Source organism: Halovenus halobia (genome assembly GCF_051414135.1).
GTDB classification, from domain to species: Archaea; Halobacteriota; Halobacteria; order Halobacteriales; family Haloarculaceae; genus Halovenus; species Halovenus halobia.
Map to the genome: position 1 here is coordinate 1 of NZ_JBLKOA010000005.1, position 221,553 is coordinate 221,553.

The following is a 221,553-nucleotide window of genomic DNA, read 5'->3' on the forward strand; positions in this document are numbered from 1 at the left end:
TTTCATCGTCGGGTTCGCGCCGTGGGCGCGAACCGCTCCTCGAAAAACATGGGTGAAAAAGGCCGGACGCGCCGTCGGCGCGTCCGGAGAATCGCCTCGCTGCACGGACGGCGAAGCCGTGAGCGCGCAGCGTTCGGCGACTGTCCTCAAGCGTAACAGTGACTGTGACAACTGTGTCCATGCGAGGCCAATGGACAAGCGTTACCGAACCAAGACTGCGGGACAGAACGACTCCGCTGTGACCTCACGAGCAGTTGAGTGTTCCCGTTTCAGTGAAACTATATTCTTCTGTCATACACAATCCATTTTTTTAAATATCCACACTCCATTCTATAGCCATGAACTCAGCGTCGGCACGGGAACGCGTCTACAAAATCTTCGCCGAGAGCGACCCCGACGTCGAGGAAAAAGTCAACCGGGCACTCGCGGTTGGAACAGACTATTTTGACATCCCGATTGGCTTCTTTACGCGCTTTATCGACGATGACCAACGCATTGTCTGTGCGGTCGGCGAGCATCCGCTGATCCAGCCCGGTGAATCCTGTCCGCTCGAACAGTCCTACTGTCGCCACGCCGTCGATGCCGACGGTGTGCTTGCGGTACAGGACGCCAGTGTCTCGTCAATTTCCGATAGCGCTATTAATACGTTCAATCTGGGCACGTACATCGGGATGCAGGTTGTCGTCGACGACGATATCTACGGCACAATCTGCTTCGCTGCCGAAGACGAGCGCGACGAACCGTTTTCAGAGAGCCAAGAGATATTTCTCGAACTACTGGCCACGTTGATCGGGACGGCGCTCGAACGCCAACAGTACGAGCGCGAGATTGAGGCCCGCAACGAGCGACTCCGCGAGCAGAAACAACGCTTCGAGGGTATCGCCGAGAACAGCTCTGACATCATCTTCCGTGTCGACACCGACGCGCAGTTCACCTACGTCTCCGCGGCCGTCGAGCGTATTCTGGGCTACGAACCGGAGACGATGGTCGGCCAGCAGTTTTACGACTACCTCTGTGAATCTGGCATCGAAACGGCTGACCCTGCCTACGAGCGCCTGCTGACCGGCACACCAGTCGAAGGGCTAGTACTGGACTTTCTCGACGTAAATGACCAGGCAGTGACCCTCGAAATCAACGCCACGCCGGTCACCGACGACGGCGAGGTGGTCGGCGTCCAGGGTGTCGGCCGTGACGTGACCGAACGCCAGGCCCAGCAGCGGGAACTCCGCATCAAGAACCGGGCAATGGACGACGCGACGATGGGTATCACCATCGTCGACCCCCACCAGCCGAACGACCCGATGATCTACATCAACGACGGCTTCGAGCGCCTCACCGGCTACAGCGAGGCCGAAGCGCTCGGGCGAAACTGTCGGTTTCTCCAGGGCGAGGGGACTGACCCCGAGGCAGTCGCGCGGTTCCGCGAGGCAATCGAGGCTGGCGAGTCGACGACGGTCGAACTGCTCAACTACCGGAAGAACGGAACGCCGTTCTGGAACCGCGTCCAGATCAACCCCGTTTTCGACGAGAGCGAACTCACCCAGTATCTCGGCTTCCAGACTGACGTGACCGAGCGCCGCCGTACCGAGCAACTCATCCAACTGCTCAACCGGGTGCTGCGGCACAACCTCCGCAACGGGATGTCGGTCGTCGGTGGCTCTGCGGCGACGCTTCCGGACGCGGACCGGGATCAGCTTCGAGAAACAAGCGACCGCCTCGCCCGGGTCTCCGACGAACTCACGGGGCTGAGCGAGCAAGCCCGTGACCTCGAAGCGACCGCTCGTACTGAACGGAGCCCCGAACGCCTCGACGTCGACGGACTGCTCGACTCACTCGCTGACTCAGCCCGTCATCGCTGGCCAGACGCCGACGTCTCGGTGACTGTCGAGACTGACGCCGACGCCTGTGCTGGGCCCGAACTCGAACGCGCGCTGTCGGAACTGCTCGAAAACGCCGTCAAACACAATCCAAGCCCGTCGCCGACCGTCGAGATTACCACGACCCGCGAGGCCGAGTGGCTCGAAATCACCGTCCGTGACGACGGCCCCGGAATCGACGACATGGAGCGGGCGGCCATCAACACAGGCACTGAAACGGGACTCGAACACGGTTCCGGTCTCGGTCTCTGGCTGGTCAACTGGATTGTTACCCGCTACGGCGGGTCGTTCCGACTCCCAGAGAACGACAGCGATGACACCACTGCACTCGTTCGCGTGCCAGCCATCACTGACGACCAGTCAGTCTCAGACGTCGAACGCGGACCGACTGTGCTGTTTCGGTGACTGTCGCGGAGCATCCGCGCCGAAGGCGCGGTTCGCTCGCCGCGAGCGATGCGAGGTCGAACGAAGTGAGACCTCGGAAGCGAACGGCGAAGCCGTGAGCAGCGAGCGGCGAGGAGTTTTTCACCCATGTTTTTCGAGGAGAGGTGCGCGCCGACAGCGCGCACCCGACGATGAAAAAGATGGTGGCGTTAGCCAAAAATCCCGCCGAAGACGCCGTCGCTGTCCTCGTCTTCGTCTTCATCCTTGTCTTCCTCCTCGTCGAGGAACCACTGGCTATCGAAGACGCGTTCGAGGTCCGTGCTGTCTGCGCCCTCGAAGAAGACTCCTTCGAGTGACGCCGCGAGTTGGCGGTAGGCGTCGGCTGGGTCGCTCTCGGCCGCGTTCTGGAGTAGCGGCTCCTCCTCTGTCGCGTCGATATCGACCGGAATCACACCCAGCAGTGGCACGTCGAACTTGTCGGCAATCTCCTGGACGTAGGTATCCCGGGTGACGCGAGTAATCAGCGCGCCGATGACTGTGCCGTCGACACGCTCGGCCAGGTCGGCCGTCTTGATGGTGTCGTTGACCGCCACGTCGTCAGGTGTCGTCACGAGCAAAACGCCATCCGCAAGACCAAGCGGGACCGTCGTTTCGTGGCTCAGTCCTGCGCCCGTGTCGACGAGCACGACGTCGAAGGTGTTTTTGAGCGTGTTGATGACCTTCCGGAGTTTCGCCGGGTCGGCCTCGGCGAAGGCTTCGAGACTTTGCTCGCCCGGGATGACGGTCATCCCCATCTGTGCGTCGTTGAGCGCTGCGCTGACCGTCTCTTCGCCGGCGAGGACCTCGTGAATGCTCGTCTCGTAGTCGAGTCCGAGCATGTTGCCGAGGTTCGCCATGCCGAGGTCGGCGTCGACGACGACGGTATCGTAGCCGTTCTCTTCGAGCGCTGCCGCGATATTGATCGCTGTGGTGGTCTTTCCAACGCCTCCTTTCCCACCGGCAATCGTACAGACGTACCCCGCCATTCTTTGATTATATAACACCTGTACTCGCCACGATATAAAGCCATTCCTCTGTTGTCTCTCATCTGTCAGACACTCGCCTCGAACTGGCAGGTCAACAGGTACTTACACCAGACCGGCCAAATACAGCCAATGAGCGAGTCCGAGCACGAGCAGACGGACAAACAAAAATACGAGTTCCAGAAGGTAATCGAGGAGTTGAAAGATTACCGTGGCTCCGGGACGCAGTTGGTTACCATCTACATTCCTCCGGAGCGTCTCATTAGCGATGTCGTTGCCCACGTCACGCAGGAACACTCCGAAGCGAGCAACATCAAGTCCAAAGAAACTCGAACGAACGTCCAGGACGCCCTGAAAAGCATCAAAGACCGGCTGAAATACTACGACGTGAGGCCGCCCGAAAACGGGATGGTTATTTTCTCCGGAGCCGTCGACGACGGTGGCGGCCAGACGAAAATGATTACCCGCGTCCTCGAAAGCCCACCCCAGCCAATCGAGTCGTTCCGCTATCACTGCGACGCAGAGTTTCTGACTGAACCGCTCGCGGAGATGATGGGCGACAAGGGTCTCTTTGGCCTCGTCGTCCTCGACCGCCGAGAGGCCAACGTCGGTTGGCTCCGTGGTAAACGCGTCGAACCAGTCAAGTCTGCCACCTCACTCGTCCCGGGCAAGCAGCGAAAAGGTGGGCAGTCCGCCCAGCGATTCGCCCGTCTGCGACTCGAAGCCATCGACAACTTCTATCAGGAGGTTGCCGGGATGGCAAACGACCTGTTCGTCGACCAGCGCCACGAGCTCGATGGCATCCTCGTCGGCGGTCCCTCACCGACCAAAGACGAGTTCCTCGACGGCGATTATCTGCACCACGAACTGCAGGATATGGTGCTCGGGAAGTTCGACGTTTCATACACCGACGAATCCGGACTGTACGACCTCGTCGACGCCGCAGACGAGGTGCTGGCCGAACACGAAGTGCTCGAAGACAAGCAGACGATGGAGCAGTTCTTCGAGCAACTCCACGACGGCAACAAGGCCACCTACGGGTTCGGTGCGACCCGAGAGAACCTGATGATGGGGGCTGTCGAGACGCTGCTCATCAGCGAAGACCTGCGGAAAGATGTTGTTGCCTACGAGTGTCCCAACGGCCACGACGAGTACGAGTTCCTCGACCAGAACGAATCGACGCCCGACCACGAGTGTTCGCGCTGCGGCGAAGAAATCGAGAGTGACGACGGGGAGCGCGAGGACGCCATCGACCACCTCATCGAACTGGCCGAGCAGCGCGGCAGCGAGACGATGTTCATCTCGACAGACTTCGAGAAAGGCGAGCAGTTGCTGACAGCATTCGGTGGTGTTGCCGGTTTGTTGCGCTATTCGACTGGCGTGTAAGGACAGATTCTCGCCGAGAAACACGGCATATAGACTCAAGACAGCCGTGCGCGTAGTGACAGCTATGCAACTCACAACTCGCTCTCGATTCGGGTTGGCCGCGCTGTTTGCGGTGCTCGCTGGCGCCGTCGGCGCGCTGGCCGCCCCCGACCTGCCGGCCGAACTGGTGACCAACTGGGACGCGAGCGGTGAGTCAAACGGCACGCTCGCGAAGGTGCCTGCGTTGGTCTTGCTGCCCGCGGTGACCCTCGGAGTGGTCGGTCTCCTTGCTGTCCTTCCGCGACTGGACCCACTCGGTGAGAACATCGAGTCCTTCCGTACCCAGTACGACTGGTTCGCCGTCGTCTTGGCGGCTTACCTGTCCGCCGTCCACCTCGCGGTCATTGCGTTCAACCTCGGCTACGAGTTCGAGTTCACGCTGGTGGTCCTCGCCGGGATGGCCGCGCTGTTTTACTACATCGGCATCGTGCTCGACCACGCCGAACGAAACTGGTTTATCGGTATCCGGACCCCGTGGACGCTCAGTAGCGACGAGGTCTGGGACCGGACACACGACCTCGGCGCGACGCTGTTCAAACTCACTGCAGTCGTCTCTGCCGCCGCGCTCTTCTTTGGTGACATCGCGATTTTCGTTATCCTCGGCGCCACGATTACCACCGCGATTATCACCACCGTCTACTCCTACTACTGTTATCGCCAACTCGACGAGGACAGCGACGTTGCGGCCCCGAGTTGATCGGCTGGATTCAAACGTCTGTTTGACTCTCCATCGACTGTTTATATGTGACGCGTCATCTACCGAACATGACCGAACTCACGAGACGAGCAGCACTCGTCGGTGCAGCAGGCGCCGGTGCCGTCGCTCTCGCTGGCTGTGTCAGCAACGATGACCCAGATTCCGAAGCTGCGGATAACCCGACAGATGACGATACAAACACTGAGTCGAGCACAGACGAACTGTCACTGACAGCGTCCGTCGAACGCGTTGGGAGTAGTTGCGCGATGTCCGACTCCGGCGAGGCAACGGTCTTTCTCGACGATGACGAGTTCGTCATCTCCGGAGAACTCCCCGCACCAACTCCCTGCTACGACCCCGAACTGACCGCACACTCGTTCGCTGACGGCACGCTGTCGGTGACAGTCGATGTTGTTGCTCAGTCAGACGAGGCGTGCGCTGACTGTCGCGGTAGCGTCTACTACGAAGCCAGACTCTCGGGACGGAGTCCTGACGATGTCGAGCAAGTGTCTGTCAGCCACGCCAACGGGCAGAGCTACGAGGTGCCTGCGGCAGATATTGACCAGGGGCCGCCGGCTGTCCGCGGGGCAACACTCACGGAGACCACGAGTGAGTCCCGAGGGTCGGGTGACAGGGGCCGTGCCGAAGTCACACTTCCCGAGAGTGAGACTGGTGCGGTCACCATCGACGGTGCAATTCCGACTGAACACCCGCACTATGAGGCGGTCATGAAAGAAGCAACCGTCCACGGCACAACGCTTCGCGTGGCAGTTGGGGTCGAGTCGACACGAGAAGAGGGCACGATGGGGACGATGCCGCTCGGAATCGTCGAGTACACTGCCAGCGTCGATGTTGAACATCCGGACGGACTGGACTCGGTCACCGTCGAGCACCCGAACGGTAGTTACGGGAGTTCCTGGGCGAGCAGTAGTGCAACCGCGGAGGGCGCTTCGGGCAGTCGCGCTGGTGACTCGACTGAATCTGACGGTAGTAGTTGAGTCCCTACGCTTCTTGGTCGAGATATTCGGCAACGATTGTGTCACCGCTCGAGGCACCGATACGCTCGGCACCTGCGTCGAGTAACTCCTCGGCAAACTCCCACGAGCCAACGCCGCCGCTGGCTTTGACCGACCCGTACTCGGCCAGTAACTCGACGTCTTCGACCGTTGCGCCGCCGTTGGCAAAGCCTGTTGCTGTTTTCAGAAATGCGGCATTCCCGTCGATGGCGGCCTGACAGAGGTCCCGAAGTTCGGCCTCGGAAAACAGCGACGTTTCGAGAATCACTTTCACTGGAATGGGAACTGCCGCAACAACCTCTTCGACCTCTGCCTGGATAGCCGCGACATTCTCTTGCGCTCGGCCGAGATTGGGCACGAGGTCGAGTTCGCTCGCGCCGTCCTGCCACGCACTGGTCGCTTCAGCACACTTCGTTTCGGTCGTGTGCTGGCCGTGCGGAAAGCCGACGACGGTGCTGACCTGGATGTCGGGAGCGTACTCCGTCGCCTCGGCAACGTAACACGGGGGGAGACAGGCTCGCAACCCGTATTCCTCGGCGGCGTCGAGGACGGCCTCGACATCGTCCCACGCTGTTGTCGGGCCGAGCACGGTATGTTCGATGCGTCCGGGGATATCGTCCATATTGCTGTTCGACGGCCTCAGCGGTTAAAAATACTGTTCGTGACCGGAACTGTTTTGAGTGGGGCGATATCACACTCGCGGTATGGCTGCGCCATTCAGCGGGTTTGTCGTTCCGGGGCCGATCCAGTCGGCGGCGCTTCTGATCGGAACGGTGACGATTGGAGTGTTGTTGTACGCACTCCGCCCGCCGTTCACACAGCGGATTGTTCTGTCATTCATTCCGTGGATTATCAGCGGAAGTATCCTGCACGTCTTCTGGCAACTTGGAGACATTCTCGGGCGGCAACTGTACCCGCCGGCAATCGAACCATTATTTTCGGCTCCTGCTGTCTATCTAACGACGTTCATCGCAGTGGGGCTGATCTGGGCTCTCGCGTCAATTATTGTCCCGAGTCGTGACCGGAGCAACAGGATTGCGACCTATCTCCTCGCGACCGGTCTCGGTGTCGTGATCCCGCTGACCGGATTGCTCCTCTGGCAGGGTCTCGACGAAGCAATCGCGCCGATGGAGCCCATCTGGCCAGTGCTTGCTCTTATCCTCTCGCTTGTGGTCACGTTCGTTGTCTACATCGCGATTGGCGCGTGGCGAACCTACGTCATCGCGCAGGTCCGATATGTCGGTGCCTTTGTCCTCTTTGCACACATCTTCGACGGCATCACCACAGCAATCGGTGTCGACGTGCTTGGTGGCGGCGAACGCTCGGCACTGCCAGCGATGATTCTTGACTTTTCTGCCCGCCTGCCCGTTGCCGACACTATCGGCGTGGGCTGGCTGTTCGTCCTCGTGAAAATCATCCTCGCCTCGGCTATTATCATCCTCTTCGCAGATTACGTCGACGACGAACCTGCACAGGCGAATCTCCTCCTGACACTCATTGCTGTGTTCGGACTCGGGCCGGCGACAAACAACTTCTTCCTGTTTTTGCTCTCCCCCTAACCGTCGCTTCGCTGTTTTTACTACCGCGGCCCCCGACCACAGCGTATGGCGAAACAGCCACACCTTCTCGTCGAAGCCGGCGACCTGACAGATATCGCGCTCGTTCCGGGCGACCCGGGTCGAGTCGACCGCATCGCCGACCACTGTGACGACCACACTGTCGTCGCAAGCAACCGCGAGTACAAACTCGTCAACGCCACCTACGAGGGTCGCGAACTGACACTCTGTTCGACAGGGATTGGCTCACCCTCGGCAGCCATCGCTGCCGAAGAACTGTCGGCGGTGGGTGTCGAGACAGTGCTGCGGGTTGGAACCACCGGCGCACTCCAGTCCGACATCGAGATTGGCGACATGATTGTCGCCACCGGCGCGGCCAAAGACGAGGGGACGACCAAACGCTACGAGTCAGCGACTGTTCCTGCTGTCCCCGACTACGAGGTGCTTTCGACGCTGACCGAAACCGCAAACGAGCACGACGCCCCGGTCCACGTTGGGCCGATTGCCACTGACGACGCCTTTTATGCCGAGACTGACGAGTACGTCAACTCCTGGGAGGACGCAGGACTCCTCGCTGTCGAGATGGAGGCGGCCGCGCTGTTCACCATCGCTCGTCGCAAGGGCATGCGCGCTGGCGCAATTTGTACCGTCGACGGCAATCTCGTCGAGGGGACACAGAAAGGGGAGACCGAGGACGAGGAACTCCCGGAGAAAGCCAAAGACAACGTTGCACGCGCTATCGAGATCTCGCTGGAAACCGCGACCAGACTCTGAGACAGGCCGGTCGTCGCGGCAGAAACGAACCCCCTTGCTACAAATGCGCTCGGACCGACCCTCCGCGTATGGCAGACGACCTCGCAGTTTTGCAGTGTGAACCAGACACACTGCGGCAGGCAATCGGGACTGCTGCCCTCGCCGTGGAGGGCCACGACCCACGCACCGAGATGTTCGTCCGGATTCGCCCCGAGTACATCGATACACCCGCCAACGCTGTCGACGCGCCGTTGGGCTCATACTGTACATTCGACGCGTCGCTGTTCGAGGAGTTGACGGTCTTCGAGCCAACCGCCGCATTGCTCCCGGTCGGGCCCGCGCTGGACTGGCTGACGTATTTCGCCGACGACGAGTCACTGACAGTTTCTGTGCTCGGTGAGGCTGGTGCGGAGTACGCGAGTGCGTTTCAGTTCGCAAGCGAGCGCCGAACGGCGACACTGGACTGCATTGACCCGACAACAGTGCTCGACGCGGTCGAAATTACGCTCCCCGACCGTTTCGATGATGGACAGTTCCTCGACGAAGACCGGCAACCGGTCCCGACGACAGCGGAGACCAGTGCCGCAGAACTCGAGCGACTCGTCGCCGCGACCGACCGCTGTCAGGTCGATTCGTATCCGTTGTCGCTCGCTGACGAACTTGGGTTCGAGGTGGGCGGCGAACACTCGACAGCGACGGGTACGCTCGCCGGGACGGTTGAGGGGCCCGCCGTCTCTCATCAGTTCGGTCCCGGACTCGCTCGGATCGTGCAGGCTATCGAGGGGCAGGTCACTCTCCAGACCGGCCCGGACCAGCCCCTTGCAGTGCGGTGCACCGACCCCGGCGTCACCTACCGGTACGTCCTTACGCCGGAGGAATGACGCGAGGAACGGAAGTTTTACACTCGGTTCGGTCGGGCCTACGTGTATGGACGAGACAGTGCTGTTGGTCGGTGGCGGCGGCCGTGAGCACGCCGTCGGCCGCGCTTTGGCCGACAGTGACGCCACGCTCTACGCCTGTGCAGGGAACCGAAACCCAGGTATCGCCCGACTCGCCGAGGGGTTCGAGACGCTGGACACGACGAACCCGACGGCTGTCCGGAGTTACGCCGAAGACGTCGACGCGACGATTGCGGTTATCGGCCCGGAGGCACCGCTCCAGGCGGGCGTCGCCGACGCCCTCGACGACGCCGGTGTCTACGCCTTCGGTCCACAGGAAGCCCAAGCCCGCATCGAGACGGACAAGGCCTTCCAGCGGCGGTTCATGCAGGAACACGATATCCCGGGCTGTCCGGACTTCGAGACGTTCGAGGATATGGACGCTGCCTGTGCGTACATCGACGAGTACGACGGTGACCTGGTCGTCAAACCTGCGGGACTGACCGGCGGCAAAGGCGTCCGTGTCATGGGCGAGCAGGTGACTGCCGAGGAAGCAAAAGAGTACATCCGCACCTCCGAGTACGAGCGGATCGTTCTCGAAGAACGCCTCATTGGTGAGGAGTTCACCATTCAGGCCTTCGTCGCCAACGGCCAACTCCGAGTGACGCCAGCCGTGCAGGACCACAAACGTGCCTACGAAGGAGACGAAGGCCCAAACACCGGGGGAATGGGCGCCTACAGCGACGCCTCGCTCGAACTCCCATTCATGTCTGAAGCGGAGTACAGCGAGGCAGTCGATGTACTCCGGGCAACAGTTAATTCCCTCGAAGGTTACAAGGGAATTCTCTACGGGCAGTTCATGCTGACCACCGATGGTATCAAAGTTGTCGAGTTCAACGCCCGCTTCGGTGACCCGGAAGCGATGAACACGCTACCGGTACTCAACACCGACCTGCTCGACGTACTGGTCGCCGCCCGGGAGGACGAATCGCTTCCGAAACTGTCCTTCTCACCGCGGGCAACGGTCTGTAAGTATGCCGTTCCGGACGGCTATCCGACCGACCCCAAAGCCGGTGCGAAGGTAACTATCGACGACAACGATGTCGCACAAGTTGCCGACGAACACGGCAACGGCGACGCATTGCTCTACTACGCAAGCGTCGACGAGCGCGACGACGGTATCTATACGACCACCTCGCGGTCGTTCGCCGTCGTTGGCGTTGCCGAGACGATCACCGACGCCGAAGCGATTGCTGACGCCGCCATCCGGGAGGCCGGCGAAGAGGGCCTCCGCGTCCGCCACGACATCGGCAAGCCTGACATCGTCCAGCAGCGCATCGACCACATGGCTGAGCTTCGCGGCGAGTAACGCGAGCGGTTTTTTGGGTTTTCTGCTCGTGGCTAGTGCCAACTGTATCGCGCTGCTGTCGAAACAATTATGAAACTGTGTGTTGTTTACTCCATCAGAGGGCAACAAAACCCTTAGATTGGTATGAAAAAGCAACCACAGGATAACGACACCGGGGAGGAACCAGAGTACCAGGCAGTCGAGGCTGGCGACGGCGAGTTTGTCATCTACGACCGCTCGAAAAAGACAGCGTGGATTCAGTCGAACCACACAGTCGACGTACAGCAGTGAGCGAGGTGTTCGTGAACCCACTCACCAAGCGCACCGCTGACTAGCTCGGAGAATACGGAGACAAAATCAGATTAGTTCGCTTCCTGCGGCGCCGCCATCTTCCGAGTCACGTAGCCCGCAATTCGGTTTCGAACCCCCTTGGACTCGATGTTCGTAAGCTCCATCACGACTTCTTTGTTGTGCTCGAAATCCGGTCCGAACGCGTCCGGATACTGCTCCATCAGCGTCCGGCCTGTCTTCTTGACGTAGGCAGGTTTGATAGCCATCGTTGTCGGTCATAGCGCGGTCGGACTTTAATATCATTCGACTTCGTCGTACTCACTCTGGCGAGGCTTCGACAGCGTCGTCCGGTGCTCGGACGCGAATTGCCTCGGCGATGGAGTCTGGCAGTGAGATAGTTTCGTCATCCTCCAACCGCAGCGTGAGCATCCCGATCGGTGCCACTTCTTCGATGGTGACGGTCGTTCCCGGCGTGACGCCCGCGTCCTGCAGATAATCGAGTTCCTCGGGGTCGCGGTCACGAACCCGGGTGACCACCAGTTGCTCTCCTTCCTCGTGGTTGCTGAGGCGTCGGTCTGCGTCTTCGACGACAGGTTCGAGCGCGTCGTTGGGAATTGGGTCGCCGTGTGGGTCGACTTCGGGGTCGTCGAGTAACTCCGCAACGCGCTGCTCGAACTCCTCGCTGATGTGGTGTTCGAGCGTATCCGCTTCTTCGTGGACTGTTGCCCAGTCGTAGCCCAACTGCTCGGCGAGGTAGGTTTCGAGCAGGCGGTGGTGACGGATAACTTCGAGCGCGACTGTCTCCCCTTCTCGGGTTAGCGCGACCCCCTTGTACTTCTCGCGTTCGACGAGTTCGCGCTCTTCGAGTTTCTCCATCATACTCGTCGCTGTCGGCGGGGTCACGTCGAGCAGCTCGGCGATACTCGATGTCGAAACGGGCTCGCCCTCCCGTTGCGTAATCTCGTAGATCGCCTTCAGATAGTCCTCCATCTTCGCGCTCAGCATACTCCGAGCTAACAGAGGTTTCCGTATAAGGATGCCGACTATTCACGATTACTCGCCCGAACGCTCCCGTGAACGGGCCGCTCGCAGTTCCTTCTGGATCGCCTCTCGTTTGATGAGTACGAACCCACAACAGATCAGCCCGAACCCTGCTGCGGTGATAACTGTTGGGCGCTCGCCGAGAAAGACCAGTCCGGTCACCGCTGCCGCGAACGGCGCGGCATAGGAGACGAGGTTGATTTCGATTGGACCGAGTCGGTCGAGCAGATCGAAGTAAATCAGGAAGCCAGCGGCGCTGGCCACGAAACTGAGATAACCAAGGGCAATCAGTCCCTCGCTCGTCCACGTCACGCTCCCCATCGACTCGCCAAGTCCGAGACTAATCCCGTGCATCAGGACTGCTCCGAGCAGCATCGACCACGCCTCCATCGTCTCGATGGGCAGGTCGTCATCGACGCGTCGCGTCAGCACGCTGCCGAAGGCAAAGGATAGTGCGGCCAGAAAGACCAGCGCCAGCGAGACCGTTCGTGTCGCCAGCAGGTTTCCCGGGTCGGGATTACTCAGTACGACGACGCCAACGAAGCCGATGGCCAACCCGAGCAACCCGAGCGGTCGGAGTCGTTCGTCTGGCAACAGCACCCGGGCGAATCCGGTCGTCAACACCGGCGACAGACTCACGACGACTGCTGCCGCTGCGCTCGTGGTGCCCTGCTCGCCAATAAAGAGGAAAACGTGGTAGGCGGCAATCAGGAAGACACCGCCGATGACGACGACAGTCCATTCTGCGCGGTCGACCGGTCGCCAGCGCTCGACGGCGTAGAGAGCGTAGCCAAGCATCACCACGGCCGCGATGTCGTATCGTAACGCGGCAAAGAGCACTGGCGGGAAAAACTCTAGGCCGGCCCGAATCGCCGTGAACGAACTGCCCCAGACTGTTGCGAGCACGACGAACAAGGCGGCGTTTCTGTACTTCACGCGTTGTTCGAACTCGCTGCCGAGCCCAAATCAATGGGACGATTCGGTCCTGCTCTGATTCTTTTTTATACATTATTTTGTGTCACTTCCGAGAACAGAATACTACTCGCCTGCTGATACCCGTGATTTCTGGTCGAAGGCCGACCGACTGGCTCGTTTACCGAGACCGACACCTGTCTCTGTGTAGACCTGTCTGTGTGGTTGGATAATTGATATATAGGCGAGCGTGAAACTCTCAGCTACTGGTGTGTAAAAAGATACCATGATGATCCACAAGCGATGTACCGTCTGTCACGAAGACATCGGCGACAACGGGGTCGAACAGTGCAAAAACTGTGGACTGGCCGTCCACTCGGAGTGTGCAGAGTTCGTCAAGAGTTTTGATTGTTCGCAGTGTGCCGAGGAGTTGGCCATCGGCGCTGTCGAATTCTAATCACTTCGCAGGGCGTTAGTCGACAATCTCGGCGAAGCCAAACCGCGGCTTGACATCGTCGACGACGACGGTGTACGTCTCGCCAGCCTCGCCGCCGGGCACGAACAGCGTGAACCCCTCGACCTGTGCGATGCCGTCGCCCTCGTCGCCGGTGTCAGTAATCTCGACTTCGAGTTCGTCGCCCACTCGAACTGGTGCAGTCAGGTAATTCTTCGCGACCAGATACAGCTCTGAAGAGGCGTCTCGGGAGGCGTCGGGGCGGACCTGCCGGACGTACTCGAACTCCTCGGCAATCTCGTCTTCGAGGTCGGTCAGGTCCCGGCCGTCGAACACCTTCACCGCCAGGTCACCGCCAGAGGTGAGCAGTTCGTCGGCCACGTCGAAGGCCTGTCGGGCGAGGTGGACCGACCGCGCGTGGTCGAGGTCGTACTCTCCGCTCATATTCGGTGCCATATCCGAGATGACAACGTCGACCGGTCGGTCGTCACCGCCGACGACGCTGCAAATCTCGTCACGTGTCCAGTCCTCGGTAATGTCGCCGCGGATATACTCGACGTTGGATTCGGGGTCGTCGAGGTCGGAGATGTTCTGTCGGTCGACGCCGATGACGGTTCCGTTCGGGCCAACCTCCTCGGCGGCGACCTGCATCCAGCCACCCGGGGCCGCACCGAGGTCGACGACAGTGTTGCCGTCGCCAAGCAGTCCCGCCGTTTCGTCGAGTTGCTGGAGTTTGTACGCCGAGCGGGCGCGATAGCCCTGCTGTTTGGCCTTGTTGTAGTACATGTCCTTATCTGTCATATATACTAATTCGTCTCACAGGTGTATCATTGTAGCGGACGACGACTATCAGACATCTATCTTGGATACGGTGACGTACAGATAGCAGAACAGGTCGAACAGATTGCAGAGGATAGTGATTTGGTAGAGATTGATTGGAATGGTGATGATTCTAAGTGCGTACAGATCAAAACAAACTAACTACTTTTAACTTGGATTGCGTACCCACCTATTTCAGACAATGGTTCACCCGTACTTCCACTTCTCCATATATCGATCTGGTATTTTCTGCCACGTGTGTATATGATGTTGCCGTCGATCTGATCCAATTCTCTTTCAAACCTCTGTCTGATTGTTTCGCTTGGATTACGCTGTGCTGTATTGACCAGATACTCCTCTCCATTTTCGATGTCTTTTTTCTTTTCAACGTTGACGCTTCTATCAAACTGTTCTTGTAATCTGGATTTCATATTATCCATAGACGCAGGTTCGGACTGGTCACTTATATCTGTTCTTTGGACATCTTAAATAGGGTCTGATAAAATAGAGTTATTCCAATGTGAACGTGGTAGTTTCTCTGTTGGATACTTCGCCACTGATATTATCGCGGATTATTATCTCAGCCTGATATTCTCCTGCACCCCATCCTGTCGTATCAAATTGCAAACCGTGTTCAAATACGGTATATCCATTTCTTCCAAATATTTGTTGATCTTCAAACGTACGGCTACCAACTCTTTCACCTGTTTCCGTGTTGTATACTCTGCACTGCTCAAAAACATTTAATTCCTGATTTTGCATAATATATTCGTAAACAAATCCTATTTTGATTATCTCACCTGATTGGGCAGATGATAGAGTATTAACCAACTCTCCATCGTACTGTTCATCAGTTTCAACTAAACTGACATTTTGAATTTGTGGCGCGTATGAATCAGGCTCTATGGTAAATTGCCATTGTGCGTTATAATCTGCAAATCTGACCTGCAGTGTTCCAATACTTTCTCTTTCTGCCGTCACCTGATTTGATGTCCATTCTCTTGTCTCACCAGCAGGTATCTCTAATGGTTCGTCTTCTGATCCATCTTCTGACTGTTGTTCTGTCTCTTCTTGCCATTCATCTGTACTTGGGACCGAATATTCTAACGGTGGGTCAAAAGTGCCAGCCTGTCCACCGACATTTCTAACTGTTGCAACTAATTCTATAGTATCTCCAACCGTGTATGTCCCAGATCCACTTGTACTGACTATCTCAAATTCTGCTGGTTCTGGATCTTCATTTTCTTGTTCATTATCACTATTTTGTTGGTCCTGATTATCTGACTGATCTTGGTCCTCACTATCAGATTCATCTTGATTGTTTTGATTGGTATCACTACTATTGTCATCACTACCGTCATCATCTCCACTATCATCACTACTGCTACATCCTGCAATAGATCCAATCGCACCTAATCCAATGACAGATATCAGTTGTCGACGTGATAGTCTCTGATCCATATAGATTGTATATCAATGACGATGTAAAAATGCCACTACGGTTCTCTTTGATTCGCTACTTGTGTTGATTACTGAATAGGACCGCAGGCTGTAAATCAGATAGTAAGCATAACAAAACGGCAAGAGTTGTTGTAGTACTCGTCTTTACCGCCCATCGTGGCTCCCCTTCACGAGTGTCAGTCCGAGCGATGGCTCGTCACTCATAGCAGTAGAGTGCATACCCACGCTGAAAGAAACATCGGACGGCGCGAGACGCCCGGCGTCTCCGGACCTACTCAGGCCAATTCCTTGTCGAGTGGGTCTTCGAGTTCGCCCATCACCGCTTCGAGGGCGTCCGTCGCGGTCAGCAATCCGACAACCTCGCCGGCTTCGATGACCAGCGCCAGTTCCTGGTCTTCTGCCTGGAACTGGTCGAAGGCGTCGCTCACACTGGTCTCGGCCCCAATGGTCACCGGCGGGGCCGCGATGTCACGGAACGAGAGTGTTTCCTCACGAAGTTCCTCGAAGTGGTCGATAATCGACGGGGCATAGACGATGCCGTGGAAGTCGGTCAGGTCCTCGCCGACCAGTGGGAACCGGGTGTGTGGGGTGTTTCGAATCCGGTCGAGGTTCTCCTCTGGCGTGGCCGTCGTCGACAGTGAGACAATCTCCTCGGCAGGATTCATCACTTCTCGAACTGAGAGCGTCCCGATATCGAGCGCACTGAGCACTTCGTCTTGGCGTTCCTCCGGAATCTCACCTTCGTCCAGCAGCGAGCCGATTCGGTTGCGCAACTGTGCGCGCGATTCCAGCGCCTCCTGTTCGGTTTCGAGCCACGCGCCGGTCATCTCGACGCCGAACAGTTTGAGCGTGCCTTTCGCGACCCAGTCACCGAGCGTAATCAGCGGCGAGATGAGCCTGTGAAACCAGTACAGCGGCGCTGCGCCGTACCGACAGACCATCTGCGAGCGCTCGACGCCGAGGTATGTCGGGGTCTGCTCGCCGTGAGTCAGGTGGACGAGGTTGATGATGAGAAAGGCAATGATTGCGCCTGCGCCGACCGAGGCCAGCGCACTGTTGGCAAATATCGGCTCGAACAGCGACGCCAGTGCCGGTTCCGCGACGATACCGACAGCGATACTCGACGCCGTAATCCCAACCTGACAGGTCGTCAGATACACCTCCAGATTCTGTGTCATCTCCCACGCTCGCTCCAGTGCCGGCATGTCACCGATAAATTCCTCGCGGTCGTACTGCCGCGCTCGGGTCAGGGCGAACTCGATTGCGACGAAAAAGCCGTTCGTGAGAATGAGCGCTACCCCGGCAAGGAGCCGAAGACTTACCTCTACCGTATTCATTTCCAGATACTACCAGCGTTCGGGCATAAATACCTCCGGGTTACCTCCCCCACTCAGCAATTCTGATGAGTGCATCGTTATCATGCCAGCGGTCGAATAGACTGGTATGTCCATCCGTGGCGCTCTGTCCCGGCGCAGGCTTCTCTCTGCCGGTGCTGCGGCGTCGCTCGGGATAGCGGGCTGTCTGGGCGAAGAGAGCGCGAGCCCCTCGACTAACGAGCACACTGACCTGGACCTGCGGGAGGCCAACGTCGTCGATGTCGCTGTCGAGGCTGACGGCCAGTGCCGTACCTTCGGTGTAACGCTACACCACGACGACAACGGTGAGGAGGGCTACGCGAACTGGTGGCAGGTCGAACGCCCTGACAGCGAGCAACTCGGTCGACGCGAACTCCTGCATCCGCACAGCCAACAGCCGTTTACGCGCTCGGAGACGATCACGATTCCAGACGCTGTTCCTGTGTCGTCGTTCGTGGTCACGACCAGACCCACGGCTACGGCGGCAGAGCGGCGGTTGTCCCACTTGCTTCGGGAGCAGTTACCTTCGTCGACCAGGGGATTAAGCGCCAGACTATCGCGTGTCCCTGAGTTATTCGTCGCCGAGTCGCTTCGAGAGTCGGTCGAAGCGGTTCTGGGCGCGTTCGCGACGTTCGTTTTCCTCGTCGGGTCGGCCTTCGATGCTCTCGACTGAGCCCTCGGACATCGTGACCGCGAGGACAGCACCCTCGTGTGCTGCCTCGTCCGGGAGTTCGGCCACGTCGATATCCAGTCCGTCTGGGGGGTCCTCGCCGTCGAATATCAGCACGGCTATCCCGTCCTCGATTCGGTCGATTACAGCGGTGCGTGTTTCGGTCATGGTCTGGGTGCTGACGGCGCGACAGCAATCTGTTCGGTCGTATCCTTGATTGGTTTCAATTCGAGCAGTTCTTCGGCGTCGGTCGGGCGGTCACGCTCGGTTTGGACGCTCACGCGCTGTCCGTCTGTGGTGACGACGACGTTGCCGTGTGCGCCGGTCCAGTACGTCTCGATACCGTGCTCGGCGAAGCGTTCGAGCGTCTCGTCGTGCGGATGGCCGAACCGACTGTCCCCTGCGCTGGAGATAACTGATACCGATGGGTCGACTGTGCTGAGGAACTCCTCGGTCGAAGAGGTCGAGGAGCCGTGATGGCCGGCCTGGTAGATGTCGGCCTCCAGTTCGTCGCCGTACTCCTCGACCAGCGTGGATTCGACTCCGGATTCAACGTCGCCCGTCGTCAGATACGTCGTCTCCCCGAACGAAATCGAGAGGGCGATACTGTCGTCGTTCAGGTTCTCCGGTTTCGACGAACCGGGGTGCAGCACTTCGGCCTCGATTGGCCCCTCGGTCGGCAGCATGTCACCGCGCTTGACCTCGAACAGTTCGACGTCGTGGCGTTCGACGGCGTCGAGATACTCATCGTAGGTGTTGGTCGTGGTCGTCGCGCCGGGGTCGTATATTGCACCGATACCGTCACGCTCGGTCTCGTAGGTGTCGATGACCGCCTCGTGGCCGCCGATGTGGTCGGCGTGTGGGTGTGTCGTGACGAGGTGGTCGATGCGTTCCACTCCCTGCTCGTCGAGATACGCTAAGACCTCCTCCCCGTCAGCCCGATAGTCGCCGGTGTCTATCAGTATTGTCTCTCCTTCGGGACCGATCAGTAGTGTCGCGTCTGCCTGCCCAACGTCGATGTGGTGGATCTCCAGTTCGCCGTCCGGGGACTGTGGCCCGTCGGTTGTGACGGGGGTCGTACAGCCCGCGAGGACGAGCGTTCCGGCAAGGATGACCACGAGTACCCGGCGCATACACACTGCTAGAGCCAAACTGGAATGATACTTGCGGCCGGCTCCACCATCAAAAGAGCCAATGTCCCTGCGGTCTAACAGCAGCCAATGCAACACAGGACCCGGGTTCGCTCGCGGTATCAGTGGTCTATTGGTCCGTGTCCAGGGCGCGTTCGCCGAGGTGAGTGGTGATGAGCCAGGCCGTCCACAGCGCGGACGAGGCCCGCCACCAGCTGTACGAGATCATGAAACGCGACGCCTCCTTCGAGCAGAAGGCCACGGAGGCACTCGAACTGGGACGGGCCTACCTCAATGTCGACAGCGGCTTTCTCACTCGCGTCGACACTGAGGCTGACCACTGGGAGACTGTCATCAGCACCGACGGCACTGACGGGATTGTCCCGCCAGGAATGAAGGCAAACCTCAGCGGGATGTACTGCCGGTACACCCTGGAGCGGGAATCACCGCTGGCGCTGCACGACATTCCAGACCAGGATACTGAAATTCAGCCAGAACACTTCGACTGCTATCACGGGACGACGCTGACGGTCGACGGTGAAACCTATGGGACCGTCTGTTTTGTCGCCCGCGAGAGCCGCAGCGAAGCGTTCTCGGAGGCCGAGACGATGTTTGCTGAACTCGTCTCTCGACTGCTGGAACACGAACTCGAACACGAACGCCAGCGTGAGCAACTGAGCCGCCAGACAAGCTTAGTCAACGTTCTCGACCGCGTGCTGCGTCACAACATCCGCAACGAATTGACGATCATCCGCGCGAATGCGCGTATGCACAGCGAGCAGCACGACGAGTGTGTCGAGTGTGAACAGATTGTCACGGCTGCCGACGAACTGATCGGGATGAGCGAGACCGCCCGCCAACTCGGCAAGGCAATCAACGCCGACCTTGACCGCCGACCACGGGACCTCGCTACCGTTGTCAGATCGGTCGTCGAGCAGGCCCGAGAGATGTACCCCAACCTCACGGTCGATGTTGATACCCCCGACCGTCTCGTCGTCGCGGTCTATCCAAGCGTCGAGACAGCCCTGTGGGAGTTGCTCGAAAACGTCGCCGAACACACCGGTGAGCGGCCACATGCTACAATTTCTCTTAGCGAAGCCGACGACCGTGTCCACCTCGAAGTTGCCGACGACGGGCCGGGACTGCCCGACAGCGAGCAGGACGTGTTACAGGCCGGGACAGAGACCCAACTCGCCCACGGCAGCGGACTGGGACTGTGGTCGGTCTACTGGGTTGCGCTCAACCACCGCGGCGAACTACGGCTGGATACCACCGATGGCACCCGTGTCACGCTCTTGCTGCCCAATCAGGCCGCAGACGAGGCCATCGGCTCGCACTCGGACCCACAGATCGAGCGCGCCGGCGAGCGCTACGAGACCGCCTTCGAGAGCGCGCCAACTGGTTTAGCCATCCTCGCCGAGGACGGCGAAGTGCTCGAAGCCAACGCCCATGCCAAGCGTCTCCTTGACTGTGGCGGCGAATCCGAGCGTGGCCTCCCGGTCAGTGCGCTCGTCGACGCCACCACTGGACCGCTGGACGACGACACGCTCTCGGCGGGACAGGGCCGTCTTGAACGGGCCGACCAGACACTCAGCTACCGGCTTGCCACCGACGTTGGCGCCGGTCAGAATCTGCTGGTTATCGAGGAACAATGACCGTCACGCCGACCGTTCTCAGCGAGTACGACCGCTCCGCGCCCTCGGCGACAGAGACGGCGACGTTCGGACTGGGCTGTTTCTGGGGGCCGGACGCCACTTTCGGCGCGCTGGATGGTGTTGTCCGCACCCGTGTTGGCTACGCCGGCGGACACAAGACCGACCCGACCTACCGCGCGCTCGGCGACCACACCGAAGTCATTCAGGTTGATTTCGACCCCGAAGAGCTCACCTACCGGGACCTGCTCGACGTTGCAACGGGTGAACACAACCCGCGACAGCAGACGGCAAAACGACAGTACCAGAACATTCTTCTCACAGCCGACAGCGACCAGCACGAAACTGTCCTCGACTACATCTCCAACAGCTCGTTTACCCGTGAGCAAGTCGAGACGCGAATCGAGCCATTGGAGACGTTCTACCCCGCTGAGGACTACCACCAGAAGTACAACCTCCGGAGCCACGCCCCGCTACTCAGCCAGTTCGAGGAGACTGGCTACGACGACACCGACATCCGGGAGTCGGCGGCGGCGGCGAAACTCAACGCTCACGTCACGGGTAAGGACGTATCGCTCCCATTCCTGAACGCTCGCTGACTCGCGGCTCCGCCGCCCGTCGAACGAAGCGTGTAGCGCCTCGCAACCGATAATCGCGGACGGAAGCGCTTTTGCGTATCGACGGCAGACACAGAGATAATGGGCGTCGAAGAGGAGATCGAGGAAATCGAACAAGAGATCCGCGAGACGCCGTACAACAAGTCGACAGAGGCACACATCGGTCGACTGAAGGCCAAACTCGCGGAACTGAAAGAGAAACTCGAGCGCCAGCAGTCCTCCTCCGGCGGCGGTCCCGGCTACGCGGTCGAGAAACACGGCGACGCGACTGTTGCCCTCGTTGGGTTTCCGAGCGTCGGCAAATCGACGCTGCTCAACGCGTTGACCAACGCTGACAGCGAAACTGGCTCCTACGAGTTCACGACACTCGACGTGAATCCGGGGATGTTGCAGTACCGCGGCGCGAACATCCAGATGCTCGACGTGCCGGGGATGATCGAGGGTGCCGCGAGCGGTCGGGGCGACGGGCAGGAAGTGCTCTCTGTCGTGCGGACTGCCGACCTCATCGTCTTCGTCCTCTCGGCGTTCGAGATACAGCAGTACGACCGCCTCAGTGAGGAACTGTACAAAAATGGGATCCGCGTCGACCAGAAGCCGCCGCGGCTTACCGTCCGGAAGAAAGCCAAAGATGGCATCTCGATCAACGCCACTGTCGACCTCGACCTCGACGAGCGCACGATTTCGGACATCCTCCGCGAACACGGCTACACGAACGCCGACGTGACCATCGGCGAGCAGGTTGACCTCGACCGCCTCATCGACGGCATCCGGGACAACCGGATCTATCTCCCGTCGCTGGTGACGGTCAACAAGGTCGACCTGATCGAACCCTCCTACGCCGAGACGGTCAACGAGAACCTCCGCGAGCGAGACATCGACCCCGACGACGCGGTCTTCATCAGCGCCGAGAAAGAGAAGGGACTCGACGCGCTTCGCGAGCGACTCTGGCAAGAACTCGGGCTCATCCGGATTTACATGGACAAACCGGGCCGCGGCGTCGATTACGACGAGCCACTCATTCTCTTCGAGGGCGCGACTGTCGAGGACGCCTGCGAGAAGTTGGGTGGGGAATTCGAGGACCGCTTCCGGTTTGCCCGTGTCAGCGGGTCGAGCGCGAAACACGACGAGCAACAGGTCGGACGGGACCACGAACTCGCCGACGAGGACGTGCTTCGAATCCTGACGACGAACTAATCCGGGTCGTAGAGTGCTTCGCAGACCAAGCAGATAATCTGTCCGTCGCCGAGCACTTCGTACCGGTCGGTCCTGAAACCCAGCACTGTCCGCCCGGACCACACCGCGTCACAGCCCTCGGCGGGACAGCGGGCGGGAATCTCTCGACTCGATTCTTCTTCGGCGACGGATTCCAGCGTGTCGAGTTCCTCGCGTGCGTCGTCGAGTTCAGTTTCGAGATGAGCCAGATGCTCGCTCAGTTCTGCGTCGGGAGTTTCCTCCTCGATTCGCCTGCCTGATTGGCTCTCCTCGAACAGGTCCGACGAGACAGCCGGGTGGTTCTGGTAGCGCTCTGGGACTGGTTTGTCCTCGCTCTCGCTGGAATCGGTCTCCCAGACGCTCTCTTTCTCGCGTTCTGCCGCCCAGAAGTCTGATTCGTCCCGTTCGGCGGGCTGTGCTGGCTCTGAACGGTCCGACCCGAGGGGCAAACCGTCACCGCGAATGACTGCCAGCGCGGCGAGTCCAAGTAAGAACACCGACAGCCCAACTAACGGGAGAAAGAGGACCAACTCGGACCATTCTCGGGGCAGTTCGGCGAGGGCAGTAGTCCCACCGAGCGGCCGGAGCGCGTACCGGAGTACAAATAGGCCAACAATGACTGCGCCGGCGAGTCGTCTCAGCGTCCCCATCGCTCTCTCGTAGTGTCTGGGCGGGTAAAGTCGGGGTGGTCTCTGGCGGAACTGTTGGGCTACACAAGTCACTCGAGCAGCATACGAGACGCCAGGCTGTGCGAACTCCCCAGTTACAGGACTGCTCCATCGGACCGTGTCGACGATTTCCTCTCAGGGGTGACTCGGCGCTCCACCACGGACAACCGGGTCCGCCAGCACAGCTAGTGCTCGAAGGACTCAGTCAAAATCTCGAAGATGTCCACGGCCCGGAACTCCTGATACCGCTCTTTGCCGGTCGTTTCCTCCAGAACACCAGCGCTCTCTAACTCCATCAACGCGTTTCGAGCAGTCTGGCGAGAGACACCCAATAGCTCTTGCACGTCGTTGGTCGTCACGTATGGCTGCTGGAACAACCGCATTGCTAGCCGATCAGTTGCCGTCTTCTCGTCTCCATAGCGCCGCTCGTACTCTCGACGAACGTCCCGCAATCGCTTGCTTCGCGTGACGGCATCGGCAGCCTGCTGGCGGATTCCTTCCACAAAAAAGCGCAGCCACGGCTCCCACGCTCCGTTCTCACTCACGGCTCGCATTTTCGTGACGTACTCGATTTTGTGCTCGTTGAAATACGCACTCGGATAGAGGAAGGGCTTGGAGAGATAGCCCTGCTGGATTAGCTGGAGCGTAATAAGTACCCGTCCGAGGCGGCCGTTACCGTCCCCGAATGGATGAATTGTCTCGAACTGGTAGTGGACAATTCCGAGGTCAACGACATCGTGATACGGCCCGCCGCGGTCGATGTATCGCTCTAGGTTCTGCATCAACGGCCGAACCCTCTCCGGGCCGGGCGGAATAAAGGGCGACTTGTGCGGCTCCGGCGGTGGAATATGGACTGGCCTCGTTCGGAACGCTCCCAGTGTTTCTCCTTCGTCTCTGACACCGTTGAGGAGGTGCTCGTGGAGTTCTTTGAGCAACTCTAGGGGTATTTCTCCCGTTTCTGCCACTTGATCCGCTCCCTCTTGGATTGCCCGCTCGTAGTTGATCGCCTCCCTGATGTCTTTGGTTGTGCTTGAATCTCGACCGATATCCTCTGGGCGAAACATGTCCTCGAACTCTATATCGGCTCCTTCGACCAACACCGACTCGACTGCCTCTCGCCGGACAAGCGAGGTGTAGACGATTGGGCTGACATTCGTCTCCTGACTGATACCGTTGAGTTGGCCGAGTTGGTAGATAGTCTTTTGCAGCGTCCGCTGGAACTCTTGGCCTAAATCGATCTCGGCTTTGGGTGGGAGTTCGTCCGGCAAGTAGTAGGACCGCTTTCCATACGGAACGTACCGTCCGGGCGCAGACGCCGGTAACTCCTCGTCTGGCATTTGACTTAGCTCGTCGAAAACACGGCTAATTCAAAAAACTTCGCCAAAATTTGCGTTAGAGTGCGCGAGTTGCGAAAGTTATAATACTGGCAAATTGTGTGACGCACAGCTAACCCAATCTCGCGCTGGCCAGTGGTCTGTAATCAAGCTACTCAGATTCATATGCAACTCCCAGCGTCGCTGTCCAAACGGTCTTGGTTGGCCAGTTCCTACCGACAGCCGTGACAGAGCGATTCGACCGACGAACGCTGTTGCGGACGACTGCGGCAGCGGGTGCGTTCGCGCTCGCAGGCTGTACCGGCGGCAACGACGGCCCTGCTTCCGTCGACGATGTCGACCCCGACGGCTCGTTTGCCCTCTCAGAGGTTGTCTCCGGGCTTGACGCTCCCTGGGGGCTGGCTTTCGTCCCCGACACGACGAAACTTCTCGTTACGGAACTTCCCGGGAGGCTCCACCTTGTCGACCGCGAGCGCGGGACGGCGACAGAACTGAGTGGCACGCCGGAGGTTCTGGCGAAGGGCCAAGGCGGACTGCTCGACGTGGCTGTTCACCCTGATTTCCCGGACGAACCGTGGGTCTACCTGACCTACGCCGCGACTGACGACCGAGGCGACTCGGCGACTCATCTCGGTCGTGGTCGACTCGACCCCGAGGCCCCCGCCTTCGAGGCGTTCGAGCAACTCCACGTCGCCGAGCCGTTTCTCGACCGGACGGCTCACTACGGGTCGCGCGTTCAGTTCGGTCCCGACGGGATGGTCTATATGACCGCTGGTGACCGTCAGTTCAAAGACTTCGGCCCGAATCACGTCGCGCAGGATTTGACGAACGAACTCGGGACGACGCTACGACTCGAACCTGATGGCTCGATTCCCGCCGACAATCCCTTCGTCGACGACTCCGACGCCGTCGATTCAATATTCAGCTACGGCCACCGCAATCCCCAGGGACTCGACCGCCATCCCGAGACGGGCGAGATGTGGGTGAGCGAGCACGGTGAAAAAGGTGGTGACGAGATTAATCGCCTGCAGGCCGGCGGCAACTACGGCTGGCCGATTGCCGACCAGGGCTGTAACTACGGGACAGAGGACCCGGTCGCGCCGGACCCGCAACCCGGCGACGGCACCATCCCGGCAGCACACGTCTGGGCCTGTGGCGTTGCCCGCTTCCCGCCGGGGGGAATGGCCTTCTACGACGGCGACGCATTCCCCGAGTGGCAGGGCGACATCTTCGTCGGGAACCTCGCGGGGCAGTATCTCGGCCACCTGACTGTCGAGAACCCCGGCGGTGACCCCGATATCGAGGAACAGGAGCCACTGTTAGACGGTAACGACTGGCGAGTCCGGGCGGTCGAGGTTGCACCCGACACCGGTGACCTGTTCGTGCTCATCGACAGCCAAGACGCCCCAGTCGTCCGACTCCATCCCGAGTGACTAGGCCTTTTTTGCTGGCGCGCGAATCATAGCGCGTATGAACGGGATACTCGACCACACGATGATGCGCGTCGCGGACCTTGAACAGTCGCTCGACTGGTACGAGACGAATCTGGAGTACGAGGAGAAAGACCGCTTCGAGGGGGACGACTTCACTATCGTCTACCTCGGGCCAGAAGAGATGCACGAGGACGGTGCCCTGCTCGAACTGACACACAACGAGGGCGAGGACGACCACGAACTCGGCGACGCGTGGGGCCACGTTGCCGTCCGCGTCGAAGATGTCAACGAGGCGTACTACGAACTGATGGACAACGGCGTCGAGGATTACCGTCCGCCGGAGGAGAACCCGGGCTACGCGTTCGTGAAAGACCCAGACGGTCACGAAATCGAAATCGTCCAGCGCGACCACGGTGCTCGCTGGAGTCTCGACCACACGATGATTCGCGTCGAGGACGCCGACGAGGCACTGGGCTACTGGACGCGCAAATTCGAGTACGACGAGGTCGGCCGCTGGGAGGCGGATTCCTTCGCCAACTACTTCCTCGAACCCCGCGAGGCCGCCGAGGAGGCGATGAGTCTCGAACTGACCTACAACTACGACGGCCGGACGTACACGATGGGTGACGCGTGGGGTCATCTCTGTGTCCGAATCGACGACCTGCAGGAGGACTGGGACCAGTTGCTGACCCGGGAAGCGCCGGAGTACCGCGACCCCGAATCCTGTGATAATCTCTATGCGTTCACGAAAGACCAGGACGGTCACGAAATCGAGCTGATCGAACGAGACCTTTCGACGGACTCGCTGTTCCCCTTCTAATTCGGGTCGACACCGTCGAAACCCTGCGATTTCACCGACTCGAGCACGTCCCGAGCAGCGTCGTTGACTGACTCGTCGGGTTCGACTGGCTCGTAGCCGTCGAAGACCTCGTGGACCTTCCGGATACTCTCTGAGAGCGTATCGAGTCCGTAGCCTCCCTCGAGAACGAATCCGAGCGCGGCGTCGGCGTCGTTGGCAATCTCCCTGACTGCTGCCGTGAGACAACCGAATCCTTCAGTCGAGACGCGCATCCGAGAGATCGGGTCGTGTTCGTGCGGGTCGAAGCCTGCGCTGATCAGGAACAGGTCCGGGTCGAACGCCTCGACTGCCGGCCCGATTACTTCGGACAGCGCCGCAAGATAGGCTGCGGTCGTCGTTCCGGGTGCGAACGGGATATTCAGCGTTGTCCCTGCTCCCGGCCCGGCACCAGTCTCTTCAATGTCACCAGTTCCCGGATAGAGGCCGTCTTCGTGAATCGAGGCGTAGAAGACGTCTTCTTGCTCGTAGAAGATATCCTGCGTGCCGTTACCGTGGTGGACATCCCAGTCGAAGATTGCGACCCGGTCGGCGTCGCCGTTGTCGATGGCTGACTGTGCCCCAACAGCGACGTTATTGAAAAAGCAAAAGCCCATGGCGTCGTCCTCGACTGCGTGGTGGCCGGGTGGCCGGCCAATCGAAAACGGCGTCTGGCGACCGTCATCTCCCGACAGCGCCGCGTCGGCGGTCCACTCCGCGAGGCCAGAACTTGCCAGTGCAGCGTCCCACGTTCCCTCGCTCACGACTGTGTCGGCGTCCCAGTTGCCGCCGCCGGCCGAACAGAACGTCTCCAGTGACTCGACGTACTCGTCGTCGTGGACCGCGTGGATTCGCTCGGGCTCGCTGGCCGCCGCGTCGATATACTCGACGCCGTGGCCGTCGGTCAGCCCGCGCCGAATCGCTCGCAGACGGTCAGGACTCTCGGGGTGGCGTGAGCCGGTTTCGTGCTCGAGACAGGTGTCGCTGTAGCCGAATTTCATTCAAAGTACTGCTTGAGTTCGAAGTAGCCTTCGACATCCTCCGACTTGATAGTTCGCCTCCCGGCGTGTCTGGCGAGAAATGCCGCCACGGCCGCGATGTCTTCGGCGTACACTTCGAGTTGTGCCGCCAGCACGATTCGGGCGTCCATCGACACGCGGTAGCGGTCGTCGATATCCAGCCGTGCAACTCGGTCAACCGGCGCAATTGGCAGGTCCAACTCGCCCTTGTCGGGCACTTGCTCCGCGCCAAAGTCACTGATCATCAGTGTCTTCCGACCGTCCCTGTCGGCCACCGTGGCGGCCGACTGTGCCCGTCTGGCCCCCTCCTGCTGGATTCGCCGTGCCAGTGTCTGGCCGGCCTCTGCGCTCACCCGGAGGCCGTCCGCACGCCGGCGAATCACGTCGTCGACTGGTGCAACTGGTAACTCGACACTCATACGGCACAACGAGGCTGTGCGCGTCTTAAACGTTCCGAACAGCCGTCTTCTGCTTTCAGCACTTTCTACAGGATTTCGTCGGCGTCCAGCCTGTCGCCATCACGACTCCCGCGCGCCGTGACTTCCTCGCCCAGTTGCAGGTGTTCGCCGGTCTCAACTTTCATCGTCTCTGTCCCGTCATCGAGGACGACTGGGTCGCCGGTCTGGACGACCGTTCCGGTGAACTCTGTCACCTCGCTGTCTGTCTGACTGTCCTCGTCTGTGTCCTCGGTCTCCGGCCGTTCGCCGTCGGCAAAGGCGTCCAATCCAGTGCTGTCGCCGCCGTCGGAGACCGCTCCAGCGTCACCGCCAGACTCAGTTGGTGACGGCCCTGCGTCTCCCGTTGCGCCGTCGAGAACGACCACTGTCGAGCCCCAGCCAGCGGAGGCTTCCAGGTCATCTTGCCAGCCGTCCTGAATCTCGACCTCGGCGACGAAGAGTTCGTCACCCGGACCGATGTCGATGTCAGCCTTCTCGCCCCACAGTGCGACGCGAATGTCTCCACTTTCGTCCTGCAGGCGGACGTTCCGAACCTGCCCCTCGGAGCCGTCATCGCGCTCGAAGGTTCGTTTCGGGTCTGTTGACCGAACGACACCAGCGATATCGATCGTCTCGTCGAGTTCGGCGGCGTCGATTGGCGTCGCGTCGGGCTGGAAGTCCACCGCCTCGTCAACCTCGTCGACTGCGCCGCGGTCACCGACGTGAAGTTCGAGTGACCCCTCGCGCTCGCGCACGTAGCCGTCGACAATCTCGACTGCTGTGCCCGAATCCAGTTCGTCTGCGCGGTCAGCGCGGTCGTCCCACAGCGTCACGCGAATTCGTCCGGTTTCGTCGCCGATAGTGAGATTTGCGACCCTGCCCTCTGAGCCGTCGTCGCGGCTGAAGGTTCGGACACTCTCGGTTCCGAGCACCAGTCCGCGCACACTCACGTCCGATTGTCCGAGCGTCAGCGAGTCGATGGTCGAGTCGTCGCCGAGGTCCACGTCGATTTCGACCTCGTCGTCCGGTTCGGCCTCGTCGACGCTGACTTCGAGTCCGTTGTAGCCGTCTTTCGGTCGACCTTTGACACGAAGGACGTCGCCGGCTTCGAGTTCGCCCTCGCTGATTGCTGCAGCCTCCTTGTCCCAGAACGCGAGTCGGACGGTGTCTGTCTCGTCGGCGGCCTCGACGTTGATGACGCGGCCGTCTTCGTCCTCGTCGTCGCGCTCGAAGGTCCGCAGTTCGCCGACCGAGAGCACCTTCGCGAGAAACTTCACCTCGTCCATCGCCGGCTTGATGTCCGAAATGGTTTCGACCTCGTTGTCGGCGATCTCGTGCGCGATAATCATCGCGGCGGTTTCCTCGTCGGCCAACCCCTCCATCTGCTCGACTTTCTGCTCGACAGCCTCGCGGAATCGCTCCTCCGAGACGTCAGCATCCAGGTCCGCATATATTTCCTCGATACATGGCATTACTGTCACAATATCACGGCTGGTCGCCGCTTAAGCGTTGTCGTTGAGCGATTCCATATCCTGCGAGCGTGCTGTTGCTGTCGGCTCACGAGACGGTCTGGTCCGGCCCTGGTACAAAAACCCTCTGCTCACTGCTGGACGGTAATCGAACCGTCTTCCTCGACTTCGATTACGGCGTCGAACAGGCCCTTGAGCGTGGCCAGCGTCTGTGGGTCGTGAGCATCCGGGTCGAGATGGAAGTGGCCGATTCCGCCGACGGTCTTGACACGACCGGTGACGACGTGGAGGAAGCGAAACGCACGCTGGAGGTCGGCGTACTGTAGCAGCGAGGTAATTCCGTCGAAACAGACGGTGAGATGCTCGTCGTCGTCGGCGGCAGTCGCCATCCCGGAGAGCAGTTCGCTCAGCTCGATTCCGATTCCGGTGAGGTCGGAGGGATTTTCGACTGTTTTGACCGCCCAGGCCGGGTCGTCGATATCGGTTTCGGCCTGACCGATCGAGACGATTCCGCCACGAACTGGCGAGACGCTGGCGTGGTCGAGCCAGTTCTCGACCCACTCCTGTGGCGTGTCAGTGTAGGAAATTGCGAGCACGTTCGTCTCGCTGGGTGCGGTTTGGGTGAGCAGATCCAGGCAAATATCGTTGCTTTGGCCGCCGAGCGACGGTGCTAGAAGGAGGACGTTCGATACCTCCGACAACTCGGCTAAATCCGGCCTGTTTTCCTCAGCTGTCCCTGCCCGCTCAGACATACCATACCCTCAGTGTCGCCAGACTAAAAGAATGCTGATTGATTTGTCGGGTCCGACTGTGAGCAGAAGTCGCCAGTGAGTACCTTGTGGCTCGCCGCCCGAACCGTAACCCCTATGAGTACCTCCCCGGTAGATATGGGTGAGTCCTGATAGGGTAGTGGACTATCCTCTTGGCTTGCGGAGCCAGGGACCGGAGTTCAAATCTCCGTCAGGACGTTCATTCCTCGCAGGCGCTGCTCGCGCAGCGCCTGCTTCGTCATTCACGTCCTGACTTGCCCTGCGCTCGGTTCCCTCGCGCAGGACTCCGTCAGGACGCTTCTCTGCAGCACAACCCAGCCAGCGAAGGTGACTCCGACTCTCCTTGCCTCTGTGTCACATTGTTGGAGTATCTTTATTGCCCTCCACATGGCAGAGTAATATAGGATGGCCCGCTCTCCCTTTTGACGGGATTGGCTGACTCACACCCGTCGGTTCGGCTGTTCGGCGGCGACTGAGTACCACTCCCGTTCTTTGATTTCCCAGCCCCGACAGCGCTGGGACCGGCACAGGCTCGAAGTCACGCAGCCACGCCACAGACCACATGTTACAGACTGCAATCGTCGCACAGCGGGTCACCGACGGTGACCCAGATACCAAGGAGATTCGACAACTGACCGAGGCCGCCGGCGCACGCGTCGCTGGCGAATTGACACAGACACGCGAACCCGACCCTGGCACCGAACTTGGCGCCGGAAAGGTTGAGGAGTTAGCCGAGCGTGTCGAGATGACCGGCGCGGATACGGTCGTCATCGACGCCGACCTCTCCCCACAGCAGACGGTCACGCTCGAAGACCGACTCGGTGCGCGCGTCGTCGACCGCCACCGGGTCGTGCTGGAAATCTTCGCCAGACAGGCCCGGACGCCACGCGCACAACAGCAGGTCGAACTCGCGCGACTCCGGTACCGGCTTCCGCGAGTGCGCGAACGCGCAGACGAGGGCGCACTGAATCGGTTCACCGAATCCGGGACGGCCTACTACGACCTGCTGGACCGCATCGACGAACTCCAACGCAAACTCGCCGACACGCCGGCCGTCGACGAGCAGTTCCGCGACCAGCGCCGCGAGCAGGGCTTCGACCTTGTCGCTATCGCAGGCTACACGAACGCCGGCAAGTCGACACTGCTCCGCCGACTCGCTGACGAGATGACCCTCGACACCACGACGCACGAGGACATCGAATCGAGTGCGGCCGTCGAGGACCGGCTGTTCAAGACGCTGGAAACCACCACACGCCGGGCGACACTCGACGGCCGCGACGTGCTGTTGACCGACACCGTCGGCTTTCTCGACGACCTGCCACACTGGCTCGTCGAGTCCTTCCGGGGCACGCTCACCGAAGTCGAGGCCGCCGACGCGGTGCTGCTGGTGGCCGACCTCGCCCAGTCGACCGACGAACTCCGGCGAAAACTCATCGCAGTTCGCGAGACGCTGGGCGCGGACCACCCGCCGGTGCTGACGGTACTGAACAAGGCTGACCTCGTTGACGAAGCAACAATCGAGACACGACTGGAGGCCGTTTCGGACCTCGCGCCCGACCCGGTCGTCGTCAGCGCGCGCACCGACGAGCGGTTCGACGCACTCGCAACGAGACTCTCCGAGCACCTGCCTGCACTCGTCTCGGAGACACTCACGCTGCCGTTGTCTGACGAGGCGATGTCGCTCATCTCGCGTATCCACGACGAGGCTGTCGACGTGGCCGTGACCTACGAACCCGACGCGGCTGTTGTCCAGTTCAGCGCGAAGCCAGCGCAGGTCGAACAGTTCCGCGCTCGCGCCAGGGCGCTGTGACTCGGGTGAGGCTACGGGAGACAGGCTGATATACGCCGGGCCGTAAATCAGGCCAACTGATGGCCGGCCAGCTCGACCTGACCGTATATGCTGACAATGCGCTTTCGCGGATGACGACCGAGCAGCTCGCCGACTCGCTCGCCTACTTCGAGCCAGATGTTGTCGTCGTTCCCCGGCCGCACCACGAACTCGAACTGCGACAGGCACTCGATGGTGACATTCAAATCATCGTCACCGGCCGACCACCACACACGCTGCAACCCGTCCAGACCGACAGCGCGGTCGACCTCGTTCACGTTCCGGACGCAGCGTCACTCGCTGGCCTCTCGGACCTCGACGCTACTCTCGCCGAGGGCGAGACGTATCTCCTCTCGGATTTGCTCGCTGTCGATATCGACTTGGTCAACCTCGAAACTAGACTCGACGGCCGCGAGACCTACGAAGCGGCACTGCCCGAGGACCTGCGGGGCTCGTACACCCACCTGACGACCGAGGCGAACCCAGACTACCGCGGTGAGTGGGGTGACCTTGTCGTTCACGGGGCGATGCCGGGCGCGAACGAACGCCAGGGCCAGACCGAACCCGGCGTTGCACACCTCCAGTTGCGGGCCGATGGCGTGGTCTGCACGGAGACGATTACGCCCGAGAAATTCGGCCTGCGAGCACTCGACCAGGTGGGACGAACCCGGGCAGAGACACTCCGAGAGGCGGGCTACCGCCGGCGCGAGGATGTTGCCGACGGGACGATTCCCGATTTGGCTGACCTCGACGGGTTTGGCCGGGAGACGGCTCAGACCATCCTCGAAAGTGCTGCCGCGAACGCCGAGGGTGAGGTTCGACGACACGGCGACGACGGCTTTCCCTCGGCCGACCCGATTTTTATCGACATCGAGACGGATGGCCTCAATCCGACGATGGTCTGGCTGATTGGCGTCCTCGACGACCGAACCGAGGAGTACCGCTCCTTTCTCGCTCGAGACCCCGAGGAACCTGGCGCTGCCATCGAGGCGTTTCTCTCGTGGCTGCGGACCAACGCCACGAACCGACCGGTCGTCGCGTACAACGGCCGGAATTTCGACTTTCCCGTTATCGAGGAACACGCCGCCGAGCACTGCCCGCAGTATCTCGATGACTGGGCACAGACGTGGACGTTCGACCCGTACTTTTGGGCGACGACAGAGGGGCAAGCTATCCTTCCCGGCCGGACGAACAAACTCGAAGATGTCGCCGCTACGCTGGGCTGGGAGGGGGCAGATACGGGGCTGAGCGGTGCGGCCGTCGCGCGGTTGTTCCAGCGCTATCAGGCCAATCCCCACCCGGAGACAGCACTGGACTGGGACCGCCACAAACGCTACTGCGAGGACGACGTGCGCGCACTCGCACACGTCTACGACGCACTGGCTGACGCGACGGCCACACAGAGCAGCGACTCGACGGCGACGGGCGCGAACACCGCACAGGGACAACTGAGTGATTTCTGAGATGAGCGAGTACACACCCACCGCCGACGACCTGCTAAATCCCGCGACACTGCGCGAGAGTTATCCCGATTACGACGACCAACTCGTCCACACACAGACCCAACCCGCCCGCGAGGGCGAGTACGTCGACGCCGAGTCGGTACTGCCCGGCGAGTTGGCCGCCAACCTGGGGAGTGACCTCTACGCTCACCAGGCCGAGGCAATCGAGCGTCTCCTCGACGGCGAGAACGTCACTGTCGCCACTTCGACGGCCTCCGGCAAGACGTGGATATACGTGCTGTACTTCGCACTGTGCAAGCAGCGCAATCCTGACGCCCGCGCTCTCTTTCTCTATCCCACGAAGGCACTGAGTGCCGACCAGGAGGAAGCGGTCAACGACCTCTTCGACCAGTTGGGTGTGGACGCGACTGCTGAGACCTACGACGGCGACACACCCACCGACAGACGACCGCTGATTCGTGACCGAGCCGACGTTGTCATCTCAAACTTTGCGGGGATGAACGTCTATCTCGACAACCACACGAAGTGGCGGTCGCTGTTTCGGGACTGCGAGTTGCTCGTCGTCGACGAGAGCCACACCTACACCGGGATTCACGGGATGCACGTCGCGTGGACGCTCCGACGGCTTCGCCGAATTATCGAGTACTACGGCGCGGACCCACAACTGGTCTGCTCGACTGCGACGATTGGCAATCCAGCAGAGCACTCGGAGACACTGACCGGCAGCGAGTTCAGCGTCGTCGACGAGGACGCCAGCCCGCACGGCCGCCGCGAAATTGCTTTCTGGCAACCCCGCGTCACTGGTGAGGACGGCCCGACCGAACTGCGCGACGACCCGATGCCCGACATGCGACAGGGTGCCACCGGCGAAGCCGCGGAGGTTGCGGCCCACCTCGGCCTGCACGGCGTCCAGACACTCGCCTTCGTCCGCTCGCGACAGGGGACCGAAATCGCGACGAAGCAGGCGGCCAACGCCGCACAAAAACATCCCAGCGGGAGCTATCTCGACGCCGACCCGTACCACGCGGGGCTGAGCAAGGAGAAACGCCGCTCGCTCGAATACGCACTCAAGCAGGGTGCCGCCGACGCTGTCTTCTCGACGAGCGCGCTCGAACTCGGCATCGATATCGGGTCGGTCGACGCAACAGTTCTTTCGGGATATCCCGGAACCCGGCAGTCGTTCTGGCAACAGATTGGCCGCGCTGGCCGGGGCACGGGAACGGCACTGTCGGTATTCGTCCCGCGAGGTGACGCCATCGACCAGTACATCCTCGATAATCCCGACTACCTGCTCGCCGACGACGTGGAGGACGCGGTTATCGACCTGACGAACGACGCGGTCTACGCCCGCCATCTCCTCTGTGCCAGCGCGGAGCGACCGCTGACGTGGGATGACGCGGAGTGGTTCGGCCCCGAGGACCGACTCGCTCGGGCGGTTGAGATGTGGCGCGACGCCGGCCAGATGACTGGCGACTTGGACCGCGGCGCACAGTACGCCGGACCGCCCCGGCCACAGGCCGACATCTCGATGTACGCGACGACTGACGAGCAGTACAGCGTCCGGTGTCAGAACGGCGATATCGACATGGAACCGCTGGGGCGGGACCGTGTCTACCGGGAGTACCACCCCGGCGCGCTGACGCTGTACGACGGCCAGCAGTACGAGGTCCAGGAGGTCGTTGAGGATGTTCCCCGGCCGTACGTCGAACTCCGGACGGTATCAGCCCGAGAGTACACGCGCACGCTGAGCGACAAGCAGATTCGCGATATCGAGAGCAAGCGCCATATCGACCTTGGCGACGGCTACGTCCTCCACGCCGGGATGGGCACCGTCGGCGTGCACTACCACTCGTTCAAGCGCATCGACCTCGACACCGGCAAGCCGGTCGGCCCGCCGCAGGCGACGGGGTTGGACCCCATCTCACTGCGGACGCAGTTGACGTGGATCGAACTGCCTCGTGACTCGCTGGACCGTGTGCTTCGCGAGATTCCAGCCGAGTCGATGCTCGACCCACCCGAGGAGAGTCCGCTGGGCGAGCAGGAGTGGACGCTCGCGGGTGGATTGCACGGCGCAGAACACGGGATGATTAAACTCGCACCGCTGGCGTTGCGACTCGACAACTCCGATATGGGCGGGTTGAGCACACTCGCCCATCCCGAAACAGAGTCGCCGGTCTGGTTCATCCACGACGCTGTCGAGGGTGGGGTGGGGTTCGCACACAGCATCTACGACCACTTCGAAGACGTTGCGGAGAAAACCCGCGACCGGGTTGGGGCCTGCGACTGTGGCCGCGACGAGGGCTGTCCGGCCTGTTTGATGAGTTCACAGTGTGGCAACGAAAACGAGCCATTGCACCGGCCCGCGACGACGGCGTTTCTGGACGAAGTGCTTTCGCGGTTCTGATTACCGCAGTTGGTCGAGCACTGGAATCTCTTCGACGCGCTCGCCGGCCTGTTCCCAGTCGATGCCCAACGGCTTCTCGCCAGTTGCGGCCTCGATTGTCCGCTCAGGCGTGACGACTAGTTCCATTGGTACGTCGTGGCCACCCGTTGGAATTTCCTCGTCGACAACCTGCAGTTCGTGGACTGTCGTTGCCGTCGCGGTGCTGTCGTCGACCAGTCCGAACTCGCGCAGGACCGCGAACTCGAGGTCGCTGTAGCCTTCGCCCTTGCCGACGCGTTCGCCCGCCTCGGTGACTGCAACGCTGCCCGAGACAACCAGGTCAATCTCCGGCATCTCCTCGGGGCCGACTGGAACGCCCACCTCCGCGGACCCGCCGACGGTCGTCGCGTGCTGGATATCCTCGATTTTTGCTGGGTCGAGTTCGAGAAAGCAGTTCTCGTCGCGCAACCGCGGGACGGCCATATAGAGCGTCTTGCCCTGCCGCAGCGCGGCCCGCCGCACCGGCAGTTGTGGCGCGTCGGGGTTTGCCTTGATTGTCTCGGCAGCCTGCCACGCTTCGGAGTCGACGAGTCGGTCGGCCGCCTCCGCCGCGCCCGCGAAATTTGGAATCCGGTTGTGTGGCGGGAATGGAAACCGCGCCTCGCCGCTGTCTTCGAGTTCGTCCCAGACCCGCTCACGGAGCGCTTGCTTGTCCATACCCCTCGTTAGACGGCCACCGTCTTGATGGCCGCGAGTTTTGCCGTAACTCGTGGTTATAGATGTGTGGGGATATATGAGTGTGATACATGACTGAGGAACGAGAGCAGCCGCTGGGCTTTGCCAGTCGGTGTGTCCACGCCGGTCAGGAATCCCCGGACCCGGCGACAGGGGCTCGTGCCCCACCAATCTATCAGACCTCCTCGTATGTCTTCGAGGACGCTGACAACGCCGCCGCGCGGTACGCGCTGGAGGACGACGGCAACGTCTATTCGCGGTTCGATAACCCGACGGTGTCGATGCTCGAACGCCGTCTCGCCAGTCTGGAGGGTGCGTCGGGCGCACTCGCCACCGGGTCGGGGATGGCCGCGCTGGATGCCGCAACGACGGTACTGGCCGCCGCCGGTGACAATATCGTGACCGCGTCGTCAATCTACGGCGGGACTCATTCGTACTACTCGAATCTCGCGACCCGCCGCGGCGTCGAACCACGATTCGTCGACACGCTCGACCCTGCGGCCTACGACGAGGCCATCGACGAGGAGACTGCCTATGTCCACTTCGAGACCATCGGCAACCCCTCGCTCGTGACGCCAGACTTCGAGGCGATTGCCGAGGTGGCTCACGACCGCGGTGTCCCGGTCTTTGTGGATAACACGTTCGGGACACCGGCGCTCTGTCGCCCGCTGGAGTACGGCGCAGATTTGGTCTGGGAGTCGACGACGAAGTGGATTCACGGCTCTGGAACGACTGTTGGCGGTGTCCTCGTCGAGGACGGCGAGTTCCCGTGGACGGAGCATTCCGAGCGATTCCCCGAAATCGGCGGCGACAACCCCGCCTTCGAGGCGGTCTTCGCCGAGCGATTCCCGGACCAACCGGTAACGATGGCGGCCCGCCAGCGCGCGGTCCGCAGCGTTGGAAACGGGCAGAAACCGTTCGATGCGTGGCTGACGATGCAGGGGACGGAGACGCTCTCGTTGCGGATGGAACGGCACTGCTCGAACGCGCTGCGTGTCGCGGAGTATCTCGATGACCATCCCGCCGTGGCGTGGGTCAACTATCCCGGCCTCGACAGTCACGAGACACACGACAACGCCGCCGAGTATCTCGACGGCGGCTTCGGCGGTGTCCTCACCTTCGGCCTCGATGGTGGCTACGACGCGGCAGTGACACTCTGTGAAGAGACAGACATCGCGCAGTTTCTCGCCAATATCGGCGACGCGAAGACGCTCGTCATCCACCCCGCGAGCACCACTCACGCCCAGTTGAGCGAAGACGAACAGCGCGCTTCCGGCGTGACGCCGGACCTCATTCGCCTCTCGGTCGGCATCGAGGACGTCGACGATATCAAAGCGGATTTAGACCAGGCCATCGACAGCGCCGAGGTGGACGCATGAACGTCGAACACAACACTGCCTCGCTCGGTGAATTCGAGTTCGAGTGTGGCGAATCGATCCCCGAACTCGAACTCGCTTACGAGACGTACGGCGAATTCACCGGCGAGAATGCGGTGCTGGTCTGTCACGCACTGACCGGCAGCGCCCACGTCGCGGGCCACAGCCGCGCCTCTGGGACGGCCGGACAGGCCCGAGCGTGGTGGGACGACATCGTCGGCCCCGGCAAAGCCATCGACACCACGGAGTACTTCGTGGTCTGTGCGAACGTGCCCGGGTCGTGTTATGGCTCGACCGGCCCCAAATCGACCAATCCAGAGACGGGCGAACCGTACGGAACCGAGTTCCCGGCGGTGACGGTTACCGACTGGACCGAGGCACAGCGTCGCCTGCTGGACGAACTCGGCATTCCCCACCTCCACGCCGTCGTCGGCGGCAGTGTCGGCGGGATGAACGTCCTCGAATGGGCAAAACGACACCCTGACCACGTCGAACGCATCATTCCAATCGCCGCCGCTGCCCGTCTCGACCCGCAGTGTCTCGCCCTCGACGCGATTGCTCGCCGTGCGATTACGACCGACCACAACTGGAATCGCGGCGAGTATTACGACGGCGAGCCACCGTCGGACGGGCTGGCACTCGCTCGCCAGATTGGCCACGTGATGTATCTCTCGAAGTCCTCGATGGAACGGAAGTTCGGCCGCCGCGCTGCCGGCCGCGACGCCGTTCGGACGTTCCCGAGCGACCCGGCCGCTGGCTTCTTCCCGTACCGGGATGTCGAGTCCTACCTCGACTATCAGGCCGAGAAGTTCGTCGAGCGATTCGACGCCAACTCCTACCTCTACTTGACGCGCGCGATGGACAACTACGACCTCTCGCAGGGATTCGAAGGAGATACCGACGCACTTGCTGCCTTCGACGGCGACGCGCTGGTTATCTCATTCACGGAGGACTGGCACTTCACATCCGCACAGGCTGAGGCGCTCGCTGACGCGATGCGAGAGTCGGCTGTCGATGTTGCACACCACGTCATCGAATCGGACCACGGCCACGACGCGTTTCTGGTGGAACCGGATAACGTCGGCCCACCAGTGTCGGATTTCCTCGAAGAAGGGCTGTCAGGCAAGGCGATTACCGACACCGACGAGGACTTCGAACCCGACGACGAGTTCGCGCCGGTCCACACGAGTCTGTTCTCACAGTGATTTTTTCTGCCCGGCCGCTGAGGCTCGGATATGGAGATTGCAATCGTCAGCGACACGCACATTCCCTCGCGCGAGCAGTCGATTCCCGACGCCTTCCAGGAGCGTATCGCCGCGGCCGACCACGTTGTTCACGCGGGCGATTTCGACTCGAAGGGGGCGCTCGCCGACATGCGCGAGTTGGCTCCGGAACTCACCGCCGTGGCCGGAAACATGGACCCACAAGTTGGACTGCCCGACGTTGCGTCGGTTGAACTCGGCGGCGTCGAGTTCGTCGTCACCCACGGCACTGGCTCCCCGCGTGGCTACGAGCGCCGAGTCGAAACGGCGGTCCGCGAACACGCTGATAGCGACGCGATTGGCGTCGCTGGCCACACCCACGAACTGCTCGATACCACCCACAATGGGGTTCGACTGCTCAACCCCGGCAGTCTCACCGGCGCACAACCGGCCACTCGGGCGACGATGCTGACCGCCACCGCCGCCGAGGGCGACCTCTCCGTCACCGTTCACGAGCAGTAATCGTCAGTTCCGGACTGTTTTTGCGTGGCTGTCCCACAGTACCAGTATGAACGTCTTCGCCGTCGAGGGGTTGCCAGAAATCGAACCCGGCGACGATATTGCCGGGATGATTGCCGACCGGGTTGATCTGCGCCCGGACGATGTCGTCTGCGTCGCGAGTACAATCGTCTCGAAGACTGAGGGCCGACAGGCCGACCTCGCCGAGTTCGAGGCTGGCGAGCAGGCCCAAGACATCGCCGAGCGCGTCGGCGAGGCCGCCGACGAAACGAAAGATCCTCGCTTCGCCCAAGCCGTCATCGAAGAGAGCGAGGAACTGCTGATGGAGTTCCCGATTATGCTCGCGGTGACGCAGTTCGGTCACATTGGCGTCAACGCGGGCATCGACCGCTCGAACATCCCCGACGCTGAACTGTTACTCTTACCGAAAGACCCGACTGCAAGCGCACAGCGACTCCACGACGACCTTGGCGTCCCGGTAATCGTCACCGACACGTCGGGGCGGCCGTTCCGTCACGGCCAGCGCGGCGTCGCAATCGGGTGGGCAGGGATGCCCGCGGCCAGAGACTGGCGCGGAACAACCGACCGCGACGGGAAAGAACTCGAAGCGACCGTCCAGGCGGTTGTCGACGAACTCGCTGCCGCGGCAAATCTCGTCACTGGCGAGGGCGACGGCGGCAATCCTGTTGCAGTCGTTCGAGACTGGGAATTTGGCGATTTTGATGGGAGTGACGCCCTCTTCCGTGAGGAGGACGAAGACCTCATCCAACCCGCTATCAAGGAGTACTATGCTGGGAATTGAACTCACGCCGGAACATCCGGTCGACCGAATTGGTGGCCTCGCAGAGCACGCGGAGTCTGCTGGCTTCGATACTGTCTTTGTTAGCCATCATTACAACAACCGCGACGAATTCGTCGCGCTGGCAGATATCGCCCGCCGGACCGAGGAGGTTCGACTGGGGCCAGGAATCACCAACCCTTACGAGGTACACCCGGTGACGCTGGCCTCGCGGGCAGCGACCATCGACGAACTTTCCGGGGGCCGCGGCGTCTACGGCATCGGCCCGGGTGACCGCTCGACACTCGCGAACCTCGGCTACGACCAGGACGACGCGCTTCGGCGCACGCTCGAAACGATGCAGGTCAGCCGGAAGCTCTGGGACGGCGACCGTGTCGACCACGACGGCACGTTCGAGGCCGTGGACGCTGGGTTGAACTACGACGCCCGCCAACTCCCGGTCTACGTCGGCGCACAGGGGCCACATATGACCCGGATGGCCGCGAAGTACGGCGACGGTGTCCTCTACAACGGTTCACACCCTCGCGACCTCGCGTGGGCCGGCGACCGTGTCGACGAAGGACTCGAGGAGCGCCCGGACCATCGGGGAACTTTCGACTTCGCCGCGTACGCGAGCGTGAGCCTCGCAACTGACGAGGAGGCTGCCCGCGAGGCCGCCCGCCCGCCGGTTGCGTTCATCGCCAGCGGCGCACCAAAGCCAGTGCTCGACCGCCACGGTCTCGACAGTGAGCGGGCGAGCGACATTGGCGTGGCTATCGCTGGCGGCGACTTCGAGAGAGCGTTTGGGCAGGTGAGCGACGCAATGATCGACGCCTTCTGTATTGCTGGCACGCCAGACAGTACGCGTGACCGCTTCGAGGCCGTCTGTACTGAGGCAGACAGTCTCGTGATGGGCTCACCGCTGGGTCCTGACTTAGACGCGGCAGTCGAACTTATGGGCGAGCTGTCAGGCGAACTGGAACTGTAGAAGACGTTATTCTTTGGGGTGTTCGGCACCGAACGATTCCGGCAGGAACGGGCTCAGGAGTGCGCCGGTCGAGAGGTAGCCGAAGTACAGCAGTGGTGCGCCGACGAAGAGCGCGCCGAACAGCACGAGCAGACCCTCGATTGGGCCCTGCATGGCGACCTCGGCGAACTTCCCGGGCATCTCGATGAGGCTCTCGACGAACCGCGATGGAATGCTCATACTCGTGTGTTAGCCGGGGTGTACTTGTGTGTGTCCCTCTCTGATTAGTGGGTGTTTTTTGCGATTGTCAGTTTGGAGAACCAGAAAGCCCCCGTCCGTTCGAGTCGGGGGGCTCGCTGCGCGCGCTTCGCGTGCTTACGTCGCCCGCCTTCCTCGAACGGACGGCCCCTTTCAGTCCCACCCGCGGTGGCCTGTGCCACAAGCAATAGGGTGGGACTGAAAGGGGCGACGAGCGTGGCGGCGAAGCCGCCACGTTATGCGGCGGCGGGCGTGCCCGCCGCCCAGGCTACGCGAACCCCGGCGTCCGCGGCTTCTTCTCGCGGCTTCGCCGCTCGAACGGGTCGCGGAACTCCGTTCCGCGCTCTCGCCGCAGGCTCGGGAGACGGAGTCTCCCGGTGACGCAAGCACCGCAACGGAGTGAGGAGCGCAGCGAGTCGCGGGAGTGTAGCCCGCCGGGGCTTTCCGGTTGTTCGCAGTCGCTCAGGCACACAGCTCAGAAAAGACAACCACTCCTCGGGACCAATAAGCTGAGATGGCTGGGGTTGTTCACACAAAGTATGTCTGACCGCTCGCTCGATGACTTCGCTGCTGATTCCGAGGAGACAGACACCGAGGATTCCGACGAAACAGCCGAAGCAGGCGAACCTGACGAGCAAACCGTCGACCCCGCTGTGGCGACTTCCACGCTCCACAGTGACGGCATAGCCTGCGAGTCCTGTGGAGAGTCCGTCCGGCGGCGCTGGCTCGACGACGGCGCGTACGTCTGTGCGGAATGCAAAGAGTGGTAGCCGCGGATTCTTTTGTGCTGGCGTGACACGTCTCACACATGCACTTCGAGGTCATCCAGGGCGATATCGCAGCACAGTCGGCGGACGTACTGGTAAACGCCGCGGGAACGAGCCTCCAGATGGGGTCGGGCGTCGCGGGTGCACTCCGCCGCGGTGCCGGCCAGGAAATCAACGACGAGGCCGTCTCGAAGGGGCCAATCGACCTCGGCGCGGTCGCGGTCACCGACGCCTACGACCTCGACGCCGAGCACGTCATCCACGCCGCAGCGATGCCACACTACGGCGACGGCAAAGCGACCGCCGAGAGCATCGCCGACGCAACCCGGAACACGCTCCAGCGGGCCGACGAACTCGGCGCGGAGTCGCTCGTTATCCCGGCGCTTGGCTGTGGCGTCGCTGGGTTCAATCTCGAGGAAGGCGCACGTATCATCGCCGAAATCATCAACAGCTATGACCCCGAGACGCTCACTGATGTTCGATTCATCGCCTACGCCGACGACGAGTACGAGACACTTCGCGAGGTGGCCGACAGCGTTCGCGACGACGTTGGGGCCTGATTAGAGGCACTCACACACCACCCCAATCCATTAGTTCTGACCGACCGGTCTCTCCCCGAGCCAGAACGACCCCACGGAGCAAACCATTCGCTGTCTGTAATCACTCGTGGCCGCTCACCGACACCGGTTCGTAGGGTTCTTCGAGCCACTCGATGTCGCTGTCCGACAGCGAGATATCCAGTGCTTCGACGGCCTCTTCGAGGTGTTCGATGCTGGTCGTGCCGACGATTGGCGCGTCGACGACGTCTTTGTGCAGCACCCACGACAGCGCAATCTGTGCCATCGAGACGTCCTTCTCGTCGGCTAACTCTTGGACGCGTTCGTTGATTTCCTGGCCGTTGCCCTCGAAGTACGGGTGTTCCTTGGCGTAGGCATCAGATTGCCCTCGCGTCGTCGCGTCGAACTCCTCGTGTGGGCGGGCGAGGTAACCACGCGCCAGCGGACTCCACGGAATGACGCCGATGTTGTTCTTCTCGCAGTACGGCAGCATCTCGCGTTCTTCCTCGCGATACAGCAGACTGTAGTGGTTCTGCATCGTCTGGAACCGGTCCAGACTCTGCCGCTGGGCGGTGTGCTGGGCCTCGGCGAGTTGGTGGGTCCACATCGAACTCGCGCCGAGATAGCGCACCTTCTCGCGGCGCACCGCGTCGTCCAGCGCCTGCATCGTCACGTCGATTGGCGTGTCGTAATCCCAGCGGTGGGTCTGGTAGAGGTCGATGGTGTCCATTCCAAGTCGCTCGCGGCTGGCGTCGAGTTCCTGCTCGATTGCCTTCCGCGAGAGGCCCCCAGAGTTAGGGTCCTCGTCGTCCATCTGGAAGAAGCCCTTCGTCGCGACGACCATCTCGTCGCGTCTGCCTTCGAGGGCATTGCCAAGGATGCGCTCTGATTCGCCGACTGAGTACATGTTGGCGGTATCGAAGAAGTTGATTCCAAGGTCGATTGCGCGCTCGATGATTGGGTGACTCTCCTCCGCTTCGAGCACCCACTCGCGCCAGTCCGGGTCGCCGAAGCTCATACAACCCAGACAGATGCGACTCACTTCCAGTCCCGTATTGCCGAGTGTCGTGTACTCCATGGATTGGCTGTCGACTGCATCGAGTGAAAACTTTCCGGGTGGTCTCGCAGTGTCCTTCGGTCGGTGACCGTCGGGCCCGACCCGTCGAAACACACAAACAGACACGCCGTGAACGCTCGACTGTGACGGAGTCCTACCGGACAGTCGAGGGTCGCGGGCAGGCCAGCTTCGAGGTTTCTGGCTCTGAGTTTATCGGCCACATTGCGCCCGTTGACACTGTTGAAGCGGCCGAAGCGTTTGTTGAGGAAATCGCCGCGGAGTACGCCGACGCAACCCACAACGTCCCCGCATATCGGGTCCGGGCCGAACCGTTCCGTGAGTACGCAAGCGACGACAACGAACCCAGCGGCAGTGCCGGCAAACCGGCGCTGAACGTCCTCGAACAAGAAGACTTAGAGAATGTCGCCGCAGTCGTCACCCGCTACTACGGCGGGACGAACCTCGGTGTCGGTGGGCTTGCACGGGCGTATTCCCGCGGTGTCAAAGAGGCCATTGACGCTGCGGGTGTCGTCGAACAGCGCCCACACGACCGATTTTCTATCACTGTCGAGTACGACGACTCTGGTGATGTTCGCGGGATTCTGGAAAGCGAGTCCGTCGAGTTCGAGGCGGAGTACGAGGCTGAGGTGACGTTTGTGGTTCGCGTTCCATCGGTAGACGCCAGTGCGCTGCGTGACCGGATCCGGAGCGCGACGAGCGGTCGCGCGACGTTCGAGTGAGTTACTCGGTGTAGAACGCGCGGTCGCCGGCGTCGCCCAGTCCTGGCACAATAAAGCCCTCCTCGTTCAGGTGGTCATCGACGGCGACGGTCACGAGTTCGGCGTCGGGGAACTCCTCACTGATTCGGTCGAGGCCCTCGGGTGCACTGACCGCAGAGAGCGCAAGCAACTGCGCTGGCTCTGTCCCGTCGAGCAGGTGTGCTAGCACGGCCGAGAGTGTGCTCCCTGTTGCGAGCATCGGGTCGGCGACGATGACGGTATCTTCGGGGTGAATCTCGGGCAGTTTGACGTACTCGACAGCGATGGGGAACGCACCGTCCTCGTCCATCCCAGCGCTCTCGTCGCGGCTGGCGGAGATCACACCCTGCCGGGCGGTCGGGAAGGCCTTGAGCAACCCCTCGACGAACGGCGTCGCTGCCCGGAGCACGTTGATGATTACAACGTCGTCGAGTCCCTGAATCTCTGGACCGGTGGTTTCTGTCAGGGGTGTCTGGACTGACACGTCTTCGGTCTCCAGGTACGTATCGATAATTTCGTAGCCACAGACGCGTCCGAGTCGGACCAGCCCTTTCCGGAAGGCAATCTGCTCGGTCTCGACACTGCGCAACTCCGTGAGCGTGTGTTGTGCGAGCGCGTGCGTGACGACGGCGGCGTGCTCGCGGTGGTCGACTGTCATACTTCTCCGTGGGCGTGGCTCGTACATCATTGTGGTGTTCCGGTGTGACCGTTCCGCTTGTCACGGATTCAAGCCAGTTCGGGCCGAACAACGGGTATGATCGACCCAGACCTCTCGGGACAGACTGCACTGGTGACTGGAAGCGCGAAAGGCGTCGGCCGGGAATTCCTCCTCGCACTGGCAGACTGCGGCGCTGACGTGGCAGTCCACTACCGCACGAGTGCCGCAGAAGCCGAGGCTGTCCGTGAGACAATCGAGAGTGAGCACGGTGTCGAGGTTACGACAGTGCAAGCCGACGTGACCGACCCCGACGAAGTCGACCGGCTGTTCGACGCTGTCGAGGCCGAACTCGGGACGGTCGATATCCTTGTCAACAACGTGGGCGCGTTCGCACCCCGACACTGGGAAGAACTGGACCACGAGACGTGGCAGACCGTCATCGAGACGAACCTCTACGGCACCTACCTCTGCTCGAAACGAGCGCTTCCCGGAATGCGCGGTCAGGAGTCCGGTCGGATTGTCAATGTCGGCTACGCCTCCAGCGACAAGGGGCTGGTCAGCCCGAAGAACTTCCCGTATTTTGTGGCAAAATCGGGCGTGTTGATGTTCACGCGAATGCTCGCGGCCGACACACAGGACGACGGCGTCACGGTCAACGCCGTCTCACCGTACACCGTCGAGAACTCGGCGGAGTTTCCCGACGAACTCCCGCGGGGCCGGGCCGCACAGTTCGAGGATATGAATCAGGCACTGCTCTTTTTCCTCGAGGACGGGAGCGAGTATATCAGCGGGCAAAACGTCGAGGTCAGCGGTGGGTGGTTGCCCGAATCTGTCTGAGCCGAAACCGTCAGACAGAACCCAGACACATATAATGGCTGAGCAAGTATCAGATACGTATGCCGAACTATCCGACACACGCACGGTGGGGAAAAATTGGTGCGGGGGCGATTGGGACGCTCGTCGCGGTGATGATCTATCTGTTCTCCAACTCCATTCTTCTCTCTCTCGCCGCCGGACTCGCCGCCGCAGCGGCGACGTTCGTCGGGTCGATTTATCCCGATATCGACCACCACACCTCCACACCCCGGCAGAAGGCTGTCCGCTGGTTCCAGGGGTTGCTCGTCTTCGCGATTGCCTCGCTCGCGGGACTCGGCTGGACAGAATTTGTTGGCGGCGTCGAGTCCATCAGCACGCGCGCTGGTGTTACGCTCCCGGTTTCGCCGGAAGTCACTGCTGCAGTCACCGTTGTCCTCGTCGCAATCGTTGCAACTGCATTGGTCGACCCACTCATCGGACTGGTCACCAACCGACACCGTGGCTGGACTCACAGCGTCCCGATCAACGCTGTCCTCGTGGCGCTGTTGCTCGGTGGGCTGTGGTTCCTGCTCGGCGACCTGGCCTTCGAGCGTCGCGTGACGGCGCTGGTCGTGACTGGAACATTCTACGCCGGGACACTGATTCATCTCGGACTCGACGGCGAGATTCCGTAGACTCAGGCCGACAGTACGTTACAGACACTCAGAGTCTGACAAGTCGCGGGTCAGGCGGGCGTGCGTTGCGATTTTGCCAAGCGTTTCCTGTTCGTCGGGAGCGTACACTGTCGCTTTCTTGTGGAAACTGGTCGGCCGGTTCTCGTCCGCGACGGTGTGGAAGTTCGTCGCCGCAACCGCTCCCTCGCGCATCACGCGCTGGAGCCGACTCACCCACTTCGCACGCTCGGTGTACGGCGCAGAATCCTCCGGCCCGACGCCCCAGTTGTATTCGCCGACGTACAGCGGTTTCCCGATTTCTTCTCTAACTGTCTGAATCGTCGATTCGAGTGTCGGAATGACCTCCTCTTCGGGCAGGTCGTAGTGCTCCGGGCCGGGGTAGTAGTGAATTGAGACCACGTCGATTGGGTCGGCATTCGCTTCGTCGACGAAGGCGTTGCGACCCTGGTGGCCGTACGAGCCAGTCGTCAGAAGCGTCTGGTCGTCTAGCTCTTTCACGAACGCCCCGGTCTCTTCAATCCAGGGCCGGATGCTCTCGCCGACCCGTGGGGGACTGTGCTGAATCTCGTTGCCCAGCTCCCACATCGCGATTGTCGGGTCGTTGCGGTACTCCACGCCGGTCAGGTGGTTCTCGTGTGTCACCAACCGCTCGACCCACCCTTTGTACATGCGCATGCAGTCCTCGCTCTCGAAGAAGTCGTTGCGCGTCTCGGCGTCGTCGGCCCACCGGACGAGCTGCGGAACGTTCACGCCCAGGTCCTCCTCGCCGACCGGCCCGTACGCGGGGTTGCCGTTGAACAGCGGCACGAACAGCCGAATGTCGCGCTTTTTCGCCGCCACGACCACGCGGTCGAAGTACTCGAACCACTGGTCGTTGTACGTCTCCGGCCCCGGCATCGAGGAGATGTCTGCCCACGAGGGCGCAAAGCCCCAGATGCGCGCACTCGACACGCCGAGGTCGGCCAGCGTGTCGAACGCAGGCTCTAGGGAGGCTTCGCTGGCCCGGTTGTTCTCCGGCGCGAAGGCGTTGGCAAGACTCGCTCCGCCGTAGACTGCCCTCCCGTCGCCACACGCTAACTGTGTCCCGTCGACAGTCACCTGGTGGGCCGGGTAGTGGTCGACGGTAATCGTACTGCGCTGTTGTGCCTGCACGGGTCCATCGTAGGTTTCGACGGCGACTGCTATCGTGTGCTCGCCGACGCGCTGGCGCTCGAGTTGGCCCGTTAACTCGGTGGCGTCGCCCGCGGGGAGTGTCACGTCGAAGGCATCCGCAAACGACCCGTCGATGTCGACGCTCACGCGGGCTTCCAGTACTGCTCCGCCCTCGTTCGCAACGCTGACGGTGAACTCGGCTGGCTGGAACTGCCGAACTGTCCTCGGTGAGACGGTTACGTCGGTGATTGTCCCCACCGGCGTGGCGTTTTGTATCTCGTCTGTCTCTGATTCTGGTTCGGGTTCGGTCTCCGGCGATTGGTCCGTAGTTTCGTTCTCCGGTGACTCGTCTGGCGACTCACTGCTACACCCGGCGACGAGCGGGACTCCCGCGGCAACGCCGGCAGCGAGCACCCGGCGCCGTGACAACTGGGAGCGAGCGTCGTCGTTAGCCATAGCGCTTCGTATCTGGGCAGAACAGATAAATCCAGGGCCTGTCCAGCTCTCTCGACTATTCTGTCCGCCGACCGGTGACCCGCGACTGGGCGTGCTCGGGGAAAATCTCGGCCACAGTTTCGGAACCGTACTCCTCGACAATGAGCGCTCGAATCTCGGACTCGTAATCCCCTTTTTTTATCTCCTCGCTCGGTCCGGTCTCGACCTGTAGCTGTTCGGCAGCGAGTTGGTCGATTGCCCCGCGACCGATTCCTGCAAGCGGCGCGAGGTGAGCGACGTCGAAGCGGTCCTCGATACTCTGTGCGAGCGAGCGCGGCACCGTCGGAACGCGGTCATCCCGGCGGGTGCCGTCGGCGATGCCGTCGAAATCCAGCGCTGCAGCTCGTTCCAGCGCGTGTTCGTGAACACGCTGGATGCCGTTTCGCGGGTAGCCGTCTTCGACCATCTGCTCGGCAGCCTCGCGTGCGAGTTCGGACTCGAGCTCAACTCGCTGCGTCTCGAAGCCGAGTGCCTCGCCCGCCGCCATCGCGTGTTCGTAGTCGTCGGTAATCCCAAAACTACCGCAGAGTACGGTCACGTCACAGTACGGGTCGAGCAACAGTGCCGCAAGCGCGGAGTCTTTCCCCCCACTCGAGAGCAGACCGACCTCCATCTCACCGCCGCTTGATGTCGAAACTCTTCGAGTCCGGCGTCAACTCTTTGAGAAGCTGCTTCATCTTTTCTTCGTCAATCTGTCCCTGGACGCGGCCGCTCTGGGCCAGCGCGACAATCTGCTGTTCGACTTTCTCGCCGACATCCGGCTTGGACATCTTGACCGTATTGAGTCGCTTGCGCGCGCCGTCGCTGAGGTTCTGGCGGAGGATTGCTTTCTTCTGGGCTTCGGCCTCTTGGCGCTGGGCCTCCATCGCTTCTTCTTGGCCTTGCCCCTGGCCCTGCTGTTCTTCGAGCTGTTTTTTCTTCTGTTCACGGATTCGTTCGAGTTCGTCTTCGCTTGGCTCGCCGCTCATACTATCCCCTTGGCGAGTACGAGGCAAAATCATTACGAAAAGTCAACTCTCCTCACGCGAGCGGGTCGGCGTTTTCCCGTGCGATGAGATACAGCGGTACGGCGAGGATGTTCACTCCCGGGACCGCGGCCATCACGGCCCACTTCCGTGGCGTCCCGTCCCAGTTGGTCGTCGTCGCCAGATTGAGCGCGTCGACGTACAGCGAGACCGGTAACAGGAGGAACGTGGCGACCAGCCAGCCGACGACGAAGGGCGTGGTTCCGATAAAGGCCGCGCCGGGCGCGAAGATGCCGACCAGTCCAATCACGACTGATGGAATCAAGCCAGCAAAGACGCCGTACACCGCGTTCGGGTTCCCTCGCGGCGAGCGCTCGGGGACGACCGGCAGGTAGTGGCCGTCGGTGATTTCGAGCAGCAGACCTCGGTCGGTCAGGTCCGTCGGCTCCTCGACGCCTGCGACCGACAGAATCCGCGCGAGTCGGTCGTCTGGGCCGCGGTCGATTGGCTCGAAATAGCAGACGAACACTGGCTCGTCGGTTCCCTCGACGGTCAACTCGATAGCGATCGCCTCGGCCGTCTCGATTGCTACCGGGTACGCCACCGGAACATCGCTCGCAGACACGGATTCGACCGATCTGACGATGGCCGTGAACTGCTTGCCTTCGTCTTCGCCGTCAGTGTCTGGGGGTGTCGTAATCGGCTCGGGAGGCTGCTCGGGGTCATCCTCGTCGGCGTCTACGTCCTCGTCCGCTGTCACACGCTCTGCTGGGGCCCGGGGACGCAAAACGGTGCTGTTTGGCCGCTAGCGGTCCAGTATCGACCGTGGCGTTGGTTCGACGGTTTTAAGTTTCGCATTGGCCTCTACCCAACCGAGACAGGCTTTCGCCTGTTTCACTGACCCGTAGAAGCCATCTGGCGTACTACGGAGGTGAACAATGGCAGATCAGGAAATAGAGGAGGCAGTCTCTCGCGCGCTTGACGAGTCACCGCCTCGGAACTTTACCGAGACGGTCGACATTGCAGTCAATCTGCGTGATATTGACCTCAACGATCCATCGAACCGAGTAGACGAGAGCGTCGTCCTGCCGAGAGGCACAGGACAGGAAACCAGTATTGTCGTATTCGCGGAGGGCGAGACCGCCGTCCGTGCCGAGGAAGTCGCTGATGACGTCCTCGACGCCGACGAACTGGCTGACCTGGGCGACGATGACGACGCGGCGAAAGACCTCGCCGAAGATACTGACTTCTTCCTTGCCGAAGAGCGACTGATGCAGGATATCGGGCGCTATCTGGGGACCGTCCTCGGTCCACGGGGGAAGATGCCCGAACCCGTCAGTCCCGACGACGACATCGTCGAGGTTATCGAACGGATGAAAAACTCCGTCCAGATTCGCAGCGGTGACCGACGGACCTTCCACACGCGCGTCGGCGCGGAGGACATGTCCGCCGAAGACATCGCAGACAACATCGACGTGATTATCCGTCGACTCCACGCCGACCTGGAGAAGGGGCCGCTCAACATCGACACCGTCTACGTGAAGACGACGATGGGCCCAGCCATGGAGGTGGCCTGATATGAGTACCGAACGCAAGACAGAGACCATCCCCGAATGGAAACGACAGGAAGTCGCCGACGTCAACGACTTCCTCGACCGCTACGACAGCGTCGGTGTCGTCGCGATTACGGGCATTCCGAGCCGCCAGCTTCAGGACATGCGCCGGAACCTGCACGGCAGCGCCGAACTCCGCGTCTCGCGGAACACGCTGCTTGCCCGTGCACTCGAGGCGACCGAGAACGGCCGCGACCAGCTCACTGACTTCGTCAGTGGACAGGTCGGACTGATCGGCACGAACCAGAATCCGTTCAGTCTCTTCCAGCAGCTCGAAGCCTCGAAAACGTCGGCACCGATCAACGCCGGCGAAATCGCCCCGAACGATATCGTCATTCCAGAAGGCGATACCGGCATCGACCCCGGGCCGTTCGTTGGCGAACTCCAGAGCGTCGGTGCGAACGCCCGAATCGAGGAAGGCTCGATTCAGGTGCTCGAGGACTCGACGGTTCTCGAAGCGGGCGAAGAGGTCTCAGCTGACCTCTCGAACGTGCTTACCGAACTCGGCATCGAGCCCAAAGAGGTCGGGCTGGACCTGCGCGCCGTCTTCGCTGACGGCGTCCTGTTCGAGCCGGACGACCTCGAACTCGATGTCGAGGCCTACCGCGCGGACATCTCCGCTGCGGCTGCCCGCGGCCGGAATCTCGCCATCAACGCCGAGATTGCGACGACAGCGACGGCCCCGGCACTGCTGGCCAAAGCCAGCGGCGAAGCCAAGAGCCTCGCGATTCACGCGGCCATCGAGGACGAGGCAGTTATGCCCGACCTCATCAGCAAGGCCGACGGACAGGTCCGTGCGCTTGCCGCACAGATCGACGACGAAGAGGCCCTGCCGGAGGAACTGCAGGGCGTCGAAGAGACAGCCGACACTGCACAGACAGACGACCAACCTGACGACTCCGAGGACGCCGACGAGGAAGAAGACGCCGACGCTGCTGACGATGACGCAGCCGAAGCAGACGACGACAGCGATGACGACGACGTTGGCGACGCACTCGGAGACATGTTCTGATAACAATGGAATACGTATACGCAGCACTCATCCTGAACGAATCGGGCGAAGAAATCAACGAAGAAAACCTCACCAGCGTCCTCGAATCCGCGGGCGTTGACGTCGAGCAGTCCCGTGTCAAGGCGCTCGTCGCCGCACTGGAAGACGTCGACATCGAGGAAGCTGTCGAGGAAGCAACCGCAGTGCCCGCCGCGGGCGGCGCAGGCGGCGCAGCCCCGGCTGACACCGGTGGCGACGACGCTGAAGACGAAGCTGACGAGGGCGACGACGAAGCAGACGCCGACGACGGCGACGACGGCGACGGCGACGACGAGGAGGACGGCGACGCAGGCGAAGGGCTCGGCGAGCTCTTCGGCTAACTCGGCCGCTTTCTTTCCGCTCACTCCCTCGCCAGCGACAGCCACGCACGCGATTCAAATCGTCAACATATACAGGGGTCGGCCCGTATGATGTAGTATGACAGAAGAACAAACGGAGACGGCTGTCGACGCAGAACCAAATCCAAAGACAACCGCCGCAGTTGGCGGGTTCGTCGGCACGGTCCTTGGCTCGCGACTGAGCCGAGGCGGCGCGCTCGTTGGCGGTCTCGTTGGCGGCACGTTCGGCTATCTCGCTGCCGCGACGGGCCGCTCGCCCGTCGACACGACCGACCCAGAACCGGTCGCCATCGACGTTGCGGATTCCGAAGACACTGACACCGATTCAGACGCGAGCGTGGCCGAAGAGATTGACATCGAAGAGCCCAGCGCCGACGACGAAGACTGACGGTCTGTCTACCAGTCGGTCGGTTCTTCGGCGTCGCGGCCCTTCGTTTCGGCCACTAACAGTTTCTCGACCTGGTGTTCGAACTCCTCGTCTGTGAGTTTACCGCGGGCATATCGCTGTCGTAACCGCGCCAGCGCAGGGTCCGTCTCCGAATGGGTTGTTCCTTGGTCGTCGGTCCGTTGATTGGATCGCTTCGCATACCGCGTCGCTGTTGGGAGCACGACGCCGAAACCGATGATGAACACCACCCAGAACTGCTGGACTCCGAGCGCCAGCAGTGTGAACGCAACGCCCAGCGTCAGTGCTGAGACGATTCCGGGAACGCTGTTCGCAGTTCGGTCTTTGCCACCCATCCCGCCCCTACAGATCCGGTGTGGTCTCATACTGGACTGTTATCGAGTACCGGCCTGAGCGTTTCCCCAACATGTTGGCTTTCCGCTGACTGCGAGCTTTCGCTCACCCGACTACTGGTACATGCCCAGTGGCTTGGCCTGTGAACTCTCTTCTTGCGTGGCCTCTTGCATCTGCTGTGCGAGCCGCTCGCGCGCGTCGGCGATTTCCTCGGCCTGTTCGACCAGCTTCTCGGTCTCGATATCGACCGACAGCAGCGGCTCGATTCCCTCCGTGAGCAGGATACGTGCCGCCTCTGGGTCGGGGAATTTGGCGTTGGCCCGGACGACGAGCCCGATTGCTGACAGTTGCTGTTGGCTGGCCTCGGCCAGTAGCGCTCCCGTTGGCCCGCTGATCATCCCGCTCTCAGAGGGCAGGTCGATGTCGTGGTCGGCCAGCCGGTCCTGTCCTGCCCCGACGCCGACGCCGTACATCTTCGGCACGTCCTCCGTTTCACTCGGGATTCCGCTCAGGTAGATTGGCGTCACATCGTGTTCTGCCAACCAGCCGGTGACACAACTGGCAAACTCCGGGGCTGATTTCGGTGACACCGGGACGTCGCTCTGGAGCGCGAGCAGGTCGCGTTCTTCGTCTGCGTAGATTCGGACTGGTGGTCGAATCGTCCGGTCTCCTTCCTCGTACACTGCCGTTCGCGGCAGCCCATCACAGTGACAGGAAGCGTACTCCACCATGTCAAAGTGCTCGACCAGGTGGCTCGTCGCGATCTTCCCGACGAGGCCGATGCCGGGAAGCCCTTCGACCAGCAGCGGTGCGTCAAGGTCCAGTTCGGTGTGTACTGCGATGTGTGCCATGCCTGATTCAACACAGGCCCCCGACTTAACAGTCCGTGACGACAGCTCACCGTTGCCAGACGGACAGCAGTTGCCCGCGCCACAGCCAGAGCCAGACGTAATCGCGCTCCTCGATAGCTGGTGCTTTACTGTGGTCGAAGACGACCTGCCATGGCTCCCGGTCCGACTCCTCAACCAGAACGACGACGTGCTCGTCGTCGACGATTCGGTCAACTGTCCCGGGATAGACACCGCTTCGACCACCGACGTCGAACGAGTCTGCTGTCTCCACCGATTCGCTCTGTGGGTTTGCCGCCGCTTCGTCTGCGCTTGCTGTTGCTGCCGTTGCACTCAGACAGGCTGCGCCGCAGGCTCGAATAACCTGTCGCCGTGTTGCCGTGTGGTCTGACATACGGGCCGTGGTCCCGCGTTCGGATATAAACCCTCGCCACTCTCCCGACGACCGGCACGGTTTTCTTCGGGGGCGTGAATACACTGACAATGAGTCTCGGCGTCGGCCAGCGACTCGACGGCCTCGTCGCGAACTACTTCGACCACCCATTGCCCGACTCTCAGGAGCTGCCGCGCTGGGTTGCGCCGCTCCCCGAGTGGCTGGAAAACGTCGGTCTCCGACTGGCGTGGCCGGTCGCAATCGTCAATCTCCTCGGGACACTCTTTGGCTTCTGGTACTACGCGGGACAGCCACTGGACCTCGCACCGCCACTGCTCAGAGGCCAACTCGGTGCCGCACCGGCGGTCGCCTATCCGCTTATTCCTGATTCCCCCGTCGCGACGATGTTTATCGGCCTCTCGCTGATTGCGTGGCGACTTGACCTTGACGCTGAGCCGCTGCATATGCTCGCCTTTTTCGGCTGTATCAAACTCGGCCTCTGGACGCCGTACGTCCAGTTAGTCCTCAACGGCTCGGCCGGTATCGTCCCGTGGCTCTACTGGTTTCTCATCCTCAGCCATGCCGCAATGGCTGTCGAGGCGTTTCTGATCCACCGCTATGCGACCTTTTCGGCTGGCTCGGTTGCGGTCGCACTCGCGTGGTACGGGTTCAACGACGTGGTGGATTACTTCTGGCCAGTGCTCGAGGGCCCGCATCACACGTGGCTCCGGGCCGAGCCCTTCGGATCCGGTGGGTTCGACCACTCAGTGCTGGCCCACGACCTCGCTGCTGCCTGGGCGGTCGTGCTGACTTTCATTGCGGTCTTTCTCGCCCTCGCAACTCGGGTCGCGATTGTTCGGTCGCAGCTGGCTGAGACTGCCTAATTCCGTCCGCGGTCAGCGTCCTGTTACCGGGGATAGTGTTTTCACAGATGATGCTGTATGTGAACACATGAGATTCGTTATCGTGGGCTTCGGTCGGGTTGGGATGCGGACGGCCCAGACACTCCGGGGGGAGGGGCACACGGTCGTTGTCGTCGAACAGGACCCCGAGCGCCTCGACCGCGCTCGTGACGACGGGTTTGCGGTCGTCAGCGGCGATGGGTCGACAGAGGCGGTGCTCGCGGAGGCCGGACTGGACGAGACAGACGCAATCGGCGCGCTGACGGGTGACCTCAACACCAACTTCCTCGCGTGTGTCATCGGCGACGCACACGGCTGTCGGACGGTGTTGCGCGTCAACGAGGACTTCAGCGACGAACTGTACGAGAAGTACGCGAGCAGTGTCGACGAGATCATCTACCCGGAACGACTCGGTGCGGTCGGCGCGAAAACGGCACTTCTTGGCGGAGACTTCAATGTAATTGCTGACCTCACAGAGGAACTGTCCATCGCAAGCGTTGAAATTCCCGACGACGCGCCGGTGATCGGCCAGCGCGTTATCGATGTCGAACTCCCGGGCGAAACGCAAATCTATGCCCACGGCCGGGCGAACGAGTCGATGACAATTCCGCTGCCACGGACCAAAATCGAGGCTGGCGATTCAGTTGCGATTCTGACCGACCCGGAGTTCCTGACCGAGGTGCGCGAGCGCTTGCGTGGCGAAGCAGTCGCTGGCTGAGTAGAAAACGGGGGCGCGTGGCAACCACCTGCAAAGCAGGGCGCCATTGAAGGATGGGAGCTGTGGGCACAAGCTTCTGGACACGCGCCCATCAGATTGCTCTCTACCGAGGCTGATAAACACCCGTCAGACGGCCGTCTGACGGGACCGACGGCTTTTCTTCGCCGGTTCGCGTAGCTGTGGTATGTCCGACCTGAGCTGGGGAGACCTGTTCGAGCGCGCACAGTCCTACGAGGTGACGACTGACCAGATTCAGACCGCACTGCAGGCTCTGCGAGACGATGAGTGAGGCTGCGTCAACCCGAGTCGTTGCCGACGCAGATGTCCTGGCTGCGGACCTGCTCGTCGGTGGGCCAGCGCGTGCGGCACTCGACCATATCCGCAGTCACAGTTGGCTCGCCCTCGTCGCCAGCGACGCGCTGCTCGCGGACGCGACGGTAGTTATCTCCGACTTCACTGACGACGAACTTGCGTCGGCGTGGCGTGACCGCATTACAGAAGAGCGTGTCGACGTCTCTCATCCCGACGGTGACCATCCGGCACTGGCCTCGGCCTACCGCGGTGAGGCGGGACACGTACTGACCTTCGACGACGACCTGGCCAGCGCGTCGACAAACCGATCACTGCAACCACACATGACGGTCAGCATCCGTCCGCCAGACGCCTTTGCACGGCTGTTTGCCCCTGACAGTCTGTACGAAAGTCTCTACGACGAGCCCTATCCCGGACCGGACCGCGACCCACGCTGATACTAGTGGTTATCTGTCGGCGGAGCCGTACCACTCCGCGAACTTTGCCAGCGCACGGCCGCGGTGGCTGATGGCGTTTTTCTCTTCGGTGCTCATTTCGGCGTAGGTCTGGCCGTCGTACTCGAAAATCGGGTCGAATCCGAAGCCGCCGTCGCCGCGCGGGGCGACAATCGTCCCGGGTGCAACACCCTCGAACAGCCGTACTGGCAGGGCGTCACCGTCGACCTGTTCGTCTGTCGTCGCGTCGCTGCGGTGTTCGGCAGCGATGTCCTGCCCGCGACGGTCTGTATCGACCGGTTCTGGTGTCGCTGCAAAACTCTCGCCGTCGCAGTAGGCGATGACCGCCCGGAAGGCACCGCTCCGGTCGTCCTCGGCCTGTGCGAGTTCCCAGACGCGCTCGATGCCGAGTTTGTCCTCGACGTACGAGGAGTACGGGCCCGGGAAGCCACCGAGTGCGTCGATGGTCAGCCCGGAGTCGTCGACAAGCACAGGCTCGCCGACGTGGCGATAGGCCGCGCGGGCGCCATGGGCGGCAACAGTCGCCAAATCCGCGGCCTGGCGTTCCGGATAGTCGAACTCGAACTGCTCGACCGGTTCGTCGAGATACTCCTGGGCCTCGGCGACTTTCCCCGGGTTGGTCGTCACAAAATTGATCATACCTGCCGTCGGGGTTCGACGGCCAAAATAGCCCCGTTTAGTCGACGACGACTTCGACCGGTTCGTCCTCGTCGTCTTCCGTTTCGACGGACTCGTCGTCCTCGCCCGAGCGTTCCTGATAGAGCAGCGCGCCGACAATCGCGACCACAATCCACGACCGCCAGTTCGCCAGGTTCAGCGTGTAGCCCACGCCGAACTCTTTTTCGACGAGCATCTCTTCACCGGGTTGCCAGTACGACGAGAGCAGCCCTCGGAGGCTGGGCTTCTCGAAGTTATACGGAATACCGAACAGTTCGCCAGAGGCGGGTTGGTCTGCCATACGTTGGTGTACACTCGCCTGCATTAAGATGGTTTCCCTCTGCTCGGTGAGAAGTGGCCCCCGAGCATACAGTGGTTGGGACAATGCATCTCAGGGGCCAGATGGAGATACACTGTGTCGGCTCATAATTGTTGTGATTATAGTAATAACAAAATTCGGTAGAGTTTTACACGCACAATATCGTATTTTTATCCGCGAAACTGCTATTGGCCCAGTTTATCCTCTGTAATAATCACTAACTGAATTTTGTACTCAGATTTAATAAGGGTGGGTCGTAAAAATAAGTGCAGATTAAGTGGTTGGGATATGTCTGAAAATAATCCACAAAACCAAGCTATCGAAGAGCTAGAACAGTTTGGGCTTCGAGAGTATGAAGCGAAGTGTTTCGTCTCGTTAACAAAAATCACCGCTGGGACTGCCCGCGATGTCAGCGAACATATCGACGTGCCACGGACTCGAGTGTACGAGGCAGTCCGTTCGCTCGAAGCCGACGGCTTAGTCGAGATTCAACACTCCTCGCCACAGCGATTCCGCGCTATTCCTCTCTCTGAGGCCCTGGAAGTTCTCGAACAGCGCCACCAGAGCCGCATCGACCGACTCGAACAATCGCTTACGCAGCTTCGACGGGAACCCGACTCTGGCAGCCACGAACTGGACCCAGAAGTCTGGTCGCTGTCCGGAACCGAGACAATCACCGCCCGAACGAAACGGCTGATCGACGGCGCCGAAACGGAGGTGCTGCTGTTGGTCGGCGACAACGAGGTGATCGCCAACGGCGTCAACGACCGACTCCGCTCGGCGGCCAACCGGGGCGTCGACGTTGTCGTCGGTGCTGGCTCTGAGTCGGTTCGCTCCCAACTCGCCGAATTGACCTCCGAACTATACGTCTTCGAGTCAAATTTCGAGTGGCTCTCCCAGGCAGACCAGCCAGGCCATCTCTCGGTCGGCCGACTCATGCTGGTTGATGATGGAGACCTGCTCGCCAGCACGGTCGCTCACACGGACGGTAACGTTCGTGAGCGAGCAGTCTGTGGAAACGGTTCCGGTAACAGCATCGTCCTCGTTCTTCGCGGGCTTCTCTCACAGTATCTCGACCACCCCCAGGGCGCGTAACTGTGGAGTGAACGCACTTACGTCTCGGCCCCGTCTGTGCGCGTATGGAATCGATGTCACCTGCTGACGGCGAGACGGTCGAAGTCGTCGACGGCGTCTATCTCACACAACTTGTCTCGGGCGAGCGGACGAGTCTCCAGCATTTCCACATCGAATCGGGCGCGTCCGTTCCGGAACACAGCCACGAACACGAACAGATTGGCTACGTCGCAAACGGCACCTTCACCTTCCTGATCGACGGCGAGACACACGTCATCAACCCCGGCGAGTCCTTCGTCATCCCATCGAACGTGCCCCACGCTGCCGAGAATCGCTCGGAGATGCCCGTCGAAGGAATTGATGTCTTCAGCCCGCCGCGTGACGACCCGCCGTGGAGCCCAGATAGCCCCTAACCCGTGCGCGCCTTCCGAATCGCCTACGACGGCCGCCCCTATCACGGCTTCCAGCGCCAGCCTGACGTCGTGACTGTCGAGGACGCCATTCTCGACGCGCTCCGGGCACTCGATGTGCTCGACAACGCGGACACGCCGCCCGGATACGCCGCCGCTGGCCGGACCGACGCCGGTGTCTCGGCGCTCGCACAGACGGTTGCCTTCGAGTGTCCTGAGTGGCTCTCTCCCGCCGCCTTGACGAGCGAACTGCCCGACACGATCCACGCATGGGCGAGTGCCGACGCACCCGACGAGTTCCACGCGACCCATCACGCCAGCGCCCGCACGTACGTCTACTACTTGCACGCACCCGACGCCGACCGCTCCGCTGTTCAGGCGGCACTCGACCGACTCTCCGGCGAGCACGACTTTCACAACCTCACGCCAGACGAGACTGGCACACGCCGTGACCTCTCGGCGACGCTCTCCGGCGAGGGACCGACCCTCGAACTCGCCGTCCGGGCTGGTGGGTTTCCGCGCCAACTGGTCCGTCGGCTGGTTTCGCTGGTTGCAGAAGTGGCCCGTGGCGAGGCAGGCATGGACCGTATCGACCGCGTACTCACCGCCGACTCGCTCTCCGGTCCGGAGGGCGTTGGACCTGCACCGCCCTATCCGCTCGTGTTGCAGGCCGTCGACTATCCTGACCTCTCCTTCGAGTCCGACGCAGACGCCGTGCCATCGGCTCACGACTCGTTTGAATCACGACAGCACGAACACGCTATCCGGGCGCAGGTGGCCGGAAAAATCGCCGACGGAATCGCGGAATCTGGTTCTCAGTAGAACTCGCGGACGAGGTCCATCGCGCCCTCAGGCGCGCCGTCTGGCACCGTGTTCATTGGTGCGTCGATGCCTTCTTGTTCCTCGAATGGGACGCTGTTTTCGTTCTGGTAGATAACGCCCTGATACTCTTTGTCGCCGCTGAGGATGGCTTCTTTCGCTTCTTCGCGGTCGGTTGGGTCGTGGTCGTCTTCTTTGAGGTCCACGAGCGAATCGCGGAAGTAGTCGTAGGTGTCGACGTCGTTGAACGTCACGCACGGTGAGTAGACGTTGACGAAGCCGAAGCCGTCGTGTTCGACGGCCTTTTGCACAATCTCGGCGTGTCGCTTGGAGTCCGAACTGAACGACTGGGCGATGAAGGTAGCGCCGGAAGCCAGCGCAAGCGCCAGCGGGTTCACCGGCGGCATGTTCGTTCCGCCCGGTGACGTCGAGGTTTCGAAGTCCTCACGGCTGGTCGGGGAGGCCTGCCCCTTAGTTAGTCCGTAGATGCGGTTGTCCATGACGACGTAGGTCATGTCGACGTTCCGCCGGACTGCGTGGACGAAGTGCCCGGCACCGATGGAATACCCGTCACCGTCACCGCCGGCAACCATTACCTCCAGTTCTGGGTTGGCCATCTTCACACCAATCCCGACTGGGAGGGCACGACCATGCACGCCGTGCAGCGCGTAGCTGTGCATGTAGGTGCCAATCTTGCCTGAACAGCCAATTCCCGCGACGATGAAGGTATCGTCGGGGCTGTTGCCCGTCTCGGCAAGGGCTTTCATCATGCCGTTCATGGTGCCGAAGTCACCACAGCCCGGGCACCACGTCGGCTGTTTATCCGACTTGAAGTCGACGAAGCTTACCTCGGAACTCATCTATCCGAGGCTCCCCTCCATTTCGAGTTCGATGAGTCGGTTCATCTCAACCGCATATTCGATGGGCAACTCCTCCGTGAGCGGTTCGATGAAGCCAGCGACAATCATCTGTTTGGCGTCGTCGTCGTCGAGGCCACGCGATTCGAGGTAGAAGACGTCCTCGTCGCCAATCTTCCCAACAGTCGCTTCGTGGGCGACGTCGACTTCGCTCTCCTGGATTTCCATGTACGGCATCGTGTCCGACGTCGAGTCGTTGTCGAACATCAATGCGTCACACTCGACGGAGGTTGAGGCGTTCTCGGCACCGTCTGCGATGTGGACGAGGCCGCGGTAATTGGTGCGGCCGCCGTCCTTGCTGATACTCTTGGACTCGATAGTCGAGGAGGTGTTTGGCGCGTTGTGGTAGACTTTCGCACCTGTGTCGATGTTCTGTCCCTCGCCAGCCATGGCGATGGTAATGTGGTTGTCCGTCGCACCGGGGCCTTTGAGCACTGTTGACGGGTAGAGCATCGTCGCTTTCGAGCCCATCGACCCCGACACCCACTCCATTGTGGCGTCCTTTTCTGCGATTGCGCGTTTGGTGTTGAGGTTGTAGGTATTTTTCGACCAGTTCTGGACGGTCGAATACTGAACGTGCGCGCCTTCGTTGACGAACACCTCGACGCCACCACTGTGAAGGTTGAACTCAGAGTATTTCGGCGCACTGCAGCCTTCGATGTAGTGCACTTCGGAGTTCTCCTCGGCGATGATGAGGGTGTGCTCGAACTGACCCATTCCATCGGAGTTCATCCGGAAGTAGGCCTGAACAGGCATGTCGACGTTCGTGTCTTCTGGCACGTAGACGAAGGAACCCCCGGACCAAATCGCGCCGTGCAGCGCGGCGAACTTGTTGTCGCTCGGCGGCACGGCTTTGGTCATGAAGTGCTCTTTGACGATTTCTTCGTGTTCCTGGACAGCCTTGTCCATGTCACAGAAGATGACGCCTTTGTCCTCCCAGCGTTCCTGCATGTTCTGGTAGACAATCTCGGACTCGTACTGGGCACCGACACCAGAGAGGGCGTTCTTTTCGGCTTCCGGAATGCCGAGTTTGTCGAAGGTGTCCTGAATCTCTTCGGGCAGGTCTTCCCAGTCGTCGACGCCGCCACGCGTCTCGATATCCGGGCGGATGTACGGGACGATTTCGTCGATTTCAATCTCGCTGAGGTCGGGTGCGCCCGGCCAGTCGTCGGGCATCGGCATCTGCTGGAACTGCTCGAGCGCGCGGAGACGCCGCTCGAGCATCCACTCTGGCTCGTCTTTGTCCTCGGAGATGACGCGAATGGTCTCCTCGGTGAGACCCTTCTCGGCCTCGAACGCAGACTTCTCTTCTTTCTTGAACTCGAATCGTTTCTCGGTGTCCGTCTCTTCGAGGTGGTCTTGGTCTGAACTCATTACATACATGTTCGTCTGAACGCACATAAGCCTGCCCTCGGATGGGGTCGGTACTCGACTTTCCGAAACTGTGGTTTCAACTTCTGTGGTATTTTTATACTACTCTCTGCTGTATATTTTTGGATAACAAACTATCTTTTTGCATTGCTGAATTAGGCTGCTGTGACCGGTCGCAAAAGCTAGCGGGTAGTGTTCCAGAACTGTGCCAACCCAAGGGCATTACTTTTGACAGTCCGCCGTTTACGGTTGCATATGCAAGGGGAACTCGCGTCGCGTTCGCTCTCGGGTCGGATCGTATTGCTCTGTCTCGCAGACCTCGAATACACTGCGAAGACACCAGTGCACACTGGCGAGGTTATCGGTGAACTGCGTGACCTGCTCGATGCTATTGACGAACACCTTCTGGATTCGCTGTCCGAGGCTGCGGTCAACCGCGCGCTCAACCGTCTGGAAGCTGACGGACTCGTCGAAATGTCCTCGCCATCGGGGACGAGTCCAACGGGCAAAGGCCGTCCGCAGTACACCCTCGCCGCCGACTCGGGCGATGTCGTCAGTTCGCTCGCCGACGACGACGAGGTTGCGCCGCTGGCGGAACACGTCAGTCAGTAGCCGCAATTGGCGGTCAACGGTCGTTCGACGTGGAGAGTTCTCTTTTTTGCTCCAGTATCGCTCGGGAGAATGTCAGACGTACATTCAAATACGTGGCCCTCATGAACTCACGCAGATGGACGGACACGGAGTCGGGGCGGCCACAAGATACACTTGCCGTCTCCGATTATCAGAACTAACCATCTGAACCTCCAAAGCTATGAAACTCGCAACAATCGGTGTCGGCAATGCCGGGACCAAAATCCTCGACCGAATGCTCGAATTTGAAGACGAGACTGGCCGTAACCTCTGTCGGCACGCGCTCGCTATCAACACTGCCAGAACGGACCTCGCAAAACCTGATTTTATTCCAGAAGACCGCCGCGTCCTGATCGGTGACACTCATCAGGAGGCAAAGGGTCACGGTGTCGGCGGTGACGTCGACGTTGGTGCGGATGTCGCGAAGACGGATATCGAAGAAATCAGACGAGCGTTCGACGACGTGGAAATTCACGACGTCGACGCACTGTTCGTCTCCGCCGGACTGGGTGGGGGAACCGGTAGCGGTGCCGGCCCGGTCGTTATCGACGAACTCCAGAAGATGTACGACGAACCGGTCTACGGACTTGGCGTCCTGCCGGGCGAGTACGAAGGCGGCCGACCGGCCCTCAACGCCGCCCGCTCGCTGCAATCGTTCGTCACGAAAGTGGACAATTTCATCGCCTTCGACAACGACGCTTGGCGCGCCCGCGACCAGACCATCGAGGAAGGCTACGACGAGATGAACCAGGAACTGGCGACGCGTATCGTTACCCTGCTCGCGGCAGGCGAACAGGACGAGACTGACGTTGCCGAGAACGCGATGGACTCCAGTGACATCATGCGGACGCTGGACACCGGCGGTGTCTCCTCTATCGGGTACGCCGCTAGTGCAGTCGACGGGCAGGAGGGCCTGCTCAACAAGTTCCGCAACGGCACCGGCGAGGAATTCGACGACGAGTCCTCTGACGCCGCAAAAATCAAAGGACTCGTCCGTCGAGCCGTCAACTCCCGGCTGACGATCCCCTGTGAAGTCTCCAGTGCTGACCGTGCACTGATTGTTCTCTCGGGACCGCCGGAAACCTTCGCCCGGAAAGGCATCGAGAGCGCCCGCCAGTGGCTCGAACAGGAGGCAGACACCGTCGAGGTGCTTGCCGGTGACGACCCACGGCACAACGCCACCCACCTCGCGGCTGTCGTCCTGCTGTCGAACGTGACCAAGACGCCACGGATCGACGAGATTCAGGACCAGGCTGTCGACGCCCAGAACAAGATTCAGGCACAGGAGGCCGTTCGTGACGAGGAGATCAGCGACCTGATCACTGACGACGACGACGAACTTGACCCGGTAGTCTAAGCCATGAAATTCGCACTCGTCGGTGTCGGCGGTGCCGGTGGTCGGGTCGTCGACGCACTCCGGAAGGTCGAAGCCAACAGCGACCGCGCGTTCACCAACGACCAAGCGCTGGTCTTCGACACGACAAAATCTGCCTTCGAGGGCTACGACCACATTCCGGTCGACCGGCACGTCCTCGTCGGCGATACGCATCCCGACATCCGCGGAGAGGGGCTGGATGGCAACCTCGAACTTGGCGCTGAAGTCGCCGCGGAAGACACCGACGAGATATACCGTGAGTTCGACAAACTCGCAACCCACTCCGTCCACGCAACGGTGCTCGTCGCGGGACTGGGCGGTGGGACCGGCGCCGGTGTCGGCCCGGTCATCCTCGAAGGACTCAAATCAATCACGGACAGTCCGGTCTACGTGCTCGGAATCCTCCCCGCAGATTCCGAGAGTGACCAGCAGGCGTACAACGCGGCTCGCTCGCTGCAGTCCTACGTGGACCTGGCGGACAACGTCATTCTGTTCGACAACGAGGAGTGGTGTGACGGCGACGACCTCGACGCCCAGTACCCGGCGCTCAACATCGAACTTGTGACGCGAATCATCGCCGTCCTCGGCGTCGGCGAACTCGAAAACGCGCCAATCGCGGAGACGATGCTCGACCCCAGCGACACGATGAAAGCACTCGAATCCGGCGGGGTCTCGACGCTTGGCTACGCGACTACGGAACTCGACCGTCCTGATTCCCTCCTGGGCAAGTTGCTGAATCTCCTGCGTTCGACCGAGGAGGAACCAGAGGTAACCGACGCAGCCAAAATCAAGGAACTGATTCAGGCAACAGTCAACTCGAAACTCACGCTTCCCTGTGATGTCTCGAGTGCCGAGCGGGCGATGCTTTCGCTGTCCGGTCCCTCTGATGTCTGCTCGCGCAAAGGGTTCGAGACCGGTCGGTACTGGCTGGAAGAGGAGACGGGGACAGTCCAGGTGTGGGCCGGCGACGAGCCACACGACGCCACGCTGATTGCCGCCTCCGTACTCCTGTCGAATGTCACCGAGGTGCCCCGTATCGACGAACTGCAGGAGCGCGCAGTCGCCTACAAGCGCGAGCACCTCGAGGACGAAACTGCGGAGTCAACGGACGAACCGCCGAGCGAGGAGTTAGCGCCACCAGAGGCGACCGCTGAGTCTCCTGACACCGACGCCGACGCCTCCGAGGCGACCGCTGACGCCGAGTCAAGCGACACCGCCGACGATGGCGAACCGAGTGACTCAGTTGCGGACTCCGAACAAACAGTCGGGACCGAAGAACAGATTCCGGATTCAGAGTAGCTACTCCTCGTTGGCCCAGTCGAGTGAGCGCTCGACGGCGTCACTCCATCGCTCGTACTGCTTGTCGACAGCTTCGGCAGGGCGTTCTGGCTCGAACTCCTCGTCGACGTGCCAGTTCGTGCGGAGACTATCGAGGTCGTCCCAGTAGTCGACTGCCAGGCCGGCGGCGTAGGCGGCCCCCAGCGCAGTCGTCTCGTCCACTTCTGGACGCACGATGTCGGTCTGGAGGATGTCAGCCTGCAGTTGACAGAGGAAATTGTTCTTTACTGCGCCACCATCGACACGGAGGCTGGTCGTCTCGACACCGGAGTCGGCCTCCATCGCCTCGGCCACATCTCGGGTCTGGTAGGCGATTGCTTCGAGCGTTGCACGGACGATGTGTTCCGTACGCGTGCCCCGCGTCATGCCGACGATACTGCCGCGGGCACGGCCGTCCCAGTGTGGCGCGCCGAGGCCGGTGAATGCGGGCACGAAGTAGACACCGTCAGTCGAATCGACCGACCTCGCGAGGTCGGCCGTCTGGGCGGCGTTGGTGATGATATCAACATCTTCGAGCCACTCGATGGCTGCGCCGGTGATGAAAATCGACCCCTCGAGGGCGTACTGGACGGGTTCGCCGGAGCGCTGGAAGCCGACAGTTGTCAAGAGACCGTGGTCGGAGGTCACGGCCTTCGTGCCGGTGTTCATCAGGTAGAACGAGCCCGTCCCGTAGGTGTTCTTGGCGTCGCCGGCGTCGAAACAGGTCTGGCCGAACAGGGCTGCCTGCTGGTCGCCCAGCGCGCCCGCAACTGGGACCGCCGCGCCGAGAAATCCATCGGCGTCAGTGTGGCCGTAGGTTGCTTCGTCGGAGGAGGGGCGAACCTCCGGGAGCATCGCACGGGGCACGTCGAACTCGTCCAGCAGTTCTCGGTCCCACTCTAACTCGTGGATGTTGAACAGCATCGTCCGCGAGGCGTTCGAGACATCCGTGATGTGGTTGCCGGTCAAATTGTAGATGAGCCAGGAATCAACTGTCCCGAGCAGTAACTCGCCGCGCTCAGCCCGGTCTCTGAGCGAGTCGCCGCCGCGGTCCGTTCCGACCGCGTTTTCGAGCAGCCACTCCGCCTTTGTCGCCGAGAAGTACGCGTCACATTCGAGGCCGGTCTTCTCACGAATCCACTCCTCGTCACCTGCCGCCTGTATCTCCTCGACACGGTCGGTTGTCCGGCGGTCCTGCCAGACGATGGCGTTGTAGACCGGGTCGCCAGTTTCGCGGTCCCAGATGACCGTCGTCTCGCGCTGGTTCGTGATACCGAGTCCCGCCAACTGCGTGGCGTCGAGTCCCGCGTCTTCGAGGCCGTCGACGACGACCTGTTTCGTCGTCTCCCAGATCTCCGCCGCGTCGTGCTCGACCCAGCCCGGTTCCGGGTAGATTTGCTCGTGTGTCCGGTACGCGTTCGCCACGACTTCTCCGCTGTGGTCGAACACCATGAATCGCGTTCCGGTCGTCCCCTGGTCAATCGCGCCGACGTAGCTGTCTATCATAATCTCCACTGGACGAGAGCGTCACTCTCCACGCTGTGGGTAAACCCGAGCGCCATAATAGCAATTATCATTCGCGTCTGTACTTGCGGGGTGAGTCGTCTGGCAACACGATTCCAAACCAGCCCCAGCCACTCAGGCCGCTGGGAGTTCGATTCTGAAGACGGTTCCGCGCGGTTCGTTTTCCTCGACAGTAACTGAGCCACCGTAACTCTGGACCATGGTCTGGACAAAATACAGTCCGAATCCACCCTCGTCTGAGCCGGTTTTTCGCCCCTCCCACGAGAACAGGGCTGCTCGCTCGTCTTCGGGGATTCCGGGGCCGTTGTCGGCGACAGTGATTGTAACCGTCTCCTCGTGCTGTGTGGCCTCCACAGTCACCCGCGGCTCGTCAGTATCGTTGTGCTCGACAGCGTTGGTACAAAGATTGTGCAGCACCTCTGCGAGCATCTCGTCAGCCTGGACGGAGACGCCGAATGGAACCGCTGTCTCGACGGTGACGTGCTCTCCCATTCCTTCGGCAACTGTTGCTTGGTCTTCGACAACTGCCGAGAGGTCGACGGTTTCGAGTTGTCGTCGTTCACCGTGGGTAATTCCCTGGATCATCACCTGAATTTTCTCGGTGAGGTCGGTGATGGTCTCGCTCCAGTCGACGATCGTTTCGGCTCGGTCGCTGCTCTCGCCGTCGAGTTCGGGTTCGAGGAGGTGTGCGTTTCGTTTGATAACTTCGATACCGTTGTTGACATCGTGGCGCAGAATGCTGCTGAAAAACCCAAGTTGCTCGTTGCGTCGTCGAAGTTCCTGCGCCTGCCGTTCGCGCTCGACAGCGTAGCGCAGTGACCGCCATAGCGTCTCCGAATCGAGGTCGTCTTTCGGGAGGTAATCCTGGGCACCCTGCTGGATCGCTTTGAGTGCGGCTTCGCTGTCGTCCAGTCCTGTCAGGACGACAATTGGCGTCGTCTCGACGACATTGTCGAGTCGTTCGAGCGTTTCGATGCCCGTCGTTTCGGGGAGCCCGAGGTCAAGCAAGACGAGGTCGTATCGCTCTGTCTCCAACGTCGAGACAGCGTCGTCGAGTCGCTCAACCTGAGTGAGGTCGACGTCGTCACTGAGCGGTCCCGCCGACCCTTCACGGAGGTGGTGCTCGACGAGTTTTGCGTCGCCTGGGTTGTCTTCGACGAGCAACACCGCAAGTGTGTCTTCGGTCACGTGTTATCGCTTCCACAACGCCTCATTTCGGTGGCATCTTGACAATCTCGAACCAGAAATTCTCGAGTCGGTTGATAATCTCGACGAAGCCGTCGAAATCAACTGGTTTCGTGAGATAGGCATTTGCGCTCAGTTCGTACGAGCGAACCACATCCTCCTCGGCCTCGGAACTTGTCAGGACAACCACTGGGATCCGCCGCAGCTGTGGGTCGGCGTCCATATCCTCCATCACCTGTCGCCCGTCCTTTTTTGGCATGTTCAGGTCGAGCAACAACAGGTCCGGCATCGGTGTGTCAGCGTACTCGCCCTCGCTGCGGAGGAATTTCATCGTCTCAACCCCGTCATTGACGACGTGGAGGTTGTTTAGCAAGTCTCCCTTATCGAGGGCTTTTCGCGTCAGCTTTACATCTCCTGGGTTGTCTTCGGCGAGGAGGATTTCAATTGGTTCGCGGTCAGTTGACGACACGGTAAGCTCTTATACATCCATTGTGCTGCGTCAATTTATGCTTTGGTCAATTATCAGCGCGGTCAACTGCCGGCGGCATCATTTTATGCGTCCACGGGAATCTCTCAGCGAATGGCTCTCGGCAAGCGATGGTACGCTGTGTTACTGGCCGGTCTGGGTGCCGGACTCTTGTCGTTTGTCTTCTTCGATATCTACGAAGATTGGCAGGGACAGGGCGAAGCGCTCTGGCTGACACTCGCAGAGAACAGTTTACCGCTGTTGTTGGCTGGGGGTATCGTCGCCGGCAGTCTCTGGCTGTATCGTAACCGTGACCAACCGTATTTGACTTTGACGTTCCGGTGGGCGGTCGTCGGCGCTGCCGGTATCCTGCTGATCTACGGGTGGGCTCTCGGGCTCCAGTCGTTTCAATCGAGATTCAAACCGCTGGTTATCGCCGTCCACACCGCTATCGGTGGGGCACTCGCTGGCGGTGGGATTGGCTACACGATCGCGTACATCCGTGAATCTCGTAACGAAATCGAGACCGAGCGCAACCGCTGGCAGTCGTTGTTCGACAACGACCCCAACGGAATCGTGGACCTCACCCTCCGAGCAGAGAGTCCGGTAGTTGACGCCGCCAACGAGCAGTTTATCGACCTTTTTGGGGTATCAGACCCGGAAGGAAAGTCACTGTCATCGATTGTCAAGTACACCGACGAGGAGCTTCCTACTCTCACCAACGCCATTCAACAGGGCAACGCCCTATCGACCGAGTTCACGACGACTATCGACGGCGAGCGCAGACATCTGACGGCACAGGTTGTCCCGTACTCTGCGGATAGTGAGTCGAAAGCGTTCGTACTGTACACCGACATCACGGACCTGCGCGAAACCCAAGCAGATCTTGAAGAACAGATGAAGCAGTTGGAGAAATCGAACGAGCGGCTTCAGCAGTTCGCCTACATCGCTTCTCACGACCTGCAGGAGCCACTCCGGATGGTGTCGAGTTACATGAGCCTGCTCGAAAGCGAGTACAGCGACGAACTCGATGAAGACGCCCAGGAGTACATCGACTTCGCGGCCGACGGAGCCAACCGGATGCAGGATATGATCGACGAGTTGCTGGCGTACTCTCGCGTCCGAACCGAGGGTGAGGAGTTCACCGAAACTGACGCGAACGAAGTCCTCACGGAGACACTCCAGAGTCTCGAACTCCGAATCGACGAGTCGGGTGCAACGGTCACTAGCGATGACCTCCCACGTGTCGAGGCTGACCGCAGCCAACTCGGCCAACTGTTCCAGAACCTGATCAGCAACGCCATCGACCACGCCGACGCGCCGACGATTCACGTCAGCAGCGAGAGTCGCGGCGACGATGTCGTCTTCTCAGTCGAAGACAACGGGCCAGGAATTCCCGAGTCCCAACAAGAGGGCGTCTTTGAGCTGTTCAAACGCGGTGACCGCGACGGCGACGGCACTGGGATGGGACTGGCAATCTGTGACCGAATCGTCTCCCGACACGGTGGCGAGATTTGGGTCGACTCCGAAGAAGGCGAGGGCGCGACCTTTTCGTTCTCGATGCCACGAGCGTGAGACTCGCTCACCTAATCGTCCGCTGGGGCAGCGTCTGGGCGGTACTCTTCGCTGATCGATTTCCACTTGTCGGTGCGGAACCGCCAGTAGTTGATCGTCGCCGGCACCGCGGTTTCGGCGAGGAAGGCGAGATACAGTCCCCACAGTCCGAGCGGAGCGATGGAAATTGCTGGTGTACTCACGCCCACGACCGGAACCGTCACTGCCCCAACCGACAGCCCAGCAGCGCCGAGATACGCGAGCGGAATCGAGACACAGAACATCCCGAGAAACTGGCTGATGAAGGTGACTCGTGTGTCGCCGCTGGCGTCAAGCGGCCCTGCAGACGCGCCTGACACTCCCTGGAAGATGATGGCGAAACACGCCGCGTAGACGAGGTTAACCGCAATCGGTATCTCGGGACTCGTGGGGTCACTCGCGAACAGGACGACAATCTGGTTGGCAAAGAGTGCAACCAGGATTGCCGAGACAGCGTAGGTTGCGACGGCAAAGCGAATGATATCGCGGCCGTAGGCCTCGGCCTCGCGTTCGTTGTTCTGTCCGAGTGCCTGGCCAACGAGACTGGATGAGGCCAGCCCGAATCCCCATCCGGGCGTGTTCATCACGCCCCAGATACGTCGGGCGATGACCCACGCAGCGACCGTGTTCGCCCCGAAGATGTCGAGGATGCCGAGCATCGGGAACTGGAAGGTCGTCCAGACGAGATTGCGCAGGCCGACAGGCGTCCCGATGGTCACAATATTCCGAACCATCTCCGGTTCAACCCACCGGCCCAGCGGCGAGATTTGTACTGGCATCGTGCCGATGACCGGCAGCCACCCCACTGTGAGTCCCACCGCGAACGTCGCGGTGACGACCACATTCGAGAGCACAGTTCCAAGCGCCGCGCCGGCGACACCCCAGCCGAGTCCGAAGATGAAGACAGCGTTGAGGAAGATGTTGATCAGCGCGCCGCTGCCTCGCAGTTGCATTGCAGTGTAGGCGTCATCAGCACCAACGAGGGTCCGCGAACCGACGAGATTCAACCCTGCGAAGGGGATGCCCAGTGCGACAATCCGAAGGTAGGTCGTTCCCTGCTGGATGGCGGCCTCGTTGCTTGAGAGCACCGAGATGAACGCTTCAGGTCTGGTGTAGAAGGCTACCGACAGCGGCAGCGTGAGCACGACAGCCAACAGCGTACTCGACCGGACGGCCCGGCCCAGTTCCGTCCAGGACTCCGCGCCGTAGCGCTGTGAGACCATCGCAATCGTCCCGCCGGCAACGCCGCCGCCGACCGAGAAGGCGAGTCCCCAGAAGGGGCTCGCGAACCCGACACCGGCAACCGCGGTGGTGCCGACGGCGACACCGACCATCGCCACGTCGACAGCGTTTTTCGACATCCGGGCGATGCCGGTAAGCACACGCGGCCACGCGAGTTCAGCCGTCTTGATGGCTCGCTCGCGGTCGATCAGGCCGAGTCTGGCCAGTCCCAGCCCTATCCAGCTAATGAGCAACCGGACGGGGTTGGGGACTGATTTCACTCGTCTCTGTCTAGGTCTGCCAGCACTGCGTCGAGGTCGGGAAGTTCGACTCCGTCCACGAGGATCGGTTCGACAATCTGCTCGAGAGCCTCTTCGACGACAACCCGGGTGTAGGTCTCGTTGGCCTCGCCGAGCGTTATCTGTCGGGTCCGCGCGCCGTCAAGCATCGCGACGAGCATCGCTGCCGTTCGCTCCGGGTCGACGTCCGCGAAGACTCCGTCTTCGATTCCGTCGGCAATGATCTCTGCGGCCGTGGTCCGGAGTGTCTCGTCGCTCCGAACGAGTTGCTCACGGATTCGCTCGTTGAACGGTCCCTGTGAGCGCATCTCCAGCAGCGCGAGGTGGAACTGCTCGCGGCCAGTGTCTTCAGGTGTGAAGACGAATCGTGCGAGAAACTCGACGATGCGCTCGGTTGGTGGCGCCTCCTTGCGACAGGCCATCCGCTCCTCGTAATCGCTGATGAGGCCGTCCAGAAAGGCGACCAGCAAGTCCTCCTTCGTGTCGTAATGATAGTGGAGTAGCGACTTGCTTTTCTCATTCTCGTCGGCGATATCCTGCATCGTCAACTCGGCGTAGCCGTACTTGCGGAGGGCCTGGTCGACGGCGTCCATGATTGCCTCGTCGGCCTCACTCATTGACTGACTAGTCAGTCAACGCGGAATAAATGTGTTTCGAGACCGGTTAGTCGTCCGCGCTCGCCGTCCGACCCGGCGTGCGGACTTCCTCGACCTGTGTGATGACCAGTCCCGTCCCGACGGCGGCCAGTCCTGCGGCGAGCGTAAACGGGACGTGAAAGCCGAAACTGACCAGAAAACCCGACAACAGCGGGCCTGCTGCGACGCCGAAACCAAAGGCCATCGTCAACACCGACAGCGTCGTTCCCGACCCAGCGTCGGAGGCGAGGTCACCGGCGAGTGCAAGCGACGGGGCAAAGACCATCGCGCCGGCAACGCCCTGTGCGAACCGCGCGCCGAACATCACCCACGAGTCGAGCACCACTCCCTGGACGGCCGTCGTCGGCACGAGCAACGCCATCCCGATGACGATGAACCGCCGGCGACCGTAGAAGTCTGTTGCTCGGCCGATCGGGGCCTGCAGGAGAATCTGTGCGAGGACGAAGGCAGCAAACTGCAGGCCAAACATTGTCGGTCCCTGGTCGAGACGCCGGTTGACGATATCTCCGAGCGTCGCAAAGATAGCGATTCCAATCGCCATGAAAAACGAGATGACGCCGAGGGTGAACACCGGGTCGAGGACGTGTTTACCCGTCGGGTCCAGCACGGCGATGCTGGTCGACTGACTATCGTCTCCAGTCGGTTCGATGTCCGGGTCGTCGATGAGAATCGTCACGAGGACGAACGCGAGCGTCGCGGTGAAGGCCGCAAAATAGAACGCGGCGTCGAAGCCGCTGAGCTGGCCGACCACCGGGAGGTTGTACGGGCCGGCCGCAACGACACCCCCGGCAGCGATTGGGCCGACGCCAAAGCCGACCAGCCGGAAGGTGTTGTAGGTCCCCATATTCCCGCCGCGGTTGTCCTCCGTCGCGAGGTCGTTGACCAGTGCGACTGTCGTCGGGATGATGAACGCACCGGCGATACCCTGCAACACGCGCAGGCCAATCAACTGCCAGTAGGCGGTGACAAAGGAGTAGGAGAAACTCGCACAGGCCAGAATCGACAGGCCAAACAGAACGAAAATTTTCCGGCGCCCAGTCCGGTCCGAGAGCCGCCCGGTAAACGGTTGCAGTGGGCTGTTGACGAGGCCAAACAGCGAGAGCACGACGCCGGTCAGCGCCACCTCGGTCAGCCCGAAGGTACCACCGTTGACGAAGTCACTCGCGATAAACAGCGGCAGGACGACGATGAGAAAGGAGTTGCCCACCGACTCGGACATCCGCGCCAGCGCGAGCGCAATGACCTGCGGGTTGACACCGAACAGCGTTCTCATAGACGCTGTGACACCTCTGGCCGTCTCATTATCCAGCGTAGGGTGGCAATCCCTTAGATAGTTCTGGTCCCGGCTCGCTCAGTCGTCCTCCTCCTTTGGCTGTGGCCCGGCTTCGACGCTCATCTCTTCGATTTCGTCTCCGGTTCCAACTTCCTCGACTGCTGGCTCGGACTCGTCGATGACTCCGTCGGTCCAGTTCCCACGACGGAACCAGAGAACAGCCATGATGAACGTCAGCGTGGCACCGACGGAGAAGGCAAGCCAGACGCCCAGGACGCCGATGTCGAGTCCCTCGACGGCAACTGCTGTTCCCGGAATCGCAATCGTCGAGAATGCAAGCGCGATAGCCACAGGAATCCGAAACACCCACCGCGCCAGAAAGGACAGTCCCATTGCGACTTTGGTCTGGCCAGCGCCCCGGAATCCGCCCTGAATAACCATCGTCCCGCCGAACAGCGCCCAGAATGGCGCGACGACGTAGAGAAAAGTCCTCCCCTCGGCGATGACCGCGGGGTCGTCGACGAAGATGCCCATCATGAACTCTGGGAGCAACACACAGAGGCCACCGGCAGCGAACAGTAGCCCCATCGTTCCGGCGGTCCCGACCCAGACGACCCTCCCTGCTCTGTCGGGTGTTTCCGCCCCGAGATTCTGGCCGACACCCGTCGCTGCTGCCTGTCCGACGGCCCCCGCGACTGACCACGACACAGACATCAGTCGAAGTCCAATTCCGTAGGCAGCGATGGCGGCCGTCCCGAACGGAGTGACGAAGGCGGCCATCGTCACGGCTGCAAAACTCCGCGCCCAGCCGTCGATTGTTGCCGGATAGCCGACTGAGAGGAGTTTTTTGAGCAGCGTCGGATTCGGGACCAGGTCACGGATTCGCAACCGGACGCCGAAGCCACCCTGCAGCAGGAGCCCAACACCGGCACCGGCAGCGAGCGCCCGCGAGAGGAAGGTTGCCCACGCCGCGCCGCGGGTTCCCATCGCCGGGACTGGCCCCCACCCGAGGATGAATATCGGGTCGATAACGACGTTCAGTCCCGCAGAGATGACGACCAACCACATTGCCGTTTTCGTGTCCCCGGCCCCCTGTAGCGAGGCCCGGAACGCAAAGAACAGGAAGGTCAGCGGCAGCGCAAAGAAGATAACCTCGATGTACGCAAGCGACTGGGTAAACACCGCTCCCTCCGCGCCAATCAGCGCGAGAATCTGTCGGCGGAACGTCCACCCAAGCGTCGCTAACCCTGCCGAGACGGCAAGCGCAATCAGAATTGTCTGCCCGACAACCCGGTCAGCCTGTCGGTCGTCGTCAGCACCGACGTACTGTGACACGAGCGCGATGGTCGAGGCGGTCACACCCATTGCCGTTGAAACGAACAGCCACGTCAGCGGAAACATGAGCGAGACAGCGGCGACTGCGTCGGAACTCACTCGCCCAACCCAGAACATATCCGCGAGATTGTACACCGTCTGGAGGAGATTGCCAAGTACCAGCGGCCACGCCAGAGAGACCATCTTCGGGGCGATGGCCCCGGTCGTCATATCGACTCGTTTCCGCTCGGTTTCTGGCACTGCCGACAGATTAGGCGTCCGAGCCCATCAAACCGACGCCTCAGTCCTCGCTACGGACTTCGTCGACGATGCCACTGGCGTCGAATCGCTTCTCTGCGATGACTGCTCCGAGCAGGGCACCGGTTGCGCCACCCGTGCTCGCGGGACTGCGCCCAACCAGTCCGCCCAGTGCCGCACCGACCGCGGCGCCAACCGCTGCGTACCGTGCTCGTAGTAGTGCCCGTTTGAGTCGTGCTTTTGTTTTCATAACAGCGCTACACTTCTCAGCTAGCGTATAAAACAGTTGGGCACGGAACGGCGGTGGTGTTTAGTTAAGCGACAACAGGTTTCAAGAACCAGAAAGCCCCCGCCCGCTTGCCTGTCCGGGACTTGCTGCGCTCCTCGTTTCACTGCGGTGCTTGCTGCGTCCGGGACAGAGCAAGCGGACGGCCCCTTTCAGTCCCACCCGTGGTGGCCTGTGTCACAAGCCACAGGGAGGGACTGAAAGGGGCGACACTCTCGACGAACCCGGCCGAAGTAAGCACGCGACCACAGGGAGCGCGCACAGCGAGGTCGTTCGAGAGAGCTTCGCTCTCTCGTGATGACGAAAGACGGCTCTGCCGTCTTTCGAACCACCCGGGAGTCGAGAGTGTCGGGGCTTTCTGGTTGTTCCAGGCAAGACACCACCAAATCCTCCTAAAGTAAACACCGCCGGAACGGCCGACCGCAACGCTCTCAACCATTCGCGTCGAACGATGTGTATGCGACGGCGGACGCTGCTGACCGCGATTGGCGCCGGGGCCGCCACGGCTGGCTGTCTCGGGCTTGCTCCCACGAGCAGCGAACATCCCCTCGCCGGCGAGACACAGTCGGTCCAAGTTCGGGCCGACAGCACCAGCCCCCACGACCTCGACGCACTCGCCGAAGCAGCGCTCTCTTTCTGGGAGGAACACAGCGAGCAGTACGCCGGCTTTCCCGTCGAATTCGAGGGTAACAACGACGAACCGGATATCGTCATCGCCTACAGCGACAGTCCCGCCGGCTGTGAGAACGTCCCCAACTACAGTTCCCAAGTACTCGGCTGTGCACCCGTACTCGACGGTGGCTCGGTCCAGCGCCGTCCAATCACCGCCCGCGTCGTCGCCGCTTCCCGACCACCCGGCGCAATCCGCGTAACCACGCAACACGAGATTGGCCACATTCTCGGACTCCGCCACAACGACGCGCCAGCCAACGTCATGTCGAACCGCCCAGCGGACCGCATTCCCGAGTACGCTCGCCGTGTCGACGTCTGGGAGACCGTCCGCGATATCCACGACCGTGCCAGCGAGGCCACGCCCATTCTGAATTACGGAATCGGACTCTACAACGACGGCGAATACGAGGCTGCAGCGCTGGCGCTCGAGATAGCTGCGACGGACCTGCAGGCGTTCGTTACCCGTCTCGACGCCGCGTCGGAAGAAATCGACATCCTCGAAGCCACCGTCGACGTGGAGACCGTCGCCTTCGAGACGCTTCGGGAACTGTTCGACAGATTGCGGCGTCGACTCGTCGTGGCTGTGGGGCTGGCAACTGCGCTGGCGGCCAGTGCTCGCGCCGATGGCCAAACACGGCAGTCGGAACTCGATTCGGCCATCGAGTACACGGAGACATTCAACAGCACCGAGGTGATTCAGCTGCGGGACGTTGCTGTTGCTCTCGGACTCGTTCGGGCGTTCGACGCGGAACAACCAGTTATCGAATCGCCCGAGACGCCCACAGCATAGCTAGCCCCGGTACCGGAAGGACACGACGGTGTTGATTTCGTCGTTTGCGGTCGACTCCGTCGTGACATTGAACCCGAGTACGTCGTCCTCGTCGATTGCCTCGTAGGTGATCTCTCGGAGCTTTTCGCCGCTGGCCTCTGGGTCCCGGACCGCAATTTCGATTCGCTTGCGGTTAGTCGTGACATCTTCGACATCGTAGCCTGCCTGCTCGAAGGCCTCCCGTAGCGTCGTCTTCAGTTCCTGCATACTCGTCACTTGGAGTGTGCGATATAAAAAACACGACGGCTGCGTGGGCGACTACTCTGCGGTCACACCGGCGTTCGGTGCGTTCTGTTTGACACTGTTGATACCGTCCTCGGCACCGCCACGACTGGCGTAGCCCTGCCCGCTGTCGGCAAGAATCTTGCCGTTGCGGTGTCGGAGTCGCCAGCGCCACTTGCCGCCCCTGTCCTCGTAAATCTCGAATGCTGCGCTCCCGATGTCGAGATGGTGCGCCTCGGGGGCGTACTCCGTCATTCGGTCGACGGCGTCCTCGGCCCCGCTCTTGGAGGTGTAGCCTTCGCCACAGTCGGCGATGATGTTGCCGTTCTGGTGGGTCAACCGCCAGCGGTACTCGCCGGCGTTGTCCTCGTACACCTCGAACTCGGCGTTGCCGTCAGCTGCGACGTTTCGCTTGACGCTGTCGATTCCCTGTCGGGCTTTCTGCCGGGAGGCATAGCCCTGTCCGCTGTCTGCGAGGATGTTGCCGTTCTTGTGCAGCAGTCGCCAGCGGTATTTGCCGCCCTTGTCCTCGAAGAGCTCGAAGGCAGCGGGGTCGATACGCAGGTAATCCGCCGACTGGGCGTAGGCACGGACCCGTTCGACTGCGGTGTCACGGCTGTCAGTGCTGCTGTAGCCCTGGCCGCAGTCAGCGATAATTTCGCCGTTGTTGTGCCGGAGCCGCCAGCGCTGGTCGCCGCCCTTGTCCTCGTAGGTCTCGAAGTCGGCCTTGCTGGTCGCCTCTTCGACAAATTCGGGTGCGTCGTCGCCTTCGACGGCGTCGTCGACTTCATCGACTTCGACTGGCGCTTCGAGTTCGTCGAGGTCGACCACGGAGGCACCGAAGCTATCCCGACGAACGGCGCTGAGCCCACGCTGTGCGCTCTGTCGAGAACTGTATCCCTGCGCGCTGTCAGCGATGATGTTCTGGTTCTGGTGTCGAAGTCGCCAGCGGTGTTTCCCACCGTTGTCAGTGTAGAGCTCGAACTGTGATTGGCTGGCCTCGATCTGTTCGAGTTCGGCCGCCAGCCGTGCACGCTCACTCTCTGCGGCAGTCGCACGTTCCGCTTCCTCTCGCGCTCGTTCGGCCTCTGCTTCGGCTTCTTGGGCACGCTGTTTGGCCTCTTCGAGCGCCGCGTCGCGCTGCGATTCAGCCGTTGCCGCTCGGTCTTCGGCAGCCATCTGCTCTTCGCGGGGGCTGGTGAGCAGCGGGACGAAGATACTCCCGAGGACGATGGCGAAGATGCCCAGTCCGTACACACCGATAATCAGTACCTCGCTGTTCTCGAAGGCTGCCCCCCAGTTGCCTGCCTGAAACGCGACGAAAAACCAACCCACGCCAACTACAGCGATGAGTCCGCCGATGTAGGAGAGAATCGTTGCCCCACGTTTCAGTGGGAGTCGAATAATCGGGCCGATCAACAGCAAAACGAGGCCAATTGCCGCGACGGCGATACCGACCCCACGGATCGACTCACCTGGTTCCTGGCTCAGCATCACCAGTGCGATGCCGACAAATCCAGCTAATACACCGAGTACGAACACCCAGTAGCCGTACGCCTCGTCGCCGGTCGATGGGACTCCGATCCGGTTTTGATACGCATCGACCAGCGGGTTATTGTCACTAGTTCCCATATGGTTACCACAAACGGAGGGATAATTAGTATTTGGACTACACTACTCAGACCACGGGGAGAAGGTCGTTTTCCCCCAGACCTCTCAGGTTGTGAGGTAGTCGCCCGGCTCGTCAGGTAAACTGGCTGATCAATCCCTCGGCTCCATCGCTATCGAGCGCGGACCGGCCGATCAGTTGCCCGCCGATGAGCGCAGGACTAAGAACCGTATCAGCGCCTGCTCGACGGAGTTTCTGGATATTTTCCCGCGCAGTCGCGGCGGCGATAATTCGGGCATCAGGGCTGAGTTCTCGCGCTGTCAGGATGGCGAAGGCGTCTTGGGCGTCGTTCTCGGTGGCGACAATCACTGCTCGGGCGTGTTCGATATTAGCGTCGTGCAGGGGCTGTTCGTCGCTCGGGTCGCCGCTGATGACCCTGATATCGCGGTTACGGTACTGCGTGACGACGTCCGTATCGCCGGTCACGATGACGAATTCTTGGTCGCCGAGTTCTTCGATAATCGGTTCTGTCAGGTCGCCGTAGCCGAGAATCACGACGTGATCCTCGAGAAGGTCATACTCTGTATCTGTCATGTTCCCGAGTGCGTGTGCGAAGCGTGCCTCGATTGCCGGTCCGAGCACCGACCCCAGTGCGACTGCGAAACTCGCCGTCCCGAGCACGACCACCGATAGCGAGAAGACCCGGGCCTCCTGAGTCAGCGGCGTCACGTCGCCGTAGCCGACAGTGCTCGCAGTGACAACTGTGTAGTAGAATGCGTCAAGGACGGAATTGACCTGTCCGAAATCCTCTCGGAGGCTGTAGGTGCCAGCGGTGCCGTAACACAGCGTGCCCGACAGCGCAAGCAGCGCCGCAATCTGTGTCGTCGAGAGGGCTGCCGGGCGGTCGAATCGATGGTAGTTGAACGCAAGCGTCGGTATCGACAACAGCGACAGCCCAACCAGCGGCAGCGAGTAGACGCTCGCCTGCACGAGTCCCTGGGCGGCCGTGATTGGCAACAGAACCATCGTCGCGTACCAGCCCACGCGCTGGCGGTGTCGCAACGCCCACGTACTCAACAGCATCAAAAAGCCGGTCAGTGCGCCGGTGAATCCCGCAGCCGCTCGAATCAGGTCGGGCACAAACGGCGACAGTGGGCCGCCGATGGTCACGCCGACAGCGATGTTCGTCAGCCCGGTTGCGAGCGACAGCACTGCAACCAGCGTTGACGCGACGACAGCTGCGTGCGCGGTGTATATCTGGCTCACTTTCCGTACCGACCGGTCCATACCTGTTCACTGACGAGGCGCGCAGTAAACCTTACCGCATCGCACCGGCTGTATCAGCTCCCGTACGTTTAAGTCAGATAAGGGGGCCATGCCTCGACGATGGTGGAGTTCGTCTTCACGCCCGAGACGACGCTGACGGTGCTTGCGTTCCTGTTCGCCGGTGTCGCCCTCGGCACGTGTAGCGGACTCGTCCCCGGCCTCCACGCCAACAACTTTGCGCTCCTGCTCGCAGGCTTTGCGCCGGCAATCCCCGCCCAACCACTGTACGTTGGTGTTGCGATGCTCGCTGCCGGAGTTGTCCACACGTTTCTGGACATCGTGCCGGCGCTGGCACTCGGCGTTCCGGACCCGACGATGGCACCCACTGCTCTACCGGGTCACCGTCTCGTCTTAGAGGGGCGTGGCCGCGAAGCACTCCGACTCTCCGCGCTGGGGAGTCTCCTTGCCGTCGGGTTCGCAATTCCGCTTGCCCTTCCTGTTACCAAGGGAATGGGCTGGCTCTACCCGCTCGTCGTCGCCAACCTCTCCGTTGTCCTCGGCGGCGTCTGCTTTCTGTTGATCATGACCGAGCGAACGACCCGAGCGCGTCTCGGCGCGGCTCTCGTCGTCGGGGCCAGCGGCGCGCTGGGCGTACTGACACTCGACGTGCCCACGGGTGGACTCCTGCCGGCAGGAAGTATGCTCGCGCCGCTGTTCGCTGGTCTCTTTGGCGCACCAGTACTCATCGAGGCGATTGGCGGCGCGGGCGTGCCAGAGCAGGCGGACCCGGCCGTGACGACGACCCGACGGTTCATCCTCGCCGCCGGGCTACTCGGCACGCTCTCTGGCGCGGTGGTCGGTTACTTGCCAGGCATTTCGAGTGCAATCGCCGCCGCGGCAGCACTCGCTGTCCTCCCTGCGTACGGACCGAGAGCATTCGTCATCACCTCCAGCGGTGTCAACACAGCCAACACCGTTTTCGCGCTGTTTGCGCTCGTCTCGCTCGGCCAGCCCCGAACCGGCGTGCTTGTTGCCCTCGAACGAACCCAGGTACCGCTCCGGCTTCCGGTGTTGCTCTGTACGGTTGCCGTCGCCGCCGGCGCGGGCTTTCTGCTCGTCCTCGCGCTCGGCGACCGGTATCTCGCCGCCGTTGGCTCGGTGAACACGACTGTACTCTCACTTTCGGTGCTCGGATTGCTCTGCGTACTCGTCTTTGGATTCACAGGTCTCGTCGGCGTCGGTGTCTTCGCCGTGGCGACGCTCGTTGGGTTGCTCCCTGCACGGTTCGGAACGCGGCGGATGACGTGCATGGGGGTGTTACTGGTCCCGCTGGCGCTGTGAGCTACATCAGGCAGCTACGAGTAGATTGCTCGGACGGCGATCACGGAGTCTCCCGTGACTGCCTGAGACGCTTGGGACACGATCATATATGACAGGCCGGCGCAACGTGAGTATTTTTTATCGACGTGATCAGCATCGGCGTCGCATAGAGACAGGTGGTATTGGTCGTTACTCAGCCGCCGGATAAGTCTCGCTGAGATTCCGACATCGTTAGGCTACACTTGCCATCGGATTAACGTAGAGCAATCACGCCTCTCGATACTCTGCATAGCTAGTACCCCGAACTCTCTGGTTCAGTGTGGCTAGAGTAATCTTACAGGAGAGTTGACGAGGATGAATTACATACGATGTCCTCAGGACGAACAATTCCGGCTTCAAAAGCGCAGGAGGCTGAGATGCTGGTAAACGAGGAAGCAGGGACGGTCACGTTAGTGACTGACCGACCTGCAATCGAGTGTTCCGTACCACCGACCGAATGGATCACGATATCTGCTAATGCTGTGATTGACGCCGAGGAATACCGATGACCACTCGGACCCGTACTGCGCTGTATCCGGTCACGTTGGTCGCGACAGATGGAGTACTTGGAGTACTCTGTTTTGAACTCGGTGCGTTCGGCGTTGCGGTGCTCTTGTGGCTAACGGCTGCGACTCTTTGTTTTGGCGTCCTTTCTAACCCGCTACAGAGGTTCTCTATCACACACGGTTCATCGGCGAAGTAACTCCTTCGAGAGAGCCACACCTGACCGTTGGCAGTCGCTCAGGAGCAGCAGCTCGGAAGGACCACAACAACGACAGGATTCAAAATCAGCGGCGGGATACCAAATCCCTTCGAGACTCAGTTCGGCTGACACAGCTGAATCACATTGCGTTGGCCACCTATGTAGACGGGGAGCCTCTCTTCCCCAGAGCCAACAAAATGGGGTTAGACACTTTATTGTCTCACATCTTCAGTGCTGTGAGCAGGTCAGTCCGGCCCCTGCCAGCGCGCAACCTCACCGGTCGCGTTGTCCACAGTCCCGTATACGATGACCGTATCACCCTCTGGTTCGACGGCTGTCTCCAGCGTCGTACCGACATCGACCGACTCCCCTGTTCCTATTGAACCAACGCGGTCAGCAAATACCCCGGGTGCTTCCTGCGGTTGTGCGACCAGTGTCTCAGCTTCGATGTTTGCGACCACTTCGATAGTGAGCGAGCCAAAATCACCAGCATCCGGCGAGTCGTAGTTGAACGAGACCGCATCTGTCGGAACTGCCTGGTTGGCCGCTGTCTCAGACAGCGATTCTGTGGGGACAGACTGCGTCGTGAGTTCGCCAACTGCACCCTCGTCGTTGACCGCAAAGACGGTCACCGAGTCTCCGTCCGGATCAACTTGGACCGCAACACTGTCATGTGCGCTGACGGACCGCCCCTGTGGTCGAATTTCTGTATAGTTTCCTGAGTCAGTTTCCAGTCGAATCGCCGCCGCGTCGGTTTCTTCTGTGACTTCGACCCAGAGTTCTCCGAACTGCTGGCCAGGTAATGGCTCGTACTGGAACGCCAGTGAGTCCGGAGATACTAATTCCGCAGCTTCCGTCTGCGAGAGTTCCTCATCTCTGGAGCCGTCACCACTCGTCAGGCCCAGGCTCTCAATGCTGTAGGTCCCACTAGCAGTGATACGGTCGTCGCTCACGTCAACTGATACTGACTCATCGACTGCTGCCGTCCCGAACGTTGTTTCGACTGTTTCTTGTCGACTTTCCGCAATATCTTCGGCAGCCAGTGCAAACTGCGAGTCGACCGTGTCGCTGTCGCCGCCGAAGTCAACCGCTGCAACAACATCCTCGCCGGATTGGGGCTCGAACTGCGGATCCGTCTCGAACATCTCCTCACCATTGAACGCGTCATCTGGCAGTGTGCCAATCTTACCGACAACAAGGTCACCGGAACCGGCCTGTTCGAGCAACTGGGTGACTGTGTCATTTGATTCGTAGATACGTGGCTGTCCATCATCTCCAGCAGTAACCATCCGTTCCAGTTGCGCAACGTCTGCACTGACCACCACTGACTCATCAGCAACTGCTATGACGGGCGGCTCGCTACTGAACGAGTCAGGTACCTCTGCAGGCTCGTACTGGTCATAGCCATTGAGTGTCTGGGTCTGCTCGTATGCAATACCCCACGTCTCGTCCGTCTGCTCGGTCAACAACTCAGCCAGTCTGTCAGTCGCAAATGTTCCCTGTGCAACAGTGGTCTGATTGATGACGATAATTTCGTTTACCGTCGACTCGGACTCTGCTTGGGGAGTAAGCGCCTGCGTAAGCCCAGCAAACGAAAGCCGAAGCTGACCGAGACCAACTATTGTCTGACTCATCACGAGCGGATATGTTGCTAGTGGGTCGTCGAGTGACTCATTGAGCGACCCGCCGGATTCGTCGTTGGCGGGCGCGGCTTCGAGATTCGCGTATGCGAATAGCATCCCGTCTGCAGCCGTTGTTAACCACTGTCCGTACGAGAGGTCACTCGCCGGGTCGAATGAATCTGTCTCGGAATCGTCAGCCGGTTCGTCATCATCGGACTCGTCACTACTCGCGCAACCAGCCAGTGCTGCTGTTGCAGCACCGACGCCGAGTAAAAATCGGCGTCGACTCTGAGTTGTCTGTCTCTCACTGCTGTCGTGATTCGAAAGCGGGGACATGGAGGGTACTACCTCTACAATATCCCACGCACTCGCTCATAACAAACCCTCAGTCAGCGTTTCATGACCAGCAACACCTCAACGGGTTAACCGTGGGTTACACAAATATCAAACCATGTCAAGCGATGAACTCAATACCGAGCAAAAGAAACAATTAGTACAGTATCTTTTCTGGACTGTCGTCGCAGTTATGGGTGGCTACATCATATTATATGTAATTTAATAGATTCGTTAGGCGGGGTGCCTTTCTCTGTATCTCGCACGCCGGTCCTCCCAGTTCTTGAATATTCCAACAGAGTCGTGTAAAAAATTGAATTGAAAGCACTGACTGTGACCGCCCTGTGTTCGGGTACCACTGCAATTTAAAATATTGTAATGAGGGTTCTAAGCCCAGAACAGCGAATTTTCCTTATTATCTATATCTACATTGTATCTGACGCAATGAAATCCAATAAAAGGCACATTGCGGGGAGTGGGACTGTCACGATTATCGCAGCGTACAGACTCTTCCAGTTGCGAGACACTCCCCATGACGCAGACGAAGAGCCGACAGCCTCAGTCCTGTGGAATCGGTTCTGGTTCAGCGGTCACGCTCTGAATGCCGTCCGTGTACCGGCTCCACAGCACGAGCACGCTCGGCAGCACCACCAGACTCACGACGAACGAGGTGAGCAAGGCAACGACAACGATACTCCCGAAGCTCTGGAGCTGTGGGTGTGGAACCAGCGCAATCGTCGCAAAGGCTCCGGCAGAGGTGAGTGTACTTCCGAGTAGCGCACCACCGGTTCCGGTGACGGCGGCATACAGCGCTTCCATCTGTGTTGCCCCTGCATCGAGTTCGTCGGCAAACCGGTCACCAACGTGAATATTGTAGTCGATGCCGAGCCCGACGGCGAGACTCATCAGCAATGCAGTGAGTATCGTCAGTGGGATTTCGAGCAGATACATCCCGCCGATGACCAACGCGACGACGAGTGTGATGGGGATTGAAACGACCGCTCCAAGTGTCGCGCTACCGTGCATCGCCCGGAAAACGCCCATCAGCGTCACGATAACCGCGAGCAGCGCAACTACCATCGTGAGCAAGATTCCGCCGACGACTTCGTCCAAGAAGGCGTCGTTGACACCCACCGAACCGGCGAGGGTTGCCGTTCGCTGACCCTCACCTTCCATCGTCTCTTCCGCTTCTTCGAGTGTTGGAGCCGTCGATTTTACCTCCGTGAAGTCGGTGGTCAGCGACAGCGTGACCAGCATCGAGCGGTACTCCCCGTCGGTCCGCTCGATGACCTGTTCGGCTGTCGCGCTGTCGGCCGTGTAGAACGCGTCGTAGACCGTCTCTAGATTCTCGTCAGGAATCCCATCGCTGTTAGTATCGTGCTCTTTGAGGACAGCAGCGAAACTCTCGTTTTCAGCCGCAACGGCCTCCATTGCGGTGAGCGGCGAGCGTTCTGCCGACGCGCTCGACTGCGTCACCAGCAGTCCCTCGTCAGCAACCGTTGCGACACCGTCGTCGATATCTTCGAGGGTCGTGTCGCTCGTCACATCATCTTCGATCAGTATCTGTGATTTGAATGCGCTCTCTGTACTCGCTGGCTGGTAGACCTGTTCGACGTGTTGGCTCTGCTCGGTAACCTCGATTGGCTCCCACCCAACTGGGCCGGGAATCTGCTGTTTCCACTCCGCAACGTCGCCGTCAGCGCCTTGGAAACTCTCCTGATCGAGTTCAGTCCATGCGAGGCCGCCGAGACCGCCGACCACGACAGCGAGCACAAGCACGACAGGTGCTGCTCGCTGGGCTAGCGTTGCACTGGCTTCGAGCACTGGCTGGAGATAGCTCCCGTGGCCGAGTGCCGCTTGCCGCCGGTCGAGTCCCACTCGTTCGAGCAGTCCGTCGAGAGAGAGTTTCAGTGCTGGCACCACGGTGGTGAAGATAACCAGCGCCGAGATGACCCCCAGCGTGATGCTTACACCGAGATTGCGGATCATCGGGAGTGGGTTGGTGAGATTCGCCAAGAAGCCGATAGCGGCAGTGATTGTCACCAGAACGAGCGCCGTCGTCACCAGCCGAACGCCGCGGTTCATCGGTTCGCGGATTCCCTCTTCGGGGCCGCGCTGTTCGCGATACCGGTTGAAGATGTGGAATCCAAAGTCGATGCTCAGTCCCGAGATGAGCACGACAGGGACGATACTGACAATGCCCGCAGCGACGCCGAGCCACCCCAGTAGCCCGAACATCCACAGCACCGAGAGCACAACGCCAGTCATCCCGACGATAACGTCAACGAGATCACGGTACGCGAAAACGAGAATACTCAGGATGACCAACAGTGCAATCGGCACCACGAGTTCGACCATCTCCTGGAAGAACCGCTGCTGTGCCTGTTCGCTGGCGTCAGCATTCAGAACGATGTGGTTAGAGTACTCCTGAGCTGTGTTGTACAGTGTAGTGCTCGCGTTCTCTCGCATCTGCTCGTCGACACCGTCTCCAGTGTCGAATGCGACGAACGTCCGTCGGTCAGTAGAGGTCGTTGCCTCGCCGTGGTCGCTCGGCAGGAACCGCTGTGCGCGGGGATTCTCTGCGAGAACCTGCTTGACCAGCCGTTCGACGTTTTCTGGGCTCGTCTCGCTGAGCGCCGTGATTTGCTCATCGAGCGTGGCGTTTACGTCATCTGCCGCCCGCTTTGCGACCAGATTCTCGATCCCACGCACCCCATCATCGTGCAACGTCTCCTGGACGGTCTCATCAGCGAGGATTTCTCTTTGGTACCGGAGTCCGTCGAGGAGTGACGTCTTCGAGAGGGTGTTTCCGTCCTCGTCCCAGACGTACACTGACTGTATCGTTCGATTCTGCTGTCTCTGCGAGGTGCTCGCGTACGTGTCCTCGATATACTGGTTCGCCTGCACTCTGTCAAGGTGGTCGAACTGGTCCGCTGAAGCGCCTGCTTGACTGCCCGTGTCCAACTGCGAGACACCGGCGACAACTGCACCCGTCAGCACCAGCATCAACAGCAGTGTAATTCGATTGTGTTCTGTGACGAAGTTGACGATCCGTCCTATGATGTTTCGCATCGGCATGTTAGACTGGATGTTGTGTATCTCTCTATTAGTGTTAGCTAGCTATCCAGAATAGAGCAAACAATCTATCTAGCTATACAGAAATGAATAGCGATGGTGCTAACGAGTACAGAGAGTGGGATTCTTTTTATTACCTATACCCATCACGTCATGCAACGCTTTTTTTCACATAACGACTGATGCGCACGTCCGCATTCGATTCTTCGAGGTCCACGAGCACGTCGACGCTCTCTGTTTCGGAGTGTGAGACGCTGTGTAGGCTGTTATTAGTCTGTCCGCCAATCTGTGAATATGCTCCACGCGCGAATATGCGTGAGCCACGAACGTCTGAGGACTAGATTATGGATGACTTGATACGGGGATACGGGGCGATTGGGCTGATAATCGTGGGGCTGTTTCTGCTTGGTTCCGTGGTCATCATCGAATCATTTGCAGCACAAGGGATTGTTGCGCTGTTCGGTCTGGGAGTGCTCCTTCGTGGTCAGCGTGAATACCAGAAGAGCTAGCTAAAGTAGTGTGAGCGGTACAGAACCAGCCAATTATACGCTATCTTGTTCCCATCGACACCAACCAAAATCTCGATGAGCGTTGGCCCTGCAGTGCTGGGTATTGGCGCAGTTTTCGGACTGTTATATGCATTTGTACGGAGCTATCGACGAATTCATTCTCTCAATAATGAGCCACAGATACAGCCCGAAGGATAGGCTTTCGTGCCGACCAACAGACCGGTTTTCACCAATTACTGTCTGAAGTGAACTAAGTTTCTCTGTTGCGCAGAACCTCCGTATCGGCCAGCCTGCTACTGTCCGTCGTGTAGGTGCTTGATCTCGTGCCGAATAGAAGGCACATTTCGGGGACGGGCGAAATATGAGTCAGTCTGCACTGAAGCGTTCGTCAACCGAACCGGTGATTCAATTTTCGAGTAAGATGACTGCCAAGGGTGCTTACGTCTTACCGCCAGGAAGAGAGACGAGTGTCAATCCCTTGAGCGTATACTCGTTGCTCAACATACCCGTCTCTGACAGGCCGATCTCAGCGTCAACTTCGACCTCCGAGGTCGCGTCACCGACCCCGAGTAACAAGAACTTGAAAAGGACTGTTCCATCTCCAGATGTGCCCATATCGTCGATGGCAAGCGCTGTGGCACCATCGTCGGCTTCGTATAATTCGAGAGACGGATTCGGGGCTCCGAAGGGTGTCTCGATAGCGACCTCCGCTAAGCCCGTTCCGGAAGGCGGTGCTCGAAGCGAGAGGCTGAGACCTGTGATTGTCGTCTCTTCTGGATGGGTGATTGCAATATCAACAGGAATCTGCTGCCCACCGTGTCCGCTAAATCGTTGCTCGGCGGGCCGTACTGTGAGTGACGCCACTTGATCGCCATTATCAGCCTGAAACGATAGGGTCGTTTCACCGTCAGACGCCTGTTCCTCAGCTGGGTTCGAGATTGTCTCTGAACCCAGGCGGGCACAACCAGCCATGGCCACGGCGCCAGCGCTTCCGGCAGCCGCGAGAATAGCTCGTCGTTTCATGCTAGACGCAATGTTGGCCCCACGGGAAACGCCTGTGTACGCGTAAATGGCCACTTTATGATATCGTCTCACAGGGGTTGCATTCAGAATTGCAGATTGACCCCCTCGAGAGATTTGGAAACTCCAGTTCAAGACAGGACTGGTGCTGGACTCTGAGAACGTGCGTAAGCAGGAACGACTCTGAACAGCGATGTACTATTGCACAGATTGCGGGGACCACTGCTGGAATTCCTCTGTCAGACCACTCATTTGAGAATTCGACCGAGGCCTGAGAGAACTACTTGTAAAATGAAAAGGAAAAAGTACGACCTGTAAGCACTATTCAACAATATGCGGTATTTGGAAGTGCGTATCGAACAGGAGACGTCGGAGAGACACCCGATGCATCAGTTCGTGGTCGATCATCGAGATTACGAACAAACGAGACTCCTGTCCCGGAATCAGTACTCGGGAGACAGCCAGGCTGCGTTGTTTCACGTCGACGGGCCGACAACGCCGTTCGCAAATGAGTTAGCTGACCGGTCGTCTGTCATCGATTTTGAGATAGCGCCATGCCCGGACGGCTCATTTTACTTGTACGTCAGCGAAGAGATGGAAGCGACAGAACGCGCGTTCGCGGGGGCCTTCGATCAACCGGGACTGCTAATTTTACCACCTATCGAGTACCGGGCCGACGGTGCAGTCGTTCTTACGGCTGTTGGGCCGGCGAAACCGGTTCAGACCGCAGTACGCTCGATTCCGGATATGATGAACGTGGAGATTCTAGGTGTGGGTGAATTTCTCGCAGGGCGACTCGACTCACGGCTCGAACTCACCCCACGACAGGGAGAGGCTGTCAACGCAGCTGTCGCGAGTGGTTACTATCACGAACCTCGAGACGCGACGCTCGAAGATGTCGCTGCTAGACTCGACTGTTCGACTGGGACGGCGGGTGAACTTCTCCGTCGTGCTGAACGGACAGTCATGACCAGATTGGCTACCAGTGAGAGCGATTAAATCGGTGGCGGTCCATCACGGACGTGGTTACCGGAGCCACAGTACGGGCATAGTTCCGACCGTCCCGAATGGTACCGACCGCAGTTTCGACACTGTACTCTGTTGCAGTGATTTACGTCGTGATTCGAGGAATTACTCCCCTGCGGTTCCTCGGTACTCCTCTCGTCGTCAGAGTATCCAAATAGGATATGAAGCAGTCCCATAGCGTCTCTAGAGTGGGTGCGTGTGGCCCTCGCTGTATCTCCGCAGATCTGCGGGGCTTTTATTTACGGTCCGACAGCGCCAGAAGTAGGTGACAGATGTCTACTGTTGAAGTGGCTGTCCACAAGCAATGCATTGCCCGAGGTTCACCGGACGAGGGTCTCAAACACCTTACTCTCGATTTCTCGGAGATGGTCACCGACGGTCGTCGGTGCGATCCCGATGGTGTTGGCGATGTCTTCGTGTGTGGCTCTTCTCGGATTACTGTAATACCCTGCCTCAGTAGCGACCTGAAGGATTTCCTGCTGGCGAGTCGTTAGAACGCGCATGAATGAGGCTGCATCCGGATCGTACGCCCCGGTTTCGACAATCGTAGTATCGAACGCCGATGACCCGGTGGCTCTGTCGTAAAGGGCCTGAAAATCAGACTCGGTGCCAAGAAACGTGATCCGAACGGATCCATCGTCGTTGATTTTGACTGGTGTCTCGATAACCAGATCAGCCATGCGACGTAATCCGAGTACTTTTTGTAGAGGGTCGTTGGCCTCGAACTGGGTCGTTGCGATCCACCGGTCTTCGCCAGAAACCAGATACTCGTCGACGTTCGGTGACTCATTCATAATCTCCTCGTAGCGCTCGCGGTCACCGCTTCCCTCTGCGAGTGTCAGGACAGTTCCGTCAGCAAGTAATTCGACGTGATGGATTGCCTCGCGGTTGATCGACGGTTCCTCGGCAAGCCGCTTCCCGAGTGGATGGAACGTCCCCATATCGGTGGCCTGGATGCGGACGGTGAGATATCGCATGTGCCCGAGAATGCACGATTCTCATTTAAAAGGTCGTGTATCCACCCCGCCATCCGGACGGTGAGTCGGGCTCTATCTACAACTGTGAAACGAAATGACGCTAGCAACAATTGATCGGTACGACCCAGACCGGGTCCAGACAGTTGGTGATCGTGCAGTCGTCCTCGGCGGGAGCATCGCTGGGCTCTGTGCGGCGCGTGTGCTGGCTGACGGATTCGACAATGTCGTCGTCCTCGAACGGGACCCTTTCCCCGATGAACCAGTCACCCGCGACGGAGCACCACAGACCAGCCATCCCCACGTCATGCTGGAAGGCGGCCGGGCAACGCTCGAAGACCTATTCCCAGGATTCTCCGAGCGGGTCCTCGCCGAGGGCGGCTTGATGATCGACGGAGGCAGGGAATTCCAAGAGTACAACGGGGGCGACTACATCGCCGAGCCAGAGGGACGGATGCAAACGTACTGCGCGAGCCGGGCAGTATATGAGTACGTCGTACGTGAGCAGGTTCGAGCCCTCCAAAATGTGTCTCTCCGTGGCGACCATCAGTTCCTTGAGTACTGTACTGACGACCATGGGAACGTATCAGGCGTCCAGTTTCGTGACGCGAGGGGCGACGAGCGGGCGCTGGCCACTGACCTGGTGGTCGACGCCACTGGTCGCACAAGTCGAACTCCTGATTGGCTGGCAAACCACGGCTACGAGGAACCAGCAACCGACGCGGTGACCATCGACGTGGCATACAGCACGGTTCGAATCAATCGCCCGCCCGAAGACAGACGGATGCTGCTGGTGGCTCCGGACGCGCCGCGAACGCGCGGCGGTGCGCTCATCCCGGTCGAGGGAGGCCGCTGGGAGGTGATCATTCAGGGAATCCACGGCGACGACCCACCGACACAGCGAGATGATCTCCTCGAATTCGCCGATACCCTGCCCGTCTCAGAGTTCGGGACGCTGCTGCGCTCACAGGAGTGGCTCTCAGACGAAGCACAGCGGTATCCGTACCCCGCCAGCCTCTGGCGACGGTACGAGAAACTCGATGAGTTCCCGGACGGACTCGTCGTCACGGGCGATGCGATTGCGAGTTTCAATCCAATTTACGGGCAGGGAATGTCGGTCGCGGCACTCGACGCCTTGTTGCTCCATCACGCGCTGGCTGATGGCGGTCTCGACAGTCTGGCACAACGCTTTTTCGAACGAACAGCTGACCTCGTCGGTATAGTCTGGCAAATCGTGGTTGGAGGTGATTTCGGCTTCCCGCAGACAACAGGTCCCAGACCGACCGGGGCAGCGGTGACGAACTGGTACATGGACCAAGTCATGCAACAGGCACATACCGACTCCGTGGTGAGCGCTCAACTGGCGCGGGTCACCCGTCTGGAATGCCCGCCAAAGACGTTGTTTCACCCGCATATCGCGGTGCGAGCTCTAATGCCTTCGAGTCGTCTCAATTCTGTCCGCTCTCTTGGTAATCGAACAGCAAAGGGAGTGATAACGGCAATCTCACGAGCGGTTCGTACCTTACAGTAACAGCGACCGTGCTGTACTGGAAGACCCCAACGAGAAACGGGGCCCGGATTTTTATACTGGTCAGCAAGGCGAATACCCCGACCTTCCGAAAACCACAGGTTTTCGGCTTTTGCAAATCTTCGATTTGCGTCAACACCGTGGTCGGGGATGAAGTCAACACTCGCTGACACAAACGATTAAGTGAACACATCGCCCCGCAACGGCGCCCTGTCTATTAGTAGCTTTTCAATGCCCTGCATGGGGGTGTTGTTCGTCCCGCTGGTACTCTAGGTCTCCTCGACGACGTCGGTGAACGTCGTCCCGACGCGGAAGACGATTGGCTCGTCGGCGTCCTGTAGTCCGAGCCCGACCAGCAGCATCTCCTCGTCGGGGTCGTCGATAGTGACCGTCGCCGACCCGGTCGATTCGCCATCGACCAAGTCATCGAGGCGTATCTCGGCCGTGTACGACCCGGCGCTGTCCCAGATATCTGCGTAGGGCCTGATGTTGCCGTTGTCGCCGCTGTCGGTATCGTCGGCACCGCTGAGCGTGAACTCCCTGTCGAGTACCGTCTTCTCGTCGGTAGTCACGAGGACCGTTCCGGACACCTCGCTGTCGGTATCGTTGAGCACGTTCACGTCTTCGAGGAACTGGTCGGCGACCTGGTTGAGGATGCTGGCACAGCCAGCGAGCGCCGTCGCCGCCGCGACTCCACTGGCGCTGAGCACGCGCCGCCGTGAGACGTGATTGGTCGGCCACATACTGCTCCATTCACCGACCGGTCGGGTAAAAGTCGAGCCAGCTTCTCTCCGAGAGCAACAGTCAGCTCATGAACAGCCGACGGTCCGCGCGCTCGTGGGTCATGCCCATGATTTCGGCCAGCGGACCGAACGAAGACAGCGCCGCCAGGTCAGCGTCAGCGTACTCCGCGCTGACGGCCTCGATGGTCGGAAAGAGCGCCGACAGTTGCTGCTGGATCGCTGTGTGTCCAAACGCACCCAGCCGCTGGGCGGCCCCGAGTAGCTCTGTGCTGAAGGTGTAGGCGTTGAGCAAACAGGCTTCCCGTTGGGTGAGTCCCGCTCGCTGGGTGACGACCCCGAGTGCAATCGGATACTGTCCCGGCGTCTCGCCCTCGGCGACCGACTCGGCGTACTCCAGCGCTGCAGTCGTCGACTCGTCACCAGCCAGCAGCCTCTCGTCGGTCTCCAGCAACAAATCCAGCAGTTGGGTCCCTGCTTTCGCCGAACTCTCGCGGAACTCCGCCGGCAGCGTGGCAGCCTGCAGTCGGCGGTCGACGTGCCGAAGTCGGTCGGCGTCGCCGGCGGCCGCCGCGGCGTGGGCGTTGCCCAGCGCGACCAAATCCGCCGGCCCAACGAGTCGTTCGAGATACGCTCCGACCAGTTCACCCAGTTCGTCGGCTGTCTCGATGCGACCGTCGTTGACGTACTGCTCGACACCATACGAAGACGTGTAGGTGCCTACCGGCAGGAACGAATCCGAGAGCCGCATCGCTATCAGCAGCGAGCGGTCACTCATTCGCCGTCACCCCCGCCCTCTGACTGTGCCTCGCGGTAGTCGACGGTTCCGTGCGAGTCGCTTCCGTTGTGGCTGTGGTCGTGGCTTCCATGGTGGTGGCCATCGCTACCGTGATGATGCCCGCCGCCGTCGTGGCTGCTACCAGTTTCGCCCTCGTCGAGCCACAGCGCCGGGTCGACCGCTTCGTACTCGATTGTGCTGCCCTGCGGGAGACTGTCAGCGAGTACGTCCTCAATGATGTGGCGGTCGGCCTCGGTCTGGATGTAAGCGCGGCCGCCCTCGACAGCCAAATCCCAATGCTGGTTGCCGACGCGGTGGCCGAGTGTGGCTGCGATTTCGACGCCTGTCTCGGTCGGTTCCGGAAGGTCGACGACCGCCGCTTCTCGGCGCTCGAATTCGACGATGACGGCTCGGTCCTCGTCGATTGCGAGTACGTCGCCCGCTGCAAGCGGTTCATCGAGCACGATGCCGAGGTCAGTACCGCTGTCGGTCTCGACACGAAGCCGCGAGCGCTTGCGGTTGTCGACCTCGATACGAACTCGTTCGAGTGTGCCCGCTCGCCCGTGCTCGGCGACGCGTTCGCCGAGGGCTGGGTCGGCGTGTCTGTTCCCAACGACGCCGTCGATTTGCTCCATCAGTACCACCTGTCTCGTGGGAGGTCGCTGTCGAGTGTCTCTCTCCTGAGTGGCGCCCACGCCGCCCGGATTGTCTGCTCCACGGTACTCGGGTCTTCGCCGAGGACGCGCACCGACAGCCCTGCCGCTTCTGGCAGCGTTGAGACGCCAGCGGCAGCCTCGTCGGCGATAGCCTCGTGGACGGCGTCGGCCAGTGCGTCAGCGTCGTGGCTTGGGGCGAACGCGTACAGCGTGCCGAGTGCGCCGAACTCGCCCATCGTCGCGGGGTCGGTTGGCCGGCCTGTCGTTGGCTGCAGGTCGACCGTATCGAGACAGAGTAACTCGCCGTCGCAGCGTGCCTCGACACGACTCCCGTAGTGGTCGAAATCGAACGGCTCGTGGTCGCTCAGTCCGTCTGGCGCGAGCACGTCTGTCAGAAGCACGACGCCCTCCGGGTCGACATCGACGGTGATGGTCTGGAGACAACGGGCGGACTCGTTGAGGATGGTCGCACCAGGCATATACTCCAGGTGGGCGTCGGCCTCGGCGCTCAGTGACGCCGAGAGGTGCGCGTAGTTGGCGTCCATGCTGTGAACTTTCGTCGCACTTTGGGTCGTAATGTGTCCGCGTGCGTGCTCGCGGGCGTGGACGTCCATCGAGTGGCGGTCACCCTGCGCGACGCCGCCGGTTGGTTCCTGTAGACACAGCGTCGTCAGCCCCGGCGCGGGGTCGGTGTCCAGCGTGCCAGTGAGGTGATACGGGACTCGCGCCAACTCTTCGAGGAGTCGTGTTTCGCCGCCGGATTCACGGGCCAGCGTCGCCTCGAAGCGGCCGTCTTTCCCGTGACCGAACGCAGGTGCTTGTGCCAGTTCCTGCTCACCGTAGGCGGCAAACGCTGGCGGGACCTGACTCATGGCGATTGGGCAGCGAAGAGCACGCTCTCCTCAATGTGTTCGGCGACTGCCGAGACACCCTCGCCGGCCTTGCAGTCAGTGAAGCAGGTGGGGTCCTCACCCCGCACTTCTCTGGCGTCGCGTTTCATCACATCGAGGTCGGCGTCGACGTGTGGCGCGAGGTCGGTCTTGTTGATGACGAGCAGGTCAGCCTGAGTCACGCCCGGGCCGCGCTTGCGCGGGATATCGTCACCTTCCGCGACGCTGATGACAAAGGCAAAGTAATCGGCCAGTTCGGGATTGAACGTCGCGGCGAGGTTGTCGCCGCCGCTTTCGAGTAACACCACGTCGAGTTCCGGGTGCGCCTCGGTCATCTCGTCGATTTCCGCGAGATTCATCGAGGGGTCCTCGCGGATGCCAGTGTGCGGGCAGGCTCCGGTTTCGACCCCGCGGACGAGGTCCGGGTCGAGCGTGCCGGCGAAGGACTCTCGGAGGTGGTCGGCGTCCTCCTGTGTCATAATGTCGTTGGCGATGACGCCAACCTCGTAGCCCGAATCGACGAGTTCGGGAACGAGTTTCCTGACGAGCGTGGTCTTACCCGACCCGACGGGGCCGCCCAGTCCGACGGTGGCGACGTTACTCATCGTCCACCTGTTCGGCCGAGTCGGCCCGAATCGGGTCGTGGATTGTCACGAGTTTCGTACCGTCGGGGAACGTTGGCTCGACCTGAACCATGTCTATCATCTCCGGGACGCCGTCCATCACGTCCTCGCGGCTCAGCAACGTCGTCGCTTCCTGTCGAATCTCCGCGACGGACATCCCCTCGCGTGCGCGCTCGCACGCCCAGTCGGAGATGTACGCCACCGTCTCGGGGTGGTTGAGCGCCACGCCGCGGTCTTTCCGGCGGCGGGCTAACTCTGCCGCCATGAAGACGGTCAACCGTTCGCGTTCTTTCGGTGTGAGGTTCATTCCCATTGTTAGAGCATGTATCGTTGTGCGAGCGACAGTTCCTCCGCCGGCTCGCAGGTGACGTGTTCGCCGTCGACTTCGACCTCGAAGGTCTGTGCGTCGATTTCGATATCGTCGGGGCAGTAGTCATTGTGCAGCATGTCGGCCTTGCGGACGTCGCGGGTGCCACGGACCGGCCGCACCTTCGAGTCGAGGCCATAAGCCTCGCCGACGTCGTTCTCGTAGGCACTCTCGCTGACGAAGGTCACCGAGAGTTCGTTCTTCGCAGCGCCCATCGACCCGGCACGCTCCCGTTGCATGACGGGTTCGCAGGTCATCAGCGAACCGTTAGCTTCGCCCATCTGGCTGTGGACCGGGAAGCCACTCTTGATGACGTACTTCGGCTTGACGCCGAAAAATTCCGGCTCCCAGAGCACAATATCGGCCATCTTGCCCGGTTCGAGCGAGCCGATATACCCGTCGATGCCCGCGACTTTCGCAGGGTTGAGTGTGTACTTGGCAACGTAGCGCTGAATCCGGTGGTTGTCGGCTTCTGTGTCTTTGTCTTCGGGCAACTGGCCGCGCTGCTGTTTCATCTTGTCTGCAGTCTGCCAGGTTCGACAGATGACCTCGGCCATCCGGCCCATTGCCTGCGAGTCGGAGGTCATCATACTGATTGCGCCCATGTCGTGGAGCACGTCCTCGGCGGCGATGGTTTCGGCTCGAATGCGGGACTCGGCGAATGCCACATCCTCGGGCACGTCGGGGTTGAGGTGGTGACACACCATCACCATATCGAGGTGTTCGTCGAATGTGTTCTCGGTGTAAGGCATCGAGGGGTTCGTCGAGGACGGCAGCATGTGCTCGTCGCCGATGAGTTCGAGCACGTCCGGCGCGTGACCACCACCAGCCCCCTCGATGTGGAAGGTGTGGATGGCTCGGCCGTCGATAGCGTCGAAGGTGTTCTCGACGAATCCGGACTCGTTGAGTGTATCTGTGTGAATGCAGACCTGAACGTCCTCGTCCTCCGCGACTGCGAGGCAGGTGTCGACAGCGTCGGGTGTCGACCCCCAGTCCTCGTGGAGTTTCAGCCCTGCTGCGCCCGCTTCGGTTTGTTCACGGAGTGGTTCGGGCTTGCTGCTGTTGCCCTTGCCGTAGAAGCCGACGTTCATCGGCCATTCGTCTGCTGCCTGCAGGAAGCGCTCGATATTCCGCGGGCCGGGTGTGCAGGTGGTTGCGCCGCCGCCGTAGCCGCCGCCGAACATCGTCGTCACCCCACTCGCCAGCGCGTGCTCGAACAGCTGTGGGCTGTTGAAGTGGACGTGAATGTCGAAGGCTCCGGGCGTGGCGATGAGTCCGTCTGCCGGGACGGCGTCGGTACTCGGGCCGATGACGAGGTTCTCGTCGACACCGTCCATCGTGTCGGGGTTGCCGGCCTTTCCGAGGCCAACGATTTCGCCGTTTCGGACGCCAAGGTCGCCTTTCTGGACGCCAAGCACCGGGTCGATGACGACGACGTTGCTGTAGACCCAGTCCAGCGCGCCGTCGGCCTGGGTTGTCGCCTGCATTCCCATGCCGTCACGCATCGTTTTCCCGCCGCCGAAGACGGCTTCGTCGCCGGCTGTTCCGTGGTCGGTCTCGATTTCGGCAAGCAGTGCGGTGTCGCCGAGTCGAAGTCGGTCGCCCGTTGTTGGGCCAAACAGGTCGGTGTACTCTCGCCGGGAGAGCTCTCGGCTCATTTCTCGGCTCCCCCAAAGCCCTGTTTGGCCGCTCGTTCGAGCGCACGCTCGCGGACGGCTTCGTCGTCGAGTTCGCCGTTGACCAGTCCCGCCATCCCGTGCATCACTCGGTCACCGCCGACCGCGACGAGGTCGACCTCTCTGTCCATCCCGGGTTCGAACCGTACAGCGGTGCCGGCCGGGATATCGAGGCGCATTCCGTAGGCGTCCTCGCGGTCGAACGAGAGTTGGGGGTTGACCTCGAAGAAGTGAAAGTGCGAGCCAACCTGAACCGGCCGGTCACCAGTGTTCTCGACGGTTACTGTTGTACTCTCGCGACCCTCGTTGATCGTAACTGGCTCCTCCGCCGGGAACAGTTCGCCGGGAACGTACTCAGTCATGGCGCTCACCTCTGTTAGCGGCCATTGTCACTCGGCTGTCTCGCTCGCGCCGGTTCCTGTCCACTCCCGAATCTGTTCTGTGCGTGCACCGAGCACCAGCCCCGAAACGAAGGTGAGGAACGCCGGCAGTGCAATCCACAGGAAATCTGGATGGTCGATACCGATGTGCAATGCTGTATCGAGCATACCCACTCTCCGTCGCCAAGATAGTATAGTACACTGTTGCGAGCAAGATTTGCTCGCCTGTCCGAACTTGTCGACAAATGGTCGAATATCTATGTATCTTCCACACTTTCCTAGGTAAATGTCCAATCTGACAGCGGTGTCCGTTTGTCGGCCATGCTGACTGTCCAACACACGATGCGAGCCTTCTATTGTTCGCCGGGTCGTTCGCTCAGGTATGACCGAAGACGGCGACTGCTGGACTGGGACTGGTGTGGCGAACTGCGAGCGCTGTCCCGCTCTCGTCGAATCCCGAAGTCGGATTGTCAACGGGGTTGGCCCGACGGACGCTGACCTGTTGTTCGTCGGCGAGGCACCGGGTGCAAACGAAGACGAACAGGGTGAACCGTTCGTCGGGCGCAGCGGTGACGTGCTTGACGAAGGACTCCGGACAGTCGGCCTCGCCCGGCAGGACGTTCGAATCACAAACTGTGTGCGCTGTCGCCCACCGGAGAACCGCGACCCGACGACCGACGAGCGAGCGAACTGTCGGGGCTATCTCGACCAGGAAATCAGAACTGTCGACCCCGAACTGGTCGTCACCCTCGGAAAAGTCCCGGCGGAACTCCTTCTCGACCGCTCAGTTGCAGTTACCAGCGAAGCCGGCGACATCGACGAACTCGTCGTCGACGGCGACTCGTGGCGTGTTCTGCTCTGTGTCCACCCGGCGGCGACGCTGTACGACCCGAGCCAGCAGGAGGCCTTCGAGGGAGCACTGGAGGCTGCGGTCGGCTACGCTGGCGACGGCGGGCAGTCGAAACTCGGCGAATTTTGACCCGGAAAGCGAACGCACTTACTGGGGGCTGGCTTACAGGGAGATATGAGTGGCCAACGACAGACTGCTGCGGACGTGGCCGTCGTCGACTACGGACTCGGGAACCTGCGAAGCGTGACGCGCGGACTCGAACGCGCGGGTGCGGCCGTCGATGTGACCGAGGACGCAGCGACTATTGCCGACGCTGACGGTATCGTTCTCCCGGGTGTTGGCGCGTTCAGTGAAGGAATGGACAACGCCGGCCCCTTCCGCGAGTTACTCGTTGAAGAGGCTGAAGCCGGAACCCCACTGTTTGGCATCTGTCTCGGGATGCAGATGTTGCTGACCAGCAGCGAAGAGGCCGACCACGAAGGCGAGGGTGAGGTCGAAGGACTGGACCTCATCCCGGGCCGGAACGTTCGCTTCCCTGAGACAGTGAAGGTGCCACAGATGGGCTGGAACAATCTCGATGTCCGTCGTGAGCACCCACTGGTCAGCGGTCCCGCAGCGGCCGACCCCGACAGCGAGACTGACCCTGACCGCAGTGTCGACGGCGAGTACGCCTACTTCGTCCACTCTTATTACGCAGAGCCAGAGGAGTCCGAGGCGGTCGTTGCGACGACTGACTACGGCCTCGATTTCCCGAGTATCGTCACGAACGAGGCTGGCAACGTCTTTGGCACACAGTTCCACCCCGAGAAATCCGGCGAAACCGGGCTGCAGATTCTTCGCAACTTCGTCGACTTCTGCGCCGAGCAGTAGCTACCGTCGCGTCCAGAACTGCAGTCGTGACTTTTTGTGCCGCTCTGCTTCTGCTTTCTCTCGTTCAGCCGGTCGTTCGTACGGTTCCGACCCCGTCGCCGCGGCCTCGACGCGTCGCAACTGGCTAGGGTTGGCAATCACGTACAGTTGGTCGCCAGCCACAATCTCGCGACTATCCTGCGGAAGTGTCTCTGTCGTTCCATCTGCGTCTTCGACTGCGAGCACCGTGAGGCCGAGCGCTCCAATCGTCTGTCCGGCAAGCGTTGCGTTCTCGGCAACGGTGAACGCACTCATCGTCTCGTCAGCACGGCGGAGCATACTCACGAACAGGCGGTCGACACGCTCGTCGACGGGCAGTGTCATCAGTCGGTATTGCGCCTCTGGGTCGAGCCCTTCGATCACATTCCGTCTCGCACTCACCGTCGCTGTCGTCCCGGCCGCTGCACGCAATTCCGCGGTCCCGACGCGTTTCTCGCCCTGCCAGATCTGTACCGTATCGCCCGGACTCGCGGTCAATGCCGGGTCGGCTGTGATAGCCGTCGCCGCCGCTTTCGGGGCGAGTGTTGGCCCAATTCCGGCTGCCCGGCCGCCGACCGCGAGATACGTGACGTCACCGTCGACTGTCAGTTCGACGTCGACCTGTGCGACGCCAGCCTCCTTCTGGAGTTTCGCTGTGAGTGCCGACCGGAGTTCCTCCAGTGTCAGCCCGCGCGAGAACGTGTACGTCTTGCCGGCAATCTCGTCTTTCTTTTCCACAGAAATAGGGTCGTACCCGTCGATATCGGCGATCTCTCCGGGAAGGTCGAGGACGATAAATCGTCCTGTCGCGCGCACGAGCGGGCTCACGCGCGCGGTCAGTGTATCCTGCAGTCGGCGTGACGCGCCGTAAGAGTCACCGAGTTGCCAGCCAGCCAGCGCTGTCACCGCACTCGCGACCAGCACCCCGAGATTCGTTGCGACGACTACCGGTTCGAGAATCTCTTCCCCCCCGCCCAGAAACTGGACGAGCGCGATTCGGCCGTTGAGATAGAGGGCAACTGAGCCGAGTCCGAGCAACAGCGCTGCCCCGTCGGGAAGTTGGTTGCCCGTCCGCCAGCGGAACAGAAACGCAGCAGCCGAAGCGACGCCGCCCGAGAGCAGGGCGAGGCCGACGAGGCGGTAGCCGACCTGCAACAGCGTAATCTCGGCTAGTGCGCCGGTCATGCTGTGGCCTCCCGAAACTCTGCAACTGCGTCTGGGGGTCCTGCTACCAGCAGTTCGTCGCCGGCGCTCACCGCTGTCGACCGTGGCGGCGCGACCAGTCGGCCGGCCTTCTGGCGCACTGCGAGCACTGCCACTCCGAACGTCTCCCTGACTGTCGCGTCCGCAAGCGTCACCCCGTCGATCGGTGTTCCGGGGGCGACCGTGACGAGATGGAACTGGTTGTCTCCGCGTTCGAGGATGTCGACCGCTTCGTACTCTCTACTCGTGCCACGGGAGTTGACCGTCAGTTTCGCAACGTCTTCGCGGATGACGCGGCGAGCCTCCTCCGGTGGAAGTGCAAGTGTTACCGACCCGTAGCCGCCGGACGTCGTCGGCGCCTGTGGAGGTCGTTCGACCTCAGCCTCCTCGCCGCCGTCGGTCTGTACGTCTGGGTCCTCAGGTGGAGGTGTCTCTGATTCGGGAGCGACTCCGTCAGTCTTCGCGCTGATGACCGGCCCGGATACAGTCCCCTCCGCCAGCGAGAGCGTGGCCTGGTCACCAATCGCCAGCCCCGTCGGTAGCAGTGTCCGTATCGATACCGCTCGCGTTCCGTCGGGGATCCGTCGAGAGAGTCCCGCAGTCTCTGGGGCGGCGGTGACCTCCGCCGTCCCCTCCGAGTCGATTGCGACCGTGACATCGGCCAGCGAGTAGGCTCCGGTGAGTTTCTCCGCGACCCGAGATTCCAGTTCCGTCACCGACAGCCCGACCGGAAACTTCCACGTCCGGGAGAGAATCGCCTGCCGGGTCTCCTCTGGCAGCGGCGGATACCCCGGAATATCGTCGACGACTGTGGGCGTAATCCTGATTTGGCCGTAGGAATCGACCCGGTCGAGAAACTCTGTTGAGAAGTTTGTCTCCCGAAACCGCGAGAGGGTGAGCCGACGTGGCACGCTCGCACCGAGTTTGTCTCCCTGCGCGTGCGCCCACAGCGACAGCATCAAGATAATGAGGATTGCGGCCACACCCGTGGTGCTCTGGGCGACGTTCTCGTCCAGCAGTCCGAGCAACCCACCCGAGATGCCGGCGAGGCCACCGGCGAGTACAACCACACCGAGTCCGGGGATACTCACCCCGGTGAGATATTTGAACCCGAAGCCGAGTCCAAACGAGACCAGCGCCGGAAAGATACCAGCGAGTAAGCCAAGATAGAGGCCGAGACTGACCTCGACGACAAGTTCCGAAACCATAGATGTCGGTGTTGCCCGCTTGACTTCAATTGTTCGGCCTGACCCGACCCATTTTGCCGTACCGTCTAGTCGCTAGGATATGGATACGTATAGAGAGTACGTCCTCGCGGGGTTGTTTGTCGCCCTCGCAATTTCAGCCGGGATTGTGCTCCGGGCCGTCCTGCAGACGGTGGTCTTTGCGATTACGGTGGCGTACGTCCTCTATCCGTTCAAACACTGGCTGACACGCCGGCGGTTCTCTGATCGTATCGCGAGCGCGCTCACGACATTACTCGTGTTCGTCGTCGTGGTGATTATTTTTGCGCCGCTTGTGGGGATGCTCTACCAGCGCCGCAGTCAGTTCATCGAGTTCCTCCAGGCTGCACCGGAGTCAATTTCGCTCTCGTTCGGGACGCTGTCTGGCTCCATTAGCACTGAGCCGATCATCTCCGGTGCCATCACAACGCTCCGAGACGTTGCTGTGGATCTTGCTGTTGCTGTGCCGGGGTTGACGCTCCAGCTTGGGTTGTTCGTGCTGTTGTTGTATGGGCTGTTGCTCAAGCCTGGGTCAATTCGGACCGCGGTCCTCAGTGCAGTGCCAGAGTCGTATCACGATATCCTCTTTCGCTTCCACGGTCGTACCCGACGGACGCTGTTTTCGCTGTACGTCCTCCAGGTTGCGACAGCATTCGGGACCTTCGTAATCGCCCTCGTGCTGTTCTGGGCGCTGGGCTACAGTGCTGTCCTCTCGCTGGGTGTCATCGCTGGGATTCTCCAGTTCATCCCGATTCTCGGGCCAAGCATACTAGTCGTCGCTCTCGCCGGGAATGACCTGGTCGTCGGTAATCCCACGCGTGCGGCGGCAATGTTAGTACTCGGACTCGTTCTCATTGCGTTTCTCCCCGACGCTGTCATCCGGACCAAACTCTCTGGCACAACCGGTGAAATCGCTCCGAGTCTCTACTTTATTGGCTTCGTTGGCGGGGTGCTTACCGTTGGTCCGATTGGTATCATCGTTGGGCCGCTCGTCGTCTCGCTGCTCACCGAGTCTGTCACCCTCCTTGCTGAGAATAACGGCGATTCTACTACAGCGTGACTGCCTGTACCTGTGCCTGTTGCTGGCTCGCGTCTTATGCGCCCCAACTGATTGTGTCGTTGTTACAGCCACTTTGACCCGACCATTGCTGGATTGTTCGGCATGTTCTTGGGACAGGCTGGCATCCGTCAGCTCGTTTCGGAATTCACTGTCGTTGCTAGCACAGTCGCTAAATTTGTCGACTGTCGCTCCGGTGTCTGTCGGTTTGTTCGTTTTACCCGGCCGATAGTTATCGAAATAGCAATTCATTGGTTGTCGTTGACTTGTCAACGTTGCGAACTATGTCAGACGGATGTCAGAACATTCGGGTTACAGAGTGCCAAAACGACAGATTAAGGAGTAGAGTGCCTGAAGTGCCGTTTAACGCGGTGTGGTACAACCTCTCTAACCTCTCCACTGAACACAAAGCATTTATAACCTCCACTAGAACGAAACCGTGTGCCCCTGCCCATGGTGACAGTAGTGAGTAAACCGGCTTCGGTTGCAGGTCAGCAGGTTGGTGATGACGAGTGCCGGTCGAAAGCTGCCGTCGCCGCGGTTAACACAACGAGATAACATATGACAGAAAACGATATACGACAAAAGACGCGAGCTGTCTTCCTGGCAGCCCTTATGGTGCTATCGGTATTCGCCATGAGTGCATCCTTTGCCGGGGCCGCAGCCGCGCAAAACGTTGACGATGACGTTGTCTCTGTCGAGGACTTTTCAATCGACAGTAGCGACGAAGACGACGTCCTAATGGAGAGTAGTGTAACTTATGAAACAGGTAATTTCGACGATAGCAACAATGTCGGTCCAGTGCTGGGCGTCCCGGCACAGACCGACCTCTACCAGAACAACAATAATGGTCCGACCTCCTTTGTGGACAACAACGGTAACTTCAAGCAGTTGAACACCGTCACCTACGAGGCAACGCTGACGGTGAGCGCGAACAACTCCGAGGAGGCCGTTGACGTTGTCCACGATATCAGTGACGCAACTGACCGTGGACTGGCCATTAACGAGGAAGAGTCCAGTTATCAGATCAGCCAACTCAGCACTGGCACTGTTAACTTCGACGAAAGCGGCAGCCTCGTCTCAGCTAACGAAGCTGGCGAGATTGTCGCAACGATTCCGGCAAATTCGAGTCGGACAAGCACTGTGACGTTTGATGTCGATCTGTCGCTCGCCTTCGAGGCTGACGACCCCGTTGCGGGCGTTGACTTCGATGGAATCGAACAGATCAGCATCAGTGCGTCCGGCAACGACGACGTCTCCGCGAGTGACAGTTTCCTCGCAATCGAAACTGGTGCAACCGGGTTCAGTGAAGCCGACGCGAGTCCGGGTGTGTTCGATGGTAAATCGAACCTCAACGCAGACATCAGCACGGCCACTGGGGATCAGGATAAGATTGCACAGTTCGTTGGTTCCACGATCAACGTCCAGACTACCTCTGGTTCCTTCGAGGTCTACGAGGCAGTGCTGAACGACAGCGATGTCTACAACACCGGAGACCGCGTGCTGAGCAAGGTTACTGGTGATCGAAACAACGGCACGATTGATACCTCTGAACTCGGAGCTGGCGAGTACTTCGTTGGCTTCGGAGAGCAAGACGACATCGCTGACGACAAGTTCATCTACCTCGATCTGCGCACCCTCGACCTCAGCGCAACTGCTGACGACGAGATAACCGCAGACGAGACGCTGGAAATCGACGTCTCGTCGAACCCAAGCCCAATTACGGCCGCCAATAACGTCCAGGTCTGGGTCGCCGAAGCTGGCGACAACCAGGTTGAGGACGTTATCTACGCCGACCGAACGGAACTACTCGATGTCACCGGCGAAACCACCTTCGAGATCGACCCGCAAGACGATCTCGACGGCACCGGTGAATACCGAGCAGTCGTGCTCCACGAAGACTCAGGTATCATCTCGACGACGGATACCTTCGAGGTCGTCGAACCGCTCGACGAGGAAGCCACGATTGTCTCACCGCGACAGACCGACGAGGCATACACTCGTGGTGACATCATGGAATTCGAGGTTGACCTCGAGGCAACTGACACGGCAACGATCACCTTCGGTGACCGCGCTGCCGGTCAGAACGTCGAAGTCAACGTCACTGTTCGTGCTGACGAAGTCGGCGGCACCGCCGAGTTCTACATGAACAGCTTCCAGATCGGTGACGGACCGGTCTTCAACGAAAGCGACGCAAATAACCCAGTGGTCCGAAATACCGACATTGGTATTGACGAGTGGGGTAACAAGCAGCACGGTGTCATCACGAAGGAAGGCACCTCGCTTGTCGAAGTTGAAGCCCACGAAAGTATCCGTATCGGCGGTGGCTCCAACGACAATGTCGAACGCAAGGTCGTTATTGCACCCGGTAGCTACGACCTGACGGCATCGCCGGGCGATACGGCGTACACCGAACAGGGCTCTATCTCCACGGACAACAGCATTGTCCGACTCGAAGAGCGAGATGACCCGACCCTCAAGGCCTGGGAAGCCCCAGCCGAGGGTGACGAGTCCGCTATCAGTGACGTCGAGTTCGTCGACGCAGCGGATGACAGTGTCTTCGACATCGAAGCTGCCCTCGAACAGGGCCTCATCACGCCACAGGATGGCGCAACTGCAGAAGAAGACATCCTGATCCTGCAGGTCCAGACGTCTGGTCTCGAGGGTCTCCTCGCGAACCAGTCGCAGGCAAACGGCAACCTTGACGACTTCCTCGACCGCAGCGAGGGTCACGCCGTCACAGAAGCCTTCTTCGACAGCGCCAATGTTGATCTGTTCACCAACCAGAGTCAGGCCCAGGTCGAAGAGATTGTCTCGGAAGTTCGCGCAGAACGCGAACAGGAGGACAACCTGCCAGCCGATCCGACCTTCGGCGCGCAGGCCCTCCTGGAACTCGATAGACAGAAAGTGCTCGCAGGCGCGAACGACCGCGAAAACGGTCGTCAGAACCTCGACGAGTACTTCCTGACCATCCCGGTCAACTCCGACAATATCGACGACCTCCGTGCAGACGATAGCACGATCCCTGAGCTTGTCGAAGATGTTGCCGGTGTTCCGAAGAAGGACGGTCTCGAAATGTTCCCGGTCCCAGTGCTGGATAACGGCAACTACGTTATCGACAACATCCAGCCGACCGCGGACGACGAAATTAAGACTGCTGACGAGCGACCTGTCGTGTTCAACACGACCTTCGAGCTCGGAAACGACGTTGGTGACACCAACGCATCTGCGTTCCCCGAGAACGGTCTCTTCGGTGAGCCTCTCACTGAAACCATCGAATGGGAACTCACTAACGATGTTGTCGAACTCGCAGATACTCAGCAGACTGCCGACGGGCCACGTATCTTCGTGCCCGCCCAGAACGACTACACGATTGAGGGTACCACCGAAATCGCTGCAGGAACGTCGATGACCTCACAGACGCAGACCGCGTCTGGCGAGGACCCGGCGTTCTTCTACCCGAACGAGTTCACAGTCCAATACGTTGAAGATGGTCCGAACACGATCAGCTTCAGCGAGGACTTCCTGAGCAACAGCGAAATCGGCGATAGCGAAACCTTCGCGGGCGCTGACTTCCGGATGACCATCCGGCGTGCACGCCTGCCTGGCAACCTGCTCGAAGGCGCTGACCGACGTGGTCTCCCAGGTTCGATTGCTGAGGTCACCGTAGTCAACGCTCACACGTTCAACGACCAGGACACCGCTGGCGCAACCGTCACTGTCGCTGAAGTCAACGTTAGCACGAGTGCGACCGTTGAAATCCGCGACGCTGACGGCAACGTCCTTGGCTCCACGAGCGTGTCCGAAGGTCTGAACGAAGACGTGCGGGTCGTCTTCGACGAAGACATTGAGGACAGCCAGGAGCTCACGTCCGTCATCGTCGACGATGATGGAACCGAGTTCCAGGAAGGACCAAGCAGCCAGACCGCACAGGTTACGGTCGCAGGTAACGAGCAGCTGTACCTCGTTGACAACCTGCAGCCGCTGACCGCTACTGCTGCACCTGGCGACACGCTCGACATCTCCGCAGACATCACCAACCGTGGTGGTGCTGGCGATGGTAGCGCACAGACCATCACCCTCACTGCGGGGCCTGTCGAGGCCACCCAGACCGTCACGGTCGCACCGGGCGAAACCCAGACGGTCACCTTCGAGGGCGTTGAAGTCCCAAGTGTCGACGAAGAGACAACGGTCACGCACACGATTGCCAGTGAGGACGACGACGCGTCGGGCTCGCTGACAATCTCACCGCAGGACCCGGCCTTCTTCGAGATTACTGACTTCAGTCCCGAATCGGCCACCGTGGCCCCAGGTGACGAAGTCGAAGCAACCGTCACCGTGGAGAACACCGGTGACGTCGAGGGAACCCAGACGGTGACCCTCGAAGCTGACAACGGTCTCGGTGAACTCGGCTCGCAGGAAGTCACCCTCGCCGGTGGCGAGTCTGCGACCGAGACGTTCACGTTCACCGTGCCTGAAGTCGACTCGACCACGGAGGTCACGCACACCATCTCCACCGACGATGACTCGGTGAGTGGCACGCTGACCGTCGAGGTCGAATCGGACGACACCACCGACGACAGTACGTCCGACGACAGTACTGACGACAGTGGTAGCGGAGACAGCGGCGGTAGCTCCGACGACGGCGGACCTGGCTTCGGCATTGCCGCAGCCCTGGTCGCCATCATCGGTGCTGCGCTGCTCGCCTTCCGTCGACAGCAGAACTAACGACCGACCGTAATTCGGTCGTCTTCGCGGTTCACTTCCTCTTTATTTTCACGCCGACCAGCGACAGCACCGCGATTGTCCGTCCGCCGTACAGCTAACAATAAGACATATACTCTCGATAGCCCAACTGCTGGGTAGATGCTTGGACAGCTCAATGAGGCACTCGTTGCGCTTGCGGTCTACGCCGGTCCGGTTGGGTGGGTCACGCTCGGGCTGTTCGCCGTTGCGGTCGTCCTCGAAGTGGTCGACCGCGAGTATGCCCGCACGGTGTACGTCGGTGCGTGGCTGCTATTCTCGGTGTTTGCCTTTCTGCTCATTCAGCCGTTTTTCATCCACGACGAGAGCGTAGTTCGGGGTGTCGGTGCCGTGCTCGCGGTCCCACTCTCGCTTCTCGCTGCAAAGATGTTCTACGAGGGCCGGGACTCACTCTTTACGTTGTCGCGTGCCGTCGCGATTATGGGGTTCATCTACGTCCCGTTTCTCGTCATTGAAGCCCTGCGGGAACCGCTGATTTTGCTTGTGACCAACCACACGGCCGCCGTCATTGACCTGTTGGGATACAATCCACCAGTGGTAACGGAACTGGCAGACCTGACTGCCGGGGACATTCCCGCGGGGTCGGACCCGGATACGACCCGTGAAATTGGTGGCAAACCGTACGCGTACGACAACACGTTCGTCTTCTTCAACGGTGATGGGACAATCACGTACACGATCCTGCTTGACTGTACCGGAATCGGCAGTATGGCTGTTGTTCTCGGACTCGTCAACGCCGTTGCCGCTGACTGGCGCCGAAAACTAAAGGCGAGCGCGCTCGCGATTGGAATCATCTACGCTGCGAACATCGTTCGCAACGTGTTCATCGCACTGTTTTACGGAAACCAGTACGCACACTTCGTTCCAGACCTGACGATGACTGTCTGGGGGTTAGAGAACTCACTTCGTGTCTCGTACATCTGGGCCGACCGCATCCTTGCACAGAGCGCGTCCGTCGTCGCGATGATACTCATCATCTGGCTGATGGTCAAAATTGTGCCCGAAGTGATGCAGCCAATCGAAGACATTCTCTATCTGTTGACCGGCGAGGAGTACGACCTTGCCGGTGCGCTGAACGTCGATACAGCGCCCGAAGCAGCGGACTAACGCCGCTCGAAGCCAGCTAACCCGGCGAGTGCGTCTTCTTCGATCGGGTGTAACTCACCGGGGAGAATCAGCATGTGCAGTGGGGTACCGAACGATTCGGTCGCAAGTTCTTCTAGCGGGCCGGCACGAACTGTCGGCTCATCGCTTCCGGCCTGTGCGACAACGACGCCAGTTTGGGCGTCGAGTTCGGGAGCGAGCATCTTCGCGGCAGTATCGCCGGTCAGGTACCGCTCGTTCTCGCCGTCAATATCGAGATAGACCAGCGTGTGCAGTCCGCGTTCGCGGTTGGCCTGAATCGTCTCGACGACACTATCTGGGACGCCGCCGTGGGTTTCCTCGAACGGTAGCGTCGTTGCTTTTCCGAAGCGGTAGTTCTGTAGGCCGGTGAGCGAACTCGCGGCCGTCTGTGCTGTCGTCCCGTGGATAACACGCGTTTCGATCCCACGGTCGAGAGCGCGCAACCGAAGGTCGACGTGTGTCGTCGATATCATCGTATCTCCGGCTGTGAGAAAGACAGCGTGTCGGTCTTCAGCAGCGTCGAGAATTGGTTCCGGATTCTGTTCGACGCCGGCCCGGTCTCGAACGGCGATATCGATTCCGTGTGTTGCTTCGAGTGTTTCGAGGTCTGTTCCGGCGAGATGGCTGGTGTACCACTCCGCAAATACTGTGTCGGCTGTCGAGAGCACGTCACGACCACGGACCGTGATCGAGCGCTCATCGTACAGTCCGAGGCCAACAAACGAGAGCATACCCGAGATTAGCCACCGTCCGGCATAACTGCTGGCACTCCGGGACTCGTTACGGCCACAGTCCACGGGCCTCGTGTGCCTCGGCGATACGCAAGAGCGCAACAATATACGCAGCGTCACGCCAGGTCACGTCGTGTGCGTCGTGGGCCTCGCAGACGTCTGTCCACGCATCGACCATCTCGGATTCGAGTTCGTCGTTGACGCGTTCGAGCGACCACGCCCGCCGGTTAATATCCTGCAACCACTCGAAATACGAGACAGTGACACCGCCGGCGTTGGCGAGAATATCTGGAATTACCGGTATGCCCCGGTCGGCGAGGATTTCACCGCCGGCGCTCGTTGTCGGGCCGTTTGCACCCTCGACTATCAGATCTGCAGACACGTCACTCGCGTTGTCCTCCGTCAGGACGTTACCGACCGCAGCAGGGACGAGGACGTCGACGTCGAGTTCGAGCAGTTCGTCGTTGGTGAGCACGTGCGGAACGTCCTGCTCTGTGACGGCCTCCGGCTGTTCGTTGTGGGTAGGGATATCGTGTGTCTCGAGCCCACTGGGGTCGTAGATTGCCCCGTTGACATCACTGACGGCCACTATCGTTGCTCCCCAGTCCTCGAGGAGTCGCGCAGCGTTGGCAGCGACACTCCCGAAACCCTGCATCGCGATGGTGGCCTCCGCCATCGGCTGGTCGTAGTACTCGAGCGCTTCCCGTGTGATAATCGCAACGCTCCTGCCGGGTGCTTCTTCGCGGCCTTTACTCCCGCCGATTACCGGTGGCTTGCCCGTAACGACACCGGGGATGGTCTCTCCTTCCTGCATCGAATACGCGTCCATCAACCACGCCATCGTCTGCTGGTCTGTGCCCATGTCGGGGGCCGGAATATCCTTCATCGGCCCGATAACCCCCCGAATTTCCTCGGTGAACCGACGTGTGAGTCGCTCTTTTTCATCACTGGAGAGTTCTTTTGGGTTAACCGCGATGCCGCCTTTGGCACCACCGAAGGGCAGGTCCATCACCGCACACTTCCAAGTCATCCACATACTCAGCCCGACACACTCGTCTCTGGTCACTTCCGGATGGAACCGAAGTCCGCCCTTGTGAGGCCCGCGGACGCTGTCGTGGTGGGCTCTGTACCCCGTGAACACCTCGACGGTTCCGTCGTCCCGCTCGATTGGGACAGTTACCTCTTGTACCTTTGTCGGGTGCTTGAGCCGCTCGATGACGTTGGGGTCGATGTCGACGTGCCCGACGGCGTGCTCTAGTTGCCGACGGGCGATTTCGACCGCCGTCTCTGGTTCATTGTCTGTCGTCTCTGTCGCGTCTTGTCGATTACTCGTGGTGGATTCCGATGACATAGGTAATACTGCGGTGTCTCCCCCCGTGAGTCGACACGCTTCCTAAGCCTATAGGTGTTTAAGGTATATAATTAGCGAAATTGGCCAGCGAGACTCGAGCCTGTGGCTGTCTCCAGCTCCGGGACAACGCCCGCACTCGCGGCTTCGACATCGATTTGCTATCGCGATATATGATTTATGAGTCGCTGGTCAATCGGTCGGGACACCAACCATTAGGGCCCTTCGAGACGTCACAGCGAGTATGTCGTTACGAAATCCGCCGATAGCGCACTCGGCGAAACAGACTGACTTCGGCGGCTGGGAGATGCCGGTGGAGTTCGACTCGATTCGGACGGAACACGCTGCCGTCCGGGACGCTGTCGGGAAATTCGACGTGTCACACATGGGAGAACTGACGGTTTCGGGTCCGGACGCGACCCGCCTGCTCCAGCGACTTACGACCAACGATGTCACAGACCTCGACCCAGGCGAAGGTCAGTACGCAGCTCTCACCAACGACGAGGGAGTCATGCTCGATGACACCGTTGTCTACCGACTCCCAGACTCCGAATCAGAGCAGTATCTGTTCATTCCCAATGCGGGCCACGACGAGGAAATCCACGACTGGGCACTCGAACACCGCCAGCAGTGGGGACTGGACGCGACAGTCACCAATCGAACCGAAGAATACGCGATGATTGCCGTCCAAGGGCCGGACGCTCCGGAGTTGCTGGGCGCTCAGACCGACCTTGACCTCTCGGAGTTGTCACGGTTCGAGATTGCGGCCGGGTCCGTCGCAGATGTCCAGTCACTCGTCGCGCGGACGGGCTACACGGGCGAACGCGGGTTCGAGTTGCTCTGTCCGTGGGACGCGGGCGAGACGGTGTGGTCAGCGCTCGATTGCCAGCCCTGCGGACTGGGAGCTCGGGATACCCTGCGCCTCGAAATGGGATTTCTGCTCTCAGGGCAGGACTTCGACCCCGAAGACAACCCGCGAAACCCCTACGAAGCCGGCATTGGCTTCACCGTCAAACTCGACACGGAATTTCTCGGTCGTGACGCGCTGGAAGGAGTCGATGTGGAAGGCCCCAACGAGAAGCTTGTCGGGTTGGTCATGCACGAGCGCGGGGTTCCGCGACACGGGTACACCGTCGAGACGGCCGACGGCGAGGCGATTGGGGCTGTCACCAGCGGCACGATGAGCCCAACACTCGACGAACCAATTGCGCTGGCGTATCTTCCCCGAGAATATGTCGGCACAAACCGCACCGTCCGGATCGTCGTTCGTGGCGAACCGAAGAAAGCACGTATCACGACAACACCATTCCTATCATGAGCTTCACGATTCCAGACGACTGCCGGTACCTCGACTCTCACGAGTGGGCACGCCGGCAAAACGGCACTGTTCGCGTTGGTATCTCCGACTTCGCACAGGACGAACTCGGCGACGTGGTCTTCGTCGAACTCCCTGCCGAGGGTGACGAACTGACGCAGGGCTCGGATTTCGGCGTTATCGAGTCCATCAAAGCGGTGTCAGACCTGTACGCGCCTGTCTCGGGCACCGTCCATGCGACGAACGAGGCACTGATCGACGAACCAGAACTGGTCAACGACGACCCGTTCGGCGAGGGCTGGATGCTTGAACTCGAACTCGACGACGAGAGCGAACTCGACGAACTGCTCTCTGCCGACGAGTACCGCGAACAGATAGAATAACGGCTGTCTTCTGTCGATTTCTGTGTGCTGGCCAGTGGTCGGTGTATTTGTCGATAAATCTTATAACGATATATAGAACCGTTTGTTACGGGCCTGGGCGTTCAGTAGGTCCGTGGACTACAAACCTCTCTGTACTGGCTGAGCGTCCAGCGCAAAAATCGCATACGTACGGGAGACGACTGCGAGAATTCAGAGGTTGGCGAATGCGTCGTCGACGAGCTCGCCAGTGTCCGCGATGATGTCTTCCATTGCGTCGTCGTCGACTGACATCCCGATCAATCGAGCAATACGCATGATTGAGACGTGGTACACGCGCTGCAGTCCGGGTTCTTCCTCCCAGATGACAACGTTACAGGCCATCAACGCGCCGAGTTCGTTGTCAGTTGCGTCCAGTGCTCGGTCGGCCACATCTGGGTTGCAGGCTCCGAGGACGTAGTACGGGTCCCTTCCTGCGTCGATTTTCTCGTTGAGCATATCCGACGGCGAAAATTCCACTGGGACACCAAACCCAGCGTCGGTGAACACCTCACGGACGTGCTCAATGGCTTCTTCGTGGTCCATGTCGAGTGTTGTCTGCTGTTCGCCGATGTCTTCGGGGCTAATTTGTGATGGGTCGATTGGGAGCATCAGTACCTAAAGTATTGCAGGCAGTACACAATACCTTTTCGAAAATCTCTTCTGATGTGGTTTGAGAATCTCCCGAAGATGGTATATCGTGTGCCGGGTACGCACAACCATCTGCGTGACACTCTCTGCTTCGTGTCGCTTCTTCAGATAAACCGCTCCGATTCCATCAGCACCACCGAGCACTACTTACTTTGTTTTCTCGCGCTTCTCGCTGGGTTCGCTGTCTCTCGTTAGCCACGCGTACGGCGAGCGGGCGGTGCGCCTGAGGAGTCGGCCGGACTCAGCGAGTGCTCTCCCAGTCCGGACAGTGAGTTCACTGCCCGACTCGAATGCAGCAGGAAGGCCGTGTCGGAGGAGGTGTCTCCCGGGGCTGTCGACTGCGCTCACTTCGTCGTGGTGCAGTTCGTAATGGTTGTGATACGAGCGGATGTGCATGTCGCCGTCTTCGTCCATCGACCGCCGGTAATCGACCCACTGGCCGTGAATGCTGCCGAGATGGACACGATAGCCAGCGGCAGTCGGTCGGGGGACACTCTCTTTCCAGACCGAGATGGGTTCGTCAGTTCCGAGTGCGTCGGCTTCGAGCGCGCGCCAAACGATCAGTTCCGTCCCGCAGTGTGGGCAGTCGCCGTCGTAGGCCACCGGTTCGCCGCAGTTGTGACAGGGTGCCTGATACTCCCATTCGTGGGACGTCTCGCACCTCTGGCAGACGGGCTGGAACAGCGCGAGTTCCTCGCCGCAATTAACGCAGGCCTCGGCCCGTGATTCTGTCATCAGTAGAACTAGTCGTTCTGGGAGTAAATCGCTGTCGTCGGAGTTCGATATCCTTTTATCTGCAACTCCGGTAGGACAGATAACTCGCTGGCAGTCACGGGCACCAGTGGGCACCTGTCATACAGGTCGGGATGTGAGCCTCACGGCTTGAACCACGCAACGCCCGTGGGTGAATACCCATGGCAAAAAGCTTCTACGCACATATCCGAGACGCCTGGAAGGACCCAGGCGACGGGAAACTGGCGGAACTGCAGTGGCAACGACAACAGGACTGGCGCGACCAGGGCGCAATCGAACGCATCGAGCACCCGACGCGACTCGACCGAGCACGCTCGCTTGGCTACAAGGCCAAACAGGGCATCACAGTCGTTCGTGTCAGCGTCCGCAAGGGCGGCGCTCGCAAACAGCGATTTACGGCCGGTCGACGCTCGAAACGACAGGGTGTGTCCCGCATCACCCGACGGAAGAACATCCAGCGCATCGCCGAGGAACGCGCCGCACGCAAACACCCGAACATGCGCGTGCTCAACTCCTACTGGGTCGGGGAAGACGGCAGCCAGAAGTGGCACGAAATCATCCTCGTCGACCCCGCGCACCCGGCAATCGAGAACGACGACGACCTCAACTGGATCTGTGACGACACCCACAAGGGCCGCGCACTGCGCGGACTCACCAGTGCCGGCAAGCAGAACCGGGGACTGGGCAAACGTGGCAAAGGCACAGAGAAGACGCGACCGTCGATCAACGCCGGCAACGGCCGCGGCAAGTAACGCTGCCCCTCTTTTGCGGTCTGATATGCGTGACACGTGTCGGGTTGGACTCGGCAGCGTCGGTCGTGAACACTTCATGCCTATCGACGAATACGCGAACCGAACCATCGTCGACAGGCGTGAGTTCGACTCCGTCGAGAACCTCCCCACAGTCGCTTTCGAGCGCGTCTCGCACTTCGACAGCCATCCCGAGTCCGCCGCAACCCTCGCAGCAGTCAATTTCGACGTTCATACTTCCTGTTAGACACAGAGAATGAAAACCGTCGGCGAGGCCGGCGAGTGACGGTGTCGCCGTGCCGACAGTCACTCACACTGTCTGTGTGTGCGGTCCGACGGTTTATACCTCTCTAAGTTTAACATTACGAATGGATAACAAACCCAACAACGCCCGAGCTCGCCCGACGAGACGGCGATTTCTCGCGACGACGGCGGCCCTCGGTGCAGTCGGCTTCGCAGGCTGCAACAGTAGCACCGACGACGACTCGACCGATGGTGAAACCGACTCTGACCCGCCGACACAGGACACAGACGAGTGGGTCGGCAGCGACTCGACGGACGTCGAGACAGACCACCCCTACACGTCGCCGCGGACGACCATCAACCTCGACGAGACTGGTGGCGCGGTGACACTCTCTACGCGGGCGTGTCGCCACCAGTTACTCGGTGACAACACAAGCGGCGGACCCTGGGAACTGCCGGAGGTGTGGGCCTGGGAGACGCCGGACACTGACCCGAGCGTTCCGGGGCCGCTGCTCCGGGTCACGGAGGGGACAGAGATGGAGATTACCTTCGACAACTCCGAACACAACCGCCCGCACACGTTCCACGTTCACGGCCTCGCCAAAGCCTGGGAGGACGACGGCGTCCCCTCGACGACCGGCGTCCAGGTGAACCCCGGCGAGGAGTACACCTACGAAATCACCGCAAACCAGCCGGGCACACACCTGTATCACTGCCACCTCCAGACACAGACTCACCTCGCGATGGGGATGTACGGGGTTCTCAGAGTCGACCCTGTCGACTACGAGCCACCAGATAAGGAGTTTTTCATGACGCTCAAGGAGTGGGACACCAGACTCTCGGCGTCACAGGCCGGCGGCGACGTCTCGTACAGCCACCGCGACCGTCACCCCGACGCGTACACCGTGAACGGGCGGTGCGCGCCGTACAGCTTTCACCTCGACGACGGCTACCCGATGGTCGTCGAGGAAGGTGACGAGGTGCGGATGCACTTCGTCAACGCCGGCTACCGCTCGCACACCATGCACACACACAACCACACGTTCACTGTCGTCGAGAAGGACAGCGGGACGATTCCCGAGTCGGCCCAGCATATCGAGGACATCGTCAACGTCGCCCCCGCAGAACGCAAAGTCATCGAGTTCCCCGCGGACGCAGACCCAGGAGTGTACGCGACCCACTGTCACCGGGTGGACCACGCGATGAACGGCGAGACCTACCCCGGCGGGATGCTCGCCGGAATGGCCTACGAGAGCGAGTTGGACTCCGAGCAGTTCCAGAAGCTACTGGACCAGTCGGGCTTCGAGGGGTCGCTCTGAGAGGCTCACTCGAGTTCGTCGAGTAGTGTCTCCGCCGCGGCCGCCGAGGAGGGCGGCCCACGGGCGGTAATCAGGTCACCGTCGACAGTGACACTCGTGTCGTCGTCGAGTCGACCGTCCCAGTTTGCACCGACTGCTCGGACTTCTTCCTCGACCCAGTAGGGAAGTTTTCGGCCGTCTGGCATTAGGTCGTTGTCGTCGACGATTCCCTGTTCCCACGCGTCGGGGAAGCCAGTCACGTCGCGACCGGCAGCGAGAATCTCTCCGTCAGAGTCTCGTGCCCACGCGAGAATCCCGACAGCGTGACAGACAACGAGCGCGATACCATCACTGCCTTCGACGGCAGTTCGGAGCGCTGTGCGGGCGTGTTTGTCCTGATTGATGTCCCAGCAGGTACCGTGGCCGCCGGGGAGGACAACAGCGTCGTACTCGCCCGCGTCGACAGCAGCAAGCGGTTCGGGATTGGCGAGTCGGTCGTCGGTGTCGTGGACTTCGGTGACGTGCTCGGCCATCTCCTCGCCAACCTCTTCGGGGTCAACAGAGCGGTCGTCAATGACCGGCTTGCCGCCGGTCGGTGTCGCGACTGTGATGTCGACGCCGGCGTCGGTGAGCCGTTCGAGTGGTGTGATACATTCTTCGCCCCAGTAGCCGTGTTCGCTGACGATAAATAGTGCTGTAGTCATTGCACACAGACATTGGGTCCTGAGGACCCTCCTCCTTCCGGTCGCCTCGCCACTTGCCGTCGTCGGCAATCGTTTCCCCGCGGACTCGTCGGTAACCGTGGCTGGTAAGCCGCTCCGAGCGTAATAGCCAGCCAGTGAGTACAACTGACGAGGAGACGCCGTTCGACGCATATCGTGAGCGAGTCGACCGGCCACTGGCACGACTCTTTCAAACGTATGGCCGCGACCGGATGGGCTGGTTTGCGATCGGAATGGTTGCGAACTTTCTTGCCCGCGCCGGGGCGCTATTACCCCCGCTGTTGCTCGGCATCGCCATCGATTCGATTTTCGTCGGCGAACAGGCCTTCTCGATTCCGCTGGTCCCCGACGCGTGGCTCCCGACGACGACAGTCGCGCAGTTCTGGTTCGTCGTCGCCGTCGTTGCCGGTTCCTTTCTCGCCACAGCGGTGTTCACCTGGATTTATGGTGTGACGGCAAACCTGTTCGCCCACGGTGTGATGCACACCGTCCGTGTCGACTGTTTCCAGAAGATGCAGGACCTGGATATGGCGTTTTTCGACGACAAGCAGACCGGCGAGGTGATGGCGGTTCTCAACAACGACACCCAGAATCTCGAACGATTCCTCGACGACGCGCTGATGAACTCGATGCGACTGCTCGTGATGACCGGCGGGATTGCCGCGATTCTGTTCTATCTCAACCGGCAGTTAGCCGTCGTCACGCTCGTTGCCGTGCCGGCGATGGGGCTGTTCACGCTGTGGTTCATGCGCGCGGCCGAACCGCGCTACGTCTCCCAGCGCTCGGCGGTGGGCAACCTCAACACGCGACTGGAGAACAGCATCGCTGGCATCGACCTGACGAAAGCCACGGCGAGCGAACGGTTCGAGATTGGCCGCGTCCGCGACGCCTCGAAACGGCTGTTTGACGACACGATGGCGGTCCTCAAACTGAGCTACTTCTACCGGCCTGGGATGGAACTGCTCGCCGGGTTGTCCTTCGTCTCGACGTTCCTGGTCGGCGGGCTCTGGCTGACGACCGGAACCGCCCCTGGCCCGCTGACGGGCGACCTCTCTGTCGGCGACTTTGTCGTCTTCCTGTTCATGACCCAGCGCATCGTCGATCCGCTGGCAGAGGTGTCGAATATCGTCGACCAGTACGAGAATGCCAAGGCCTCCAGCGAGCGCGTGTTTGGACTCATGGATATCTCGGCGGGCATCAACGACCCTGCGGACCCGGTCGACATCGACGCTGTCGAGGGCCGCGTCAGCTTCGAGGATGTTTCGTTCTCCTACAGTTCGGAGTTGACCGACGGCGAGGACGAAGAAGTGCTGCAGAACTTCAGTTTCGAGGCCAAACCGGGCGAGATGGTCGCACTGGTCGGACCAACCGGGGCTGGCAAGTCGACGGCGCTGAAACTCGCGATGCGACTGTACGATGTCGACGACGGTAACGTCCGGGTCGACGGCACCGACGTTCGTGATATGCGAGTCAGCGACCTGCGTTCGGCCATCGGCTACGTCGGTCAGGATACCTTCCTGTTCGATGGGACGATTGCGGATAACATCCGCTACGGCAGTTTCGACGAAAGCGACGAAGCAGTCCGGGAGGCTGCCAAGGCCGCACAGGCTCACGAGTTCATCACCGGGTTGCCCGACGGCTACGAGACTCGCGTCGGCGAGCGCGGCGTGAAACTCTCGGGCGGGCAGCGCCAGCGCATCGCCATCGCCCGGGTGGTCCTCGCGGACCCGCCGATTCTGATTCTGGACGAGGCAACCAGTGCTGTGGACACCGAGACTGAACTCGCGATCCAGGAATCTATCGAGGACCTGGCCGCAGACCGGACGACGCTCGCTATCGCACACCGACTCTCGACGATCACCGAGGCCGACGAGATTCTGGTCGTCGAGGACGGCCAGATTGTCGAACGGGGCGACCACGATACGCTGCTCGCGCAGGATGGTCGCTACGCTGCGCTGTGGTCAGTGCAGGCCGGCGTGGTCGACTTCGAGCGCCGCGCCGAGGTACTGCCCGAGGACTGACGGAAGACTTACCCGACCGCTGGCGCTACTCTCGGCACCGATGAAATCAGCCACGGACGAGCGAATTCCGGCGTGGGTTCGCGCCCGCCTCGGCGTCGACAGTCGAGCGATTGGGGCCTTCCGGGTCGCGCTCGGCCTCGTCCTGCTGGTCGACGTGCTCTCGCGGGCGCGACACCTTCGTGCGCTGTACACCGACGCCGGTATTGTCCCGCGCTCGGTCGTCCTGGCGGAGTACGGCGGCCCCTACGAACTCGTCCTGTCACTCCCTGACCCGTGGTATCCCCTTGTCCTCTTCCCGATTGGTGTCGTCTGCGGACTCGCACTGATTGCTGGTCGTCGACCCAGACTGTCTGTGTTCGCCGGCCTGCTCGTCGTGCTCTTGCTCCAGATGCGAAACCCCTACGTGCTCAACGGCGGTGATGTCTTGTTGCGCATCCTGTTCGTCTGGGCGCTGTTTCTACCCTACGAGGACGCGAGGCTGGGCAGTGAGGGCCGCCAGTTGGTTTCGATTGCGACGGCTGGACTGGTCCTGCAGACCGGGCTGGTCTACGCCGTCAACGCAACCCACAAGATCGACGGCGACACCTGGTGGGCTGGCGACGCTGTCGCGCAGGTGCTGGCGACCGAGCAGTACACCTACCTGTTCGGCGACTTCGTGCTCGATTTCTTTGGCGGGACGGGGCTGCTGGTCGCCGCGAACTACGCCTGGATTGCGCTGCTGGTCTGCTCGCCGCTGCTGGTGCTCGCAACGGGCCGCCTTCGGACGGCGCTGGTCTCGCTGTTTGCGCTCGTTCACGTCGGCATGTTGCTCACGCTCGCCGTCGGCCACTTCCCGCTGGTCTCGCTGGCAAGTCTGGTGGTCCTCTACCCGCCGGGTGCGTGGGACTGGGTCCAGCGCAGTGCCGGCCGTGTTCGGAACCGTCTCGGCGTCTCTGCACCTGCTCTCGACTCGATATCTTCGTGGGAGAGAAGTACACTGCGGTTTCCGTCGGGGGCCGTTCCCGACCGAGTTCGTTCGGTGGCCCACGCGGTTGTGTTCCGGGCCGTCCCGGCAGTCTTGGTCACCTTCAGCCTGCTCTCCGCTGCGGGTGTCGTCGGCTTTCCGACGCCGGAGCCGACAGACGAAGCAATCGAGACGGCGGATTTCGGCCAGAACTGGCAGATGTTCGCCCCGGAGCCCCCCGATAGAACGTGGTGGATTGCGACGCCCGCGGAGCGACCCGATGGCACGAGTGTCGACGCCTTCCACGACCGGCCGTTCGCGGCAGACTCTCCAGCGCAGGCGAATCACATGGCGAGTTTCCGCTGGCGAAAGTACTTCCAGACGTTGCGCTTTGCCGACACCCATCCTCGCCAGACCGAGTACGCACGCTATCTCTGCGAAAACCGAAATATCGAGCGCGTCGAACTGTACTACGGCTATCAGACGGTTCCGGGCGAACAGCCGTACGAGGCTGGCGGCGAGACGCTCGCGGCCTTCGAGTGTAGCGAGTTTACCGAGTGAATCACTCGCTCGCCAACTGACCATCGAACTGACTGCTGGCTTCCATGGATACGCCGGTTACCTCGAAGCGCGCTCCGCCCGCGTCGCTCTCGGTAGCGTCGATCTCCCAGCCGTGTCCCCCGACAATCTCTTGGACGATAGCGAGGCCGAGCCCAGTTCCGTCGGGATTCGTCGTGTGTCCGTGCTCGAAGATGTCGTCGTGGTCCTCGGACGGGAGCCCGGCGCCGTCGTCTTCGATGTAGAAGCCGCCGGTGTCGAGCGGGCCGACTCGAACCGTCAGCCTGCCTGCGTCGCCAGCGTGGTCGATGCTGTCTTCCTGAGCCCCCGAAGGAGGGCTCGTGGAGCCATGCTCCACGGCGTTTCTGATGAGATTCTCGAAGACGGTCAATAGTCTGTCCTCGTCTGCCTCCAACTCGGCGTCGGCGACCACGTCAAGCACGGCGTCGTCGGTCTCGACGGTCTCCCAGGCTCGCTCGGCGACCGCTTCCAGCGACACACGCTCGACTTCGGTAACCGCCTTGCCCTCCCGAGCAAGGATGAGTGCATCCTCGATGATATCCTCCATCCGTTCGTGTGCGGACCGGACCGTTTCGAGTCGCTCCACGTCAACCTCGACTGTGTCGGCATCGTCATCGGCGCGTGCGTACGGGAGTTCGAGGTTGCCATCTGCGACGTTGAGTGGATTCCGGAGGTCGTGGCTGACGATGCTCGCGAACTGGTCGAGGCGTTCGTTCTGGTGTTCGAGTTGCTGTTCGGTCGTCTTCTGGTCGGTGATGTCGTGCAACAACATGACGAACCCCGCGGGCGTCCTGCTCGCGTCTGTCAGTTCGGTTATCTGGACGTCGTAACACCGGTCTCCTCGAGGACTCTCGGCCCAAACCTGGTCACGCAGTTCTCGGAGCGACTCATCGCCCCAGATGACAGGCCGAAGTTCTTCGCCGCCGCTGGTCAGGTCTCTTCGGGTAATTTCGTCGATGAACTGTCCGATTGGGCGCTCTGTCCCGAACATGGTCTTCGCCGTCGTGTTGATGTCCACGACGCGGCCGTCGGTATCGAGCACGACAATCCCGTTGTCGACTTCCTGGACGATAGCGTCCCGTGCCAAGGGCAGGACGTTTCCGGACCCGGAGCTGACCACCGACAGCAGCCGTTCGAGTGGAATCAGTCGAGCGGCAGTGATACTCATTGTCGTAACCATCGTTCCGAGTCCGACGACCAGGTACGTCAGCGCGAAGAACGTCCAGTACGGAAACGGACTCACGCCGAGTGCTCTCGGAATCGTGACGCCGGTCATCAGCACGACCATCACCAGAAAGACGAGACTGAATTTCCTGTAGACGTTTCGCGACCGCGAGACCTGCAGCACGAGCAGTGAGACGTACACCGTAATCAACCCGTAGCCGACCAGCAGTAACGCGAACAGCGCCGGGCCGAACTCGACGTCGAGCACGGCGAACGACCCGCTGCTGTCCAGCGTCGGGTTCACCAGCAGCAACTCGTGGATAGGATTCGTGATGCTCAAGATGAACATTGCGGCCGGGTACGCGGCCAGCGCAACGAGTCGTCGTCGGGTGAGTTGCTCACCTCGGCCGGTAAACTGCAGTGTGAACCCCAACATCGTCACGATGACGAGCCCGATGCAGGGAACAAACAGTCTGTACCACAGTAGAATCAGGTCGCGAGTAGTCGTAGACACCATCAGGAGGTTGAACAGCACCCACAACAGCACCGAGAGCTGCAGGGCGACACTCCACGTCTCAACGGGGCTGTCTCGCTGACGCCAGGTGAGTCCAGTACCGACGGCTGCGAGAACCAGTGCCGCGACCAGCGGAATCGTATACGGTGTGTACTGCAGCCCCATTGTTGCTCCCCACGTCGCCCGCGTTCTGCTGTGATTGTCCTGCAGGCGTCGTTCGTCTAACTCGACACGCCACTGTAAAAACTCACCTCCACGGTATTCAACGCTGATAATAGCGGGTCGTACCGCGAGCGGACAGTTACTCCTCGTCGACGACTTCCAGGCCGCGGTTGTTGACCGCACCGGGGTCGAGGCCAACCTCTTCGAGGAACTTCTTGTATTCGCGTTCGCACTGTTCGGCGTCTTTCTGTCGGTCGGAGGCGTGGTCACAGAGTTGCAGCAAGTCCTCTGGCACGTCGTTCGAGTGGACAATCCAGTGGTTGATCAGGTCCGAGAGCCGCCGGATTGGCGAGGTGAAGTGCCCGTAAATCTCGAAGTTCAGGGCGTGGTGGCCGCCGAAGGGGTCGTTCATGTACTTCGCGCGGGGCATCACCTTCATCACCGCCCACTGAATCTTGTCGAGTTGGCGCTGTGGCGCTTCCTCGAGCGTGGCGTTGACGGCTTTCCGCGGGTCGTCCCACGCCTCGCCGGGCACCGAGACGCCATCGAGTTCCTGAATCTCTCTCAGCGCGTCGTTCCACTCGTCGGGGCTTGGCTGTGGGTGGACGCGGTACATTGCCTCGACACCGCGGTCCCACATCAGTTCGTGGGTAACTGCCTTGTTCGCCTTGAGCATACACTCCTCGATGATGGTGTGTGCCCGGTCGCGGCGCGGGTTGAGCACCAGTGAGCCGTCCTCTTTGCGCTGTTCGTGCATCCGGTCGGCCAGTTCCCAGACCAGTTCGGTCTTCTCTGCAAGGTCAACCTCGGCGTCTTCGAGGAACTCCCCGGCAGCGTCGGGGTCGTCGAGAATCTCCTCACACTGGCTGTAGGTCAGTCGTGCATCGCTGCGGATGACAGATTTGTAGATGTCGATGGTCTCGTAGCCAAGCGTCTCCTTGTCGAGGTGCATCTCGACGGTGTGTGCGAGTCGGTCCTCGTGAGCAACCAGTGAGCAGACCGTTTCGGCCAGCACCGGCGGCAGCATGTGCACGGTATGCGCCGGGAGATAGATGGTGTTCGCGCGGCGGCGTGCCTCGTCCCACATCTCCGTGTCAGGCGTAACGTAGTGGCTCACGTCGGCGATGTGGACCCAGAGCACGAACTCGTCGTCGCGCTCTTCGATCGAGATGGCGTCGTCGAAGTCCTGTGCGTCGATTGGGTCGGTCGTCCACGTCGTCATCTCACGCAGGTCTTCGCGCTCGCCAATCTCGTCTTCAATCTCTGCCTGTACGTCTTCAGTCCGGGCTTCTGCCTCTTCCATCACCGATGGCGGGAACTCGTAGGGCATCTCGAATTTCTCGAACAACTCTTCGCGCTTGTTTTCGAGATGTCGGGCCATCTCCTCGTCGATTTCGACAGGGCCCTGCCCCTCGGCAGTGCCGGCTTCGGCCTGCTCAGACTCGGTCATACCCCCGGCTACGGCCGACCGGTAATTAGAGGTGTCGCTGACACATCACGGGTCAGGAGACGCCGACCCGACTCAGTGGGCCCTGACCTGTTCACATGTACCAGACCGTCAGAAGAACACGTCACCGAGCAACCGGTTGCTGTCGTTTTCGGCATCGTCGCCACAATTCTGTCGTGCTGCGAGGATCCGCTCGTAGTTTTCGACTACTTGCTGGCGCTGCTGGTCTTTCTGTTCGAGTCGGTGTCGAAGCGTCGCAATCTCCTGTCTCAGCAGCGTGTTTTCGGCTTCAAGTTCCTCGACCGTTTCCGTGAGGTGGTCCCGTCGTGCTTCGAGACGGTCGAGTTCAGCGGCGGAGACCAGACGGACGAGTTGCTCTTCGCTGTGACCCGACACTCCTTCACCGTCGCTCAACTGTTCGGAGGAGTCTGACATACAATGCCGAGTCACGCCTACTGGAGCGACACGTAAAAATTGCCGTCAGTCAGTTGTCAGACGAGCCTCTCTCGGCGGGTTCAGGCCTCGCCGTGCCACTCCGCGAGGAACTGCTCGAAGAAGGTTTCCAGAAACGCCTCGCGCTGGGCCGCGAGTTCGCGGGCTGGCTCGGTGTGTAACTCCTCGCGCAACCTGAGCAGTTTGTCCTCGAAGTGATACAGTTGGGAGTACTCATCGCCGTCGGGGTCGAACAGCGGCGTTCCGTGCACTCCGCCGAAGGCAAAGGTCCGTGCAATCCCGACTGCGCCCATCGCATCGAGGTTGTCCGCGTCGCGAAGAATCTTCGCTTCCAGCCTCTCTGGCTGTGGGTCCTCACCGCGAAAGGCGAGGTCATCGTGGACGGCAACGCAGTGCTGAACGGTCGAAATTTTCTCCGCCGACACGCCAGCCTCCGCAAGAATAGTCGCAACTGTCGGCAGCGTCTCGACAGGGTCACAGCCAGTGCCCGAGCCCTGTACCCGGTGGATGTCGTGAGTCAGTGCCGCACAGCCGACCACTTCTCGGTCGGCGTCCAACTCCGCCGCAAACTGCTGGCCGAGACGGAAGACTCGCCAGACGTGATGCATATCGTGGCCAGAGGAATCGGTAGCGAGATGTGTTCGGACACCGTCGGCAACCGCTGGAAACGGCGACTCGTCGTGCCGCGGGCCGCCCGGGTGTGCGCCCGTTGTCGGGTGGGGGTCACTCAATCCGGAGCGTTCGTCGCTCATACGCTCGCTACCGTGGCCGGCCACTGGATTGTTTCGGTCGCTAACACCACCGCTCGTACTGGTGGGTCCGGGCCGGGTTCTGTGGCTGTGGCTCGCGGTCAGTGTCGTCGTACTGCTCGCGGTGCTGTTCGTAGCCGATGCTCAGCGACCCCTCCGGGTCGAACGCCCGCGGGAGCGTCTGCTCGGCCTGCCGTTTGTTCCAGCCCGCCAGCTTCCGCAGCGCGGTGTCGTCGTCCAGGTCCTCGACGTCGAGTGCGTCCACGGCCGCTGACAGTGCTTCGTCGCCGCGCTCTCCGCGGACGACGAACGTCGTTGCGCTGTCGGGGCTGGCGACGTTCCCGGCAGAGATGTCTGCCGCCCGGCCGGTGAAGTCGGCACACTCCCCACAACCGGACAGACCTGCCGCATCGAAGGCTTCGACGTCGGTCTCCAGGAGGGTCTCTTCCTCGCCGTAGGCGAACAGTTTGCCGTCACTCACGTCGAGGCTATCGACCGCCGCGGGGTCGACGCCGTGGTCGCGCAGCACCGACCGCAGGCGGTCGGCCTCGAAGCTCCGGGTACAAAACAGCGCGACAGTCAGCGCAATCTCGTCGCGCTCGCCCGGCCGGCCGAACGACTGCAACGCCGACACGCCCTGAATCACGCAGGGTGTGCCCACGAGGGCAAGGTCGGGGTCCGAAAGCGACGATTCGGCGACGAGGCGGTCGATTTCGCCGAGTTGCATCGGCTGTGTGAACACCGAGCCAGCGTTCGCCAGCAACTCCTCGCGGCTGGTCGCGAGCACAGCCTCGCCTCGAAGCGGCTCGTCCTCGCGCTCACGGGCGACGACCGCGCCATCGAGTTCGCCGGCGGCCAGCAACTCGCCGAGCAGTGCGGTCACCGCACCGCCGTCCTGGCCGGCTACCTGTGTCTCCCCATCGGCGGCCCGGACGGCGTAGGCACTGGTCGACCCCTCGCGGTCGCGTTCGGCCTCTGCAATCACTCGCTCGTAGCGGAGGCCGCTGCGCGGACAGAAGTCCCAGCAGCGCGAACAGCCGGTACACATCTTCACGAGTGTTGGCTTGCCGTCGATGTCGTCGATGCCGATAGAGTCGGAGGGGCAGGCCGCCGCACAACTGCCACACTGAATACAGCGGTCGGCCTCGATGACGGCTTCGTCGAGGTCACGGAACCAGATTTTCCCCGCGGGTGTGTTCGTATCCTTGTGCTCCCGTGGGTCCTCGCTCACGCCCGGTGAGCGAGGGAGATGTTCTCGTTTGGACATCAGTCGTCAGCCTCCATCGTCGCGGTTGTATCGGTGTCTGTCACGAGCTCGAACAGCCGTTGCTGTGGGGTCCGTTCGACCCACTCGCTGAACGGTTCGCCGTTGGACTCTGCCGCGTAGGTGTCCAGCACGCGCCGGACGACGTTCGGGAGGTCTGCCGTCGGATGGCTGCCGACGACCCAGTCGACGAACTGGCCGCGGCCGAGGTCCCCGCCCAGTCCGACGTCGACGGCGGGTTGGCTTCCCTCGACCGTCCGGCGGTCCTCGCCGCGCAGGCCGATGTCGGCAATCTGTGGCTGGGCGCAGGAGGCCGAACAGCCCGAGAGGTGCAGCCGGACCGCCTCGGGGTCGGCGGGCCCGTCGTACTCCGTCTCGAACCACTCGTCGAGGTCCCGGGCCCAGCGAATCGCCCGGTCTTTCGTGTTGATAATGCCGTAGGTGCAGTACTCTTTGCCAGTACAGGCGACAACGCCGCGGGTGAACGGCCCGGGGTCGGGACTGTACCGTTGGATGACTGGCTCCGCGCGGAACTCCTCGACAGCATCGGGGTCGACCCCGGGAACGATGGCGTTCTGGTTCATGCTGAGTCGAACCTCGCCGCTGCCGTACTCGCTGGCGAGCGAAGCGAGGTCGGCGAACTCGTCGCCGCCCATCCGTCCGACGGGGACGTTCAGCCCGACGTACTGTCGGCCGTCGGCCTGCTCGTGGACGCCGACGTGGTCGCCGCGGTACCGCTCGGTGAGGCTCTCGCCCGCCGGTTCGACGGCGAAATCGACGCGCTCCGTGATGTCCTCGCGGACGGCGTCGACGCCGAACTCCGCCACCAGAAAGCGCAGGCGGTTGACCGCGGTGTCGAGGTAGCTGCCGCGCTCGATGAAGAAGTCGGCCGTCGCCTCGACGAGTTCGACCACGTTCTCGGGTTCGACGAACAAATCGATGTCGCGAGCCAGTCGCGGCCCGTCGGAGAGGCCGCCGCCAATCTTGACATTGAACCCAAACCGGCCGTCCTTCTCGGCCGGCAACAGCCCCAGGTCGTTGAGTTCCGCCCGGGCGCAGTTCTCGTGACAGCCCGTCACCGACACCTTCAGTTTCCGGGGGAGGTTGGCGTACTGCTCGTCGGCCAGGAAGCGCTCGGCAATTTCGTCGGCGAGCGTGCCCGCGTCGGCTTCCTCGTCGGGGTCGAGACCGGCAACCGGGCAGGCGACTACGTTGCGGACGGAGTTGCCACAGGCCTGCATCGTCGTCAGCCCGACGGCCTCGTAGCGGTCCCAGATTTCGGGCACGTCTTCGAGTCGAATCCAGTGCATCTGAATATCCTGGCGGGTCGTGATGTCCAGATAGCCGTCGCCGAACTCCGGGCTCTGCTCGCGGCCGCCGTGGGCCTCGGGTGCCCGGGCGAATTCGTCGGCCACCTGACCGACGACTCGGGCCTGTTCGGCGTCGAGGCGGCCGCCGGGCACCTTCGTCCGGAGCATGAAGTAGCCGCGCTGTTTCTGGTGGTACAGCCCGACGAGTTTCAGCCGGTCGACGATTCCGTCGTGGTCCTCGACCAGCGCCTCGAACCCCCTGTCGGCGTAGGCCCGGACCGTCGCCTCGAGACCTTCTGGACTCCACTCGTCAGCCGTCTCTCGAATCCAGCCTGTCAAGCTACCTTCGTAGGCAGTGACGCGCTCGTAGCCCAGTTCGGAGAGGACGGCGTAGGTGTGGCTCAGCCGTCGGGCCGTGTTACAGTAGAGTACGACCTCGCGGTCACGTTCGATGCCGCGGTCTGCGAGGAGACGTTCGATTTCCTCGCGGGCTTTCAGCGAGCCGTCGGTGACGAGGTCCTCCCAGCCGAGCTGGACCGCACCGGGGATGTGGGCGGCGTCGTACTCTGCTGCCGAACGGGTGTCGACAACGACCCCGTCGCCGTCGAGTGCTCGCTCGACCGCTTCGCGGCCGACGATTGGTTTGCCCGGGGCTCCGGTCTCGTAGCTCGTGTTGCTGTCGACGCTGACGGCACCGGTTTCGGTCTCGTAGCGACTACTCCAGGCGTCGTAGCCACCATCGAGCAGATACAGCGGTGCATCGTGGCCGAACGCCGCGGCGGTCAATAGGAGTCGCGCCGCGTAGACCCCTGCCTCGTCGTCGTAAGCGACAATCGGCGTCTCTCGGCCGATACCGAGTTCGCTCATCGATTCCTCGAACTCTGGCGGGGTCGGGAGATGACCGGCGGTCCCGCCTGCCGGGTTTCGTATCGCCTCGTAGGGCAGGTGGACCGCGCCCGGAACGTGGCCGACGCCAGCGAAACGCTGCTCGTCGCGCACGTCGACGACCGCTACGTCGTCGGCCGACGCCACCCAGTCGGGGCCGACGACCGACAGTTCAACCATCGACGCTCACCGGCCGGTCTGTTCTGGCCTGTCTCTCGGATTTCATACAGTAGCAAGGAGTACGACTGCCCCAGACTTTCCCCCTCGCATTCGGGTAAATCCGACCACCACTCCGAGACGCCTACGGCCAATTGCTGGCGATTGTGACAACATTTCGACCCGTGATACGACCGGAGTTCTTGTACCGAATTCGAGGAATCGCTCGCCGTGGCAGTTGCTGCTAGCTGATTCGTCGCACTGTCTGTCTCCGGGAAAGGTGAAAAAATTGCCGGGAATGGATCCCGGGGTCAGTCGTCGGCGATAACCTGGTCGTCGTTTTGCTCGATGAGTCGGTCCATCGCTTCGACCATCGCGGTTACCGACGCGCGAGTGATGTCCGAGTCGCTTTTCGAGACTGCAACGGTGTTGTCGTCGCGGGACATCTCCACTTCGACGGTAACGATGGCGTCTGTCCCGCCGGTGATGGCGTCGACGTGGTAGGCCTCCAGTGCTGCGTCGGCTTCGTGCGAGAGCGCCTCGACGGTGGCGTTCATCGCGGCGTCGACAGGCCCGGAGCCGGTTGCGGCATTTTCGCGTGTCTCGCCGTCGACGTCGAGTCGGATACTCGCCGTCGGCGGGTTGACACCGCTGACCGCCGTCAGGTCGAGCAGTTCGACGCGGCGTTCGCGGTCACTGCCGCTGATTTCCTCGGCAATCCGCAGCAAGTCTGCGTCGGTGACGCGCTTGCCGCGGTCACCAATTTTCTTGACCCGGGAGACAACCTCCGCGAGTTGGTCGTCGGTGACCTCCATGTCGTGTTCGTCCAGTGCGGCTTTTACGCCCGCACGGCCGGCGTGTTTGCCGAGTGCGAGTCGGCGCTGGCGGCCCACCTTTTCCGGCGGGTATGGCTCGTACATCGCGTCGTCTTTGAGCGTCCCGTCGGTGTGGATGCCAGACTCGTGGGTGAAGGCGTTCTGACCGATGACAGCCTTGTTCGGCGCCAGCGGAATGCCGGTCGCGTTGGCGATGAGCTGGGCGAGGTCGTACACTGCTTCGAGGTTCATCGTCTCGACACCGTAACCGTGGTCGAGCGCGATGGCAACCTCTTCGAGTGCGACGTTGCCTGCTCGTTCACCAATCCCGTTGATGGTGCCGTGGACGAGGTCTGCACCCGCTGCAACTGAGACGAGGGCGTTCGTTACAGCGAGTCCCAGGTCGTCGTGGGTGTGCGTGCTCACTGGCCCCAGGTCTGTCAGTCGTGAGACGACCTCGAGGGTGCGGTCTGGGGTTGCGTGGCCGACTGTATCGGCGTAGCAAACCCGGTCTGCGCCCGCCTCCAGTGATGCGCCCATCAACGCTTCGAGATAGTCGAGGTCAGCCCGAGAGCCGTCCTCGCCGATGACCTCGACCCAGAGGCCGTGGTCTTTCGCGTACTCGACGAGGTCGGCCGTGTTTTCGACATTCTCCTCGGGCGTCGTCCCCACTTTCTGGGTGACGTGCTTGTCGCTGGCCGGAACGACGAGGTTGATGCCGTCGACATCGCAATCCATCGCCAGATCGATATCGTTGCGGATGCCACGACAGAAACTCGTCACTGTCGCGTCCAGATCCAGGTCAGTGACGCGCTGGATCGTTTCGCGCTCGCCCGACCCGGTGCAGGCGCTGCCGGCCTCTATGACATCGATTGCCGCATCGTCGAGTTTGCGAGCGATGCGTGCTTTCTCGTCCGGGGTGAGCGAGATACCAGGTGCTTGTTCGCCATCCCGGAGCGTCGTATCGAGGAACTGTACGTCGGAAACGTCGGACAGTGCGTTAGTTTCGGGGTGGCCCCCGAATAAATCGATCACGGGTCATCTTACCCTACTGGTGACTGCTGTCATGCACGTACATAAGCCTGACTTTTGCGTGTTCCGCCCGAGTATTACGGCTGTTTATTCCGCCGCGGGAGCCACACGCTCTCTCGCTGCTTCTCTGTCGAGCACTTCGACGGTGTCGCCGACGCTGACGCCCTCCGCGTCGCCCGCCGGCAGTTCGAGGATGCGGTCTGCTTTCGCCATCCCGACGCTTCGCCAGGGGTGCATCCGGGCGACTTTCTTGACCTCGTCGTCGGCCAGCCAGATGACGTCCAGTGGCTCCCGGACGAACAGCATGTGGACGAACTGCCGCGGTGGACCGCCAGTTAGCGAGAACCCACCACCGACTTCCATCACGAGTGCGCCGGGAATCTCCGAGCGAAACATCAGCCCTCGCATCTGGGAGAGTGTCGAGTCTGCTCTCTCCACGTCGTCAGTGAGTACGCGGGGGTCGGAGCCACCCTCGCCCAGCGTATCCTCTGGCATGTGGACGACATACTCGGCCATATCCGCATCTCACACCGTCGGGAGAAAAGTCTGTCTCCGAGTCACGCTCGGCTTGTCGTTTTTGCACAACTGCCGTGGCTCCCGAACTGTTTTGCAAACAAAGAGCACGCACATGTATCTACGCGGCAATTTTATATAACTGAAACAGAGAATTGTGGACGATGAACCGAGGGGACAAAAACACCGTCCGGGTGGTCGCGTTCGGTTGTGCGTTGCTGATGACGCTGGGTATGGTCTCGACAATCGGGGTTGCCGCGCCGATTCACACCGACACACGTGCAACGAGTGGCGTGTCGGCCGAGACGACGGCTGACTCGGTCACCGGTACAGGGGTGCAACCAACTGACCGTCGAACGCTCGCGGCGGATTCACACTCAGACGAGGGTTGTGTCGTCGATTCCTTCGGGAGTGTCTATCCCGAACTGGTCGAGGTGCGGTGTACGGAATCCGAATCTGGCGATACGTCGCTCGCTATCGGTGGCACCGGCGGGTGGGCCTACGCCTTGTACCTCGAAATTCCTCCTGGGACCAACAAGACGGGAATTCTTGGCCGCGGCGGGGAAGTCATCCCACGAATCGGGGACACGAGAGCGGAACGGGCGTGGGCCAACGAAATCCCCAAATTTGGCGACGAGGTCGTCATCGTCTCACAGAGTTCCTTCGACGTGGAGCAGGGGCGGTCCGATGCGTTTTTGTTCGCTCACGAGCCAGGGTCGATATTCCAGTCGGTCCCGCCCGGTGTCTACAATATGCGCGTCGTCGTCTACCAGAAGTTGAGCGTCACCGAGATACAGAGTTCTCGTTCGGGACCCGAGTACTACAGACAAGTGATCGACAAAGCGCCACGGAAAGAGTCCGAACTGACTGTCGAGTTGGGTCCCTGTCGGGCGGACTACAACGCCGAGCAACGACTAGAGAACGTCGACCAGAACATGCTCGAGACGTACGAAAAACTGGGCGAGGCGAAAGCGGAGTACAGCAAGGCACGACGGTCGTTCAGCGATAATGTGGAATCGCTCACGGTCTCGGTGCTCGCTGGAGCTGTCAGCAAGACGGCGGAATGGATGATCACCCTGACTAATCTGATGAAAGGCTCTCCCGACCCCAAAAATATCCGCACGCTTGCCAATATGCAGATGGATTTGGAGAAGGGGGCCCAGGCACAGAAAGCGTTCGAGAAGCGCGTCGCGGAAATCAAGGAACTACAGTCGAAGAAATCGTCGATTTTCGAGGGCGTCGAACGGTGTAACGGTGAGCCCTACAGTCTGGAAAAGTACCAAGCTCCCTCGCCGAGCGAGATTCAGGATGCAATCGATTCGGGGGGTGACGAACAATGACGGAGAGAATCAGCGCACGTCGGCGGCGTATCCTGCTCGTGTTCGCGGTGGCCGCTCTGGTCGCGCTGGCCGGGTGTAGCGGCGCTGACAGTCCCTCAGCGTCGAACAACGGAACGGAAGCGGCCGGAGGCGACGAACCCGGAGCGAACGACGAAATGTCGACAGGTGCTGACGAGGAGCCAACACTGGATAGCGTGACGGCGAACGCGAGCGAGGCGCTCGCGGAGATAGAGTCGTTCACCCTGGAGACGACGAGTCGCACAAGCAACGCGACGCAGTCGCTCACGGTCAACCAGACAATCAGAGCCGACATCGATGCGGGGGCCGTCTACGCCGTCGAGCGGTCAGACCTGCGCGGGAACACGAACGGGATAGTGGTGACCGAGCGGTACGGCAGCGGCGAGACGGTGTTTGTCCGCAACTCCTTCCCGGCACAGAACTTCACATTCTACGAACGGCAGCGTGTGACCGATGCCGTCGAGGAATCTGTCGAGGACACCGAATCGGGCTCGCTCGCGGACCGGTACGAGTTCAGCCACAGTCGCACCGCCGACGGCGACCACCGGTTCACGGCCGACTCGGTCGAGCAGTTCACCGGGAGCGTCTCCGGGGGGACGGTCGAGTCTCTCTCGGCCGAGGTTATCGTCGACGCTGACACAGGTCTCGTGACCGAGGTCGAGATACGCCTGACGGCGACGACCGAGCAGGGAGAGCTAACAATCTCGGAACAGCGGACCCTCTCGGAGCTCGGAACGACGACGGTCACCGAGCCTGACTGGCTCGACACAGCACGAGACGAAACTGGCCAGGGGTCGTAATCCTGCGGACCCTCCACCCAAATCATAAGCGGACTCCTCGCTAACTCCGGATATGGAGAAAACCGAGTCGGGGACCTCCGTCGGCGTCGACGACCCTTACCGGTTCGTCGAGCGCTGTGACCACCTGACCGACGAGGGAAAGTGTCGCTTCGCCGTCGAACACGGCGACCGTGACCGGCAGTTCTCCAGTGAGTTGCGCGCCGAGGAGTTCCAGTGTCCCGTCGCTGGCGACACCGACGAGGAGGGACTCACGGGACCGTGGGACTGGCAGGACTGCCCACACTTCCGGGCGCGGGAAACCGACGACGAGTGCATCCGCTGTGGCTTGACCGAGCAGCGGATGGCCCACGACGACGAGCGTCCGCTGCTTGAAGAACATCACCTCTCCTACGCCGACTCCTCGGACGCGGGCAGCGGTGACCCCTCGCACGAAATCACGGTGTCGCTGTGTCGGTGGTGTCACGCTAGCGTCCACGACTCGTGGGCGCGTATCGACGACGACGCCAGTCCGGACCCCGAAGCAATCGCACAGTGCGAGACTCGGAAAGCCCGGCAGGATGAAGAACTCTCCTTCGAGACTGCCGCCGAGCGGTACGACCCAGACAATCAGTAGACCCGCTCGCCGTTCCCAACCGGTTCGTCAGGGCGGAGGTGAACGGCGTTCCCGTCCGCATCGTCCACCCCAACAACCAGACACTGGCTCTCGAAGCCAGCGATGTTGACCGTCCCAAGATTGACCACGGCGACTACCTGCCGGTCCAGTAGTTCGTCTTTGCTGTAGTTCTCGGTCAAGCCAGCCGCAGACTGGCGACTCTCTTCGCCAAAATCCACGGTCAGTTTGTACACGTCCTTTCGCGCTTCCGGAAACTCCGCCACGTCCGTCACCGTCCCCACGCGCATCTCGACGTCATCCAGAAACTGCTCGGGTACAATATCCGGTTCGTTGATTCCCATATACCGACTCTCTCGCAGTCCCGGAAATAGATATGGTGCAGGCGTAGTTTCTACCGAACAGACACACCTGATACCGTCGTGTCGACAACGGCGAAAAAAGGGTTTCAGCGAGGCCGCCGAACGTGGGTGCATGGAACCTGATCTGGATAGATTTGGATCGCGCCGGTCGACAGTGTACGCCCCGTCGGGCGTCGTCGCGACGAGTCAACCGCTGGCCGCCGAGGCTGGCGTCTCAGTGCTTCGCGATGGCGGGAATGCCTTCGACGCCGCCGTCGCAACCGCCGCGGCACTGAACGTTGTCGAACCGACGAGCACCGGCCTCGGTGGCGATGTCTTTGCCTGCTACCGCACCGCAGACGGCGAGGTCGGTGGGATGCGGTCGTGTGGCCACGCGCCGGCAGGGGCGACCCGCGAGAAGGTCCGTGAGGCCGTCGACGACGACGCCGATACAGTGTACGGCGCAGACCGCACGCGCGATGGCGTGACGATGCCCGACCAGGGACCACACACTGTCACTGTCCCCGGCACAGCCCGTGGGTGGGAGGCAACCGTCCAGAAACACGGTCGGTTCGGCCTCAGTGACGTGCTCCAGCCAGCCATCACATATGCACTCGATGGCTACCCCGTAACAGAGGTCGTCTCCGAACAGTGGCAGCACGGCGAGGAACTGTTCACCGACGACAACGCCCGCGATGCCTACCTCTTCGACGGCGAGGCCCCGGACCCCGGGCAGTACGTCAGCCTTCCGAAACTCGGCCGCTCGCTCGAACGCATCGCCGAGGAAGGGGCGGATGTTGTCTACGAAGGCGAGATTGGCGAGGCAATCGCTGCGGAGATTCAGGACAAGGGCGGATTCATGACGACCGACGACCTCGCCGACTTCGAGGTAGAGTGGCTGGACCCGATTTCGACGACCTACAACGGCGTCGAAGTGTTCGAGTTGGGTGCGAACAATCAAGGCCAGATTGCGCTGGAGGCGCTGAATATTGCCGAAGAAATTGGTGCTGGCGAGCACCCATACGAATCCCCTGAGCGCGTCCACGCCTTCACCGAAGCGATGAAACTGGCCTTTACCGACGGCCACCACCACATCACCGACCCCGAGTTCGAGGCCGTCCCAAAACTCGAATCCAAGGAGTACGCACGCAAGCGTGCCCAGGAGTACAGCGCGGACGAAGTGCTCACGGATGTCGAGGTGGGCACACCCGATTCGGCGGGCGAGGACGCAGATACTGTTCTCCTGACTGTCGCCGACGACGAGGGCAACGTCGTCTCCTTCATCAACTCCCGCTTTGCAGGCTTCGGCAGCGGCGTGGTTGCGGGCGATACCGGCATTGCACTCCAGAACCGCGGCGCTTCGTTCTCGCTGTCGGGCGACGTACCGAACAGCCTCGAACCCGGCAAGCGACCATTCCACACACTCGTCCCCGCGCTTGCCCGCTTCGACGAGGACGACTGGATGGCCTTCGGCGTCATGGGCGGGTACATGCAGCCACAGGGCCACGTCCAACTGCTCTCGAATTTAATCGACTACGACATGCCACTACAGGCTGCACTCGACGCGCCGCGGTGGCGCTACCGGGCTGACGGCTCTGTTGCCCTCGAAGAGCAGATGGCCAACGGCATCGCGCCCAAACTCGCGCGGATGGGCCACGACGTGCGCATCCTCCCGCCGCTCCTGTTCGGCGGGGCCGAGGCCTCCCGGAAAGCTGGAACCGTGCTTTCGGGTGCAACCGAGCCACGGAAAGACGGTCAGGTTTCCGGATTTTGATTATCTAGACCCTGCTTCGGTTCCCAGTTTCGGATATCAGCCCTGCTGTTGATGTGGCTTCGAGTCCTACCACTTTCTATGTCCTCCAGTACGCCGCGCAAATCCAAATCTATCTACGAGTGGTTGAGTTGTCCGGAATGTGGCTCCCGCGATGTCGTCCGTGGCCCCCGGTTCGAGGACGGGTTCGTCGAATTGCGATGTGACGACTGCGAGCTAACTGCTCACGTCGGCCTCTGAGACTGGCCGGAGAACGCGGGACATATATGAGCTAGCCCGCTACGAACTCGCAATGACTCAAATCGACGTAATCGACAATCACGGCCAGTTTACGCACCTCGAACAGCGTGCGCTCCGAGACATGGGCGTCGACGTCGAGATGGTGGACAACGAGACGCCACCCGAAGAAATCGACGCCGACGGTATCGTTCTCTCCGGCGGTCCCTCGATTGACCGCATCGGAAACTGTCCCGAGTACCTTGAGCTCGATATCCCTGTCTTTGGCATCTGTCTGGGAATGCAGATTATCGCACACGAACTCGACGGCGTGGTCGGCTCTGGTGACTACGGCGGCTACGCTGACGTGACTGTCGAGATTACGGAAGATGACGACCCGCTCGTTGGCTCGCTGGCACCTGAGACCCGAGTCTGGGCCAGCCACGCCGACGAAGTCAAGACCGTTCCTGACGGCTTTGAGCGCACCGCCAAAAGCGACATCTGCGGCGTCGAAGCGATGAGCAACACCGACCGCGGCCTCTACGGCGTCCAGTGGCACCCCGAGGTTGCCCACACCGAGCAAGGTGAGGAAGTCTTCGAGAATTTCCTCGATATCTGCGAGTAATCCCGCTGGTTCTATCTACTTCGCGTCACTCACTGTCGCTATGCCTCTCTTCGAGCGCGGCGAGTCTGACGGCGCGAAGATTACCGTCGAATTCGAGGGCGGACTCAGTTGGATGGCCCACCCCGAGGAGGACGGCCAGCGCAGTAGCCACGCAATCCGAACAGCAGATGGCGTCTGGTTGCTCGACCCGATTGACGCCCCGAACGTCGAGGAACGCATTGCCTCGCTGGGCGATGTTGCCGGCGTCGCGGTGCTATCCTGCTATCATGCCCGCGACGCTGAAGCCTTTGCCCGCCGCCACGACGTGCCGGTCTCCTATCCCACGTGGATGAGCCGTATTGGTGACTTGGTCGACGCGCCGACCGACCAGTATACGTTCTCACCAGCGGGCGAATTTCGCGTGCTCACCTGCCGGCCGTTTCCCGGCTGGGAAGAAGTGTTCTGGTATCACGGCCCGAGCGGAACGCTGGTGGTTCCTGACTCACTTGGCACGATTGATAGCTTCTGCGTCGGCGACGAACGCCTCGGCCTCGAACTGCTCCGGCGACTCCAGCCACCGACGCAACTGGCTGGGCTCGACCCCGAGCGAATTCTCGTCGGCCACGGCCCCGGCGTCACCGACCACGCTGGCAGCGCGTTGCGGGAGGCCCTCGATGGTGCACGCTGGACGTTCCCCGCCGCGCTGCGGGAGAACGGCGTCCAAAGCGCCCGCTCGATTTTCGCGGCGATGCGTCCCTAGTCTGGCTGGCGCACGATCAGCACGTCGTAGGCTGAATCTGCTGTCACCGTCGAGGCGACACTGGAGACATTCGAGACAATTCGACCCGCGTTCTCGCTCCCGAGGACGACGAGGCGCGCGTTGCGGTCCTTCGCGAACGTCCGAATCTCGCTGGCGATCTGTCCAGCCTGTGCGTACCGACTCGCGACGACGTACTCGAAGGACGCGTTTGGATTGATCTCGGTGACCTCTGCCGCCAGCCGGTCGACAATATGTTTCGGATCGAACTCCTCGCCCTCGTCGAGCCACCCCCGTTCGCGTGCGTACCGCTCGTTACCGTTCGGAATAACCGCCACCGAGAGGACTGATTCGTTGGTATCTGTGAACTCGCTGGCGCGGTCGAGTGCTGCCTTCGAGCGCCTGCTGCTATCGTACGGAACGACGACTGTCACACTGGCTCTTTGGACCGCTGGATTATATGTGTGGCTGGTTTCGGGGTGTCGACTGGCGGAAACGCCGAGGAGGAGATTGTGAACTACGCCGAGACGTGCTCGTTCCTGCGCGCGTCTCGTCTCGTTCAAATCTCCCCGTTCGCTGTCTATCGAACTCAGTTGTGTTCGCGACACGCACAGCGGTCGCTCACTGAGATGAGTTCGGCGAGAAGCGCCGAGGAGGAGATTTGAACTCCTGAGTCCTTACGGAGACCTGCTCTCGAAGCAGGCGCCTTGGCCAGGCTAGGCTACCTCGGCTCACCTTGTTGTATCCAACCGCTGTTATTACCTGTTTTGGTTCGGACTGCCGAGCCCGAACGCACATGACGGCGGACTCCTAATCACTGACCGTGGCTGGGCTCCGCACCCGACTGGCTGTCCTCTTCGAGACGAGCCGTCCCGACCAGTTGCTGTTAATTCTCGGCGTCTACTTCTTCGGCACGAAAGTCGCTCTCGCTGGCGGTGCGACGCTTTCGATCCCCGCTGTCGCCGCCGGGGTGGCGGTGTTGATTCCACTCTCGGCGAGTATTCATTACGCAAACGAGTACGCCGACTACGAGACTGACGCGCTCACCAACCGCACACCATTTTCCGGCGGCAGCGGCGCGCTCCAGCGAACCGGACTCCCCCGAACCGTTCCGCTGGCGGCCGCTGTCGCAACGCTTGCTATCGGCAGTGTACTCACCGTCGTTTTCGCTGTGGGTGGACTGCTCGCGCTGCCAGCGGTGGCGATTCTCTCCGTCAGCGTCGTGCTGGGCTGGCAGTACTCCGTCGGCCCGCTGAAACTCGCCTGGCGGGGCCTCGGCGAACTCACGAACGCCGCGCTCGGTGGCCTTGCCCTGCCGGTCTACGCTGCCGCCGTCCTCGACGGTTCAATCGGGTTCGTCGCCCTCGCCGCCGTCCCGTTCTTTCTGCTCGTCTTGCTCAATCTCTTCGCCACGCAGTGGCCCGACCGCGAGGCCGACCGGCAGGCTGGCAAGCGGACGCTGGCTGTTCGGTGGTCGCCGCGGCGGCTTCGGTACAGCTACGTCGTCGTTGCGCTGCTCGCCGCCGTCTCGCTGGCTGCTCTGGCCGATTTTCTGCTCCCGCCAGCCGTCGTTATCGCGAGTCTTCCGGTCGTCCCGCTGGTGGGTTGGGGTGCCTATGGCTACACCGAGCGGCGGGTGCCGTGGCCGACGGTGAGCGCGATGGTCGGACTGCTCGCGTTGCAGACCGCGGGCTGGTGCTGGCTGCTATACGCCTGATTACAGTTCGTCGGCGAACGCGTCGGGCGACATCGACCAGTCCCAGTCGCGGTAGGAGAGCCGCGGACTCACCCCCGGCGGGAGCTGGTTGTAGCTGAGCAGAAATTCGATGATGTCGCGGCGTCGCCCGAAGTCGCCGCGATACCAGAGCAGCAACCGCGGGACAGACACCCGGCCGGCGTGGGGGTCGTACTCGACGTGCGTGTCGAAATATCCCTGTGTCGCCAGGTTGAGCTGGTCGTCAATATCTGGTGCTCTGTAGGCGGCGATTGGTGGGCAGCTTTCGGCACCGCAGTTCACCGCGAAGTGAATCCGCGGGTCCCGCTCGGCGAGTTCGTGACGGTCGATGAAGTTGTCGCGAAACGGTGACCGGGCGTACCCGAGTGTGTACTTGCTGAACGACCGGCGCAAAATCCCATGCTCGATGTCGTCGAGGCTCAGTCGCTCGCCTGCGACGGTCACCAGTGGCTTGGAGAAGAAGCGCCACCTGTCGTACTGTTCGGGGTCTCGGTCGAGTGCGTCCTGCGTCGTGGCGTTGTAGAGGTTAATCCAGAATGCGAGCTTGCGGTCGTCGGTGTCGAGCGCGTCGCGGAGTCGCTGGTCGTCCAGACTCGCCAGTTGCTCGCGGAGCGTATCGGTCGACTCGCCGTATCGTGTTGTGCGCAAAAACTGCTCAGCGAGCGCGAGCGGGTCGTCAGTCACAGTCGTCGTACGGCCGGCATCGTCTTGATTGTTGGCCGCTCACTCCTCGAAGCGCTCGTTGACTTCCGCTTTGGCCTCGGCGATAACTGCTCGCTCGGCGTGGCGCATTGCCCGCATCGCCTCGTCCGTGTACTCGACATCGAACGTCGAACCGCCGAACATCCCACCGAGGCCACCCAGCAGTTCCTCGGGGTCGATAGTCGCCACCATCTCGAAGGCGTCGCGGTGTTCTTCGAGCGGCCCGGTGAACGCGAACTGTTCTTCGACGAGTTCGACGGCCGTTTCTTTGTCGAGTTCGGCACGCGCCGCCGCCCAGAACGCATCTTCTCCGGACCCAACCAGTCCGGTGACAGCCTCGCCGAGGCCGCGATGTCGGGCAAGCAGTTGCTCTTCGACAGCGTCGCGCTGCTCAGTCGAGAGGTCGTCACTGAGACTCTCAGTGAATGGGCCGGCCGCGAGAATCTCCTCGGCGTAGGTGTCGAAGTCCTCGTCAGACTCCACCCAGTCGAGGATGACCCCGAACTGGTCGATTGTCTCTTGCTCGTACGCTTCCAGTTCAGGCTCGACGACTCGCTCCTGCAACACGTTCGAGTCACCAATGAGCTGGTCGAGCGTGCCGCCGCCACCAATCACTGCCGAGATGCTGAACTCGGTCGCGGTCTGTTCGATGGCGTCGCCGACGAACTGCTCGAATCCCTCCTCTACTGCCGCTCTGGTCATACGCTTCGTTGTGGGCCGGGCGGTGTTGTAGTTGACGACTGGGCGGATATGTTTTGCCGCCCCACGACTAACACCTAATATGCAGACACTCGAAGCGTTCGAACTCCCGAATGTCGGTGCTGGTCCGGACCCACTCTCGCTGACTGCCCTCGGCGAAGACAACGACTTCGTCCTGTTGTTCTTCCAGCGCGACCACTACTGCACGAACTGCCGCGGGCAGGTCCAGAGCGTCCGCGACCACTACCAGGAGTTCCAGGACCGCAACACGGAGGTGGTTTCGATTGTGCCCGAACCAGTCGAGAAGGTTCGGAAGTGGCAAGAACAGTACAACCTCCCGTATCCACTCTGTGCCGACCCCGACACGGCTGTCAGCGGAGCGTACGACCAGCCCGTCAGGTTCGGCCCACTGGGAAAGATAAGCGATTTCTTTGGCCGAATGCCCAAGGTTGTCCTGCTGGATTTCCGCGGCGAGGAGCCAACTGTCGCCTACACCCACGAAGGCTCCTCGACGTGGGACCGCCCAGAGATTGACGATTTGCTCGAGACAATCGACGACCTGCGCTGAGTCACGCCTCGTCTTCGTCTTCCTCCTCTGGCGGCCCGTACCCACCGCCCCCAGGTGTCTCGACGGTGACGGTCGTTCCCGCGGGTACTTCCCGAGTCACCTTCGCGCCGACCGCCTCTGCGTCAATCAGGTTTCTGCCAACCATCCCAGCCTTACCGCCGGCAGCACCCTTCGGGGCGTTGCGCCGCCGGTCGGTCAACAGCGAAACGGTCGCCGGTTCTTCGAGGGTAATCGAACGGACGAGTCCGTCGCCACCGCGGTACGTCCCGTCGCCACCTGTCCCGTCCCGGAGCGTGTAGCGGTCAACCCTGAGTGGGTACTCGCCTTCCAGCGCTTCGATTGGTGTATTCAGCGTGTTCGTCATCCCGACCTGTACGCCCGAGAGGCCGTCGCTGTCAGGGTTTGCGCCTGCGCCGCCGCCGATGGTTTCGTAGTAGGTGAACGACGACGACCCGACGATGAGGTTGTTCATGGTCCCCTGACCCTGCGCCGGAACGCGGTCGGGTGCGGCCTCGCTCAGTGCAGCGAACACGACATCGGTGACGCGCTGGCTGGTCTCGACGTTGCCGCCAACGACCGCGGCCGGTGGCTTGGGGTTGAGCAGTGAGTCTTCCGGCGCGTGAACCGTCACCGGTTCGTAACAGCCGTGATTCGGCGGAATGTCGGGGTCGGTCACACAGCGCAGGACGAAGTAGACGGCACTCTTTGCGACCGCCAGCGGCGCGTTGACGTTTCCGGGAACCGTCGACGCCGTCCCGGTGAAATCCACAGTAAGCGCCTCTCCTGACACCGTGACCGTCACCTCGATGGGAATATCCTCGTCGCTGGTGCCGTCTCCCTCCAGCACGTCGGTTGCATGGTACTCGCCGTCAGGAATCTCCGCGAGTTCGGCACACATCCGCTGCCTGGAGTATTCGATGACGGCATCGTATATCGCCCGGAGGTCCTCTCGGTCGCCAAGCAACTCTCGAAGGCGTTGCTCGGCCCGCTCGTTCGCCCCAATCTGCGCCCGCAGGTCTGCCCTCCGTTTCTCGGGATTCCGGACGTTCGCCAGCAGGAGCGTCTCGACATCCTCGTTTGGACTTCCGCCCTCACGGAGGCGCACCGGTGGCAGGCGAAGTCCCTCTTGCTGAATCTCTCGCGCTCCGGCGGGCATGCTTCCGGGCGTCATCCCACCCACGTCGGCGTGGTGGGCCCGCGAAACAGCGTACGCGACAATATTTCCGTCGTGAGTAATCGGTGAAACGAGCGTCACGTCGGGCAGATGTGTCCCGCCCTGGAAGGGGTCGTTGAGGATGAACACGTCGCCGGGCTGGGGGTCACGTTCGAGTACGGCCGCGACCGCCTCGGGCATCGCGCCGAGGTGGACCGGGATGTGTTCGGCCTGTGCGACCATCCGACCACGCGCGTCGAATAGCGCTGTCGAGCAGTCGCGCCGCTCTGTGATGTTCGGCGAGTACGCTCCTCGAACGAGGACTTCGCCCATCTCCTCGGCGACGTGTTCGAGCTGGCTTCGCAGAATCTCCAGTTCGATTGCGTCGATATCGCTCATCGTGTCACCTCCAGGGTGCCGCGGGTGTCGACCTGCGCTGTCCACGCTGGCGGGACGACGACGGTGCTCTCGCTGCCCTCGAAAATCGCCGGCCCATCCAGTTCGGTGCCAACCGGCAGTCGCTCACGCTCGTAGACCGGCGTTGGCTGGAACTCGCCATCGAAAAAGGCTGGCCGTGACTCCGACCGTAGACCAGTGCCCTCGTGTGTAATTTGTGGTTTATCGGTGGAAACGACGCCAGTGAGACGAACTGTGACGAGTTCAATCGGTTCGGTTTCGAGCCGGTAGCCTCGCACGCGCTCGTGGGCGGTGTGGAACCGCTCGGCTAACTCCTCGGTCGCAAGCGACTCTCCGAGTTCGACCGAGAGTTCGTGGCTCTGGCCCTCGTACCGCAGGTCGGCACGGCGCGTCGCCGTCGCCGTTTCCGGTGCAGTGAGGTTGGATCGGACGGTCTGTTCGAGGTCCTCGAAAGCCGTTTCCAATCGGTCAACGTCGAGCGCTGCGAGCGGTTCCCGAATCGTCTGCGAACTGTCCTGCTTCTGCTCGGCGGCCAGCAGGCCAAGCGCCGAGAGCACGCCGTTTGCCCGTGGCACTCTGATGCGGTCGATACCGAGCGTGTCGGCCAGCGCCGCCGCGTGCATCGGTCCGGCACCGCCGAAGGCAACCAGCGCGAACGAGCGAGGGTCGTGGCCCTCCTGCACCGTGACGGTCCGGACTGCCTGACTCATCCGCTCGGTTGCGACGCGGTAGACTCCCCGGGCAGCTTCGGTTGCTCCCGCAAGTCCCGCTTCTCCTGCGAGGTCGGCAAGCGCCGCCTCGGCGGGCTCGCGCTGCAAGGTCACTTCCCCACCGAGGGTCGTTCCAGCCCCGAGATAGCCGAGCAAGAGCGCCGCGTCCGTCACTGTCGGTTGCTCGCCGCCGCGGTCGTAACAGGCCGGTCCGGGCTGTGCGCCGGCCGAGCGCGGACCAACTCGGAGCGCGCCCCCGTCGTCGACCCAGCCAATGGACCCGCCGCCGGCACCGACGGTTTCGACTGCAACCATCGGCACGTGGACTGGATGCCCGCCGACATCTGTCTCGGTCGTCTGTTCGATATCGCCGTCGCGGACGAGTCCAACGTCTGTCGACGTGCCGCCCATATCGAAGCTAATCACGCCCTCCTCCTCGAACAGCGACGCGCCGACGACGCCAGCCGCTGGCCCCGAGAGTGCAGTTGTGACCGCGTGTTCACGAATCTGCTCAGCGGTCGTGATTCCGCCGTTGGATTGCATAATCTGTGGCTCTGGCAGTCCGCGCTCGCTAGCGCGCTCACCGAGGCGGCCGAGATACCGGTCCAAGATTGGCGTGACGAAGGCGTCGGCGGCCGTCGTCGCCGTCCGTTCGTACTCTCGAAACTCCGGCAGTATCTCGTGAGAGCCGACAACGTGCAAATCAGTTCGCTCACGCAGCGCTGCGACTGCCCGCTGCTCGTTTTCGGGTGCTGCGTAGGCGTGCAGAAACGAGACTGCGATACTGTCGAGGCTATCGTCAAGGTTCTCGATTTTCTCCGAGAGTTCATCCTCTGCAAGTGGCGTCTCGGTACCATCCGGAGTTGCCCGTTCGGTGAGTTCGTGCCGTCGGTCAGCCGGCACCAACGGCGTCGGCGGGCGGGCGCTCAGGTCGTACAGCGACGGCCGGGCCTGCCGGCCGATTTCGAGCACGTCACCGAAGCCCGCTGTCGTGAACAGCGCGGTTCGCGCACCGTCGCCTTCCAGCAGTGCGTTCGTCCCAACAGTTGTTGCGTGTCGAAAGTCCTCGATTTCGCTGGGGTCGATTCCAGCTGTCTCGCAGGCGCGTTCGATACCGCTGATGACTCCCTCGCTGTGGTCGTCTGTTGTCGGCACTTTCGCGGTCGTTAGCTCCCCCTCGACGAGCAGGACAACGTCGGTAAAGGTCCCGCCGATATCGACGCCGAGACGGGTCGGCCGGTTCATGCTCACCGACTAGGCAACCAGTCAATAAATTGTTGCCCTTGGCTCAGACTTTGCCACGATAGCTGGCGACGGTTGCGGTGTTTGGGGAGTCGACCCCCTGACACAGCGTTCTCCCTCTCCAGGTGAATTTCAACTTTAAATTTATTTATAAATTAGATGTTTTGGTGACATTTATATACGAACAGGAGAGCAAATCCGCCGAAGATGAGCTCCGGCGATGTCGACCTCCCGGGCGACTCCAGCGACGAGCGCGTCACAGTGCCGCCGCCGCTCGCGCCGGATGACCCGGAGGCGTGGTACGCACCGGCGGTCCAGGAACAGGGCGAGATTCACCCAGGTGTTGTCGTCACCATCTCTCGGGACGGCACAGAGTTCAGCTACGGGGTCCGCGAACCGGCGCTGACCGACCGAGACAGCGCACAACTCGACCGGGTGATTGAGCACTTCGCGGACGCTCGCCTCCAGCGCCCGCTCACCCGCGAGGGCGCGGTTGAGGTGATGGCCAATGGATTCGACGAGAAACACGAGCGCGTTCTCGACCGACTGCTCTCCGGGTCGGCCGACTCCCGCCGACGGCTTGGTTATCACGCGCTCGCGGAGTTAGCCTGTCTCGGCGAATTAACCCCGTACGCACTCGACGACCGGATCGAGGTTGCCGACACTGACGATTCAGGAGTGGTTGTCCACACCACCGACTACGCCCCGGCGGTGACGACACTGCCTGCGGACCCCGAGTATATCGAGCGCTTCGCCAGCGAGCGACTCGAACGCTACACTGTCGACTTTCACGACTTCGAGATTCCGGTTGTTCGCTACCGTGCAAACCTGCTCGGCGGCGAAGCCTTCGACGAGAAGTATGCTGTCCGCGAACCAGACCTCCTTCCCGGCGACGAGGAACTCATCGCGGAGTGCAAGGAGCGCATCTGGGAGACGGCTGTCGACGGCCTCATCGAAGACGAGCGCGCCTTCGTCCACGACCGAGCGGCTGACCTCTTGACTCGGCGACTCGAACGCCGTGATACCCGAGCGTGGCTCGACGCGCTCACACATCAGGTTCGCTCGGCGCTTGCCGAGTACGGACTGACTGTCCCGCCGGTCGACAGCGAGTACGACGAGCACCGACTCTCAGACCTCGTCTACTACGTCCTCCGCGATTACACCGCCTACGGCAAACTCACAATCCCAATTCGTGACCCACGGCTCGAAGATATCGAGGCCAATCGCGTCGGCGAGCGGATCAAGGTTATCCCGCGGGACCGCACGGCCGAACGCGTCCCGACGAATCTCGTCTTCGAGGACGAACAGGCCTTCGTCAACGTCGTTACCCAACTTGCTGCTGCCGACGGAACGGAACTGAACGCGACCACGCCGAGCGCGAAAGTCAACCTCAGTCCCGACGGAATCGAGGAGACAATTCGCTGTGCGGTCGCGCTCCCGACAATTAGCGAGGATGGGCCCCACATTTCGATCCGAAAACAGGCTGCCGACGCGCTCACTCCAGTCGATCTTGTGGAGAGTGGTTCGCTTCCAACGGAACTGGTCGCACTGCTATGGCTTTGCTACGAACACCACAGAATCGTCCTCTTTTCCGGCCCAACTGGCGTGGGAAAGACAACACTGCTCAACGCCCACATGCCCTTTGTCCCCTTCGAGGACCGCCCGATCAGCATCGACGAGGGCTCGCGGGAAGTCCGGTTGCCACACGAGACTGGTGTCTCCCTGACCACCCGAGACCACCAGAGCGACCACAAGCGTGTCACGATGGCCGACCTGATGACCGAGTGCAACTACCTGAATCCGGATATCGAGGTCATCGCCGAAATCAACACGAGCGCGAGTTTCGAGACATTTGCCGAGTCGATTAATACTGGGCACGGCATCCTCGGGACGACACACGCGACAGATATCGAGTCGCTGGTCAACCGTGCGGTCGAGCAAGGGCTCCCACCGTATCTCCTCCGTGAGGTCGACCTTGTTGTCTTCCCGCGGAAAGTCGATGGCCAGCGTTACGTTGGTGAGGTGGTCGAACTGGTCGACGAGTCGACGTTCCGCGAACTCGACGGCGAGGAGTGTGGCGTCATCAGGAAAGAGCGCGGCTCGGTCTACTGGAACCGAATCGCCAGCAGGACACCCGACGGCGAGTTCACCGTCGCCTACGACCATCCTGACTTCGGCGATGACGACCACGACTGCGGCATTCAGACCATCGCTCGCATCGCCGAGTTGAGCAACAGCGACCCGTCCGAAGTCGAGGCCGAGTTCCGTCGCAAACACCGCTACGTCGAACATCTGGTTCGGGAGGGAATCGACGAGTTCGACGAACTGTTCGAGTTACTCGCAGACCTGCAGACCAACGAAGCTGCGACCGTCGAGCGACTCCGGCGGCAGGCCGCTGACCGTGAGCAGTCCCAGTCCGACACAGAACAACCGGCTGCCGGCTCACCGACAGACTACACTACTGGACAGTCGACTCGGGAGGTGGACTGATGTCTGTCGAGCACCGCTCCGCGGGTCGGCTTGGCCCTGTTGACAGAGGACTGTACGCGCTGTTTTCCCGGCACGCTGACAGCAGCGCCCACGACCGGGACCGACAGCGCTACCGCTCGACTGGGCTGTCGACGAGTTTCGAGGTGTTCATCGCCAGGCTGTACGGCATCGCCTGGCTCGTCGGCCTCTCTGCCAGTCTCGTGATCTTTAGTGCAACAGCACTGCTGTCGTCGTCACTATCCGCAACCATCTTCGGTTTCTTTGGCCGCGGCCTGCCTATAATCAACGAACTACCGTTGCCGTCGGTCGGTCGGGCCTCACTGTCGGTCTTAGCAGCACTGTCGACTGCTGTTGTGCTCCGATGGCTGGTGATACGCGGCGGCGGCTGGTATCTCGGCCGCCTCGCCGCGGCCCGCCGGGAGAACATCGAGCGGACGCTTCCCGGTGCAGTCCGGTACATGCGCGTTCTCGCCTCGGGCACTGCCGATACTCGGGAGCTTCTGAGCCGCGTCGCGAATCAAGAGGCCTACGGCGCAACCGCCGAGTCACTCCGTGACGCCCTCAACCGTGCCGCCCTCGCTGGCAGTCTCGATGAGGGGCTGTCACTGGTTGCGCGGGATACGCCGTCCAGAGATGGGCTTGCACCCTTCTTACTCAAACTCAATGAACACGCCTCCCAGGGCAGTGATTCCCTCGAAGGATATCTCCAGATGGAGGGGCGACTCCTCTCACATAAACAGGAACGGGCTCATCAGCGCGCCACGGGCTATCTCGAACTCATCTCGGAATTGTTTGTCGTCGTGCTGATTTTCCCTGCGCTGACGGTGTTGATTCTGACTATTGCTGGTGTCCTCTCTCCCGGTCTCGGTAACGAAATTGCCACGCCCGTCGGTCAGTTCACGATTCGGACGCTAGCCTTTGCTGGGAGTCTGGTCTTCGTCCTTACCGCGGGACTGGGCGGTGCGTGGGCGGTGAGTGCACTCCGGCCGACCGACCGCGCTTCTCCGGACTACCAGCGGCCGTCGACTCCGCAGGCAATCTTTCGTTCTGCGACCGACAACCCCGCGAGCGCAGCGGTTGTCTGTGCAGTCCCCGCGGTGCTCGTTTCTGTGCTGTTGGTCGCGCTTGGCTACGGTCCCGCGAACACGCTCCTGCTCGGGTACGCCGCCTACAGCATCCCTGTTGGACTTGTCTCGGTGCGACGCGCGCGCATCGACGACGCCAAAGACCGAGAAATCCGGGATTTCGTTCACGCGGTCTCTGGACACGTCAGCCTGGGGCGACCGTTTCCTGACGCTGTCCAGCGTGTCGCCCGTGATGTCAATCTTGGGCCACTCCAGCCAGATGTCGAAGCACTCGCGTTCAACCTCAACTTGACGACGGGGACCGACGACGAAGACGTCCGGGCAGCGGCGCTGGACCGCTTCGTCGAGCGAGTTGGGACGCCCCTGTCCTCACAGACCGTCGGACTCGTTGTCGGCGCACTCGAATCCGGCAGTGATACCGAGAATGTCTTCGAGACGCTGGAGACTGAGATTGGCCGACTCTATCACGAGCGCAAGACACTCCGCTCGCGGATGCTGGTCTACTCGGCGGTCGGGTGGACGACTGCGCTGCTGGTCGTCGGTATCATCGTCGCAGTCAACCTGACCGTGCTCGACAGCTTTTCACAGTTGTCGGGTGTGGCTGGCTCCTCAGCCCAGATGACACTCGACCCGCAGGCGGTCGACCCGGCCCGTGACCAGTTCCGGTTTTACCTCATTGCCCAGGCGACCGTGTTGTCCTGTGGCTGGTTCGCTGGCGTCGCCAGCCGTGGTCTGTACGAGGCATTGCTGCACTCGGGGGCGCTGGTCGTGATCACCTATCTGGTGTTTGCCGGAGTGGGGGTGGCCTGATGCGCGCACAGTCACACGTCGTCGGAGTGGCGCTGATGCTCGGTGTCGCCGTACTCGCGCTTGGAACACTGACTGCTGGCGTCGGAACACTCGTCGACGCACAGACTGCCACTGCCGACGCACAGCGCGTCGCAGATGGCTTTGACCGCGCGCTTGCCGGTGCCGAACAAACCGGCACGGCGAGCCACGATATCACGTTCAGTGAGGGGACCATTCGAACTACGAACCGAACGCTGCGAATCCTCTCGAACGGAACTATCGTCGAAACCGTCGAAGTTGGCGCGGTGGTCTACGACCACGATGGCGGGCGTGTCGTTGCGCTTGCTGGTGCGGTCGTCCGGGACCGCGGCGGCAGTGCGGTCCTCGCCGACCCGCCGTCGGTCGCTCACTCCACTCCCAACGCTGTGCTCGCAGTCGGCGCGCCAGCTATCGGCACGGACCGACTCTCGATTAGCGGCGACGGTGGCGTCACCACAACCTTCCGAACGAATGTTTCACACGACCGCCGAGACCTCGGCACTGCAAACTTTGCTGTGGCAATTGAGACGACCACCCCGGCTCCGTTCCGCCGACACTTCACCGCGCAGGGAGCACGCGTCACGACGCGGTCGCTCGCGGGTGATGAACACACGAGCGTTGTCGCTGCCTACCCCGGCCTCCGACAGGGCTATCTTGTCGTTCACGACCTCAATCTGGAGGTGCACAATGGCTGACGAGCGTGCGATGACGCCGGTCATCTCGAAGACGCTCACGATCAGCATCGTCGTCCTCTACATCGCCGGAATGACGACGATTCTGCTGGGTGGCGTCGTTCCGGAGTACCGATCGACTGCGGGTGCAGAACTTGGCGACCGAGTCCTCGTGACCGCTGGTGAGTCCATCGAACAGTCTGTTCCCGAAGCAAACGGGACTGTCGACTCGAACCGGACTGTCGACCTCCCGCCGACGATTCGGAATCAACAGTACGAACTTGAACTGGCCGGCGACAGCCTGCGTCTGCACCATCCTGACCGACGCATCGGCGGTGAACTCGCACTCTCGCTGCCGCCAAGAACGGCAGTCACCAACGCGACTTGGCGAAGTGGTACTGACCTCACAGTACGGGTTCGCGGTCCCGCCGAGAACCGCACAGTCACGATTCACGAATGAGAGCACAGACCGAACTTCCCGCGGTTGCGATTGCGCTGGTCTTGTTGACTGGCGTGCTCGTCTTCGGCGTTGGCGCGGCGGATTCGGCACTGTCGAATGCCGAGCGTCCGGCGCTGGAGCAGCGTGCGGCCGTCTCGCTGTCCGAGCAGTTGACTGCGCCGAGCGCGAACCTGACCCGTCGAGCGAACGTACTCGACACAGCGGCCCTCGCGACGCTCGACCGCGCCGACCTGACGACTCACTACGGCGCGGCCGACGACCACGATATCCGGATCAGACTCGACTCAACCACTATCGTCGAGTCCGGAACCCCCTCCGGCGGGGTAACTATCGAGCGGCTGGTTCTCGTCGAACGACGGACTGAGACGACACTCACGCCAGCCCTCACTGGCAACCGGACAGTCACGCTCCCCCAGCGTGCAACTCGGCCCACCGTCGAGATTGACCCGCCTGCGGACACAACTGTCTCGCGTTTGCAGGTTAGAGACCGAGTCCTCCTGCAGAATAGCAGCGGACTCGAGGGAACATTCGAGCTGTCGCTGTCACCGTACGAGACCACCCAGCTTCGATTCGTTGCTCTCGGACCGCTTCCAGCGGGCGCTGTTGCACTCACTCACGACCGCATCCAGACCCGAAAGGCGAGACTGGAGGTGACCGTCGATGCGTAGGGGACAGGCCACGGTCACAGCCATCGAAGCGGGGATTGGTGTCTTGCTCCTGTTGGCGCTGTCAGTAACGTTCGTCCTCGGCCCACCGGGAGGCGACGACCCCGCTGCACAGGCACAACTCGACGCCTACGCCGAGGACACCACGACAATTCTCGCGTCGGAACAGCCACGCCACGGTGACCGGACTCGTCTCTCAGAGGTCACCGCCTCGGCGTCGGCGTTCGAGCGTGAGGCCGACGCGCTGGAGCGTCGCATCGAAGCAATTCTACCCGAAAACGTACTGTTTCGACTCGACACAGAATATGGCAGCGCCGGCCATCCGCTCCCGGCGAACGTCCAGACTGGGACAGCAACCCTCCCGACGACGAACGGACCGATTACACTTCAGGTATGGTACGTGTAAAACCTACTTGGTCAAACCAAGCTAACGAACGCGGGCAAGCAGTCTTACTTGCTGCCGTGGTGCTGGTCGTCGCGCTGGTTCCAGTTGTCGCCGCCTATCTCCAGTTGGGTTACGGCGGACAACCGAGTACCATCGACGACGATGGCCAGCGAGAGGCTCGGCAGTTGCTCGAACGCGCCGTTCAGGAACACGCTGGTGGGATCGAGTCGAGCTATCGCTGGCGACAGCGTGACGCGGCAGCCGAGCGTGTCCGTGACCGACTCGAGCCAACCACGCGACAGTTGACTCGGTCACGGTTAGACGAGAATATTGTGCACCAGACCAGATACAACCAGAGTCGCGCAGCGTCGTGGGCGAGTGAGCGTTGCCCCGGCGGACCGAACCGTCAGTTCGGGTCCTGCGAAGCCATTCGCGGCGTCGTCGTGCAGGAACGCGCAGGGCGGACACACGTCCTCGCCGTTGCGGTCGACCTCTCGGTGACTACTCCGGCTGGTGACAGCACTCTTACGACGCTGATTCGCGTGCGGGCAGGGTGATTTTCTCTCTGGTCCGGCGGCACTCATGTGGGAAAACATAAGTAAAGCCAGTGTTTCGTGACAGTCATGAGCAAACAGGGGCGAGACACAGAGTTCGAGCTCGAGGATGTGACCGCCGTTTTCGAGGACCGCGAGGACTACGCCGAACCACTCACCGCAACAGAGATTGCTGACCGACTGGGTTGCTCACGTCGGACGGCGCTGAACAAACTTCACCGACTGCAAGAGAACACGGACCTGACGAGCAAGAAAGTCGGCGGCCGGAGCAGGGTCTGGTGGATTCCGGTCCGCGTCTGAGCTACTCGACCGGGAGGTTCCAGTCGTCGGCACGCGATTCTGCCTCCGACTGCGCACGAGTTTTGATTCCGTCGATTCTGCTCTCGTCTTCGAGAAACGCTTCGATAGCGTCCAGCCCGCTCTGTTCGGTTTCTGTGTCATCGATACGCTCGGTTGGTGCCGCTGCTGTGGTGCGTTCGATCAGTTGCTGGTCGCCGCCGAGAACCTCTGCTGGCAACGCTGGGGGAACCCGAACTGAATCGTCTCTGTGGAGGCGGTCGAGGCCGCTCGAATCCAGTGCGTACAGCCCCAGCCGATACGGTCCGTGACTCGCAATCTCGGTGAGTGCGTCCGCACCCGCCCTGTCAGGGCTGGTGTGGTAGGCGGCCACCGGCACACCGTCCTCGAAGGTGAGTACACCCGCCCGGTCCGCACTCAACAACAGCGTCTCCTGTGGTTCCAGCCGAGCGTATCCCGTCAGCTCGCGCTCGAGTGCGTCGGCTAACACTGTCTCGACGGCGTCCAACACGCGCTGACGCTGGAGGTGTCCCTGTGGCAGGTTCATGACTCGGGGACGACAGCGTTGCGGAACCGGTCGGCAACCGTTCCCTCGGGACTGTCTCGAACGTTGAGGGCTGCCCCAGCGTCCCGGTATGCTGCGGCCGCCGGCGAGTCCGGAGCGTGGGCTAACAGCGGTTTACTCGCCCGTCTGGCCTCACGGACCGTTTCGCTTTCCGGCACGCTCGCGAGAATTTCTCCCTCGAAGTACTGCTCTGTCTTGTCACTGATTCGGCTGATGTCTTCGTCTGCTGTGACCCGGTTAAACAACACACCGGCCACACCTGTCCCGTAGGTCGTTGCGTACTCTTGGACCTTCAGACCGTCCGAAATTGCTGGAATCGTGGGCTGAACGACAACGACAACCCGGTCTGCGAGCACGATTGGCAGGACCGCGCTCCGACTGCTCAGTGTCGCCGCCGAGTCGAGCAAAATCACATCAGTTTGCTCGGCCACCGTCGCGACGACTTCCCTGAGACGCCCTGGGTCAGCCTCCCGGAAGCCGGAGAGGGCGGTTCCACAGGGAATGACGTCCATCCCGAACCGCTGGTAAATACTCTCTTCGACCGGTTGGTCGTCGCCGAGAACCTCGTGGAGAGTCGTCTCTTCGTCTGTCAGCCCGGTGTGAAACAGGAGGTTTGCCATCCCCGTGTCGGCGTCGATCACCGTCACGTCGTACTCTTCGGCCAGCGCCATCCCAAGCGCCAGCGTACTCGTCGTCTTCCCAGTTCCGCCCTTCCCGCTGGCAACGGCGAACACCTCGACCATACACGGGAACGTGTACGCTCATTCACATATAAACGCTCGGATTATCCGATAAAATACGCAGTTCGCACCCGCGACCGTGGCCGACCCGTGCGGGTACGGTGGTCGGGTGTGCCGTTACTCCTGGACCCATCTGGAGCAACGGATATCGAAACTCCCACAGACAGGGCAACTGTGATGCTGGACCTCGAACGCCGTTTCACAGGCGAGACAGACGTAGGGGAGAGAGGTATCTGTCTGTTTCGAAAGCCCTGACACACGCTTTGCCCTGTCGAAGACACCCATTACGACCACATTACTACCCTGGAACTGAGACGATAAAAAGGGGTGAGATAGTTTACGTCATTTTTTGGCGGCGCTGTCTTGCGGTTTTCTGTTTTTGCTTCTGATTCTGTCTGGTCGCTACCTACTGGCCAGTTTGCCAAGGTCACATTGATTCGTTGTCCAAACGCATTACAGTCCCATTCTGGGTCCCGGCTGACTTGTTGGACTCTTCCACGCTCTGTCGAACTATCAGATTCCGTACTTTTCTCTCGGTGGCGGTATTCTGCAAAAATATACGAACGCAGTAATTATACGAAATCTGATTATACCGGCTCTGCTGACGGCACAGCTCCGGGGCGATTCTCCTGTGAGCGTGATGTCTTGGGGACGCCACCAACAGCCCTGGCCCTGGCTTCTGGCGGGTTCTCCAATCAGCATTGGACCCCTCCCGCACGTCTCCGCTTGCAGCCTTGTCAACTGGCTTGGGTTGGCCAAGCCAATCGTGTGTTTCGCTCTGACTCGATACCAACTCGAAATCTTCTGCTCACATTGTCCGTCTCTTGATGACAGGGTCTGCCTCTGATTCAGTAAGGGAACGCTGTCTTCTTGATCCTCGAACGAATGCCCTGTCGCCTACAGGTGGCTACCGTATCGGCGTGGAGCTTTGACTGCTCACGCTGTTCGCAGGAGAAGTGTTCACGGCCCACTGCGCTCGCCGCTCACGGTCGGAGGACTCCCTGCGGTCGCCCTCCCAGCTCGAATCTCGCAGTCCGCCCTCCCCGATTTGAACTTGCCGAGACAGTCCGGGCGTGCGACTCTCTTCGTTCGTCGTTCCGGGCTGTGACTCGTCTGCTCAAATCGGCTCGGTTGGACGTGCTTTCCGCTCACCAGTTGGCTCGCGGAAAAGCAGTCCGCCCTCCCCGATTTGAACGGGGGGCAAGTCGATCTACAGTCGACTGCTCTACCAGTCTGAGCTAAGGGCGGGCGCATAAAAATGTAGGATGGCTGGGCGACTTAACCATTATGCATTCAGGCCAGCAGCACAAGTCTGACGAGTGTCAGACATCCAGGGAAGATTGAAATGGGTGGGATGAATACCCTGAGATAACTCGATGAGCAAGATCACCTTTCGGGCGGACGACGAACTCATCACGCAGCTCGAAGAGTTCGACGCCTCGAAAAGTGAGGTCATGCGACAGGCCCTCCGAGAGTATCTCGACACCCACGGTGACGATGTTGTCGTCACTGAGGAACCCGACGACGCTGGGTCTGACCCTGACGCCGACTCGCTCGACCAACTGGTCACTGAGCGCGTCGACGCGATTATCGCTGACCGACTCGATGGCGCGTTTACGCCCGCACAGCCACAGGACGTGAACGTAAACATCTCGCTGGACGGCCAGTCTGGGGCCACAGCGGCCGAACCTGACGCACACGCACACGCGGAGTCTGACTCGTCACACACTGAGTCCAACGATGTGTCACACGAGTCGACAGGGAGTAAGACAGACGCGGGTGACAGTGAAAACGCGCGTGTACAACAGAGTACGACGTGCACGAAATGTGGCGAAAACGTCGAGCCGTCCCACGTTTACTGCCCAAACTGTGGTGAGAAAACATCCCACCGGGTCTTCTGTGAATGCGGTGATGAGATCCGGTCTGACTGGTCACACTGCCCCAGCTGTGGCCGCCGAACCCCCGCTGCGGACGTTCTCGACCAATCATGAAATGCCGTAAACGCGGCGTAGCGGCTGTTTACTCGGGTAAACGCTCCAGTGTCTTACGCTGACCGGTACTTTTATTACCCTTTGGTTTCTGGTTATGTCTGCGTAAGACGGTCGTCTTACACAGCGTGGGTCGATGTGACTGGCCCGCCGCCTTCTGGCGGTTCCGCTGTGTAAAACGCACGGGCGGGCTGTAAACTCCGTCCTCGTCTTACCACAGGGGAAACTAACAACAATGGAGCGTGTGACACTGCGGATTCCGAAAGAGCAGATCGAAGAGGTAGAGCAAATGGTCGACACCGGTGAGTATCCGAACCGGAGCGAAGCAATTCGCTCGGCGGTCCGAGAGATGCTCTCGGAGCAGGATACCGGCAAAGAACGACCGTCAGAAAAACGTAAACGGCGAAACAGCCAGCGGCAGAAAGACCGCTCGTGGGCTAAGGTGTAACGATGCAGGATATCGTCAACGAAGCCCTCGAACGTGATGAACAAGAGCAGAAACAGATGGATGATGCCGACGGCTTCGGCGATCCACGGATCGTCATCGTCGGCGCGGGCGGTGCCGGAAACAACACGGTCAATCGGCTGTACAACATCGGTGTCAACGGCGCAGAGACTATCGCGATCAACACCGACAAACAGCACCTGCAGATGATCGAAGCCGACACAAAGATTCTGGTCGGCAAATCCCTGACCAACGGTCTCGGTGCTGGCGGCGACCCATCGATGGGCGAGCGCGCAACCGAGATGGCGCAGGGAACGATCAAGGAGGTACTCGGCGAAGCGGACCTGGTGTTTGTCACCGCGGGCATGGGTGGCGGGACCGGGACCGGCGCGGCGCCGGTCGTCTCCAAGATCGCCAAAGAACAGGGTGCCATTGTCGTCGGGATGGTCTCGACGCCGTTCAACGTCGAGCGTGCCCGGACGGTCAAGGCCGAGGAAGGGCTCGAACGACTCCGCGAGGAAGCGGACTCGATCATCGTGCTCGACAACAATCGGCTGCTCGATTACGTCCCGAACCTCCCAATCGGCAAAGCCTTCTCGGTGATGGACCAGATCATCGCCGAAACGGTCAAGGGAATCTCCGAGACAATCACCCAGCCGTCGCTGATCAACCTGGACTACGCAGACATGACTTCGATTATGAACCAGGGCGGCGTCGCGGTGATGCTCGTCGGAGAAACACAAGACAAGAACAAGACCGAAGAGGTGGTCAAGGACGCGATGAACCATCCACTTCTGGATGTCGACTACCGCGGCGCGAGCGGCGGACTGGTCCACATCACTGGCGGACCCGACCTGACGCTGCAGGAGGCAGAGGGGATCGCCCAGAACATCACCGAACGACTCGAGGCGAACGCCAACGTCATCTGGGGCGCCCGGATTCAGGAAGCCTACAAAGGAAAAGTGCGGGTCATGGCTATCATGACCGGCGTCAAGAGCGCACAGGTGCTCGGCCCGACGACGCAGAAACAGGCCGACAAATCCCGGCAGGCAATCCAGGGCGTCGACGAGAGTGACGAGGCCTTCGACGCGTCCAACAACTTCCAGCAATCAAACCAGGAGTTCGGTGAGACTGACGGCGGCCACGAAGAAGTCGAAAAGCAGAACGGACTCGACGTCGTCCGAACTGAGTAACGAGTCACTGACTGCACTCCCTTTTATCTTCACTCGTTGCTTTCACACCGACCAGTGTGACGTGTGAGACAGAACAGTCGTTGTCTGACTTGGTGTGAGACAGTAGTAGTCCCCACGCAACTCCGGGGTTCGAGCGCCGATCAGACTGCTTCGAGTGTCTCCAGCAAGTCACACTTCCGACAGAATTCGCCGGTCGTTGGACTGCCGCAGTTCTCACACTCGTCGATGTCTGGTGAGCCGTCGCGATACGCAGCCGAAGCAAGCCCGGCAAGTTCCTCGTAGCCAGCCATAATCGAGTGTCGCGTTCCGGGGTGATTCTCTTCGAGTTCGTACAGCAGTTCCTGCACTTCGCCGCGGAAGGCTTCGTCAGCGTGGGGACACTCCGTCATATGCGCGGGGAGGTCACGGAGGTGTGCGTACAGCGCAACCTCCTTTTCGGGAACGTCTCGCAGTGGCTTGGCGCGGGGGATAAACTCCTCAGGTTCGTCGCGAGTCTGACTCGAATCAGCGCCATCGAACGGGCCGATACTCGAGTCGAACTGTTGTGACATTTTTCTGATATCTCCCTCGAAGAAATTCATGAGTGCCGTCTCGGCTTCGTCGTCAAGATTATGACCAGTCAGAAGCTTGTCAGCGTCGAACTCCTCCGCGTACTGGGAGAGAATGTCTCGTCGGAAGACCCCGCAGTACGCACAGGCCGCCATATTGTGTGGGTCGTCCTCGACAACATCGTCCATCTCGATACCGAACTCCTCGGCGTAGGAGACAGTTTCGTGGCGAATGTCAAGCGTCTCGGTCAGTTCCTCGCAGGCCTCGATGCTCTTGTCACGGTACCCCTCGATACCTTCGTGAATCGACAGCGCAATCAGTTCGACGCGGGGGTCTTTGGTGAAGGTTTCGTCGAGAATCTGTGTCAGCACGACACTGTCTTTGCCGCCAGAGAGGCCGATGACCCACGTTTCTGGGTCTTCGACGGTCGCGTCGTTGGGCAGCAGGTTGTCCTCGCGGACACGGCTCCGAACCCGTTTTTCGACCGAGGCACAGAAATGCTCCTCGCACATGTGCAGGCCGGAGTACGCGGCGTGCATCACTGCCTCGCCCGGACACTTGTCACACTCCATTGGCTCTGCGTAGTCGACTGTCTCGGTTGACCCTTTCGACTCTGGTGCACCATCGTTTTGTCTCCTGGCCTGCTACCGGACGCTATGGAGTCGTGGGACCGAGAACGGGCGATTGACCGTGTCGAGGCAGTCCTCGAAACCGTCGAGACTGAGCCAATGGCGGTCCCCGTGCGTGAGGTGTGGGTCTACGGCGACGTGGCACTCGGCCTCGACCCCGTCGAGCGCCTCGATATCTACCTGACGAAGGATATCCTCCTGCACGACGACGCCGACCGAGAAGCAGCGTTCGTCGAGGAGTACGGCATTCAGAGCGTCGGCAAGACCGTTCGCGCGGAGTGGGCTGACCAGTTCCCCGAGCACCTCCGCGCGACTGCTGGGGGCCACGCCGCGCCAGAGAAGTGTCTCGCTGCCCATTTGCTTGGAGACGAACCGGTCCACTTGGAGGTCTGCAATGCGAGTTTCGAGGACAACGTTCGCCAGCGACTCAAGGGGGCACTCGCCCAGGACAGCTACGAACAGATCCTCGATCCCCGCGGCGTCTGTCTCTGGAAAGAGGGGACTCGCTCCGAAGACGCCATCGAGAAACTTCGCGCCGGTGAACTCGTCTTTCCGACCCTCCCCGAGGCACTGGAGATGCTCGGTGCCGACTCTGACACTGCGAACGAGGCTGCCGAGGCACTCGCAGCGGCCCGCGAAACACAGGAAGGACAGTCGGTCCGTGGCGACGTGCTCTGATCAGACGGTGCCGACAGTCACGTAGAAGGGAATTGTCTCCGTCCGCTGGTACGATTCATCCTGAAGCTGTTCGATTGCCTCGCGCCCAATCGCTCGCCACTGTGCCCGCAGGTCGTCGAACTCGTCTGCTGTTGTCTCCCCAGCGAGAATCGTCTCGCGGTTGGTCTCGATTCCCGCACCGCTGGCTTTCCGGCGGATGGACTCGAGTGCCTGCTCGGAGTACGGCGGCTTGGTGATTCGCTGGTGGTCGTACCGTTCGACTCCAAGCACGTCCAGTTCCGCGGCCGCGAACAGGTCACTTGCCTCGCCCATCTTCACGTCAGTCTCGACGCCGTCGAAGTACAGCGAACGGGCGCGCTTGGCCAGCGCGGCTTCGCCCTCGACAGAGGACTCGACAGTGACAGCGCTGTTGTCAGGTTCGATGACGGCCACGCGGTCGCTGGAGACGCGAGCGAACTCTTCGAGTGCCCCAACAGGGTTGGGCAGGTTCACCAGCAACGCCTGGCAGACCACCAGGTCGAACGCTCCCGAGCGGAACGGAAGCCGCGTCGCGTCCCCGAGCGTTCGTGGTGGGTCGACGTGTTCGAGTAGTTCTCGGTCTGCGTCGACGGCGAGTACTTCGCCGGGCGTTTCGGCCCGCAGAACCTGCGTGAGTTCGCCGGTTCCAGCGCCGACATCGAGGACGCGCTCGCGGCTGTCCAGCGCGAGGTTAGCCAGCGCTGCCCGAGAATCGTCCCACATTCCCGCCCGGGTTGTCTCCAGATATTCGGCAGTGAACCGGCGCACAGCCTCCCTTGCCGACTGGTGAGTAAAAGAAGCCGGGTTCAGAACAACTCGCGAAGCGAGCCAGCGTCCTCCATTGCCGCCCCGAAGGCTGCTGCCATCTCGTTTCCGTCAGTGGTCTCAGCTTCGAGCGCTGCCGTGACAGCGTCTGGAAGCGCTGGCCGCGGCGCGGCCTCGTGGCGGCGAATTCGCTCGGTCTTTGCCGTCTGCTCGTGGACAGCCTGCAACATTGGCCGCCCGCGGAGATACTCGAACCGGTCGAGAATGAGCACGCCGCGCTCTGTGAATCCGTAGAACGTGCCGGGGAGGTCCCGCTGTTCCCCGCTCTCGCCGAGTTCGTAGCGCTCGAGCAGTCCCAGTTCTGAGAGTTCGCCGAGCTGGTCAATCACTGCTGACTCGCTTTTCTGACAGTAGTAGGCGAGTTCGGCCAGCGAGGGCAAGTGTTCAGGGTGGCCAAGCACCGTCTGGATGATTCGGTGGCGGGTCTCCTGTGCGAAGGCCGCGTGCAGTTCGCGCTGGGTCTCGAACGGCGAGAGGTGCTCGCCCGGCGGAATCTCGTCCATATCTCTACATTCTCCCGCAGTCTGAAATACTTTGGTACAACTAACTTGGTATAGCCAAGCTATAAAGGTGGCAGAATACAGGGCTCGCTGACACCGAGTCTCTCAGTAGTACTCTGCTGACCCAGAAACGGAGGCAGGGGTTTTAGGACGTTCAGGGTCGTTAGTACCCGAAGATGTCCGAACAGGAACACAGCGTACTCGAGAGCCTCGCCAGTTTACCGACACTGGCACACCCGACAGCGTCTCCGGACGGCGAAGCGGTCGCTGTCTACTACGACGTCACCGGGCGCAACGAACTGCACACAATCGACGCGGACACGGGCGAGCGAACACAGTGGAGCGAGGGGGAAGTGCCACGGAACGCTCGCTGGTATCTCGAGTGGGGGGCCGACGGCGATACCGTCTACTTCCACCTCGACGAGGGAGGCAACGAGCAAAACGACCTCCACGCCATCCACCGCGACGGCACCACCGAACCGGTCGTCGAGATGGATGGGCAAGTCGCGCTGCAGTCCGTCGGCGACGACGGCGAGACACTCATCGTCGGGTCGAGCCGTGACGGCCAGATGAACCTGTATCGCCACGACCTGCCTTCGGGAGAGACGACGAAGATTACCGACTACGAGCGCGCCGCTGGGGGCGCGACCCTGTCGCCGGACTGTACGCAGGTTGCGTACTCGACCAACGAGAGCGACGACTACGACAACCGCGATGTTTACATCGCCGACGTCGACGGCTCGAACCCGCGGAATCTCGAACTCGGCGAAGATGGTGCCGAGAGTGCGCCGGTCGACTGGGGGCCTGAGGGTGACCGACTGCTCGTCACTGACAACACGGCTGACCTCGGTCGAATCGGCGTCTACACTGTGGATGACGACGAGGTCCGCTGGCTCGGCGACGGAGAGTACGAGGAGTCTCCCGAGGCGTTCATGCCTGATGGTGACCGCGTGCTCGGCACACGCGTGCGCACCGCCGAGACAATTCCAATTGTCTACGACCTCGATACCGGCGAGGCGACTGAACTCGACCTGCCGGAGGGTGTGGCTTCGTTCGGCATGGCTGGTGACGCCGTCCTCGACGATGACCGCGTCGTCCTGACGTACACGACGCCAACGACCCGGCCCGAACTGGTCGCCTACAATGTCGAGACTCACGAGACAGAGACGCTGGTCGAACCCGAGTACGGCCCGTTCTCGCCGTCTGACTTCGCGGATACCGAGTACTTCCGAATCGAGTCCGATGGGATTCCAGACACTCGACAGGCTGCGCTCGAACACGACCCATACGACGAACTTGAGATTGAGGCGATGCTGTACGACTCTGGCGTTCGGCCGTCGCCACTCATCGTCAACCCGCACGGCGGTCCGCGTGCGCGAGATACGAAGTCGTTCGACCTCTACACGCAGGTGCTCGCCTCGCTTGGCTTTTCGGTGCTACAGGTCAACTACCGTGGCTCGACCGGCCGGGGCCGAGAGTTCGTCGAGGAGTTACTCGACGACTGGGGCGGCGCGGAACAGGGTGATGTCGCCATCGCGGCCGAGCACGTTCTCGCGGAGTACGACTGGCTCGACGAGGACAGCGTCGTCGTCTTTGGTGGCTCCTACGGCGGCTACTCGGCGTACTGGCAGATGGTCCAGTACCCCGACCTGTACGACGCTGGTGTGGCGTGGATTGGGCTGACCGACCTCAACGACATGTTCGAGAACACGATGCCACACTTCCGGACGGAACTGATGGAGAAGTACCTCGGCACGCCCGAGGAGAACCCCGAGCTGTACGAGCAGCGCTCGCCAATTGCTCACTACGAAAACCTCGACGCGCCGTTGTTCATGGTCCACGGCGTCAATGACCGCCGCGTTCCCGTCTCACAGGCACGCCTCTTCCGTGACGTGCTCGAAGACGCAGGCTACGAGGCCGGCGAAGACGGCGACTTCGAGTACCGCGAACTCGGCGAAGAGGGCCACGCCTCCTCGGACCAACAGCAGAAACTGCGGATGTTCGAGTCACTCGCCGATTTCCTCGACCGACGAATCGGCACCGAGCGAACGCTGTAAAATCAGGCGATTAGCGAACTGTCGTCGCTGCCGTAGACCCGCTCGGCGAACAACAGGGCGACCAGCGCGAAGATGATGACCGCGTAGGCGCTCGCGGCGAGCATCGCGTCCTCCAGAGTGGCGTACTCGCCGGTGCGGAAGATAATTGCCTTCCTGACCATCGCAATCACGCCCGTATAGATGACCAGCCTGACGATTCGGCGGGTATCACTCTCCTCGACGTAGGCGAGCACCGTCTGGTACACCTCGACGATAATCAGAAGCAACAGGCCCGTGTCGATAAAACCGATGACGACCAGCGGGTCGGTAATCGTTCCGTTCTGGACGGCATCAATAATCTGTAGCGTCAGGTCGATGACGCCGATAGCAAAGAGGATGGCAAAGACCGTCGCCGCGGCGAGTTCGGTGCCCCGGACGAAGGCGTTGACGAGTGCCGTGTACTTCTCGGAGATGACCTGTTCGAGGCCTCCGTTGATGCGGCCCGGCGTCCCTGCGTCGACGGTCTCTGCCTCCTCGGCCGAGGACTGTTCGCTATCTCCCATTGGCACGCACGTAGGCCGATTCTATACGTGGTTGACAACTCATCTACGATACTATTGGGCCTCGAAGGTATAATCTGTGGGGTGAATTATCACGTACCAGCAACGCAACTATTGGGTTGGTCTGTGTTTACTCTCGGAGTTCCTGCACTCGGCCGATATTCCACTCGTAGCTTTTGCCGTCCTCGGTCGGGGTCTCAAGAGCCAGCGGCACGTCACGAGTCGCCTCGTGGTTGAGGAAGGCCCGCATCCCGTCCTCGCCAATCTTCCCCTCGCCGATGTGGGCGTGTTCGTCTTTGTTGGTGCCGCAGTCGTGCTTGGAATCGTTCAGGTGAACGTACGCGAGCTTGTCGAAGCCAACCACTTCGTCGAACTCGGCGAGTGACTGTTCGACAGCCTCGGCCGAGGAGAGGTCATAGCCCGCGGCGAAGGCGTGGGCAGTGTCCAGACAGACCTCGATGTCGGCCTCGGTCCGTTCGATGACACCTGCGAGATGCTCGAACTCGCCGCCGAGTTTGGTTCCGCTGCCGGCGTCGGATTCTATCAACAGCGTCACGCCGTCGGGAATCTCCAGCGAGTCGACGACGGTGGCAGCATTGTCGAGTCCACCCTCGACGCCTGCGCCGGTGTGTGCGCCGAGGTGGACGTTGACGTACTCGACACCGAGTTGGTCGGCGGCGTCGAGTTCGGCCTGCATGCTCGAAAGTGATTTCTCCCGGAGGTCTTCTTTCGGCGTCGCGAGGTTGACGAGATACGCCGAGTGGATGACCCACGGGCCGACGCCGGCGTCGGTCGACCCATCTCTGAATCGCTCGGCTTCGTCGTCTTCAATCGAGGGTTCCTGCCAGACCTGCGGCGAGGTGGTGAAAATCTGTCCGCAGTTGCCGCCGACATCGAGCTGTCGCTGGACTGCGTTATCGACTCCGCCCGCCACCGAAACGTGTGCGCCTACCTGCATACTTACACAAGGCCGGCGGCGGGCATAGTGGCTTCGGCTTACGCAAGCGGGTCTGCCCGCTCACGGTTCCACGCCGACGAGTCGTATTTCTGCTCAGCAATCTCTCTGGCCCGGACGAGTTCGTCGTCCGTCCACTGACCAACGTCGGCGTCGGCCCACTCGCCGAGTGCGTCTTCGAGGTACTCGACAGCAGCCTCACGACTGATGGCGGTCTGCTCACGAATCGAGGTCACGCGCTCGCGGAACTGCTCGGCGTCCACATCCACGCCATCGAACACAGCGAGGTGTCGCTGCGGTTGCACTGCGTACGAGAGTGAGCCGTGCTGAATCACGGCGTCGCGCTGGCGGTACTGGGCGTTCCCGCTGATTTTCTGGCCGCCAGCAAGAATGTCGTGAGCCGGATTGATTGCCCGGAGATAGCAGGCTGGCTGATAGATTGCGTCGTGCTCGTTCTCCGCAAAGGAAGCGTCGACCCCCATGTGCTGGAAGGCGTCGAGGAGTGGCTCACAGAGCAGTTCGTAGGAGTCCATCAGGTCGCCGGGCAACTCTTCGGCCGGAGCGATAATCGAGTAGGAGATGTCGCCGTCGTGGTCGTGGTAGATGCCGCCGCCGCCGGTCTGTCGGCGCGTGACGGTGACTCCCTCGTTCTCGCAGTACTCCCAGTCAATAGAGTCGAGAGATTGTCGATACCCTGCGCTGAGTGTGCTCGGCGTCCAGCGATAGACGCGCACCGTCCGCGGGCCGCCTGCTGCTGCTGTTTCGGCGGCAACCTCGTCCAGCGCCATCTGCATCGGCCCTGAATACTCTTGCTCGGGAATTAACCGCCAGTCCCGGTCAGCGAGCGTGGTCATACCCCCAATACGAGGGCACCTCTCAAAGGCGTGTCTCCGCCGACCGAAAGCCGCAAATCCTCTCCGGGGCAGGTATTCGATATGACCGAGTTCAACTACGAGACTGAAATCGATGTTCGCTTTCGTGACCTCGACTCGATGGGCCACGTCAACAACGCTGTCTACGCGACGTTTCTGGAACACGCCCGCACGCTGTACATGGACGACGTCTTCGGCGACCGACCGGAGGAAATCAACGTTGCGCTGGTCAACCTCGAAATCGACTTCCGCCGGCAGGTCCGCTTTCGCGAGACGGTCACCGTCGGCGTCGGCGTCACCGAAATCGGAGAATCGAGCGCGACCATGGCCTACGAGGTGACGACCGGCGACGAACTCGCGGCGACGGGCGAGACGGTGCTGGTTGCAATCGACGACGAGGGCAACTCCCGGCCCCTGCCCGACGCGATTCGCGAGGGCATCCGCGAGTTCGAGGACCTCTAGCGCCCGGCGCATTTTTTACTCCGTGGGTGCGTGGGCTCGTGTATGCCACGGGGGATTCTCGTACCCAACGACGAGCCAGATGTCGCATCGTTCGCCCAACGCGCCGAATCACTCGGCTACGACTCGCTGTGGACCGGCGAGTTGTGGACCCGCGACGGGTTCATCGCGTTGACAGAGGCCGCCACAGAGACCGAAACCATCGACCTCGGAACAGCAATCGCCAACGTCTACGGCCGCTCGCCCGCGACGCTCGCGCAGGCGGCAGCGACACTTGACCGTGTCTCGGGCGGCCGCGCCCGACTCGGCCTCGGCACCTCGACCCGGAAGGCAGTCGAAGACCTCCACGGGATGTCCTTCGACAATCCTGCCCGACGGCTCCACGAGACAGCGGAACTCGCCGGGAAGTTTCTCCACGACCCCGGCCGAGTTTCCTACGACGGCGAGTACTTCGAGGTCGCTGACTTTCCAGCGCTGGGTGCAGACGTGCCGGTGTACACGGCGGCGCTGGGGCCAGCAACGCGGCGGGCAACTGGCCGCGTCGCTGACGGCTGGCTGCCACACAACGTTCCGTTCGGCCGGCTCGAAGACGCCTTCGAGACCATCGCGGAGACGGCCCGCGAACAGGACCGTGACCCCGAGGAAATCAGCGTTGCACCGTACATTCCCGCCGCAGCTAGCGACGACCCACAGCGAGCGCGGGAGACAATCCGGGGCCACGTCGCCTACTACGTCGGCAGCGGCGATGGGTACCGCCGGGCAGTCGCCCAGCAGTTCCCCGACGCCGCCGAGGTTGTCGCGGACGCGTGGGCGGACGGCGAACGCGAGCGCGCACGCGGAGAAGTGACTGAAGAGATGGTCGCCGCGCTGGGCGTTGCAGGAACTCCCGACGAAGCCCGCGAGCAGTTCGAAGACCTCGAAGCGATGGAGGTCATCGACGACGCGCTGGTCGTCATTCCGAACTCGACACCACAGAAAATCAAGCAGCAAACCGTCGAGACGCTGGCCCCGCAGTAGGTCAGCGGTGGCTGTACATCCCGGCTTCCGGCTTGGAGTCGGTGTAGCTCAGGAGTCCACCGGCGAGCACACAGAGGCCGGCGAGCAGCGTCACATACACCCCGACGCTGGGTGAGAGGTCACCTGCGCCAACGACGCCGAAGCCTTCGGCGAGCGTGTAGCCTGCGATTCCGGTGGCCACGACCCCAAGTGCGATTGCGATCAACTGCGCCGACGCGGTCCAGTCGGCGACATACAGCAGTCCAACAACGAGGATACCGACCAACAGTGCGACAATCTCTCGGGGCAATTCAAGCCCGGCACCGGAACTCCCCCACGGTAGTACTGCGCCGACAACGGCGAGTAAACCGCCGAGGAGAACGAGCTTCTCACCGATCGATAACTCAGCAAGACCCATGGGGTCTGGTTCCGAACCGCCGCACTAAACGCTTACTACACGCTTGGAATCTTAGTTGGGAAATACTCCGGCGGTTGGGTAACTGCGGACAACCAGAAAGCCCCGGCGTGCTACGCTCCCGGGCCTCGCTGCGCGCGCTTCGCGTGCTTGCGTCGGCCGGGTTCGCGTAGCCCGCCGCCCCTTTCAGTCCCACCCTGTTGCTTGTGTCGCAGGCCACCGCGGGTGGGACTGAAAGGGGCCGTCCGTTCGAGGAAGGCGGACGAAGCAAGCACCTACTGGAGCGCAGCGAGGGTCACGCGAACGGCGTGAGCGTGACCTCGACAGGCGAGCGGAGCGAGTCTGTCGGTGCCCCCGACTCGAACGGACGGGGGCTTTCTGGTTCTGTACACCCACAACTCAACAGTCCTTCACTACATCCACACCTAAACATCAAACTCGTCATAGCAAGCGTGTCCGTGAAGTACGTCGGGACGTACTAGAGGGTAATGTCTGATACAGGGGGTCCACTGTCACCCGACCGACCCGACGAAGCGGGGCGGTTCCGCGTCGACGCGCCCTTCGAACCCGCCGGTGACCAGCCTGCCGCAATCGAACAACTCGTCTCCGGCTTCGAGCAGGGAATGGACAAACAGACCCTGCTCGGGGTGACGGGGTCGGGGAAGACCAACACCGTCTCGTGGGTGCTCGAAGAGATTCAAAAACCGACGCTCGTCATTGCACACAACAAGACACTCGCCGCACAGCTGTACGAAGAATTCCGCGAACTGTTTCCGGACAATGCCGTCGAATATTTCGTTTCCTACTACGACTACTACCAGCCCGAGGCCTACGTCGAACAGACTGACAAATACATCGAGAAAGACGCCTCGATTAACGACGAAATCGACCGCTTGCGCCACTCTGCAACTCGCTCGCTGCTCACTCGTGACGACGTAATCGTGGTCGCGTCAGTGTCGGCCATCTACGGGCTGGGTGACCCACAGAACTACGTCGATATGTCCCTGCGACTGGAGCAAGGCCAACAGATCGACCGCGAGGAACTGCTCGGCCAACTCGTCGACCTGAACTACGAACGCAACGACGTCGACTTCACGCAGGGGACGTTTCGCGTCCGCGGCGATACCGTCGAAATCTACCCGATGTACGGTCGGTATGCCGTTCGCGTCGAGATGTGGGGCGACGAAATCGACCGCCTGCGCAAGGTTGACCCGCTGGAGGGTGAGATTGTCAGCGACGAACCCGCAGTGCTCGTCCACCCCGCAGAACACTACTCGATTCCCGAACAACGGCTCGAACGAGCGATCAAAGAAATCGAAGACCTGCTCGAGGACCGCATTAGCTACTTCGAGCGCGCGGGTGACCTGGTGGCGGCCCAGCGAATCGAGGAGCGCACCCGATTCGACCTGGAAATGCTCGAAGAGACAGGCTATTGCTCGGGTATCGAGAACTACTCGGTTCACCTTTCGGACCGCGAGACTGGCGAAGCGCCGTTCACGCTGCTCGATTACTTCCCCGACGACTTCCTCACTGTCGTCGACGAATCTCACCAGACACTGCCACAGATTCGCGGCCAGTTCGAGGGCGATAAATCCCGCAAGGAATCACTCGTCGAGAACGGCTTCCGACTGCCGACAGCCTTCGACAACCGCCCGCTGACCTTCGAGGAGTTCGAGGACAAAACCGACAAGACGCTGTACGTCTCCGCGACGCCCGGCGACTACGAACGGGAGAACTCCGACCAGATTGTCGAACAGATTGTCCGTCCGACCTACCTCGTCGACCCCGGAATCGAGGTGGCCGACGTGGAGGGGCAGGTGTCGGATATTATCGAGCGACTGGAAGCGCTGCCCGACGACGAGCGCGCGCTGGTGACGACACTCACAAAGCGGATGGCCGAAGACCTCACGGAGTATCTCAGCGAGGCAGGTATCGACGTGGCGTATATGCACGACGAGACTGACACACTGGAGCGACACGAACTGATCCGCCAGCTTCGGCTGGGCGAACTCGACGCTATCGTCGGGATTAATCTCCTCCGAGAGGGCCTTGACATTCCCGAGGTTTCCCTCGTGGGTATCCTCGACGCCGACCAGGAGGGCTTCCTGCGCTCTGAGACGATGCTCGTCCAGACGATGGGCCGGGCCGCCCGAAACGTCAACGGTAAGGTGGTGCTGTACGCCGAGGAACCGAGCGCGGCGATGGACTCCGCAATCGAGGAGACAAAGCGCCGCCGCCGGATTCAACGGGAGTTCAACGAAGAACACGGTCACACACCTGCGACAATCGACAAAGAAGTCGGGCAGACGAACCTTCCCGGCAGCGAGACCGAAACCGGCGAGGCAGCCTCGATGGACCCCGAGGACGCCGAGGAGGCTGCCCGTGCAATCGCAGAACTCGAAGGGCGCATGGAGGAGGCAGCGGACAACCTCGAATTCGAGCTTGCGGCAGATATTCGTGACCGAATTCGCCAACTTAGGCAGGACCACGACATAAACGGCGACGACGAGGGTGTCCCGGCCCCCGACATCGAGTAACTTATGTCAGATAATCTTAAATACTTTCAATACCGCCCACCGGCCTTACAGTAGGCATGGAGCGTCGTGACGCCTATGGTGGGGCAATCGCCATGGCTGGACTTGTGCTCGGAGCGATCCAGCTCGTGCAAGGTGGACAACAAATTTCGTCACTCACTGGTCTCTCGCAGTCGGAGTTGGTGATCGTTTTTGCGTTCGAGACAGTTCCGTTTGCCATCATCGGGCTGAGTCTCGTCTACGTCGGCTACTGGCTAACCGACCAACCGGGCTTCGAGCCAGACCTCTCTCGGATTCTCGCGTGGGCAGCCGGGAGCGCAGTGCTGTTCGCCTCGATTGCGGCCCTCATCCTGTTTAGCCAGCAGGTTACACTCAATACCCTCGCACAGGGGCAGTATATCACGATGAATCTCGTCACCGTCGGCACGGTGGTCGGCGCGCTCGTTGGCGTCTACGACGCACAGAGCCGACTCCGCCAGCGCGAACTCGAAGCCGAGCGCGACCGAATCGAAGCCTTCGCTGGCAAAGCCGCCGACATCAACAACTACGGCCGAGAACTCAACCGAACGCGGTCGGTCGACGAGGTCAGCGCACTCTGTATCGAAGCGATCCAGACGTTGCTTGGACTGACAGAAACCGCTCTCATTGCCGTCGACGGCGAGGAAGCAACTGTTATCGACAGCACAATTATCAACGCCGACCGCGCGGCGCTGGTTTCCCTCGCCCGCGAGGGAGTGGCCCAAGAGCAGGCAGAGGCGGTCGTCCGCGAAGACGCACCGACTGAAGACCGACTGCTCTCGATGCTCGTCACGGCTCACGACGACAGTGGGATTATCCTCCTCGCACCGGCGAGTGGGACCGACGGGTTCGACGAGGAGGACCTGCAGTTGCTGGAGTTACTCGTCTCACACGCCGGGACAGCGCTGGACCGGATTCACGACACCGCCCAACAGGAAGCCTCGGCCTGACTCACTCGCTGCCCTGCAAGGCAAGCGACCGACAGAGCGCGTCAGCCCCGTCTCGCTCGTGAATCCGGCGCTGGCGAGTTGCACCGCTTTCGGCTTCGTACAGCTCACGCAGACCAGATACACCGAGCCGGTCGGTCTCTCGTTCAACAAATTCTCCAAGCGAAATCGTTCCCTCGGCCGTCTGGTCGATAAAGGAGGCGTCGTAGCCGTGGCGGATGGCACGCCACTTGTTCTCGTCGAGCATTTCCCGCCGGTGTCGATGGCCCGTTTCGCCGTCCTCGTATCGCGCACAGAGGTCGAGGACGAGTGCGTGGACGTACTCGACGAAGGCGAGGACAACGTCGGGGTCGTGCTGGCCGTCCGGCGTTCGCACCTCGACGGTGCCGTGTGCGGAGTGGGGCCGCACGTCGTACCACAGTTCACCTCGGTCGTCGATGGCGTCAGTTTCGAGCATCCGGCGCTCGAAGCGGTCGAACTCCTCGTAGGAGTCAAACACTGTCGGCATCCCCGTGTTGGGAAGCCCCTCGAAGATTTTCGCACGAGCAGAGTGTAAGCCGGTATCGAAGCCGTTCCAGTACGGCGAGTTTGCCGACAGCGCGAGCAGCGGCGGCAGATACCAGCGAAGTTCGTTTGCGACCCAGACGGCCTTGTCTGCGTCGTCGACGCCAACGTGGATGTGGAGGCCGGCGGTCGTATTTCTGTGCTGTGGGTACTGGATGCGGTCGAGTTGGGATTTGTAGCGTGGCTTCTCGGCGTGTTCGAGTTCGCGCCAGCGAGCCAGCGGATGGAGTCCTGCCGCCGCGATACCGTAGCCGTGTTCCTCGGCGTGGTCGAGCAGCGCGTCGCGGATCGCGAGCAGGTGTGTTTCGGCGTTGTCGACCTCCTCGATCAGCGGGGTCTGTGTCTCGATGACGAACTTGAACAGTTCGTGGTCGAGTCGGTCTTCGAGTATCTCCGGCGGCGTCGACCCGTAGACCAGGTCATCCGTTCCGGAAGTTGGCCGACCCTCACTGTCGACGACGAAACACTCCTCTTCGATTCCGAGTGTGCCCATCCGACTGAAATTCTCTGCGTCGCCGCGGTCCATCTGTTCTCTCACTGGTTGTGCGCCGCCCGGCTAAAACATTCCCCTCCGGCGTCGCTACTCCTCACGCCAGACGCCCGGTTCGATAAACTGCTCTGACAGGCGACGCCGGTTACGCTCGGCCAGTTCTCTCCACTCCGCCAGTCCTGTCTCAATTTGGGCTGGGTCGAAACCGATTACGTCGCCGACAGCGCGCAGTTCCCGCGGTGCGCGCAACTGAAGATGTGAGTACGGGTCGGCGCTGACGACGTAGTCGGTATCGTGGGCCTCGACAATCTCACGCAGTTTCCGGAGTTGGCGAAGTCGACGGACACGGCTGCCGCCAGAATCACGGAGCACGTCTGCGAAGTTGAACTCGACCCGGACCCCGTTTCTGCTGGCAGCCTTCGCCAGCACGTGATTGAAATCGCCGTCGCCAACCATCGGGTGCGCGAGCACATCGACCATTGGCTGTTCGACCGCAAAGCGATTGATTTCGGGTGTGCCGCCGTGGACCGCGACAATCTGCTGGTGGTCGCGGTGTGAACTGACGAAGCCACTCGCCTGTGCGGGGTCGTCGGCCCGAATCTCCACGCCCGGCACGATGTCGATTCCGTAGGTCTCCGCAATCGTCTCTGGGTCGTAGGAGGCGGGGTCGTCGCCGTGATTGCGGACGACCAGCCCCTCGAAGCCGTATTCGCTGGCCGTCAGCGCCAGCCGTGCAACGGTGCTCGTCCCGTCCGGGTGGGCGTGGACGGCCTCGTACATCACAACTCCGAGAGTAGCTCTTCGACGTTCTCGACTGCCGATTCCTTCTTCGCGGGGTAGGCCTCGACCTTGCCCCGGACGGTGATACCATCACCGAGTTCGACGCGGCCGTTGAACGCCGCCTGTTTGTCGAGCGTGAGGAACAACTCGCAGTTTTCGGTGACGCGCTCGTCGAGTTCGTCGACGACTCGTGAGAAGTCCTCGTCCGCGAGGTCACCGAGCGCGTCGATCACGGCTCGCATCCCGCTTGCGCTCTCGACTCTGGCAGAGAGCACCAGAATTCGGTCGCCGTAGTGACCGTCTGATTTTGCGCGCTGGATCTCGAACTCCTCGGGCAAAAAGAGTCGCAGGGCGTCTTCGACCCGCTTGTCGTCCTCCGTCACGTAACAGAAGGCTCTGATATCGACGTAGTGAAGCGGGATCGAAGCCATCGCGTTACTCGGCCGCTTCGAGATTGTCTTCGGGGATGCCCGCTTCCTGTCCGTCCTCGAAGCTAATCGTGTAGTTCTCGTCGCCAAACATCGTCTCCGAGACTCGGGTAATCTCGCCGGTCTCGCCGTCGTACTCGCTGTGCTCGTCGTGGAGAATCACGTGGTCTCCTTTCTCGAAGCTCATACCCCAGCGTTGACGACCGGTAGGTAAAAATCGACTGCATTGCTTACGGCGCTCACTGGTCTGCAACCAGCACCACTCGCAGGTCGTTGACGTTTGTCCCGGTTCGTCCCGTCTCGATGACGCCACCGCGCTCAGCAAGATAGCTGTGGGCGTCGTTTGTATCGAGTACCTCGCGGATTCGTGACTCGTCCTCGACAGAGTTGGCGTCGAGCAGTGCGCCTGCGACACCGCTTGCACCGTCGAGGCCGTCGGTGTCGACAGCGGCGACAACGCCAGAATCCAGTTCGAGTGCGGCGGCGAGCGCGAACTCTTGGTTTGGTCCACCTACGCCATCGCCGTCGACGGTCACTGTCGTTTCTCCACCTGAAACCAGCGCGATTGGTGGCGCAAACGGCTGCTCGTGTGCGCGACAGCTTTCTGCAATCGCGGCGTGGACCTGCCCGACATCGCTGGCTTCACCTTCGATTTCGTCGCCGAGTATCGTCACAGGATAGCCGTCTGCCTCCAGCGACGCGGCCGCCGCCGTCAGTGCTGTCCTGTTGTCGGCGAGAATGTGCGTGTCGACGTGCTCGACGTATTCTTCGCCCGGCACTGGCGTCTCTGCTCGCTCGCCGCGTTCTCCTGCTGCGAGAATTTCTTTGACTGCCGTTGGCGGCTCAATTCCGTATCGCTCCAGCACCGCCACTGCGTCGGCATAGGTCGTTTCGTCGGGAGTAAGCGGCCCGCTTGCAATGATATCCTCTCGATTACCGACGACATCGCTGAACAGCAACCCGACGGTTGTCGCCGGAGCGAGCGCCTCGGCGAGTTGTCCGCCCTTGCTCGCAGAGAGATGTTTCCGGACTGCGTTGAGTTCGCCAATACTCGCGCCGGCCGCTAGCAACTCGTCGGTGATTTCGCGGAGCTCCGACAGCGCCAGTCCATCGACGGGTTGTGCCAGCAGTGCGCTGCCGCCGCCGGTGATAACGACCAGCGCGAGCGTGTCGGCTCCCGCGTCTCGGGCGCAATCGAGGACTTGCTCGGTTCCCGCCACGTTGGCCGCCGAGGGGAGCGGATGCGTACCCTCGATTACCTCGACAATCCCGGTGTCGACGGGGTCGTCTGTCACGACGACGCCGCCGTCGAGTGCGTCGCCGAGAACGGTTTCCAGAGCAGCGGCCGCCGTTGCTGCCGCGTTGCCGCCGCCGAGCAACACGACCCGGTCGAACCCAAGCGAGTAGTCGCTGTCACCGACCGAGAGGTGGCCATCTTCGACGGTGACGGCGTCGGCGATGACAGTTCGTGGGTGTGCGGCGTCGATACCGGCCTCGATGGCACGGCTGACGGCAGCCAGTGGCTCACCCGTGTTCTCGTCGCTCATACTTGGTGGTGGGCGGGCACCCACAAGACAGTCGCGGCTGGCAGGAGAATCGCGTCCTTCTTGTACACCCTGTCCGACGGTCTGGGTATGTCTCTACGGGTGGTCGAGCGCCTCGGGTTGGCTGACGTGATGACGCTGGCAAACGCTGTCGTTGGGGTGGTCGCTATGGCCGCTGCAGTGCTTGGCGAGGTAGAACTCGTTGCCCGACTCATCCTGCTCGCGGCCGTCGCCGACGGACTTGACGGAATCATTGCCCGCGCTCGCGGCGGGACGGCCGTCGGCCCGTATCTCGACTCGACGGCCGATATCGTCTCCTTTGGCACGACGCCCGCGCTGTTCGTCTTCGCCGCTGCGAACAGTGCCTGGGGGCCGCTTGGCTCTGAACCGCTGCTTTTCGCCGCCGCAGCAGGGGTCGCCGCGATCTTTGTCGTCTTCTCGCTGGTCCGGACAGCGCTGTACACGGTCCACGTCGACGAAGACGAGAACAGACCCGGCATCCAGAACACGCTGGCGTCGTCCATCCTCGCCGCCGCGTATCTCGCCGGGTTGACCGCTGTTCCGGCGCTGCTCGCGGCGTCAGTTGTGCTCTCGGTGCTGATGGTCGCGCCCGTCCCGTACCCGAAACTCGCTGCCCGGGACGCACTTGCAATGGGTGTTGTCCAGATGGGCGCGATTCTTGTCCCGACCGTTGCCGGGCGTGTGCTTCCGCGGGCGCTGCTGGTCGCTGCGCTGGCCTATCTCACGCTCGCGCCACGATTCTACTGGGAAGAGTGACCACTCTGGGGTGTCTCTTCTGTGTCGCTTTCCTCGTCCGGCGGCTCTTCACCGTTCTCGGTCGTCTGGGCTGCTGTTCCCGGTGCCGTCAGCAGCCTGTCCCGTTCGGCTGGCCGCGAGGGTGGCTCGTACCGATAGGTCGTCTCGTCCAGCATCACCGCAAATATCTCGCGTGACGGGTCCTCGATTACCCTGCGGTTGCTATCGATTGCCACGTCGACGACCCCTTCTAAGGAGTCGACGGTCACGACACGAGCGGTCATCGCCTCTGACGGGATTGTTCCCTGCGTAACCCACTCGTTGAAGGTCCGACGGTCGGATTGGAATTCAACCCAGGCCCGCTCGCGTTCTGACACCGCTGTCCAGCCAGCGACCCGCCCGACGCCGAGCGCGACGAGTCCGAGTATCCCAGCCACGAGCAGTACCGGACCCCCGACCGACCGGAGCGGCCCGTAGCCTGCGACCACCTCGACACGTTCTCTCTGTTGCCCGCTATCTGACACTGGCGAGTCTGTCGCGACGCTGTAGGTTCCACCGCTATTCTGAATCGAGAGGCTGTGCTGGATAGTCTCATTGACCGGCAGCCCGTTTCGTTGCCCGGTCAGCCGGAGGGTAGACTGGACGACCATCTCTGACTCGCCGGGCGTCCCGCCGAGTTGTTCCTCGATGTCCGCGATTCGTCGCTGTTGTTCGGTGACGTTGACCGAGAACGGGACCGACAGCTCTTCGTTCGGGCCGAGCCCCTCGACGGTTTGGGCCGTGAGTGTGCGCTCGTCCCGCCAGAATTCCGTGTTTTCGCCAACAGAGCGCACTACCAGTGCCAGCGTCGCATTCGCCGCGAGCGCACCCTGTGCCGACGCGTCGTAACTATACTGGAACGTCCCGTTAAGCACCGGCGCAATCGATTCCAGATAGACGCTGCGGTCGGTCAACGTCTCACCTCGCTCGAAGACCGGTGTCTCGGCCTGCACGGTGGCCTCGTGTGTGTACGTCGCCGTCGAACTCCAGCTCGACACCTGCCGCTGTTCGATCTCTGTTCCCGGGTCCGCGTGGGCGGTGTAGCTGGCAAATCCGCCCAGCGCCGCGACCAGGAGTAGCCCGACTGCGAGTACGTCTGCATTGCTGGCGACAAATAGTCGCGCTCGTCCCAACCACCTACGCATCATTTACACACACTTTTCGACTGGATAAATGGATTGTGCTTGTCATGCTCAGGACCACCACGACCCCCGCGAGCGCTCGCGCTCTCGCAGTCGCTCACTGCCGAGCAGCCAGATGCCGAACAGATAGAACGGCACGGCGACCATGGCGTCGATGACGACGATTGGAGCCCACGGGTGGAGACGGTATAACGCTTCGATGACCGGCGTCGGCAGAATCTGTAGATAGCGGTACTGCTGGACGAACGCGCGGTACTGTCCGGTCTCCTCCGGCGCGGAGATTGTCACCTCCGTCGTCGCCGTCGAGCGCCCGTCGATTGTGAACTGTCGCGGTTGTGTGTCGATTCGCTCCCCCGTCGCTTCGAGAAAAACGACTGTCGGAATGACACCGCTGTTCCCAATCGTGTAATTGAACGACTCTGTCGTCCCTTGCCGGATGACCGTCGGGGAGTCACTCTCGAACTCTGCGCTGACGATACCGAACTCCTGTGCGCCGGCTGGGACCACCATCGACGCCGTCACGCCAGCAACGACGACCAGCGTCAACAGCGCCATCAGTTTGTACGCGCTGGTCCCGTCGTCCCGCGTTCGACCCCGCTCACGGCGGCGGTCGTCCTCGAACCGTCCGCCGACGAGATACAGCAGTACAGAGCTCCCGAGCATGACGTAGGCGAGGCCCTGCGTTCCGAGCAGTGCCCGCGTCCCCAGCGAGCGCGCGAGCGTGAGCTGCACTGACTGGAGGAGTGACTGCACGCCGGTCACCGCGGTCCCGACGAACGGAATCGTCAGCACCGACCCGCCGGGACGCCACGCGACGGCTTTGACCTCGGTTTCCGCGACTGGTGGTTCGCCGCCGTCCTGGTCGGTGAACGGGTTGTTGTCGCCCTGTGTGATGTAGCCCTCGTCGGTCACGTCGACGACGCGGTGGGTCGTCAGTCCGCCACCTTGGATTTTCTCGGCCTCGAAGACGATGATGTCGCCCTCGTCAATGTCGCCGGCGGCCTCTGACGGGATTGCGACAAACCCGTCGCCGACGTCGATTGTCGGTTCCATGCTCTCGCTGGTCACGTAACTCAACAGGATTGGCTGGCCGAGAAACTGCCCGACGAACAGCGCGAGCACTATCAGCACGACCGCGAGTTGAGCGACTGTCCAGAGTGCTTGGCGTGCCTCCATGTGGCTGATTACGTCTGTGCTATCGGCGTTTCTCCTCCGCTCCGTGAGACTACGGTCCCGAGGTCGACTTTCCGATTCTGATTACTCGGCTTGATTCTCGTCTCGTGGTGTCAGCTTCCGTTCTGCTGTCCTTTCTTTTTTCCGCTGCCGTTCTCTCCACCGTTTCCATTGTTGTTCCCGTTTCCACCAGCATTCCCGTTGCCGCCTCCGTTTTTACCGTTACCTTGACAGTTAACCGAGAACGACCGCTCTACAGTTTCGCCCCCATCCGATAACGTAACGCTGATTCCGTGGCCGGCAACGGTAATCGTCACAGACACTTCGGGCGTCGTCGACGGAGTGCACTGCTCTACCGACGCCGATACTGTGCCTGTGGTGCCGGGCGTGATGTCCTCCGGCAGGTCGGTTGGCGTGAGAGACACTCCTTCGCCACTGTTCAACTCGATGGCGGTCACGTTTATTGGCTGCTTGAAGCGGTTCGTCACGGTAATTATATCAATTGTGGCCTTCGGCGTCGCGTCCGGGTTTACAGCTCCGTATCCAACGAGGGCGTTCTTGTCGTCGGCGACACTCACAGAGACATCTCTGTCCGCTGTCGTCGACGTGATACCAAGTGTGCCAGCGACAAGCATCGCGCTAGCGGTAATGGCCAGTACGATGCCCGCGATGCGTAGCGTGTTCATGTGTCAGTTGCTGCGAATGGAGCCGATACCCGACATGGTTCGTCCGTCACGACACGCCGAGATTGGACGAAACTATAGTGTCCTTTGTTTGCCCGATGAATATAAATGCAGACGACGTTTCAAGCTGAACGGTCTCTCGGCTGTGTGACTGTCCTTTTCGGTGACTGTTCAGGCGGGGGCAGACGGTCCGCAGTTTCGTTTTCAGACACCCACTGAAGCTGACGGTGCCGGTTGTGTCACTCGTCAGGACTCGTTTCGCGCTCAGAAACTGGTTCAGTCTTCCTCTGAGGGTCGCCTCAGAGGCGGCCATCCAATTTCTTAGCCAGCCTGTCACGCTGTCGTCTGTTGCTCCGGGGGTTTCAGGGGCCGCTGGAAGTCGACGGTCGTTCATTCAGGTGGCTTGATACAACACGGATAGCGCATACAGGTACGAGTAGGTTCGTCGCTGACGGCCTCCGGGTCGACGCGGCGGACGCAGGTGAACACAACCATGGAACGACGCAAGTTCTTGATCGGCGCAGGATCGCTCGCCGCCGGCGGGGCGGCTGCACTAGGTAGCGGCGCGTTCAGCAGCGTGCGTGCAGATCGAACAGTTTCGGTTAGTACAGCTAGTGACGCCGACGCACTCCTTGCCTTCGACACGACGGATGCTGCAAACAAGGAATATGTCGAGACTAGTGGCGGACAGGTCAACATTCAGCTCACTGACTCCTCAAATTATGACGAGGACGGGACAGGCGTCAATCAGAATGCAGTCACCCGGATTTTCGACCTGTTCAAGGTCAGAAACCAAGGGACACAGAACGTGTTCGTGTATGTTGAACCGGGCAGTATTGCCTCGGAGAACCGCGTGGACGTCGATAACAGTCTCGGCGTCGACCCTCAGGCCTCTGGTCGACCAGATGATACGGACACGAGCTACGGAAACAGCGACCCGAACAACCTCGCTCAGATTCGAGACGAAATCAGCCTAACCGGTCGGTTCGGTGCGGAATTCCCGGAAACTGATCTCCGAGGCTACAACAAGGAGAGTTATATTTTGGAACCAGGACAGGATTTCAACTTCGGACTGTACATCAGCGGCGGCACAACCAGCGACGCGTCGCTTGAAGTGGACATGACGATCAATGCCGTTGCAGATTACGGCGACTTCGGCAGCAGCTAAAACTGGTATGAAACGACGCACCCTCATCGCTGGCGTCGGCAGTGTCCTCGCCAGTGGCACATTGGCTCTTAGTTCGGGTGCGTTTAGCAGCGTCCGCGCTGATCGGCGCGTAACCGTCAGTGCGGCAGAGGACGACGATGCCCTCCTCAATCTTAATAGCCTCGGGGATGGTCGAGGCTTAGGCGGCAACGGCCGGAGTATCGAAAACTCGGATGGCCAAGTGGAGTTCTTCTTCCCGGGCATCGGACTGCAGAACGACGACGATAGCCTCGGACTCGGAACCGACTCAGTCTACGAGTTCGACCGAGACTCGGCTGCCGGTGCGGAAGAGGGACTCCTCAGGATTACGAATCAGGGAACTCAGGAACTCGGAGTGTGGTCGCTGCACGAGACCGAGAGCGAAATAGGGATCGAACTGTACGACGTGACCGACCCACAGCGGACAGCACTTCGAGACCGTCCAGCCAGTCTTGGCGTCGGAGAAAGACTTGACGTTGGTTTCCGAATCCGGACGTTTGACGCCGAAATCTCGTCATTCGACGAGACACTTACCATCGTCGCCGAGCGCGGCGGAAAAAAAAGGGAACTGAGCTAATTTCCCCACACCACCAGTCTATTATAGCAAATAAATCGAGAATATTCGTTCTCGGAACCATGCTGGTGGCGGCTAGCGGCGCGTCGTAGTTCGGGTCCGGATCAGTGCCACCAATCCGGACCGACCGCAATGTCGAAGTCAGCCTCGTTGACGATACCAGTGCACTCCTGTGGCTCGTCTATTCCGGTTGTTATTCGGAGGTTTCCGCTAATACTAACAAACGTCGTATTAGATATGATCAACTGTTATTGATGTAGTAACAAAATTTATATATCCTAACTTTATTACTAGTTCTGATTCTGATAACACCGCAATCATTTATCTCTTGTCCGGCCTACGTCAGACATATCTTCCCACGATGAGTGCCGCGAAAGAAAATGTTGGCGAAACTGAAGGTGGCGGCGCCGACACAATCTCCCACGACGAGTGTTTCGAGCTCCTGAGCAACCACCGCCGTCGGTTTACCCTCCACTATCTCCGCCAGGCCGAAAACGGCACGGAACTGGGTGAACTCGCCGAACAGGTCGCGGCCTGGGAGAACGAGATTCCGCTCGAAGATATCTCCTACGACCAGCGAAAGCGCGTCTACACGTCTCTCCAACAGGTCCACCTTCCTCGGATGGACGAGATCGGTGTTGTCGATTTCGACGACAGAGCAGGAACAGTAACGATGGGGCCTGCTGCGGACGAATTGGATATCTACATGGAGGTGGTCGGCGGCCGAGAGATTCCGTGGAGTTCGTTCTACCTCGGCCTCGGCGTCGTGAACCTGGGTCTGATTGGACTCGTGGCCGCCGGGCTTCCCGGCTTCGCGATGTTCTCGGGCCTCGCGACGGCAGTGTTCGTCGTGACGACGTTTCTGGTCGCTGCGCTCGCGCACCTCTACGTCACCCGGACGGAGATGCGGCTGGGCTCCGACGGCGACCCGCCGGAACTCGACCAGTAGGCTACTCGACGACAATCAGGTAGACGTAGACAACGATGAACGCCAGCGCGAAGCCAAGCAGGTGGATGTAGACGTCGATGACGCTCGTCCCGACGGTCACGATGTCGCGAAAGCCGACGAATGGATAGGAGACGATCAATCCGAGCCCTGCGCCGGCAAGTTCGGCGTACCCGGGGCGGTTCAAGCCTCGTCTGATTCTGGCTCCGTCCGGCTGGTCGCTACGCACCCACAGGAGGAGGTAGCCAATCCCGAGTGCCACCGACCCGAGCCCAATTTCGAGTCGCCACGCTCGCGCCGGGAGGGTAAGCAACGCGATGACGCCACAGATGAGGAACAGAAGCGCCGGCGCGTACTGCGTCGACTCAGAGGAGAGGAACTGCTTGGAGACGTAGACGACCCACGCGACACAGAGCAGGCCGAACAAGCCGGCGTTGAGTCCCGAAAAGCCCAGAATTTCTCGTTGGCGTGGAAAGAGTAACTGCATCACTGAGAGTGCGAACGGAAACACCGTGAGCAGTGTCACGAACGTCGCCCGAAACAGGAGGCGCCGGCCAGCGAGTACACAGAGGAGGTAGGTGACTGGTGCCACGACGAGATAGACGGCCAGGTTTCCGAACAGGTGCAGTTGCTGTCGATGGACGAAATGTGAGAGGTACGCAGTACGAATTGTCGGCGCAGCACTCTCGAAGACGAACTGCTCGCGTACTCCCAGCGGGAGCGCGAAGACCGCGACCAGGACAACCGGCACCGCAACGACTGCGGCGACATCGACACCTCGTATCTCTGCCGTTGCGGCCTGGGTGAACCCGCCCTCGTCCAGATCTGTACTCGCCGTGCTCATCTCTATACTGACCGCCGCCGCAAGACCGCAGCCGCTGCCGTTCCGAGTAACACGCCCGCGACCAGCAACAGCACCCATCCCAGCCCTCCAAGTGCAATCTGCGTCGAGTCGGGAGTTTCGCCCAGTTCTGGCGGCGGATTGCCGTCTGTTGTCCCTGACTCGGGGAGTTCAGCCGGGTCATCTCCGCCGGGGTCGAGGTCCGGCAGTGGCCCCTCAGGTGGCTCTGGCGACGGCCCCGATTCGGGACTTCCATCCTGCCCGTCGTCAGCCGGTGGATTCGGCTCTGGTTCTGGTTCTGGTTCTGGCTCCGGTTCTGGTTCTGGTTCTGGCTCCGGTTCTGGCTCTGGTTCTGGCTCCGGTTCTGGCTCTGGTTCTGGCTCGGACGGACCCTCTCCCTCGTCGGGTCCGTTGGCTGGCGGCGTACCGACCTGTACCTCCTCGCTGTCCTCGCTGTCGCTGCCTGGCGTTCCGACGTGAATCTCGAACTTGTCGAACTGTCCGATACGACTCTCTGGGTCGGTCGTGTCTATGACGACTCCGACGTAGACCGCTTCTCCGCCCGCCATGCGGATGGCTTCTTCCCGACTCTCGACCGCTTGACTGGGCTCGTCGTGATAGAAATACACGCCGGTCGTCGGAGTCTCGAACCACACTCTCGCGGGCCCCGACTCGGTGTACGTAACCTGTAGTACCCTGTCGAACCTCGTCACTGCGCGGTCGTTCAATCCGATTCGCTCTCCGGTTTTGGGATGGCGCCGCGTGAAGTCGAGACGGACCTCCCCGTCTACCTGGGTCACGTACGCACCGTGCGGCGCTGGCGCCGACGACAAGCTAACGTCGTCGGTGTCGACGGCCTGCTGGGCTGCTGGCGTCCCCGCTGTGGGAAACAGCAACAGCCCCAGACCAGCCACCGCACAGAGTACGAGTGCGAGTCGTCTCATCCCAGTCCCGTTACTCGAATTATCCGTTGTATCGAAATAGTATTACGATGCCTGAGACGTCTCTAACGGAGACAGAACTACAAATTGGGAAGCAAGGCGTCGATATTCTCGACGGTGGCTTCGAGGTACGGGTCGTCCTCGTACTCGGTGACCTCGATCTCCTCGCGGAGTTGGCTGAACTCCTCGCGCAGTTCCCTGTAGTGGTTGCTCTCCTGGAGCTGGTCGTAATCAAGTTTGGCCTCGAGGGTCGCGAGCTTGGACCCAATTTCGACGATCTGTTGAATCTGTGCGTCCAACTCCTCGCGGGTCAACATCCGCTCGACGACGTCGTTCAACTGTGAGCTAGAAACGGGTTTGATGAGGTACTCATCGAACTCGAGGGCGACGATATCCAGGTCCGGTTCGACTGCTGTTACCATGACAACCCAGCAGTTGAGCCCTCGGTCTCGAATCAGTTCGAGTAACTCGTCGCCGGTCATTCCGGGCATTCGGCGGTCGAGCAGGACCACATTGACAGTTTCGTCTAGTTCGTCGAGTGCCTCTTCGCCGGAAAATGCGGTCCGAGTCGTGTACGTTTCATTCAGTTGCTCTTGATAGCTCTCGACGATTTCCGGATCGTCATCCACAAGCAACACCACTGAATCCCCCGTCATTGCCCCAACCGTACAGCCGACGGCGTATAATTATTCTGCTGCTCGTCACGTTGCACAAGGGAAAAGCAGGGGGTTACCCCCCAGCGTGTGACACTACGGAGCCAGATGGCTCCATATATTTGTAGGAGGTCAAGAAGAATAAGACTGCTGCATGGCTATCAAATCTAATTTTTGCCGTTACAGGGGTGATTTTATTCGGTTCGAACAGTCACCCACTTCGGTGTTCGGACGCGGGTATCTGCAGAAGCCGACAACCAGCGGGGGCACTCGTCTCCGCTGGTGACACGCCGGCGACAGGCCCCGCAGTTATATACACACAGAGCGAAAACGAGCTATCCATGGCAATTCGCGATCTTCTCCGGGGAGAAGTTCCCGAGGAGGAACTCGAAGGGCTCGCAGCCGAGGCTGCCGCCCGTCACGACGAGCCTTTCGACGGTGTCCGCTTGCTCGACGCGGACAACTGGCTGTCAACGCCAGCCGTGGTCAACGAGCAGTTTTTCATCAAGATCATCAGCGGGCAGAATACGCTTGTCCACGGGTTGTTGACCACCGGCCGAAATATCGGTGTCTTCGCGAGCGGGTCGGAAGGGTTTTTCCAGCGGTTTGGGACACCGTACGCGATGGCTGAACACGAACTCGAATCGACCAAAAAAATGCAGGAACTGGGCGTCAATTCTCCCGAACCGTTGGAAGCGTTCGAGTACGACGGCTACGGTGTCGTTGTCCTGGAGTATCTCCCCGACTTCGAGACGCTCGATGACCTCGACACCGAGGCTGTCGAAGCCGTCGTCCCAGACCTGTTTGCTGCCCTCGCAGAGATGCACGGTGCCGACCTCGTGCACGGGGACCTGCGGGCAGAGAATGTTCTGGTTGCCAACGGCGAACTGTATTTCATCGACGCAACGAAGGTGAACGAGGATGGTATCGCCGACGCACGGTCGTACGACATCGCCTGTGCGCTGGCGGCGCTCGAACCGATCATCGGGGCTGGCCCGACCGTTGCCGCCGCCAGCGACCACTACGACGACGACGTGTTGACTGCGGCCGAGGGCTTTCTGGACTTTGTCAACATCCGCCCGGACCACGATTTCGACACGTTGGCGATCAAGGGCGAACTCGACAAGCAGATGAGCTGAGCGCCAGTGTTGTCTCGAAACCGACACCTGCCGTAACCCACAACTAAATACTCCGGCTTGTAAGGTGCGAGTATGACAGACAGAGACGTATTTCTCTCCGTCGGCGCACAGCCCTCGCTGGACGCGATGGTCGACCAGATCGAATTCGCCGAAGACCTCGGCTACGACTTTGCCTGGGCCCCAGAAACGTGGGGTCGTGACGCCGTGACCCTGCTCGCGACGGCTGCCCACCGGACCGAGGAAATCGGGCTCGGGACGAGCATTCTCAACGCCTACTCCCGGTCACCGTCGCTGCTGGGCCAGACCGCCGCGACGCTGCAGGAAGCCAGCGACGGTCGCTTCCGCCTCGGCGTTGGCCCATCCGGTCCAATCGTGATCGAGAACTGGCACGGTGTCGACTTTGGGAATCCACTCCGGCGGACCCGCGAAACAGTAGAAATCATCAAGAAGGTCCTCACCGGCGAGGAAGTTTCCTACGACGGCGAATACTTCGAGCTAGATGGATTCCGACTGCGCTCTGACCTACCAGAGACGATTCCGAAAGTCGACGCAGCGGGGCTGGGACCGAAGGCTGTCGAGATGTGCGGTCGCTTTGCCGACGGCTGGCACGCGACCACCTTCACCCACGACGGGTTGGCTGACCGGATGGACGACCTGGAGCGAGGGCTCGAACTCGGTGACCGTGACCCCGAGGAGTTCCGCACGACGGTGTCGGTGACCTGCTGTGCGCTGGACGACAGCGAACACGCCCGGGACCTCGTTACGCAACACGTCGCCTTCTACATCGGTGGGATGGGCACGTACTACCGCGACAGTCTCGCCCGGCAGGGTCACGAAGAACTCGCACACTCGATTCACGACGCCTGGCAGGACAACGAGCGCGACCACGCCCAGCAACTCGTCAAAGACGAACTGCTCTCGCAGATGGATGTCGCCGGCACGCCGGAGGAAGCACGCGAACAACTCGCAAAATACGAGGCCATCGACGGCGTCGACGCGGTTTACACTTCGTATCCGCGTGGTGCGAACGTCGACGAAATCAAACAGACGATGACGGCGCTCGCGCCGGACCGCTAATCGCCGGCGGCGCTCGACCGCACAGCTGTTCCTTCGCGATTCTCGCGCACGAACGCGGTGAAGTTCTCGAACAGTTTCTTCGTCCGGCAGGCAGCGGCGTAGCTCTCGTCGGTGACGCCGTCGAGTACCGACTGTCGACGTTCGGCTGACAACTGGTCTTTGCCGTCTGTAATCTTGCGGGCGGTCTCCATGTCGTACTCGGGATGGAACTGGACGGTGAAGACGGAGCCGTGCCGAAAGCCGTGGATTCCGTAATCGTTGGTCGCCAGCAGCTCTGCGCCCGGCGGGAGCTCCTCGACGCAGTCGGAATGGGTCGTGAAGGCGGTGAAGTGCTCGTCGATGCCGTCGAACAACAGCGAGTCGCCGTCGTGTTCGATTTCCCGGTAGCCAATCTCGTACTCGTCCATCTCGGCGACGCGGCCACCGAGTACGTCAGCCAGTAGCTGGTGGCCGTAACACACTCCAAGAAAGGGCATTCCGGTCTCGATCGCGTCGCCGACCCAGCGCTTCAACGCGCCAATCCAGGGTTCGTCCCAGTACACCGAGGCGCGGGAGCCGGTCACGACCGCCCCGTCGAACTCGAAACTGTCGGGGAGGTCACCGTCGGTGACGTTGTACTCCACCAGGTCGGCGTCCAGTTCCCGGCGAAAGTTCCGTCGGGTGTGGTCGCCGTCGTGGGCTGCGTTCAACAACGCGATGCGCAGTCGACTCATTACTTCCTGTACTCGCCGCGTGGACTTAAGTAACTCACCGCCTGCGAGTTCTGCCGGACTCGCGGTTACGACGAGCGGTGGTCGTCGAGAAAGTCAGCAAGCCGGTCGGTGACTGCTCGGGCGTGTTCGACGTGAGCGAGATGTCGACCCTCGACGGCCTCGAACTGGCCGTGGGGCAACTTTTCGGCTAGTTCCCGACCAACCTCGGGGTCGACAACCGGGTCTTCGACGCCGTGAAAGACCAGCGTTGGCGTCGTGAGTTCGTACAGAGGGCCGGCGTCGAAGCTCTCGACGGCAGCAATCTGTGCGTCCAGTCTCTCGGCGTGGTCATCACCAACCCGCCACTGGAGTATCTGCTCGAAGGCCCCAGACTCTCGAAATGCCTGTGAGAACGCACCGACGGATGCCTCTCGGAACTGCGCCGCAGTCGCGTTCTCACCGGGGTGTAGCGCCCGAAGCGCCTCGATATCGACATCGCTTCCTCGTGGTGCAGTCCCAACGAGGGACAGCGAGCCAGCGCGGCCGTACTCGCGGGCGTATTTGAGTGCTATCATCCCGCCGAGGCCAGCGCCGACCACGTGGACACGCCGAACCGAGTTGTCGGCAAGAATTTCTTCGAGGTCGGACGCGAGTCGGTCAACATCGTAGGGTCCCCTCGGCGTGTCGGACCGACCCGTCCCACGCAGGTCCCACGCCAGTGTCTGGTACGGTCCGGCGAGTCCGTCGTACTGGCCAGCCCACTGCCACGCTCCAAATCCACAGTCGCCTACGAAGGCAACGCACTCGCCCTCGCCCGCAGTCTCGTAATAGAGGTCGACACCGTCGTCGGTCGTCACGTACACACCACCCCTTCGAGTGCGGCGGGCAAATGCGTACTGGACCAGTGGGCAAGTCACAACTGTCATGTGACAGTGTGCCGACTTTCCGCTGTATGTCAGCAGACGATACCGATACTGCGACGCTCACTTCCTCGTATACGGAGATGACTGAGATGCTGTTGCCCAACGACACGAACGCGTTGGGCCGCGCGCTGGGTGGTGTGGTGCTGCACTGGATGGATATCTGTGGCGCGATTGCTTCACTGCGATTCTCGAATCAGGCCGTCGTCACGGCGTCGATGGACCACGTCGATTTCAAAGCGCCGATCGACCTCGGCGAAATCGCCGTCATTGAGGCCTACGTGTACGACACCGGCCGGACGAGTATCAACGTCAAAGTCGACGTTCACGCGGAGAACCCACGGGCTGGCGACACTCGCGAGACAACCTCCTCGTTTTTGACGTTCGTCGCGATCGATGACAGTGGCAGTCCAACAGAGGTCCCGGATTTGGCCTGTGAGACAGACAACGAACAGGCACTCAAAGAACAGGCCAAAACCGAGCGCAAAGAAGAACTCGAAGCCCTCGTCGAACGACTCGACGATTAGTCCCAGTACTCCGTCTCGCCGTCCACCGGGTAATAGCCCTCGAAGGAACGTTCTTCACGGCCGCCCGGCGGCGAACCGACGTAGACGCCGAACATCTCCTTGTCTGGATAGATTGTCACGTCCGGCTCGTTCATCGTCGAGATGGCGAGATACCGGAGCACGCTGTCACTGTTGTTGACCATCCGGTGGCCGCCGGACTCGTCGGCCGGGAACGAGAGGAAACTCCCGGCGCTGACTGCGTATTCGCCGTCGGGTGCTCGCAGTTGGCCCTCCCCGGCGAGCACGTAGATGGCTTCCTCGTTGGCGGTGTGGTAGTGATAGGGCCAGGACCGCTCACCGGGCGGGAGTTCGTAGAGGCTACAGCCGAGTTGGTCGGTCTCTGCGGCCGCGCCGAGTTCCTTCCGGCGAAAGGTTGCTTCTTCTCTGTCGTAGGTTTCCCAGTCGAGTTCAGATTCGTCGATATGCATACTGGACTCGTCGATGGCCACGAAAATGTAGCTGGGGGCTCAGTCGTATTTCTGCTGGACGACGTCCGCGAGCCCGCACTCTTCGAGCAGGTCGATTGGTGTGAGCATCGACAGCTGGACGACGCCGGGCAGGCGAGCAATCTCGACGCCGCCGGTGAAGGTACACCGTCCTCGCACCTCGCCCTCGGTAATTCCGAAGAGGGTGCTGGCGCGCTCGAAGGCATTTTCCGTGGCAGCGTTGATTGTCTCGCCGGAGCCAACGACCTGTAGTGGTGCCGCTTCGCTCATATCGACACCGTGCTCAGCGGCGAGGTTCCGTCCGGTCTCCAGTTCTTCGTCGCTGTATGGCTTGGCAATATCCGGCAGGTCGGACTCGTTCGGCAGGAGAATGGGGCCGTCGAGGCCGACGTCTTTGATTACTTCGACGGAGAGCTTCGTCTTCCCACTCACGTCGGTCGTGTGGAGTGACAGTTCGCCGTCGCCCTGGTTGGCGTGGAGGTCACCGACGTACAGCCCCGCCCCCTCGATTTCGACCGGACAGATGAGTGTCGCGCCCGGTCGCACGTCGTTGGAGTCGAGGTGGCCGTCGGTGCGTGCTCGCAGTGCGTCTTGGTCGTCGAGTCCCCACTCGTGGTCGGCACCGACGAGGAACTGCCCGAAGTCCCCTGCGTTGTGGCTGTCGGGAAACTCCACGGCGGGTGTCGTCCCAATATTCCCGATAAACGGCCGAAGGTGGCCGACCGCGCCGGGCATCTTCGATGGTTTGTACAGCAGGATCGGGTGCTGACGAGAGTTTTCTGGTATCGCCATCGCTTCCTCGGCGTTCTGTGCGAACTCCTCGGCCGCGTCGTCGTCGAGTGTCAGCCCCACAGTGTGGTCGTCATCGAAGGCGACGGTGTAGCCAAACTCGAATCCAAAGGAGGAGGCGTTTGCGCCACACTCTGCACACCGAATCGCGTCCTCGCCAGTCCCCTCGACGACGCTGTCGGGCCACTCGGTGCCACACTCCGGGCAGCGGTGGTCGACGAACGGGTCGTCGCCGAATGCGTCCTCGTTTTCGTCCATCGACCCCGTCGAGGTGGCGACGCTCGTGACCTCGACATCCTCGATGTGGACGACCAGCGCGTCGCCGGGTCTGGCCCCTTCGACGTAGATTGGCGCTGTCACCTCGTGGCCGCCGCGAAACTCCGGTGTAATCATCGGTCCCCAACAGGCCGGTGGCGTGTGCGTCCGCACTGTTCCCCCGTCTGCGACGGTCCCACTCCACTCCTGGTCTGGGCCGACGAGTCCCTTCGTGAACTGGTCGACTTCCAGTTCCTGTTGTACTTGTCGTGACATAGTGTGTCATACGTATACAAGCAGCATAATGATTGCTGCTCTCCTCCCTGTGCTCGTTTCCGAAGGTATTTTGCCCTCGGTTGAGTACAACAGACAACTGAGCGATTCGTATAACTATGAGCATCTTCAAAGAGAAAGTCGACGAGGAGTATCTCACTATCGCGGAAACGAAAGAGATTCTCGAAGATATCGAGATGGAGCGCGCTAACGACGAGGACCGCGAGATGCGGTACGAACTCTCTCGCGCCATCGAGCACGTCAACCGCTTTGCCGACCTCTCGCCGTCGGAGGCTCAGGAGTTCGTCGAGGAACTGCTCGAACTGGAGAAAGTCGACGACAAGACGGCTCATAAGATTGTCGACACCCAACCGCTCGACCGCGACGAACTCCGCGCGCTGTACGCCCAAGAGCGGTACTCGCTGTCCGGTGACGAACTCGACGATATCCTCGATGTCGTCAAGAAATACGCCTAACTGACGGGTACCTTTTTGGTGGTGTCGGTCGCAGCAGAGGTATGTCAGTCGACGAACCAGCAACAGCGATGTACCGCGAGCGGGCAGACACACTCAGCGCCGAGGCCGGCAGTGGTCCCGAACTGCTCTGTGCCCACGGAACGCTGATGGACCGGACGATGTTCGACCCACAACTCGACGGGTTGTCCGACGAGTACCGCGTTGCTGCGTACAACCTCCGCGCCCGGACCGAACGCGCCTTCGACCCCTACGACCTGCATGACCTCGTCGAAGACTGTCGCGCGATGATGGATGGACTCGGGATGGACAAACCCGTCCTCGCCGGGATGTCGATGGGCGGGTTCATGGCGCTGCGACTGGCGATCAACTACCCTGACGAAATTTCGGGGCTCGTTCTCATCGACTCCACGTCGAAGCCACACCCTGACGACGATATCGAACTCTACCGTGGGATGATCGAACAGGGCCGTGACGATGACGGGATGGAGCAGAGCATGGCCGAAACGGTCACACACTTCCTGTTCGGCGAGACCACACTCGAACAGAACTCGGAACTTGTCGAGTCGTGGGTCGACCGCTGGCGCACCTACCCCGGCGAATCGGTGTATCAGGAGGTCTATTCGTGGCTCGAACGGCCCGACGTGACCGACAAACTCCACGACCTCGATATTCCGACGCTGGTCGTCCACGGCGAGGAAGACGCCTCGATCGACTACGAGCGTGCCGAACCGACCGTCGAGGCACTCGACGCAGAGACGGCGCTGATTCCCGAGGCTGGCCACTCCTCGAACGTCGAACAGCCCGAAGCTGTCAACGACGCGATTCGGTCGTTCCTCGGCGACGTGTATTGAGCCGTTCCGAGCAACTGATACCGGTCGAACTCGTAGCATTGAGTACAATGGGTCTCGATCTGACACGTCGCCGACTGCTCCAGTCCGGGGCCGCGCTATCTACTGTTGGAGTCGCAGGCTGTTTCGGTGACGGGATCACCGAAGGCGAAGTTCGAGCGGCAGTTGTCACTGTCAATCCAACCAAACTCGACGAACCTGTCGAAGGAACGGTCGACGTGACCGCGCTCGTTGCGAACCATCAACAACCGGCAGATCTGAGAATCATCATCGAGGCTGTTGACCTCGACAAGCAAACCGACGAGGGCCGACAGGCGATTACGGCAATGACCTCTCTCGTCGAACAGTTCGACCACCAAGAACAGCGCGAGGTCACAACAGAAATCGAGCCGGGACCCACAGCCGACGGCCTGCTGGGTCGAGTCGAACCGGCCTAGAGGCCAGGAACGTTCTCTTCGGCTTCGAGCAGTTCGTGATAGCGGTTGCGAATCGTCACTTCAGAGATGTTCGCAACTTCGCTCACTTCGCTCTGTGTTACCTTCTCGTTGGTGAGCAGCGACGCCGCATACACCGCAGCAGCAGCCAGTCCGACTGGCGATTTGCCCGAGTGGACGCCCTGCTCTTTGGCGTTCTGGAGTAACTGCCGAGCACGCCGTTCGACCTCTTCGGAGAGTTCGAGATCCGAGACGAACCGTGGGACGTAGCTCTCGGGGTCGGCCGGCTTGATCTCCAGACTCAGTTCCCGGACGACGTAGCGGTAGGTGCGGGCGATTTCGTCTTTGTCGACCCGCGATACCGTCGTCAACTCGTCGAGCGAGCGCGGTGTCCCGGCTTTTCGGGCCGCAGCGTACAGCGACGCAGTCGCGACGCCCTCGATAGAGCGACCGGGCAGGAGGTCTTCCTCCAGCGCACGGCGGTAAATGACACTCGCGGTCTCACGTACATTCTCGGGGAGACCGAGAGCACTTGCCATCCGGTCAATTTCACCGAGCGCTTGCTTGAGATTGCGCTCTTTGGAGTCCCGGGTGCGGAATCGCTCGTTCCACGTCCGGAGTCGTTGCATCTTCTCGCGCTGTCGGCTGGACAGTGCGTTCCCGTACGCGTCTTTGTCCTGCCAGCCGATGTTCGTCGACAGTCCCTTGTCGTGCATCATATTCGTCGTCGGTGCACCGACGCGGGATTTTTCGTCTTTTTCTTTCGAGTCGAAGGCCCGCCACTCGGGACCGGGGTCGATTTCGTCCTCCTCGACGACCAGCCCGCAGTCCTCACAGACCGTCTCACCGTGTTCGGCGTCCGAGGCGAGGTTGCCACCACACTCCGGACAGACGAGCGTCTCTTCTTCCTCGCTCTCCTGTTCTTCAGTTTCTTCGCGCTCGCTCTCGCGCGCGTACCGTCTTGTTGTCGTGTCAGTCATGTTGGTCTCTGCTGGTGAATGGGGAGTTCACGGAAAACGTCCAGCGGTAGATTTATGTTAGTGGCCAAAACATATAAAAGCTTCCCCCATTGGTCGGGACGACGCCCAGCCGTCCCCGGAGTACGGTATTCGAAACGCTTAGTGCGCCCAGAGCACTGCCGGTATGCATGAGCGATTTTGCTGTCGACCCCGAGGAGGTCGAACACATTGCCGAACTCGCCCGCGTCGAACTCAGCGACGAGGAGCGCGAGCGTTTCGCCGGACAGTTCGGCGAGATTCTCTCCGCGTTCGAGGCACTGGACGAGGTGCCCGAGACTGACAGCGACCCCGACCTCACCAACGTGATGCGACCTGACGAGGTCCGGGAGAGTCTCGACCAGAGCGAGGCACTTCGCAACGCCGACGAAACAGAGGACGGCCAGTTCAAAGGACCGCGAGTCTCCTGATATGGCCGAGAATATCTACATCACCGAGACGACTATCGAGGGCGACGACGCGGGCCCGCTCGCGGGTCGGACCGTCGCCGTGAAGGACAACATCTCGACGGAGGGTGTCCGGACAACCTGTGGCTCCGCGATGCTCGACGACTACGTCCCACCGTACGACGCCACTGTCGTCGACCGCTTGCGGACGGCCGGCGCGACCATCACCGGCAAGACCAACATGGACGAGTTTGGGATGGGAACAACGACCGAAACGTCGGCGTTTGGACCGACTGGAAATCCCGCCGCGCCGGGGTACGTTCCCGGCGGCTCTTCCGGTGGCTCTGCCGCCGCCGTTGCCGCCGGTGCGGCTGACCTCGCGCTCGGGACCGATACCGGTGGTTCGGTTCGCTGTCCCGCCGCGTTCTGTGATGTCGTCGGCATCAAGCCGACCTACGGGCTCGTCTCCCGCTACGGACTGATTGCCTACGCGAACAGCCTTGAACAGGTTGGACCGCTCGCGCCAACTGTCGAAGAGGCGGCCGAACTGCTGGAGGTCATCGCTGGCCCTGACGAGCGTGACGGCACCACCCGCGACGCCCACGAGCACGGCAGCGACTACGAGTACGCCGCCGCGGCCGACGGCGACGTCGAGGGACTGGAAATCGGCGTCCCGACGGAGCTTCTGGACGGTGCCGACGAGCGCGTCGTCGAGCAGTTCTGGGCGGCAATCGAAGAACTCGAAGCACAGGGCGCGAGCTACCACGAAGTCAGTCTCCCGAGCCTCGAACACGCTGTCGAGGCCTACTACGTCATCGCGATGAGCGAAGCCTCGTCGAATCTCGCGCGGTTCGACGGCGTCCGCTACGGTACTTCTGGTGGGTCCGACGGCAACTGGAACGAGTCCTTCGCAAAAGCCCGCGAAGACGGCTTCGGTGAGGAGGTCAAACGCCGAATTTTGCTCGGCACCTACGCGCTGTCGGCGGGCTATCACGACAAGTACTACAAGAAGGCACAGGACGCTCGCGCGTGGATTCAGGAGGACTTCGACGAGGCGCTCTCCGACGCAGACATCCTCGCCTCGCCGACGATGCCAATCACGCCCTTCGAACTCGGCGAGAGTCTCGACGACCCGATGAAAATGTATCTCGCTGACGCGAACACGACGCCGGTCAACCTCGCGAATCTTCCTGCGATTTCGGTGCCGGTCGGCGACGACGATGGTCTCCCGGTTGGCCTCCAACTCGTTGGCCCGGCCTTCGGCGAGAAACGCCTCGTCCGCGCGGGCAGCGCGCTGGCCTGAGCCTTATCTGTTAGGGCACTGTTGCCGCGTCTTCACCAATTCTGTAAGGTAGTACTTCGATGTAGTCGGCCCGCATAAATTATCGTATGTCACAACAACAGCAGTCACCGTTCGAGTACAGTTTCGACAAGCGCGACAACGTCCTCGTCTTGGACCTCACAGACTGGTCGGGAGAAACCGAGGGGATGGATGAGGCAGAACGCGACTGGCTGTCCCGGGCCAGCAAGTCAGGAGTTACGGCTGCAGTTACCGAGTTCAGTGCTGATATGTCCCTTGGCCGGGAGACACAGAACCACCTCGCGAAAGAATGGAGTGAGAACGGTCACGAAGCGGATATCGACAAACTTGCCTTCGTCTCCGAGGGTATCAAGGCTCGCGCGGTCAGCGCGAATCTGGACGTTCCACAGGAAATCAAGACCTTCGGGTCGGTCGCCGAAGCCGTCGAGTGGGCCAGCGAGTAGCGTTCGCAGTTATTTTTCATCGGTTCTGTCGTTGCCGTCCGAAGGCTGGCGACGCACCGGGTCTGACGGCTGTTCTGCAGGCGATACCCCCCCGTCTCCCTCGTGGCGTTGACTCGCTTCTTCCGGCGGCTGCTGCTGACCGCCCTGTGGTGGCCGCCGGCTGGCGGGCTGGTTCTGTTGTGGGCCACCAGACCGCGGCTGGTCCAGCGACCGCGCGCCCGTCGTTGCCGGGCCGCGATGTCCGAAATAGCAGCCACCACACTGCAGCAGTCCGCCGCTAATCGCCAGATAGACACCCGGTCCAACGCTGGTCACAGCCCCGAGTTCGGGTTTGAGCCACGCACTGTACATCCAGACGGGGTCGAAGAGATAGAATACGCCGAGCCCGACGGCAGCTACGCCGCTTGCCCCGCCGACACCGAGGACGACCTGACTCCACGGCTCTGTCAGTACGATGGCGGCTGCGACGAGGCCAATACCGGCGAGCACCACCCAGTCTACACGGTCGATGCCGAGGATTTGCTCTGCGGTGTCAGCCTCCGAAAAGGAACTCAGTCCCTCGGCGCGCTCGCTGGGGTCGGTGACTGGAATCGCCTCCGACGCGGTGAGCCAGGGAAACAGGCCGCTGACGAGTACCGCCGCGACGCCGAGGACGAACAGCAGTTCCGCCCGGTCAAGCGACTCTGGGGCTGTCATGTCGGCTACCTTTCTCCCCGCTTCACTAAAGCCTGCGGGGTCGGGCCCAAACAGTAAGGTGGGCGTCCGTGCTACGTAGGTGCATGCGCGTGGGAGACATCATGTCCTCGCCGGCGGTCACCGTCGAGCGCGAGACGACGGTCCAGGTGGCCATCGAACAGATGCTCAAACACCACGTCGGCAGTGTGGTGGTCGTCGCCGACGGCAACGCGACAGGGATTCTGACGCGCTCTGACGCGCTTCGCGCGGCGTATCACGCCGGCAGCGACCTCGAAACCATCGCGGTCAGCCGTGCGATGTCCGAAGAGCTCCGGACGACCAAACAATCACGCACCATCCGGAGCGTTCTGCGGACAATGGAAAAAAACGGCATCAAGAAACTCCCCGTCGTCGAGGGATTCGAGCCGGTCGGTATCGTGACGATGACCGACATCGCTGGCCACCTTCCCGAGGAGGTCCAGCAGGCGACGGCGAATCTCGAGCGCAGCGACGACTGGACCGAGTAACCCGGCGGGACCGACAGTGTATTTGCGCTCGCTCCGCTAGCAGCAGCCAGATTTCAATGTCCGAGGCGGGATACCGACGCCGAGGTGAGTCTCTGTGACCGACAGCGAGACGTGCACGCTCTGTGACCTCCCGCTGTCGTCGACCGCCGTCGAGAACGACGCCGGCGAGCGCTTTTGCTGTCAGGGCTGTCGCCAGATTACGGCGACACTGGCCGAGCGCGAGGACCTCTCGACAGACGCCGACCCTGCGGAAATCGACGCCGCCCTTGACAGCGGCGACCGCGACGTGCCCGACGATTACGAGACGACCTTTCTCAGCATCGACGGGATGCACTGTGCCACCTGTGAGACGTTCATCGAATCCCAGGCCGCGGCCCACGACAACGTCGCCGGTGCTGACGCGAGTTACATCACCGACGCGGTCCGAATCGACCACGACCCCGAGGCTATCGGGGAATCAGGACTGCGCGAACTGTTGAGCGGGCTGGGTTATCAGGCCTACAGTCGCGACGACCCGCTGGCCGAACGCCGCGCCGAGGACGACGAACTCATGCGGCTGGTCGTTGGCGTCACCTTCGGGATGGCGATTATGATGACCTACGTTGCCCTCATCTACCCGCTATACTTCGGCGGGCTCTGGTATCCCGAACCTCAGGCCGAGTTTCTCGCAGAGATGCTCGCGGGCACGTCCGCGAGCTATCCGTTTCTCGTGATGGGGTTGCTGACCGGCTTCGTTCTCCTTTATACAGGCGGTCCGATACTGAAGGGAGCCTACGTCAGCCTCAAAACGCGCCAGCCGAATATGGACCTGCTGATTGCTGTCGCCGCGACGAGCGCGTGGCTGTACAGCACTATCGCCATCTTCGTCGAAAGCGGAATTCCGAGTCTCTACTACGACGTGACGCTCACCGTCATTCTCGTCGTCACCGCCGGCGGCTACTACGAGAATCAGATTAAACAGCGCGCCAACGACCGCCTCGCCGGCCTGACCGAAGCCCAGGTTGACGAGGCCCATCGATACGAGGGCGACGGTTCCACGACGGCAGTCGACATCGAAGAACTCAGCGCTGGCGAGGAAATCCTCGTTCGGGAGGGTGAGCGCGTTCCGGTCGACGGCAGCGTTGCTGATGGCGAAGGGACCGTCGACGAGGCAGTTGTCACCGGAGAATCCCTGCCTGTCGGCAAGACGGCAGGCGACGAGGTTGTCGGTGGCTCACTGCTGCAGGATGGCTCGCTGGTGGTCGAAGTGGGTGAGGGTGCCGACAGCAGCATCGACCGCCTGACCGACATGGTCTGGGACCTCCAGAGCGCGAACCACGGTATTCAGCAACTCGCCGACCGACTGGCGACTATTTTCGTCCCGCTGGTGTTCGCACTCGCCGTCACCGTCGGCGTCGCGTACTTCCTGCTCGGGGCCACGCTCTCGACGACAATCCTGACAGCACTCACCGTGATGATTGTCTCCTGTCCCTGTGCGCTCGGTCTGGCAACGCCGCTGGCTATCGCGTCGAGCGTCCGTGAGGCACTCGAACGCAGTATCGTCGTCTTCGACGAAACCATCTTCGAGCGCCTCCGGGACGTGGACGTCGTAATTTTCGACAAAACCGGGACGCTGACCACTGGCGATATGCAGGTGCTCGACGCCGAGGGACCGGACGACCTCTTCGAGCAGGCCGCTTTGCTCGAAACGCACTCCTCGCACCCTGTTGCCGGAGCCATCGTCGACCGGTACGGCCCGAACGAGGCCGCGACGGATGGTGGCGTCGCTGACTCAACAGCCAGCGAGGACGGCGGCCCGGACACGGCCGACCCGATGGATAACCGCGTCGCTGACTTCCGGAGTTACGCGACCGGTGTCGGCGGTACTGTCGACGGCACCGAACTGCTCGTCGGAACGGTTGGACTGTTCGCCGAGCAGGGCTGGACTGTTCCGGAGGAACTCGAACGGCGCGCGGAGACGGCGAGAAAGGAAGGAAACGCGCCGGTTGTGGTCGGCCGAGACGGGACGGCTGAAGCCATTGCCGTCGTCGGCGACCAACCACGCGAGGACTGGGAAGACGTCGTGGAGATGCTCACTGACCGCGGCATCGAGGTTGCTGTCCTGACCGGTGACAGCAAAGAAGCGAGTGCGACCTTCGCCGCACACCCCGGCATCGACGAGGTGTTCGCTGGCGTCCCGCCGGAGGCCAAAGCCGAGACAGTTCGACAGTACGGCGCAGGCAGACAGACGGTGATGGTCGGTGACGGGACCAACGACGCGCCCGCGCTGGCGACGGCAGACCTCGGTATTGCACTCGGTAGCGGGACGGCGCTGGCTGCTGACGCTGCCGACGTGGCGATTGTCGACGACTCGCTGTCCTCGCTGGAGACAGTCTTCGACCTCGCGGCGGCAGCGAATACGCGGGTCAAGCAGAACATCGGCTGGGCGTTCTGTTACAACGGCGTCGCGATTCCACTCGCAATCGTTGGGCTGCTCAACCCGCTCTTTGCCGCGGTGGCGATGGCGTTTTCCAGCCTGCTGGTCGTCACGAACTCCTCGCGGTCGCTGCTGTAGTCCCGGAAGACAGATATCCGCGCCGGTGATAGACCGGCCCAGATGAGCGAGGGACTGGTCTTTGTCTGCCCGCGCTGTGGCTGGGAGTGTGCACCCGGCGAGTATCGCCGGTGCCCAGACCACGACCTGTCCCTCGACCTTTCCTACGACATCGCTACTGTCCAGGAGCGGTTCGACCCCGAGACACGCTCACGGACGGACATCTGGCGCTACGGACCGTTACTTCCCGTCGATGGCGACCCAATCACACTCGGCGAGGGCTGGACTGACCTCGTCGACGCGCCGACGACTGGAGGCGCGCTCGGTGTCGACCTCGGGTTGAAACTCGACGGCGCGAACCCGACGGGGGCGTCCAAGGACCGCGGCAGTGCAGTCGTCGCGACCCACGCCCGCGAGGCGGCTGTCGACCGGATTGTCTGTGCCTCGACAGGGAACGCTGCTGCCTCGATTGCAGCCTACGCCGCCCGCGGAAATCTCGCGTGTTCGCTGTACGTCCCCGAACGTCTGCCCGACGCCAAGGCTGTCCAGCCACTCGTGTACGACGCCGACCTCGTTACCGTCTCCGGCGGGTACGCCGACGCCTATCGCCGCTGCCGAGACGACGCCAGCGAGTCGGCTATCGACCGCAGTGCTGGCGCGAGTCCCTACACTCCCGCCGGCGCGCAGACACTCGGCTTCGAACTCGCAGAACAGGCACCCGAGGCAGACTGGATTGCTGTCTCGATGGGCAACGGCGGGACGCTCGCGGATATCTGGCAGGGACTGTCGTTGTTCTCACGGGCAGATTTTCTCGCTGACCCGCCGCGATTGCTCGGCGTGCAGGCCGCTGGTTGTCGCCCTATCCACGACAGCCTTGCCGACGAAGCGCACTCGGACTCGACCGGAACCTGTGCGGACAGTATCGACGTGACCGACCCCCACCGAGCTGTTGCGGCCGAGCGTGCAATCGAGGAGAGCAACGGAACGACCGTCGCAGTTGCTGACGAGCAGATACGGGCAGCGCTCCGGCGACTGGGCCGCGATGAGGGTGTCTTTGTCGAACCGGCGGGGGCTGCCGCAGTCGCTGGCATCGGGGCCGCCCTCGAGGGCGGCGTTCTCGACTCAGGCGAGGATGTCGTTGCGGTCCTCACCGGTGATGGGCTGAAAGATACGGCGACAGCTCTCGACGCAGTCGAGTCGTAATTCACTCCTCGGGCAAACGCTGTGAGACGCGCAGCCGCGCAGCAGTGAGCACGCCGCCGGTGAGCGCAACCAGCAGTTCCAGTCCCGACCCGAACAGCGGAAACGTTCGTTCGGCCGTCTCACCGCTCGGTGTCGTGCCCGGGTCGACGCCGGTCGTTATCTGGACATCTCGACTCGTTCCTCTGGGTTCGAGCAACAGGAACCCGCGCTCGGAGTCGCGGAACGTCTGGACGAGGCCGCGCTGGTTCGACAGTTCCATCTCGCCGCGCAGGGTGTAGAACTGGTCGTGCAGCGGCCAGAAGAGGTTCGCATAGCCATCGGTCAAATCCAGCAGGACGTGTCCGAGTGCGTACACCACAATCGCAACCCACGCCACGCGCACGCCCCACGCGCCCCACCGCGAGCGCAGTAGCGACTGCTCGCGGACGTGCACGTCGACCCACCAGAGGAGAACCGCGAGGGCCGGAACCGCGAGGTTGTGCAGCGAGGTGCGGTGGCCGGCAGACGAGACCAGCGCGATGAACGAATCGAGGTCTGGAATCGCGACGACGACGACGACGACGAGCAGTGCTCGCTTGTCGAAGGCGTCGCCGAGTAACGCGGCGCCGATGAGTCCAGCGACGGCCGCGTGGACGAGCGTCGATGGCATTCGCCCACATCTCGGGGACCGACGACTGTAACCTCTCGGGTGCGCGGGACCTGTCGGCAGGATGACGCCACAAATTTAAGGTACCGCCGCGCTACTCACGACTATGGACCGCAACAGTCATCCACAGGAGATCACGAGCCTCGTGGGTCGGGAAGTCTACACAAATAACGGTGTCTACCTCGGTGAGGTCGAGGACCTCCGACTCGACCTCGACGCAGAGAACGTCACTGGGCTGGCGCTACACGAACTCAACCGAGAACTGTTCCGCGAGGAATCCGCCAGCGCTCGCGGCGTCATCGTCCCGTACCGCTGGGTGCAGGCGGTGGGCGATGTTGTCATTGTCAACGATATTGCCGAACGGATTCAGCGCTCGAAAGGCGACGAAGACGAAGAAGAAGTCACTGCCTGAATTTCACGCCGTCGGGTTTTCCCGCTCGCCAACCAACCTCTCGCTTTTTCAACCTTGCGCGCTCTGGAATTACTGGGTCGCCACATTTCGCACAGACCTCTCTGCTGAGTCGCGTCGCTCACCAGCAGCCTATACTCTCTGAAAACGCTCCTAACTCCCGTTTCCGCTATCGCTCGACTCGACACCCATCGACTCGAACAGTTTCTTCGTCACTGCTTCTTCGGTCAGTTCGAGCAGTGTCTCGCGGTTGTCGTCGCTGACCTCGATGCCGGTGAAAATTCCCAGCGGAATCTCGACGCTGGCTTCTGTCGAGTGACCCTTGCTCTCGCCGATTTCCTCGAAGGCTTCTTCGAGAATCCGACCGATATCCATCCGGATATCTTTCGAGCGAGCGGCGAGATAGATGCTGTCGTCGGCGATGGCGAACACTGCTGTCGTCGTAATTCCTTCGAGATTGAGCAGGTGTTGGGCGGCCTGTGAGAGGGCGTCTCGGTCCCGGACGAACCCGGCGTTCGAGACGAGGTGTGACCCCTCGACCTCACGGTTACGAATCGCTTCCGCGAGCACGTCGAGAGTTTCGGCAGACATCGACGGCGACTCGACCTGTTCGAGCGTATCGTGGTCAGCGAACGGATAGAGATAGGCAGCGGCGGTCAGGTCCGCTGGCGTCGTGTCTCGCTTGAAATCCAGTGTTTCGGCCCGAATTCCGTACAGGAGTGCCGTGGCAACCTCCTGTTCGAGCGTGAGGTCGAGTTCCTGAATGTACTTCGTCATGATCGTCGACGTCGAGGAGATGTTCGGCCGCACGTCGCTGAAAGCAGCGTCGTGTTCGTGCTCCTGCTCGTAGTGGTCGACGATAATGTCGATCTGTTGGTCGTCGTCGGGTTCGCCCCCTTTCGCGTGGTCGACGATGGCGACGGTGTCGTACTCGTCGCGGTCGATTGTCTCGCCAGAGACGAGTTCGATTCCGAGGAGATTGACGAACGCGCGGTTCTCTTGGTGGCCAATCTCTCCCTCGTAGATGATATCCGCGTCGATACCGCGACTCTCGGCGATGGCTTTCAGCGCGGCGGCGCTCGCAATCGAGTCGGGGTCTGGACTCCGGTGGATGCGAATCGCGAGTTTGCTCGTCGTCTCGTCGATAACTTCAGAGAGTTTGCTGGTCTTGTATTCCAGTTCGCCGGTTTCCAGCGCCCGCAGCGCCGAGTCAGCGATAACCGCCGAGGGGTTGATAACGACATCTGCGCCGGCCTCGGTGAGCGCGTCACTGGAGACCGGGTCGGAAGCACGCGCGATGATGAAATGGTCGTTGTCTCGTGCCCGGATATTTTCGATTGCTGCCGTGTTCGCCTCGACGTCGGAGGAGAGAATGAGAATAACGTCGCGGTCAGAGACATCGTCGGCGACCGACGCGTCACGGATGTCGGACTGTCGAGCGTCGAGGTCCTGGTCGCGCAGCGCCTCGACACGGCCGTCGTCGGCGTCGATAATAAGCACGTCTTTGCCTTCATCGACCAACTCTTCGGCGACGGCGTGGCCGACGCTCCCGCAGCCCAGAATCGCGTACGTCGACATTGATGTCATCGTAATACCGGTACCCATCAGTAGTGAAAAATTTGAGCGGCAACGTATATAATATCGGGGTTCTCTGGACGAGCGAGGTAGCCACGGTCCCCCGCCCTCTCCAGTGGTGACGATAACCTGCGTACGTTCGTTGCGGTGCTGCCGCGCAGATATGCAACGATAGAAGTAAGTTCGGCCTTCGAACAGCACGCGACAAACCAGGTCCGGTGGGGACTAATCTCGGCGTTTCCGGAACAGTATAATCGTAATAGTTTGTGAAATAACAAATCTTTTAATATCTGGTGCAGCACATATGTGATGATGTCAGAGAATCCAGACGATACCGAGAACACAACTGGTGGACAACCGGGCGGCCAGCCCCAGGGCGGCCAGCCACCACAGGGCGGCCAACCACAGAACGGGCAACCACAGGGCGGACAGCCACCACAGGGCGGTCAACCGCCCCAGGGTGGTCAACCGCAGGGCCAGCCAGGGCAACCACCACAGGGCGGACAGCCACAGGGACACGCTCCTGCACAGACACAACAGACGTCCTTCGTCGAGGAGAATCAGTTGCTCGTCGACTGGACTGTCTTCACGACAATTCTGTTTGCGATTGCCGGTGCCGCACTCGGGTTATTCTTCATTATTTTCAACGGGCTCGACCAGAGCCTCGTCTCGGCTAGCGGAGGCGGGTCCAACCTCGGCGCCGCGTTCACCGCTCTCGGTTCGGTCGTTCTCCTGTACTTCCCGCTGTCCGTAGCAATCTTGATTGCTCCGTTCGCCGGGTCGACGCTGTCCGCCCGGCTCGTCCAGCCCGACCAGGAGATTTTTAAAACCGCCTTCGCCACGCTCGCTGCCGGCACGTTTGTCGTCGAACTGCTCGGAGGGTTCATGATTTCGACGACGTTCGGTAACCTGAGCCTCGAGTTCGGTGGGTTCCTGATTATGACGATTCTCGCTGCGCTCGTCGCCGGTGGTGCCTCTGCGGGCGGCGCATGGGCGATGCTCAACCAGTACCCCGAGTAGCGAAAGGAAACGCCTTTTAGCGCGGTGCAGTAACCTGTTGATGCGTGGGCCGGTAGCTCAGTTTGGCAGAGCGACGGACTCTTAATCCGTCGGTCGCGTGTTCAAATCGCGCCCGGCCCGTACAACGAACTGCCGAGTGACAACGAGGCAGTGAGTGAACCGGCAGGCACGATTTGAAGTAGACCGAGGTTCTGCGCTCCGCGCAGGTTCTCGGGCGTAGTTCACAATCGCGCCCGGCCCGTTTCTACTAAATTTGAGTCTTTTGGGACTCACTCAGTCACCGACCCACTCTCGTAGTGCAACCCGCTCCTGATTTGGTCTCGTTCCGCGAACGAGCATCCCCGGTCCAACATCACGCGTCACCGTTGCCCCAGCACCGACAACCGAGCCCTCGCCAATCTCGACACCCGGACCGACGACGGCGTTAGCACCGAGAAAGGCACCGTCGTGGAGAATAATTCGCTCGAAGATATCGTCTCCGAAGACCATTCCACCGGGAGTTAGTTCGTGCGTGACGCCGACGACGCTGCAGTTTGGTCCAATCTGGACGTTGGGGCCGATCTCTGCGTTCTCGATGTAGGTGCCGGCGTTGATGTCTGCCGGGCCGTCGATGTGGCTTTTCTTGACCGGACGCGTGCTCGTAGATTGCGCAGTCGTCGCCGACCGTACTGTCGTGAATCGTGACGTACTCACGAACCTCGCTGTCGCCGATAGTCGAGTCGACAAGGCGTGCCGACTCGTCGATACTGGTCATGCGCCAACAGCCACGGCGAGGCGGCATAAAATCAGCTGTCTACTCTGTGTCGACCGCTGACTCGCCCTGCTGTGCACCGAGATAGAGGCCAACGAGCCCGAACAGTGTCGAGATGAGCGCCATTACGACGACCCCGCCGATGCTGGGGCTTGCGCTGACCGTAATCTCGATACCGTCCTGGTCGGCGGTTGCTGCCGCGCGAAAGAAAAACGCGCCAAACAGGCTCAAGGGGACGTAGGTCGTTGGGACACCCAGTCCGATTCGGACGAGGCTGCGGCTCACTTCCAGTTCGGCCGCTCGCGCGAGCGCGTACCCGCCCGCAGCGAGAAGCAATACAGGGACAAGCTGGTAGACGATGCTGGGGACCTGCGTCGAGGCAGTCGTGAGGATGTTGAACGCCTCGGGAGCGGATTGGGTCTGTGCACCGCCCTGTCCTGCCTGCCCGGACACCTGCGGTACCGCCACCGTGTCGACGAAGTGGGCATTGTAGAATACCCAGCCGACGAACTCGGTTGTCGTCGGCTCCGGCTGTGGAAAGCCAGCCAGTTCTGCCTGCTGGAAGATGCCGGCCTGTGCGATGACGTTTTCAGTCGTCGACATCGCGTCCAATCCGCTGTCGAGGGCAACGAGTAGATAGGTCAGTCCAAATCCGAGCACGTAACTCCCGGCACCGACGGCCATGGCGCCGATAACGGGTGCCTCACCGACGTAGGCTCGCAGCCTCGCACTGACCGTCGCAGTCTGTTCCGCCATATCTGTTCATTCACTGGATAAGCAACATAAGGCCACTGTATCGAGTCGTCGTCGTAATGTTGATTCCCGCGCCGGTCGAAAATACAACTGGCTTGTCACAGAGAACCACCCCGCCGGCGTGGTTGGTCGAACAATGAGCACCGAGCGCGTCGGGCTGGTCTCGACCGTCACTTCGGCGCTGTTGTTGCTCGTCCACTCGAACCTGCTCATTTCCCTGTCGGCGACTGCCGTCGCGGTGAGCACTATCGTTCTTGCCGACCTCCCGATTGAGCCTGTGCCGTTGTTCATCGTCTTCGCCGCGACGCTGTTTGTCTACTCGTTCAATCGACTCACCGACCTCGCAGAGGACGCACAGAATGTCCCGAACCGAGCGGCGTTCGTCGAGCGCTACGGCACGGTGTTGCTCGCAATCGGCGGCGTGCTGTATCTGCTCGCGATTGCGATTGCACTCGTGACTGAGATTCCCGCTGTGCCTGCGATGGTCGCTCCGCTGGCCGTCGCGGTGTTGTACTCGGTCGTTGGCGTGAAACGAATCCTGCTGGTCAAAAACCTCCTCGTCGGTCTGTCGTGGGGAGCGATTCCGCTCGGCGTCGGCGTCTACTACGGACACCTGTTCACGCTCGATATCCTGTTTACCTCCGCGTTCATTACTGCCGCGTTGACCATCGCGGCAGTTGTCTTCGATATCAAAGACATCGAGGGCGACCGTGCGGAGGGGATCGCGACAGTCCCGCTTGTTGTCGGCGTCGAGCGGACAAAACAGGTAGCAGCAGTCGGGAGTGTCGCCCTTGGACTGCTTGTCGCCGCCTTCGTCGCCGTCGGCCCGCTACACCGCCAGTACCTCCTGTTGGTGCCGTTCACTGGCTACATGGCGGTCTACAGCCTGCTCGCACGCGTCGAGCGGACGCCGCTGTTCTATGGGTTCGTAATCGACAGCGAGCATCTCTATCTCGCCGCCGCGCTCTACTGTACCGACGTACTGGGCTGAGCCGACTGCGACGGGAGCTTTTAGACTCGGGGACTCGTAGCACCTGCCGATGACACCGCCGGGCGACGACGAGGACGGTGAGCCGAACCCAAGCGAGCAACCTCCGGGCAGCGACGCGCCCGGTCCGTCCCAGCGGCCCCCAGAGGGGTCGGCAGGAGCTCCCTCCACTGCCGATGACGGCCAGTCGGGCAGTTCCGAACAGCCTGGGCCGGAGATGGGACTCAACGAGGGTGAGCGATTCGTTCCTCGGGAGGGCCCTCGCTCCGCAGGGTCGAACGAGCGACCGACCGACCCTGTGCAGGATTCGTTCACCGGCCGCGTTGACCTCTACGAAATCGCGAGCTGGGAGGCTCGCTCGCCGCTCGACCGGTTTGCTGTCCGTCTCGCGAACGTGTTACAGACGAGCAAACGACTCCTGTTACTCTCGATTGCACTCACACTCTTTATCGCACAGATTGGACTCGCCGGCGTTCTCGTCGTGCAGGCACCGATTCTCGGTGGGCTGGCGGCCGCGTCGGCAGTTCCGGCCCTCATTCTCGCAGGCTACTTCTGGTACGGCGACCCGACGACGAAAGAACCACTGCTCGGGCTGGCGGTCACGTTCCTGCTTTCCGTCGGCTTTGCGACCATCGCCGGCGTCGTCAACAGCGTCGCACAGCCGTTCTTTCAGCTGTTCGGTATTGTGGGCACAACGCTGTTTTATTTCCTGATCGTCGGGCCAATCGAGGAGACGGTGAAGTGGCTGGCTGTCCGTAGCTACGCCTTCCGGACTGACGCCTTCCAGACCGTCGTCGACGGCGTGGTTTACGGTGCGATGGCCGGCGTTGGCTTCGCTGCAATCGAGAATCTGCTGTACATCCTGATGTTCTCAGTTGATTCGACGGCCGCTGGGTTTGCAATCCAACAGGACAGAGCAGTCGCAATCGCAACTCAGCGGGCGTTCGTCGGGCCTGGTCACGTTATCTTCTCGGCGTGGGCGGGCTTCTATCTCGGGCTAGCGAAGTTCAACCACGGCAAACGCGGGCCGATCGTGGTCAAGGGCCTGCTCATCGCGGCGTTCATCCACGCGCTGTACAACACACTCGTGACGAACCTGTCGCTCACGCTGGTCACGTTTCTCGCTTTTCTGGTCGTCTACCACGGGTTTTGGTTTACGATGCTGTACCGCAAACTCCGCTCGTACCGCGCGCTGTACCAGCAGCGTGGCGTATAGGCGAGCAATCCCACCGCTCTGATAGCTGTATCTCTCTGATTATGGACACAGTTTGCGCTGGCAATTGCTGGCTCTCCAGCCGTTGGTCCTCTACTCACCAATCCAGATACTGTAACAACAGAAGAAAACTTCCATAGAGTTTACCACTTACTCCAGATATCAATATTGAAACTGTGCGGAGTGGCTCAAATCACTATATTGCATTTTTTGATGAAAAAGCGGGAAATTGTCTATGTATATTTTCTATTTTCTCCCGAAATGTGCTATATGTTGTATTCATATCTTGCCGGCAAATAGAGTGGAAAAACAAAGCTAGAGTTTCAAATGATGTAGATTTAAATAGCATTAGGATATTGTCTTGAATGTGGGGTAGACACATGGGTGCTCGAAAGGCGGTAGGCCGTAGACGGAGGTATAATTTTACAGACACAGCGAGGATACTTGCAATTACACTTCTCCTCGTCGCAGTTGCCGGTGCTGGAATTGGGCTGGCACCGACGACTGCGACAGCCGACGCTTCGGTAACGGAGGCAGGTCCACAGCCGACGACCACTGGCTCGTTCTTCTTCGAGGACGAGCCGGATTTCACCGTCGAGGCGGAGGACACCACGATCGAGAGTGGCTCTAGCGGGACTGTCGACGTCGAAATTGAACCGACCGAAGACTCCGGATTCGGCGCGTTCATTCCGGATAACGAACGCATCAACTGGTTCGTTATAACCGTCGAATACAACGACGAGAAACTCGACTTCGAGGGCGTTGCGGGCTCACAGGTCGGCGAAGTGGAGGTGACCGAGAACAATCCCGGTCAGCTCACGATCGAGAACGGCTACGACTTTGGTGACTACTTCCTCGACCCAGACGAGGCACCAGCAACGCTCGCAGAACTCGAATTCTCCGCCAGCGACAACGCTAACGGAGAGGCCTCGGTCACGCCGACCGAGGACTCGAACGTCGGTTGGGGGCCGCCATTCCTGAAAGATCTTTCGAGCTTCCAGCACGACGTTGAGTACAAGTCCGGCACGCTGAATGTCGTCGGCTCTGACGGCGGTGACGACGGCGACGACGGAGACGGTTCGCCACAAACGACGCTGTCGGCAACGAACACCGGCGGCTTCATCTCCTTCGGGACGGACTCCGCAAGCGCGGCCCGCAGTGAGGGAATTACCTTCCCCGAAGAAGGAATTCAGATCGAAGCTGAGGTCAACGACGATGGCACTTGGGAATCGACAAGTGCCGAGTTCCCAGCGGTGACGACATCGGGCATCGAGGCCGAGGTTTCAGCCCCGAACGGTCTGACGGGTAAAATCGACACCGAGGAGAATTTCCTGACTGTCGAAGGCGAACTCGAAGTCAGTGTGCTCGGCGACGCTTTCAGCTTCTCCATCGCGCCGACCACCGGCAACAGTGGTGCACTGAGCGGGTCGGCCGACCTCAGCGCTGAGGGTGGCTCGGCCACAGTGGTCGACAACCAGTACATCGTCGATGACTCGACGGGCAACCTGCTCGTCGACTCACAGCTCGGCCTCCCGATCGAGGAGTCCGGACAGAACTGGCTCGAACTGCCACTGTCGGTCAGCATCTCACAGGCTGACGATGGCGGTGACGAGCCAAAGACTGGCTCGCTCGAAGTGAGCGCCAGCGACCAGAATGGTGGGGCTATCGAGGGCGCGACCGTCACTGTTGACGGCCAGACCGCCCAGACCGACGCCAGCGGTGTTGCGACGTTCTCGGGCCTCGCAACGGGCACGTACGACGTGACCGTCGAGGCCGAGGGCGAGAGTGCGAGTACCCAGGCAACGGTCGAAGCAGACGCGACGACGACCGCCGACGTGACCGTCGAACTGCCGCCGGAAACTGGCTCGCTCGAAGTCAGCGCCAGTGACCAGGACGGCAACGCACTCGACGGCGCGACCGTCACTGTTGACGGCCAGACCGCCCAGACTGACGCAAGCGGTGTTGCGACGTTCTCCGGCCTCGAAACGGGCACGTACGATGTGACTGTTGAAGCCGAAGGCGAGAGCGCAACCACGCAGGCAACGGTCGAAGCAGATTCGACAACCACGACCGACGTGACCGTCGAACTGCCTGCAGAGACCGGAACGCTCGAAGTGAGCGTCTCTGACCAGGACGGCAGCGCACTGGACGCAACCGTCGAGGTCGGCGGCAAGTCCGAAAGCACCGACAGCGGTGTCGCAACGTTCGATCTGGCACCCGGCGACTACGACGTGACTGTCGAGGCTGCGGGCCAGAGCGTCACGACACAGGCGACAGTCGAAGCAGACTCGACGACGACGGCTGACGTGACCGTCGAGGTCGAACAGGTTGCTGTCGAGAGCTTCCGCGCGGAGAGCAGCGGCGGATTCATCTCCTTCGACGAGACGAGCCTCGACAGCGCAATCGCGGAAGGGCTGTCCTTCCCGGACGGCTCCGGTGACAAGGACCCGATCGTTATCGAAGCGCAGGTCAACGACGACGGCACCTGGGAGTCGACGACGGTCGATTTCCCACTTTTGAACACGGCCGAAGACGGTAGCGGTTTCGACGCCAAGGCAACCGCCCCGAACGGCCTCGAAGGGACGTTCAACCCAACGACCGGCGTCGCCACCGCAGAAGGGACGCTTAAAATCGAACTGCCGCTGACCGGCGATAGCTTCAGTTTCGACATCGCGATGACCACCGGAGTCAGCAACGGAGCAGCGACCGACGATGGGCTCGAAGGCACGTTCAACGTCAACAAGGACAGCGGGACGCTCGCCTTCGTCGACAACGAGTACACGGTGCCGGAGCCGACCGGCAACCAGCTACTGGACACGCAACTCGGCCTCCCGATCGAAGAGCCGGGTCTTGCGTGGCTCAAACTGCCGCTGGACGTTGACTTCGAGTCATCGTCCGGATCACAGACTGGCTCGCTCGACGTGAGCGCCAGTGACCAGAACGGTGAGGCTATCGAAGGCGCAACGGTTAGCGTCAACGGCCAGACCGCCCAGACTGACGCCAGCGGTGTTGCAACCTTCTCTGGCCTCGAAACCGGCACGTACGACGTGACTGTTGAAGCCGAAGGCGAGAGCGCAACCACGCAGGCAACGGTCGAAGCAGATTCGACGACCACGACTGATGTGACCGTCGAACTGCCGCCGGAAACTGGCACGCTCGAAGTCAGCGCCAGTGACCAGAATGGCAACGCACTCGAAGGCGCAACGGTCAGCGTCAACGGACAGACCACCCAGACTGACGCCAGCGGTGTTGCGACGTTCTCTGGCCTCGAGACGGGCACGTACGACGTGACTGTTGAAGCAGAGGGCGAGAGCGCAACCGCGCAGGCAACGGTCGAGGCAGATTCGACAACCACGGCCGACGTGACTGTCGAACTACCACCGGAAACTGGCACGCTCGAAGTGAGTGTTTCCGACCAGGACGGCAACGCACTCGATGCGACCGTCAGCGTCAACGGTCAGTCTGGCAGCACCGACGGCGGTGCTGTGAGCTTCGAGTTGACTCCCGGCGACTACGACGTGAGTATCGAGGCTGCGGGTCAGACCGTCACGACGCAGGCGACGGTCGAAGCAGGCTCGACGACAACAAAAAGTGTCACCGTCGAGACCGAGCAGATTGCCGTCGAAAGTTTCCGTGCGGAAAGCAGCGGTGGATTCATCTCCTTCGACGAGACGAGTCTCGACAGCGCAATCGCGGAAGGACTGTCCTTCCCGGACGGCTCCGGTGACAGCGAACCGATCGTCATCGAAGCCCAGGTGAACGACGACGGCACGTGGGAGTCGACGACTGTCGACTTCCCGACGCTGAACACGGCCGAAGACGGCAGTGGCTTCGACGCCGAAGCGACGGCCCCGAACGGTCTCGAAGGGACGTTCAATCCGACGACCGGCGTCGCCACCGCAGAGGGGACGCTCAAAATCAAACTGCCGCTGACCGGCGACAGCTTCAGTTTCGACATCGCAATGACCACCGGGGTCAGCAACGGAGCAGCGACCGACGATGGACTCGAAGGTGCGTTTAACGCCGGCGAAAACAGTGGTTCGCTTACCTTCGTCGACAACGAGTACACGGTGCCGGAGCCGACTGGCAACCAGCTACTCGACACGCAGCTTGGCCTCCCAATCGAGGAGCCTGGTCTTGCGTGGCTCAAACTGCCGCTGGACGTTGACTTCGAGTCATCGTCCGGACCACAGACTGGCTCGCTCGATGTCAGCGCCAGTGACCAGAATGGAAACGCACTCGAGGGCGCAACCGTCACTGTTGACGGCCAGACCGCCCAGACTGACGCCAGCGGCGTCGCAACCTTCTCCGACCTCGAAACGGGCACGTACGACGTGACCGTCGAGACTGGAGAACAGACCGCCACGACGCAGGCAACGGTCGAAGCAGATTCGACGACCACGACTGACGTGACCGTCGAACTGCCGCCGGAAACTGGCTCACTCGAAGTCAGCGCCAGCGACCAGGACGGCAACGCTATCGAAGGCGCAACGGTCAGCGTCAACGGCCAGACCGCCCAGACTGACGCCAGCGGCGTCGCAACCTTCTCTGGCCTCGAAACGGGCACGTACGACGTGACCGTCGAGGCCGAAGGTGAGAGCGCAACCACGCAGGCAACGGTCGAAGCCGACGCAACGACGACGGCCGACGTGACCGTCGAGCTACCGGCCGAGACTGGTTCGCTCGAAGTGAGCGTCTCCAATCAGGACGGTGCAGCGGTCGAAGACGCGGCCGTTAGTGTTGCAGGACAGTCTGCCCAGACCAACGCCAACGGTGTTGCGACGTTCTCGGGCCTCGAATCGGGCACGTACGACGTGACTGTCGAAGCCGAGGACAAGAGCGCGAGGACCCAGGCAACAGTTCAGAGTGACTCGACGACGATGGTCGCTGTCGCCCTCGAACTGACCCGGTCGTACAGCTTCACCGCCACCAACACTGGTGGATTCATCTCCTTCGACGAGACGAGCCTCGACAGTGCTCGTGCGAATGGCATCGCCTTCCCGACAGAAGCAGAAGACGGCGAGGGAATTGTCATCGAGGGTCAGGTTGAGGGCGACCAGTGGGAATCCACGAACGTGTCGTTCCCGACGCTGACCACGTCCAGCAACTTCGACGCCAAAGCGACGGCCCCGAACGGGCTGCAGGGGACCATCGACCGCGAGAACAACGAAATGACCGCGACGGGAACGCTCAAAGTGACGCTTCCGCTGACCGGTGACTCCTTCAGCTTCGAGGTCACCCTGGTCAGCGAGCTGAGCAACGGCACAGCGAGTGAGGACGGACTCGAAGGCAGTGCAGACTTCGAGAACAACCAGGCCACGCTGGTCGATAACGAGTACATCGTGCCAGAAGAGAGCGGCAACGCGCTGCTCGACGGCCAGCTTGGACTGCCGATTACCGAAGAGGAGAGCGGTATCGCCTGGCTCGAACTCCCGTTCGAGTTCGAGTTTAGCGACGAGTAACGTAGGCGCTCTTTTTTTTTAGACGAGTCGCTTTATTTCTCGCTCAAATTGCTCGGCGAACCGCGCTGCTGCATCGTTGTCGAGTGCGCTGTACATGTGCCGGACGACGAACCGAACGGTGGTCCCGACGGTGACGACGCCGATACTCAGCGGTGTCGCCTGCCAAGAGGGCGGCGAGAACCAGACTGTGGCGTCGTCGCCGACTCGCTGTTCGGGAATGCGGCCGAGATTCGACAGGAGCACGGTATCGACGAGCGCTTCGCCGGGGCCGCGCAACAGCGTCGGCGACTGACGTTTGAGACCGACCGGCGTCGCGTCAGGCACCAGTGCGAGCGATTCGAGCAGCGCGTCCGCGCGGTCTCTGATCTTGTCTGTCTGCTCACGGACCGTCTCCAGTGCTCGGGCTGGCTGTGTGCGCTGTGCGGCGCGTGTCCCAACGCTCCCGAACAGCGCGTACATTCCGACGACGTCGTAAAACCACGCTTTCGGCCGGAGATTGACGGGCATGAGTAGGCTAATCTTCCCCGAAGACGTCCCGTGGTCGTCGTTCCAGCGTTCGACGGCGAGGTGTGCGGCCGTCACGAGCACATCGTTGACCGACGCCCCCGCGGGCCGGTTCTCGAGAAGGGCTTCGGTCGTGTCTGGGTCCAGCACTCGGTGGACGAATCCCCAGCCAGACCGGTCGTCGTCCGTCTCGGTCGCTATCCTGGTCGGTGGGTCGAAGAGGCTTTTGAGGTGGCTACTCGCCGCACCCAGCGAGCGCAGACGATCACCCAGTCCTCCCGGACGGCGCTGTTCGACGAGTTCTCGTGCGTCTGCGAGTCCGACCGGTGGATCCGCCGGCTGGTCTCCTCGATAGCACTGCCAGAGTGTCCCGAGCAAGTCCAGTGCTCCGACGCCGTCTGTCGGGACGTGGCTCGTTGCCAGACAGAGCGTGTCCCCCGAGCGGTCTCGAACCACGAGCAGTCGAAAGGGCGGTGACTCCCGCAGGTCGATTCGCCCGGAGTAGTGAGTCCTCCGGGCCTCGGCCGCTTCTGACGCGGGGCACTCGACAATCGGCACCGCCTCGACCGTCTCGGGAATTTCCCAGACGTAGTCCGTATCGAGGGGGTTCGTGTCGCGCATCTGCGCCCGGGCGAGCGGGTGAATCTCACAGGCACGGCGAGCGGCGGCGTCGAGTCGGTCACGGTCGATTCGTTCGTCCGTCTCGAGTTCGAGCTGGATGTTCCAGGGCGTAAACATCTGCTCGATGTTGTAGATGGCCTCTTCGAGGGGGGTAAAGTGGAGGCTGGACATACAGGCTGGTTAATTGTTCTGCGCAGCGACATAAAATAACTCGTCTGTCCACGGTGGCCGAGTTACTCGCCGGTTAGCTCGTCAAGTTTGTCGAAATACGCCTCACGAGGCACCTGATACAGTTCTCGGTAGTCGATTTTACCGTCCGAGAACTGTGCGGCGAGTTCGTGGGCCGCCGGTTCAGCCTCCTCGCGGCTGTCGTATGCCTCGGCACTCATCGACACGTCTGGTTCGAGATACAGTTGGACGTACCACGATGCGTCGGGTGCCGGCGTGTTCCGGCCCGGTTTCCGGCTAGGTTTGCCCTTGCGGATATGAATCGTTGGCAAACAGGGGGCCGGGTAGGCGTCACTGTTGAACACGTCCGGCCGGTAGGTCAGAATCAGCTTCTGTGACTCTTCGTTCCAGACCCGCCAGCCCTCGGGAAGTTCCTCGTCGGTCATACCTAGTGTTCGTCCCGCTGTGTTATCAGTGGCCGCCCTCGGCCGTGGCTCAGCGGTCGTTTCCCACAGACGGCAGCGTCGTCGGCCTAATAAAAAACCTAGGACTGCCTACAGATTTATATACGCAGAGCACTGCTATATTGTCATAGCATCGGTAGTCATCGACACACACGCGTACAAACCCATCACTGCTTGCTGGGCCCCAATGCATGGTATGAATACACATAACAAAACCATGCCGCTGGAGGTGGCCTCCAGCAGTGCCGCGCGGCGGTCGGCCAGCAAGTCACCCACGGACCCACCATGAGTAAACAGAACACCCTCGAATCACTGAGTCAGGAGTACCGAGAGACGATTCCAAGCGACCTTCGTCGAACGCAATCGTTCGACTGGTACCTCGAAGAACTCCAGGAGGACCCGAAAATTGCCCGCAGTGCCCACCAGCGCATCGCGGATATGTTCGACTTTTACGGCACCGAATACGACGAGGAGAAAGGTGTCGTCGAGTACAAACTTGCCTCGGAAGACCCGCTCGAAGACGGAGAAAACACATTCTACGGCCGTGTGATCCACGAAGCGATCCACGAGTTCGTCAACAAGGTCAAATCCGGGGCCCGCGGCCTTGGTCCCGAGCGACGAATTCTGCTGTTGCTCGGACCGGTTGGCTCCGGGAAATCCGATTTCGACTCACAGACCCGCAAATACTTCGAGGACTACACGACCCGTGACCAGGGCCGGATGTACACATTCCGCTGGACGAACCTCTGTGACATTATCGAGGACCAGGACCCCGGCGACGACGTGGTCCGCTCGCCGATGAACCAGGACCCGTTGGTATTGCTCCCCGAAAAGCAGCGCAAGTCGGTCATCGAGGAGATGAACGAGGCACTGGACGCACCGTACACTATCCGCAACGAGCAGGCGCTCGACCCGGCCAGTGAGTTCTACATGGACCGACTGCTGGCGTACTACGACGACGACCTGCAGGCGGTGCTGGAAAACCACATCGAAGTCGTTCGTCTGCTGGCCGACGAGAACAAACGGCAGGCTATCGAGACCTTCGAGCCAAAGGACAAGAAAAACCAGGACGAAACCGAACTGACTGGCGACGTCAACTACTCGAAGATTGCCGTCTACGGCGAGTCTGACCCCCGGGCATTCGACTACTCCGGGGCCTTCTGTAACGCCAACCGGGGTATCTTCTCCGGCGAGGAGCTCCTGAAACTCCAGCGTGAGTTCCTCTATGACTTCCTGCACGCGACCCAGGAGCAGACGATCAAGCCCAAGAACAACCCTCGAATCGACATCGACCAGCTGATCGTCGGCCGGACGAACATGCCGGAGTACCGCGACAAGAAAGGCGACGAGAAGATGGAGGCGTTCAACGACCGGACCAAACGCATCGACTTCCCGTACGTCCTCTCCTACGACAACGAAGCTCTAATCTACCGGAAGATGCTCCGCAACGCCGACCTGCCGGACATCCGGGTCGAGCCACACACGCTAGAGATGGCTGGACTGTTCGGCGTGCTCACCCGCATCGAGGAACCCGACGCCGGCAGTATCGACCTCGTCCAGAAAGCCAAAGCCTACAACGGCGAGATCGACGAGACCGACGACATCGACGTGAAGAAACTACAGGAAGAAGCCGCCGAGAAAGTCGAAATCGGTGAGGGGATGACTGGTGTTTCTCCGCGCTTTGTCGGCGACGAGATAGCCGAAGCAATCATGGATTCGATGCACCGCAGTCGGAATTTCCTCTCGCCGCTGACGACGTTCAATCACCTCGAGGACAACCTCGAAAATCACGGCTCGATTTCCGACGAGATGTTCGAGACCTACTACCGCTATCTCGAACTCGTCCGCGAGGAGTACAAGGAGCGAGCCATCGAGGACGTCCGTCACGCCCTGGCCTACGACCTCGACGAAATCCAGCGCCAGGGCGAGAAGTACATGGACCACGTGATGGCCTACATCGACGACGACACCGTCGAAGACGAGATCACGGGCCGCGAGCAGGAACCAGACGAGCAGTTCCTGCGCAGCGTCGAAGAGAAACTCAATCTGCCAGAAGACCGCAAGGACGACTTCCGACAGGAGGTCGCAAACTGGGTCTCCCGGCGTGCACGCGAGGGCGAAACGTTCGACCCGCAGGATAACGACCGTCTCCGTCGCGCACTGGAACGCAAACTCTGGGAGGACAAGAAACACAACATCAACTTCTCGGCGCTGGTCTCCAGTGGCGAGATGGACGACGACGAGCGCAACCAGTGGATCGACGCGCTGATGGAGCAAGATTACTCCGAGGAAGGCGCGAAGGAAGTGCTCGAGTTCGCCGGCGCGGAAGTCGCCAAGACCGAGATGGAGGACTGACGGAGTGATGAGTTCCGACGAGTACATCGAGGCGGCCAACCGCGAACTCGACGAGGCCTACCAGCGCCCGCTGAGCCTCGACGAATACGTAACGCACCTGCTCGAGAACCCACAGCAGGCCGCCCACGCGTCGAAGTATCTGCTCAACGCAATCGAGAACGCGGGCACGCGCTCGGTCATCGAAGAGGGCGAGGAGAAGGAGCGATATCGCTTCTTCGACGACCCGTGGAACGACGGCGAACACGCTATCCTCGGCAATACGGAAGTGCTCAACCGTTTCGTCGACGACCTGCGCTCGATTGCTGCGGGCCGGGGGAAAGACGAGAAGATTCTCTGGCTCGACGGCCCGACGGCGACGGGCAAATCCGAACTCAAGCGCTGTCTCATCAACGGGCTTCGAGAGTACTCGAAAACCGAGGCCGGCCGGCGGTACACGATGGAGTGGAACGTCGCCGGCGTTAGCGACCAGCCGGGGATGACCTACGGTGACGAAGTCTCCTCGGACGAAGACGACTGGTACCAGAGTCCGGTCCAGTCACACCCGCTGTCGGTGTTTCCCGAGGACGTCCGAGCGAAACTCCTCGCCGAACTCAACGATCGCCTCGACGACCACATCCCCGTCCGGATGGAAGCCGAGATGGACCCATTCTGCCGGGAAGCCTACGAGTACCTCGAAGAGCAGTACCGCCGTGACGGCGTCGCGGACCTGTTTTCGGCCGTGACGAGTCCGGCCCACCTCCGGGTCAAAAACTTCGTCGTCGACGTTGGCCAGGGCATCGGCGTGCTCCACAGCGAGGACGACGGCCCGCCCAAAGAGCGACTCGTCGGCTCCTGGATGGCCGGGATGTTGCGCGAACTAGACTCGCGGGGCCGCAAGAACCCGCAGGCGTTTTCCTACGACGGCGTGCTCAGCCAAGGCAACGGCCTCGTCACGATTGTCGAGGACGCCGCCCAGCACGCCGATCTACTCCAGAAACTGCTGAACGTTCCCGACGAGAGCCGCGTCAAACTGGACAAAGGAATCGGGATGGACGTGGACACACAGTTGATCGTCATCTCGAATCCAGACCTGGAGGACCAACTCAATCAGCACGCCGACCGCAACGGGACCGACCCGCTGAAGGCGCTGAAACGGCGGCTGGACAAACACCAGTTCACCTACCTGACGAATCTTTCGCTGGAGGCTGAACTGCTGCGCCGCGAACTCACCGACGAGACGACTGTCTGGGACGCCACCAGCTGGGACCAACTCGAAGAGTGGATCCGCGAACCGGTCACGATTAGCGTTCGTGACAGCAGCGGCACCGTCACCGAACGCGAACTCGCGCCACACGCCATCGAGGGTGCGGCGCTGTACGCCGTCGTCTCACGGCTCGACGCCTCTGACCTGCCCGAGGATCTCGACCTGACCGACAAGGCGCTGTTGTTCGACCGTGGCTACCTGCGCGACGGCGACGAGCGCGTCGACATCGACGAGTTTGATTTCGAGGACGAAGCGACCGACGGGAAACACGGCATTCCCGTCACCTACACGCGAGACATCATCGCCGACCTGTTGCACGAGGATTCCGAGCGCTTCGACGAGGACCTGCCGGTCGAGGGCGTGATCATGCCACGGGACCTGATCAACGCGATGGCCGAACGGCTCTCCGACGCACCGGTGTTCTCGAACACTGAGGTCGCGGAGTTCGGCGAACGCGTCGCCCCGGTGAAAAACTACATCTTCAGCCAGCAGGAGGCTGACGTGCTCGACGCGATGATGCGCGACAAGCGTGTCGACGAGCAGACCGTCGAAGAGTACGTCGAACACGTCTACGCGTGGTCGGAGGGCGAACGCATCGAAAACGAGCGCGGTGAACTGGTCGAGCCAGACCTGCTGAAGATGAAAATCTTCGAAATCGAGCATCTGGGTCGGTTCAACGAGGACAACTACACCGGTGACAAGCCCCACGAGGAGGTCCGAGAGTTCCGCAAAGAGAAGATCATCACGGCACTGAACCGCCACGCGTGGCGCCAGCGCGACGCGGAGTTCCGGGTCTCTGATGTCAATCCCAAAGAGATTCCGGTCATTCGCGCGGTGCTTGGCACCCACGATTGGGACGATATCAAGCGAACGTTCGAGGATTTCGACCCGCGGCAGTGGGATAACCCACCGAGTGGGACCGAGACCGCAGACATCAAACGAGACACTATCGAGAACATGCAAGATCTGTTCGAGTACAGCGAGGCATCGGCAGAGCTGACGAGTCGGTACGTCATGAGCCAGGTGAGTTACAAATGGGACTGAGAGACGACCTCGACCGGTACAAAGAAGTTGGCGAGAACCGTCGACAGGACCTCTCAGAGTTCATCCAGTACGGTGACCTGGGCCAGAGCCGTCGCGACGAAGTCAAAATCCCGATCAAAATCATCGACCTGCCCGAGTTCGAGTACGACCAACGAGACATGGGCGGGGTCGGTCAGGGCGACGGCGGCACGCCAGAGCCCGGCGACCCAGTCGGCGAACCTGAGCCCGGCGACGAGGACGGCGAAGATGGCGACCCCGGCGAGGAGGGTGGTGAACACGAGTACTACGAGATGGACCCGGAAGAGTTCGCCGAAGAGCTGGACGAGCAACTCGGACTGGACCTCGACCCGAAAGGGAAGAAAGTCATCGAAGAGAAAGAAGGCGACTTCACTGACCTCACCCGGACCGGCCCAACTGGCACGCTCGATTTCGAGCGACTGTTCAAGAAAGGCCTGAAGCGCAAGCTTGCGATGGATTTCGACCGCGACTACGTGCGGGCGGCGCTGCAGATCGACGGCTGGGGGCCAGCGAAAGTCTTCGAGTGGGCACGACAGCAGGAGAATTTGCCCGTTTCTCGAGCGTGGATCGAAAGCGCGTACGACGAACTGTCTGGCGACGAGCGAGGCGTCTACGCCACCCTCGAAGAGATGGAAGCCGATGTCGAGCGGACGAGTACGGCCCAGCGGATTCGCCGCGACGGTATCGACCAGGTACCCTTCCGCCGCGAGGACGAACGCTACCGCTACCCCGAGATCATCGAGGAACGCGAGAAAAACGTCGTCGTCGTCAACATCCGGGATGTCTCCGGCAGTATGCGCCAGAAGAAACGCGAACTCGTCGAGCGAACGTTCACCCCGCTGGACTGGTACCTACAAGGGAAATACGACAACGCAGAGTTCGTCTACATCGCTCACGACGCCGACGCGTGGGAAGTCGAGCGCGACGACTTCTTCGGCATTCGCTCCGGCGGCGGCACCCGCATTTCGAGTGCGTACGAACTCGCTAAGGAGCGACTGGACGAGGAGTACCCATTCAGCGACTGGAACCGCTACGTGTTCGCGGCGGGTGACTCCGAGAACTCCAGCAACGACACCGAGGACAAGGTGATCCCGCTGATGGAGGAGATCGACGCGAACCTCCACGCCTACGTCGAGACCCAGCCTTCGGGCAACGCGATCAACGCCACTCACGCTGAAGAAGTTCAGCAACACTTCGGCGGCAGCGACGACGTGGCGGTGGCGTACATCTCCAACCCGGAGGATGTGACCGACGCCATCTACGAGATTCTCAGCACGGAGGAAGACAATGAGTGACGACACCCCCATCACGGCACCCGAAGACATCGAGATGCAACGCGAGGCCGAGCGCCTCGAAGAGCCAGTGCGAGAAGCGGCTGCGCTCGCGAAGAAACTCGGCCTGAACCCGTTCCCGGTCAACTACTGGATCGTCGATTACGACGAGATGAACGAGCTGATCGCCTACGGTGGGTTCCAGCAGCGGTACCCACACTGGCGGTGGGGGATGACCTACGACCGCCAGCAGAAGCAGGGCCAGTTTCTCGGCGGCAAGGCCTTCGAGATTGTCAACAACGACAACCCAGCCCACGCGTTCCTGCAGATCTCGAACACGCTGGCCGACCAGAAGGCAGTCATCACCCACGTCGAAGCCCACTCTGATTTCTTCGCGAACAACAAGTGGTTCGGGATGTTCTCGGAGGACCCCGACGCAGCGGCCCGACTCGCTCGCCACGGCGAAACGATTCAGGAGTACATGCAGGACCCAGAGATCGAGCGTGCCGAGGTCGAGAAGTGGATCGACCACATCCTCTGTCTGGAGGACAACATCGACCAGCACACACCGTATGCCCCGCTCGACCCGGACGACGACGTGGCGGCGGTCGACACCGAGGAACTCTCCGACGAACTCGGCGACCTGCAACTCTCCGAGGAGGTCCGACAGGAGGTCTTCGACGAGGAGTGGCTCGACGCCCAGCGCGACGACGACGACGCGACCACGTTCCCCGACGAACCACAGCGAGACATTCTTGCCTTCCTGCGAACCCACGGGATGCAGTACGACACCGACGCCGAGAAAGCCATC

The 221,553-nt window shown here is 61.1% G+C and carries 221 protein-coding genes and 4 tRNA genes (1 of these 225 only partly in view); 113 read left to right on the top strand and 112 right to left on the bottom strand.

What is annotated here, in order from left to right; genetic code table 11:
* Window positions 1-338: 338 nt before the first annotated feature.
* Window positions 339-2,282 carry a PAS domain S-box protein gene (locus tag ACMGFM_RS11740; protein WP_436902812.1) on the top strand — a complete coding sequence of 648 codons (1,944 nt, stop codon included), beginning with the start codon at window positions 339-341 and terminating at the stop codon, window positions 2,280-2,282.
* A 188-nt stretch (window positions 2,283-2,470) separates the two neighbouring features.
* Here ACMGFM_RS11740 and ACMGFM_RS11745 read toward each other — a convergent pair whose 3' ends face one another.
* Entirely contained in the window at window positions 2,471-3,286 is an 816-nt protein-coding gene (locus ACMGFM_RS11745; RefSeq protein ID WP_436902813.1) for a MinD/ParA family ATP-binding protein, read from the bottom strand.
* Window positions 3,287-3,415: 129 nt separating this feature from the next.
* Between ACMGFM_RS11745 and prf1 the strand changes: the two genes are divergently transcribed.
* The 3 genes from prf1 (at window position 3,416) to ACMGFM_RS11760 (ending at window position 6,403) form a co-directional block, all read left to right on the top strand.
* Window positions 3,416-4,669: a peptide chain release factor aRF-1 gene (gene prf1, locus ACMGFM_RS11750; protein WP_436902814.1), complete on the top strand. Its 1,254-nt coding sequence runs from the start codon at window positions 3,416-3,418 to the stop codon at window positions 4,667-4,669.
* A gap of 64 nt (window positions 4,670-4,733) precedes the next feature.
* On the top strand, window positions 4,734-5,405 hold the full coding sequence (locus tag ACMGFM_RS11755) for an SdpI family protein (protein ID WP_436902815.1): 672 nt from the start codon (window positions 4,734-4,736) through the stop codon (window positions 5,403-5,405).
* Window positions 5,406-5,473: 68 nt separating this feature from the next.
* Window positions 5,474-6,403, top strand: coding sequence for a hypothetical protein (locus ACMGFM_RS11760; protein WP_436902816.1), 930 nt, complete (start codon window positions 5,474-5,476; stop codon window positions 6,401-6,403).
* Between the two features lie 4 nt (window positions 6,404-6,407).
* Here ACMGFM_RS11760 and deoC read toward each other — a convergent pair whose 3' ends face one another.
* Window positions 6,408-7,043, bottom strand: a complete 636-nt coding sequence (deoC, locus tag ACMGFM_RS11765) for a deoxyribose-phosphate aldolase (RefSeq protein WP_436902817.1) — start codon at window positions 7,041-7,043, stop codon at window positions 6,408-6,410.
* Window positions 7,044-7,125: 82 nt separating this feature from the next.
* On the opposite strand from deoC, the gene ACMGFM_RS11770 reads away from it, so the two are divergent.
* The 5 genes from ACMGFM_RS11770 to ACMGFM_RS11790 all read left to right on the top strand — a co-directional run bounded on the left by ACMGFM_RS11770 (window position 7,126) and on the right by ACMGFM_RS11790 (window position 11,247).
* On the top strand, window positions 7,126-7,980 hold the full coding sequence (locus ACMGFM_RS11770) for a DUF63 family protein (protein ID WP_436902818.1): 855 nt from the start codon (window positions 7,126-7,128) through the stop codon (window positions 7,978-7,980).
* A 45-nt stretch (window positions 7,981-8,025) separates the two neighbouring features.
* Window positions 8,026-8,751: a guanosine phosphorylase gene (locus tag ACMGFM_RS11775; protein WP_436902819.1), complete on the top strand. Its 726-nt coding sequence runs from the start codon at window positions 8,026-8,028 to the stop codon at window positions 8,749-8,751.
* Between the two features lie 68 nt (window positions 8,752-8,819).
* The gene (locus ACMGFM_RS11780; RefSeq protein ID WP_436902820.1) at window positions 8,820-9,611 is read left to right on the top strand and encodes a hypothetical protein; all 792 of its coding nucleotides are present in this window, start codon (window positions 8,820-8,822) and stop codon (window positions 9,609-9,611) included.
* Between the two features lie 46 nt (window positions 9,612-9,657).
* Window positions 9,658-10,977, top strand: a complete 1,320-nt coding sequence (gene purD, locus ACMGFM_RS11785) for a phosphoribosylamine--glycine ligase (RefSeq protein WP_436902821.1) — start codon at window positions 9,658-9,660, stop codon at window positions 10,975-10,977.
* 123 nt (window positions 10,978-11,100) lie between these two features.
* Complete coding sequence (locus ACMGFM_RS11790) at window positions 11,101-11,247, top strand: DUF7331 family protein (RefSeq protein WP_436902822.1); 147 nt, start codon at window positions 11,101-11,103, stop codon at window positions 11,245-11,247.
* A gap of 71 nt (window positions 11,248-11,318) precedes the next feature.
* On the opposite strand, the gene ACMGFM_RS11795 is transcribed toward ACMGFM_RS11790, so the two are convergent.
* The 3 genes from ACMGFM_RS11795 to ACMGFM_RS11805 are packed head-to-tail and all read right to left on the bottom strand — an operon-like array spanning window position 11,319 to window position 13,224.
* Entirely contained in the window at window positions 11,319-11,513 is a 195-nt protein-coding gene (locus ACMGFM_RS11795; protein ID WP_159762732.1) for a 30S ribosomal protein S17e, read from the bottom strand.
* A 52-nt stretch (window positions 11,514-11,565) separates the two neighbouring features.
* The gene (locus ACMGFM_RS11800) at window positions 11,566-12,252 is read right to left on the bottom strand and encodes a metal-dependent transcriptional regulator (RefSeq protein ID WP_436902823.1); all 687 of its coding nucleotides are present in this window, start codon (window positions 12,250-12,252) and stop codon (window positions 11,566-11,568) included.
* 48 nt (window positions 12,253-12,300) lie between these two features.
* Window positions 12,301-13,224, bottom strand: a complete 924-nt coding sequence (locus ACMGFM_RS11805) for a DMT family transporter (protein WP_436902824.1) — start codon at window positions 13,222-13,224, stop codon at window positions 12,301-12,303.
* A 265-nt stretch (window positions 13,225-13,489) separates the two neighbouring features.
* On the opposite strand from ACMGFM_RS11805, the gene ACMGFM_RS11810 reads away from it, so the two are divergent.
* Window positions 13,490-13,657, top strand: coding sequence for a hypothetical protein (locus tag ACMGFM_RS11810; RefSeq protein ID WP_436902825.1), 168 nt, complete (start codon window positions 13,490-13,492; stop codon window positions 13,655-13,657).
* 15 nt (window positions 13,658-13,672) lie between these two features.
* Here the strand turns inward: ACMGFM_RS11810 and ACMGFM_RS11815 are convergent, their stop codons facing one another.
* The 4 genes from ACMGFM_RS11815 to ACMGFM_RS11830 form a co-directional block, all read right to left on the bottom strand.
* Window positions 13,673-14,455, bottom strand: a complete 783-nt coding sequence (locus tag ACMGFM_RS11815) for an RlmE family RNA methyltransferase (RefSeq protein WP_436902826.1) — start codon at window positions 14,453-14,455, stop codon at window positions 13,673-13,675.
* Window positions 14,456-14,631: 176 nt separating this feature from the next.
* Window positions 14,632-14,913, bottom strand: coding sequence for a hypothetical protein (locus tag ACMGFM_RS11820; RefSeq protein WP_436902827.1), 282 nt, complete (start codon window positions 14,911-14,913; stop codon window positions 14,632-14,634).
* A 70-nt stretch (window positions 14,914-14,983) separates the two neighbouring features.
* Window positions 14,984-15,934 (bottom strand): hypothetical protein, encoded by a 951-nt coding sequence (locus tag ACMGFM_RS11825; RefSeq protein WP_436902828.1) that lies wholly within the window; start codon window positions 15,932-15,934, stop codon window positions 14,984-14,986.
* 275 nt (window positions 15,935-16,209) lie between these two features.
* On the bottom strand, window positions 16,210-17,271 hold the full coding sequence (locus tag ACMGFM_RS11830) for a CNNM domain-containing protein (RefSeq protein ID WP_436902829.1): 1,062 nt from the start codon (window positions 17,269-17,271) through the stop codon (window positions 16,210-16,212).
* Window positions 17,272-17,377: 106 nt separating this feature from the next.
* Here ACMGFM_RS11830 and ACMGFM_RS11835 point away from each other — a divergent pair, with 106 nt between their 5' ends.
* Window positions 17,378-17,962, top strand: coding sequence for a hypothetical protein (locus ACMGFM_RS11835; protein WP_436902830.1), 585 nt, complete (start codon window positions 17,378-17,380; stop codon window positions 17,960-17,962).
* Here the strand turns inward: ACMGFM_RS11835 and ACMGFM_RS11840 are convergent.
* The gene (locus ACMGFM_RS11840; RefSeq protein ID WP_436902831.1) at window positions 17,861-18,127 is read right to left on the bottom strand and encodes a DUF3006 domain-containing protein; all 267 of its coding nucleotides are present in this window, start codon (window positions 18,125-18,127) and stop codon (window positions 17,861-17,863) included. The two genes, ACMGFM_RS11835 and ACMGFM_RS11840, sit on opposite strands and share 102 nt — an antisense overlap.
* The gene (locus ACMGFM_RS11845) at window positions 18,124-19,092 is read right to left on the bottom strand and encodes a ComEC/Rec2 family competence protein (protein WP_436902832.1); all 969 of its coding nucleotides are present in this window, start codon (window positions 19,090-19,092) and stop codon (window positions 18,124-18,126) included. Before ACMGFM_RS11845 ends, ACMGFM_RS11840 begins: the two co-directional genes overlap by 4 nt.
* Window positions 19,093-19,262: 170 nt before the next feature.
* Between ACMGFM_RS11845 and ACMGFM_RS11850 the strand changes: the two genes are divergently transcribed.
* The 3 genes from ACMGFM_RS11850 (at window position 19,263) to ACMGFM_RS11860 (ending at window position 22,552) form a co-directional block, all read left to right on the top strand.
* Window positions 19,263-20,744 (top strand): ATP-binding protein, encoded by a 1,482-nt coding sequence (locus ACMGFM_RS11850; RefSeq protein WP_436902833.1) that lies wholly within the window; start codon window positions 19,263-19,265, stop codon window positions 20,742-20,744.
* Window positions 20,741-21,340, top strand: coding sequence for a peptide-methionine (S)-S-oxide reductase MsrA (locus ACMGFM_RS11855; protein WP_436902834.1), 600 nt, complete (start codon window positions 20,741-20,743; stop codon window positions 21,338-21,340). The genes ACMGFM_RS11850 and ACMGFM_RS11855 overlap by 4 nt, the downstream gene beginning before the upstream one ends.
* 99 nt (window positions 21,341-21,439) lie before the next feature.
* Window positions 21,440-22,552 carry an OBG GTPase family GTP-binding protein gene (locus ACMGFM_RS11860; RefSeq protein ID WP_436902835.1) on the top strand — a complete coding sequence of 371 codons (1,113 nt, stop codon included), beginning with the start codon at window positions 21,440-21,442 and terminating at the stop codon, window positions 22,550-22,552.
* On the opposite strand, the gene ACMGFM_RS11865 is transcribed toward ACMGFM_RS11860, so the two are convergent.
* Both ACMGFM_RS11865 and ACMGFM_RS11870 read right to left on the bottom strand, forming a co-directional pair.
* Window positions 22,549-23,220, bottom strand: a complete 672-nt coding sequence (locus ACMGFM_RS11865) for a hypothetical protein (protein ID WP_436902836.1) — start codon at window positions 23,218-23,220, stop codon at window positions 22,549-22,551. The two genes, ACMGFM_RS11860 and ACMGFM_RS11865, sit on opposite strands and share 4 nt — an antisense overlap.
* Before the next feature lie 203 nt (window positions 23,221-23,423).
* The gene (locus tag ACMGFM_RS11870; RefSeq protein WP_436902837.1) at window positions 23,424-24,575 is read right to left on the bottom strand and encodes a Fic family protein; all 1,152 of its coding nucleotides are present in this window, start codon (window positions 24,573-24,575) and stop codon (window positions 23,424-23,426) included.
* A gap of 221 nt (window positions 24,576-24,796) precedes the next feature.
* On the opposite strand from ACMGFM_RS11870, the gene ACMGFM_RS11875 reads away from it, so the two are divergent.
* On the top strand, window positions 24,797-26,005 hold the full coding sequence (locus ACMGFM_RS11875) for a PQQ-dependent sugar dehydrogenase (RefSeq protein WP_436902838.1): 1,209 nt from the start codon (window positions 24,797-24,799) through the stop codon (window positions 26,003-26,005).
* A 37-nt stretch (window positions 26,006-26,042) separates the two neighbouring features.
* Window positions 26,043-26,825, top strand: coding sequence for a VOC family protein (locus ACMGFM_RS11880; RefSeq protein ID WP_436902839.1), 783 nt, complete (start codon window positions 26,043-26,045; stop codon window positions 26,823-26,825).
* On the opposite strand, the gene ACMGFM_RS11885 is transcribed toward ACMGFM_RS11880, so the two are convergent.
* The 4 genes from ACMGFM_RS11885 to ACMGFM_RS11900 all read right to left on the bottom strand — a co-directional run bounded on the left by ACMGFM_RS11885 (window position 26,822) and on the right by ACMGFM_RS11900 (window position 30,517).
* Complete coding sequence (locus tag ACMGFM_RS11885; RefSeq protein ID WP_436902841.1) at window positions 26,822-27,841, bottom strand: histone deacetylase family protein; 1,020 nt, start codon at window positions 27,839-27,841, stop codon at window positions 26,822-26,824. The genes ACMGFM_RS11880 and ACMGFM_RS11885 overlap by 4 nt on opposite strands.
* Window positions 27,838-28,278 (bottom strand): histone family protein, encoded by a 441-nt coding sequence (locus ACMGFM_RS11890; RefSeq protein WP_436902842.1) that lies wholly within the window; start codon window positions 28,276-28,278, stop codon window positions 27,838-27,840. Before ACMGFM_RS11890 ends, ACMGFM_RS11885 begins: the two co-directional genes overlap by 4 nt.
* Window positions 28,279-28,343: 65 nt before the next feature.
* Window positions 28,344-29,768 (bottom strand): single-stranded DNA binding protein, encoded by a 1,425-nt coding sequence (locus ACMGFM_RS11895; protein ID WP_436902843.1) that lies wholly within the window; start codon window positions 29,766-29,768, stop codon window positions 28,344-28,346.
* 128 nt (window positions 29,769-29,896) lie between these two features.
* Complete coding sequence (locus ACMGFM_RS11900) at window positions 29,897-30,517, bottom strand: DUF7504 family protein (protein WP_436902845.1); 621 nt, start codon at window positions 30,515-30,517, stop codon at window positions 29,897-29,899.
* 143 nt (window positions 30,518-30,660) lie between these two features.
* On the opposite strand from ACMGFM_RS11900, the gene ACMGFM_RS11905 reads away from it, so the two are divergent.
* From ACMGFM_RS11905 to ACMGFM_RS11920, 4 genes are all read left to right on the top strand, one after another.
* Window positions 30,661-30,733: transfer RNA gene (locus ACMGFM_RS11905), tRNA-Arg, on the top strand.
* A gap of 364 nt (window positions 30,734-31,097) precedes the next feature.
* Entirely contained in the window at window positions 31,098-32,345 is a 1,248-nt protein-coding gene (gene hflX / locus ACMGFM_RS11910; protein ID WP_436902847.1) for a GTPase HflX, read from the top strand.
* Window positions 32,346-32,404: 59 nt separating this feature from the next.
* Window positions 32,405-33,826 (top strand): ribonuclease H-like domain-containing protein, encoded by a 1,422-nt coding sequence (locus tag ACMGFM_RS11915; RefSeq protein ID WP_436902848.1) that lies wholly within the window; start codon window positions 32,405-32,407, stop codon window positions 33,824-33,826.
* A gap of 1 nt (window position 33,827) precedes the next feature.
* Window positions 33,828-36,230, top strand: coding sequence for a DEAD/DEAH box helicase (locus tag ACMGFM_RS11920; protein WP_436902849.1), 2,403 nt, complete (start codon window positions 33,828-33,830; stop codon window positions 36,228-36,230).
* On the opposite strand, the gene ACMGFM_RS11925 is transcribed toward ACMGFM_RS11920, so the two are convergent.
* Window positions 36,231-36,926: a 5-formyltetrahydrofolate cyclo-ligase gene (locus ACMGFM_RS11925; protein ID WP_436902850.1), complete on the bottom strand. Its 696-nt coding sequence runs from the start codon at window positions 36,924-36,926 to the stop codon at window positions 36,231-36,233.
* An 89-nt stretch (window positions 36,927-37,015) separates the two neighbouring features.
* Here ACMGFM_RS11925 and ACMGFM_RS11930 point away from each other — a divergent pair, with 89 nt between their 5' ends.
* Genes ACMGFM_RS11930 through ACMGFM_RS11950 form a run of 5 tightly spaced genes read left to right on the top strand, consistent with a single transcriptional unit; the run spans window position 37,016 to window position 41,807 of the window.
* Entirely contained in the window at window positions 37,016-38,323 is a 1,308-nt protein-coding gene (locus ACMGFM_RS11930; protein ID WP_436902851.1) for an O-acetylhomoserine aminocarboxypropyltransferase/cysteine synthase family protein, read from the top strand.
* On the top strand, window positions 38,320-39,525 hold the full coding sequence (gene metX, locus ACMGFM_RS11935) for a homoserine O-acetyltransferase MetX (RefSeq protein ID WP_436902852.1): 1,206 nt from the start codon (window positions 38,320-38,322) through the stop codon (window positions 39,523-39,525). The genes ACMGFM_RS11930 and metX overlap by 4 nt, the downstream gene beginning before the upstream one ends.
* Before the next feature lie 30 nt (window positions 39,526-39,555).
* Window positions 39,556-40,044, top strand: a complete 489-nt coding sequence (locus ACMGFM_RS11940) for a metallophosphoesterase family protein (RefSeq protein ID WP_436902853.1) — start codon at window positions 39,556-39,558, stop codon at window positions 40,042-40,044.
* 46 nt (window positions 40,045-40,090) lie between these two features.
* Complete coding sequence (locus tag ACMGFM_RS11945; protein WP_436902854.1) at window positions 40,091-40,843, top strand: coenzyme F420-0:L-glutamate ligase; 753 nt, start codon at window positions 40,091-40,093, stop codon at window positions 40,841-40,843.
* Window positions 40,830-41,807, top strand: a complete 978-nt coding sequence (locus ACMGFM_RS11950; protein ID WP_436902855.1) for a 5,10-methylenetetrahydromethanopterin reductase — start codon at window positions 40,830-40,832, stop codon at window positions 41,805-41,807. Before ACMGFM_RS11945 ends, ACMGFM_RS11950 begins: the two co-directional genes overlap by 14 nt.
* 6 nt (window positions 41,808-41,813) lie before the next feature.
* Here ACMGFM_RS11950 and ACMGFM_RS11955 read toward each other — a convergent pair whose 3' ends face one another.
* Window positions 41,814-42,026 (bottom strand): DUF8024 family protein, encoded by a 213-nt coding sequence (locus ACMGFM_RS11955; protein WP_436902856.1) that lies wholly within the window; start codon window positions 42,024-42,026, stop codon window positions 41,814-41,816.
* Between the two features lie 557 nt (window positions 42,027-42,583).
* On the opposite strand from ACMGFM_RS11955, the gene ACMGFM_RS11960 reads away from it, so the two are divergent.
* Together ACMGFM_RS11960 and ACMGFM_RS11965 are read left to right on the top strand one after the other, a co-directional pair.
* Window positions 42,584-42,814, top strand: a complete 231-nt coding sequence (locus tag ACMGFM_RS11960) for a DUF7573 domain-containing protein (protein ID WP_436902857.1) — start codon at window positions 42,584-42,586, stop codon at window positions 42,812-42,814.
* A gap of 38 nt (window positions 42,815-42,852) precedes the next feature.
* On the top strand, window positions 42,853-43,371 hold the full coding sequence (locus tag ACMGFM_RS11965) for a macro domain-containing protein (RefSeq protein WP_436902858.1): 519 nt from the start codon (window positions 42,853-42,855) through the stop codon (window positions 43,369-43,371).
* Between the two features lie 100 nt (window positions 43,372-43,471).
* Here ACMGFM_RS11965 and ACMGFM_RS11970 read toward each other — a convergent pair whose 3' ends face one another.
* Window positions 43,472-44,446: an aldo/keto reductase gene (locus ACMGFM_RS11970; protein WP_436902859.1), complete on the bottom strand. Its 975-nt coding sequence runs from the start codon at window positions 44,444-44,446 to the stop codon at window positions 43,472-43,474.
* Between the two features lie 122 nt (window positions 44,447-44,568).
* On the opposite strand from ACMGFM_RS11970, the gene ACMGFM_RS11975 reads away from it, so the two are divergent.
* Complete coding sequence (locus ACMGFM_RS11975; protein WP_436902861.1) at window positions 44,569-45,165, top strand: IMPACT family protein; 597 nt, start codon at window positions 44,569-44,571, stop codon at window positions 45,163-45,165.
* 1 nt (window position 45,166) lies between these two features.
* Here the strand turns inward: ACMGFM_RS11975 and upp are convergent, their stop codons facing one another.
* The gene (gene upp / locus ACMGFM_RS11980; protein WP_436902863.1) at window positions 45,167-45,841 is read right to left on the bottom strand and encodes a uracil phosphoribosyltransferase; all 675 of its coding nucleotides are present in this window, start codon (window positions 45,839-45,841) and stop codon (window positions 45,167-45,169) included.
* Window positions 45,842-45,937: 96 nt separating this feature from the next.
* Between upp and ACMGFM_RS11985 the strand changes: the two genes are divergently transcribed.
* Together ACMGFM_RS11985 and ACMGFM_RS11990 are read left to right on the top strand one after the other, a co-directional pair.
* The gene (locus ACMGFM_RS11985; protein ID WP_436902864.1) at window positions 45,938-46,678 is read left to right on the top strand and encodes an SDR family NAD(P)-dependent oxidoreductase; all 741 of its coding nucleotides are present in this window, start codon (window positions 45,938-45,940) and stop codon (window positions 46,676-46,678) included.
* A 59-nt stretch (window positions 46,679-46,737) separates the two neighbouring features.
* A complete protein-coding gene (locus ACMGFM_RS11990; RefSeq protein ID WP_436902865.1) occupies window positions 46,738-47,331 on the top strand; it encodes a metal-dependent hydrolase in 594 nt (197 codons plus the stop codon).
* 18 nt (window positions 47,332-47,349) lie between these two features.
* On the opposite strand, the gene ACMGFM_RS11995 is transcribed toward ACMGFM_RS11990, so the two are convergent.
* From ACMGFM_RS11995 to ACMGFM_RS12010, 4 genes are read right to left on the bottom strand one after another with little or no spacing between them, the layout of a single operon-like run.
* Complete coding sequence (locus ACMGFM_RS11995) at window positions 47,350-48,939, bottom strand: cellulase family glycosylhydrolase (RefSeq protein WP_436902867.1); 1,590 nt, start codon at window positions 48,937-48,939, stop codon at window positions 47,350-47,352.
* 55 nt (window positions 48,940-48,994) lie between these two features.
* Window positions 48,995-49,591: a DUF7411 family protein gene (locus ACMGFM_RS12000; protein WP_436902868.1), complete on the bottom strand. Its 597-nt coding sequence runs from the start codon at window positions 49,589-49,591 to the stop codon at window positions 48,995-48,997.
* Window position 49,592: 1 nt separating this feature from the next.
* On the bottom strand, window positions 49,593-49,946 hold the full coding sequence (locus tag ACMGFM_RS12005) for a DNA-binding protein (RefSeq protein ID WP_436902870.1): 354 nt from the start codon (window positions 49,944-49,946) through the stop codon (window positions 49,593-49,595).
* A 52-nt stretch (window positions 49,947-49,998) separates the two neighbouring features.
* On the bottom strand, window positions 49,999-50,703 hold the full coding sequence (locus ACMGFM_RS12010) for a hypothetical protein (protein WP_436902871.1): 705 nt from the start codon (window positions 50,701-50,703) through the stop codon (window positions 49,999-50,001).
* 178 nt (window positions 50,704-50,881) lie between these two features.
* On the opposite strand from ACMGFM_RS12010, the gene ACMGFM_RS12015 reads away from it, so the two are divergent.
* The 4 genes from ACMGFM_RS12015 to ACMGFM_RS12030 all read left to right on the top strand — a co-directional run bounded on the left by ACMGFM_RS12015 (window position 50,882) and on the right by ACMGFM_RS12030 (window position 53,333).
* Window positions 50,882-51,520, top strand: a complete 639-nt coding sequence (locus ACMGFM_RS12015; RefSeq protein WP_436902872.1) for a 50S ribosomal protein L1 — start codon at window positions 50,882-50,884, stop codon at window positions 51,518-51,520.
* A gap of 1 nt (window position 51,521) precedes the next feature.
* Entirely contained in the window at window positions 51,522-52,568 is a 1,047-nt protein-coding gene (locus ACMGFM_RS12020; protein WP_436902873.1) for a 50S ribosomal protein L10, read from the top strand.
* Window positions 52,569-52,573: 5 nt separating this feature from the next.
* Complete coding sequence (gene rpl12p, locus ACMGFM_RS12025) at window positions 52,574-52,927, top strand: 50S ribosomal protein P1 (protein ID WP_436902874.1); 354 nt, start codon at window positions 52,574-52,576, stop codon at window positions 52,925-52,927.
* A gap of 97 nt (window positions 52,928-53,024) precedes the next feature.
* On the top strand, window positions 53,025-53,333 hold the full coding sequence (locus ACMGFM_RS12030; RefSeq protein ID WP_436902875.1) for a hypothetical protein: 309 nt from the start codon (window positions 53,025-53,027) through the stop codon (window positions 53,331-53,333).
* A gap of 8 nt (window positions 53,334-53,341) precedes the next feature.
* On the opposite strand, the gene ACMGFM_RS12035 is transcribed toward ACMGFM_RS12030, so the two are convergent.
* The 3 genes from ACMGFM_RS12035 to ACMGFM_RS12045 form a co-directional block, all read right to left on the bottom strand.
* Window positions 53,342-53,716, bottom strand: coding sequence for an SHOCT domain-containing protein (locus ACMGFM_RS12035; protein WP_436902876.1), 375 nt, complete (start codon window positions 53,714-53,716; stop codon window positions 53,342-53,344).
* A gap of 81 nt (window positions 53,717-53,797) precedes the next feature.
* Complete coding sequence (locus ACMGFM_RS12040; RefSeq protein WP_436902877.1) at window positions 53,798-54,535, bottom strand: proteasome assembly chaperone family protein; 738 nt, start codon at window positions 54,533-54,535, stop codon at window positions 53,798-53,800.
* 46 nt (window positions 54,536-54,581) lie between these two features.
* Window positions 54,582-54,926, bottom strand: coding sequence for a hypothetical protein (locus ACMGFM_RS12045; protein ID WP_436902878.1), 345 nt, complete (start codon window positions 54,924-54,926; stop codon window positions 54,582-54,584).
* Window positions 54,927-55,015: 89 nt separating this feature from the next.
* On the opposite strand from ACMGFM_RS12045, the gene ACMGFM_RS12050 reads away from it, so the two are divergent.
* The 3 genes from ACMGFM_RS12050 to ACMGFM_RS12060 all read left to right on the top strand — a co-directional run bounded on the left by ACMGFM_RS12050 (window position 55,016) and on the right by ACMGFM_RS12060 (window position 57,274).
* Window positions 55,016-55,789 carry a DUF1405 domain-containing protein gene (locus ACMGFM_RS12050; protein ID WP_436902879.1) on the top strand — a complete coding sequence of 258 codons (774 nt, stop codon included), beginning with the start codon at window positions 55,016-55,018 and terminating at the stop codon, window positions 55,787-55,789.
* A 67-nt stretch (window positions 55,790-55,856) separates the two neighbouring features.
* Complete coding sequence (locus ACMGFM_RS12055) at window positions 55,857-56,525, top strand: potassium channel family protein (protein ID WP_436902880.1); 669 nt, start codon at window positions 55,857-55,859, stop codon at window positions 56,523-56,525.
* 281 nt (window positions 56,526-56,806) lie between these two features.
* Complete coding sequence (locus tag ACMGFM_RS12060; RefSeq protein ID WP_436902881.1) at window positions 56,807-57,274, top strand: DUF7384 family protein; 468 nt, start codon at window positions 56,807-56,809, stop codon at window positions 57,272-57,274.
* A 9-nt stretch (window positions 57,275-57,283) separates the two neighbouring features.
* Here ACMGFM_RS12060 and ACMGFM_RS12065 read toward each other — a convergent pair whose 3' ends face one another.
* Together ACMGFM_RS12065 and ACMGFM_RS12070 are read right to left on the bottom strand one after the other, a co-directional pair.
* Window positions 57,284-57,931 carry a non-canonical purine NTP pyrophosphatase gene (locus tag ACMGFM_RS12065; protein WP_436902882.1) on the bottom strand — a complete coding sequence of 216 codons (648 nt, stop codon included), beginning with the start codon at window positions 57,929-57,931 and terminating at the stop codon, window positions 57,284-57,286.
* A 37-nt stretch (window positions 57,932-57,968) separates the two neighbouring features.
* Entirely contained in the window at window positions 57,969-58,250 is a 282-nt protein-coding gene (locus ACMGFM_RS12070) for a DUF5808 domain-containing protein (protein ID WP_436902883.1), read from the bottom strand.
* A 306-nt stretch (window positions 58,251-58,556) separates the two neighbouring features.
* Between ACMGFM_RS12070 and ACMGFM_RS12075 the strand changes: the two genes are divergently transcribed.
* The 3 genes from ACMGFM_RS12075 to truA are packed head-to-tail and all read left to right on the top strand — an operon-like array spanning window position 58,557 to window position 60,574.
* Window positions 58,557-59,363 (top strand): TrmB family transcriptional regulator, encoded by an 807-nt coding sequence (locus ACMGFM_RS12075; protein ID WP_436902884.1) that lies wholly within the window; start codon window positions 58,557-58,559, stop codon window positions 59,361-59,363.
* A 44-nt stretch (window positions 59,364-59,407) separates the two neighbouring features.
* A complete protein-coding gene (locus ACMGFM_RS12080; protein ID WP_436902885.1) occupies window positions 59,408-59,755 on the top strand; it encodes a cupin domain-containing protein in 348 nt (115 codons plus the stop codon).
* 3 nt (window positions 59,756-59,758) lie between these two features.
* Window positions 59,759-60,574 carry a tRNA pseudouridine(38-40) synthase TruA gene (truA, locus tag ACMGFM_RS12085; RefSeq protein ID WP_436902886.1) on the top strand — a complete coding sequence of 272 codons (816 nt, stop codon included), beginning with the start codon at window positions 59,759-59,761 and terminating at the stop codon, window positions 60,572-60,574.
* On the opposite strand, the gene ACMGFM_RS12090 is transcribed toward truA, so the two are convergent.
* Both ACMGFM_RS12090 and sufB read right to left on the bottom strand, forming a co-directional pair.
* Complete coding sequence (locus ACMGFM_RS12090) at window positions 60,568-61,431, bottom strand: 2-oxoacid:ferredoxin oxidoreductase subunit beta (RefSeq protein WP_436902887.1); 864 nt, start codon at window positions 61,429-61,431, stop codon at window positions 60,568-60,570. The two genes, truA and ACMGFM_RS12090, sit on opposite strands and share 7 nt — an antisense overlap.
* Complete coding sequence (sufB, locus tag ACMGFM_RS12095; RefSeq protein ID WP_436902888.1) at window positions 61,432-62,862, bottom strand: Fe-S cluster assembly protein SufB; 1,431 nt, start codon at window positions 62,860-62,862, stop codon at window positions 61,432-61,434.
* Window positions 62,863-63,114: 252 nt separating this feature from the next.
* On the opposite strand from sufB, the gene ACMGFM_RS12100 reads away from it, so the two are divergent.
* From ACMGFM_RS12100 to ACMGFM_RS12110, 3 genes are all read left to right on the top strand, one after another.
* The gene (locus ACMGFM_RS12100) at window positions 63,115-63,471 is read left to right on the top strand and encodes a Cdc6/Cdc18 family protein (RefSeq protein WP_436902889.1); all 357 of its coding nucleotides are present in this window, start codon (window positions 63,115-63,117) and stop codon (window positions 63,469-63,471) included.
* A gap of 199 nt (window positions 63,472-63,670) precedes the next feature.
* Complete coding sequence (locus ACMGFM_RS12105) at window positions 63,671-64,846, top strand: tubulin/FtsZ family protein (protein WP_436902890.1); 1,176 nt, start codon at window positions 63,671-63,673, stop codon at window positions 64,844-64,846.
* A 3-nt stretch (window positions 64,847-64,849) separates the two neighbouring features.
* Entirely contained in the window at window positions 64,850-66,163 is a 1,314-nt protein-coding gene (locus ACMGFM_RS12110; protein ID WP_436902891.1) for a tubulin/FtsZ family protein, read from the top strand.
* On the opposite strand, the gene glpK is transcribed toward ACMGFM_RS12110, so the two are convergent.
* From glpK to ACMGFM_RS12125, 3 genes are all read right to left on the bottom strand, one after another.
* Window positions 66,164-67,687, bottom strand: a complete 1,524-nt coding sequence (gene glpK, locus ACMGFM_RS12115) for a glycerol kinase GlpK (RefSeq protein ID WP_436902892.1) — start codon at window positions 67,685-67,687, stop codon at window positions 66,164-66,166.
* A gap of 132 nt (window positions 67,688-67,819) precedes the next feature.
* Window positions 67,820-68,893: a sensor histidine kinase gene (locus ACMGFM_RS12120; protein ID WP_436902893.1), complete on the bottom strand. Its 1,074-nt coding sequence runs from the start codon at window positions 68,891-68,893 to the stop codon at window positions 67,820-67,822.
* A gap of 22 nt (window positions 68,894-68,915) precedes the next feature.
* Window positions 68,916-69,359, bottom strand: coding sequence for a response regulator (locus ACMGFM_RS12125; RefSeq protein ID WP_436902894.1), 444 nt, complete (start codon window positions 69,357-69,359; stop codon window positions 68,916-68,918).
* Window positions 69,360-69,470: 111 nt separating this feature from the next.
* On the opposite strand from ACMGFM_RS12125, the gene ACMGFM_RS12130 reads away from it, so the two are divergent.
* A complete protein-coding gene (locus ACMGFM_RS12130; RefSeq protein ID WP_436902895.1) occupies window positions 69,471-70,931 on the top strand; it encodes a sensor histidine kinase in 1,461 nt (486 codons plus the stop codon).
* 11 nt (window positions 70,932-70,942) lie between these two features.
* Here the strand turns inward: ACMGFM_RS12130 and ACMGFM_RS12135 are convergent, their stop codons facing one another.
* From ACMGFM_RS12135 to ACMGFM_RS12155, 5 genes are all read right to left on the bottom strand, one after another.
* Window positions 70,943-72,451, bottom strand: a complete 1,509-nt coding sequence (locus ACMGFM_RS12135) for an MATE family efflux transporter (protein WP_436902896.1) — start codon at window positions 72,449-72,451, stop codon at window positions 70,943-70,945.
* Entirely contained in the window at window positions 72,448-73,086 is a 639-nt protein-coding gene (locus ACMGFM_RS12140; protein WP_436902897.1) for a TetR/AcrR family transcriptional regulator, read from the bottom strand. Before ACMGFM_RS12140 ends, ACMGFM_RS12135 begins: the two co-directional genes overlap by 4 nt.
* Before the next feature lie 46 nt (window positions 73,087-73,132).
* The gene (locus ACMGFM_RS12145; RefSeq protein WP_436902898.1) at window positions 73,133-74,398 is read right to left on the bottom strand and encodes an MFS transporter; all 1,266 of its coding nucleotides are present in this window, start codon (window positions 74,396-74,398) and stop codon (window positions 73,133-73,135) included.
* Between the two features lie 78 nt (window positions 74,399-74,476).
* Entirely contained in the window at window positions 74,477-75,943 is a 1,467-nt protein-coding gene (locus tag ACMGFM_RS12150; RefSeq protein WP_436903059.1) for an MATE family efflux transporter, read from the bottom strand.
* 70 nt (window positions 75,944-76,013) lie between these two features.
* A complete protein-coding gene (locus ACMGFM_RS12155) occupies window positions 76,014-76,220 on the bottom strand; it encodes a glycine zipper 2TM domain-containing protein (protein ID WP_436902900.1) in 207 nt (68 codons plus the stop codon).
* A gap of 493 nt (window positions 76,221-76,713) precedes the next feature.
* On the opposite strand from ACMGFM_RS12155, the gene ACMGFM_RS12160 reads away from it, so the two are divergent.
* Window positions 76,714-77,718 (top strand): matrixin family metalloprotease, encoded by a 1,005-nt coding sequence (locus tag ACMGFM_RS12160; protein ID WP_436902901.1) that lies wholly within the window; start codon window positions 76,714-76,716, stop codon window positions 77,716-77,718.
* Here the strand turns inward: ACMGFM_RS12160 and ACMGFM_RS12165 are convergent, their stop codons facing one another.
* The 3 genes from ACMGFM_RS12165 to ACMGFM_RS12175 all read right to left on the bottom strand — a co-directional run bounded on the left by ACMGFM_RS12165 (window position 77,719) and on the right by ACMGFM_RS12175 (window position 80,875).
* Window positions 77,719-77,964 carry a hypothetical protein gene (locus ACMGFM_RS12165; protein WP_436902902.1) on the bottom strand — a complete coding sequence of 82 codons (246 nt, stop codon included), beginning with the start codon at window positions 77,962-77,964 and terminating at the stop codon, window positions 77,719-77,721.
* Between the two features lie 51 nt (window positions 77,965-78,015).
* Complete coding sequence (locus tag ACMGFM_RS12170) at window positions 78,016-79,611, bottom strand: HVO_2922 family protein (RefSeq protein WP_436902903.1); 1,596 nt, start codon at window positions 79,609-79,611, stop codon at window positions 78,016-78,018.
* A gap of 112 nt (window positions 79,612-79,723) precedes the next feature.
* A complete protein-coding gene (locus tag ACMGFM_RS12175; RefSeq protein WP_436902904.1) occupies window positions 79,724-80,875 on the bottom strand; it encodes an NAD-binding protein in 1,152 nt (383 codons plus the stop codon).
* A 99-nt stretch (window positions 80,876-80,974) separates the two neighbouring features.
* Here ACMGFM_RS12175 and ACMGFM_RS12180 point away from each other — a divergent pair, with 99 nt between their 5' ends.
* Window positions 80,975-82,195 carry a tripartite tricarboxylate transporter permease gene (locus tag ACMGFM_RS12180; protein WP_436902905.1) on the top strand — a complete coding sequence of 407 codons (1,221 nt, stop codon included), beginning with the start codon at window positions 80,975-80,977 and terminating at the stop codon, window positions 82,193-82,195.
* Between the two features lie 966 nt (window positions 82,196-83,161).
* On the opposite strand, the gene ACMGFM_RS12185 is transcribed toward ACMGFM_RS12180, so the two are convergent.
* The gene (locus ACMGFM_RS12185) at window positions 83,162-84,874 is read right to left on the bottom strand and encodes a hypothetical protein (protein WP_436902906.1); all 1,713 of its coding nucleotides are present in this window, start codon (window positions 84,872-84,874) and stop codon (window positions 83,162-83,164) included.
* 555 nt (window positions 84,875-85,429) lie between these two features.
* Complete coding sequence (locus tag ACMGFM_RS12190) at window positions 85,430-87,943, bottom strand: efflux RND transporter permease subunit (protein ID WP_436902907.1); 2,514 nt, start codon at window positions 87,941-87,943, stop codon at window positions 85,430-85,432.
* Between the two features lie 347 nt (window positions 87,944-88,290).
* Between ACMGFM_RS12190 and ACMGFM_RS12195 the strand changes: the two genes are divergently transcribed.
* On the top strand, window positions 88,291-88,455 hold the full coding sequence (locus ACMGFM_RS12195; protein WP_436902908.1) for a hypothetical protein: 165 nt from the start codon (window positions 88,291-88,293) through the stop codon (window positions 88,453-88,455).
* A gap of 438 nt (window positions 88,456-88,893) precedes the next feature.
* Here the strand turns inward: ACMGFM_RS12195 and ACMGFM_RS12200 are convergent, their stop codons facing one another.
* On the bottom strand, window positions 88,894-89,478 hold the full coding sequence (locus ACMGFM_RS12200) for a DUF8121 family protein (RefSeq protein ID WP_436902909.1): 585 nt from the start codon (window positions 89,476-89,478) through the stop codon (window positions 88,894-88,896).
* Between the two features lie 381 nt (window positions 89,479-89,859).
* On the opposite strand from ACMGFM_RS12200, the gene ACMGFM_RS12205 reads away from it, so the two are divergent.
* On the top strand, window positions 89,860-90,474 hold the full coding sequence (locus tag ACMGFM_RS12205; RefSeq protein ID WP_436902910.1) for a helix-turn-helix domain-containing protein: 615 nt from the start codon (window positions 89,860-89,862) through the stop codon (window positions 90,472-90,474).
* Between the two features lie 347 nt (window positions 90,475-90,821).
* Here the strand turns inward: ACMGFM_RS12205 and ACMGFM_RS12210 are convergent, their stop codons facing one another.
* The gene (locus ACMGFM_RS12210; protein WP_436902911.1) at window positions 90,822-91,478 is read right to left on the bottom strand and encodes a helix-turn-helix domain-containing protein; all 657 of its coding nucleotides are present in this window, start codon (window positions 91,476-91,478) and stop codon (window positions 90,822-90,824) included.
* 94 nt (window positions 91,479-91,572) lie between these two features.
* On the opposite strand from ACMGFM_RS12210, the gene ACMGFM_RS12215 reads away from it, so the two are divergent.
* A complete protein-coding gene (locus tag ACMGFM_RS12215) occupies window positions 91,573-93,006 on the top strand; it encodes an NAD(P)/FAD-dependent oxidoreductase (RefSeq protein WP_436902912.1) in 1,434 nt (477 codons plus the stop codon).
* Between the two features lie 266 nt (window positions 93,007-93,272).
* Here the strand turns inward: ACMGFM_RS12215 and ACMGFM_RS12220 are convergent, their stop codons facing one another.
* From ACMGFM_RS12220 to ACMGFM_RS12260, 9 genes are all read right to left on the bottom strand, one after another.
* On the bottom strand, window positions 93,273-93,746 hold the full coding sequence (locus tag ACMGFM_RS12220; RefSeq protein ID WP_436902913.1) for a hypothetical protein: 474 nt from the start codon (window positions 93,744-93,746) through the stop codon (window positions 93,273-93,275).
* A gap of 61 nt (window positions 93,747-93,807) precedes the next feature.
* Window positions 93,808-94,521 (bottom strand): urease accessory protein UreF, encoded by a 714-nt coding sequence (locus tag ACMGFM_RS12225; RefSeq protein WP_436902914.1) that lies wholly within the window; start codon window positions 94,519-94,521, stop codon window positions 93,808-93,810.
* Window positions 94,518-95,156, bottom strand: a complete 639-nt coding sequence (gene ureE / locus ACMGFM_RS12230) for an urease accessory protein UreE (protein WP_436902915.1) — start codon at window positions 95,154-95,156, stop codon at window positions 94,518-94,520. Before ureE ends, ACMGFM_RS12225 begins: the two co-directional genes overlap by 4 nt.
* Window positions 95,156-96,049 carry an urease accessory protein UreD gene (locus ACMGFM_RS12235; protein WP_436902916.1) on the bottom strand — a complete coding sequence of 298 codons (894 nt, stop codon included), beginning with the start codon at window positions 96,047-96,049 and terminating at the stop codon, window positions 95,156-95,158. Before ACMGFM_RS12235 ends, ureE begins: the two co-directional genes overlap by 1 nt.
* Window positions 96,046-96,672, bottom strand: coding sequence for an urease accessory protein UreG (gene ureG, locus ACMGFM_RS12240; RefSeq protein ID WP_436902917.1), 627 nt, complete (start codon window positions 96,670-96,672; stop codon window positions 96,046-96,048). The genes ACMGFM_RS12235 and ureG overlap by 4 nt, the downstream gene beginning before the upstream one ends.
* The gene (locus ACMGFM_RS12245) at window positions 96,665-97,003 is read right to left on the bottom strand and encodes an urease subunit gamma (protein WP_436902918.1); all 339 of its coding nucleotides are present in this window, start codon (window positions 97,001-97,003) and stop codon (window positions 96,665-96,667) included. The genes ureG and ACMGFM_RS12245 overlap by 8 nt, the downstream gene beginning before the upstream one ends.
* Before the next feature lie 2 nt (window positions 97,004-97,005).
* Window positions 97,006-98,715, bottom strand: a complete 1,710-nt coding sequence (gene ureC / locus ACMGFM_RS12250) for an urease subunit alpha (protein WP_436902919.1) — start codon at window positions 98,713-98,715, stop codon at window positions 97,006-97,008.
* Window positions 98,712-99,095 (bottom strand): urease subunit beta, encoded by a 384-nt coding sequence (locus ACMGFM_RS12255; RefSeq protein ID WP_436902920.1) that lies wholly within the window; start codon window positions 99,093-99,095, stop codon window positions 98,712-98,714. The genes ureC and ACMGFM_RS12255 overlap by 4 nt, the downstream gene beginning before the upstream one ends.
* Before the next feature lie 27 nt (window positions 99,096-99,122).
* Window positions 99,123-99,281, bottom strand: a complete 159-nt coding sequence (locus tag ACMGFM_RS12260) for a hypothetical protein (protein WP_436902921.1) — start codon at window positions 99,279-99,281, stop codon at window positions 99,123-99,125.
* 214 nt (window positions 99,282-99,495) lie between these two features.
* Here ACMGFM_RS12260 and ACMGFM_RS12265 point away from each other — a divergent pair, with 214 nt between their 5' ends.
* Together ACMGFM_RS12265 and hisH are read left to right on the top strand one after the other, a co-directional pair.
* Window positions 99,496-100,092, top strand: coding sequence for a uracil-DNA glycosylase (locus ACMGFM_RS12265; protein ID WP_436902922.1), 597 nt, complete (start codon window positions 99,496-99,498; stop codon window positions 100,090-100,092).
* Between the two features lie 45 nt (window positions 100,093-100,137).
* The gene (gene hisH / locus ACMGFM_RS12270) at window positions 100,138-100,833 is read left to right on the top strand and encodes an imidazole glycerol phosphate synthase subunit HisH (RefSeq protein WP_436902923.1); all 696 of its coding nucleotides are present in this window, start codon (window positions 100,138-100,140) and stop codon (window positions 100,831-100,833) included.
* Here the strand turns inward: hisH and ACMGFM_RS12275 are convergent, their stop codons facing one another.
* Both ACMGFM_RS12275 and ACMGFM_RS12280 read right to left on the bottom strand, forming a co-directional pair.
* On the bottom strand, window positions 100,834-102,036 hold the full coding sequence (locus ACMGFM_RS12275) for a TrkA C-terminal domain-containing protein (RefSeq protein ID WP_436902925.1): 1,203 nt from the start codon (window positions 102,034-102,036) through the stop codon (window positions 100,834-100,836).
* The gene (locus tag ACMGFM_RS12280) at window positions 102,033-103,262 is read right to left on the bottom strand and encodes a potassium channel family protein (RefSeq protein ID WP_436902926.1); all 1,230 of its coding nucleotides are present in this window, start codon (window positions 103,260-103,262) and stop codon (window positions 102,033-102,035) included. The genes ACMGFM_RS12275 and ACMGFM_RS12280 overlap by 4 nt, the downstream gene beginning before the upstream one ends.
* Window positions 103,263-103,341: 79 nt before the next feature.
* Between ACMGFM_RS12280 and ACMGFM_RS12285 the strand changes: the two genes are divergently transcribed.
* The 3 genes from ACMGFM_RS12285 (at window position 103,342) to artA (ending at window position 110,205) form a co-directional block, all read left to right on the top strand.
* Entirely contained in the window at window positions 103,342-104,337 is a 996-nt protein-coding gene (locus ACMGFM_RS12285; protein WP_436902927.1) for an AI-2E family transporter, read from the top strand.
* Between the two features lie 558 nt (window positions 104,338-104,895).
* On the top strand, window positions 104,896-109,062 hold the full coding sequence (locus ACMGFM_RS12290; RefSeq protein WP_436902928.1) for a surface glycoprotein: 4,167 nt from the start codon (window positions 104,896-104,898) through the stop codon (window positions 109,060-109,062).
* A gap of 138 nt (window positions 109,063-109,200) precedes the next feature.
* Complete coding sequence (gene artA / locus ACMGFM_RS12295) at window positions 109,201-110,205, top strand: archaeosortase A (RefSeq protein WP_436902929.1); 1,005 nt, start codon at window positions 109,201-109,203, stop codon at window positions 110,203-110,205.
* Here the strand turns inward: artA and dph5 are convergent.
* Both dph5 and gdhB read right to left on the bottom strand, forming a co-directional pair.
* Window positions 110,202-110,954 carry a diphthine synthase gene (gene dph5, locus ACMGFM_RS12300; protein ID WP_436902931.1) on the bottom strand — a complete coding sequence of 251 codons (753 nt, stop codon included), beginning with the start codon at window positions 110,952-110,954 and terminating at the stop codon, window positions 110,202-110,204. The genes artA and dph5 overlap by 4 nt on opposite strands.
* 49 nt (window positions 110,955-111,003) lie before the next feature.
* On the bottom strand, window positions 111,004-112,305 hold the full coding sequence (gene gdhB, locus ACMGFM_RS12305; protein WP_436902932.1) for a glutamate dehydrogenase GdhB: 1,302 nt from the start codon (window positions 112,303-112,305) through the stop codon (window positions 111,004-111,006).
* A 241-nt stretch (window positions 112,306-112,546) separates the two neighbouring features.
* On the opposite strand from gdhB, the gene gcvT reads away from it, so the two are divergent.
* Both gcvT and gcvH read left to right on the top strand, forming a co-directional pair.
* A complete protein-coding gene (gene gcvT, locus ACMGFM_RS12310; RefSeq protein ID WP_436902933.1) occupies window positions 112,547-113,620 on the top strand; it encodes a glycine cleavage system aminomethyltransferase GcvT in 1,074 nt (357 codons plus the stop codon).
* Window positions 113,617-114,000, top strand: coding sequence for a glycine cleavage system protein GcvH (gene gcvH, locus ACMGFM_RS12315; protein WP_436902934.1), 384 nt, complete (start codon window positions 113,617-113,619; stop codon window positions 113,998-114,000). The genes gcvT and gcvH overlap by 4 nt, the downstream gene beginning before the upstream one ends.
* A gap of 189 nt (window positions 114,001-114,189) precedes the next feature.
* On the opposite strand, the gene ACMGFM_RS12320 is transcribed toward gcvH, so the two are convergent.
* Window positions 114,190-114,630, bottom strand: coding sequence for a DUF302 domain-containing protein (locus tag ACMGFM_RS12320; RefSeq protein ID WP_436903060.1), 441 nt, complete (start codon window positions 114,628-114,630; stop codon window positions 114,190-114,192).
* A 183-nt stretch (window positions 114,631-114,813) separates the two neighbouring features.
* Window positions 114,814-115,401: a hypothetical protein gene (locus ACMGFM_RS12325; protein ID WP_436902935.1), complete on the bottom strand. Its 588-nt coding sequence runs from the start codon at window positions 115,399-115,401 to the stop codon at window positions 114,814-114,816.
* A gap of 179 nt (window positions 115,402-115,580) precedes the next feature.
* On the opposite strand from ACMGFM_RS12325, the gene ACMGFM_RS12330 reads away from it, so the two are divergent.
* A complete protein-coding gene (locus ACMGFM_RS12330; RefSeq protein WP_436902936.1) occupies window positions 115,581-116,171 on the top strand; it encodes a 50S ribosomal protein L15e in 591 nt (196 codons plus the stop codon).
* On the opposite strand, the gene ACMGFM_RS12335 is transcribed toward ACMGFM_RS12330, so the two are convergent.
* Window positions 116,143-116,403, bottom strand: coding sequence for an Rdx family protein (locus ACMGFM_RS12335; protein WP_436902937.1), 261 nt, complete (start codon window positions 116,401-116,403; stop codon window positions 116,143-116,145). The two genes, ACMGFM_RS12330 and ACMGFM_RS12335, sit on opposite strands and share 29 nt — an antisense overlap.
* A 133-nt stretch (window positions 116,404-116,536) precedes the next feature.
* Here ACMGFM_RS12335 and ACMGFM_RS12340 point away from each other — a divergent pair, with 133 nt between their 5' ends.
* Window positions 116,537-117,730: a multicopper oxidase domain-containing protein gene (locus tag ACMGFM_RS12340; protein ID WP_436902938.1), complete on the top strand. Its 1,194-nt coding sequence runs from the start codon at window positions 116,537-116,539 to the stop codon at window positions 117,728-117,730.
* A 5-nt stretch (window positions 117,731-117,735) separates the two neighbouring features.
* Here the strand turns inward: ACMGFM_RS12340 and ACMGFM_RS12345 are convergent, their stop codons facing one another.
* On the bottom strand, window positions 117,736-118,413 hold the full coding sequence (locus ACMGFM_RS12345; protein ID WP_436902939.1) for a type 1 glutamine amidotransferase domain-containing protein: 678 nt from the start codon (window positions 118,411-118,413) through the stop codon (window positions 117,736-117,738).
* Between the two features lie 134 nt (window positions 118,414-118,547).
* On the opposite strand from ACMGFM_RS12345, the gene ACMGFM_RS12350 reads away from it, so the two are divergent.
* Window positions 118,548-120,452 (top strand): ABC transporter ATP-binding protein, encoded by a 1,905-nt coding sequence (locus tag ACMGFM_RS12350; RefSeq protein WP_436902940.1) that lies wholly within the window; start codon window positions 118,548-118,550, stop codon window positions 120,450-120,452.
* A 40-nt stretch (window positions 120,453-120,492) separates the two neighbouring features.
* Complete coding sequence (locus tag ACMGFM_RS12355; protein ID WP_436902941.1) at window positions 120,493-121,956, top strand: HTTM domain-containing protein; 1,464 nt, start codon at window positions 120,493-120,495, stop codon at window positions 121,954-121,956.
* A 1-nt stretch (window position 121,957) separates the two neighbouring features.
* Here ACMGFM_RS12355 and ACMGFM_RS12360 read toward each other — a convergent pair whose 3' ends face one another.
* The 8 genes from ACMGFM_RS12360 to ACMGFM_RS12395 all read right to left on the bottom strand — a co-directional run bounded on the left by ACMGFM_RS12360 (window position 121,958) and on the right by ACMGFM_RS12395 (window position 132,441).
* Window positions 121,958-123,817, bottom strand: a complete 1,860-nt coding sequence (locus ACMGFM_RS12360) for a histidine kinase N-terminal 7TM domain-containing protein (RefSeq protein ID WP_436902942.1) — start codon at window positions 123,815-123,817, stop codon at window positions 121,958-121,960.
* A gap of 136 nt (window positions 123,818-123,953) precedes the next feature.
* Window positions 123,954-125,264 carry an RNB domain-containing ribonuclease gene (locus ACMGFM_RS12365; RefSeq protein ID WP_436902943.1) on the bottom strand — a complete coding sequence of 437 codons (1,311 nt, stop codon included), beginning with the start codon at window positions 125,262-125,264 and terminating at the stop codon, window positions 123,954-123,956.
* Between the two features lie 108 nt (window positions 125,265-125,372).
* Window positions 125,373-125,696 (bottom strand): hypothetical protein, encoded by a 324-nt coding sequence (locus ACMGFM_RS12370; protein ID WP_436902944.1) that lies wholly within the window; start codon window positions 125,694-125,696, stop codon window positions 125,373-125,375.
* An 80-nt stretch (window positions 125,697-125,776) separates the two neighbouring features.
* The gene (locus tag ACMGFM_RS12375) at window positions 125,777-126,466 is read right to left on the bottom strand and encodes an HD domain-containing protein (RefSeq protein ID WP_436902945.1); all 690 of its coding nucleotides are present in this window, start codon (window positions 126,464-126,466) and stop codon (window positions 125,777-125,779) included.
* Window positions 126,467-126,506: 40 nt separating this feature from the next.
* A complete protein-coding gene (locus ACMGFM_RS12380) occupies window positions 126,507-127,730 on the bottom strand; it encodes a Coenzyme F420 hydrogenase/dehydrogenase, beta subunit C-terminal domain (protein ID WP_436902946.1) in 1,224 nt (407 codons plus the stop codon).
* Window positions 127,730-130,102 carry a ferredoxin-like domain-containing protein gene (locus ACMGFM_RS12385; RefSeq protein ID WP_436902947.1) on the bottom strand — a complete coding sequence of 791 codons (2,373 nt, stop codon included), beginning with the start codon at window positions 130,100-130,102 and terminating at the stop codon, window positions 127,730-127,732. The genes ACMGFM_RS12380 and ACMGFM_RS12385 overlap by 1 nt, the downstream gene beginning before the upstream one ends.
* A gap of 287 nt (window positions 130,103-130,389) precedes the next feature.
* Entirely contained in the window at window positions 130,390-131,928 is a 1,539-nt protein-coding gene (locus ACMGFM_RS12390) for a (R)-citramalate synthase (protein WP_436902948.1), read from the bottom strand.
* Between the two features lie 84 nt (window positions 131,929-132,012).
* Entirely contained in the window at window positions 132,013-132,441 is a 429-nt protein-coding gene (locus ACMGFM_RS12395) for a DUF192 domain-containing protein (RefSeq protein WP_436902949.1), read from the bottom strand.
* A 161-nt stretch (window positions 132,442-132,602) separates the two neighbouring features.
* Between ACMGFM_RS12395 and ACMGFM_RS12400 the strand changes: the two genes are divergently transcribed.
* The 3 genes from ACMGFM_RS12400 to ACMGFM_RS12410 are packed head-to-tail and all read left to right on the top strand — an operon-like array spanning window position 132,603 to window position 135,209.
* A complete protein-coding gene (locus ACMGFM_RS12400; protein ID WP_436902950.1) occupies window positions 132,603-133,778 on the top strand; it encodes a hypothetical protein in 1,176 nt (391 codons plus the stop codon).
* Window positions 133,775-134,596, top strand: coding sequence for a DUF7537 family lipoprotein (locus tag ACMGFM_RS12405; RefSeq protein WP_436902951.1), 822 nt, complete (start codon window positions 133,775-133,777; stop codon window positions 134,594-134,596). Before ACMGFM_RS12400 ends, ACMGFM_RS12405 begins: the two co-directional genes overlap by 4 nt.
* A 52-nt stretch (window positions 134,597-134,648) precedes the next feature.
* On the top strand, window positions 134,649-135,209 hold the full coding sequence (locus tag ACMGFM_RS12410) for a DUF7097 family protein (protein ID WP_436902952.1): 561 nt from the start codon (window positions 134,649-134,651) through the stop codon (window positions 135,207-135,209).
* Here the strand turns inward: ACMGFM_RS12410 and ACMGFM_RS12415 are convergent.
* Entirely contained in the window at window positions 135,203-135,550 is a 348-nt protein-coding gene (locus ACMGFM_RS12415; RefSeq protein ID WP_436902953.1) for a tRNA-binding protein, read from the bottom strand. The genes ACMGFM_RS12410 and ACMGFM_RS12415 overlap by 7 nt on opposite strands.
* A 130-nt stretch (window positions 135,551-135,680) precedes the next feature.
* Between ACMGFM_RS12415 and ACMGFM_RS12420 the strand changes: the two genes are divergently transcribed.
* The 4 genes from ACMGFM_RS12420 to ACMGFM_RS12435 all read left to right on the top strand — a co-directional run bounded on the left by ACMGFM_RS12420 (window position 135,681) and on the right by ACMGFM_RS12435 (window position 138,898).
* Entirely contained in the window at window positions 135,681-137,321 is a 1,641-nt protein-coding gene (locus tag ACMGFM_RS12420) for a gamma-glutamyltransferase family protein (protein WP_436902954.1), read from the top strand.
* Between the two features lie 78 nt (window positions 137,322-137,399).
* A complete protein-coding gene (locus ACMGFM_RS12425; RefSeq protein ID WP_436902955.1) occupies window positions 137,400-137,558 on the top strand; it encodes a hypothetical protein in 159 nt (52 codons plus the stop codon).
* A gap of 52 nt (window positions 137,559-137,610) precedes the next feature.
* Window positions 137,611-138,159 (top strand): GMP synthase subunit A, encoded by a 549-nt coding sequence (locus tag ACMGFM_RS12430; RefSeq protein ID WP_436902956.1) that lies wholly within the window; start codon window positions 137,611-137,613, stop codon window positions 138,157-138,159.
* A gap of 40 nt (window positions 138,160-138,199) precedes the next feature.
* Window positions 138,200-138,898, top strand: a complete 699-nt coding sequence (locus tag ACMGFM_RS12435) for a hypothetical protein (RefSeq protein WP_436902957.1) — start codon at window positions 138,200-138,202, stop codon at window positions 138,896-138,898.
* Here the strand turns inward: ACMGFM_RS12435 and ACMGFM_RS12440 are convergent.
* Window positions 138,895-139,329 (bottom strand): universal stress protein, encoded by a 435-nt coding sequence (locus tag ACMGFM_RS12440; protein ID WP_436902958.1) that lies wholly within the window; start codon window positions 139,327-139,329, stop codon window positions 138,895-138,897. The two genes, ACMGFM_RS12435 and ACMGFM_RS12440, sit on opposite strands and share 4 nt — an antisense overlap.
* A gap of 30 nt (window positions 139,330-139,359) precedes the next feature.
* Between ACMGFM_RS12440 and ACMGFM_RS12445 the strand changes: the two genes are divergently transcribed.
* Window positions 139,360-139,560 (top strand): hypothetical protein, encoded by a 201-nt coding sequence (locus tag ACMGFM_RS12445; RefSeq protein WP_436902959.1) that lies wholly within the window; start codon window positions 139,360-139,362, stop codon window positions 139,558-139,560.
* Here ACMGFM_RS12445 and ACMGFM_RS12450 read toward each other — a convergent pair.
* Window positions 139,542-139,626: transfer RNA gene (locus tag ACMGFM_RS12450), tRNA-Ser, on the bottom strand. The genes ACMGFM_RS12445 and ACMGFM_RS12450 overlap by 19 nt on opposite strands.
* 92 nt (window positions 139,627-139,718) lie before the next feature.
* Between ACMGFM_RS12450 and ACMGFM_RS12455 the strand changes: the two genes are divergently transcribed.
* Entirely contained in the window at window positions 139,719-140,612 is an 894-nt protein-coding gene (locus ACMGFM_RS12455; RefSeq protein WP_436902960.1) for a prenyltransferase, read from the top strand.
* Here ACMGFM_RS12455 and ACMGFM_RS12460 read toward each other — a convergent pair whose 3' ends face one another.
* Together ACMGFM_RS12460 and ACMGFM_RS12465 are read right to left on the bottom strand one after the other, a co-directional pair.
* Window positions 140,613-141,314 carry a DUF547 domain-containing protein gene (locus tag ACMGFM_RS12460; RefSeq protein WP_436902961.1) on the bottom strand — a complete coding sequence of 234 codons (702 nt, stop codon included), beginning with the start codon at window positions 141,312-141,314 and terminating at the stop codon, window positions 140,613-140,615.
* A gap of 39 nt (window positions 141,315-141,353) precedes the next feature.
* Entirely contained in the window at window positions 141,354-142,034 is a 681-nt protein-coding gene (locus ACMGFM_RS12465) for a hypothetical protein (protein WP_436902962.1), read from the bottom strand.
* A 79-nt stretch (window positions 142,035-142,113) separates the two neighbouring features.
* Here ACMGFM_RS12465 and ACMGFM_RS12470 point away from each other — a divergent pair, with 79 nt between their 5' ends.
* Entirely contained in the window at window positions 142,114-142,599 is a 486-nt protein-coding gene (locus tag ACMGFM_RS12470; RefSeq protein ID WP_436902963.1) for a peroxiredoxin family protein, read from the top strand.
* A gap of 1 nt (window position 142,600) precedes the next feature.
* Here the strand turns inward: ACMGFM_RS12470 and ACMGFM_RS12475 are convergent, their stop codons facing one another.
* Both ACMGFM_RS12475 and ACMGFM_RS12480 read right to left on the bottom strand, forming a co-directional pair.
* Entirely contained in the window at window positions 142,601-144,151 is a 1,551-nt protein-coding gene (locus tag ACMGFM_RS12475; RefSeq protein ID WP_436902964.1) for a hydantoinase B/oxoprolinase family protein, read from the bottom strand.
* On the bottom strand, window positions 144,148-146,124 hold the full coding sequence (locus tag ACMGFM_RS12480) for a hydantoinase/oxoprolinase family protein (protein WP_436902965.1): 1,977 nt from the start codon (window positions 146,122-146,124) through the stop codon (window positions 144,148-144,150). The genes ACMGFM_RS12475 and ACMGFM_RS12480 overlap by 4 nt, the downstream gene beginning before the upstream one ends.
* Before the next feature lie 204 nt (window positions 146,125-146,328).
* On the opposite strand from ACMGFM_RS12480, the gene ACMGFM_RS12485 reads away from it, so the two are divergent.
* The 8 genes from ACMGFM_RS12485 (at window position 146,329) to ACMGFM_RS12520 (ending at window position 153,559) form a co-directional block, all read left to right on the top strand.
* Window positions 146,329-148,611, top strand: coding sequence for a type II/IV secretion system ATPase subunit (locus ACMGFM_RS12485; RefSeq protein ID WP_436902966.1), 2,283 nt, complete (start codon window positions 146,329-146,331; stop codon window positions 148,609-148,611).
* A complete protein-coding gene (locus tag ACMGFM_RS12490; protein ID WP_436902967.1) occupies window positions 148,611-150,506 on the top strand; it encodes a type II secretion system F family protein in 1,896 nt (631 codons plus the stop codon). Before ACMGFM_RS12485 ends, ACMGFM_RS12490 begins: the two co-directional genes overlap by 1 nt.
* The gene (locus ACMGFM_RS12495; protein ID WP_436902968.1) at window positions 150,506-151,219 is read left to right on the top strand and encodes a DUF7289 family protein; all 714 of its coding nucleotides are present in this window, start codon (window positions 150,506-150,508) and stop codon (window positions 151,217-151,219) included. The genes ACMGFM_RS12490 and ACMGFM_RS12495 overlap by 1 nt, the downstream gene beginning before the upstream one ends.
* Window positions 151,212-151,655, top strand: coding sequence for a DUF7266 family protein (locus ACMGFM_RS12500; RefSeq protein WP_436902969.1), 444 nt, complete (start codon window positions 151,212-151,214; stop codon window positions 151,653-151,655). The genes ACMGFM_RS12495 and ACMGFM_RS12500 overlap by 8 nt, the downstream gene beginning before the upstream one ends.
* Window positions 151,652-152,323, top strand: coding sequence for a DUF7263 family protein (locus tag ACMGFM_RS12505; protein WP_436902970.1), 672 nt, complete (start codon window positions 151,652-151,654; stop codon window positions 152,321-152,323). Before ACMGFM_RS12500 ends, ACMGFM_RS12505 begins: the two co-directional genes overlap by 4 nt.
* Window positions 152,316-152,726, top strand: a complete 411-nt coding sequence (locus ACMGFM_RS12510) for a DUF7262 family protein (protein ID WP_436902971.1) — start codon at window positions 152,316-152,318, stop codon at window positions 152,724-152,726. Before ACMGFM_RS12505 ends, ACMGFM_RS12510 begins: the two co-directional genes overlap by 8 nt.
* Window positions 152,714-153,262, top strand: coding sequence for a DUF7261 family protein (locus ACMGFM_RS12515; RefSeq protein WP_436902972.1), 549 nt, complete (start codon window positions 152,714-152,716; stop codon window positions 153,260-153,262). The genes ACMGFM_RS12510 and ACMGFM_RS12515 overlap by 13 nt, the downstream gene beginning before the upstream one ends.
* Window positions 153,263-153,328: 66 nt before the next feature.
* Complete coding sequence (locus ACMGFM_RS12520; RefSeq protein WP_436902973.1) at window positions 153,329-153,559, top strand: HTH domain-containing protein; 231 nt, start codon at window positions 153,329-153,331, stop codon at window positions 153,557-153,559.
* 1 nt (window position 153,560) lies between these two features.
* Here ACMGFM_RS12520 and ACMGFM_RS12525 read toward each other — a convergent pair whose 3' ends face one another.
* The 3 genes from ACMGFM_RS12525 to ACMGFM_RS12535 all read right to left on the bottom strand — a co-directional run bounded on the left by ACMGFM_RS12525 (window position 153,561) and on the right by ACMGFM_RS12535 (window position 156,109).
* Complete coding sequence (locus tag ACMGFM_RS12525; protein ID WP_436902974.1) at window positions 153,561-154,103, bottom strand: DUF8054 family protein; 543 nt, start codon at window positions 154,101-154,103, stop codon at window positions 153,561-153,563.
* The gene (locus tag ACMGFM_RS12530) at window positions 154,100-154,864 is read right to left on the bottom strand and encodes a nucleotide-binding protein (RefSeq protein ID WP_436902975.1); all 765 of its coding nucleotides are present in this window, start codon (window positions 154,862-154,864) and stop codon (window positions 154,100-154,102) included. Before ACMGFM_RS12530 ends, ACMGFM_RS12525 begins: the two co-directional genes overlap by 4 nt.
* A 1,171-nt stretch (window positions 154,865-156,035) precedes the next feature.
* A tRNA-Tyr gene (locus ACMGFM_RS12535) sits at window positions 156,036-156,109 on the bottom strand.
* Window positions 156,110-156,237: 128 nt separating this feature from the next.
* Between ACMGFM_RS12535 and ACMGFM_RS12540 the strand changes: the two genes are divergently transcribed.
* From ACMGFM_RS12540 to ftsZ, 3 genes are all read left to right on the top strand, one after another.
* Window positions 156,238-156,852 (top strand): double zinc ribbon domain-containing protein, encoded by a 615-nt coding sequence (locus ACMGFM_RS12540; RefSeq protein ID WP_436902976.1) that lies wholly within the window; start codon window positions 156,238-156,240, stop codon window positions 156,850-156,852.
* Between the two features lie 232 nt (window positions 156,853-157,084).
* On the top strand, window positions 157,085-157,297 hold the full coding sequence (cdrS, locus tag ACMGFM_RS12545) for a transcriptional regulator CdrS (RefSeq protein WP_436902977.1): 213 nt from the start codon (window positions 157,085-157,087) through the stop codon (window positions 157,295-157,297).
* A 2-nt stretch (window positions 157,298-157,299) separates the two neighbouring features.
* Entirely contained in the window at window positions 157,300-158,487 is a 1,188-nt protein-coding gene (gene ftsZ / locus ACMGFM_RS12550) for a cell division protein FtsZ (protein ID WP_436902978.1), read from the top strand.
* A 140-nt stretch (window positions 158,488-158,627) separates the two neighbouring features.
* On the opposite strand, the gene ncsA is transcribed toward ftsZ, so the two are convergent.
* On the bottom strand, window positions 158,628-159,608 hold the full coding sequence (gene ncsA, locus ACMGFM_RS12555; RefSeq protein WP_436902979.1) for a tRNA 2-thiolation protein NcsA: 981 nt from the start codon (window positions 159,606-159,608) through the stop codon (window positions 158,628-158,630).
* 84 nt (window positions 159,609-159,692) lie between these two features.
* On the opposite strand from ncsA, the gene ACMGFM_RS12560 reads away from it, so the two are divergent.
* Window positions 159,693-160,343, top strand: coding sequence for a DUF7095 family protein (locus tag ACMGFM_RS12560; protein WP_436902980.1), 651 nt, complete (start codon window positions 159,693-159,695; stop codon window positions 160,341-160,343).
* Here the strand turns inward: ACMGFM_RS12560 and ACMGFM_RS12565 are convergent, their stop codons facing one another.
* A complete protein-coding gene (locus tag ACMGFM_RS12565; RefSeq protein WP_436902981.1) occupies window positions 160,344-161,129 on the bottom strand; it encodes a class I SAM-dependent methyltransferase in 786 nt (261 codons plus the stop codon). It lies immediately after the preceding gene.
* A 38-nt stretch (window positions 161,130-161,167) separates the two neighbouring features.
* A complete protein-coding gene (locus ACMGFM_RS12570) occupies window positions 161,168-161,689 on the bottom strand; it encodes an ArsR family transcriptional regulator (RefSeq protein ID WP_436902983.1) in 522 nt (173 codons plus the stop codon).
* Between the two features lie 173 nt (window positions 161,690-161,862).
* On the opposite strand from ACMGFM_RS12570, the gene ACMGFM_RS12575 reads away from it, so the two are divergent.
* Window positions 161,863-163,743 carry a S9 family peptidase gene (locus ACMGFM_RS12575; protein ID WP_436902984.1) on the top strand — a complete coding sequence of 627 codons (1,881 nt, stop codon included), beginning with the start codon at window positions 161,863-161,865 and terminating at the stop codon, window positions 163,741-163,743.
* Between the two features lie 2 nt (window positions 163,744-163,745).
* On the opposite strand, the gene ACMGFM_RS12580 is transcribed toward ACMGFM_RS12575, so the two are convergent.
* From ACMGFM_RS12580 to ACMGFM_RS12590, 3 genes are all read right to left on the bottom strand, one after another.
* Window positions 163,746-164,285: a phosphate-starvation-inducible PsiE family protein gene (locus tag ACMGFM_RS12580; RefSeq protein ID WP_436902985.1), complete on the bottom strand. Its 540-nt coding sequence runs from the start codon at window positions 164,283-164,285 to the stop codon at window positions 163,746-163,748.
* Between the two features lie 127 nt (window positions 164,286-164,412).
* A complete protein-coding gene (locus ACMGFM_RS12585; protein ID WP_436902986.1) occupies window positions 164,413-165,240 on the bottom strand; it encodes a deoxyribonuclease IV in 828 nt (275 codons plus the stop codon).
* A 38-nt stretch (window positions 165,241-165,278) separates the two neighbouring features.
* Window positions 165,279-166,091: a lipoate--protein ligase family protein gene (locus tag ACMGFM_RS12590; protein WP_436902987.1), complete on the bottom strand. Its 813-nt coding sequence runs from the start codon at window positions 166,089-166,091 to the stop codon at window positions 165,279-165,281.
* Between the two features lie 81 nt (window positions 166,092-166,172).
* Between ACMGFM_RS12590 and ACMGFM_RS12595 the strand changes: the two genes are divergently transcribed.
* Complete coding sequence (locus ACMGFM_RS12595; RefSeq protein WP_436902988.1) at window positions 166,173-166,571, top strand: acyl-CoA thioesterase; 399 nt, start codon at window positions 166,173-166,175, stop codon at window positions 166,569-166,571.
* Between the two features lie 42 nt (window positions 166,572-166,613).
* Window positions 166,614-167,585, top strand: a complete 972-nt coding sequence (locus ACMGFM_RS12600) for an LLM class flavin-dependent oxidoreductase (protein ID WP_436902989.1) — start codon at window positions 166,614-166,616, stop codon at window positions 167,583-167,585.
* A gap of 1 nt (window position 167,586) precedes the next feature.
* Here ACMGFM_RS12600 and ACMGFM_RS12605 read toward each other — a convergent pair whose 3' ends face one another.
* The gene (locus ACMGFM_RS12605) at window positions 167,587-167,982 is read right to left on the bottom strand and encodes a hypothetical protein (protein ID WP_436902990.1); all 396 of its coding nucleotides are present in this window, start codon (window positions 167,980-167,982) and stop codon (window positions 167,587-167,589) included.
* Between the two features lie 485 nt (window positions 167,983-168,467).
* Between ACMGFM_RS12605 and uvrB the strand changes: the two genes are divergently transcribed.
* The gene (gene uvrB / locus ACMGFM_RS12610; RefSeq protein WP_436902991.1) at window positions 168,468-170,516 is read left to right on the top strand and encodes an excinuclease ABC subunit UvrB; all 2,049 of its coding nucleotides are present in this window, start codon (window positions 168,468-168,470) and stop codon (window positions 170,514-170,516) included.
* Between the two features lie 56 nt (window positions 170,517-170,572).
* Entirely contained in the window at window positions 170,573-171,481 is a 909-nt protein-coding gene (locus tag ACMGFM_RS12615; protein WP_436902992.1) for a GAF domain-containing protein, read from the top strand.
* A gap of 1 nt (window position 171,482) precedes the next feature.
* On the opposite strand, the gene ACMGFM_RS12620 is transcribed toward ACMGFM_RS12615, so the two are convergent.
* The 5 genes from ACMGFM_RS12620 to ACMGFM_RS12640 are packed head-to-tail and all read right to left on the bottom strand — an operon-like array spanning window position 171,483 to window position 175,287.
* Window positions 171,483-172,568 (bottom strand): glutamate--cysteine ligase, encoded by a 1,086-nt coding sequence (locus tag ACMGFM_RS12620; protein WP_436902993.1) that lies wholly within the window; start codon window positions 172,566-172,568, stop codon window positions 171,483-171,485.
* Window positions 172,569-172,622: 54 nt separating this feature from the next.
* Window positions 172,623-173,312, bottom strand: a complete 690-nt coding sequence (locus ACMGFM_RS12625) for an RNase P subunit p30 family protein (RefSeq protein WP_436902994.1) — start codon at window positions 173,310-173,312, stop codon at window positions 172,623-172,625.
* Window positions 173,312-173,743, bottom strand: coding sequence for an RNA-binding protein (locus tag ACMGFM_RS12630; protein WP_436902995.1), 432 nt, complete (start codon window positions 173,741-173,743; stop codon window positions 173,312-173,314). The genes ACMGFM_RS12625 and ACMGFM_RS12630 overlap by 1 nt, the downstream gene beginning before the upstream one ends.
* Window positions 173,744-173,747: 4 nt before the next feature.
* Window positions 173,748-173,927 carry a DUF1918 domain-containing protein gene (locus ACMGFM_RS12635; protein ID WP_436902996.1) on the bottom strand — a complete coding sequence of 60 codons (180 nt, stop codon included), beginning with the start codon at window positions 173,925-173,927 and terminating at the stop codon, window positions 173,748-173,750.
* Between the two features lie 52 nt (window positions 173,928-173,979).
* Window positions 173,980-175,287, bottom strand: coding sequence for a glycerate kinase type-2 family protein (locus ACMGFM_RS12640; RefSeq protein WP_436902997.1), 1,308 nt, complete (start codon window positions 175,285-175,287; stop codon window positions 173,980-173,982).
* An 87-nt stretch (window positions 175,288-175,374) separates the two neighbouring features.
* On the opposite strand from ACMGFM_RS12640, the gene ACMGFM_RS12645 reads away from it, so the two are divergent.
* On the top strand, window positions 175,375-176,061 hold the full coding sequence (locus ACMGFM_RS12645) for a protein sorting system archaetidylserine synthase (protein WP_436902998.1): 687 nt from the start codon (window positions 175,375-175,377) through the stop codon (window positions 176,059-176,061).
* Here the strand turns inward: ACMGFM_RS12645 and ACMGFM_RS12650 are convergent.
* The 3 genes from ACMGFM_RS12650 to ACMGFM_RS12660 form a co-directional block, all read right to left on the bottom strand.
* A complete protein-coding gene (locus ACMGFM_RS12650) occupies window positions 176,046-177,224 on the bottom strand; it encodes a DUF5305 domain-containing protein (protein WP_436902999.1) in 1,179 nt (392 codons plus the stop codon). The genes ACMGFM_RS12645 and ACMGFM_RS12650 overlap by 16 nt on opposite strands.
* A gap of 48 nt (window positions 177,225-177,272) precedes the next feature.
* Window positions 177,273-178,397 carry a signal peptidase I gene (locus ACMGFM_RS12655; protein WP_436903000.1) on the bottom strand — a complete coding sequence of 375 codons (1,125 nt, stop codon included), beginning with the start codon at window positions 178,395-178,397 and terminating at the stop codon, window positions 177,273-177,275.
* Between the two features lie 110 nt (window positions 178,398-178,507).
* Window positions 178,508-178,972, bottom strand: coding sequence for a hypothetical protein (locus ACMGFM_RS12660; protein WP_436903001.1), 465 nt, complete (start codon window positions 178,970-178,972; stop codon window positions 178,508-178,510).
* A 598-nt stretch (window positions 178,973-179,570) separates the two neighbouring features.
* Between ACMGFM_RS12660 and ACMGFM_RS12665 the strand changes: the two genes are divergently transcribed.
* The 3 genes from ACMGFM_RS12665 to ACMGFM_RS12675 all read left to right on the top strand — a co-directional run bounded on the left by ACMGFM_RS12665 (window position 179,571) and on the right by ACMGFM_RS12675 (window position 181,786).
* A complete protein-coding gene (locus ACMGFM_RS12665; protein ID WP_436903002.1) occupies window positions 179,571-180,245 on the top strand; it encodes a hypothetical protein in 675 nt (224 codons plus the stop codon).
* Window positions 180,246-180,252: 7 nt separating this feature from the next.
* Window positions 180,253-180,840 carry a hypothetical protein gene (locus tag ACMGFM_RS12670; RefSeq protein WP_436903003.1) on the top strand — a complete coding sequence of 196 codons (588 nt, stop codon included), beginning with the start codon at window positions 180,253-180,255 and terminating at the stop codon, window positions 180,838-180,840.
* 358 nt (window positions 180,841-181,198) lie between these two features.
* Complete coding sequence (locus ACMGFM_RS12675) at window positions 181,199-181,786, top strand: DUF7344 domain-containing protein (protein WP_436903005.1); 588 nt, start codon at window positions 181,199-181,201, stop codon at window positions 181,784-181,786.
* A gap of 1 nt (window position 181,787) precedes the next feature.
* On the opposite strand, the gene ACMGFM_RS12680 is transcribed toward ACMGFM_RS12675, so the two are convergent.
* The 3 genes from ACMGFM_RS12680 to ACMGFM_RS12690 all read right to left on the bottom strand — a co-directional run bounded on the left by ACMGFM_RS12680 (window position 181,788) and on the right by ACMGFM_RS12690 (window position 184,221).
* A complete protein-coding gene (locus ACMGFM_RS12680; protein ID WP_436903006.1) occupies window positions 181,788-182,627 on the bottom strand; it encodes a hypothetical protein in 840 nt (279 codons plus the stop codon).
* Between the two features lie 2 nt (window positions 182,628-182,629).
* The gene (locus ACMGFM_RS12685) at window positions 182,630-183,568 is read right to left on the bottom strand and encodes a hypothetical protein (protein WP_436903007.1); all 939 of its coding nucleotides are present in this window, start codon (window positions 183,566-183,568) and stop codon (window positions 182,630-182,632) included.
* A 77-nt stretch (window positions 183,569-183,645) separates the two neighbouring features.
* Complete coding sequence (locus ACMGFM_RS12690; protein ID WP_436903008.1) at window positions 183,646-184,221, bottom strand: response regulator; 576 nt, start codon at window positions 184,219-184,221, stop codon at window positions 183,646-183,648.
* A gap of 338 nt (window positions 184,222-184,559) precedes the next feature.
* Between ACMGFM_RS12690 and ACMGFM_RS12695 the strand changes: the two genes are divergently transcribed.
* Entirely contained in the window at window positions 184,560-185,357 is a 798-nt protein-coding gene (locus ACMGFM_RS12695; RefSeq protein ID WP_436903009.1) for an RIO1 family regulatory kinase/ATPase domain-containing protein, read from the top strand.
* A 72-nt stretch (window positions 185,358-185,429) separates the two neighbouring features.
* Complete coding sequence (locus ACMGFM_RS12700) at window positions 185,430-186,434, top strand: TIGR04024 family LLM class F420-dependent oxidoreductase (RefSeq protein ID WP_436903010.1); 1,005 nt, start codon at window positions 185,430-185,432, stop codon at window positions 186,432-186,434.
* On the opposite strand, the gene ACMGFM_RS12705 is transcribed toward ACMGFM_RS12700, so the two are convergent.
* Window positions 186,431-187,147 (bottom strand): type 1 glutamine amidotransferase, encoded by a 717-nt coding sequence (locus ACMGFM_RS12705; protein ID WP_436903011.1) that lies wholly within the window; start codon window positions 187,145-187,147, stop codon window positions 186,431-186,433. The two genes, ACMGFM_RS12700 and ACMGFM_RS12705, sit on opposite strands and share 4 nt — an antisense overlap.
* A 65-nt stretch (window positions 187,148-187,212) precedes the next feature.
* A complete protein-coding gene (locus ACMGFM_RS12710) occupies window positions 187,213-187,989 on the bottom strand; it encodes an alpha/beta fold hydrolase (RefSeq protein WP_436903012.1) in 777 nt (258 codons plus the stop codon).
* An 89-nt stretch (window positions 187,990-188,078) separates the two neighbouring features.
* Between ACMGFM_RS12710 and ACMGFM_RS12715 the strand changes: the two genes are divergently transcribed.
* On the top strand, window positions 188,079-188,573 hold the full coding sequence (locus tag ACMGFM_RS12715) for an acyl-CoA thioesterase (protein WP_436903013.1): 495 nt from the start codon (window positions 188,079-188,081) through the stop codon (window positions 188,571-188,573).
* Here ACMGFM_RS12715 and ACMGFM_RS12720 read toward each other — a convergent pair.
* Both ACMGFM_RS12720 and ACMGFM_RS12725 read right to left on the bottom strand, forming a co-directional pair.
* On the bottom strand, window positions 188,570-189,040 hold the full coding sequence (locus ACMGFM_RS12720; RefSeq protein ID WP_436903014.1) for a cupin domain-containing protein: 471 nt from the start codon (window positions 189,038-189,040) through the stop codon (window positions 188,570-188,572). The two genes, ACMGFM_RS12715 and ACMGFM_RS12720, sit on opposite strands and share 4 nt — an antisense overlap.
* A 39-nt stretch (window positions 189,041-189,079) precedes the next feature.
* Entirely contained in the window at window positions 189,080-190,378 is a 1,299-nt protein-coding gene (locus ACMGFM_RS12725; RefSeq protein ID WP_436903015.1) for an acetamidase/formamidase family protein, read from the bottom strand.
* Window positions 190,379-190,494: 116 nt separating this feature from the next.
* On the opposite strand from ACMGFM_RS12725, the gene ACMGFM_RS12730 reads away from it, so the two are divergent.
* The 3 genes from ACMGFM_RS12730 to ACMGFM_RS12740 are packed head-to-tail and all read left to right on the top strand — an operon-like array spanning window position 190,495 to window position 192,136.
* Window positions 190,495-190,851, top strand: coding sequence for an RNA polymerase Rpb4 family protein (locus tag ACMGFM_RS12730; RefSeq protein ID WP_436903016.1), 357 nt, complete (start codon window positions 190,495-190,497; stop codon window positions 190,849-190,851).
* Between the two features lie 41 nt (window positions 190,852-190,892).
* The gene (locus ACMGFM_RS12735; protein WP_436903017.1) at window positions 190,893-191,702 is read left to right on the top strand and encodes an alpha/beta fold hydrolase; all 810 of its coding nucleotides are present in this window, start codon (window positions 190,893-190,895) and stop codon (window positions 191,700-191,702) included.
* A gap of 47 nt (window positions 191,703-191,749) precedes the next feature.
* Complete coding sequence (locus ACMGFM_RS12740; RefSeq protein WP_436903018.1) at window positions 191,750-192,136, top strand: hypothetical protein; 387 nt, start codon at window positions 191,750-191,752, stop codon at window positions 192,134-192,136.
* On the opposite strand, the gene ACMGFM_RS12745 is transcribed toward ACMGFM_RS12740, so the two are convergent.
* On the bottom strand, window positions 192,133-193,113 hold the full coding sequence (locus ACMGFM_RS12745) for a transcription initiation factor IIB (RefSeq protein ID WP_436903019.1): 981 nt from the start codon (window positions 193,111-193,113) through the stop codon (window positions 192,133-192,135). The two genes, ACMGFM_RS12740 and ACMGFM_RS12745, sit on opposite strands and share 4 nt — an antisense overlap.
* Window positions 193,114-193,280: 167 nt before the next feature.
* Between ACMGFM_RS12745 and gatC the strand changes: the two genes are divergently transcribed.
* From gatC to ACMGFM_RS12760, 3 genes are all read left to right on the top strand, one after another.
* The gene (gene gatC, locus ACMGFM_RS12750) at window positions 193,281-193,559 is read left to right on the top strand and encodes an Asp-tRNA(Asn)/Glu-tRNA(Gln) amidotransferase subunit GatC (RefSeq protein ID WP_299278304.1); all 279 of its coding nucleotides are present in this window, start codon (window positions 193,281-193,283) and stop codon (window positions 193,557-193,559) included.
* Window position 193,560: 1 nt separating this feature from the next.
* Window positions 193,561-194,838, top strand: coding sequence for an Asp-tRNA(Asn)/Glu-tRNA(Gln) amidotransferase subunit GatA (gene gatA, locus ACMGFM_RS12755; protein WP_436903020.1), 1,278 nt, complete (start codon window positions 193,561-193,563; stop codon window positions 194,836-194,838).
* A gap of 86 nt (window positions 194,839-194,924) precedes the next feature.
* Window positions 194,925-195,299, top strand: coding sequence for a hypothetical protein (locus tag ACMGFM_RS12760; protein ID WP_436903022.1), 375 nt, complete (start codon window positions 194,925-194,927; stop codon window positions 195,297-195,299).
* A gap of 9 nt (window positions 195,300-195,308) precedes the next feature.
* Here ACMGFM_RS12760 and ACMGFM_RS12765 read toward each other — a convergent pair whose 3' ends face one another.
* On the bottom strand, window positions 195,309-195,995 hold the full coding sequence (locus ACMGFM_RS12765; RefSeq protein ID WP_436903023.1) for a hypothetical protein: 687 nt from the start codon (window positions 195,993-195,995) through the stop codon (window positions 195,309-195,311).
* Between the two features lie 83 nt (window positions 195,996-196,078).
* Here ACMGFM_RS12765 and ACMGFM_RS12770 point away from each other — a divergent pair, with 83 nt between their 5' ends.
* The 3 genes from ACMGFM_RS12770 to ACMGFM_RS12780 all read left to right on the top strand — a co-directional run bounded on the left by ACMGFM_RS12770 (window position 196,079) and on the right by ACMGFM_RS12780 (window position 200,237).
* Window positions 196,079-196,501, top strand: a complete 423-nt coding sequence (locus ACMGFM_RS12770; protein ID WP_436903025.1) for a CBS domain-containing protein — start codon at window positions 196,079-196,081, stop codon at window positions 196,499-196,501.
* Between the two features lie 94 nt (window positions 196,502-196,595).
* Window positions 196,596-199,055: a heavy metal translocating P-type ATPase gene (locus tag ACMGFM_RS12775; RefSeq protein WP_436903026.1), complete on the top strand. Its 2,460-nt coding sequence runs from the start codon at window positions 196,596-196,598 to the stop codon at window positions 199,053-199,055.
* 42 nt (window positions 199,056-199,097) lie between these two features.
* Window positions 199,098-200,237 (top strand): pyridoxal-phosphate dependent enzyme, encoded by a 1,140-nt coding sequence (locus ACMGFM_RS12780; RefSeq protein WP_436903027.1) that lies wholly within the window; start codon window positions 199,098-199,100, stop codon window positions 200,235-200,237.
* Between the two features lies 1 nt (window position 200,238).
* Here the strand turns inward: ACMGFM_RS12780 and ACMGFM_RS12785 are convergent, their stop codons facing one another.
* Window positions 200,239-200,886: a metal-dependent hydrolase gene (locus ACMGFM_RS12785; RefSeq protein ID WP_436903028.1), complete on the bottom strand. Its 648-nt coding sequence runs from the start codon at window positions 200,884-200,886 to the stop codon at window positions 200,239-200,241.
* 103 nt (window positions 200,887-200,989) lie between these two features.
* Here ACMGFM_RS12785 and ACMGFM_RS12790 point away from each other — a divergent pair, with 103 nt between their 5' ends.
* Complete coding sequence (locus ACMGFM_RS12790; RefSeq protein WP_436903029.1) at window positions 200,990-201,295, top strand: PRC-barrel domain-containing protein; 306 nt, start codon at window positions 200,990-200,992, stop codon at window positions 201,293-201,295.
* Between the two features lie 150 nt (window positions 201,296-201,445).
* On the opposite strand, the gene ACMGFM_RS12795 is transcribed toward ACMGFM_RS12790, so the two are convergent.
* Window positions 201,446-202,897: a DHH family phosphoesterase gene (locus tag ACMGFM_RS12795; protein WP_436903030.1), complete on the bottom strand. Its 1,452-nt coding sequence runs from the start codon at window positions 202,895-202,897 to the stop codon at window positions 201,446-201,448.
* Between the two features lie 282 nt (window positions 202,898-203,179).
* Here ACMGFM_RS12795 and ACMGFM_RS12800 point away from each other — a divergent pair, with 282 nt between their 5' ends.
* Window positions 203,180-203,887 (top strand): hypothetical protein, encoded by a 708-nt coding sequence (locus ACMGFM_RS12800; protein WP_436903031.1) that lies wholly within the window; start codon window positions 203,180-203,182, stop codon window positions 203,885-203,887.
* 46 nt (window positions 203,888-203,933) lie between these two features.
* Window positions 203,934-204,007 (top strand) — tRNA-Lys (locus tag ACMGFM_RS12805).
* Between the two features lie 153 nt (window positions 204,008-204,160).
* Here the strand turns inward: ACMGFM_RS12805 and ACMGFM_RS12810 are convergent.
* Complete coding sequence (locus ACMGFM_RS12810; RefSeq protein ID WP_436903032.1) at window positions 204,161-204,580, bottom strand: acyltransferase; 420 nt, start codon at window positions 204,578-204,580, stop codon at window positions 204,161-204,163.
* 100 nt (window positions 204,581-204,680) lie between these two features.
* On the bottom strand, window positions 204,681-205,394 hold the full coding sequence (locus ACMGFM_RS12815) for a DUF7978 family protein (RefSeq protein WP_436903033.1): 714 nt from the start codon (window positions 205,392-205,394) through the stop codon (window positions 204,681-204,683).
* Between the two features lie 133 nt (window positions 205,395-205,527).
* Between ACMGFM_RS12815 and ACMGFM_RS12820 the strand changes: the two genes are divergently transcribed.
* The 3 genes from ACMGFM_RS12820 (at window position 205,528) to ACMGFM_RS12830 (ending at window position 213,054) form a co-directional block, all read left to right on the top strand.
* Window positions 205,528-206,382 carry a UbiA family prenyltransferase gene (locus ACMGFM_RS12820; protein ID WP_436903034.1) on the top strand — a complete coding sequence of 285 codons (855 nt, stop codon included), beginning with the start codon at window positions 205,528-205,530 and terminating at the stop codon, window positions 206,380-206,382.
* Window positions 206,383-206,431: 49 nt separating this feature from the next.
* The gene (locus ACMGFM_RS12825; protein WP_436903035.1) at window positions 206,432-207,595 is read left to right on the top strand and encodes a PrsW family intramembrane metalloprotease; all 1,164 of its coding nucleotides are present in this window, start codon (window positions 206,432-206,434) and stop codon (window positions 207,593-207,595) included.
* A 377-nt stretch (window positions 207,596-207,972) separates the two neighbouring features.
* Window positions 207,973-213,054, top strand: coding sequence for a beta strand repeat-containing protein (locus tag ACMGFM_RS12830; RefSeq protein WP_436903036.1), 5,082 nt, complete (start codon window positions 207,973-207,975; stop codon window positions 213,052-213,054).
* Between the two features lie 18 nt (window positions 213,055-213,072).
* Here ACMGFM_RS12830 and ACMGFM_RS12835 read toward each other — a convergent pair whose 3' ends face one another.
* Entirely contained in the window at window positions 213,073-214,350 is a 1,278-nt protein-coding gene (locus ACMGFM_RS12835; RefSeq protein ID WP_436903037.1) for a hypothetical protein, read from the bottom strand.
* A 62-nt stretch (window positions 214,351-214,412) separates the two neighbouring features.
* Window positions 214,413-214,793, bottom strand: a complete 381-nt coding sequence (locus ACMGFM_RS12840; protein ID WP_436903038.1) for a DUF5820 family protein — start codon at window positions 214,791-214,793, stop codon at window positions 214,413-214,415.
* A 303-nt stretch (window positions 214,794-215,096) separates the two neighbouring features.
* Between ACMGFM_RS12840 and ACMGFM_RS12845 the strand changes: the two genes are divergently transcribed.
* The 4 genes in view from ACMGFM_RS12845 to ACMGFM_RS12860 are tightly spaced (at most 7 nt apart) and all read left to right on the top strand, a layout consistent with a single transcriptional unit that may run on beyond the window.
* A complete protein-coding gene (locus ACMGFM_RS12845; RefSeq protein WP_436903039.1) occupies window positions 215,097-217,166 on the top strand; it encodes a PrkA family serine protein kinase in 2,070 nt (689 codons plus the stop codon).
* Window positions 217,167-217,173: 7 nt separating this feature from the next.
* A complete protein-coding gene (locus tag ACMGFM_RS12850) occupies window positions 217,174-219,453 on the top strand; it encodes a PrkA family serine protein kinase (protein WP_436903041.1) in 2,280 nt (759 codons plus the stop codon).
* Window positions 219,444-220,766 (top strand): YeaH/YhbH family protein, encoded by a 1,323-nt coding sequence (locus ACMGFM_RS12855; protein WP_436903043.1) that lies wholly within the window; start codon window positions 219,444-219,446, stop codon window positions 220,764-220,766. Before ACMGFM_RS12850 ends, ACMGFM_RS12855 begins: the two co-directional genes overlap by 10 nt.
* Window positions 220,759-221,553, top strand: the start of a protein-coding gene (locus ACMGFM_RS12860; RefSeq protein WP_436903045.1) for a SpoVR family protein. The gene runs 1,218 nt beyond the window's last position; only the first 795 of its 2,013 coding nucleotides appear in the window; its start codon is at window positions 220,759-220,761; its stop codon lies beyond the right edge, outside the window. Before ACMGFM_RS12855 ends, ACMGFM_RS12860 begins: the two co-directional genes overlap by 8 nt.

Excerpts from the sequence above, each read along its gene's own strand:
- ACMGFM_RS11740 (WP_436902812.1), top strand. The coding sequence starts at position 339 with ATGAACTCAGCGTCGGCACGGGAACGCGTCTACAAAATCTTCGCCGAG.
- ACMGFM_RS11745 (WP_436902813.1), bottom strand. The coding sequence starts at position 3,286 with ATGGCGGGGTACGTCTGTACGATTGCCGGTGGGAAAGGAGGCGTTGGA.
- prf1 (WP_436902814.1), top strand. The coding sequence starts at position 3,416 with ATGAGCGAGTCCGAGCACGAGCAGACGGACAAACAAAAATACGAGTTC.
- ACMGFM_RS11755 (WP_436902815.1), top strand. The coding sequence starts at position 4,734 with ATGCAACTCACAACTCGCTCTCGATTCGGGTTGGCCGCGCTGTTTGCG.
- ACMGFM_RS11760 (WP_436902816.1), top strand. The coding sequence starts at position 5,474 with ATGACCGAACTCACGAGACGAGCAGCACTCGTCGGTGCAGCAGGCGCC.
- deoC (WP_436902817.1), bottom strand. The coding sequence starts at position 7,043 with ATGGACGATATCCCCGGACGCATCGAACATACCGTGCTCGGCCCGACA.
- ACMGFM_RS11770 (WP_436902818.1), top strand. The coding sequence starts at position 7,126 with ATGGCTGCGCCATTCAGCGGGTTTGTCGTTCCGGGGCCGATCCAGTCG.
- ACMGFM_RS11775 (WP_436902819.1), top strand. The coding sequence starts at position 8,026 with ATGGCGAAACAGCCACACCTTCTCGTCGAAGCCGGCGACCTGACAGAT.
- ACMGFM_RS11780 (WP_436902820.1), top strand. The coding sequence starts at position 8,820 with ATGGCAGACGACCTCGCAGTTTTGCAGTGTGAACCAGACACACTGCGG.
- purD (WP_436902821.1), top strand. The coding sequence starts at position 9,658 with ATGGACGAGACAGTGCTGTTGGTCGGTGGCGGCGGCCGTGAGCACGCC.
- ACMGFM_RS11790 (WP_436902822.1), top strand. The coding sequence starts at position 11,101 with ATGAAAAAGCAACCACAGGATAACGACACCGGGGAGGAACCAGAGTAC.
- ACMGFM_RS11795 (WP_159762732.1), bottom strand. The coding sequence starts at position 11,513 with ATGGCTATCAAACCTGCCTACGTCAAGAAGACAGGCCGGACGCTGATG.
- ACMGFM_RS11800 (WP_436902823.1), bottom strand. The coding sequence starts at position 12,252 with ATGCTGAGCGCGAAGATGGAGGACTATCTGAAGGCGATCTACGAGATT.
- ACMGFM_RS11810 (WP_436902825.1), top strand. The coding sequence starts at position 13,490 with ATGATCCACAAGCGATGTACCGTCTGTCACGAAGACATCGGCGACAAC.
- ACMGFM_RS11815 (WP_436902826.1), bottom strand. The coding sequence starts at position 14,455 with ATGACAGATAAGGACATGTACTACAACAAGGCCAAACAGCAGGGCTAT.
- ACMGFM_RS11820 (WP_436902827.1), bottom strand. The coding sequence starts at position 14,913 with ATGGATAATATGAAATCCAGATTACAAGAACAGTTTGATAGAAGCGTC.
- ACMGFM_RS11825 (WP_436902828.1), bottom strand. The coding sequence starts at position 15,934 with ATGGATCAGAGACTATCACGTCGACAACTGATATCTGTCATTGGATTA.
- ACMGFM_RS11830 (WP_436902829.1), bottom strand. The coding sequence starts at position 17,271 with ATGAATACGGTAGAGGTAAGTCTTCGGCTCCTTGCCGGGGTAGCGCTC.
- ACMGFM_RS11835 (WP_436902830.1), top strand. The coding sequence starts at position 17,378 with ATGTCCATCCGTGGCGCTCTGTCCCGGCGCAGGCTTCTCTCTGCCGGT.
- ACMGFM_RS11840 (WP_436902831.1), bottom strand. The coding sequence starts at position 18,127 with ATGACCGAAACACGCACCGCTGTAATCGACCGAATCGAGGACGGGATA.
- ACMGFM_RS11845 (WP_436902832.1), bottom strand. The coding sequence starts at position 19,092 with ATGCGCCGGGTACTCGTGGTCATCCTTGCCGGAACGCTCGTCCTCGCG.
- ACMGFM_RS11850 (WP_436902833.1), top strand. The coding sequence starts at position 19,263 with ATGAGCCAGGCCGTCCACAGCGCGGACGAGGCCCGCCACCAGCTGTAC.
- ACMGFM_RS11855 (WP_436902834.1), top strand. The coding sequence starts at position 20,741 with ATGACCGTCACGCCGACCGTTCTCAGCGAGTACGACCGCTCCGCGCCC.
- ACMGFM_RS11860 (WP_436902835.1), top strand. The coding sequence starts at position 21,440 with ATGGGCGTCGAAGAGGAGATCGAGGAAATCGAACAAGAGATCCGCGAG.
- ACMGFM_RS11865 (WP_436902836.1), bottom strand. The coding sequence starts at position 23,220 with ATGGGGACGCTGAGACGACTCGCCGGCGCAGTCATTGTTGGCCTATTT.
- ACMGFM_RS11870 (WP_436902837.1), bottom strand. The coding sequence starts at position 24,575 with ATGCCAGACGAGGAGTTACCGGCGTCTGCGCCCGGACGGTACGTTCCG.
- ACMGFM_RS11880 (WP_436902839.1), top strand. The coding sequence starts at position 26,043 with ATGAACGGGATACTCGACCACACGATGATGCGCGTCGCGGACCTTGAA.
- ACMGFM_RS11885 (WP_436902841.1), bottom strand. The coding sequence starts at position 27,841 with ATGAAATTCGGCTACAGCGACACCTGTCTCGAGCACGAAACCGGCTCA.
- ACMGFM_RS11890 (WP_436902842.1), bottom strand. The coding sequence starts at position 28,278 with ATGAGTGTCGAGTTACCAGTTGCACCAGTCGACGACGTGATTCGCCGG.
- ACMGFM_RS11895 (WP_436902843.1), bottom strand. The coding sequence starts at position 29,768 with ATGCCATGTATCGAGGAAATATATGCGGACCTGGATGCTGACGTCTCG.
- ACMGFM_RS11900 (WP_436902845.1), bottom strand. The coding sequence starts at position 30,517 with ATGTCTGAGCGGGCAGGGACAGCTGAGGAAAACAGGCCGGATTTAGCC.
- hflX (WP_436902847.1), top strand. The coding sequence starts at position 31,098 with ATGTTACAGACTGCAATCGTCGCACAGCGGGTCACCGACGGTGACCCA.
- ACMGFM_RS11915 (WP_436902848.1), top strand. The coding sequence starts at position 32,405 with ATGGCCGGCCAGCTCGACCTGACCGTATATGCTGACAATGCGCTTTCG.
- ACMGFM_RS11920 (WP_436902849.1), top strand. The coding sequence starts at position 33,828 with ATGAGCGAGTACACACCCACCGCCGACGACCTGCTAAATCCCGCGACA.
- ACMGFM_RS11925 (WP_436902850.1), bottom strand. The coding sequence starts at position 36,926 with ATGGACAAGCAAGCGCTCCGTGAGCGGGTCTGGGACGAACTCGAAGAC.
- ACMGFM_RS11930 (WP_436902851.1), top strand. The coding sequence starts at position 37,016 with ATGACTGAGGAACGAGAGCAGCCGCTGGGCTTTGCCAGTCGGTGTGTC.
- metX (WP_436902852.1), top strand. The coding sequence starts at position 38,320 with ATGAACGTCGAACACAACACTGCCTCGCTCGGTGAATTCGAGTTCGAG.
- ACMGFM_RS11940 (WP_436902853.1), top strand. The coding sequence starts at position 39,556 with ATGGAGATTGCAATCGTCAGCGACACGCACATTCCCTCGCGCGAGCAG.
- ACMGFM_RS11945 (WP_436902854.1), top strand. The coding sequence starts at position 40,091 with ATGAACGTCTTCGCCGTCGAGGGGTTGCCAGAAATCGAACCCGGCGAC.
- ACMGFM_RS11950 (WP_436902855.1), top strand. The coding sequence starts at position 40,830 with ATGCTGGGAATTGAACTCACGCCGGAACATCCGGTCGACCGAATTGGT.
- ACMGFM_RS11955 (WP_436902856.1), bottom strand. The coding sequence starts at position 42,026 with ATGAGCATTCCATCGCGGTTCGTCGAGAGCCTCATCGAGATGCCCGGG.
- ACMGFM_RS11960 (WP_436902857.1), top strand. The coding sequence starts at position 42,584 with ATGTCTGACCGCTCGCTCGATGACTTCGCTGCTGATTCCGAGGAGACA.
- ACMGFM_RS11965 (WP_436902858.1), top strand. The coding sequence starts at position 42,853 with ATGCACTTCGAGGTCATCCAGGGCGATATCGCAGCACAGTCGGCGGAC.
- ACMGFM_RS11970 (WP_436902859.1), bottom strand. The coding sequence starts at position 44,446 with ATGGAGTACACGACACTCGGCAATACGGGACTGGAAGTGAGTCGCATC.
- upp (WP_436902863.1), bottom strand. The coding sequence starts at position 45,841 with ATGACAGTCGACCACCGCGAGCACGCCGCCGTCGTCACGCACGCGCTC.
- ACMGFM_RS11985 (WP_436902864.1), top strand. The coding sequence starts at position 45,938 with ATGATCGACCCAGACCTCTCGGGACAGACTGCACTGGTGACTGGAAGC.
- ACMGFM_RS11990 (WP_436902865.1), top strand. The coding sequence starts at position 46,738 with ATGCCGAACTATCCGACACACGCACGGTGGGGAAAAATTGGTGCGGGG.
- ACMGFM_RS11995 (WP_436902867.1), bottom strand. The coding sequence starts at position 48,939 with ATGGCTAACGACGACGCTCGCTCCCAGTTGTCACGGCGCCGGGTGCTC.
- ACMGFM_RS12000 (WP_436902868.1), bottom strand. The coding sequence starts at position 49,591 with ATGGAGGTCGGTCTGCTCTCGAGTGGGGGGAAAGACTCCGCGCTTGCG.
- ACMGFM_RS12005 (WP_436902870.1), bottom strand. The coding sequence starts at position 49,946 with ATGAGCGGCGAGCCAAGCGAAGACGAACTCGAACGAATCCGTGAACAG.
- ACMGFM_RS12015 (WP_436902872.1), top strand. The coding sequence starts at position 50,882 with ATGGCAGATCAGGAAATAGAGGAGGCAGTCTCTCGCGCGCTTGACGAG.
- ACMGFM_RS12020 (WP_436902873.1), top strand. The coding sequence starts at position 51,522 with ATGAGTACCGAACGCAAGACAGAGACCATCCCCGAATGGAAACGACAG.
- rpl12p (WP_436902874.1), top strand. The coding sequence starts at position 52,574 with ATGGAATACGTATACGCAGCACTCATCCTGAACGAATCGGGCGAAGAA.
- ACMGFM_RS12030 (WP_436902875.1), top strand. The coding sequence starts at position 53,025 with ATGACAGAAGAACAAACGGAGACGGCTGTCGACGCAGAACCAAATCCA.
- ACMGFM_RS12035 (WP_436902876.1), bottom strand. The coding sequence starts at position 53,716 with ATGAGACCACACCGGATCTGTAGGGGCGGGATGGGTGGCAAAGACCGA.
- ACMGFM_RS12040 (WP_436902877.1), bottom strand. The coding sequence starts at position 54,535 with ATGGCACACATCGCAGTACACACCGAACTGGACCTTGACGCACCGCTG.
- ACMGFM_RS12045 (WP_436902878.1), bottom strand. The coding sequence starts at position 54,926 with ATGTCAGACCACACGGCAACACGGCGACAGGTTATTCGAGCCTGCGGC.
- ACMGFM_RS12050 (WP_436902879.1), top strand. The coding sequence starts at position 55,016 with ATGAGTCTCGGCGTCGGCCAGCGACTCGACGGCCTCGTCGCGAACTAC.
- ACMGFM_RS12055 (WP_436902880.1), top strand. The coding sequence starts at position 55,857 with ATGAGATTCGTTATCGTGGGCTTCGGTCGGGTTGGGATGCGGACGGCC.
- ACMGFM_RS12060 (WP_436902881.1), top strand. The coding sequence starts at position 56,807 with ATGAGTGAGGCTGCGTCAACCCGAGTCGTTGCCGACGCAGATGTCCTG.
- ACMGFM_RS12065 (WP_436902882.1), bottom strand. The coding sequence starts at position 57,931 with ATGATCAATTTTGTGACGACCAACCCGGGGAAAGTCGCCGAGGCCCAG.
- ACMGFM_RS12070 (WP_436902883.1), bottom strand. The coding sequence starts at position 58,250 with ATGGCAGACCAACCCGCCTCTGGCGAACTGTTCGGTATTCCGTATAAC.
- ACMGFM_RS12075 (WP_436902884.1), top strand. The coding sequence starts at position 58,557 with ATGTCTGAAAATAATCCACAAAACCAAGCTATCGAAGAGCTAGAACAG.
- ACMGFM_RS12080 (WP_436902885.1), top strand. The coding sequence starts at position 59,408 with ATGGAATCGATGTCACCTGCTGACGGCGAGACGGTCGAAGTCGTCGAC.
- ACMGFM_RS12090 (WP_436902887.1), bottom strand. The coding sequence starts at position 61,431 with ATGAGTTCCGAGGTAAGCTTCGTCGACTTCAAGTCGGATAAACAGCCG.
- sufB (WP_436902888.1), bottom strand. The coding sequence starts at position 62,862 with ATGAGTTCAGACCAAGACCACCTCGAAGAGACGGACACCGAGAAACGA.
- ACMGFM_RS12100 (WP_436902889.1), top strand. The coding sequence starts at position 63,115 with ATGCAAGGGGAACTCGCGTCGCGTTCGCTCTCGGGTCGGATCGTATTG.
- ACMGFM_RS12105 (WP_436902890.1), top strand. The coding sequence starts at position 63,671 with ATGAAACTCGCAACAATCGGTGTCGGCAATGCCGGGACCAAAATCCTC.
- ACMGFM_RS12110 (WP_436902891.1), top strand. The coding sequence starts at position 64,850 with ATGAAATTCGCACTCGTCGGTGTCGGCGGTGCCGGTGGTCGGGTCGTC.
- glpK (WP_436902892.1), bottom strand. The coding sequence starts at position 67,687 with ATGATAGACAGCTACGTCGGCGCGATTGACCAGGGGACGACCGGAACG.
- ACMGFM_RS12130 (WP_436902895.1), top strand. The coding sequence starts at position 69,471 with ATGGCTCTCGGCAAGCGATGGTACGCTGTGTTACTGGCCGGTCTGGGT.
- ACMGFM_RS12140 (WP_436902897.1), bottom strand. The coding sequence starts at position 73,086 with ATGAGTGAGGCCGACGAGGCAATCATGGACGCCGTCGACCAGGCCCTC.
- ACMGFM_RS12145 (WP_436902898.1), bottom strand. The coding sequence starts at position 74,398 with ATGAGAACGCTGTTCGGTGTCAACCCGCAGGTCATTGCGCTCGCGCTG.
- ACMGFM_RS12150 (WP_436903059.1), bottom strand. The coding sequence starts at position 75,943 with ATGACGACCGGGGCCATCGCCCCGAAGATGGTCTCTCTGGCGTGGCCG.
- ACMGFM_RS12155 (WP_436902900.1), bottom strand. The coding sequence starts at position 76,220 with ATGAAAACAAAAGCACGACTCAAACGGGCACTACTACGAGCACGGTAC.
- ACMGFM_RS12160 (WP_436902901.1), top strand. The coding sequence starts at position 76,714 with ATGCGACGGCGGACGCTGCTGACCGCGATTGGCGCCGGGGCCGCCACG.
- ACMGFM_RS12165 (WP_436902902.1), bottom strand. The coding sequence starts at position 77,964 with ATGCAGGAACTGAAGACGACGCTACGGGAGGCCTTCGAGCAGGCAGGC.
- ACMGFM_RS12170 (WP_436902903.1), bottom strand. The coding sequence starts at position 79,611 with ATGGGAACTAGTGACAATAACCCGCTGGTCGATGCGTATCAAAACCGG.
- ACMGFM_RS12175 (WP_436902904.1), bottom strand. The coding sequence starts at position 80,875 with ATGGACCGGTCGGTACGGAAAGTGAGCCAGATATACACCGCGCACGCA.
- ACMGFM_RS12180 (WP_436902905.1), top strand. The coding sequence starts at position 80,975 with ATGGTGGAGTTCGTCTTCACGCCCGAGACGACGCTGACGGTGCTTGCG.
- ACMGFM_RS12185 (WP_436902906.1), bottom strand. The coding sequence starts at position 84,874 with ATGTCCCCGCTTTCGAATCACGACAGCAGTGAGAGACAGACAACTCAG.
- ACMGFM_RS12190 (WP_436902907.1), bottom strand. The coding sequence starts at position 87,943 with ATGCGAAACATCATAGGACGGATCGTCAACTTCGTCACAGAACACAAT.
- ACMGFM_RS12195 (WP_436902908.1), top strand. The coding sequence starts at position 88,291 with ATGGATGACTTGATACGGGGATACGGGGCGATTGGGCTGATAATCGTG.
- ACMGFM_RS12200 (WP_436902909.1), bottom strand. The coding sequence starts at position 89,478 with ATGAAACGACGAGCTATTCTCGCGGCTGCCGGAAGCGCTGGCGCCGTG.
- ACMGFM_RS12205 (WP_436902910.1), top strand. The coding sequence starts at position 89,860 with ATGCATCAGTTCGTGGTCGATCATCGAGATTACGAACAAACGAGACTC.
- ACMGFM_RS12210 (WP_436902911.1), bottom strand. The coding sequence starts at position 91,478 with ATGCGATATCTCACCGTCCGCATCCAGGCCACCGATATGGGGACGTTC.
- ACMGFM_RS12215 (WP_436902912.1), top strand. The coding sequence starts at position 91,573 with ATGACGCTAGCAACAATTGATCGGTACGACCCAGACCGGGTCCAGACA.
- ACMGFM_RS12220 (WP_436902913.1), bottom strand. The coding sequence starts at position 93,746 with ATGTGGCCGACCAATCACGTCTCACGGCGGCGCGTGCTCAGCGCCAGT.
- ACMGFM_RS12225 (WP_436902914.1), bottom strand. The coding sequence starts at position 94,521 with ATGAGTGACCGCTCGCTGCTGATAGCGATGCGGCTCTCGGATTCGTTC.
- ureE (WP_436902915.1), bottom strand. The coding sequence starts at position 95,156 with ATGGAGCAAATCGACGGCGTCGTTGGGAACAGACACGCCGACCCAGCC.
- ACMGFM_RS12235 (WP_436902916.1), bottom strand. The coding sequence starts at position 96,049 with ATGAGTCAGGTCCCGCCAGCGTTTGCCGCCTACGGTGAGCAGGAACTG.
- ureG (WP_436902917.1), bottom strand. The coding sequence starts at position 96,672 with ATGAGTAACGTCGCCACCGTCGGACTGGGCGGCCCCGTCGGGTCGGGT.
- ACMGFM_RS12245 (WP_436902918.1), bottom strand. The coding sequence starts at position 97,003 with ATGGGAATGAACCTCACACCGAAAGAACGCGAACGGTTGACCGTCTTC.
- ureC (WP_436902919.1), bottom strand. The coding sequence starts at position 98,715 with ATGAGCCGAGAGCTCTCCCGGCGAGAGTACACCGACCTGTTTGGCCCA.
- ACMGFM_RS12255 (WP_436902920.1), bottom strand. The coding sequence starts at position 99,095 with ATGACTGAGTACGTTCCCGGCGAACTGTTCCCGGCGGAGGAGCCAGTT.
- ACMGFM_RS12260 (WP_436902921.1), bottom strand. The coding sequence starts at position 99,281 with ATGCTCGATACAGCATTGCACATCGGTATCGACCATCCAGATTTCCTG.
- ACMGFM_RS12265 (WP_436902922.1), top strand. The coding sequence starts at position 99,496 with ATGACCGAAGACGGCGACTGCTGGACTGGGACTGGTGTGGCGAACTGC.
- hisH (WP_436902923.1), top strand. The coding sequence starts at position 100,138 with ATGAGTGGCCAACGACAGACTGCTGCGGACGTGGCCGTCGTCGACTAC.
- ACMGFM_RS12275 (WP_436902925.1), bottom strand. The coding sequence starts at position 102,036 with ATGACCGGCGCACTAGCCGAGATTACGCTGTTGCAGGTCGGCTACCGC.
- ACMGFM_RS12280 (WP_436902926.1), bottom strand. The coding sequence starts at position 103,262 with ATGGTTTCGGAACTTGTCGTCGAGGTCAGTCTCGGCCTCTATCTTGGC.
- ACMGFM_RS12285 (WP_436902927.1), top strand. The coding sequence starts at position 103,342 with ATGGATACGTATAGAGAGTACGTCCTCGCGGGGTTGTTTGTCGCCCTC.
- ACMGFM_RS12290 (WP_436902928.1), top strand. The coding sequence starts at position 104,896 with ATGACAGAAAACGATATACGACAAAAGACGCGAGCTGTCTTCCTGGCA.
- artA (WP_436902929.1), top strand. The coding sequence starts at position 109,201 with ATGCTTGGACAGCTCAATGAGGCACTCGTTGCGCTTGCGGTCTACGCC.
- dph5 (WP_436902931.1), bottom strand. The coding sequence starts at position 110,954 with ATGCTCTCGTTTGTTGGCCTCGGACTGTACGATGAGCGCTCGATCACG.
- gdhB (WP_436902932.1), bottom strand. The coding sequence starts at position 112,305 with ATGTCATCGGAATCCACCACGAGTAATCGACAAGACGCGACAGAGACG.
- gcvT (WP_436902933.1), top strand. The coding sequence starts at position 112,547 with ATGTCGTTACGAAATCCGCCGATAGCGCACTCGGCGAAACAGACTGAC.
- gcvH (WP_436902934.1), top strand. The coding sequence starts at position 113,617 with ATGAGCTTCACGATTCCAGACGACTGCCGGTACCTCGACTCTCACGAG.
- ACMGFM_RS12325 (WP_436902935.1), bottom strand. The coding sequence starts at position 115,401 with ATGACAGAATCACGGGCCGAGGCCTGCGTTAATTGCGGCGAGGAACTC.
- ACMGFM_RS12330 (WP_436902936.1), top strand. The coding sequence starts at position 115,581 with ATGGCAAAAAGCTTCTACGCACATATCCGAGACGCCTGGAAGGACCCA.
- ACMGFM_RS12335 (WP_436902937.1), bottom strand. The coding sequence starts at position 116,403 with ATGAACGTCGAAATTGACTGCTGCGAGGGTTGCGGCGGACTCGGGATG.
- ACMGFM_RS12340 (WP_436902938.1), top strand. The coding sequence starts at position 116,537 with ATGGATAACAAACCCAACAACGCCCGAGCTCGCCCGACGAGACGGCGA.
- ACMGFM_RS12345 (WP_436902939.1), bottom strand. The coding sequence starts at position 118,413 with ATGACTACAGCACTATTTATCGTCAGCGAACACGGCTACTGGGGCGAA.
- ACMGFM_RS12355 (WP_436902941.1), top strand. The coding sequence starts at position 120,493 with ATGAAATCAGCCACGGACGAGCGAATTCCGGCGTGGGTTCGCGCCCGC.
- ACMGFM_RS12360 (WP_436902942.1), bottom strand. The coding sequence starts at position 123,817 with ATGGGGCTGCAGTACACACCGTATACGATTCCGCTGGTCGCGGCACTG.
- ACMGFM_RS12365 (WP_436902943.1), bottom strand. The coding sequence starts at position 125,264 with ATGACCGAGTCTGAGCAGGCCGAAGCCGGCACTGCCGAGGGGCAGGGC.
- ACMGFM_RS12370 (WP_436902944.1), bottom strand. The coding sequence starts at position 125,696 with ATGTCAGACTCCTCCGAACAGTTGAGCGACGGTGAAGGAGTGTCGGGT.
- ACMGFM_RS12375 (WP_436902945.1), bottom strand. The coding sequence starts at position 126,466 with ATGAGCGACGAACGCTCCGGATTGAGTGACCCCCACCCGACAACGGGC.
- ACMGFM_RS12380 (WP_436902946.1), bottom strand. The coding sequence starts at position 127,730 with ATGTCCAAACGAGAACATCTCCCTCGCTCACCGGGCGTGAGCGAGGAC.
- ACMGFM_RS12385 (WP_436902947.1), bottom strand. The coding sequence starts at position 130,102 with ATGGTTGAACTGTCGGTCGTCGGCCCCGACTGGGTGGCGTCGGCCGAC.
- ACMGFM_RS12395 (WP_436902949.1), bottom strand. The coding sequence starts at position 132,441 with ATGGCCGAGTATGTCGTCCACATGCCAGAGGATACGCTGGGCGAGGGT.
- ACMGFM_RS12400 (WP_436902950.1), top strand. The coding sequence starts at position 132,603 with ATGAACCGAGGGGACAAAAACACCGTCCGGGTGGTCGCGTTCGGTTGT.
- ACMGFM_RS12405 (WP_436902951.1), top strand. The coding sequence starts at position 133,775 with ATGACGGAGAGAATCAGCGCACGTCGGCGGCGTATCCTGCTCGTGTTC.
- ACMGFM_RS12410 (WP_436902952.1), top strand. The coding sequence starts at position 134,649 with ATGGAGAAAACCGAGTCGGGGACCTCCGTCGGCGTCGACGACCCTTAC.
- ACMGFM_RS12415 (WP_436902953.1), bottom strand. The coding sequence starts at position 135,550 with ATGGGAATCAACGAACCGGATATTGTACCCGAGCAGTTTCTGGATGAC.
- ACMGFM_RS12420 (WP_436902954.1), top strand. The coding sequence starts at position 135,681 with ATGGAACCTGATCTGGATAGATTTGGATCGCGCCGGTCGACAGTGTAC.
- ACMGFM_RS12425 (WP_436902955.1), top strand. The coding sequence starts at position 137,400 with ATGTCCTCCAGTACGCCGCGCAAATCCAAATCTATCTACGAGTGGTTG.
- ACMGFM_RS12430 (WP_436902956.1), top strand. The coding sequence starts at position 137,611 with ATGACTCAAATCGACGTAATCGACAATCACGGCCAGTTTACGCACCTC.
- ACMGFM_RS12435 (WP_436902957.1), top strand. The coding sequence starts at position 138,200 with ATGCCTCTCTTCGAGCGCGGCGAGTCTGACGGCGCGAAGATTACCGTC.
- ACMGFM_RS12465 (WP_436902962.1), bottom strand. The coding sequence starts at position 142,034 with ATGACCAGAGCGGCAGTAGAGGAGGGATTCGAGCAGTTCGTCGGCGAC.
- ACMGFM_RS12470 (WP_436902963.1), top strand. The coding sequence starts at position 142,114 with ATGCAGACACTCGAAGCGTTCGAACTCCCGAATGTCGGTGCTGGTCCG.
- ACMGFM_RS12475 (WP_436902964.1), bottom strand. The coding sequence starts at position 144,151 with ATGAGCGATATCGACGCAATCGAACTGGAGATTCTGCGAAGCCAGCTC.
- ACMGFM_RS12480 (WP_436902965.1), bottom strand. The coding sequence starts at position 146,124 with ATGAACCGGCCGACCCGTCTCGGCGTCGATATCGGCGGGACCTTTACC.
- ACMGFM_RS12485 (WP_436902966.1), top strand. The coding sequence starts at position 146,329 with ATGAGCTCCGGCGATGTCGACCTCCCGGGCGACTCCAGCGACGAGCGC.
- ACMGFM_RS12490 (WP_436902967.1), top strand. The coding sequence starts at position 148,611 with ATGTCTGTCGAGCACCGCTCCGCGGGTCGGCTTGGCCCTGTTGACAGA.
- ACMGFM_RS12495 (WP_436902968.1), top strand. The coding sequence starts at position 150,506 with ATGCGCGCACAGTCACACGTCGTCGGAGTGGCGCTGATGCTCGGTGTC.
- ACMGFM_RS12500 (WP_436902969.1), top strand. The coding sequence starts at position 151,212 with ATGGCTGACGAGCGTGCGATGACGCCGGTCATCTCGAAGACGCTCACG.
- ACMGFM_RS12505 (WP_436902970.1), top strand. The coding sequence starts at position 151,652 with ATGAGAGCACAGACCGAACTTCCCGCGGTTGCGATTGCGCTGGTCTTG.
- ACMGFM_RS12510 (WP_436902971.1), top strand. The coding sequence starts at position 152,316 with ATGCGTAGGGGACAGGCCACGGTCACAGCCATCGAAGCGGGGATTGGT.
- ACMGFM_RS12515 (WP_436902972.1), top strand. The coding sequence starts at position 152,714 with ATGGTACGTGTAAAACCTACTTGGTCAAACCAAGCTAACGAACGCGGG.
- ACMGFM_RS12520 (WP_436902973.1), top strand. The coding sequence starts at position 153,329 with ATGAGCAAACAGGGGCGAGACACAGAGTTCGAGCTCGAGGATGTGACC.
- ACMGFM_RS12525 (WP_436902974.1), bottom strand. The coding sequence starts at position 154,103 with ATGAACCTGCCACAGGGACACCTCCAGCGTCAGCGCGTGTTGGACGCC.
- ACMGFM_RS12530 (WP_436902975.1), bottom strand. The coding sequence starts at position 154,864 with ATGGTCGAGGTGTTCGCCGTTGCCAGCGGGAAGGGCGGAACTGGGAAG.
- ACMGFM_RS12540 (WP_436902976.1), top strand. The coding sequence starts at position 156,238 with ATGAGCAAGATCACCTTTCGGGCGGACGACGAACTCATCACGCAGCTC.
- cdrS (WP_436902977.1), top strand. The coding sequence starts at position 157,085 with ATGGAGCGTGTGACACTGCGGATTCCGAAAGAGCAGATCGAAGAGGTA.
- ftsZ (WP_436902978.1), top strand. The coding sequence starts at position 157,300 with ATGCAGGATATCGTCAACGAAGCCCTCGAACGTGATGAACAAGAGCAG.
- ncsA (WP_436902979.1), bottom strand. The coding sequence starts at position 159,608 with ATGGAGTGTGACAAGTGTCCGGGCGAGGCAGTGATGCACGCCGCGTAC.
- ACMGFM_RS12560 (WP_436902980.1), top strand. The coding sequence starts at position 159,693 with ATGGAGTCGTGGGACCGAGAACGGGCGATTGACCGTGTCGAGGCAGTC.
- ACMGFM_RS12570 (WP_436902983.1), bottom strand. The coding sequence starts at position 161,689 with ATGGACGAGATTCCGCCGGGCGAGCACCTCTCGCCGTTCGAGACCCAG.
- ACMGFM_RS12575 (WP_436902984.1), top strand. The coding sequence starts at position 161,863 with ATGTCCGAACAGGAACACAGCGTACTCGAGAGCCTCGCCAGTTTACCG.
- ACMGFM_RS12580 (WP_436902985.1), bottom strand. The coding sequence starts at position 164,285 with ATGGGAGATAGCGAACAGTCCTCGGCCGAGGAGGCAGAGACCGTCGAC.
- ACMGFM_RS12585 (WP_436902986.1), bottom strand. The coding sequence starts at position 165,240 with ATGCAGGTAGGCGCACACGTTTCGGTGGCGGGCGGAGTCGATAACGCA.
- ACMGFM_RS12590 (WP_436902987.1), bottom strand. The coding sequence starts at position 166,091 with ATGACCACGCTCGCTGACCGGGACTGGCGGTTAATTCCCGAGCAAGAG.
- ACMGFM_RS12595 (WP_436902988.1), top strand. The coding sequence starts at position 166,173 with ATGACCGAGTTCAACTACGAGACTGAAATCGATGTTCGCTTTCGTGAC.
- ACMGFM_RS12600 (WP_436902989.1), top strand. The coding sequence starts at position 166,614 with ATGCCACGGGGGATTCTCGTACCCAACGACGAGCCAGATGTCGCATCG.
- ACMGFM_RS12605 (WP_436902990.1), bottom strand. The coding sequence starts at position 167,982 with ATGGGTCTTGCTGAGTTATCGATCGGTGAGAAGCTCGTTCTCCTCGGC.
- uvrB (WP_436902991.1), top strand. The coding sequence starts at position 168,468 with ATGTCTGATACAGGGGGTCCACTGTCACCCGACCGACCCGACGAAGCG.
- ACMGFM_RS12615 (WP_436902992.1), top strand. The coding sequence starts at position 170,573 with ATGGAGCGTCGTGACGCCTATGGTGGGGCAATCGCCATGGCTGGACTT.
- ACMGFM_RS12620 (WP_436902993.1), bottom strand. The coding sequence starts at position 172,568 with ATGGACCGCGGCGACGCAGAGAATTTCAGTCGGATGGGCACACTCGGA.
- ACMGFM_RS12625 (WP_436902994.1), bottom strand. The coding sequence starts at position 173,312 with ATGTACGAGGCCGTCCACGCCCACCCGGACGGGACGAGCACCGTTGCA.
- ACMGFM_RS12630 (WP_436902995.1), bottom strand. The coding sequence starts at position 173,743 with ATGGCTTCGATCCCGCTTCACTACGTCGATATCAGAGCCTTCTGTTAC.
- ACMGFM_RS12635 (WP_436902996.1), bottom strand. The coding sequence starts at position 173,927 with ATGAGCTTCGAGAAAGGAGACCACGTGATTCTCCACGACGAGCACAGC.
- ACMGFM_RS12640 (WP_436902997.1), bottom strand. The coding sequence starts at position 175,287 with ATGAGCGACGAGAACACGGGTGAGCCACTGGCTGCCGTCAGCCGTGCC.
- ACMGFM_RS12645 (WP_436902998.1), top strand. The coding sequence starts at position 175,375 with ATGTCTCTACGGGTGGTCGAGCGCCTCGGGTTGGCTGACGTGATGACG.
- ACMGFM_RS12650 (WP_436902999.1), bottom strand. The coding sequence starts at position 177,224 with ATGCGTAGGTGGTTGGGACGAGCGCGACTATTTGTCGCCAGCAATGCA.
- ACMGFM_RS12655 (WP_436903000.1), bottom strand. The coding sequence starts at position 178,397 with ATGGAGGCACGCCAAGCACTCTGGACAGTCGCTCAACTCGCGGTCGTG.
- ACMGFM_RS12665 (WP_436903002.1), top strand. The coding sequence starts at position 179,571 with ATGGAACGACGCAAGTTCTTGATCGGCGCAGGATCGCTCGCCGCCGGC.
- ACMGFM_RS12670 (WP_436903003.1), top strand. The coding sequence starts at position 180,253 with ATGAAACGACGCACCCTCATCGCTGGCGTCGGCAGTGTCCTCGCCAGT.
- ACMGFM_RS12675 (WP_436903005.1), top strand. The coding sequence starts at position 181,199 with ATGAGTGCCGCGAAAGAAAATGTTGGCGAAACTGAAGGTGGCGGCGCC.
- ACMGFM_RS12680 (WP_436903006.1), bottom strand. The coding sequence starts at position 182,627 with ATGAGCACGGCGAGTACAGATCTGGACGAGGGCGGGTTCACCCAGGCC.
- ACMGFM_RS12685 (WP_436903007.1), bottom strand. The coding sequence starts at position 183,568 with ATGAGACGACTCGCACTCGTACTCTGTGCGGTGGCTGGTCTGGGGCTG.
- ACMGFM_RS12690 (WP_436903008.1), bottom strand. The coding sequence starts at position 184,221 with ATGACGGGGGATTCAGTGGTGTTGCTTGTGGATGACGATCCGGAAATC.
- ACMGFM_RS12695 (WP_436903009.1), top strand. The coding sequence starts at position 184,560 with ATGGCAATTCGCGATCTTCTCCGGGGAGAAGTTCCCGAGGAGGAACTC.
- ACMGFM_RS12700 (WP_436903010.1), top strand. The coding sequence starts at position 185,430 with ATGACAGACAGAGACGTATTTCTCTCCGTCGGCGCACAGCCCTCGCTG.
- ACMGFM_RS12705 (WP_436903011.1), bottom strand. The coding sequence starts at position 187,147 with ATGAGTCGACTGCGCATCGCGTTGTTGAACGCAGCCCACGACGGCGAC.
- ACMGFM_RS12715 (WP_436903013.1), top strand. The coding sequence starts at position 188,079 with ATGTCAGCAGACGATACCGATACTGCGACGCTCACTTCCTCGTATACG.
- ACMGFM_RS12720 (WP_436903014.1), bottom strand. The coding sequence starts at position 189,040 with ATGCATATCGACGAATCTGAACTCGACTGGGAAACCTACGACAGAGAA.
- ACMGFM_RS12725 (WP_436903015.1), bottom strand. The coding sequence starts at position 190,378 with ATGTCACGACAAGTACAACAGGAACTGGAAGTCGACCAGTTCACGAAG.
- ACMGFM_RS12730 (WP_436903016.1), top strand. The coding sequence starts at position 190,495 with ATGAGCATCTTCAAAGAGAAAGTCGACGAGGAGTATCTCACTATCGCG.
- ACMGFM_RS12735 (WP_436903017.1), top strand. The coding sequence starts at position 190,893 with ATGTCAGTCGACGAACCAGCAACAGCGATGTACCGCGAGCGGGCAGAC.
- ACMGFM_RS12740 (WP_436903018.1), top strand. The coding sequence starts at position 191,750 with ATGGGTCTCGATCTGACACGTCGCCGACTGCTCCAGTCCGGGGCCGCG.
- ACMGFM_RS12745 (WP_436903019.1), bottom strand. The coding sequence starts at position 193,113 with ATGACTGACACGACAACAAGACGGTACGCGCGCGAGAGCGAGCGCGAA.
- gatC (WP_299278304.1), top strand. The coding sequence starts at position 193,281 with ATGAGCGATTTTGCTGTCGACCCCGAGGAGGTCGAACACATTGCCGAA.
- gatA (WP_436903020.1), top strand. The coding sequence starts at position 193,561 with ATGGCCGAGAATATCTACATCACCGAGACGACTATCGAGGGCGACGAC.
- ACMGFM_RS12760 (WP_436903022.1), top strand. The coding sequence starts at position 194,925 with ATGTCACAACAACAGCAGTCACCGTTCGAGTACAGTTTCGACAAGCGC.
- ACMGFM_RS12765 (WP_436903023.1), bottom strand. The coding sequence starts at position 195,995 with ATGACAGCCCCAGAGTCGCTTGACCGGGCGGAACTGCTGTTCGTCCTC.
- ACMGFM_RS12770 (WP_436903025.1), top strand. The coding sequence starts at position 196,079 with ATGCGCGTGGGAGACATCATGTCCTCGCCGGCGGTCACCGTCGAGCGC.
- ACMGFM_RS12780 (WP_436903027.1), top strand. The coding sequence starts at position 199,098 with ATGAGCGAGGGACTGGTCTTTGTCTGCCCGCGCTGTGGCTGGGAGTGT.
- ACMGFM_RS12785 (WP_436903028.1), bottom strand. The coding sequence starts at position 200,886 with ATGCCATCGACGCTCGTCCACGCGGCCGTCGCTGGACTCATCGGCGCC.
- ACMGFM_RS12790 (WP_436903029.1), top strand. The coding sequence starts at position 200,990 with ATGGACCGCAACAGTCATCCACAGGAGATCACGAGCCTCGTGGGTCGG.
- ACMGFM_RS12795 (WP_436903030.1), bottom strand. The coding sequence starts at position 202,897 with ATGGGTACCGGTATTACGATGACATCAATGTCGACGTACGCGATTCTG.
- ACMGFM_RS12800 (WP_436903031.1), top strand. The coding sequence starts at position 203,180 with ATGTCAGAGAATCCAGACGATACCGAGAACACAACTGGTGGACAACCG.
- ACMGFM_RS12815 (WP_436903033.1), bottom strand. The coding sequence starts at position 205,394 with ATGGCGGAACAGACTGCGACGGTCAGTGCGAGGCTGCGAGCCTACGTC.
- ACMGFM_RS12820 (WP_436903034.1), top strand. The coding sequence starts at position 205,528 with ATGAGCACCGAGCGCGTCGGGCTGGTCTCGACCGTCACTTCGGCGCTG.
- ACMGFM_RS12825 (WP_436903035.1), top strand. The coding sequence starts at position 206,432 with ATGACACCGCCGGGCGACGACGAGGACGGTGAGCCGAACCCAAGCGAG.
- ACMGFM_RS12830 (WP_436903036.1), top strand. The coding sequence starts at position 207,973 with ATGGGTGCTCGAAAGGCGGTAGGCCGTAGACGGAGGTATAATTTTACA.
- ACMGFM_RS12835 (WP_436903037.1), bottom strand. The coding sequence starts at position 214,350 with ATGTCCAGCCTCCACTTTACCCCCCTCGAAGAGGCCATCTACAACATC.
- ACMGFM_RS12840 (WP_436903038.1), bottom strand. The coding sequence starts at position 214,793 with ATGACCGACGAGGAACTTCCCGAGGGCTGGCGGGTCTGGAACGAAGAG.
- ACMGFM_RS12845 (WP_436903039.1), top strand. The coding sequence starts at position 215,097 with ATGAGTAAACAGAACACCCTCGAATCACTGAGTCAGGAGTACCGAGAG.
- ACMGFM_RS12850 (WP_436903041.1), top strand. The coding sequence starts at position 217,174 with ATGAGTTCCGACGAGTACATCGAGGCGGCCAACCGCGAACTCGACGAG.
- ACMGFM_RS12855 (WP_436903043.1), top strand. The coding sequence starts at position 219,444 with ATGGGACTGAGAGACGACCTCGACCGGTACAAAGAAGTTGGCGAGAAC.